The 223,853-nt window shown below is 70.2% G+C and carries 216 protein-coding genes and 7 tRNA genes (1 of these 223 only partly in view); 101 read left to right on the top strand and 122 right to left on the bottom strand.

What is annotated here, in order from left to right; genetic code table 11:
• The 4 genes from GPZ80_RS01300 to GPZ80_RS01285 all read right to left on the bottom strand — a co-directional run.
• Positions 1–746 carry the 5' portion of an ABC transporter ATP-binding protein gene (locus tag GPZ80_RS01300; RefSeq protein WP_187217863.1) on the bottom strand. Its footprint begins 256 nt before the window's first position, so only the first 746 of its 1,002 coding nucleotides appear in the window; it begins with the start codon at positions 744–746; its stop codon lies beyond the left edge, outside the window.
• Entirely contained in the window at positions 743–1,984 is a 1,242-nt protein-coding gene (locus tag GPZ80_RS01295) for an ABC transporter substrate-binding protein (RefSeq protein WP_187217862.1), read from the bottom strand. Before GPZ80_RS01295 ends, GPZ80_RS01300 begins: the two co-directional genes overlap by 4 nt.
• Entirely contained in the window at positions 1,981–2,757 is a 777-nt protein-coding gene (locus GPZ80_RS01290) for a carbohydrate ABC transporter permease (protein WP_222718743.1), read from the bottom strand. Before GPZ80_RS01290 ends, GPZ80_RS01295 begins: the two co-directional genes overlap by 4 nt.
• Positions 2,758–2,844: 87 nt before the next feature.
• Complete coding sequence (locus tag GPZ80_RS01285; RefSeq protein WP_222718742.1) at positions 2,845–5,157, bottom strand: WD40/YVTN/BNR-like repeat-containing protein; 2,313 nt, start codon at positions 5,155–5,157, stop codon at positions 2,845–2,847.
• Positions 5,158–5,359: 202 nt separating this feature from the next.
• Here GPZ80_RS01285 and GPZ80_RS01280 point away from each other — a divergent pair, with 202 nt between their 5' ends.
• A complete protein-coding gene (locus GPZ80_RS01280) occupies positions 5,360–5,794 on the top strand; it encodes a hypothetical protein (RefSeq protein WP_187217860.1) in 435 nt (144 codons plus the stop codon).
• 276 nt (positions 5,795–6,070) lie between these two features.
• A complete protein-coding gene (locus GPZ80_RS01275) occupies positions 6,071–6,358 on the top strand; it encodes a PspA domain-containing protein (RefSeq protein WP_187217859.1) in 288 nt (95 codons plus the stop codon).
• A gap of 82 nt (positions 6,359–6,440) precedes the next feature.
• On the opposite strand, the gene GPZ80_RS32355 is transcribed toward GPZ80_RS01275, so the two are convergent.
• The gene (locus tag GPZ80_RS32355) at positions 6,441–6,743 is read right to left on the bottom strand and encodes a hypothetical protein (protein ID WP_246476630.1); all 303 of its coding nucleotides are present in this window, start codon (positions 6,741–6,743) and stop codon (positions 6,441–6,443) included.
• Between GPZ80_RS32355 and GPZ80_RS32350 the strand changes: the two genes are divergently transcribed.
• Positions 6,718–7,146: a glycosyl hydrolase-related protein gene (locus GPZ80_RS32350; RefSeq protein WP_246476629.1), complete on the top strand. Its 429-nt coding sequence runs from the start codon at positions 6,718–6,720 to the stop codon at positions 7,144–7,146. The genes GPZ80_RS32355 and GPZ80_RS32350 overlap by 26 nt on opposite strands.
• A gap of 8 nt (positions 7,147–7,154) precedes the next feature.
• Here the strand turns inward: GPZ80_RS32350 and GPZ80_RS01265 are convergent, their stop codons facing one another.
• The gene (locus GPZ80_RS01265; RefSeq protein ID WP_187217857.1) at positions 7,155–7,478 is read right to left on the bottom strand and encodes a GNAT family N-acetyltransferase; all 324 of its coding nucleotides are present in this window, start codon (positions 7,476–7,478) and stop codon (positions 7,155–7,157) included.
• A 103-nt stretch (positions 7,479–7,581) separates the two neighbouring features.
• Here GPZ80_RS01265 and GPZ80_RS01260 point away from each other — a divergent pair, with 103 nt between their 5' ends.
• Positions 7,582–7,920, top strand: a complete 339-nt coding sequence (locus GPZ80_RS01260) for a DUF4288 domain-containing protein (RefSeq protein WP_187217856.1) — start codon at positions 7,582–7,584, stop codon at positions 7,918–7,920.
• 51 nt (positions 7,921–7,971) lie between these two features.
• Here the strand turns inward: GPZ80_RS01260 and GPZ80_RS01255 are convergent, their stop codons facing one another.
• From GPZ80_RS01255 to GPZ80_RS01245, 3 genes are all read right to left on the bottom strand, one after another.
• Entirely contained in the window at positions 7,972–9,018 is a 1,047-nt protein-coding gene (locus tag GPZ80_RS01255) for a putative adhesin (RefSeq protein WP_187217855.1), read from the bottom strand.
• Between the two features lie 146 nt (positions 9,019–9,164).
• Positions 9,165–11,933, bottom strand: a complete 2,769-nt coding sequence (locus tag GPZ80_RS01250; protein WP_187217854.1) for an AAA domain-containing protein — start codon at positions 11,931–11,933, stop codon at positions 9,165–9,167.
• A 126-nt stretch (positions 11,934–12,059) separates the two neighbouring features.
• Positions 12,060–12,491 carry a helix-turn-helix domain-containing protein gene (locus GPZ80_RS01245; RefSeq protein WP_187217853.1) on the bottom strand — a complete coding sequence of 144 codons (432 nt, stop codon included), beginning with the start codon at positions 12,489–12,491 and terminating at the stop codon, positions 12,060–12,062.
• A gap of 75 nt (positions 12,492–12,566) precedes the next feature.
• On the opposite strand from GPZ80_RS01245, the gene GPZ80_RS01240 reads away from it, so the two are divergent.
• Together GPZ80_RS01240 and GPZ80_RS01235 are read left to right on the top strand one after the other, a co-directional pair.
• On the top strand, positions 12,567–13,382 hold the full coding sequence (locus tag GPZ80_RS01240; protein ID WP_187217852.1) for a class I SAM-dependent methyltransferase: 816 nt from the start codon (positions 12,567–12,569) through the stop codon (positions 13,380–13,382).
• Between the two features lie 168 nt (positions 13,383–13,550).
• The gene (locus GPZ80_RS01235) at positions 13,551–13,832 is read left to right on the top strand and encodes a GlsB/YeaQ/YmgE family stress response membrane protein (RefSeq protein ID WP_187217851.1); all 282 of its coding nucleotides are present in this window, start codon (positions 13,551–13,553) and stop codon (positions 13,830–13,832) included.
• Between the two features lie 112 nt (positions 13,833–13,944).
• Here the strand turns inward: GPZ80_RS01235 and GPZ80_RS01230 are convergent, their stop codons facing one another.
• Together GPZ80_RS01230 and GPZ80_RS01225 are read right to left on the bottom strand one after the other, a co-directional pair.
• Positions 13,945–15,483 carry an LVIVD repeat-containing protein gene (locus GPZ80_RS01230; protein WP_187217850.1) on the bottom strand — a complete coding sequence of 513 codons (1,539 nt, stop codon included), beginning with the start codon at positions 15,481–15,483 and terminating at the stop codon, positions 13,945–13,947.
• A 161-nt stretch (positions 15,484–15,644) separates the two neighbouring features.
• Complete coding sequence (locus GPZ80_RS01225; RefSeq protein ID WP_187217849.1) at positions 15,645–16,466, bottom strand: Asp23/Gls24 family envelope stress response protein; 822 nt, start codon at positions 16,464–16,466, stop codon at positions 15,645–15,647.
• A gap of 380 nt (positions 16,467–16,846) precedes the next feature.
• Here GPZ80_RS01225 and GPZ80_RS01220 point away from each other — a divergent pair, with 380 nt between their 5' ends.
• Together GPZ80_RS01220 and pntB are read left to right on the top strand one after the other, a co-directional pair.
• The gene (locus GPZ80_RS01220; protein WP_187217848.1) at positions 16,847–18,373 is read left to right on the top strand and encodes a Re/Si-specific NAD(P)(+) transhydrogenase subunit alpha; all 1,527 of its coding nucleotides are present in this window, start codon (positions 16,847–16,849) and stop codon (positions 18,371–18,373) included.
• Positions 18,374–18,384: 11 nt separating this feature from the next.
• Complete coding sequence (gene pntB, locus GPZ80_RS01215; protein ID WP_187217847.1) at positions 18,385–19,806, top strand: Re/Si-specific NAD(P)(+) transhydrogenase subunit beta; 1,422 nt, start codon at positions 18,385–18,387, stop codon at positions 19,804–19,806.
• A 103-nt stretch (positions 19,807–19,909) separates the two neighbouring features.
• On the opposite strand, the gene GPZ80_RS01210 is transcribed toward pntB, so the two are convergent.
• The 3 genes from GPZ80_RS01210 to GPZ80_RS01200 are packed head-to-tail and all read right to left on the bottom strand — an operon-like array spanning position 19,910 to position 23,975.
• Entirely contained in the window at positions 19,910–21,598 is a 1,689-nt protein-coding gene (locus GPZ80_RS01210; RefSeq protein WP_187217846.1) for a glycerol-3-phosphate dehydrogenase/oxidase, read from the bottom strand.
• A 28-nt stretch (positions 21,599–21,626) separates the two neighbouring features.
• Positions 21,627–23,147, bottom strand: a complete 1,521-nt coding sequence (gene glpK / locus GPZ80_RS01205) for a glycerol kinase GlpK (RefSeq protein WP_187217845.1) — start codon at positions 23,145–23,147, stop codon at positions 21,627–21,629.
• 30 nt (positions 23,148–23,177) lie between these two features.
• A complete protein-coding gene (locus tag GPZ80_RS01200) occupies positions 23,178–23,975 on the bottom strand; it encodes an MIP/aquaporin family protein (protein ID WP_187217844.1) in 798 nt (265 codons plus the stop codon).
• Between the two features lie 242 nt (positions 23,976–24,217).
• Between GPZ80_RS01200 and GPZ80_RS01195 the strand changes: the two genes are divergently transcribed.
• From GPZ80_RS01195 to GPZ80_RS01185, 3 genes are read left to right on the top strand one after another with little or no spacing between them, the layout of a single operon-like run.
• The gene (locus tag GPZ80_RS01195; RefSeq protein WP_187217843.1) at positions 24,218–24,982 is read left to right on the top strand and encodes an IclR family transcriptional regulator; all 765 of its coding nucleotides are present in this window, start codon (positions 24,218–24,220) and stop codon (positions 24,980–24,982) included.
• 1 nt (position 24,983) lies between these two features.
• The gene (glpK, locus tag GPZ80_RS01190) at positions 24,984–26,483 is read left to right on the top strand and encodes a glycerol kinase GlpK (protein ID WP_187217842.1); all 1,500 of its coding nucleotides are present in this window, start codon (positions 24,984–24,986) and stop codon (positions 26,481–26,483) included.
• 22 nt (positions 26,484–26,505) lie between these two features.
• Positions 26,506–27,648: an alkaline phosphatase family protein gene (locus tag GPZ80_RS01185; protein ID WP_187217841.1), complete on the top strand. Its 1,143-nt coding sequence runs from the start codon at positions 26,506–26,508 to the stop codon at positions 27,646–27,648.
• 192 nt (positions 27,649–27,840) lie between these two features.
• Here GPZ80_RS01185 and GPZ80_RS01180 read toward each other — a convergent pair whose 3' ends face one another.
• Complete coding sequence (locus GPZ80_RS01180) at positions 27,841–28,290, bottom strand: hypothetical protein (RefSeq protein WP_187217840.1); 450 nt, start codon at positions 28,288–28,290, stop codon at positions 27,841–27,843.
• Between the two features lie 273 nt (positions 28,291–28,563).
• Between GPZ80_RS01180 and GPZ80_RS01175 the strand changes: the two genes are divergently transcribed.
• The gene (locus tag GPZ80_RS01175; RefSeq protein ID WP_187217839.1) at positions 28,564–28,968 is read left to right on the top strand and encodes a hypothetical protein; all 405 of its coding nucleotides are present in this window, start codon (positions 28,564–28,566) and stop codon (positions 28,966–28,968) included.
• A 70-nt stretch (positions 28,969–29,038) separates the two neighbouring features.
• Positions 29,039–29,794, top strand: coding sequence for a lysyl oxidase family protein (locus GPZ80_RS33575; RefSeq protein ID WP_187217838.1), 756 nt, complete (start codon positions 29,039–29,041; stop codon positions 29,792–29,794).
• Positions 29,795–30,084: 290 nt separating this feature from the next.
• Here the strand turns inward: GPZ80_RS33575 and GPZ80_RS01165 are convergent, their stop codons facing one another.
• The 6 genes from GPZ80_RS01165 to GPZ80_RS01140 all read right to left on the bottom strand — a co-directional run bounded on the left by GPZ80_RS01165 (position 30,085) and on the right by GPZ80_RS01140 (position 35,865).
• Positions 30,085–30,687: a TetR/AcrR family transcriptional regulator gene (locus tag GPZ80_RS01165; RefSeq protein WP_187217837.1), complete on the bottom strand. Its 603-nt coding sequence runs from the start codon at positions 30,685–30,687 to the stop codon at positions 30,085–30,087.
• 417 nt (positions 30,688–31,104) lie between these two features.
• Complete coding sequence (locus GPZ80_RS01160; protein WP_187217836.1) at positions 31,105–32,424, bottom strand: ABC transporter substrate-binding protein; 1,320 nt, start codon at positions 32,422–32,424, stop codon at positions 31,105–31,107.
• Positions 32,421–33,509 (bottom strand): branched-chain amino acid ABC transporter permease, encoded by a 1,089-nt coding sequence (locus tag GPZ80_RS01155; RefSeq protein ID WP_187217835.1) that lies wholly within the window; start codon positions 33,507–33,509, stop codon positions 32,421–32,423. Before GPZ80_RS01155 ends, GPZ80_RS01160 begins: the two co-directional genes overlap by 4 nt.
• 1 nt (position 33,510) lies before the next feature.
• Positions 33,511–34,362 (bottom strand): branched-chain amino acid ABC transporter permease, encoded by an 852-nt coding sequence (locus tag GPZ80_RS01150; protein ID WP_187217834.1) that lies wholly within the window; start codon positions 34,360–34,362, stop codon positions 33,511–33,513.
• Positions 34,363–34,373: 11 nt separating this feature from the next.
• On the bottom strand, positions 34,374–35,081 hold the full coding sequence (locus GPZ80_RS01145; RefSeq protein WP_222718741.1) for an ABC transporter ATP-binding protein: 708 nt from the start codon (positions 35,079–35,081) through the stop codon (positions 34,374–34,376).
• A 10-nt stretch (positions 35,082–35,091) separates the two neighbouring features.
• Entirely contained in the window at positions 35,092–35,865 is a 774-nt protein-coding gene (locus GPZ80_RS01140; RefSeq protein ID WP_187217833.1) for an ABC transporter ATP-binding protein, read from the bottom strand.
• A 162-nt stretch (positions 35,866–36,027) separates the two neighbouring features.
• Here GPZ80_RS01140 and GPZ80_RS01135 point away from each other — a divergent pair, with 162 nt between their 5' ends.
• The 3 genes from GPZ80_RS01135 (at position 36,028) to GPZ80_RS01125 (ending at position 38,626) form a co-directional block, all read left to right on the top strand.
• Positions 36,028–36,615 (top strand): QsdR family transcriptional regulator, encoded by a 588-nt coding sequence (locus tag GPZ80_RS01135; RefSeq protein WP_187217832.1) that lies wholly within the window; start codon positions 36,028–36,030, stop codon positions 36,613–36,615.
• Positions 36,616–36,698: 83 nt separating this feature from the next.
• A complete protein-coding gene (locus GPZ80_RS01130) occupies positions 36,699–38,240 on the top strand; it encodes a class I adenylate-forming enzyme family protein (RefSeq protein ID WP_187217831.1) in 1,542 nt (513 codons plus the stop codon).
• On the top strand, positions 38,237–38,626 hold the full coding sequence (locus GPZ80_RS01125) for a hypothetical protein (protein ID WP_187217830.1): 390 nt from the start codon (positions 38,237–38,239) through the stop codon (positions 38,624–38,626). The genes GPZ80_RS01130 and GPZ80_RS01125 overlap by 4 nt, the downstream gene beginning before the upstream one ends.
• Position 38,627: 1 nt before the next feature.
• On the opposite strand, the gene GPZ80_RS01120 is transcribed toward GPZ80_RS01125, so the two are convergent.
• The gene (locus tag GPZ80_RS01120) at positions 38,628–39,515 is read right to left on the bottom strand and encodes an aminoglycoside phosphotransferase family protein (protein WP_187218292.1); all 888 of its coding nucleotides are present in this window, start codon (positions 39,513–39,515) and stop codon (positions 38,628–38,630) included.
• Between the two features lie 16 nt (positions 39,516–39,531).
• Positions 39,532–42,075: a helix-turn-helix transcriptional regulator gene (locus GPZ80_RS01115; protein ID WP_187217829.1), complete on the bottom strand. Its 2,544-nt coding sequence runs from the start codon at positions 42,073–42,075 to the stop codon at positions 39,532–39,534.
• 168 nt (positions 42,076–42,243) lie between these two features.
• On the opposite strand from GPZ80_RS01115, the gene GPZ80_RS01110 reads away from it, so the two are divergent.
• On the top strand, positions 42,244–43,122 hold the full coding sequence (locus GPZ80_RS01110) for a poly(ethylene terephthalate) hydrolase family protein (protein WP_187217828.1): 879 nt from the start codon (positions 42,244–42,246) through the stop codon (positions 43,120–43,122).
• 53 nt (positions 43,123–43,175) lie between these two features.
• Here the strand turns inward: GPZ80_RS01110 and GPZ80_RS31965 are convergent, their stop codons facing one another.
• Both GPZ80_RS31965 and GPZ80_RS31960 read right to left on the bottom strand, forming a co-directional pair.
• The gene (locus GPZ80_RS31965) at positions 43,176–43,490 is read right to left on the bottom strand and encodes an IS110 family transposase (protein WP_222718739.1); all 315 of its coding nucleotides are present in this window, start codon (positions 43,488–43,490) and stop codon (positions 43,176–43,178) included.
• Positions 43,491–43,548: 58 nt separating this feature from the next.
• Positions 43,549–43,695, bottom strand: coding sequence for a hypothetical protein (locus GPZ80_RS31960; protein ID WP_222718738.1), 147 nt, complete (start codon positions 43,693–43,695; stop codon positions 43,549–43,551).
• A gap of 215 nt (positions 43,696–43,910) precedes the next feature.
• Here GPZ80_RS31960 and GPZ80_RS01100 point away from each other — a divergent pair, with 215 nt between their 5' ends.
• The 4 genes from GPZ80_RS01100 (at position 43,911) to GPZ80_RS01085 (ending at position 47,141) form a co-directional block, all read left to right on the top strand.
• On the top strand, positions 43,911–44,429 hold the full coding sequence (locus GPZ80_RS01100) for a ribbon-helix-helix protein, CopG family (protein WP_187217827.1): 519 nt from the start codon (positions 43,911–43,913) through the stop codon (positions 44,427–44,429).
• Between the two features lie 77 nt (positions 44,430–44,506).
• Positions 44,507–45,355, top strand: coding sequence for a DUF4097 family beta strand repeat-containing protein (locus tag GPZ80_RS01095; RefSeq protein ID WP_187217826.1), 849 nt, complete (start codon positions 44,507–44,509; stop codon positions 45,353–45,355).
• Between the two features lie 20 nt (positions 45,356–45,375).
• Positions 45,376–46,329 carry an ATP-binding cassette domain-containing protein gene (locus GPZ80_RS01090; RefSeq protein WP_187217825.1) on the top strand — a complete coding sequence of 318 codons (954 nt, stop codon included), beginning with the start codon at positions 45,376–45,378 and terminating at the stop codon, positions 46,327–46,329.
• The gene (locus GPZ80_RS01085; protein ID WP_187217824.1) at positions 46,326–47,141 is read left to right on the top strand and encodes an ABC transporter permease; all 816 of its coding nucleotides are present in this window, start codon (positions 46,326–46,328) and stop codon (positions 47,139–47,141) included. The genes GPZ80_RS01090 and GPZ80_RS01085 overlap by 4 nt, the downstream gene beginning before the upstream one ends.
• A 44-nt stretch (positions 47,142–47,185) precedes the next feature.
• Here the strand turns inward: GPZ80_RS01085 and GPZ80_RS01080 are convergent.
• From GPZ80_RS01080 to GPZ80_RS01045, 8 genes are all read right to left on the bottom strand, one after another.
• Positions 47,186–47,256 (bottom strand) — tRNA-Cys (locus tag GPZ80_RS01080).
• Positions 47,257–47,423: 167 nt separating this feature from the next.
• Positions 47,424–47,510 (bottom strand) — tRNA-Ser (locus GPZ80_RS01075).
• A gap of 69 nt (positions 47,511–47,579) precedes the next feature.
• Positions 47,580–47,665, bottom strand: a tRNA-Ser gene (locus tag GPZ80_RS01070).
• 33 nt (positions 47,666–47,698) lie between these two features.
• Positions 47,699–47,770: transfer RNA gene (locus tag GPZ80_RS01065), tRNA-Glu, on the bottom strand.
• Between the two features lie 37 nt (positions 47,771–47,807).
• Positions 47,808–47,880 (bottom strand) — tRNA-Arg (locus GPZ80_RS01060).
• A gap of 5 nt (positions 47,881–47,885) precedes the next feature.
• A tRNA-Tyr gene (locus GPZ80_RS01055) sits at positions 47,886–47,968 on the bottom strand.
• A gap of 92 nt (positions 47,969–48,060) precedes the next feature.
• Positions 48,061–48,129: transfer RNA gene (locus GPZ80_RS01050), tRNA-Trp, on the bottom strand.
• 366 nt (positions 48,130–48,495) lie between these two features.
• Positions 48,496–48,867: an SGNH/GDSL hydrolase family protein gene (locus GPZ80_RS01045; protein ID WP_187217823.1), complete on the bottom strand. Its 372-nt coding sequence runs from the start codon at positions 48,865–48,867 to the stop codon at positions 48,496–48,498.
• Positions 48,868–49,457: 590 nt separating this feature from the next.
• On the opposite strand from GPZ80_RS01045, the gene GPZ80_RS01040 reads away from it, so the two are divergent.
• The gene (locus GPZ80_RS01040; protein ID WP_187217822.1) at positions 49,458–54,908 is read left to right on the top strand and encodes an ATP-binding protein; all 5,451 of its coding nucleotides are present in this window, start codon (positions 49,458–49,460) and stop codon (positions 54,906–54,908) included.
• A gap of 163 nt (positions 54,909–55,071) precedes the next feature.
• Here the strand turns inward: GPZ80_RS01040 and GPZ80_RS01035 are convergent, their stop codons facing one another.
• Positions 55,072–55,371: a DUF1905 domain-containing protein gene (locus GPZ80_RS01035; protein WP_187217821.1), complete on the bottom strand. Its 300-nt coding sequence runs from the start codon at positions 55,369–55,371 to the stop codon at positions 55,072–55,074.
• 99 nt (positions 55,372–55,470) lie between these two features.
• Between GPZ80_RS01035 and GPZ80_RS01030 the strand changes: the two genes are divergently transcribed.
• Positions 55,471–55,935, top strand: coding sequence for a DUF4383 domain-containing protein (locus GPZ80_RS01030; protein ID WP_187217820.1), 465 nt, complete (start codon positions 55,471–55,473; stop codon positions 55,933–55,935).
• 75 nt (positions 55,936–56,010) lie between these two features.
• Positions 56,011–56,142, top strand: a complete 132-nt coding sequence (locus tag GPZ80_RS33250) for a hypothetical protein (RefSeq protein WP_281401129.1) — start codon at positions 56,011–56,013, stop codon at positions 56,140–56,142.
• A 2-nt stretch (positions 56,143–56,144) separates the two neighbouring features.
• Here the strand turns inward: GPZ80_RS33250 and GPZ80_RS01025 are convergent, their stop codons facing one another.
• From GPZ80_RS01025 to GPZ80_RS01015, 4 genes are all read right to left on the bottom strand, one after another.
• Positions 56,145–56,498: a hypothetical protein gene (locus GPZ80_RS01025; RefSeq protein ID WP_187217819.1), complete on the bottom strand. Its 354-nt coding sequence runs from the start codon at positions 56,496–56,498 to the stop codon at positions 56,145–56,147.
• The gene (locus GPZ80_RS32340) at positions 56,495–56,770 is read right to left on the bottom strand and encodes a CPBP family intramembrane glutamic endopeptidase (RefSeq protein WP_312880048.1); all 276 of its coding nucleotides are present in this window, start codon (positions 56,768–56,770) and stop codon (positions 56,495–56,497) included. The genes GPZ80_RS01025 and GPZ80_RS32340 overlap by 4 nt, the downstream gene beginning before the upstream one ends.
• Positions 56,771–57,268: a hypothetical protein gene (locus tag GPZ80_RS32335; protein ID WP_246476628.1), complete on the bottom strand. Its 498-nt coding sequence runs from the start codon at positions 57,266–57,268 to the stop codon at positions 56,771–56,773. It lies immediately after the preceding gene.
• 275 nt (positions 57,269–57,543) lie between these two features.
• Positions 57,544–58,152, bottom strand: a complete 609-nt coding sequence (locus tag GPZ80_RS01015) for a hypothetical protein (RefSeq protein WP_187217818.1) — start codon at positions 58,150–58,152, stop codon at positions 57,544–57,546.
• A 183-nt stretch (positions 58,153–58,335) separates the two neighbouring features.
• Here GPZ80_RS01015 and GPZ80_RS01010 point away from each other — a divergent pair, with 183 nt between their 5' ends.
• The 3 genes from GPZ80_RS01010 to GPZ80_RS01000 all read left to right on the top strand — a co-directional run bounded on the left by GPZ80_RS01010 (position 58,336) and on the right by GPZ80_RS01000 (position 61,541).
• Complete coding sequence (locus GPZ80_RS01010; protein WP_187217817.1) at positions 58,336–59,526, top strand: NAD(P)/FAD-dependent oxidoreductase; 1,191 nt, start codon at positions 58,336–58,338, stop codon at positions 59,524–59,526.
• A gap of 10 nt (positions 59,527–59,536) precedes the next feature.
• Positions 59,537–60,472: a sigma-70 family RNA polymerase sigma factor gene (locus GPZ80_RS01005; protein WP_187217816.1), complete on the top strand. Its 936-nt coding sequence runs from the start codon at positions 59,537–59,539 to the stop codon at positions 60,470–60,472.
• 298 nt (positions 60,473–60,770) lie between these two features.
• On the top strand, positions 60,771–61,541 hold the full coding sequence (locus GPZ80_RS01000) for an SGNH/GDSL hydrolase family protein (protein ID WP_187217815.1): 771 nt from the start codon (positions 60,771–60,773) through the stop codon (positions 61,539–61,541).
• Positions 61,542–61,607: 66 nt separating this feature from the next.
• On the opposite strand, the gene GPZ80_RS00995 is transcribed toward GPZ80_RS01000, so the two are convergent.
• The gene (locus tag GPZ80_RS00995; RefSeq protein WP_187217814.1) at positions 61,608–61,811 is read right to left on the bottom strand and encodes a cold-shock protein; all 204 of its coding nucleotides are present in this window, start codon (positions 61,809–61,811) and stop codon (positions 61,608–61,610) included.
• Positions 61,812–62,198: 387 nt separating this feature from the next.
• On the opposite strand from GPZ80_RS00995, the gene GPZ80_RS00990 reads away from it, so the two are divergent.
• Positions 62,199–62,366, top strand: coding sequence for a hypothetical protein (locus GPZ80_RS00990; protein ID WP_187217813.1), 168 nt, complete (start codon positions 62,199–62,201; stop codon positions 62,364–62,366).
• Positions 62,367–62,385: 19 nt separating this feature from the next.
• Here GPZ80_RS00990 and GPZ80_RS00985 read toward each other — a convergent pair whose 3' ends face one another.
• The 7 genes from GPZ80_RS00985 to GPZ80_RS00955 form a co-directional block, all read right to left on the bottom strand.
• Complete coding sequence (locus GPZ80_RS00985) at positions 62,386–63,327, bottom strand: TolB-like translocation protein (protein WP_187217812.1); 942 nt, start codon at positions 63,325–63,327, stop codon at positions 62,386–62,388.
• Positions 63,324–64,532 carry an MFS transporter gene (locus GPZ80_RS00980; protein WP_187217811.1) on the bottom strand — a complete coding sequence of 403 codons (1,209 nt, stop codon included), beginning with the start codon at positions 64,530–64,532 and terminating at the stop codon, positions 63,324–63,326. The genes GPZ80_RS00985 and GPZ80_RS00980 overlap by 4 nt, the downstream gene beginning before the upstream one ends.
• Before the next feature lie 65 nt (positions 64,533–64,597).
• Positions 64,598–66,904 (bottom strand): choice-of-anchor J domain-containing protein, encoded by a 2,307-nt coding sequence (locus GPZ80_RS00975; RefSeq protein ID WP_222718737.1) that lies wholly within the window; start codon positions 66,902–66,904, stop codon positions 64,598–64,600.
• 38 nt (positions 66,905–66,942) lie between these two features.
• The gene (locus GPZ80_RS00970; RefSeq protein ID WP_187217810.1) at positions 66,943–67,860 is read right to left on the bottom strand and encodes a 5-dehydro-4-deoxyglucarate dehydratase; all 918 of its coding nucleotides are present in this window, start codon (positions 67,858–67,860) and stop codon (positions 66,943–66,945) included.
• Between the two features lie 27 nt (positions 67,861–67,887).
• A complete protein-coding gene (locus GPZ80_RS00965; RefSeq protein WP_187217809.1) occupies positions 67,888–68,763 on the bottom strand; it encodes a carbohydrate ABC transporter permease in 876 nt (291 codons plus the stop codon).
• Positions 68,760–69,710, bottom strand: a complete 951-nt coding sequence (locus tag GPZ80_RS00960) for a carbohydrate ABC transporter permease (RefSeq protein ID WP_312880047.1) — start codon at positions 69,708–69,710, stop codon at positions 68,760–68,762. The genes GPZ80_RS00965 and GPZ80_RS00960 overlap by 4 nt, the downstream gene beginning before the upstream one ends.
• Before the next feature lie 94 nt (positions 69,711–69,804).
• Positions 69,805–71,115: an ABC transporter substrate-binding protein gene (locus GPZ80_RS00955; protein WP_312880046.1), complete on the bottom strand. Its 1,311-nt coding sequence runs from the start codon at positions 71,113–71,115 to the stop codon at positions 69,805–69,807.
• A gap of 155 nt (positions 71,116–71,270) precedes the next feature.
• On the opposite strand from GPZ80_RS00955, the gene GPZ80_RS00950 reads away from it, so the two are divergent.
• The 3 genes from GPZ80_RS00950 (at position 71,271) to GPZ80_RS00940 (ending at position 75,804) form a co-directional block, all read left to right on the top strand.
• Positions 71,271–72,050, top strand: a complete 780-nt coding sequence (locus tag GPZ80_RS00950; RefSeq protein ID WP_187217807.1) for an IclR family transcriptional regulator — start codon at positions 71,271–71,273, stop codon at positions 72,048–72,050.
• 125 nt (positions 72,051–72,175) lie between these two features.
• Positions 72,176–75,496 (top strand): carbohydrate-binding protein, encoded by a 3,321-nt coding sequence (locus GPZ80_RS32330; protein ID WP_376771625.1) that lies wholly within the window; start codon positions 72,176–72,178, stop codon positions 75,494–75,496.
• A gap of 38 nt (positions 75,497–75,534) precedes the next feature.
• On the top strand, positions 75,535–75,804 hold the full coding sequence (locus GPZ80_RS00940) for a hypothetical protein (protein ID WP_187217806.1): 270 nt from the start codon (positions 75,535–75,537) through the stop codon (positions 75,802–75,804).
• 30 nt (positions 75,805–75,834) lie between these two features.
• Here the strand turns inward: GPZ80_RS00940 and GPZ80_RS00935 are convergent, their stop codons facing one another.
• Positions 75,835–77,064 (bottom strand): ATP-binding protein, encoded by a 1,230-nt coding sequence (locus tag GPZ80_RS00935; RefSeq protein WP_187217805.1) that lies wholly within the window; start codon positions 77,062–77,064, stop codon positions 75,835–75,837.
• A gap of 93 nt (positions 77,065–77,157) precedes the next feature.
• On the opposite strand from GPZ80_RS00935, the gene GPZ80_RS00930 reads away from it, so the two are divergent.
• Positions 77,158–78,387, top strand: a complete 1,230-nt coding sequence (locus GPZ80_RS00930; protein WP_187217804.1) for a tetratricopeptide repeat protein — start codon at positions 77,158–77,160, stop codon at positions 78,385–78,387.
• A 6-nt stretch (positions 78,388–78,393) separates the two neighbouring features.
• Here GPZ80_RS00930 and GPZ80_RS00925 read toward each other — a convergent pair whose 3' ends face one another.
• A complete protein-coding gene (locus GPZ80_RS00925; RefSeq protein ID WP_187217803.1) occupies positions 78,394–79,002 on the bottom strand; it encodes a hypothetical protein in 609 nt (202 codons plus the stop codon).
• 124 nt (positions 79,003–79,126) lie between these two features.
• Here GPZ80_RS00925 and GPZ80_RS00920 point away from each other — a divergent pair, with 124 nt between their 5' ends.
• From GPZ80_RS00920 to GPZ80_RS00890, 7 genes are all read left to right on the top strand, one after another.
• Positions 79,127–79,636: a VOC family protein gene (locus tag GPZ80_RS00920; RefSeq protein ID WP_187217802.1), complete on the top strand. Its 510-nt coding sequence runs from the start codon at positions 79,127–79,129 to the stop codon at positions 79,634–79,636.
• Positions 79,637–79,800: 164 nt separating this feature from the next.
• Positions 79,801–80,586, top strand: a complete 786-nt coding sequence (locus GPZ80_RS00915) for an ABC transporter ATP-binding protein (RefSeq protein WP_187217801.1) — start codon at positions 79,801–79,803, stop codon at positions 80,584–80,586.
• Positions 80,583–81,371 (top strand): ABC transporter ATP-binding protein, encoded by a 789-nt coding sequence (locus GPZ80_RS00910; protein WP_187217800.1) that lies wholly within the window; start codon positions 80,583–80,585, stop codon positions 81,369–81,371. The genes GPZ80_RS00915 and GPZ80_RS00910 overlap by 4 nt, the downstream gene beginning before the upstream one ends.
• Positions 81,368–83,236 (top strand): AMP-dependent synthetase/ligase, encoded by a 1,869-nt coding sequence (locus GPZ80_RS00905; RefSeq protein ID WP_187217799.1) that lies wholly within the window; start codon positions 81,368–81,370, stop codon positions 83,234–83,236. Before GPZ80_RS00910 ends, GPZ80_RS00905 begins: the two co-directional genes overlap by 4 nt.
• Entirely contained in the window at positions 83,233–84,141 is a 909-nt protein-coding gene (locus tag GPZ80_RS00900; protein WP_187217798.1) for a branched-chain amino acid ABC transporter permease, read from the top strand. The genes GPZ80_RS00905 and GPZ80_RS00900 overlap by 4 nt, the downstream gene beginning before the upstream one ends.
• The gene (locus tag GPZ80_RS00895) at positions 84,138–85,289 is read left to right on the top strand and encodes a branched-chain amino acid ABC transporter permease (protein ID WP_222718736.1); all 1,152 of its coding nucleotides are present in this window, start codon (positions 84,138–84,140) and stop codon (positions 85,287–85,289) included. The genes GPZ80_RS00900 and GPZ80_RS00895 overlap by 4 nt, the downstream gene beginning before the upstream one ends.
• Positions 85,290–85,351: 62 nt before the next feature.
• A complete protein-coding gene (locus tag GPZ80_RS00890) occupies positions 85,352–86,656 on the top strand; it encodes an ABC transporter substrate-binding protein (protein WP_187217797.1) in 1,305 nt (434 codons plus the stop codon).
• Between the two features lie 78 nt (positions 86,657–86,734).
• Here the strand turns inward: GPZ80_RS00890 and GPZ80_RS00885 are convergent, their stop codons facing one another.
• The gene (locus GPZ80_RS00885; RefSeq protein WP_187217796.1) at positions 86,735–87,874 is read right to left on the bottom strand and encodes a cysteine desulfurase family protein; all 1,140 of its coding nucleotides are present in this window, start codon (positions 87,872–87,874) and stop codon (positions 86,735–86,737) included.
• A 224-nt stretch (positions 87,875–88,098) separates the two neighbouring features.
• Here GPZ80_RS00885 and GPZ80_RS00880 point away from each other — a divergent pair, with 224 nt between their 5' ends.
• The 9 genes from GPZ80_RS00880 to GPZ80_RS00840 all read left to right on the top strand — a co-directional run bounded on the left by GPZ80_RS00880 (position 88,099) and on the right by GPZ80_RS00840 (position 99,868).
• Positions 88,099–88,446, top strand: a complete 348-nt coding sequence (locus tag GPZ80_RS00880) for a DUF427 domain-containing protein (RefSeq protein ID WP_187217795.1) — start codon at positions 88,099–88,101, stop codon at positions 88,444–88,446.
• A 255-nt stretch (positions 88,447–88,701) separates the two neighbouring features.
• Complete coding sequence (malQ, locus tag GPZ80_RS00875) at positions 88,702–90,675, top strand: 4-alpha-glucanotransferase (RefSeq protein ID WP_187217794.1); 1,974 nt, start codon at positions 88,702–88,704, stop codon at positions 90,673–90,675.
• A gap of 58 nt (positions 90,676–90,733) precedes the next feature.
• Positions 90,734–92,908 (top strand): glycogen debranching protein GlgX, encoded by a 2,175-nt coding sequence (glgX, locus tag GPZ80_RS00870; RefSeq protein WP_187217793.1) that lies wholly within the window; start codon positions 90,734–90,736, stop codon positions 92,906–92,908.
• Positions 92,905–95,157, top strand: coding sequence for a malto-oligosyltrehalose synthase (gene treY, locus GPZ80_RS00865; protein WP_187217792.1), 2,253 nt, complete (start codon positions 92,905–92,907; stop codon positions 95,155–95,157). The genes glgX and treY overlap by 4 nt, the downstream gene beginning before the upstream one ends.
• On the top strand, positions 95,154–96,884 hold the full coding sequence (treZ, locus tag GPZ80_RS00860) for a malto-oligosyltrehalose trehalohydrolase (RefSeq protein WP_187217791.1): 1,731 nt from the start codon (positions 95,154–95,156) through the stop codon (positions 96,882–96,884). The genes treY and treZ overlap by 4 nt, the downstream gene beginning before the upstream one ends.
• 578 nt (positions 96,885–97,462) lie before the next feature.
• Complete coding sequence (locus GPZ80_RS00855) at positions 97,463–98,083, top strand: antibiotic biosynthesis monooxygenase (RefSeq protein ID WP_187217790.1); 621 nt, start codon at positions 97,463–97,465, stop codon at positions 98,081–98,083.
• A gap of 48 nt (positions 98,084–98,131) precedes the next feature.
• Positions 98,132–98,830, top strand: a complete 699-nt coding sequence (locus GPZ80_RS00850; protein WP_187217789.1) for a hypothetical protein — start codon at positions 98,132–98,134, stop codon at positions 98,828–98,830.
• Between the two features lie 46 nt (positions 98,831–98,876).
• Positions 98,877–99,461 carry a dihydrofolate reductase family protein gene (locus GPZ80_RS00845; protein ID WP_187217788.1) on the top strand — a complete coding sequence of 195 codons (585 nt, stop codon included), beginning with the start codon at positions 98,877–98,879 and terminating at the stop codon, positions 99,459–99,461.
• Positions 99,458–99,868: a VOC family protein gene (locus GPZ80_RS00840; protein ID WP_187217787.1), complete on the top strand. Its 411-nt coding sequence runs from the start codon at positions 99,458–99,460 to the stop codon at positions 99,866–99,868. Before GPZ80_RS00845 ends, GPZ80_RS00840 begins: the two co-directional genes overlap by 4 nt.
• 48 nt (positions 99,869–99,916) lie before the next feature.
• On the opposite strand, the gene GPZ80_RS00835 is transcribed toward GPZ80_RS00840, so the two are convergent.
• Entirely contained in the window at positions 99,917–101,074 is a 1,158-nt protein-coding gene (locus GPZ80_RS00835; RefSeq protein ID WP_187217786.1) for an acyl-CoA dehydrogenase family protein, read from the bottom strand.
• Between the two features lie 28 nt (positions 101,075–101,102).
• Positions 101,103–102,113 carry an NADP-dependent oxidoreductase gene (locus GPZ80_RS33570; RefSeq protein WP_312880044.1) on the bottom strand — a complete coding sequence of 337 codons (1,011 nt, stop codon included), beginning with the start codon at positions 102,111–102,113 and terminating at the stop codon, positions 101,103–101,105.
• 106 nt (positions 102,114–102,219) lie between these two features.
• On the opposite strand from GPZ80_RS33570, the gene GPZ80_RS00825 reads away from it, so the two are divergent.
• Positions 102,220–102,813: a TetR/AcrR family transcriptional regulator gene (locus GPZ80_RS00825; protein WP_187217785.1), complete on the top strand. Its 594-nt coding sequence runs from the start codon at positions 102,220–102,222 to the stop codon at positions 102,811–102,813.
• Between the two features lie 17 nt (positions 102,814–102,830).
• On the opposite strand, the gene GPZ80_RS00820 is transcribed toward GPZ80_RS00825, so the two are convergent.
• On the bottom strand, positions 102,831–103,253 hold the full coding sequence (locus GPZ80_RS00820) for a PPOX class F420-dependent oxidoreductase (RefSeq protein ID WP_187217784.1): 423 nt from the start codon (positions 103,251–103,253) through the stop codon (positions 102,831–102,833).
• 135 nt (positions 103,254–103,388) lie between these two features.
• On the opposite strand from GPZ80_RS00820, the gene GPZ80_RS00815 reads away from it, so the two are divergent.
• Positions 103,389–103,553, top strand: coding sequence for a hypothetical protein (locus GPZ80_RS00815; protein WP_187217783.1), 165 nt, complete (start codon positions 103,389–103,391; stop codon positions 103,551–103,553).
• Between the two features lie 117 nt (positions 103,554–103,670).
• Here GPZ80_RS00815 and GPZ80_RS00810 read toward each other — a convergent pair whose 3' ends face one another.
• Positions 103,671–104,933 (bottom strand): ROK family protein, encoded by a 1,263-nt coding sequence (locus tag GPZ80_RS00810; protein ID WP_187217782.1) that lies wholly within the window; start codon positions 104,931–104,933, stop codon positions 103,671–103,673.
• Positions 104,934–105,074: 141 nt separating this feature from the next.
• Here GPZ80_RS00810 and GPZ80_RS00805 point away from each other — a divergent pair, with 141 nt between their 5' ends.
• From GPZ80_RS00805 to dgoD, 5 genes are read left to right on the top strand one after another with little or no spacing between them, the layout of a single operon-like run.
• Positions 105,075–105,974, top strand: a complete 900-nt coding sequence (locus GPZ80_RS00805; protein ID WP_187217781.1) for an SMP-30/gluconolactonase/LRE family protein — start codon at positions 105,075–105,077, stop codon at positions 105,972–105,974.
• Complete coding sequence (locus GPZ80_RS00800; RefSeq protein WP_187217780.1) at positions 105,974–106,588, top strand: bifunctional 4-hydroxy-2-oxoglutarate aldolase/2-dehydro-3-deoxy-phosphogluconate aldolase; 615 nt, start codon at positions 105,974–105,976, stop codon at positions 106,586–106,588. The genes GPZ80_RS00805 and GPZ80_RS00800 overlap by 1 nt, the downstream gene beginning before the upstream one ends.
• On the top strand, positions 106,585–107,568 hold the full coding sequence (locus tag GPZ80_RS00795; protein WP_187217779.1) for a sugar kinase: 984 nt from the start codon (positions 106,585–106,587) through the stop codon (positions 107,566–107,568). Before GPZ80_RS00800 ends, GPZ80_RS00795 begins: the two co-directional genes overlap by 4 nt.
• Positions 107,569–107,582: 14 nt before the next feature.
• Positions 107,583–108,335 carry an SDR family NAD(P)-dependent oxidoreductase gene (locus GPZ80_RS00790; RefSeq protein ID WP_187217778.1) on the top strand — a complete coding sequence of 251 codons (753 nt, stop codon included), beginning with the start codon at positions 107,583–107,585 and terminating at the stop codon, positions 108,333–108,335.
• On the top strand, positions 108,332–109,477 hold the full coding sequence (gene dgoD, locus GPZ80_RS00785; RefSeq protein ID WP_187217777.1) for a galactonate dehydratase: 1,146 nt from the start codon (positions 108,332–108,334) through the stop codon (positions 109,475–109,477). The genes GPZ80_RS00790 and dgoD overlap by 4 nt, the downstream gene beginning before the upstream one ends.
• 19 nt (positions 109,478–109,496) lie before the next feature.
• On the opposite strand, the gene GPZ80_RS00780 is transcribed toward dgoD, so the two are convergent.
• From GPZ80_RS00780 to GPZ80_RS00770, 3 genes are all read right to left on the bottom strand, one after another.
• The gene (locus GPZ80_RS00780; RefSeq protein ID WP_187217776.1) at positions 109,497–110,552 is read right to left on the bottom strand and encodes an ArsO family NAD(P)H-dependent flavin-containing monooxygenase; all 1,056 of its coding nucleotides are present in this window, start codon (positions 110,550–110,552) and stop codon (positions 109,497–109,499) included.
• A gap of 70 nt (positions 110,553–110,622) precedes the next feature.
• Positions 110,623–110,853 carry a hypothetical protein gene (locus GPZ80_RS00775; protein WP_187217775.1) on the bottom strand — a complete coding sequence of 77 codons (231 nt, stop codon included), beginning with the start codon at positions 110,851–110,853 and terminating at the stop codon, positions 110,623–110,625.
• A 65-nt stretch (positions 110,854–110,918) separates the two neighbouring features.
• On the bottom strand, positions 110,919–111,959 hold the full coding sequence (locus tag GPZ80_RS00770) for an isoaspartyl peptidase/L-asparaginase family protein (protein WP_187217774.1): 1,041 nt from the start codon (positions 111,957–111,959) through the stop codon (positions 110,919–110,921).
• 147 nt (positions 111,960–112,106) lie between these two features.
• Between GPZ80_RS00770 and GPZ80_RS00765 the strand changes: the two genes are divergently transcribed.
• Positions 112,107–112,970 carry an NmrA/HSCARG family protein gene (locus GPZ80_RS00765; protein ID WP_187217773.1) on the top strand — a complete coding sequence of 288 codons (864 nt, stop codon included), beginning with the start codon at positions 112,107–112,109 and terminating at the stop codon, positions 112,968–112,970.
• Between the two features lie 3 nt (positions 112,971–112,973).
• On the opposite strand, the gene GPZ80_RS00760 is transcribed toward GPZ80_RS00765, so the two are convergent.
• Positions 112,974–113,357 (bottom strand): hypothetical protein, encoded by a 384-nt coding sequence (locus tag GPZ80_RS00760; protein WP_187217772.1) that lies wholly within the window; start codon positions 113,355–113,357, stop codon positions 112,974–112,976.
• A gap of 158 nt (positions 113,358–113,515) precedes the next feature.
• Here GPZ80_RS00760 and GPZ80_RS00755 point away from each other — a divergent pair, with 158 nt between their 5' ends.
• From GPZ80_RS00755 to GPZ80_RS00745, 3 genes are all read left to right on the top strand, one after another.
• Positions 113,516–114,712 carry a sensor histidine kinase gene (locus GPZ80_RS00755; RefSeq protein ID WP_222718733.1) on the top strand — a complete coding sequence of 399 codons (1,197 nt, stop codon included), beginning with the start codon at positions 113,516–113,518 and terminating at the stop codon, positions 114,710–114,712.
• Positions 114,670–115,389 carry a response regulator transcription factor gene (locus tag GPZ80_RS00750; protein WP_187217771.1) on the top strand — a complete coding sequence of 240 codons (720 nt, stop codon included), beginning with the start codon at positions 114,670–114,672 and terminating at the stop codon, positions 115,387–115,389. Before GPZ80_RS00755 ends, GPZ80_RS00750 begins: the two co-directional genes overlap by 43 nt.
• A gap of 66 nt (positions 115,390–115,455) precedes the next feature.
• On the top strand, positions 115,456–116,487 hold the full coding sequence (locus tag GPZ80_RS00745) for an alpha/beta hydrolase (protein WP_187217770.1): 1,032 nt from the start codon (positions 115,456–115,458) through the stop codon (positions 116,485–116,487).
• A 124-nt stretch (positions 116,488–116,611) separates the two neighbouring features.
• On the opposite strand, the gene GPZ80_RS00740 is transcribed toward GPZ80_RS00745, so the two are convergent.
• Positions 116,612–117,808 carry an extracellular catalytic domain type 1 short-chain-length polyhydroxyalkanoate depolymerase gene (locus GPZ80_RS00740; RefSeq protein WP_187217769.1) on the bottom strand — a complete coding sequence of 399 codons (1,197 nt, stop codon included), beginning with the start codon at positions 117,806–117,808 and terminating at the stop codon, positions 116,612–116,614.
• A 283-nt stretch (positions 117,809–118,091) separates the two neighbouring features.
• On the opposite strand from GPZ80_RS00740, the gene GPZ80_RS00735 reads away from it, so the two are divergent.
• Positions 118,092–118,472: a DUF6292 family protein gene (locus tag GPZ80_RS00735; protein WP_187217768.1), complete on the top strand. Its 381-nt coding sequence runs from the start codon at positions 118,092–118,094 to the stop codon at positions 118,470–118,472.
• 25 nt (positions 118,473–118,497) lie between these two features.
• Positions 118,498–118,989 carry a metallophosphoesterase family protein gene (locus GPZ80_RS00730; RefSeq protein WP_187217767.1) on the top strand — a complete coding sequence of 164 codons (492 nt, stop codon included), beginning with the start codon at positions 118,498–118,500 and terminating at the stop codon, positions 118,987–118,989.
• Positions 118,990–118,995: 6 nt separating this feature from the next.
• Here the strand turns inward: GPZ80_RS00730 and GPZ80_RS00725 are convergent, their stop codons facing one another.
• Together GPZ80_RS00725 and GPZ80_RS00720 are read right to left on the bottom strand one after the other, a co-directional pair.
• Positions 118,996–119,850: an ANTAR domain-containing protein gene (locus GPZ80_RS00725; RefSeq protein WP_376771624.1), complete on the bottom strand. Its 855-nt coding sequence runs from the start codon at positions 119,848–119,850 to the stop codon at positions 118,996–118,998.
• A 79-nt stretch (positions 119,851–119,929) separates the two neighbouring features.
• On the bottom strand, positions 119,930–120,376 hold the full coding sequence (locus GPZ80_RS00720) for an STAS domain-containing protein (protein WP_187217766.1): 447 nt from the start codon (positions 120,374–120,376) through the stop codon (positions 119,930–119,932).
• Positions 120,377–120,600: 224 nt separating this feature from the next.
• On the opposite strand from GPZ80_RS00720, the gene GPZ80_RS00715 reads away from it, so the two are divergent.
• Positions 120,601–120,825 (top strand): Rv3202a family protein, encoded by a 225-nt coding sequence (locus tag GPZ80_RS00715; protein WP_187218333.1) that lies wholly within the window; start codon positions 120,601–120,603, stop codon positions 120,823–120,825.
• A gap of 4 nt (positions 120,826–120,829) precedes the next feature.
• Here GPZ80_RS00715 and GPZ80_RS00710 read toward each other — a convergent pair whose 3' ends face one another.
• The 4 genes from GPZ80_RS00710 to GPZ80_RS00695 form a co-directional block, all read right to left on the bottom strand.
• Positions 120,830–121,126 carry a DnaJ domain-containing protein gene (locus GPZ80_RS00710; RefSeq protein WP_187217765.1) on the bottom strand — a complete coding sequence of 99 codons (297 nt, stop codon included), beginning with the start codon at positions 121,124–121,126 and terminating at the stop codon, positions 120,830–120,832.
• A 3-nt stretch (positions 121,127–121,129) separates the two neighbouring features.
• Positions 121,130–121,492, bottom strand: a complete 363-nt coding sequence (locus GPZ80_RS00705; RefSeq protein WP_187217764.1) for a hypothetical protein — start codon at positions 121,490–121,492, stop codon at positions 121,130–121,132.
• 491 nt (positions 121,493–121,983) lie between these two features.
• Complete coding sequence (locus GPZ80_RS00700) at positions 121,984–122,241, bottom strand: amphi-Trp domain-containing protein (protein ID WP_187217763.1); 258 nt, start codon at positions 122,239–122,241, stop codon at positions 121,984–121,986.
• Positions 122,242–122,290: 49 nt separating this feature from the next.
• Entirely contained in the window at positions 122,291–123,100 is an 810-nt protein-coding gene (locus GPZ80_RS00695; protein ID WP_187217762.1) for a methyltransferase domain-containing protein, read from the bottom strand.
• Between the two features lie 101 nt (positions 123,101–123,201).
• Here GPZ80_RS00695 and GPZ80_RS00690 point away from each other — a divergent pair, with 101 nt between their 5' ends.
• Positions 123,202–124,803, top strand: coding sequence for a LuxR C-terminal-related transcriptional regulator (locus GPZ80_RS00690; protein WP_187217761.1), 1,602 nt, complete (start codon positions 123,202–123,204; stop codon positions 124,801–124,803).
• 2 nt (positions 124,804–124,805) lie between these two features.
• Here the strand turns inward: GPZ80_RS00690 and GPZ80_RS00685 are convergent, their stop codons facing one another.
• A complete protein-coding gene (locus tag GPZ80_RS00685; protein WP_187217760.1) occupies positions 124,806–125,795 on the bottom strand; it encodes an alpha/beta hydrolase in 990 nt (329 codons plus the stop codon).
• A 147-nt stretch (positions 125,796–125,942) separates the two neighbouring features.
• On the opposite strand from GPZ80_RS00685, the gene GPZ80_RS00680 reads away from it, so the two are divergent.
• The gene (locus GPZ80_RS00680) at positions 125,943–126,398 is read left to right on the top strand and encodes a hypothetical protein (protein WP_187217759.1); all 456 of its coding nucleotides are present in this window, start codon (positions 125,943–125,945) and stop codon (positions 126,396–126,398) included.
• Here GPZ80_RS00680 and GPZ80_RS00675 read toward each other — a convergent pair.
• Positions 126,388–126,870, bottom strand: coding sequence for an MSMEG_6728 family protein (locus GPZ80_RS00675; protein ID WP_187217758.1), 483 nt, complete (start codon positions 126,868–126,870; stop codon positions 126,388–126,390). The genes GPZ80_RS00680 and GPZ80_RS00675 overlap by 11 nt on opposite strands.
• Before the next feature lie 88 nt (positions 126,871–126,958).
• Between GPZ80_RS00675 and GPZ80_RS00670 the strand changes: the two genes are divergently transcribed.
• Positions 126,959–128,422 (top strand): SDR family oxidoreductase, encoded by a 1,464-nt coding sequence (locus GPZ80_RS00670; protein ID WP_187217757.1) that lies wholly within the window; start codon positions 126,959–126,961, stop codon positions 128,420–128,422.
• Here the strand turns inward: GPZ80_RS00670 and GPZ80_RS00665 are convergent.
• From GPZ80_RS00665 to GPZ80_RS00645, 5 genes are all read right to left on the bottom strand, one after another.
• Entirely contained in the window at positions 128,388–129,020 is a 633-nt protein-coding gene (locus GPZ80_RS00665; RefSeq protein ID WP_187217756.1) for a hypothetical protein, read from the bottom strand. The genes GPZ80_RS00670 and GPZ80_RS00665 overlap by 35 nt on opposite strands.
• A gap of 63 nt (positions 129,021–129,083) precedes the next feature.
• The gene (locus GPZ80_RS00660) at positions 129,084–129,812 is read right to left on the bottom strand and encodes a hypothetical protein (RefSeq protein WP_187217755.1); all 729 of its coding nucleotides are present in this window, start codon (positions 129,810–129,812) and stop codon (positions 129,084–129,086) included.
• Positions 129,805–130,371 (bottom strand): RNA polymerase sigma factor, encoded by a 567-nt coding sequence (locus GPZ80_RS00655; protein WP_187217754.1) that lies wholly within the window; start codon positions 130,369–130,371, stop codon positions 129,805–129,807. Before GPZ80_RS00655 ends, GPZ80_RS00660 begins: the two co-directional genes overlap by 8 nt.
• A 98-nt stretch (positions 130,372–130,469) precedes the next feature.
• On the bottom strand, positions 130,470–132,449 hold the full coding sequence (locus tag GPZ80_RS00650; protein ID WP_187217753.1) for an EAL domain-containing protein: 1,980 nt from the start codon (positions 132,447–132,449) through the stop codon (positions 130,470–130,472).
• Between the two features lie 410 nt (positions 132,450–132,859).
• Entirely contained in the window at positions 132,860–133,507 is a 648-nt protein-coding gene (locus GPZ80_RS00645) for a response regulator transcription factor (RefSeq protein WP_187217752.1), read from the bottom strand.
• Between the two features lie 291 nt (positions 133,508–133,798).
• Between GPZ80_RS00645 and GPZ80_RS00640 the strand changes: the two genes are divergently transcribed.
• From GPZ80_RS00640 to GPZ80_RS00605, 8 genes are all read left to right on the top strand, one after another.
• The gene (locus tag GPZ80_RS00640) at positions 133,799–134,533 is read left to right on the top strand and encodes a CpaE/TadZ family protein (protein ID WP_187217751.1); all 735 of its coding nucleotides are present in this window, start codon (positions 133,799–133,801) and stop codon (positions 134,531–134,533) included.
• 38 nt (positions 134,534–134,571) lie between these two features.
• Positions 134,572–134,919, top strand: coding sequence for a type II secretion system protein (locus GPZ80_RS00635; protein WP_187217750.1), 348 nt, complete (start codon positions 134,572–134,574; stop codon positions 134,917–134,919).
• A gap of 86 nt (positions 134,920–135,005) precedes the next feature.
• Positions 135,006–136,100: a type IV pilus twitching motility protein PilT gene (locus GPZ80_RS00630; RefSeq protein ID WP_187217749.1), complete on the top strand. Its 1,095-nt coding sequence runs from the start codon at positions 135,006–135,008 to the stop codon at positions 136,098–136,100.
• The gene (locus GPZ80_RS00625) at positions 136,097–137,719 is read left to right on the top strand and encodes a GspE/PulE family protein (RefSeq protein WP_246476624.1); all 1,623 of its coding nucleotides are present in this window, start codon (positions 136,097–136,099) and stop codon (positions 137,717–137,719) included. The genes GPZ80_RS00630 and GPZ80_RS00625 overlap by 4 nt, the downstream gene beginning before the upstream one ends.
• A gap of 1 nt (position 137,720) precedes the next feature.
• Positions 137,721–138,923, top strand: coding sequence for a type II secretion system F family protein (locus GPZ80_RS00620; RefSeq protein ID WP_187217748.1), 1,203 nt, complete (start codon positions 137,721–137,723; stop codon positions 138,921–138,923).
• A 1-nt stretch (position 138,924) separates the two neighbouring features.
• Positions 138,925–139,368, top strand: a complete 444-nt coding sequence (locus GPZ80_RS00615) for a type IV pilus modification PilV family protein (RefSeq protein WP_187217747.1) — start codon at positions 138,925–138,927, stop codon at positions 139,366–139,368.
• Positions 139,359–140,006 (top strand): PulJ/GspJ family protein, encoded by a 648-nt coding sequence (locus GPZ80_RS00610; protein ID WP_187217746.1) that lies wholly within the window; start codon positions 139,359–139,361, stop codon positions 140,004–140,006. The genes GPZ80_RS00615 and GPZ80_RS00610 overlap by 10 nt, the downstream gene beginning before the upstream one ends.
• Entirely contained in the window at positions 140,003–142,054 is a 2,052-nt protein-coding gene (locus GPZ80_RS00605) for a hypothetical protein (protein WP_187217745.1), read from the top strand. Before GPZ80_RS00610 ends, GPZ80_RS00605 begins: the two co-directional genes overlap by 4 nt.
• Here GPZ80_RS00605 and GPZ80_RS00600 read toward each other — a convergent pair.
• The gene (locus GPZ80_RS00600; protein ID WP_187217744.1) at positions 142,032–142,829 is read right to left on the bottom strand and encodes a prepilin peptidase; all 798 of its coding nucleotides are present in this window, start codon (positions 142,827–142,829) and stop codon (positions 142,032–142,034) included. The genes GPZ80_RS00605 and GPZ80_RS00600 overlap by 23 nt on opposite strands.
• A gap of 87 nt (positions 142,830–142,916) precedes the next feature.
• Complete coding sequence (locus GPZ80_RS00595) at positions 142,917–144,086, bottom strand: lipase family protein (RefSeq protein WP_187217743.1); 1,170 nt, start codon at positions 144,084–144,086, stop codon at positions 142,917–142,919.
• A gap of 75 nt (positions 144,087–144,161) precedes the next feature.
• On the opposite strand from GPZ80_RS00595, the gene GPZ80_RS00590 reads away from it, so the two are divergent.
• The gene (locus tag GPZ80_RS00590; protein WP_222718732.1) at positions 144,162–144,827 is read left to right on the top strand and encodes a TetR/AcrR family transcriptional regulator; all 666 of its coding nucleotides are present in this window, start codon (positions 144,162–144,164) and stop codon (positions 144,825–144,827) included.
• Between the two features lie 24 nt (positions 144,828–144,851).
• A complete protein-coding gene (locus tag GPZ80_RS00585; RefSeq protein ID WP_187217742.1) occupies positions 144,852–145,196 on the top strand; it encodes a DUF7668 domain-containing protein in 345 nt (114 codons plus the stop codon).
• Here the strand turns inward: GPZ80_RS00585 and GPZ80_RS00580 are convergent.
• The 3 genes from GPZ80_RS00580 to GPZ80_RS00570 are packed head-to-tail and all read right to left on the bottom strand — an operon-like array spanning position 145,160 to position 147,959.
• Positions 145,160–145,813: a LutC/YkgG family protein gene (locus GPZ80_RS00580; RefSeq protein ID WP_187217741.1), complete on the bottom strand. Its 654-nt coding sequence runs from the start codon at positions 145,811–145,813 to the stop codon at positions 145,160–145,162. The genes GPZ80_RS00585 and GPZ80_RS00580 overlap by 37 nt on opposite strands.
• Positions 145,810–147,231: a LutB/LldF family L-lactate oxidation iron-sulfur protein gene (locus GPZ80_RS00575; RefSeq protein WP_187217740.1), complete on the bottom strand. Its 1,422-nt coding sequence runs from the start codon at positions 147,229–147,231 to the stop codon at positions 145,810–145,812. Before GPZ80_RS00575 ends, GPZ80_RS00580 begins: the two co-directional genes overlap by 4 nt.
• Entirely contained in the window at positions 147,228–147,959 is a 732-nt protein-coding gene (locus GPZ80_RS00570; RefSeq protein ID WP_187217739.1) for a (Fe-S)-binding protein, read from the bottom strand. The genes GPZ80_RS00575 and GPZ80_RS00570 overlap by 4 nt, the downstream gene beginning before the upstream one ends.
• Before the next feature lie 74 nt (positions 147,960–148,033).
• Between GPZ80_RS00570 and GPZ80_RS00565 the strand changes: the two genes are divergently transcribed.
• Positions 148,034–148,735 carry a FadR/GntR family transcriptional regulator gene (locus tag GPZ80_RS00565; protein WP_187217738.1) on the top strand — a complete coding sequence of 234 codons (702 nt, stop codon included), beginning with the start codon at positions 148,034–148,036 and terminating at the stop codon, positions 148,733–148,735.
• 38 nt (positions 148,736–148,773) lie between these two features.
• Here GPZ80_RS00565 and GPZ80_RS00560 read toward each other — a convergent pair whose 3' ends face one another.
• The 10 genes from GPZ80_RS00560 to GPZ80_RS00515 all read right to left on the bottom strand — a co-directional run bounded on the left by GPZ80_RS00560 (position 148,774) and on the right by GPZ80_RS00515 (position 160,313).
• Complete coding sequence (locus GPZ80_RS00560) at positions 148,774–149,574, bottom strand: amidohydrolase family protein (RefSeq protein WP_187217737.1); 801 nt, start codon at positions 149,572–149,574, stop codon at positions 148,774–148,776.
• The gene (locus GPZ80_RS00555; RefSeq protein WP_187217736.1) at positions 149,571–150,506 is read right to left on the bottom strand and encodes an aldo/keto reductase; all 936 of its coding nucleotides are present in this window, start codon (positions 150,504–150,506) and stop codon (positions 149,571–149,573) included. Before GPZ80_RS00555 ends, GPZ80_RS00560 begins: the two co-directional genes overlap by 4 nt.
• Positions 150,503–150,805, bottom strand: a complete 303-nt coding sequence (locus GPZ80_RS00550) for an L-rhamnose mutarotase (protein WP_187218281.1) — start codon at positions 150,803–150,805, stop codon at positions 150,503–150,505. The genes GPZ80_RS00555 and GPZ80_RS00550 overlap by 4 nt, the downstream gene beginning before the upstream one ends.
• Positions 150,806–150,816: 11 nt before the next feature.
• Positions 150,817–151,881 (bottom strand): ABC transporter permease, encoded by a 1,065-nt coding sequence (locus GPZ80_RS00545; protein WP_312880040.1) that lies wholly within the window; start codon positions 151,879–151,881, stop codon positions 150,817–150,819.
• Positions 151,874–153,391 carry a sugar ABC transporter ATP-binding protein gene (locus GPZ80_RS00540; protein WP_187217735.1) on the bottom strand — a complete coding sequence of 506 codons (1,518 nt, stop codon included), beginning with the start codon at positions 153,389–153,391 and terminating at the stop codon, positions 151,874–151,876. The genes GPZ80_RS00545 and GPZ80_RS00540 overlap by 8 nt, the downstream gene beginning before the upstream one ends.
• 25 nt (positions 153,392–153,416) lie before the next feature.
• Positions 153,417–154,460 (bottom strand): sugar ABC transporter substrate-binding protein, encoded by a 1,044-nt coding sequence (locus GPZ80_RS00535; RefSeq protein ID WP_187217734.1) that lies wholly within the window; start codon positions 154,458–154,460, stop codon positions 153,417–153,419.
• A gap of 27 nt (positions 154,461–154,487) precedes the next feature.
• Entirely contained in the window at positions 154,488–155,243 is a 756-nt protein-coding gene (locus GPZ80_RS00530) for an SDR family NAD(P)-dependent oxidoreductase (protein WP_187217733.1), read from the bottom strand.
• Complete coding sequence (locus tag GPZ80_RS00525; RefSeq protein WP_187217732.1) at positions 155,240–156,592, bottom strand: L-fuconate dehydratase; 1,353 nt, start codon at positions 156,590–156,592, stop codon at positions 155,240–155,242. Before GPZ80_RS00525 ends, GPZ80_RS00530 begins: the two co-directional genes overlap by 4 nt.
• A complete protein-coding gene (locus GPZ80_RS00520; RefSeq protein WP_187217731.1) occupies positions 156,589–157,440 on the bottom strand; it encodes a fumarylacetoacetate hydrolase family protein in 852 nt (283 codons plus the stop codon). Before GPZ80_RS00520 ends, GPZ80_RS00525 begins: the two co-directional genes overlap by 4 nt.
• 425 nt (positions 157,441–157,865) lie before the next feature.
• Positions 157,866–160,313 carry a collagenase gene (locus GPZ80_RS00515; protein ID WP_187217730.1) on the bottom strand — a complete coding sequence of 816 codons (2,448 nt, stop codon included), beginning with the start codon at positions 160,311–160,313 and terminating at the stop codon, positions 157,866–157,868.
• 151 nt (positions 160,314–160,464) lie between these two features.
• Between GPZ80_RS00515 and GPZ80_RS00510 the strand changes: the two genes are divergently transcribed.
• On the top strand, positions 160,465–161,445 hold the full coding sequence (locus GPZ80_RS00510; protein ID WP_187217729.1) for a LysR family transcriptional regulator: 981 nt from the start codon (positions 160,465–160,467) through the stop codon (positions 161,443–161,445).
• On the opposite strand, the gene GPZ80_RS00505 is transcribed toward GPZ80_RS00510, so the two are convergent.
• From GPZ80_RS00505 to GPZ80_RS00445, 13 genes are all read right to left on the bottom strand, one after another.
• Positions 161,436–162,842, bottom strand: a complete 1,407-nt coding sequence (locus GPZ80_RS00505) for an aminopeptidase P family protein (RefSeq protein ID WP_187217728.1) — start codon at positions 162,840–162,842, stop codon at positions 161,436–161,438. The two genes, GPZ80_RS00510 and GPZ80_RS00505, sit on opposite strands and share 10 nt — an antisense overlap.
• Positions 162,839–164,209 (bottom strand): aldehyde dehydrogenase family protein, encoded by a 1,371-nt coding sequence (locus tag GPZ80_RS00500; protein ID WP_187217727.1) that lies wholly within the window; start codon positions 164,207–164,209, stop codon positions 162,839–162,841. Before GPZ80_RS00500 ends, GPZ80_RS00505 begins: the two co-directional genes overlap by 4 nt.
• Positions 164,206–165,207 (bottom strand): proline racemase family protein, encoded by a 1,002-nt coding sequence (locus GPZ80_RS00495; protein ID WP_187217726.1) that lies wholly within the window; start codon positions 165,205–165,207, stop codon positions 164,206–164,208. The genes GPZ80_RS00500 and GPZ80_RS00495 overlap by 4 nt, the downstream gene beginning before the upstream one ends.
• A gap of 1 nt (position 165,208) precedes the next feature.
• Positions 165,209–166,129, bottom strand: coding sequence for a dihydrodipicolinate synthase family protein (locus GPZ80_RS00490; RefSeq protein ID WP_187217725.1), 921 nt, complete (start codon positions 166,127–166,129; stop codon positions 165,209–165,211).
• Entirely contained in the window at positions 166,126–167,475 is a 1,350-nt protein-coding gene (locus GPZ80_RS00485) for an NAD(P)/FAD-dependent oxidoreductase (RefSeq protein WP_187217724.1), read from the bottom strand. Before GPZ80_RS00485 ends, GPZ80_RS00490 begins: the two co-directional genes overlap by 4 nt.
• Positions 167,472–167,738, bottom strand: a complete 267-nt coding sequence (locus GPZ80_RS00480) for a (2Fe-2S)-binding protein (protein WP_187217723.1) — start codon at positions 167,736–167,738, stop codon at positions 167,472–167,474. Before GPZ80_RS00480 ends, GPZ80_RS00485 begins: the two co-directional genes overlap by 4 nt.
• Before the next feature lie 88 nt (positions 167,739–167,826).
• Complete coding sequence (locus GPZ80_RS00475) at positions 167,827–168,996, bottom strand: NAD(P)/FAD-dependent oxidoreductase (RefSeq protein WP_187217722.1); 1,170 nt, start codon at positions 168,994–168,996, stop codon at positions 167,827–167,829.
• Positions 168,997–169,060: 64 nt separating this feature from the next.
• Positions 169,061–169,675: a helix-turn-helix domain-containing protein gene (locus GPZ80_RS00470; RefSeq protein ID WP_187217721.1), complete on the bottom strand. Its 615-nt coding sequence runs from the start codon at positions 169,673–169,675 to the stop codon at positions 169,061–169,063.
• 579 nt (positions 169,676–170,254) lie between these two features.
• Positions 170,255–172,465 (bottom strand): acyl-CoA dehydrogenase family protein, encoded by a 2,211-nt coding sequence (locus GPZ80_RS00465; protein ID WP_187217720.1) that lies wholly within the window; start codon positions 172,463–172,465, stop codon positions 170,255–170,257.
• Between the two features lie 14 nt (positions 172,466–172,479).
• Positions 172,480–173,358 (bottom strand): SDR family oxidoreductase, encoded by an 879-nt coding sequence (locus GPZ80_RS00460; protein ID WP_187217719.1) that lies wholly within the window; start codon positions 173,356–173,358, stop codon positions 172,480–172,482.
• 14 nt (positions 173,359–173,372) lie between these two features.
• On the bottom strand, positions 173,373–174,212 hold the full coding sequence (locus tag GPZ80_RS00455; protein ID WP_187217718.1) for a MaoC/PaaZ C-terminal domain-containing protein: 840 nt from the start codon (positions 174,210–174,212) through the stop codon (positions 173,373–173,375).
• Positions 174,212–174,643, bottom strand: a complete 432-nt coding sequence (locus GPZ80_RS00450; protein WP_187217717.1) for a type II toxin-antitoxin system Rv0910 family toxin — start codon at positions 174,641–174,643, stop codon at positions 174,212–174,214. The genes GPZ80_RS00455 and GPZ80_RS00450 overlap by 1 nt, the downstream gene beginning before the upstream one ends.
• A 32-nt stretch (positions 174,644–174,675) precedes the next feature.
• On the bottom strand, positions 174,676–175,866 hold the full coding sequence (locus GPZ80_RS00445; RefSeq protein WP_187217716.1) for a lipid-transfer protein: 1,191 nt from the start codon (positions 175,864–175,866) through the stop codon (positions 174,676–174,678).
• Between the two features lie 102 nt (positions 175,867–175,968).
• Between GPZ80_RS00445 and GPZ80_RS00440 the strand changes: the two genes are divergently transcribed.
• Together GPZ80_RS00440 and GPZ80_RS00435 are read left to right on the top strand one after the other, a co-directional pair.
• Positions 175,969–176,667: a TetR/AcrR family transcriptional regulator gene (locus tag GPZ80_RS00440; protein ID WP_187217715.1), complete on the top strand. Its 699-nt coding sequence runs from the start codon at positions 175,969–175,971 to the stop codon at positions 176,665–176,667.
• 70 nt (positions 176,668–176,737) lie between these two features.
• Positions 176,738–178,549 (top strand): SDR family NAD(P)-dependent oxidoreductase, encoded by a 1,812-nt coding sequence (locus GPZ80_RS00435; protein WP_187217714.1) that lies wholly within the window; start codon positions 176,738–176,740, stop codon positions 178,547–178,549.
• Between the two features lie 138 nt (positions 178,550–178,687).
• Here the strand turns inward: GPZ80_RS00435 and GPZ80_RS00430 are convergent, their stop codons facing one another.
• On the bottom strand, positions 178,688–179,494 hold the full coding sequence (locus GPZ80_RS00430; protein ID WP_187217713.1) for an SDR family oxidoreductase: 807 nt from the start codon (positions 179,492–179,494) through the stop codon (positions 178,688–178,690).
• A gap of 15 nt (positions 179,495–179,509) precedes the next feature.
• Positions 179,510–180,961: a flavin-containing monooxygenase gene (locus GPZ80_RS00425; RefSeq protein WP_187217712.1), complete on the bottom strand. Its 1,452-nt coding sequence runs from the start codon at positions 180,959–180,961 to the stop codon at positions 179,510–179,512.
• Between the two features lie 120 nt (positions 180,962–181,081).
• On the opposite strand from GPZ80_RS00425, the gene GPZ80_RS00420 reads away from it, so the two are divergent.
• Both GPZ80_RS00420 and GPZ80_RS00415 read left to right on the top strand, forming a co-directional pair.
• Positions 181,082–182,086 (top strand): AraC family transcriptional regulator, encoded by a 1,005-nt coding sequence (locus tag GPZ80_RS00420; RefSeq protein WP_187217711.1) that lies wholly within the window; start codon positions 181,082–181,084, stop codon positions 182,084–182,086.
• 65 nt (positions 182,087–182,151) lie between these two features.
• Positions 182,152–183,612 (top strand): flavin-containing monooxygenase, encoded by a 1,461-nt coding sequence (locus GPZ80_RS00415; RefSeq protein WP_187217710.1) that lies wholly within the window; start codon positions 182,152–182,154, stop codon positions 183,610–183,612.
• A 60-nt stretch (positions 183,613–183,672) separates the two neighbouring features.
• Here GPZ80_RS00415 and GPZ80_RS00410 read toward each other — a convergent pair whose 3' ends face one another.
• Positions 183,673–185,154 carry a SulP family inorganic anion transporter gene (locus GPZ80_RS00410; RefSeq protein ID WP_312880039.1) on the bottom strand — a complete coding sequence of 494 codons (1,482 nt, stop codon included), beginning with the start codon at positions 185,152–185,154 and terminating at the stop codon, positions 183,673–183,675.
• A gap of 289 nt (positions 185,155–185,443) precedes the next feature.
• Between GPZ80_RS00410 and GPZ80_RS00405 the strand changes: the two genes are divergently transcribed.
• Together GPZ80_RS00405 and surE are read left to right on the top strand one after the other, a co-directional pair.
• The gene (locus GPZ80_RS00405) at positions 185,444–186,406 is read left to right on the top strand and encodes a 1-phosphofructokinase family hexose kinase (RefSeq protein WP_376771623.1); all 963 of its coding nucleotides are present in this window, start codon (positions 185,444–185,446) and stop codon (positions 186,404–186,406) included.
• A complete protein-coding gene (gene surE / locus GPZ80_RS00400) occupies positions 186,403–187,161 on the top strand; it encodes a 5'/3'-nucleotidase SurE (RefSeq protein ID WP_187217708.1) in 759 nt (252 codons plus the stop codon). Before GPZ80_RS00405 ends, surE begins: the two co-directional genes overlap by 4 nt.
• Before the next feature lie 3 nt (positions 187,162–187,164).
• Here surE and GPZ80_RS00395 read toward each other — a convergent pair whose 3' ends face one another.
• Positions 187,165–188,664: an FAD-dependent oxidoreductase gene (locus tag GPZ80_RS00395; protein ID WP_187217707.1), complete on the bottom strand. Its 1,500-nt coding sequence runs from the start codon at positions 188,662–188,664 to the stop codon at positions 187,165–187,167.
• A gap of 99 nt (positions 188,665–188,763) precedes the next feature.
• On the opposite strand from GPZ80_RS00395, the gene GPZ80_RS00390 reads away from it, so the two are divergent.
• Positions 188,764–189,738: a TIGR03557 family F420-dependent LLM class oxidoreductase gene (locus GPZ80_RS00390; RefSeq protein ID WP_187217706.1), complete on the top strand. Its 975-nt coding sequence runs from the start codon at positions 188,764–188,766 to the stop codon at positions 189,736–189,738.
• A 253-nt stretch (positions 189,739–189,991) separates the two neighbouring features.
• Here GPZ80_RS00390 and GPZ80_RS00385 read toward each other — a convergent pair whose 3' ends face one another.
• The 8 genes from GPZ80_RS00385 to GPZ80_RS00355 form a co-directional block, all read right to left on the bottom strand.
• Positions 189,992–190,702 (bottom strand): metallophosphoesterase family protein, encoded by a 711-nt coding sequence (locus GPZ80_RS00385; RefSeq protein WP_187217705.1) that lies wholly within the window; start codon positions 190,700–190,702, stop codon positions 189,992–189,994.
• A complete protein-coding gene (locus GPZ80_RS32325) occupies positions 190,699–190,965 on the bottom strand; it encodes a BON domain-containing protein (protein WP_187217704.1) in 267 nt (88 codons plus the stop codon). The genes GPZ80_RS00385 and GPZ80_RS32325 overlap by 4 nt, the downstream gene beginning before the upstream one ends.
• Entirely contained in the window at positions 190,962–191,528 is a 567-nt protein-coding gene (locus tag GPZ80_RS31950; protein WP_312880037.1) for a nucleotidyltransferase family protein, read from the bottom strand. Before GPZ80_RS31950 ends, GPZ80_RS32325 begins: the two co-directional genes overlap by 4 nt.
• 79 nt (positions 191,529–191,607) lie before the next feature.
• Positions 191,608–192,531: an anti-sigma factor RsbA family regulatory protein gene (locus tag GPZ80_RS00370; protein ID WP_187217703.1), complete on the bottom strand. Its 924-nt coding sequence runs from the start codon at positions 192,529–192,531 to the stop codon at positions 191,608–191,610.
• Between the two features lie 130 nt (positions 192,532–192,661).
• Entirely contained in the window at positions 192,662–194,344 is a 1,683-nt protein-coding gene (locus tag GPZ80_RS33235; RefSeq protein ID WP_187217702.1) for a SpoIIE family protein phosphatase, read from the bottom strand.
• A 116-nt stretch (positions 194,345–194,460) separates the two neighbouring features.
• Positions 194,461–194,586 carry a hypothetical protein gene (locus GPZ80_RS33230; protein WP_281401128.1) on the bottom strand — a complete coding sequence of 42 codons (126 nt, stop codon included), beginning with the start codon at positions 194,584–194,586 and terminating at the stop codon, positions 194,461–194,463.
• 45 nt (positions 194,587–194,631) lie between these two features.
• Positions 194,632–195,846 (bottom strand): glycosyltransferase, encoded by a 1,215-nt coding sequence (locus tag GPZ80_RS00360; RefSeq protein ID WP_187217701.1) that lies wholly within the window; start codon positions 195,844–195,846, stop codon positions 194,632–194,634.
• A gap of 27 nt (positions 195,847–195,873) precedes the next feature.
• Positions 195,874–196,233 (bottom strand): hypothetical protein, encoded by a 360-nt coding sequence (locus GPZ80_RS00355; RefSeq protein WP_187217700.1) that lies wholly within the window; start codon positions 196,231–196,233, stop codon positions 195,874–195,876.
• 260 nt (positions 196,234–196,493) lie between these two features.
• Here GPZ80_RS00355 and GPZ80_RS00350 point away from each other — a divergent pair, with 260 nt between their 5' ends.
• The 3 genes from GPZ80_RS00350 (at position 196,494) to GPZ80_RS00340 (ending at position 198,210) form a co-directional block, all read left to right on the top strand.
• Entirely contained in the window at positions 196,494–196,937 is a 444-nt protein-coding gene (locus tag GPZ80_RS00350) for an ATP-binding protein (protein ID WP_187217699.1), read from the top strand.
• Positions 196,934–197,728 carry an RNA polymerase sigma factor SigF gene (locus GPZ80_RS00345; RefSeq protein ID WP_187217698.1) on the top strand — a complete coding sequence of 265 codons (795 nt, stop codon included), beginning with the start codon at positions 196,934–196,936 and terminating at the stop codon, positions 197,726–197,728. Before GPZ80_RS00350 ends, GPZ80_RS00345 begins: the two co-directional genes overlap by 4 nt.
• Before the next feature lie 74 nt (positions 197,729–197,802).
• Positions 197,803–198,210, top strand: coding sequence for an STAS domain-containing protein (locus GPZ80_RS00340; RefSeq protein ID WP_187217697.1), 408 nt, complete (start codon positions 197,803–197,805; stop codon positions 198,208–198,210).
• A 247-nt stretch (positions 198,211–198,457) separates the two neighbouring features.
• Here the strand turns inward: GPZ80_RS00340 and GPZ80_RS00335 are convergent, their stop codons facing one another.
• A complete protein-coding gene (locus GPZ80_RS00335) occupies positions 198,458–198,661 on the bottom strand; it encodes an SGNH/GDSL hydrolase family protein (RefSeq protein ID WP_187217696.1) in 204 nt (67 codons plus the stop codon).
• 349 nt (positions 198,662–199,010) lie between these two features.
• On the opposite strand from GPZ80_RS00335, the gene GPZ80_RS00330 reads away from it, so the two are divergent.
• Both GPZ80_RS00330 and GPZ80_RS00325 read left to right on the top strand, forming a co-directional pair.
• Positions 199,011–199,568, top strand: coding sequence for a GntR family transcriptional regulator (locus GPZ80_RS00330; protein ID WP_187218279.1), 558 nt, complete (start codon positions 199,011–199,013; stop codon positions 199,566–199,568).
• Positions 199,565–200,212 (top strand): phosphonatase-like hydrolase, encoded by a 648-nt coding sequence (locus GPZ80_RS00325; protein ID WP_187217695.1) that lies wholly within the window; start codon positions 199,565–199,567, stop codon positions 200,210–200,212. The genes GPZ80_RS00330 and GPZ80_RS00325 overlap by 4 nt, the downstream gene beginning before the upstream one ends.
• Positions 200,213–200,225: 13 nt before the next feature.
• Here GPZ80_RS00325 and GPZ80_RS00320 read toward each other — a convergent pair whose 3' ends face one another.
• Positions 200,226–201,794, bottom strand: coding sequence for an alpha/beta hydrolase family protein (locus tag GPZ80_RS00320; protein ID WP_187217694.1), 1,569 nt, complete (start codon positions 201,792–201,794; stop codon positions 200,226–200,228).
• 89 nt (positions 201,795–201,883) lie between these two features.
• On the bottom strand, positions 201,884–202,912 hold the full coding sequence (locus GPZ80_RS00315) for an AraC family transcriptional regulator (protein ID WP_187217693.1): 1,029 nt from the start codon (positions 202,910–202,912) through the stop codon (positions 201,884–201,886).
• Between the two features lie 102 nt (positions 202,913–203,014).
• Between GPZ80_RS00315 and GPZ80_RS00310 the strand changes: the two genes are divergently transcribed.
• The 3 genes from GPZ80_RS00310 to GPZ80_RS00300 are packed head-to-tail and all read left to right on the top strand — an operon-like array spanning position 203,015 to position 206,763.
• Positions 203,015–204,469, top strand: a complete 1,455-nt coding sequence (locus GPZ80_RS00310) for a flavin-containing monooxygenase (RefSeq protein WP_187217692.1) — start codon at positions 203,015–203,017, stop codon at positions 204,467–204,469.
• Positions 204,466–206,154 carry a GMC oxidoreductase gene (locus tag GPZ80_RS00305; protein WP_281401127.1) on the top strand — a complete coding sequence of 563 codons (1,689 nt, stop codon included), beginning with the start codon at positions 204,466–204,468 and terminating at the stop codon, positions 206,152–206,154. The genes GPZ80_RS00310 and GPZ80_RS00305 overlap by 4 nt, the downstream gene beginning before the upstream one ends.
• 9 nt (positions 206,155–206,163) lie before the next feature.
• The gene (locus GPZ80_RS00300; protein ID WP_312880035.1) at positions 206,164–206,763 is read left to right on the top strand and encodes an acetoacetate decarboxylase family protein; all 600 of its coding nucleotides are present in this window, start codon (positions 206,164–206,166) and stop codon (positions 206,761–206,763) included.
• A gap of 65 nt (positions 206,764–206,828) precedes the next feature.
• Here GPZ80_RS00300 and GPZ80_RS33565 read toward each other — a convergent pair whose 3' ends face one another.
• The gene (locus GPZ80_RS33565; protein WP_222718728.1) at positions 206,829–207,458 is read right to left on the bottom strand and encodes a TetR/AcrR family transcriptional regulator; all 630 of its coding nucleotides are present in this window, start codon (positions 207,456–207,458) and stop codon (positions 206,829–206,831) included.
• Complete coding sequence (locus GPZ80_RS00290; RefSeq protein WP_187217691.1) at positions 207,455–208,306, bottom strand: oxygenase MpaB family protein; 852 nt, start codon at positions 208,304–208,306, stop codon at positions 207,455–207,457. The genes GPZ80_RS33565 and GPZ80_RS00290 overlap by 4 nt, the downstream gene beginning before the upstream one ends.
• Before the next feature lie 275 nt (positions 208,307–208,581).
• On the opposite strand from GPZ80_RS00290, the gene GPZ80_RS00285 reads away from it, so the two are divergent.
• The 7 genes from GPZ80_RS00285 (at position 208,582) to GPZ80_RS00255 (ending at position 216,654) form a co-directional block, all read left to right on the top strand.
• Positions 208,582–210,003 (top strand): carbohydrate-binding protein, encoded by a 1,422-nt coding sequence (locus GPZ80_RS00285; RefSeq protein ID WP_187217690.1) that lies wholly within the window; start codon positions 208,582–208,584, stop codon positions 210,001–210,003.
• A 3-nt stretch (positions 210,004–210,006) separates the two neighbouring features.
• Complete coding sequence (locus GPZ80_RS00280) at positions 210,007–210,933, top strand: DUF1996 domain-containing protein (protein ID WP_187217689.1); 927 nt, start codon at positions 210,007–210,009, stop codon at positions 210,931–210,933.
• A gap of 11 nt (positions 210,934–210,944) precedes the next feature.
• Entirely contained in the window at positions 210,945–212,228 is a 1,284-nt protein-coding gene (locus tag GPZ80_RS00275) for an ABC transporter substrate-binding protein (RefSeq protein ID WP_187217688.1), read from the top strand.
• The gene (locus GPZ80_RS00270; protein WP_187217687.1) at positions 212,225–213,172 is read left to right on the top strand and encodes a carbohydrate ABC transporter permease; all 948 of its coding nucleotides are present in this window, start codon (positions 212,225–212,227) and stop codon (positions 213,170–213,172) included. The genes GPZ80_RS00275 and GPZ80_RS00270 overlap by 4 nt, the downstream gene beginning before the upstream one ends.
• A gap of 199 nt (positions 213,173–213,371) precedes the next feature.
• Complete coding sequence (locus tag GPZ80_RS00265) at positions 213,372–214,298, top strand: carbohydrate ABC transporter permease (protein WP_187217686.1); 927 nt, start codon at positions 213,372–213,374, stop codon at positions 214,296–214,298.
• Positions 214,295–215,632 carry a GH1 family beta-glucosidase gene (locus GPZ80_RS00260; RefSeq protein ID WP_187217685.1) on the top strand — a complete coding sequence of 446 codons (1,338 nt, stop codon included), beginning with the start codon at positions 214,295–214,297 and terminating at the stop codon, positions 215,630–215,632. The genes GPZ80_RS00265 and GPZ80_RS00260 overlap by 4 nt, the downstream gene beginning before the upstream one ends.
• Complete coding sequence (locus GPZ80_RS00255) at positions 215,629–216,654, top strand: LacI family DNA-binding transcriptional regulator (protein WP_187217684.1); 1,026 nt, start codon at positions 215,629–215,631, stop codon at positions 216,652–216,654. Before GPZ80_RS00260 ends, GPZ80_RS00255 begins: the two co-directional genes overlap by 4 nt.
• A 71-nt stretch (positions 216,655–216,725) precedes the next feature.
• Here GPZ80_RS00255 and GPZ80_RS00250 read toward each other — a convergent pair whose 3' ends face one another.
• Together GPZ80_RS00250 and GPZ80_RS00245 are read right to left on the bottom strand one after the other, a co-directional pair.
• Positions 216,726–217,457, bottom strand: coding sequence for a GNAT family N-acetyltransferase (locus GPZ80_RS00250; protein WP_187217683.1), 732 nt, complete (start codon positions 217,455–217,457; stop codon positions 216,726–216,728).
• 41 nt (positions 217,458–217,498) lie between these two features.
• Complete coding sequence (locus tag GPZ80_RS00245; RefSeq protein WP_246476621.1) at positions 217,499–218,650, bottom strand: ROK family protein; 1,152 nt, start codon at positions 218,648–218,650, stop codon at positions 217,499–217,501.
• Positions 218,651–218,768: 118 nt separating this feature from the next.
• Here GPZ80_RS00245 and edd point away from each other — a divergent pair, with 118 nt between their 5' ends.
• The gene (edd, locus tag GPZ80_RS00240) at positions 218,769–220,583 is read left to right on the top strand and encodes a phosphogluconate dehydratase (protein ID WP_312880032.1); all 1,815 of its coding nucleotides are present in this window, start codon (positions 218,769–218,771) and stop codon (positions 220,581–220,583) included.
• Positions 220,580–221,191 carry a bifunctional 4-hydroxy-2-oxoglutarate aldolase/2-dehydro-3-deoxy-phosphogluconate aldolase gene (gene eda / locus GPZ80_RS00235; protein WP_187217681.1) on the top strand — a complete coding sequence of 204 codons (612 nt, stop codon included), beginning with the start codon at positions 220,580–220,582 and terminating at the stop codon, positions 221,189–221,191. The genes edd and eda overlap by 4 nt, the downstream gene beginning before the upstream one ends.
• A 338-nt stretch (positions 221,192–221,529) precedes the next feature.
• On the opposite strand, the gene GPZ80_RS00230 is transcribed toward eda, so the two are convergent.
• The 4 genes from GPZ80_RS00230 to GPZ80_RS00215 all read right to left on the bottom strand — a co-directional run bounded on the left by GPZ80_RS00230 (position 221,530) and on the right by GPZ80_RS00215 (position 223,840).
• Positions 221,530–221,940 (bottom strand): RidA family protein, encoded by a 411-nt coding sequence (locus GPZ80_RS00230; protein ID WP_187217680.1) that lies wholly within the window; start codon positions 221,938–221,940, stop codon positions 221,530–221,532.
• A 197-nt stretch (positions 221,941–222,137) separates the two neighbouring features.
• Complete coding sequence (locus tag GPZ80_RS00225) at positions 222,138–222,611, bottom strand: hemerythrin domain-containing protein (RefSeq protein ID WP_187217679.1); 474 nt, start codon at positions 222,609–222,611, stop codon at positions 222,138–222,140.
• 24 nt (positions 222,612–222,635) lie between these two features.
• Positions 222,636–223,349 (bottom strand): hypothetical protein, encoded by a 714-nt coding sequence (locus GPZ80_RS00220; RefSeq protein WP_187217678.1) that lies wholly within the window; start codon positions 223,347–223,349, stop codon positions 222,636–222,638.
• The gene (locus GPZ80_RS00215) at positions 223,346–223,840 is read right to left on the bottom strand and encodes a SigE family RNA polymerase sigma factor (RefSeq protein WP_187217677.1); all 495 of its coding nucleotides are present in this window, start codon (positions 223,838–223,840) and stop codon (positions 223,346–223,348) included. Before GPZ80_RS00215 ends, GPZ80_RS00220 begins: the two co-directional genes overlap by 4 nt.
• Between the last annotated feature and the right edge of the window lie 13 nt (positions 223,841–223,853).

The raw sequence follows: 223,853 nt of genomic DNA, 5'->3' as shown, positions 1-223,853 counted from the left end.
TCATCGACTGGCAGGAGGTTCATCGGGAGCGGGCCGAAGATCCGGGCCACCGCCATCGTCGCGGGGCGGGCGTAGACCTCGGCGGGGGTGTCGCACTGCAGGACTCGACCCGCGTCCATGACGGCTACCCGGTCACCCATCGCCATGGCTTCCACCTGGTCGTGGGTGACGTGCACCATCGGCACGCCCAGCGACCGCTGCACCGTGCGGATCTCGCCGCGCATGCGCAGCCGCAGTTCCGCGTCCACTGACGCCAGGGGCTCGTCGAGCAGGCACACCGCCGGGACACGGATCATGACCCGGGCGAGCGCCACCCGCTGCCGCTCCCCACCGCTCAGCTCGCCCGGCATCCGACCCAGGAGATGGTCGACGGCGAGCGTCTCGGCCACCGAACGGACCCGGGCCTCGACGGCACGGCGGTCGGAGCCGCGGGCGCGTTCGCCGATGCCGATGTTCGCGGCGACGCTGAGGTGGGGGAACAGCGCGGCCTCTTGGAACACCATCGCGACGTCCCGCCTGCCCGCGGGCACACCGGTGACGTCGCGGTCACCGATCAGGATCCGCCCCGCGTCGAGCGGTTCCAGGCCGGCGACGGCGCGCAGGAGGGTGGACTTGCCCGACCCGGACGGCCCGACGATGACGAGCAGCTCACCGTCCCTGGCCTCCAGGTCAATCCCGCCGAGGGCGGTCACCCGCGCCCCGCGGGCGTGGAAGACCTTGTGGGCGCCGAGAATCCGCAGGCTCATCGGCGCCGCAGGAGTGGGTCGGCCTGCTTCTGGATCTCGGCGAGGACCTCGTCGAGTGGGACCCCGTCCTCGAACGCCCGCTGCAGCTGGGTGCCGATCACGTCCTCGACCTCCGGCCACGACGGCGTCACCGGCGTGTGCCGCAGGTGCGGGATGGCGTCGAGGAACACCCGCGACGACGCGGGTGGCCGGGCGGGGCTGAGGAACGCGGGCGAGGTCGCGACCGAGCGCAGCGACGGCACCGTGCGCCCGCCCAGGGCGGTGACGGTCTGGCCCTGCCGCCCCACGGCGTAGGCGATGAACATCGCCGCCGCCTTGGGGTTCTTCGACGTGCTCGCCACGCAGTAGGCATCGGTGTGCAGCACCGACGCGGGTGCGCCCATCACGGGCAGGGCGGCGACGTCGAAGTCGAGGCCGCGCTGTTCCCGCAGCGCGGGCACTTCGACCCGCGAGCTCAGGAACATCGCCACCTTCCCGGTCATGAACTGCTCGTCGAGTCGCTGCGCGGCGAGTTGGTCCTTGGTCGGTGTCGCCCCGGTGGCGATGAGGTCGACGACGGCCCGCAGCGCCGCCCGGGCGCCGGGCTCGTGCAGGGTCGTGCGGGTCGGGGCATTCTCGTCGTCGACGATGGCGCCGCCGCGGCTCCAGATGAACGGCGCCATCCGGGTGATCGACGGGTCGATGCCGACACCCTTCACCGAGCCGGTCGTCAACGCCTGGGCCGTGCGCACGAACTCGTCCCAAGTCCAGCCCGCCGCGGGCGGCGCGACGCCTGCCTGCTTGAACAACGCCCGGTTCCAGTAGACGACCAGGGAAGAGATGTTCTGCGGCATGCACTGCAGCGCGTCCTGATAGGTGAACGCGCGCAGCGGCTGCTCGTAGTAGTCCGAAGTGGAGATACCCTCCTGCTCGAGCAGGGGGCCGATGGGCCGCACGGCTCCGCGCTGCACGAACGGGGGGTAGTCCCGGTAGTTGATGAGGAACACGTCCGGCGCGTCCCCCGACGCGAAGGCGGTCGAGAGCCGGGTCAGGTGGTCCTCGCGACCGACAGTCACCAGCTCGACGTCACCTCCGCCTGCGTCCTTGTACGCGGAGATCAGGCTGCGGTAGACCGCCGCCTCCTCCGGATCGGCCCTGACCTGGAGCCTGATCGGAGCACCCGCGCTCTCGGCCGGTTGCGTCGCGCAGCCGACCAGGCCGAACAGTGCCACCGCCGCGAGCAGTCGCCGCGCTTTCATGAGCGTTCCACCGCGGAGAAGAAGGACCGCTGGCCGATGGCGAACGCGAGCAGCGCGGGGGCCGTCACGATGACCGCGCCGGCAAGGTAGATCGGGTACAGAGCAGCCTCCATCTCACTGAGACTTCGCAGGCCCAGTGCCACCGGCCAGTTTCCCGGCGACGACACCAAGGTCAGTGGATCCATGAACGTCGACCAATAGTACAAAGTGGACAGTGCGGCGACCGCCACCGCCGCCGGACGGCCCAGCGGCAGCGCGATCCGACGCCACACCGCGTAAGGGCTCAGCCCTTCGAGCGTGGCCGCTTCGAGCAGCGACACGGGGATGCGCGAGTAAGCGAGCGCGAACAGCAGCACATAGAACGGGGTGGTGCCCGCGAGCGCGAGCAGGGCCACCGTGAGCGGCGTGTCCGCGAGGCCCACGCCGCGCAGCAGCACGACCCGCGGCACCCAGAGCGCGGCGGCGGGTACGAGCAGCATGAACACCGACACGCCGATGAGCCCGCGCCGGAGCCCGCCGCGAGCGGTGACGATCGCGAGCCCGGCCATCGAGGTGACGACAACGGTGACCGGGACCGCGACGACGACGAGCAGCAGCGAATTCAGCAACAGCCGGGCGAGCGGTATGAAGCGCGACACGGCCAGGTAGTTCGACCACTGCGCCGGGTCGGGCCACAGGTCGAGTCCGTCTGGAGGCGGCTGCAGCGGCCGCTGCACAGACCCCAGCACCATCACGATCAGCGGTGCGAGGAACACCACGGACAGCGCGATCACCCCGACGGTCCACCAAGAGGTAGGCCGCCGGGGTGATCGGTTCTCGCGCTGTCCGCTCAAAGCTGTCTACTCAGGACTCGACCGGCCTCACGAAGCGTCGGCGAGCGAGGTCGTCCAGATGCTGCGACCGTAGGTCGCCGCGTAGAGCGTCTCGCTGCCCGCGGGCAGGTCGATGTCGTTGATCGGAACGAGCGGGAGGTTCGCCCCGACCTTGACCCACGTGCGGCCGAGGTTGGTCGTGCGGAAGACGCCGACGTCGGTGGCGATGAAGAGCCAACTCTTCTTCGACGGGTGTCGGATGACGTCGTTGATCGGCGCCTGCGGCACGCCCCGGCCGACGATGTCGTTCCAGGTCCGGCCGCCGTCGGTGGTCATGACGAGGTGCGGGTACGGGTTTCCGGAGCGCCAGCCGGAGAAGCTGGCCCACGCGACCTCCGGGTCCTGCGGGTCGACGGTGACGCGGGTGACCCAACGGCCCGGGAACACCGGGCTGGTGATCTTCTCCCAGGTCACCTGGTCGGGTGCGGCCATCGCGTTGCGGCTGACCCACATCAGGCCGCTGTCGGTGCCCGCGTAGACCAGGTTCGGGTCAGCGGCCGTCGTGCCGAGCGCGGTGACGGTGCCGAAGCCGGGAGCGCGGGGCTCGGTGCCCTCGGTGAGGTCCGGGCTGATCCGCTGCCACACGCGCTGACCGGCGTCGGTGTTGATCCGGCTGACGTACTCGCTCGCGCCGAACATGATGCGCGGGTCGGCGCCGAACTCAAGCGGGGCCACCCAGTTCTTGCGCGCACCGGGGATCGTCATGACGAAGCCCGCGCCGTCGACGAACCCTCGGCAGCCGCCGTTCTGGAAACAGCCGTAGTACTTGCGGTCGTTCGTCGGGTCGATGCGGTTCATCATCCCGTCGCCGCCGACGAAGTTGAACCAGTCGCCGTTGACCGTGTTGTCCGCCGCCCACGACTTCAGGGAGCCGTTGTCCTGCGAGCCTGCGTTGAGCCGCTTGCCGTCCTGGACCGAGACGTCCATCGCGTAGAACTGCGTCACCGGCAGGTGCGGGGTCTTGGACCACAGGCCGCGCGCTGCGCCGTTCTGGGTCGACCGGTAGAAGCCGCCGTCGTTGCCGAGGAACACCTTGCCCGGGGTGAACGGGTCCCACTCGAGGCCGTGCTGGTCGGCGTGTGGGGTCTGCGACGTCGTCCAGGTGAGGCCGCCGTCGAGGCTCTCGGCGAGGCTGACGCCCGCGACGAAGACGTGCAGCGGGTTGGTCGGGTCGACGTAGACGCGGCCGAACCACCAGGCGAACCCACCGCTGATGCTCTGCAGGGTGCCGCCGGAGGTGGGTCCGACCGGGACCCAGGTGGCGCCCGCGTCGGTGCTGGTGAAGAAGCCGTTGAAGTTGCCACCGGCCGCGCTGGAGATCAGGTAGGCGCGGTTGGGGTCGCTGTCGCTGAAGTCGACGCCCATGCGGCCGACGTAGGTCGCGGTCGTCGGCTGGCCGACGATGTCCGCGCTCTGCGGCAGCGGCGCCTGGTGGACGTTCGTCCACGTGCGGCCGGCGTCGGTGGAGCGGTAGACGTAGGAGTGCTTGCCGTAGATGCGCGACTTCTCGTCACGGATCTTGTCCCAAGTGGTGGCGAGCATGATGTCGGGGTTCGACTTGTTGACGCTGACGTCGATCGCGCCGGTGGAGGCGCTGTTCGGGACGATCACGCGGGTCCAGGTGGTCCCGCCGTTCTCGGTCATGAACAGGCCGCGGGTCGGCGCGGTGTCGTGCAGCGCGCCCATGACGGCGACGAAGACGCGGTTGTCGTCGCGCGGGTCGATGACGATCTGGCCGACCGTGTCGCCGTCCTTCAGGCCCATGTTGACCCAGGTCGCGCCATCGTCGGTCGACTTGTAGACGCCCTTGCCGTAGTACGCCGAGCCGCCGCCGTGGTCGGGCTCGCCGGTGCCCGCCCAGACGGTTCCCTTGGAGTCGACCGCGACCGCGCCCATCGACTGGGGCAGCAGGTCGTCCCACGCGGTGGTGAAGGTCGCGCCGCCGTCGGCCGTGCGCCACAGGCCGCCGGTGCCGGTGGCGATGTAGGCCACGTCCTTGGTGGTGGGGTCGGCGGCGATGTCACGGATCCGGCCGCCGATGTTGCTCGGTCCCAGCCCCGTCCACACCTGGGCGGTGCTCGGCGAGCCCATGGCCGCCTCGCCCATCTTCTTGGACTGCGCGATCGCCTCGTTGACCGCGGCGTCCGGGATGGAGCCGTCGGCGTTGGCGCGTTGGAGGTACATCCACTCCTCGGCGCCGACCGGGTCGGCCGTGGCGGTGTGGGTTTGCTCCGGGCTCTCGGACCGGGGGACCGAGACGGCACTGGCGCCCAACAGCGCCGTGAGGGCCGTCGCGGCCAAGATCGGAACGTGGGTCTTTCTGCGTAAGGCCACGCATGCCTCCAGGGTCAAGTGGGGCGCGCCCTCGCGCCCACTCCGCCGCGCCGACCACCCCTCCCGCGGCTTCTGGCCGCGGAGGTGGAAGGCGTGGCGGAGGTCACCGTACACCGAGAAGGTGGGATGATAGGCCCGCGATTTGCGAGTTTTGCCTAGAGTGGTCGGCATGGTGCGCGCGCTGGGACTGGTGTGGACGGTGGCGCTGGTCGCGGCCGGGTGCTCGGCTGGGTCCGAAGGTGACGCGGGCTGCCCGGCCCCGACCCCGGCTCCCCCGGCGGAGACCGCGCTCCTGCCTGCCGGGCTCTCCTTCGAGCGGGTCGGCACGGTGACTCACGTCGTGAGCACGCAGGGGCACGTCACGGTGCGGGCGGTCACGACCAAGCCCATCGACGAGGTCACCGTGCTCATCCAGGACGCGGTGACCGCCGCGGGCTACCGACCGGCTGGGATGGACAACGAGGGGTTCGAGGCGGAGGTCTTCTTCACCTCCGGGTCGTACGCGGCGGGCCAGGCCCTGGTGCGGCGCGGCGACTGCGAGGGCCGGTGGGACATCGACCTCGTCCTCATCGACCCCGAATCCACGCCCCCGCCGACGACGTAGCGGCCCCTTCGCGGCGGAGCAGGACGCAGGCCCGCCGGAAGTGAACCGGAATCGACGCGTTCCGAGCCCATGGGCAGGATCCAAGTCCGGTCGATCGGCAGCGGGCGTCGAAGTCCACCGACCAGTCCGGCCCCACGATGCTCAGCCCACCGTCCGAGCGGCGCCGGGTGCCGCGGACGCGCGCGGGCGCGGGGGCCGCTGATCAGCGCCTGCCAGCCGGGTGGATCCGAGGCTATGGTCAAGGTGAGAGCTGACACCGAGTGGAGGGAGCGGCCGATGACCGGCGCCCAGGGTGATGACTCCGAGGTGGTGGACGCCGAGGTCGTCGACGACCCGACCGCCGCTCCCCCGGTCGTGCTGCCCGCGGACTACTCCGAGAGCGGGGTCCCCAGCTTCGACTACGTGCGCGACCGGATCGAGGCCCGCGTGAACACCTCCGGCGGCTCGGTCGAACTGGCGAGCGCCGGGCCCGAGGCGAAGTCCATCGACGAGCAGCAGGCCGAGCGCGAGGAAGCGGGCCGGGCCAAGCTCGCCGAGATCCGTCGCTCGATGGGCCTCGACTGATCGGGTATCGGGACCGTCCGCACGGTGTTTGCCAGCCGCCCTAGGTCCGCTCGACCTCTGGTGGGGTTCGACAGCGGCGCCATCAGGATCCGGTGGAGTGCGAGATGCGCACGGGGCCGTTCTCGCGCAGGCGCACCCATTCGGCGTGGAACCGGCTGCCTGGCGCCACTTCCGCCCGTCGGTGCGGTTCGGTTCGCAGGTCGATCGGGCACGGCAGGTCGGTCGCCGGTCGAGGTGTCGGTGTGGCCCCGGCGCGAAGATGGTCGGCCAGCGCCGGCGCCGCCGGTTTGGGCCGGTGGTCGACGGTGAACAGGCCCAGGTGGTACTCCCGTTCGGGGAAGTCCAGCAGTCCGCGGTCGATGTCGTGCGAGGACCACCAGATCACGCCCCAGCATGCCCTCATCCCCGGCGCGACCATCGGCCACGCGGTCCGCGAGGGCTACGGAATCAATGTCCCCGAACGAGGCGTGCCGGGCAGCTCCGACGTGGCACCCCTGGTGACTGTGCACAACGAAGCGGTCGTCATGAGCGCGGTCAAACTCGCCGACGATGCCTCCGGCGACGTCGTGGTCCGCTGCTACGAGTCACTTGGCGGGCGAGCGGAGGTCCGCCTCGACTCCCGCTTCGCCCTCACGGGCGCCCAGAGGTGCGACCTGCTCGAACGACCGCTCGACGGGCAGGCGTGCGACCCGGACGGCACCGGTGTGCGCCTGCGGCTGCGACCTTTCGAGCTCGTCACCCTACGTCTGGCCCGTGCGTCGAAGACCGTGGAGGACGGCACCCGCTGACCACCGCCTCACGGCTGCCTGCGCTCGGCAAACGCGTGCCCAGCCACGAACTCAGTGATGGTCATTCCCATCACGATGACGTCGTGGTGGCGTCCCGCGGAGAATCCGTAGTCACGCAGCCATCCTTCGGTGTGAAACCCGATCTTCGTGTGCAACGCGATCGAGGCTTCGTTGAAGGCATCGACGCTGACTTCGCACTTGTGGCATCGGCGCTCGCCGAACATGTAGGTCAACAGCAAGATGATCGCCTCGGCGGCGTAGCCGCGCCGCTGGTGGTCGCGGCCGATGCTGACACCGTAACCGAAGCGTCCCGCGCGGCGACGTGCTGCCACGTCACAGCGGAAGCTGCCGAAGGACTGACTTTCGACCGAGTATCACCGGAACGGCCAAATTTGGGTCCCCTGATGGGTGGGACCCCGAAATTCGTGATAGAGCATGACCATGGCCACCGAGAAGCCGTTCGTCGCCGTCGTTCTCTACGAATCGACCTGCGACTCCCCCGACTACCAAACGCTCTACCGGGAGGACTTCGTCCTTGTCCACGCGCGCACCGAGGACGAGGCGCGTGAGCTGGTCCGGGCACGGGCCGAGGGTGAGGCGGGCAGCCACACCAACGAGCGCGGCGAGGTGATCACCTTGTCGGTGAAGCGGGTGCTCGATGTGGCGCCCGCTCTCGACGCGGACCTGACCCGCGGCGGCGACCTCTACTCCCGGCACTTCACCGACTTCGACGCCTACCGCGCGTTCGAACCGCTGCTGTCGGAAAAGGACTGACCGGTCCCCTGGGGCCGCCTCGGGTCAGGTCCGCGTCGAGGGCAGGCGCCGCTAGATCTGCGTGGCGTTCGCGGCGAGGTGGCTGGTCAACGCCACCTCGGTCTTGGCCACCGCCAGGGCCTCCGGTTCGAGCTTGCGCAGCATTCCCAGGAGGTGGTCACCGCGCAGGCCGTAGCGGAACAGGTCGCAGGCGTTGAACCCGGCTGCCCAGTGGGTGACGTCCTGATTCACCATCCACCGGGCCATCTCCTCGGGCGACAGGCTCTCCCACCAGTCGACCTTGTCGTCAAACGACAGGGGCAGGAATGCCGCGATGTCGTGTGCGTCGGACGGGTCCGGGTGAAGTCCGGCGCGGACGGCGGCGCGATGCCGCGGGTAGTCGCGCATCAGTCGGATCTTGACCACGGCGGACGCTGTGGCGGCGGCTTTCGCGGGATCCCCGGCGGCGGCGAGCGTGACGCGGACGGCCCGGCACTCGTCCCACTCGCGCACCTCGTCGTCGGAGGCGATCAATCGGAGCCGCTCGTTCGGCGCCAGCCCCGACCACATCGCGTCCTGCCGCGCCGCGGTCAACCCGACGAACGTCTGGACCCAGTCGACCAGCCCCCGGTGCACCGACCGGTCCCGCCTGCCGTGCGGGCCCATCAGATCCAGAGTCGGGTCCAGGTTCGCCCGCCGGTCGAACCGGCAGGACAGAACCATGAGGTAGTTCCACTTCGCCTTGGCGGCGCGGCCGAGCACGCCGTCACAGGTGTGCGGACCGTCCTTCGGGCAGCTCTTGACGTTCGCGCACAGCATCAGGGTGTTAGGCGTCTCCTTGGCTCCGACCACGATCTGCGGCGCGGGGTACTTGTTGAGCGCGGTGATCGCCCGCAGCTCGTGGTCCTTGAAGGGTTCGTACTGGTAGTTGGGCACCGCCAGGCCCGGCTTCGCGACGTGCATGGGGATTCTGGGGTTGTCCTGGCCGAGCAGTTCAAGGAGGTTGACCATCACCATCGAGGTCCCCTCGTCGGCGAAGAAGTGCAGCGTCAGCCCCGCGGGCACCACGACTGTCTCCGGCCCACCGAACGACCCGTGCCCGATCACAACGCCCACCATCGCGGTCCTCCAACCGAGTAGCTGTCCCGACCGTTGATCATCGCCTGCCGCCTGCCCGACGTAACGGTGGTTGCCCGGGTGGACGCTCCCCTGGGCCTGACCGGCGCGTGGGCGCGGAGGCGTCACCGAGCGGCGGTCGTGAATCCTCACTGGGCCGGGCGAACGTCGGCGGCGTCCAATGCTTGGCGGATCCGGCGTTCCTCGTCGCTTCCGGTGGTGGGCAGACGCAGCAGCGGAAGCTGGTAGGTGCGGAGGATCTCGTCCTTCAATGCGTCTCGCGCGAGTTGGGCCGGGTTGTTCTCGTGGAAAGCGAACCCGTCCACCTCGACGGCCAGCAGGGGCAGGTTGGTGATCCTGTTGTAGACGACGAAATCGATCGAGGCCCGGTTGCCCACGAAGGCCGCCTGTGCCTGCGTCAGCCTGTTCGTGTCAGCAAGCAGGTTCTTCAGCAGGACATGCGAACACACTGCCAGGTGCGCGTACCGCTGCTCGGCAAGAATGTCCTGCAAGACGGTATAGATGATGTCCTCCGATGGGTACTTCAGCTTGTTCCTCAGGCGGGCCGCCAATGGGCGCAGCCGGGCCGAGAAGGCGCTGTAGAGCAGGTCGAACACCGAGATCACGGTGCTGGTCACAACCTCGTGGTCGGGATCGTGGTAGCTGATATAGCCGACCAGGTCTCGGATGTGGCGGCTTCGCGGCAGCAGGTCGTGGTTGGTCACCAGGACGAATCTCCGGACCGCCCGGGATACCGCCACATTGACCATCTGCGGGTCGTCGACGAAGCGCAGACCGGTTTGTCCGGGCCAGGTCTCGTCCAGAACCGTGCTCAGCACCACGACTTTCTTCTGCCTGCCCTGGTACTTGTGGACAGTGTCGGCGTCGACGCCGTCGATCGCGATGCCCACCTTGTCGGCCTGGATCCGGTAGGGCGTGATCACGCTGATGTCCGCGTCGGCGGCACCCAGGCAGTGCTCCCGGACCACCTCCAGGGCGATGACGTCCACTTCACGCTGGTTGGACCGGCCGCCGCCGGTGTGCCTTCGCATGTGGTTGCCCTCGACTGTGCGCACGACGATCATCGGCCGCTGTACGCCTGGCGTGGTGTACGGGATCAGGTCGCCGTCGTAGAACTTCTTGTTGCAGAAGCCGATGATGGCGGGGTCGCACCGGTAGTGCTCGCGCAGCAGCGCACGCGGGAGTCCTTCGCCGTGCCCTTCCCCCAACGACGAGAGGATGCTGTACTTTCGGCAGTCGTAGGCGGGCGCGGGCGGGGCGAGGTCGGCCGACTCGTCGAATGGGATCGGCGGGAGCTGCTTTTGGTCGCCGACCACGATGAGGTTGCGGCACATGGACATCGCCAGCGCGGCGACCGGCAGGTTGACCTGTGACGCCTCGTCGATGATGAGGTAGTCGAGCAGATGCCCTTCGGGGATCCCGTTCCGCAGCGAGTGACAGGTGCTCAGCACCACCGGGTAGTCCCGCAGGAACTTCGCGAACGTGTCGCCCCTTCGGTACGTGTCCTGCTGATACAGCGTTCGCGAGCCCCTATACCGAGTGCCGAGGTGGGCGCTCAGCACCTGGACTGCCAGCCCTTGGTGTTCCGCCGCCAACCGGTCGAAGTCGGCCCGACGCAACTCGTCCTCGGTTCGCCGCAACTGGTCCTCCAGCTCGGCGATCTTCTTGTCGTAGTACGCCCGTTGCAGACGGAGCACCACATTGGTGTCACCGGCGTCGAGCCCGCGCAGCGACCCGTATTTGAAGTACTTGCGGACCCGCCCCAGCAGGCCAGGGCGGACGCCCCCGTGTTCCACCTCGCTCTCGGCCAGGTACTCGACAATCCGCTCGGCGGAGCGCCGCAGGAGTGGAAGTCCGGTCAGGTCGGGCAGGTGCTCCTGGGGCAGGTGCCGCTCGAAGTGCCGCAGTTCGAGTCGGTGGGCGTCGAGTTCCTGGCGCAGTTCGGCGCGGGCGCGCTCGGCGTGCTGCAACTGGGTCAGCCGCTGGTCCAGGCGTGCCAGCAGGTCCAGGTCAGGCATGGGCGGGGCGGACTTCACCACCGCGCCGACCCGGGCGTTGCGGACCGCCTGCCCGGCGAAGAACTCCTCGCACTTTTCCTTCCGGCCGAGATTGGCGATCACGTGCCCGAACCCCAGCTCGTCGAGCTTGTCCCGGACGTTGTCCACGGCGGTGTTGCTGAACGACACCACGCCCACGGTTTTGCCTTCACCGGCGATGATGTTGGCGATCAGGTTCAGGATGGTCTCGGTCTTGCCCGTGCCCGGTGGGCCCTCGATCACCGAGACAGAGCGGGTGAGGCCGTTCTCCACCGCCGCCCGTTGGCTGAGGTTGCAGCGGAACGGGAAGATCGGCGGCGCGGACCGGTCTCGCTGTTCGATCGGCGCGCCCGCCAGGAACGCGCCCAAGGCGCTGTCCGGATGGACGAAGCCGAGCTTGTCGTACGCCAACTTCAAGGGGTCGTCCGCGGGAAGCCTGGCCACGATGGCCCGAAAGTAGCGCAGCACCTCCGCGGCCGCCCGCCCCTGGGTCGCCGAGGCGAGCACCCGGACCTGGGCGGCGGGGTAGGTGCGGTACGCCTCGCCTCCGGCCCGTCGGTAGAAGATCCGCGACCACGCGCCCTCGCCCGGAGGACCGACGAAGGTCACGATCTCGGTCGCGCTTTCCCACACCGCCCCGGCGACCTCGACCCTGGCGCCCGCATCGAGCCGGACCGGTGCGGTCGCACGGAGAATCCGCACCCGCTGCGGGCCGTACGGGTAGGGCTTCGAGCCCGGCTTGAAGACGATTTGGACCGTCCCGCTCCCGGCCTGGACCTCGTACCGCGAGATCTCCGCGGTCTTGTCTTTGAACGTTGCCCCATCACGAATGATCACCGCTTCGCGGCGCGCATCGATCACGCGTACCCCCCAAGGTGCGACTTGATCAACATCATAGGTCGCTTACGGTGAGCACACGGACACACTGTGCTGGATCGTCGAACCTGGGTTACGTGCCGAATTCCCGCCACATCCCGGACACTTTTGTCACATCCGGACAGGTGCCGATCGACGTGGTTTCCCGGTTGGCTGCTGGTTCCAAGTGACCTTGGCCAGGAGGCGGCGGAAGGTGGGGCAGGCCAGGTGGCTGGGCGCGGGGCAGGCGGCGGCGTGGCGAAGGGAGTCGCGTAGGGCGGTGAGGCTGGTGATGGTCGCGTCGAGTTCGTCGGCCTTGGTGGTGAGCAGCCCGCGGTCGATGCGGGGTGTGCCGTCGGAGGCGAACATGCCCGCGATCTCGTCGAGGGAGAAGCCCGCCGCGCGGCCCATCGCGATCAGGGCGAGCCTGCCGACCACGCCATCGTCGTACTGGCGGCGCAGACCATGTCGGCCGCTCGCGGCGAGCAGGCCCTTCTCCTCGTAATAGCGCAGAGTGGAGGCCGGGACGCCGGTGCGCCGCACCACCTCACCGATATCGAGCATGATCTTGACTTTAAGTCGGCTTCAAGTAGGACGCTAGCGCCGACCGGTGATGACGATCAAGGGGAGAATGGGCACATGAAGCTCGAAGACGAACAGCGCGACCGGTGGAACGGCACCGCGGGCAACGCCTGGGTCGAGGCGCAGGCGCTGCTGGACGGCCTGTTCCGACCGCTGGAGGACCTGCTGGCCAAGGAGGTCGCCGCCGGCATGCGTGTGCTCGACGTCGGCTGCGGGACCGGTGGGACGACGGTCGCGATCGCCCGCGGCGGGGCCGAGTGCGTCGGGGTCGACATCTCCGAGACGATGGTGGCCGCGGCCCGGGCACGGGCCGAGCGCTCGGGTGTCGACGCGCGGTTCCTCACCGCCGACGCCGGGTCGCACGAGTTCGAGCCGGGCACCTTCGACGCCGTGGCGTCGCGCTTCGGCGTGATGTTCTTCGCCGACCCGACCGCGGCGTTCGCCAACCTCCGACGGGCCGCGGCCGACGACGCCGCGTTGCGGCTGATCGTGTGGCGGGACATCACGGAGAACCCCTTCATGACCGTCGCCGAGACCGCCGCGGCGCCGCTGCTTCCCGACCTGCCCGCCCGCGACCCGGACGGACCCGGGCAGTTCGCCTTCGCCGACCCCGGCAAGGTCGAACGCATCCTCGCTGAGGCGGGCTGGCGCGACCCGGCTCTGCGGGCGGTGGACGCCGAGTGCGTGTTCCCGGAGTCCGAACTCGTCGGCTACTTCACCCGGCTGGGCTTGGTGGGGATGGCACTGAGCGCAGAGGACGCGTCGACGCGCGAGGCGGTGGTGAGCGCCGTCCGTCCCGCCTTCGCCCCGTTCGTGCATGGCGAGGAGGTCCGGTTCACCGCGGCGTGCTGGCTGGTCACCGCGACCGCCTGATCGTCGCCTGGGACAGCGGCGGCCGGGTGCGCATCGATACCGTTTCGAAGACTCGCGTGGTCAGGCTCCGCCGACCCGTCACGATAGCGTGGTGATCCAGCCCCGACCCGGTTTGACAAGGTCGACAACTGGGTACAGAAAGGCTCGTAGAGCCAACTTGGAGGACCTGTGACCGTCACCGGATTCATCACCGCGATCATCATCGGTCTCGTCATCGGCGTCATCGCCCGGATGATTCTGCCGGGCAAGCAGAACATCCCGATCTGGCTGACGATCGTCGTCGGCATCATCGCGGCACTGCTGGGCACGGCCCTGGCCCGGGCTATCGGCATCCCGACCACCACTTCGGGGGTCGACTGGATGGAACTGCTGGTGCAGGTGCTCGTCGCGATGGCGGGCGTGGCCCTGATCTCGCAGGCGTACGGGCGGCGGCGCGGCCTCCGGCGCTGACCAGGCGCATCTTTGGAGCCGGGTGCGGCGGCGGACATCGCCGCCGCACCCGGCTCGTTCAGAACAGACCAGGGCGGCCGGGAGGCCATTCGGCTCCCCAGCCGCCGTCACATCAGGCGGTCCGGCGGCGCCGGTGCAGCAGGCCACCCGCGATCAGCGTGACCAGCCCGAGCACCGCCGCGAGCTGCCCGCCGGGGAAGGTCGCGTTCACCGGCGTCGACATGGCCGCGGTGACCACCGGCAGCGGACCCGGCGCGGGCGCGGCGCCGGGCAGGGCGACGGTGAACACGTCCAGGCCGCGGACCAGGTCGGCGGTGTAGACGATGTTGGTCTTCTTGCCGGTGGCCACACCGCTCTTGGTCCGCTCCGGCACCCAGTACGCGTCCCACACCTCGGACAGGCCAGAGGCGAAGTAGCCGTACTCCTTGATGTCAAGCGGGTCCCGCACGTCGAGCAGCCGCAGGCCCGCCTCGTAGAAGCCCGCCGCCACGATGCCGCTGGAGTGATAGTCGAACCAGTGCGCCGAGCAGAACGCCATGTTCGGAGTCGCCACCCCCTCGCCGAGGTCGACCGGGTTGATCTTGTCGAGCTTCTTGATCGCGCTCGGCGTGCCGTCGAGCGTCTCCACGTGCCAGGTCTGGAACGACCCGGCGGTGGCACAGTCGGTGTTCTCGTAGTCCTCCTCGGTCACGAGGATGACGTTGCCGTTCGCGACGCTGGGCGCGCTTCCCGGGGTGAAGCGGTCGGCGTTGGGGCGGTCGGAGTTGTGGTGGATGAAGTCGTTCCAGCCCGCCGCCACGCCGTCGGCGCCGGTCGTCGTGACCAGCGCGGGCTTCGCCGGGTCGCGCACGTCGAAGATGGCCGTGCCGCCGCTGCCGGTGTGGACGCCGTACCCGGCGTTGTCGAAGTTCCACTTGTGGCCGGACCCGGACCTGAACACCGGGTTCGGGCCCGCGGCGGGACTGGGGAACCGGTCCACGGCGAGCGTGGGCGCGTCGAGGTCGGCCAGGTCGATGATCGACGCCTCCCCCGTGTCGCCCGCGGTGTAGGCGTAGCGGCAGTCGGTCTCGCGCACGCACGCGACGGTGTGGGTGCTGGTCGGCGCGGCCACGCGGGAGCGGATCCGCGGGTTCGCCGGGTCGGTCACGTCCACCACGACGACTTCGCCGCCACCGGCGTTGACGTGCGAGATGTCGCCTGGCGACGCTTGGTAGAGGTCGACGCCGAGCAGCAGGAACCGCTCGACGCGGTCGCCACGCCTGATCTCGCCGTAGTTCATCGCCTCGTTCTCGAACAGCAGGTTCGGCAGCGTGCCGGTCAGCGTGGGCCGCAACGGGTCGGAGACGTCGAAGACGCTTACCGAGTCCAAAGAGGACACATAGAAGTAGGGTGCGCTCTTGGCGAACACCCCGGAGATCGCGGCTGTTTCCGGAAAGTTCGCGACGTGGCGGATATTCGGCGTCGAGACGAGCGGGACCGAGACACCCGCGGTGTACTGCTCCCGCTTGACCTTCGCGGACGCGGGCTTGTCGCCGTGTTCGGGATCATGGGCGAGGGCCGGGGTCGTCGCGGTGAGCGCGAGCCCGGCCGAGAGCGCGACGACGGAGGCGGCGCGGATCAGCGCGCGGCCCCGACGGTTTCCGAACGACACAGGTGGTACCTCCAGTTCGAGGGCTGCCATGCCCCGGCACGGAGGTCGGGACACTGCGTACAACGCCGGAACCGGCCACGAGTGACGATGTCATGTGGACGATCAAGGTCGTGCTCGGTCTTGGGCGCCGCACACCCAAGACCGAGCCTCGTCCAGGTCGGTCAGCCCGCGTCCGGGATGTGGATGTCGGTGACGTGGACATCCACGACCGCGACGTCAAGGCCGAGGAACTGCTCGACGGCCTCGACCACGTTGACCCGGACCTGCTCGGCCACCGGATTGACCGCGTGGCCGAACTCGACCACCAGCGTCACCTTGATCGTGGCGACGTCGCCGTCGACCTCGACCGAGATGCCCTCATCGCCAAGGTCGTGCACACCTTCGGCTTTGCGGGCCACCAAGTTCACGATCTTGGTGACCACCCCGTCGCCCACCGTGGTGCTGCCGCGCGCGCCCGCCGCGGGCCGCGCCTCGGCCGTGACCGGCTCGACTACGTCGCTGTGGTCCTCCTCGGCCACGGTGGCGGCCGCCACCGGCGCGTCATCGGACTCGACGGCGATGGGCTCGACTTCGTCCCGCTCAGCCACGTCGTCGTCAGCCAGGTCGTATTCAGCCAGGTCAGCGTCACCATCGTCGTCGGCGGCCCGGTCGTCGTCGTCACCGTCACCGTCGTCGTCACCGTCGTCGTCACCGTCCGTAGCGACGCCTTGCCCGTCTTCGTCGGCGTCCGTGTCGGCCACGGCCTCGTCGCCTTCGGCGGCCTCGGTGTCCGCGGACTCGACGTCGGTCTGGGCCGAGTCGGTCTCGACCGGGGAGTCGGTCAACTCGCCCTCGATCGCTGTGGTGTCAACGGTTTCGTCGGTGACGGCCACATAACCGGGGTCGATGGCGGACCGGCCGGAGGTCGAGGCGCCGGCGTGGTCGCCGGTCCTGGGAGCGTCGTACTTGGGGCGGCCGAAAATGCTGTTGATGACGTCGGACATGGTTGTGGTTTCCCCTTTTCCGGGAGCGGCGAGTTCGAGGGGGCGCGCAGACCGCGCCATGATAGGGGCACACCCGAGGTTCTGATCAACTTGTCCAGGCTTCGTGATTCCCTTGTGTCCCAACCATGTTCAGCCCGAGACCGGGCTTCTCCGGTCGACGACGGTCCCGTCGACGGCGAGCCGACGCGACACGTTCGCCAAGAGTTCAACCGGACGCCTCGACTTCACGCCGTTCGACCACCCTCGGCCTACCTACTGGCCAGTAGCGACGAATATCACCAGGCCAGATCCTCCTCTGACGACTCGGTACGCCGTACGCTGCTGCCCTTGCTAACCATGCGCTCGGTGGACGTTGACGACAAAGTCGAAGGAACTCACGCATGAAGATAGGTGTTCTCAAAGAGGCTCGGCCCGGCGAGACGCGGGTGGCGGCCACACCGGTGACGGTGGCGCAGCTGCGCAAGCTCGGCTACGAGGTGGTCGTGGAGCCCGGTGCGGGCGCGGCGTCGAGCTTCCCCGATGACGCGTACGTCGAGCAGGGCGCGGTGATCGGCACGGCGCTCGCCGCCGACATCGTCTTCGGGGTGAACGCGCCGTCGACCGAGCAGCTGGACGCGTTGACGCCGGGCGCGACGCTGATCAGCCTGCTCAGCCCCGGGCTCAACCCTGTCCTGGTCGAAGACCTGGCCAAGCGACCGATCACGGCGCTGTCGATGGACGCGGTGCCCCGGATCTCGCGGGCGCAGTCGCTCGACGTGCTGTCCTCGATGGCGAACATCGCGGGCTACCGGGCCGTGGTGGAGGCCGCGCACGTGTTCGGCCGGTTCTTCACCGGTCAAGTGACCGCGGCGGGCAAGGTTCCGCCGGCGAAGGTGCTGGTCGCGGGCGCAGGTGTCGCGGGACTGGCCGCGATCGGCGCCGCGGGCTCCCTGGGCGCGATCGTGCGCGCCACCGACCCGCGCCCCGAGGTCGCCGACCAGGTCAAGTCGCTGGGCGGCGAGTACCTGGCGGTCGAGGCGCCCGATGTCGAGGTCTCCGCGACGGGGTACGCCAAGGAGATGTCGGACGACTACAACGCCAGGGCCGCCGCGCTGTACGCGGCGCAGTGCGAGGACGTCGACATCATCATCACCACGGCGTTGATCCCGGGGCGTCCCGCGCCGACGCTGATCACCGCCGAGATGGTCGCCTCGATGAAGTCCGGCAGCGTGATCGTCGACATGGCCGCCGCCAACGGGGGCAACGTCGAGGGTGTCGTGCCCGGCGAGGCCACCCTCACCGACAACGGCGTGACGATCATCGGCTACACCGACCTGGCCGGGCGCCTGCCCGCGCAGGCGTCACAGCTCTATGGCACCAACCTGGTCAACCTGATGAAGCTGATGACGCCCGGCAAGGACGGCGAGCTGGTCCTGGACTGCGACGACGTCGTGCAGCGCTCGATGACCGTCGTCAAGGCAGGCGAGCTGGCCTGGCCGCCCCCGCCGGTGCAGGTGTCCGCCGCTCCCGCGGCCGCCACGCCAACGGCTCCGGCGAAGGCGCCACAGGTCAAGGCTCCCCCGCCCCCGAGCCGCCGCTTCGTGGTCGTCGGCGTCGCCGCCGCCCTGCTGTTCCTGCTCGCGGCTCTCTCGCCGCAGGCCCTGCAGGGCCACCTCACGGTGTTCGCGCTGGCGATCGTGATCGGCTACTACGTGATCGGGCACGTGCACCACGCGCTGCACACGCCGCTGATGTCGGTCACCAACGCGATCTCCGGGATCATCGTGGTCGGCGCCCTGCTCCAGATCGGGCAGGGCGACACGGCGATCACCGTGCTGTCGGCCGTCGCGATCCTGTTCGCCAGCATCAACGTCTTCGGTGGCTTCGCGGTCACCCGACGCATGCTCGCCATGTTCTCGCGAAGCTGAGGGGCTGACAGATGACCATCGAGATCTCCGCGCAGGCCGCGTACATCGTCGCCGCCCTGCTCTTCATCCTGGCCCTGGCCGGGCTGTCCAAGCACGAGACCGCCAAGGCGGGCAACGCGTTCGGCATGGCGGGCATGGTGGTCGCGCTCGCGGCCACGATCGCGCTCGCCACTAACCGCGGCATCGAGGGCATCGGTCTGGGCCTGCTGATCGGCGCGACAGTGATCGGCGCGGCCATCGGGCTGTACCGGGCCCGCAAGGTCGAGATGACCGGGATGCCCGAGCTGATCGCGCTGCTGCACAGCTTCGTGGGTCTGGCCGCGGTGCTGGTCGGCTGGAACGGCTACCTGCACGTCGAACGCCACCTCGACGGCCCCGAGGCCGCGGCGCTGGCGGCCGCGGACACGCTGGGCATTCACCACGCCGAGGTGTTCATCGGCGTCTTCATCGGCGCGGTGACCCTGACCGGCTCGATCGTGGCGTACCTCAAGCTGTCCGCCCGCATCAAGTCCAACCCGCTGATGCTGCCCGGCAAGAACGTCCTCAACCTGGGCGCCCTGGTCGTGTTCGCCGCCCTGACCGTCTGGTTCGTGATCGACCCGCGGCTGTGGCTGCTGGTCGTGGTCACCGTGGTCGCCCTGCTGCTCGGCTGGCACCTGGTGGCCTCCATCGGCGGCGGCGACATGCCGGTCGTGGTGTCGATGCTGAACAGCTACTCCGGCTGGGCGGCGGCCGCGTCGGGCTTCCTGCTCGAGAACGACCTGCTGATCATCACCGGCGCACTCGTCGGCTCGTCGGGTGCGTACCTGTCCTACATCATGTGTCGCGCGATGAACCGGTCGTTCATCTCCGTGATCGCGGGCGGCTTCGGGCTGGAGAACACCGCGGCCGGTGCCGATGTCGACTACGGCGAGTACCGGGAGGTCACCGCGCAGGGCGTGGCCGAGATGCTCTCGTCGGCCGACACGGTGATCATCACCCCTGGCTACGGCATGGCGGTGGCGCAGGCGCAGTACGGCGTGGCCGAGCTGACCCGCAAACTGCGGGAGAAGGGCGTCGATGTCCGCTTCGGCATCCACCCCGTCGCGGGTCGGCTGCCCGGGCACATGAACGTGCTGCTGGCCGAGGCCAAGGTGCCCTACGACATCGTGCTCGAGATGGACGAGATCAACGACGACTTCGACGACACCGCCGTCGTCCTCGTGATCGGCGCCAACGACACCGTCAACCCGTCCGCGGCGGACGATCCGGCCAGCCCGATCGCCGGGATGCCGGTGCTCAAGGTCTGGGAGGCCGACAACGTGATCGTGTTCAAGCGGTCCATGGCCTCGGGATACGCCGGGGTGCAGAACCCGCTGTTCTTCCGCGAGAACTCGGCGATGCTGTTCGGTGACGCCAAGGACCGGGTCGACGACATCCTCGTGGCCCTCTGAGGACAAGCCAAGCGGTCGGACGAAGCCGCATCCCCTTCGGGGGGTGCGGCTTCGTCCGTGATCAGACAATGGTCGTCGGGGTCGCGCCCCCGGAACGCGTTGATCAGCAGGCAGGCTCCGGCGCGCCGATGCGGGCCGCGTTGGCGGACGCGTCGTCGACGGAGTCCTGCGCGGCGCGCTCGGCGCACACCCTTTCGTGGTACAGGCGGACTTCCTCACCTTCGGTGGCCGAATCCCACCCGAGGTGCGCGGCGACGAGCCGAGCGATGTCCGCGGCGGCGGCGAGCCCGCGGTCCGGAGTCTCGATCGAGACTCGGGTGCGCCGGGTGAGGATGTCGTCGAGGTGCAGCGCTCCCTCGTGGGTGACCGCGTACACGGCTTCGGCCCGGAGGTAGTCCTCGGCGCCGGGGATCGGATCGGCCAGGTCCGGGTCTTGCCCGATCAGCTCGATCAGGTCGTCGATCGCCGATCCGTACCTGCCCAGCAGATGCTCCACAGTGGATAGTGCGAGCCCGGTGCGCCGGGCGATGCCCGCGCGGTCCTCCCACATCTCGTGGTATCCGATCGCGCCGACGACCGGCAGGCGCTCGGTCAGTGATGGCGGAACGGCTCGGCCCAGGCCGTGCACGGCCGCGTTCACCACGTCGGCCGCCATCACGCGGTAGGTGGTGTACTTCCCGCCCGCGATCACGAACAACCCCGGCACGGGTTCGGCGACGGCGTGTTCACGTGACAGCTTGGCCGTTTCCTTCGACTCCCCCGCCAGCAGCGGCCGGAGCCCGGCGTACACCCCGTCGACGTCCTCGGCCGTCAGCGGCGTGCGCAGCACCGAGTTCACATGCTCGAGCAGATAGTCCACATCGGACCGGCTGGCGGCCGGGTGGTCGCGGTCAAGCTGCCATTCGGTGTCGGTGGTGCCGATGATCCAGTGCCTGCCCCACGGGATGACGAACAGGACGCTCTTCTCGGTGGGGGCGATCAGCCCGGTGTCCAGGTCGATGCGGTCGCGGGGCACGAGCAGGTGGACGCCCTTGGACATGCGCACCTGGAAGGGAGCGGGCACGCCCGTCATGGCGTGCACTTCGTCGGTCCACACGCCGATCGCGCTGATCACCCGGCGGGCGCGGATCTCGTGCTCCAGACCGGACTCGACGTCGCGCACCCGGGCGCCGAGGACCCGCGCACCGTCGCGCAGCAGACCGATCACCTTGGTGCGGCTGAGAACGGTCGCTCCGTGCCGCGCGGCCGTGCGGGCGATCATCATGGTGTGCCGCGCGTCGTCGACTTGGGCGTCGTAGTAGCGGATGGCGCCAGTGAGCGCCTCCGGTTTCAGCGACGGCGCCAGTCGAAGCGCCTGCTTGCGGGAGAGGTGCTTGTGCCACGGCAGCGCCCGCGCCCCGCCCATCGTGTCGTAGAGCAGCACGCCCGCCCCGACGTAGGCCCGTTCCCAGGCCCCGCGCGTCAGCGGGAACAGGAACGGCACCGGGCGGACCAGGTGCGGCGCGAGCCGGTGAAGCAGCAGGCGCCGTTCCTTGAGCGCCTCCCGGACCAGACTGAAGTCCCGCTGTTCCAGGTAGCGCAGGCCGCCGTGGATCAGCTTGCTCGACCGGCTCGACGTGCCCGCCGCCCAGTCCCTGGCCTCGACCAGCGCGACGCGCAGGCCGCGCGACGCTGCGTCGAGGGCCGCGCCCGCGCCCACCACTCCCCCGCCGATGACGAGCACGTCGAACTCGGTCTCGTCGATGCCGCGCAGCGCCGCGGCGCGGTATGCCGGGTCCAATCGTGTGGACACTGTGTCTCCTTCGCTTCCCCGTGGCCGGTCAGTCGTCGATGTCGACCCAGTCGAGGGTCCGGGTGACGGCTTTCTTCCACTGCGTGTAACCACGTTCGCGCTGCTCCTCGTCCATGGTCGGCTGCCAGCGCACGTCCTCGCGCCAGTTCTGCTCAAGTTCGGCTGTGTCGCGCCAGAATCCGACCGCGAGGCCCGCCGCGTACGCCGCGCCCAGCGCGGTCGTCTCGGCCACCACCGGCCGCGAGACGGGCACGCCGAGCAAGTCGGCCTGCACCTGCATGCACAGCTCGTTGGCCGTCACGCCGCCGTCGACCCGCAGCACGTCGAGGGTGACCCCGGAGTCGGCCTGCATGGCCTCCACGACGTCGCGCGTCTGGTAACAGATGGATTCCAGCGTGGCCCGGGCGATGTGCGCGTTGGTGGAGTACCGGGACAGGCCGACGATCGCGCCGCGGGCGTCGGAGCGCCAGTAGGGCGCGAACAGACCGGAGAACGCGGGCACGAAGTACACCCCTCCGTTGTCCTCCACTTGGCGCGCGAGGGATTCGCTCTGCTCGGCGCCGGAGATGATGCCTAGCTGGTCGCGCAGCCACTGCACCGCCGAGCCGGTCACCGCGATGGAGCCCTCCAGCGCGTACACCGGCTTGTCCTCGCCGAACTGGTAGCACACGGTGGTGAGCAGGCCGTGCTCCGAGCGGACGAGCTCATGGCCGGTGTTGAGCAGAAGGAAGTTGCCGGTGCCGTAGGTGTTCTTGGCCTCGCCCGGCCGGAAGCACACCTGGCCGACGGTCGCCGCCTGCTGGTCGCCCAAGTCCCCGGAGAGCTTCACCTCGCCGCCGAACGGGCCGTTCGCGCGGGTCATCCCGTACAGCTCCGGGTTGGAGGAGGGCAGGATGAACGGCAGCATCTCCCGCGGCACATCGAAGAACGACAGCAACTCGTCGTCCCAGTCCCAGGTCTCCAGGTCCATGAGCATGGTGCGGCTGGCGTTGGTCGGGTCGGTGACGTGCACACCGCCGTCCACGCCGCCGGTCAGGTTCCACAGCAGCCAGGTGTCGATGGTGCCGAAGACGGCGTCGCCGCGCTTGGCGTCCTCGGCGACGCCCGGCACGTTCTCCAGGATCCACTTGAGCTTCCCGCCGGAGAAGTAGGTGGCCGGGGGGAGGCCGGCCTTGCGGCGGATCACCTGGCCGCGCCCGTCGCGGTCGAGTTCCGCGGCGATCCGGTCGGTGCGGGTGTCCTGCCAGACGATCGCGTTGCAGTAGGGCCTGCCGGTGCGGCGGTTCCACACGACGGTCGTCTCGCGCTGGTTGGTCACGCCGACCGCGGCGAGGTCGCTCGCGCTCAGGTTCGCCTTGTTCAGCGTGGACTCGATGACCGCGCGGGTGCGTTCCCAGATCTCGGTGGGGTTGTGCTCGACCCAGCCGGGGCGCGGCAGGATCTGCTCGTGTTCGAGTTGGTGGCGGGCGATCTCGTTGCCGCCGTGGTCGAACACCATGAATCGGGTGCTGGTCGTGCCCTGGTCGATCGCTCCGACGAAGTCAGCCATCGAGGTTCCTTCCGCTGCGGGGACTGGTGGTCAGAACAGGAACTGGGAGGCGAGGCCCGCCAGGACGCCGCCGATCAGCGGCCCGACGACGGGAACCCAGGCGTAGGCCCAGTCCGCGTCCTTGGCGCCGCTCGCGGGGCGCTCGGGTCCGGGGTCTCCCGCCGGGGCGCCGACGGTCACCGCGGCCGAGACCGTGCGGTGTGCCGGAAGCAGCGCGTAGGCGATGCGCGGGCCGAGGTCTCGTGCGGGGTTGATGGCGTACCCGGTGGGCCCGCCGAGCGAGGCGCCGATGCCGACGACGAGCAGCGCCGCGGCGACCGGGCCGAGACCGTGCGGGGTCTTGCCGAGGGCGAGGATCACGATCACCAGGACGAAGGTGCCGACCACCTCGGTGAGCAGATTCCACTGGTAGGCCCGGATTTCCGGCCCGGTGGCGAACACGCCGAGCCGCTTGCCCTCGTCGGGCTCGGCGTCGAAGTGCTTCTTGTAGGTGACGTACGCGGTGCACGCCCCCAGGAAGGCGCCGAGCAGTTGGCCCGCGAAGTAGACCAGGGTGGAGGCGAAGCCGACCGGCACTCCGGGCGCGTACTCCGCCGCACCGCTGGACAGGACGCCGAGGGTGACGGCCGGGTTGAGATGTCCGCCCGACTTGTAGGCGACGAACACACCCGCCATCACGGCGAGTCCCCAGCCTAAGTTGATCAGCAACCAGCCGCCGTCGAACCCTTTCGACTTGGTCAGCAGCACATTGGCGACCACGCCGGCGCCGAGCAGCAGCAGGATGCCGGTGCCGAGAACCTCGCTGAGGAAGACAGATCCGAGTGTCATCGGCTCCTCCTTTCTCCGATCCGAGTCGCGTCGGGACCGGCGCGATGGCCGGGACGTTACGAAGCGGTTTCCCGGCGCTCCAGAGCCGTCGTTCGGCATTGTCGAACGACGCTCGCAGCCGTCTGACCTGCGAAAGTCCCACAGAAGGCTTATGACCCAGCTCACAGTCCTACGGAGGGTTGCCCGTCGGGACCGGTCCGTTCGACATTGTCGAATCAAGGGTTCTGGAGTATTTTCGCCGGATGCCGGGCTCAATACAGTCGATCGAGCGGGCCGCGGCGATCCTGCGGCTGCTCGAACGCGGCTCGGGACGGCTCGCGCTGGGCGAGATCGCGTCCGCCCTCGGCTTGGCCAAAGGCACCGTGCACGGCATCCTCCGCACCTTGCAGGACGTCGGGTTCGTCGAGCAGGACCAAGCGGGCGGCCGGTACCAGCTCCCCGCAGGCGGCCCGCAGGCTCGAGCGAAGCGGATGGACCCGAACCTGCTGCGCGCGCGAGCGATGAACTGGTCGGACTCCCTGGCCGCGCGCAGTGGCGAGGCGGTGCGCATCGGCATCCCCTCCGAAGGGATGGTGTTGGTGGTGCACCACGTGTTCCGGCCGGACGACACCGCCCAGACCTCCGACTTCGGCACGACGCTGCCGCTGCACGCGACGGCCTGGGGGAAGATCCTGCTGGCCTGGGACAACGAGCTCTCGGCCGCCGCGCTGACCGGGACCCTGCCCGCGCTGACCAGTCGCACGATCGTCAAACCCACGGCGCTGACCAGGACGCTGGCTGACGTGCGGTCCCAGGGCTGGGCGATCGAGATCGGGGAGTTCATGCCCGGGGAGGCGGGCCTGGCCGCGCCGCTGCGGCTTCCCGGCGGCTCGGTCGTCGGCGCGATCGGCATCTCCGGACCGGCGGATCGCCTGTGTGCCAACAACACGAGGCCGCGGCAGGATCTGCTGGTGTCCGTTCTCGAGGCGAGCCGGTCGGTCTCGCGTGATCTGGCGGTGGACCGGTGACATGCAGCGCTACGTGATGGCGATCGACCAGGGCACCACGTCCACCCGGTGCATCCTGTTCGACCAGCGGGCCCGCCTGGTGTCCGTGGCGCAACGCGAACACCGCCAGTGGTTCCCGAAGCCCGGCTGGGTCGAGCAGGACGCCGTGGAGATCTGGCGCAACATCGACCGGATCGTGCCGCAGGCGCTGCGCGAGTCGGGGATCGCCGCCGAGCAGGTCGTCGCCCTCGGCATCGCCAACCAGCGCGAGACGACGGTGGTCTGGGACCGCCGCACCGGGGCGCCGGTCGGCCGGGCGATCGTCTGGCAGGACGTCCGCACCGAGCGACTCGTCGCCGAACTCGCCGAACGGCCGGGCGCGGAGGAGATCCGGGACCGCTGCGGGCTACCGCTGGCCACCTACTTCGCCGCGCCCCGGCTGCGCTGGCTGCTCGACACGACGCCGGGGCTGCGGGCGCGGGCCGAGCGTGGCGACGTGCTGTTCGGGACGATGGAGACCTGGATCATCTGGAACCTCACCGGCGGCACCGACGGCGGCGTCCACGTCACCGACGTCACCAACGCGAGCCGCACGCTGCTGATGAACGTGGCAACCCTGTCGTGGGACAAGGACCTGTTGGCGTTCTTCGACATTCCCGCACTGATGCTGCCCGAGATCCGTCCGTCCACAGGAGACTACGGGGTCACCCGCCGGGTCGTCGCGGGCATCCCGATCAGGGCGGCGCTCGGTGACCAGCAGGCGGCGCTGTTCGGGCAGACCTGTTTCTCCCGCGGACAGACCAAGTGCACCTACGGCACGGGAAGTTTCCTGTTGATGAACACCGGGAACTCGGCCGTGCGCTCCACCCATGGCCTGCTCACCACCATCGGATACCAGTTGGCCGGAGAGCCCGCGGTGTACGCGTTGGAGGGCTCGATCGCGGTCACCGGATCTCTCGTGCAGTGGTTCCGCGACAACCTCGGGCTGATCGCCACCGCCCCGGAGATCGAGACGCTGGCGGGCACCGTCGAGGACAACGGCGGCTGCTACATCGTGCCCGCGTTCTCCGGCCTGTTCGCCCCGCGCTGGCGCAGCGACGCGCGCGGCATCATCGTCGGGCTCACCTCGTACATCACCAAGGGGCACCTGGCCCGCGCGGTCCTGGAGGCCACGGCGTGGCAGACCCGCGAGGTGCTGGACGCGATGAACGCCGACCTCGGCGTCAACGCCGCCGCGATCAACGTCGACGGCGGCATGACCTCGGACAACCTGCTGATGCAGTTCATCGCCGACGTCCTCGACATCCCGGTGAACCGGCCGATGATCTCCGAGACCGTCTCGCTCGGCGCCGCCTATGCCGCGGGCCTGAGCGCGGGCTACTGGCCCGACCTCGAAGGCCTGCGGCGCAACTGGCACCTGGCCGCCCAGTGGCTGCCAAGCATGGACCCGGCCTACCGGGAAGCCGAATACGACAACTGGCGGCGCGCGGCGGAACTCAGCTACGGCTGGGCCCGCCGGTGACCGAGACAGGATCATGGACCGGATGACAAACCCGCCCACGCTCGCCGACGTCCTGCCCTCCGTCGCGTCGTCCTTCGGGATCGGCGGCCCCAACCCGCTGGGGATCGCCCCGAACCGCGACGTCGTGGTGCTGTTGATCGACGGGCTCGGCGCCGAGTTGCTCGCCCGACATCCCGACGCCGCGCCAACGCTGTCCGCGCACGTCAGCACCACACTGGCCGCGGGCTTCCCGGCGACCACCTCGACCAGCCTGACGAGCCTCGCCATGGGCGCTCCCTGCGCGACGCACGGCATCATCGGCTACAGCTTCGCCATGCCCGGCGCGGGCGGCCCCCGGCTGTTCAACTCCCTGCGGTGGCGCCTCGACACCGCGACCGGCGAGGACGCGCGCGACCTGCACCCGCCCGAGACCGTGCAGCCGATGCCCAGCCGCGTGCAGGACCTCGCCGCGCACGGGGTGGCGGTGCACTACGTGATCCCCGAGTACCAGCGCGACTCCGGCCTCACCAGGGCCGCCTTCCGCGCGGCCGGCACCCTGCACCCGGCCACGAGCCTCGACGAAGTGCGGGCCGGAATCCTCACGGTCGCGAACCATCCCGGCGCCGAGTCCCGCTTCGCGTACGCCTATTTCCCCGAACTGGACACGGCGGGCCACGTGTATGGACCGGAGTCGGCGCAGTGGCTGGAGGTCCTGCGCGACGTCGACGCGTGCGTGGCCGACCTGCTGGCCGACCTGCCGGACACCTGCGCGCTGCTGGTCACCGGAGACCACGGGATGATCAGGGCGGAGACGGCGATCGACCTCGACACGCTGCCCCGGCTGCACCGCGACGTGCGGCTGATCGGCGGCGAGGCACGGGTGCGCCACGTCTACCTGGAACACCCCGACGCGCTGTCCGCCGTGTTGGCCGCCTGGGCCGAGGTGCTGTCGACGCACGCGCACGTGGTGAGCCGCGAGCAGGCGTTGGACGAGCGCTGGTTCGGTCCGACTCCGCCGGAGACCGTGATCGCCGACCGGATCGGCGACGTCATCGCCGTCGCGCGGGGCGACAGCGTCCTCCTGCGGCCGGACAACGAGCCGATCGAGTCCGCACTGCTCGGCCACCACGGCGCCTGGACCGCCGACGAGCAACTGGTTCCCCTCATCACGCGGCGACAAGACTGACGGCTGCCGAGGGGACATTCCACTTCCGCGTCGGGGCGTTCCGGGAGAACCTGATCCGGCTGGCCGCGGGACTGGCCGAAGGCGTGTGCAGCGCGTGCGCCTCCGGCCAGGACGCGTCCACGATGATCCGGCTGCCCACCGCCGCGGGCGCGCCCTGGGCGAGTGCCTCGCCCAGGGCACCTCCGCCAAGTCCTACACCGGCTCGTCGAGCTTGACCTCCGCCACCTCGCACTTCGCGCCTTTGACCACGGTGTAGATGTCGCCCGGGATCTCCTCGGTCGACTTCTCGCCCGGCTGCAGCGTGCCCGTGTTGAACAGGCCCTCCGCGACCTTGGCGCCCGTGCCGTCCAGGAAGGCGATCGTGCCGAGGTACTCCATGGCCTCGTCCAGCGAGTTCGTCACCTCGAGGGTCGCGCTCACGCCGCCGTGGGCGCCTGCTTTACAGGCGACGACCTTGACGTCCTTCTTCAGTTCGGGCGTGTCCTTCGCCTTGGTCTCCGCGTCCTTCGCCGACTTGTCCTTCGCCTGCGTGGCCTGGGTCTGCGTGGTGGGACTCAAGGGCACGGTCTCGCTGCCGCACGCGGTCAGGCCGAGCACGGCCCCGCCTGCGAAGAGAACGGCGAGGGCGGTGTTCTTGAACATGGGTGGTCAGTCCTCCAGAAGATCGGTCCGCACGGGCTCGCGTGCCCTGCGACGGCTGCGAAGATAGCGGAAAGGGCGACCGGCGGTGTCGTTTCGACAGGATCCGCCACCCGTCCGGGAGTCACCGACTGCCCACTGTCCGTGTGATCACTTGGACGACGCCAAGTCGGGCCGAAAGGCCCAAGCCCGACGCGCGAATGAACGAACATACTTCTCCGGTCGGGGACCCAAGCTGCTGCTCTGCAGCGATGACTCGACAAGGGGTGCGGCTCCATGCGATTCGCCAAAGTCTTGTTAGGCGTGGCCTTCGTCGCCACGTTCTCCCTCCTCGGCTCCGTCACCGCCTCGGCGGCGCACGTCGCGCCGGCGACCGGCACGGGCAACCCGAGCTGTGAGGGCGGCCTGAAGATCGAGCCCGTCACCAGTGGCACCAAGGGCGGGATCGTCACCCTCAACGTCACCGGGTCCACCTTCTCCTTCACCACGGTCGGCGACTTCCTCGTCACCTCCGTCGTGGTCAAGGGCGGCCCCGGCTACAACCTCTACTCCTACCCGGCACCCGGCGTCACGAGTGACACCGGCCTGCACGCGCCCGCCAACCTGAAGAGCGGCGGGTTCTACGGGTTGTCGCATCTGTGCTTCTTCGGCGACGACAAGAAGGTTCCAGACCCGAAGTAGCCAACCGACGATGAACGCGCCCGGCGGGTGCCGGGCGCTTCCTCGATTCTGTCCATAGTGGAGGTTCAAGGTGTCTCGCTGGGTTGCCACCGCCGTCACCCTGCTGACCGCGGGGATGCTCGTCGCAGGCCAGAGTCCGGCGGCGGCGGCCACCGCCAACCTGCCCGACCTGGGCATGGCCAAACTGACCGACCTCACGGTCACCAGGACCGCCGCGGGCCAGCAGCAGCTCCGCTTCTCGGCGACCATCGTCAACGTCGGCGCGGGCGCGTTCCGCGTGGTGGCGGCCCGACCGGACCAGAACTCGGCTTTCGCTGTTTCGCAAAGGGTCGAGAACAGCGACGGGTCGACGACGGACACACCGACGGCGGCGGTCATGACGTTCGGCAACGACAACCACGGGCACTACCATGTCAAGGACCTGGAGACGTACACCCTGCACCGCCTGGACAACGGCGCGCAGCTGGGCACGTCGGCCAAGGGCGGTTTCTGCTTCATGGACACCAACGCCTACCGGCTGTCCCTCCCGGGCGCCCCGCAACAGCCCGTCTACCGCGGCGCGGGCTGCGGCGACCACGACTCGACGGCGCTGTCCATGGGCCTGTCAGTCGGCTGGGGCGACAAGTACGCCTGGACGCTGTCGGACCAGTTCTTCGACATCACCGGCGTGCCCGAGGGCCGGTACCGCCTGCGCGCCACCGCGGACGCGAACGGCTTGTTCGCCGAGAGCAACAACGCCAACAACCAGACCTGGGTGGACTTCCAGCTCACCCAGCGCCGCGGCAGCATGAGCGTCCGAACCCTCGGCTACGGCCCGGTCGCCTGACCGCGCGTTTCGGTCATCCACCGCGTCTCCACTGGGCGTCCGCCGGCCTTTCGGCGCCCGCGGATCCACAGTGGAAGAAGTCGGCGAAGTGTTCCGCGGACAGGAACCGCTGGGTGACCGTCTTCATGGTGGTCGTCAACGACACCACCCGGTCGCCGAGGACTGTCCGGCCGCGGCCGCACCCAGGACCGTGGCGACCGAGTCAGTACGTCCGACTCGATGACCTCGTTGAGCAATTTCTCGGATGCCGACCGATCCCGATCAGGCATGGCGATCGGACCGGCGGTGTCTCAGGTGTTGGAGGGGGCGAGACTGCGGACCAGCAGTTCGGCGAAGTGCTCGCCCACCTGTTCGGCGGTCAGCCGGCCGTCGGGGCGGTACCACGTGCCCAGGCGGTGCAGGGCGCCGAAGTGGTAGTGGATGACAAGGGCCGCCGGGATGTCGTCGCGGAATTCGCCTGTTTGTTGGCCTTCGGCGACGAGGTCGCGCAGCCGCTCGTGGTAGCGGCGGCGTTCGGCGCGGACGCGGGCCTGGTGCTCCGGGGCGAGCAGGTGCATCGACTGGAAGAAGACCATGGCGTCGTCCAGGTTGGCGATGCTGGTCTCCACGACGTCGGCGAAGATGGCGTGCAGGCGCTCGGTGAGGGACAGGTCGGTGGCGTCGGCGATGGTGTTCATCCGGGCGATCTGCATGGTCAGCATGCGGTCGTGGATGGCGGAGAGCAGCGCGTCCTTGGAGTCGAAATAGTGGTAGAGGCCGCCCTTGGTGACACCGGCGGCCTCGACTATCTCGCGGATGGACGTCTCGGCGAACCCGCGCTCGGCGAAGAGGGTCGAGGCCGCGTGCAGCAGGCGGTCGCGGACCGGGAGGTCCGCGGGGGTGACCCTGGCCATGGTGGAGCCCTTCGTGCCGGTTGATCCGGCATCACCCTAGCTCGCTTGTGCGTTGGCGCCTCTTTCTTGGTCTTGGGGTGTCTGCTGGGGTGGTTCGTTCTTTGGCTTTGAGTGTCTGGCCGGCCCCGGCCGCGTGTGTTGGCGGCTCTGGCTGTGGGTTCCTGTATGGGTGGTTCGCCTACCCCGGAGAAGGACCCGCGCGGGTAAAGCGGGCAGGATAGGGAAACTGCCCCGCGCCTCGAAAGTCTAGGTCCTTCTCCCCTGAATCAAGGCGAACCACCCAACAGGCCGTTCGGTTCTGCCCCTTGCGTTTGTGGTGGGATGTCACGTCGGCTACCACTTCAAGCGGGTTGGCAGCTGACTATCACTCAGGTGAGTCCGGGCGGTCGTGGGGACGGGCGGACCAGGCGGTCGGGGTCAGCGGACCAGTGCTATCTCGGTGGGGGTCTTGCGGGTGGTGGGGGCGGGCTTGATCGGACCGTTCTCGCGGTCGGTCACGACCGGTGCGGCGATCATGGTGGTTGAGGTATCGGGGTTGACCTTGAAGATGTACGCGCCGGTGTAGCCGGAGTGGCTGTCCGGCCCGAAGGCGAACGGGGTCAGGCCGGGGCCCTTGAGCGCGCCGGAGGTCATGGTGTCGATGATCTTCTGGCGGGTGACGTCATGCCCGGCTTCCTTGAGGGCCTGGGCGAAGGTGTAGGCCTGGGCCATGCCGTAGACCACCGTGTTCGTCAGGGGCACGGTCGGGATGTACTTCTGGTGGACCTCCTTGAACAAGGTGATCCACGGGTCGTCGGCGGCCGCGTCGGGCAGGTAGCCCGCCCCGATCAGACCGCCGAGGAGAGCCCCTGCCGAGACCTCGGTGCCGCCCCGCTTGGCGAAGTCGGCGAGCAGGCCCGCCAAGGTGCGCGGATCCGCGCCGATGCTGCTGACCACGAACTGCGGCTTGTAGCCCAGGCGCGCTGAGGTGAGAATCGCCAGGGCGGTGAAGGCGGGGACGCACTCGCACACGACGACCTGGGCTCCCGCGTTCTTCAGCGCGGTGATCTGGGGCAGCACGTCGGTGTTGGCCGGGTCGTAGGGCTGGCGGGAGACGACGGCGTCGGCGATGAACTGGTCGAGGCCCTTCATGCCGTCCCGGCCGACGTCGTCGTTCTGGTGCAGCACACCGACTTTCTGACCGCCCAGGTTGTTCCTGATGTGGCTGCCGAGGATCTTGCCCTCGCGGGTGTAGTCCACCTGGAACCCGAACGTCGTGGGGCTCTTGGCGACGTCGTCCCACCGCAGGGCGCCGGAGGCGACGAGCAGGTCGGGCACCCGCTCGCTGTTGAGGAAGTCGACCACCTTGGAGTGCGTGGGGGTGCCGAGGCCGCCCACGATGGCGAACACCTCGTCCTGCAGCACGAGCTTCTTGACGACCTCGACCGTGCGGGTCGGGTTGTAGCCATCGTCCTCGACCCGATAGTCGATCTTGCGGCCGTGGATCCCGCCCTTGTCGTTGATGTAGGAGTACATGGCCCGCGCGCCCGCGGAGATGGTGGAGTAGCCCGGGGCCGCGGGGCCGGTCAGCGGCTGGTGGGTGCCGATCACGACCTTGTCGTCGGTGACCCCGGGTGCGCTGTCGGCCTTGTCGGCACCGCCGGTGGGTGTGCTGCCCGCGCCTGCGCAGGCACTCGCCAGGAGAACGGCCGCCAACGTGCCTGCCAGTGGGCCCAGCCGTCGTCGTAAGAGTCTCATGCTTCTCCTTCGTCGTCGGCGCTGGTTCGCGCCGGGGTCCGCCGCGGGCGCAACCGCGTCCGCAGAGTCCTGCCGATGCCGTGGATGCCTTGCGGGAACGCGAGGACCACGCCGATCAGAACCAGGCCGTAGATGGCCAGGGGCAGGTTGTTCGACACATCGGTGCCCAGCGCGAGGGCGTGGGTCAGCTCTTCGGACCCCGCCTGCAGGAACACCAGCGCGAGCGCTCCCCACAACGCTCCCCACAGGCTGCCGACGCCGCCGAGCACCATCGCCGCCAACAGGCTCAGCGACAGCGCCGGGGTGAACGACCCCGGCGCGGCGGTGCCCAGCAGGAACGCCTGCAGCCCGCCCGCGAGCCCGGCGCAGACAGCGCTGACCAGGAACGCGAACACTTTCATCCGCCCGACGTGGATGCCCGCGAGCGCCGCGGACACCTCGTCGTCGCGCACCGCGCGCAGGCGGCGGCCGACCCGGCCGCGGGTCAGGTTGGCGAGCAGCACCAGCGCGGCCAGCACCACCGCCCACACCACCCATGCCTGCCACCGGGTCGACGGGACGGTTCCGGCGAGCCCGGCAGGCATGCTGTTGACGGTGAACCCTAGGCCGTTGCTGCCGCCGAGGAAGTCCGGAAACCGTTGTGTCACCGAGGGAAGCCCGACGGCGAGAGCGAGCGTCGCACCCGCCAGGTAGGGGCCGGTGAGCCGGGCCGCGGCGGCCCCGGTGAGCGCCCCCGCGAGTCCACTCGCCACGGCGGCCAGCAGCAGGTCCACCCAGAACGGCAGCGCGGGAACGTAGACCACGAGCAGCGCGACCGTGTACGCGCCGACGAACATGAACGCGCCGTGGCCCAGGGACACCTGGCCGGTGAGTCCGGTGAGGACGGTCAGGCCCGCGACGGCGAGCAGGTAGTAGCCGACCGTGGCCAGCCGGACGTTGGTGAACGGATCGACCACCATGCTCAGCAGCACGATCGCCGCCAAGGCGAGCACGGCGAGCAGCAGGTGTCGGGCCAGCGGGGAGAGCCCGGCGCGGGACGTCACCGGTGCGGGTGGGGCGGGGGCGATGACGGTGTCGGCGGCCATGTCAGACCCTCCTGGCCACGGCATGGCCGAACAGCCCGTGCGGCCGCACGACCAGCACGGCGACGAGGATCGCCAGCGCGGCCATGGTCACGAGTTCGGGACCGACGTAGCCGGAGACGAACGACAGCCCGACGCCGAGGGCGAACCCGCCCGCGATGGTGCCGACCGGGTTGTCCAGGCCGCCGATCACCGCCGCCGCCAAGGCATGCACGAACACCGAGTCCAGGGCGGTCGGATAGATGAACGGCGGCACCGCGAGCAGCCCGGCCAGCGCGCCGACCGCGGCGGCCAGTGTCCAGCCGATGGTGAGCATGAGCCCGACGCGCACGCCGAGCAGACCCGCCACGTCCGGACGGAACGCCGCCGCGCGCATCCTCAGTCCCAGCGGCGTCGCCTTGAAGAGGACCAGCACGCCCGCGGCGACCACGAGCACGACCGCGACGGCGAATCCGGCCGCCGGGGAGAAAGTGCCGCGGAAATCGAACGCGTAGGGGAACGAGCGCGGCTCGGCCGACCAGATCATCCCCGCGACCGCCTGCAACACCATCAGCAGACCTAGGGTGACGATCACCGGCGCGAGGTGGCCGCGGTCGGCGAGCCTGCGCATGATCAGCCGCTCGGTCAGCGCGCCGAGCAGGGCGCCGGTGAGCAAGGCCGCAGCGAAGCCTAGCCAGTAGCCGCCGGTCGCCTTGTTCACCGAGAACGCGACGTAGGCGCTGATCAGAGCGAGCGCGGGCTGGGCGAAGTTCACCACCCGGGTGGCCCGGAAGATGATGACCAGGCTGAGCCCGAGCGCGGCGTAGACCGCGCCACTGGTCAGGCCACCCAGGGTGAGGGTGAGCAGTTTGTCCATCGGGGGTTCTCCTAGAAGCCGAGGTAGGCGTGGCGCAGTCGGTCGTCGGCGAGCAGGTCGTCGGCTTCCTCGACGGCGACGACGCGGCCGAGTGCCAGCACGTAACCGCGGTCGGCGACCGACAGCGCGCTGCGGGCGTTCTGCTCGACGAGCAGCACGGTCAGCCCGTCGCGGTCGCGCAGGTCGCGCAGGATGCGCATGATCCGCACGGTGATCGCCGGGGCGAGGCCGAGCGAGGGCTCGTCGAGCAGCAGCATCTGGGGGTCGCTCATGAGCGCCCTGCCGATGGCGAGCATCTGCCGCTCGCCGCCCGAGAGCGTGCTGGCCTGGGCGCGTTCGCGCTGCGCCAAAGGCGGGAACAGGTCGTAGACCTCACGCAGCTTCGCCGCGCGGGCCGCCTTGTCGCGGCGCCAGAGCCCGCCGAGGCGCAGGTTCTCCTCGACGGTGAGCTCGGTGATCACGCCACCGTTCTCCGGCACGTGCGCCAGTCCCATCCGGACGATCCGGTCGGCGGGCAGGCCGGTGATGTCGACTCCGTCGAACCGGACACGGCCCGACACCGGGGTCTGCAGTCCGCTGATCGTGCGCAGCAGGGTCGTCTTGCCCGCGCCGTTGGCGCCGAGCACGGCGGTGAGGTTCGCGTCCCGGGTCCACATGCTCAGCTCGTCCAGGGCACGGACCGCGCCGTAGGTGGTGACCAGGTCTTCGATCTCCAGCAACGGTTCGCTCCTAGGCTCGCGGGACGGCGCCGAGGTAGGCCTCGGTGACGGCGGGGTCGGCTTGCACCTGTGCGGGGGTGCCGTCGGCGATCACCCGGCCGAAGTCGAGGACCACCACCCGGTCGCACACCTTCATCACCAGGTCCATGTGGTGCTCGACGAGCACGACGGCCATCGACTCGGCCAGGTGGCGCACCCGCGAGCCGAGGTCTTCCATGTCCTGTTCGGACAGTCCGCCCGCCGGTTCGTCGAGCAGCAGCAGGTCGGGTTCGGCGACCAGGGCGCGGGCCAGCGCGACGCGTTTGGCCAGTCCGTAGGGCAATGCGCCGGGCAGGGCGTCACGGTGGCCGTCGATGCCGAGGTCGGCGAGCACCGCCATCGCGCGCTCACGCAGGGCGCGGTCCTCGCGGGCGGTGCGGCGCAGACCGAAGAACCCGGCGAGGCCACCGGTCCGGGCGTGCCGGTCGGCGCCGATCATCACGTTGTCCAGCACCGTGCAGTGCCCGAACAGCCCGAGTCCTTGCAGCGTACGGGTGATCCCGAGTGCGGCGAGCCGATGTGGGCTGTGGCCGCGCAGCACTTGGCCACGCCAGCGCAGCGAACCTTCTTGCGCCTGCTGGAAACCGCAGACGACGTTGAACAGCGTGGTCTTGCCCGCGCCGTTGGGACCGATCACCCCGAGCACCTCACCGTGGCCGGCGGTGAAGGACACCCGGTCGAGCGCGGTCAGTCCGCCGAATCGCACGGTCACGTCGCTGACTCGCAGCAGGGGTGGTTCGGCCATGGGTGCTCCCGTCGGGACGACATCGTCCGTTCTTACTATGTGGGATCAGAGATACCGAGCGGTATGACGGGCAATCATGGGCACGCCGCCGAGACGTGTCAAGGATTCGGCGAGATTCGTTGCCGCACCGCCTCTTGGCCCACGGGCGAATACGCTGCTGACGTGAGCTCATCCGAAGACCTGATCGTCCGGACCGCGGCCCGGTGGATCGACCGCGGCAGCAGGCTCGACACCGGCGCCCTCGCCGCCGAGGTCGGCGTGTCCCGCACGACCCTGTTCCGCCGCGTCGGCAACCGCGAAGACCTCATGGGCGACGCGCTCTGGCTGATGTCCGACCGCACGATCGCCTCGGTGACGCACCGATGGGACAAGGCGAACGGTCCGGCGGTGCGCGACCCCGCCGGGATGTTGCGCTGCCTGTGGGTGATGCGCGAGTACCGCGCGGCGATCGCGGGCAACAAGGGAATGCGGGTGCTGCTCGAAGAGGAGCCGACGGTGGCGCTGCGCGTGCTCACCGACCCGCACGGCCGGGTCCAGCCCCGGGTCATCGCCCAACATGTGGACCTGTTCGCCCGCGACGTCGCCGACGGCGGGTTCACCCCGAGGGTCGACCTCGACACGCTGGCGTTCGCCGTGGTCAGACTGGGCGAGGGCTTCCTGTACGCCGACGTCCTCGCCGACCGGACGCCCGACCTGGAAGCGGCCACCACTCTGCTGGGCGCACTGGTCGACACAGACCGGGGGTTGTGAAACACATCGCAAGGGTGTTTCATCGGCGGGGTCGTGTCAACGTCGGCCCCGCTCGCCGGGCGACCGTCCACAGAGGAGGCTCGATGACGAGCGCCTGGCCGCCCGGACTACCCCGGACGCTGGACTACCCGGACGTCCCGGTCTCCGCCATCCTGCTGGGCGCGGCCCGCCGCTACGGCGACAGGCCCGCCTTCGCCCGCGGCGCGGAGACACTCACCTTCGCCGACCTCGCCCGCCAGGCCGCCCGGTTCGCGGGCGGACTGGCCGTGGCACCCGGCGACCGGGTCGCGCTCGTGATGCCGAACTGCCTTGAATACCCGGTCGCCTACTACGGGACCCTGCTCGCGGGCGCCACATTCGTGCCGGTCAACCCATTGCTGCCGCAAGGCGCGCGCGAGAAGCAACTCGCCGACGCCGATGCCGCGCGGGTGGTGACCGCGGCCGATGTCGCCGCGCTGGCCGCCGCGGAGCCCGGCGAGTTGCCCGAGGTCGACACGGGCACCCTCGCGCACTTGGCCTACACCGGCGGCACCACCGGGGAATCCAAAGGAGTGGCGCTGCCACACCGCAACGTCGTGACCAACTCGCTGCAGTACACGTGCTGGTCCACCGGGTCGCTGCCCGCCCTCGACGACCACGGCGGACTCGTGCTCGACCAGGTCGGCGCACCCGAGGAGTGGCCAGTGCGGCTCGGCGAGAGCGTCGTGATCAACCTGACCCCGTGGTTCCACGCGATGGGGACGATCGCCGGACTCAATGCCCTTTTGCTCATGGGCACGACAACCTGGCTGCACGACCGACTCGATCCCGGCGCGTATCTCGCCGACGCCGAACGCCTGCGGATCACCTCCATCGGCGGAGCGCCCGCGCTCTACGCCGCGCTGCTGACCCACCCCGACATCCACACCCGCGACCTGACCTCGGTCCGGCTGCTCGCCTCGGGCGCCGCGCCACTGCCCGTCGAGATGATCGAACGGCTCCTGGATCTGTTCCCCAACGCCGTGATCGCCGAAGGGTACGGCCTCACCGAGGTCACCATGGGCGCCACCCTGAGCCCGGCGCACCGCTCCGGCACCCGCAAGGTCGGCTCGGTCGGCGTGCCCCTGTTCGACACCGAGGTCAGGGTCGTCGACGGCGACGGTCTGGACCCGGTGCCCGCGGGCGAGCGCGGCGAAGTCTGCCTGCGTGGCCCGCAGGTGATGACCGGCTACCACAACCGGCCCGAGGCCACCGCCGAAGTGCTCACCGACGGATGGCTGCGGACCGGCGACATCGGCGTCCTCGACGACGACGGCTATCTGTCGATTGTGGACCGGAAGAAGGACATGCTGCTGTACAAGGGGTACAACGTGTACCCCCGCGAGCTTGAGGAGCTGCTCGCCGCCCACCCCGGCGTCGCCGCCGCGGCCGTCGTCGGCCGACCGGACCAGGCGGTGGGCGAGCTGCCGGTGGCGTTCGTCGTCCCCAGCGGCCCCGACCTCACCGAGGACGCGCTGATGGCGTCGATCAACGCGCAGGTCGTGGCGTACAAGCGGCTGCGCGAGGTCCGCTTCGTCGACCAGATCCCGATCTCCGCGGCGGGCAAGGTCCTCAAGCGGGAGCTGCGCACCCGGTTCGCCTCATGACCACTGCGGCCCGCGCACCTATCCCATCCGTGCTTCCCTTGGACAAGCGGTTGGCGAGGTTCTGCGCGCAGCGGGTGCGGCTGCTGGAGATCGTCTCCCCCGCCGCCCGCGCCGCCATCCTCCGCGAACCGGACTCGCCCGTGCTGCGCGCGGCCCGGGCACGACATCTGCGCCGGGTGCGGGAAGAGGTGGCGCAGGTGTTCGCGCCGGAACTCGCGGCGGCCGGCCCAGGTCTGCTCATGGTGATCACAGTCGCGGTGAGCCTGCCGACGTGGGCGTCGCTGCGGGAGGACTGGGCGATGTCCGCGGAGGACGCGCACGCGATGATGAGGCAGACCGTCACGGCTTTGCTGTGCGACGCGGTGGCCTCCCCGCTGCGCCGATGACTCAGGCCGCCGTGATCCGTTCCAGGGTGCGACGGCCCAGCCGGCTCATGGCCGGGTTCGTCTCGGCGTAGTACCAGACGAGCCCCGTCGCCTGTTGGAACGCCCACGCCTTTCCGCGTTCCCACTCGAGGTCGTCGCAGCCGAGTGCGGCGCGCACTGCCTGCCGTGGACCCGCTTCGAGCAGGTGCCAGGCGCCGACGAGGTCCAGGGCTGGGTCGGCGGGCCCGAGGCCGCCGACGTCGATGACACCGGTCAGACGCCCGCCCGCCACCAGCACGTTGCCGGGGATCAGATCGCCGTGCGTCATCACGTCGGGGTCGGTGCCACGCGGCAGGATCCGCAGGGTGTGCCAGGTCCGGCGAAGCCTCGGCACGTCCAGAAGCTTTTCACTGTGCCCGAAGCAGGTCTCGACCCACCCGTCGTGCGTTGCCAGGTGACCACCCCGTCCTCGCCCGCCGAAAGTTCGGCCACGCGTGTCGATCGCGCGCACAGCACCGATGAACTCGGCCAGGTCGTGGGCGAATCCGACGGATCCGCCCGGGTCCTCTCGCGTGGCCACGGTTCCCGGCACCCAGGTCTGCACCGCCCACGGGAACGGGTAGCCCGCCCCGGGCTCGCCCATGGCCACCGGCTCCGGTGTGCGCAAGCGCGTGCGTCCCACCAGCTCGCGGGCGGCGTCGGCCTCCCGCTCCAGTTCCCGCCGCGCGGACTCGACGTCGCTGGGATTCAAGGGGAAACGAGCCGCGAGCCTGCCGCCGACGCGGAAGATGGCGTTGACGGTCCCTTCCGAGGGAAAACGCCGCACAGGCAGTCCACGCCACTGCGGGAACTGTTCGTCCACCAGTTCCCGCACGGTCTCCGGCGACACGGTCAACTGGCCGGCGTGCATCTTCACCGCGGCAGTGTCATCCGCCCCGGCCGTCGACCGCAATCCGATTTCGGTCGTGCCCCGCGTACACCGCGGCGAGCTCCACCCGGGAACGCACCCCCAGCCGCAGGAACACGTTGCGCAAGTGGTGATCCACCGTCCGGTGGCTGATCACCAGCCGGGCGGCGATCTCCCGATTCGTCCTGCCCTGCGCGACCAGCCGGGCGATCACCTCCTGTTGCGGCGTCAGCTCTTCGCCGCTCCCGACAAGTCGGGCCGAGCCCACGTCCCCGGCGGCGCGCAGCTCCGCCCGTGCCCGCTCGGCCCAGTGCGGTGTGTTGTCGAACAGGCGTAGGGCGTCGCGCAGTTGCTCGCGGGCGGAGCGCGCTTGGCGGCCACGCCGCAGGTGGCGGGCGTAGAGCAGACGTGTGCGACCGAGTTCCAAAGTGGACCCGGCGGCCAGGTGCAACCGGATGGCCGCCTCGAAGTGCTCCGCCGCCGCCTCGGGTTCGAGCAGGGCGTGGCAACGTCGGCTGAAGGCGAGCCACGTGGGCGCGCCGGTCGACTCGGCCCAGCGGTCGAAGCGAGCCAACGCCCGTCGGGCCTGGTCCGCGCGGCCGCAGCGCACGGCCGCCTCCACCAGCTGCGGCGTCGCCAGCACCCGGATTGCCGGGTGGGCGCGGCCAACGCCGGTGGCCATGGCGCGAAGCCTGCCGAACGCCTCCTCCGGACGGTCCTCGGCCAGGTCGACACAGCCGCGCGCCCAGGCTGCATACGTGCCCGATCGGCCCAGGCCCCGCTCGGCGATACCCGGCGCGGCCAGCGCCAGCCAGGTCAGGGCGGTGGCGCAGTCGCCCGCCGACACGGCTGCCAAGGCCAGCAGGGTCAGCTGCTCGACCTCGCTGTTGGACTGCCCGGCGGCGATCGCAGCGGCACGACCCTCGGTGGCCACGGCCGTCGCGGCGGCCGGGCGGTCCAACACCAGCGTCGTCATGGCCAGGGCGGCGAGCGCGACGGGCAGCAGTGTCCGCTCGCCCGCCGACCGTGCCCGCGCGACGGCCGCCGAGGCGTGCTCGTGAGCCAGGTCGACCTGCCCGATGATCATCGCCGCCTCGCCCGACCACAGCGCGTGCCGGGTGTCGTGCGCCGGGACAGCCATGGCGGCCCGTCGCAGCGCGAGCCCGGCGGCCGGGTGCCTGCCCGCGAAGGTCGCAGCCATGGCGGCGAAGTGCCTGGCCACCAACGGGTCAGCGACGACATCAGCCGCGACGCGCTCGGCGACGGCCGCGTAGCCGACCAGGTCGCCTGCCATCCTTCGGGCTTCGCCCGCCAGGATCAGCGCCTGGAGCCCGCGGTCGTCGCCTGCGAGGTGGTCCGCGGCGATGGCCAGTTGGTGCGCGGCCACCGCCGGGTGGCCCGCACGCAGGGCGATCTCGCCTTGGCGGAGCGCGGTCTCACCGGCCAGAGCCGGGTCCTCGGCGCGGGCACGGGCCAGGAGCGCTTCGGCCTGAGTCGCCCGGCCCCCAGACCAGGCCGCGTCAGCGGCGGCCAGGTGCAGGCGGGCCGCGGTCGCCGGTGTCGGCGACAGCTCGGCGGCGCGGCTCAGGACGCGGACGGCAACGGGGAACTCGCCTGCCGCGTGGGCACGTCTGCCTGCTTCCGCCAGGGCCCCCGCGGCAGCCGCATCTGGTGGGCGAGCTTCGGCGAACCGATGCCAGATGGCACGTGGGTCGTGGTCGAAGACGTCGGCAAGGGTGGTGTGGGCGGCGGCGCGTTCGGGACCGGGGATGTCGGCCAGCAGGGTCGCGGCCACGACCGGGCTCGGGCAGCGGACATGGTCGCCGTCCACGGTGACCAGGCCGAACCGGACGCATTCGGCCACCGCCGCGCGGTCCAGGCCCACGCGGTCGACGGCGTCGAGCGGCAGGGGCTCGCACGCGCACAGGACGGCGACGGAACGGGCGGCGGGTCCGAGTCCGGTGAACAGTGCGCCAAGGGAAGCACGGTGGACACGCGGAAGCAGGTTGGGAACCGGCGCGTGGCCGGCCCGCTGCGCGGCGGTCAGCGACACCGCCATCGCCGCGAGGTGTCCCGGCGCGCCGGAGGTCGCCTCGATCAGGGCGGTGCGCACGGCCGTCGGCAGGTCGGCCGGGAGGGCGTCGGGCGCGGCGGGCAGCGCGAGTTGCTCCACTCCGGACAGTTCCGCCCAGCCGGGACCCGGCACCGCGAACAGCAGCCCGAGCCCTTGTCCCGCACAGCGTCTGGCCAGGCGGCCCAGCATGGCCAGGCCGGCCGCGTCGAGCCACTGGGCGTCGTCGACGAGGCAGAGGACGGGGTGGTCGGCGGCGAGGTCGGCCAAGTCGCGCAGGCGGTCCGCCGGTTCGTCCTTTTCGGACGGAACACCGGCCACGCGAAGGACGTGCACACCGGTGGCTATCGTTTGCGCCGCGTCCAGGAGGGTCGTGCGGCCACTGCCCGGTCCGCCGACAACCACCATGGCGTCGCCGCGGCCCGCGCGGACCGCGCGCACCAGGAGGCGGATTCGGGCCAGTTCGGCGTCACGGGCGTACGGGAACGCCATGGAGCGACTCCTCGTCGGTCCTCCGGGATCTTGCTCAGCCCTTGATGAAACACCATGACAGTTTGTTTCACAACCCTGGTGGTTTCGCCGATGCGCCCGGGCTCCGGGCGCGCCGATGCTGGCTTCCGCGTCCAGTCGACAGGCTCTTCGACAAAGGAGTACGAAGCAGTGCGACGAAACCAGAAATCCCTCGCGGGCCTCGCCTTGGCGATCGCCGCCGCCACCACCTTCGGCGTGGTCTCCGGCACCGCACAGGCGGCGGAGAACCCGTACGAGCGCGGCCCCGCGCCGACCACCTCCAGCATCGAGGCCACGCGCGGCTACTTCGCCACGGCGGAGACCACCGTCTCCAGGTACTCGGTGACCGGATTCGGCGGCGGCTCCATCTACTACCCGACGAGCACCGCCCAGGGCACCTTCGGCGCGGTCGCCGTCTCCCCCGGCTACACCGCCGGCAAGGACTCGCTGGCCTGGCTCGGCCCGCGGGTGGCGTCGCAGGGCTTCGTGGTGTTCATCATCGACACCAACAGCGTCTACGACCAGCCCGCATCCCGCGGCGACCAGTTACTCGCCGCGCTCGACTACCTGACCCAGCGCAGCTCCGTGCGCACCCGGATCGACCCGACCCGCCTCGGCGTCATGGGCCACTCCATGGGCGGCGGCGGATCGCTGGACGCCTCGGTCAAGCGGCCGAGCCTGCAGGCGGCGGTGCCGATCACGCCGTGGAACACCGACAAGACCTGGGGCGGCTCCCGCGTCCCGACTTTCATCGTGGGCGCGGAGAACGATTCCATCGCCCCGGTGAGCAGCCACGCCGAGCCGTTCTACCAGTCGCTGACGGCCGCCCCGGAGAAGGCGTACCTGGAGGCCAACGGCGCGAGCCACTTCTACCCGAACTCGCCCGACACCACGCTGGCCAAGTACGTCATCTCGTGGCTCAAGCGGTTCATCGACAACGACACCCGCTACGAGCAGTTCCTCTGCCCGCCACCCGCGCGTGGCACCGCGATCGAGGAGTGGCGCTCCACCTGCCCGCACCTCTCCTGAGGTGAAGCACCCCGCCCGGCGTGCCGGGCGGGGTGACTCTCACCCCCCACGGGTCAACTAGTCCGAGAATGAGTGGTGAGTCGGTGGCGACAGCTTCTCCACCCGTTGCTTTCCGCCGAGCGGGCCGCCACCAGGTCGCACCGGTAGCGGGTGAGATCGCGCAGCATGCGGATCGGCGGTGGCGACACGAAGCTGGGACGCAGCATCTGCCGCTCGGCGACCTTGCATAACCAGACCGCGTCCAATCGGTCGGTCTTGGGGTGCCCTGGCAGGTGCTTGACGTCTTTGGCGTTGACCAGCCACACCGCGAACCCGGCTGCCTCCAGCAGTTGGAACGGTGGCTTCCAGTCGTCGCCGGTCGCCCCCATCCACCCGGGTCACGCCCAGAGCGGCCAGCATGTCGACCATGCCCAGCAGGGGCCGGTGTCATCGTGGAATAGTCCGAACCTCTTGCATCCGCCGCCCGCGCGGCCCGTCCCCGGGGACACGCACGCAGCACACCAACTCGGCCTTGCCGATGTCGAGCGCCGCGACCCGCTCGATGACCTCGTGATCATCCGGTGTCTCTTCCACACCCACCACCCTCACTGATCGTTGGGCGGTCGCCCGCAGAAGCCGCTCGCCGCAGCCCGCGTCCGGGTGGTCGCGCTGGCGAAAGCAGTTTGCGGCGTGGCGCCGCAGGTGGATCGCGGTGAGCCATGGCGCAGTTGAACTGCAAATGAGCCAGATTGGTGCCATTTTGGGCCAATCTGGTTGCACGTGGTGCCATGAGGTGCCATAGTGATGCCATGGACCTGACGCCGTATGTGGATTCGCTCGGTCGTGAGCTGTTGACGGTCGCCGAGACCGGTGGTGGAGACACCAGTGCCCTAGTCGAGCGGTTGACCGTGTCGATGGAGTCGGCGATCCGGCTCACGCTGCTGGAGGCGCTGTCGGCCGCCGCCGACGAGATCACCCGTGACCTGGCGCCCGGGTCGGTGCAGGTGCGGCTGCGTGGCCGCGACCCGAACTTCGTCGTAACAGCGGGCCAGGTGGAGCAGCCGGTCGAGGACGACTCGGACCGTGGCGCGGCGCCGGTCGAGGATGCCGTCGCGGGTTTCGACGACGGGCCGGCGACGCGGATCAATGTTCGGCTTCCCGAGCAGCTCAAGGCCGCGATCGAGGAGGCGGCGGGCCGGGAAGGCCGCTCGGTCAACGCGTGGCTGGTCCGGGCCGCCTCCACCGCGCTGCAGGCCCCCGAACGCGACCTCGGGTCCGACCGGCGCGGCAAGCGCGGCGCACAGCGCTACACCGGCTGGGCGCGCTAGCCCTAAGCGGGCACTCACACACACCCAAGCCCCGGACCCGCGGGGATGTTCTTCCGACACATCATGAGGGGACAGCCATGCCTGTTTTCGCCACTCCGGAACCGATTTCCGTCACCATCGAACTGTCCGTCGGGGACGTGCGGATCGTCGCCGGCGACCGGACCGACACCGTCGTCGAGGTGCGGCCGAGCGACGAGGCCGACGTCTCCGACGTCGAGGCCGCGCAGAAGACCCGCGTCGAGTACGCCGACGGCACCCTGCTGGTGCGCGGGCCGAAGTCCCGCGCCCTCGACTTCTCCAAGAAGTCGCGGTCGGTCGACGTGCTGATCGAACTTCCCACCGGCTCCCAGGTGCACAGTGACCTGTCGGTCGCCGACGTCCGCGGCACCGGTGTGCTGGGCGAGTGCCGGTTCAAGACCTCGGTCGGCCACTTCCGCCTCGACCGGACCGGCGCGCTGCGCCTGGACACCTCCGGCGGCCACGTCACCGTCGACGCGGTCGCGGGCGACGCCGAGATCGCCACCGGCACCGGCCGGATCCACATCGGACAGATCGACGGCACGGCGGTCATCAAGAACTCCAACGGCGACACCGACCTCGGCACCGTCACCGGCGAGCTGAAGGTTCGCTCGGCCAACGGCGACATCACCGTCGAGCGGGCCGATGCCCGGGTGGAAGCCAAGACCGCCAACGGAAGCATCCGCATCGGCGAGGTCGTGCGCGGCTCGGTCGTCATGAACACCGCGACCGGCGACCTCGAGGTCGGTGTCGCCGACGGCACGGCCGCGTGGCTCGACCTGAACACCGGGCACGGGCGGGTGCACAAGTCGCTGGACGACGCGGGCGCCGGACCGGAGAAGTCCGAGGAGACCGTCGAAGTCCGTGCCCACACCTCTTACGGCGACATCACCGTCCGCCGTTCCTGATTCACAAGGGGGATCCACTCATGACCACCAGCCAGCCCGCGATCACGGCCACCGGCCTGCGCAAGTCGTTCGGCGAACACGTCGTGCTCGACGGTATCGACCTGCGTGTACCGCGGGGAACCGTTTTCTCCCTGCTCGGCGCCAACGGCGCGGGCAAGACCACCACGGTCAAGATCCTGTCCACCCTGATCGGCGCGACCGGGGGCGCCGCGGTGGTCGCGGGCCACGACGTGGCCGCCGATCCCGACGCGGTCCGTGCCGCGATCGGTGTCACCGGGCAGTTCTCCGCCGTCGACAACCTGTTGACCGGCCAGGAGAACCTGATCCTGATGGCGGACCTGCACCACCTCGGCCGGGCGGCGGGCAGGCGCCGCGCCGCCGAGTTGCTCGAACAGTTCGACCTGGTCGAAGCGGGCAAAAAGACGGCATCCACCTACTCCGGTGGGATGCGGCGGCGGCTCGACCTGGCGATGACCCTGGTCGGCTCGCCGCAGGTGATCTTCCTCGACGAGCCGACCACCGGCCTGGACCCGCGCAGCCGCCGCGGCATGTGGCAGATCGTCCGCGACCTCGTGGCGGGCGGCGTCACCATCTTCCTCACCACGCAGTACCTGGAGGAGGCCGACGAACTCGCCGACCGGATCGCGGTCCTGGAGCACGGCAGGATCGTCGCCGAGGGCACCGCTGACGAACTCAAGCGGCGCATCCCCGGCGGCCACGTCCTGCTGCGGTTCGCCGAGGTCCGCGACCTCGAATCCGCCGCCCGCGCGTTGGGCCAGGTCTCGCGCGACAGTGAGGCGCTCGACCTGCGGGTGCCGCACGACGGCAGCCTCCGCTCGCTCAAGGCCCTGCTCGACCGGCTCGACGGCGCGTCGGTCGAGGTCGACTCGCTGAGCGTGCACACCCCCGACCTCGACGACGTCTTCCTCGCCCTCACCGGCAACCCCAAGAACGAGAAGGTGACCTCCCGATGAGCACCATGACCAGCACCGTCGACAAGTCGATGATGTACGCCCTGACCGACTCCGCGACCATGCTTCGCCGCAACCTCAAACGAATGCTGCGCTACCCGTCGATGACGGTCTTGCTGATCGGGATGCCGATCGTCTTCCTGCTGCTGTTCGTCTACGTCTTCGGCGGCGCTCTCGGCGCCGGGATCGGCGGCGCGGCGGGCGGACGTGCCGAATACCTCGACTACGTCACCCCGGCGATCATCCTGATGACGATCTCCTCAGCGGTCCAGGGCACCTCCATCTCGGTCGCCATGGACATGACCGAGGGCATCGTCGACCGGTTCCGCACCATGGCCATCGCCCGCGTGTCCGTCCTCACCGGACACGTCGTCGGCAGCCTCATCCAGACCATGCTCGCCATCACGGCGGTCCTCGGTGTCGCGCTGGCCATCGGGTTCCGGCCCTCAGCCGGCGTCGGCGACTGGCTCGCCGTCGTCGGTGTCCTGGTGATGATGGCCTTCGCCTTCATCTGGCTGTCGGTCGCGCTCGGCCTGGCCAGCAAGAGCGTCGAGGCGGCGAGCAACGTCGGCATGCCGCTGGTGCTGCTTCCGTTCCTCGGCAGCGGATTCGTCCCGACCGACTCGATGCCCATGGTGCTGCGCTGGTTCGCCGAGTACCAGCCGTTCACCCCGCTCATCGAGACCCTGCGGGGGCTGCTGATGGGCACGCCGATCGGAAACAACGCCGCCATCGCGGTCGGTTGGTGCGTCGTCATCGCCCTCGGCGGCTACCTGTGGTCGACGAAGCTGTTCAACCGCGAATCCAGCCGCTAGTCAGTCCGCCTCCCCGGAATTTCAGGTTGGGGTCACGGGGGTTGAGGCCCACCCGGGAGTCGAACCCGGTGTCGACGGCGTTGCAGGCCGCCTCACGACCGTCGTGACGTGGGCCGGGCAGGCTCGGTGCCGGATGTTGGTCGCGCGCCCTGGTGTCGATCCAGGTGACCCGGGGTTATGAGTCCCGGGCGGTTGCCGAACCGCGCGCGGTGTGGAATGGCGACGTGCCCCCGGCAGGCTCTGTTGAGTTGGGCCGGTGACCCGCGGTGCCGCGAACGGCGGCGGAGGATGCAGGGATCGAACCTGCGCGACGCTCTCACGCCGACCGCCGTTTTCGAGACGGCTGCCTTACCACTCGGCCAATCCTCCCGGTGCGACAACGGTTTGCTGTCGCTGGTCGATCCGGGCGTGGACCGCTGTTGTCCACTTCGTCGTGCGCGGAGGGCGCGCGGATCGAACGCGCGCCGGATCATGTCCGGACCGCGGCTTAGCAAGCCGGTGCCTTACCGCTCGGCCGGCCCTCCTTGATCGTGTGTGCCCCTGTTCGGGGCACCGCGCAGCCGGCCAGGGACTCGAACCCTGTACTCCGCGGTGAAAGTGCGGCGGCCTAACCCACAGCCCCGCCGGCCATCCGAAGCGCCGCGGACACCCCTGTCCGCGGCGCCGTACCCCCAGCCGGAGTCGAACCGGCGCACGACGGCGTCGGAGGCCGCTGCTCTGTCCGCTGAGCTACAGGGGTGTGCGTGGTGGAGGGTGGAGTCGAACCACCTGTGCCCTCTCGGGCGCCCGGTTTACAGCCGGGTCGGGCTCCGCAGCCCGCCTCCACCAAGGCCTGGCCAGCCTCGAAGCGAGGGGACCAGGACCATGGATGCTCCGCTGTGAAGTTGTCGAAATACGCACGCGCCACTGGCGCACAAAGCATCGACGGAAGGAATCGAACCCCCGGAATACGGTTTTGGAGACCGCTTCGCCGCCACGGCTCGCCGACTTGCCCCGGGCATGGGAAACAAAGAAGCCGCCCACTCGGTTTCCCGATGGACGGCTCCCTCACATGACGTGTCTACGCCATCGGCGGGGAGCCTGACCTGCTCAGCTGCGACCGTTCGATCCACATGGACTCGACGACACGGAGATTCCACAAGCACGCGGCACGGCTCGCACAGCTATAACAGCTACGCGTTCCTCGCTTCCACATGCTCGTCATGTCGATCTCCTTCGTCGGTGTTGGAACGATCGTGTCGCACAAAACCCGATGGGTCAATCAGTTTTCAGTTCCCGGGTCATGACCGGGCTCCGTTTCCGGTGTCAGACGGGAATGGCCCGCGCCGAGCACGGGATCGGTCGCGGATGGCGGTCACCGAAAGTCCAAAGTGGACATACCAGTCCGAGTCGCGGCCCTCGTCGCACGACCCGGTCCGGTCACCGACCACTCAGCGGCCCATTGCCGCCAGCGCCTGCCGGGCCTGGTTCCGTGTCCCCAACGCATGGGGTGCGCGGGCAACGGCCCCTGAGGCGAAACGCCCTCCATCCACTTGACACCAGGGAACTGGCAGACGTCATGGCCGATGCCGTCGGCGTAGGTGTCCACGCAAGTCGCGCCGTTGGTCGCGGCCACGCCGGACAGCACGGCGTTCAGGAGCTTGGTGATGTCGCGCAGGCACGGCGCGTCGCCCGAGGCGATCGGCACCAGCGCCCGGCAGTCGCTCCCGCCCTCCGGCATGATCACCGGGTCACCGGGATCTCGGCGAACGGGATGTCGTTGCCGCCGATGCCGACCGTGACCAGCCGGTGTGCGGATTCAGGGCGTTGAACTGCGGGCCCACGACGCCGAACCGATTGCAGGTCATGTGAACGGTCGTGGCGGCCCCACAGGTCACGTCAGTGAAACTCGCGGGCTTCGCGGCCTTGGAGACCAGCGAGGGATAGCTGTGGTCGGACCTGGTGTACAGCAGATCGACCTGATTCGGGCACGCCGCTCGCCGATCATTCCCACTTTCCCGGCCGGAAGCGGCGAAATCGAGCGACCCGCACGACGCCGTTCCCGACAAGGAATTCACTCCGCTTGTAGGGACGACGCACGCTTCGACCGCCTCCCTCGGGTGAACTCGGATTCATTACTTTGAGGGGAAGGCGGCGCAGCGGACCCGCGACACCGTGACGGCATATCGCGACGCTCACCGAGTGTGACTCGATACAGTCAGCTGTCGACAGCGGGCAACGCCAGTTCTGCTCACTCGTCGACAAGATGCCGCCAGACACCCGCCCCGGAGCGCCACATGCTCAGGGGCGACGTCGAGGAGAGGGAAGGTCGGTCGGATGTTCCGCCGTATCGCGATCGTCAACCGCGGAGAGGCCGCGATGCGGCTCATCCATGCCGCCCGGGAGCTGGCCGCGCAGACGGGGACGGCGATCGAAACGGTCGCTCTGCACACCGACGTCGACCGCAACGCCACGTTCGTCCGCGCGGCCGACGTCGCCTACAACCTGGGGCCCGCCTCGGCCCGCCCCTACCTCGACCTGAAGGTGCTCAAGCAGGCGCTGGTCGAGACTCGGGCCGACGCCGCCTGGGTGGGCTGGGGCTTCGTCGCCGAGGACCCGGCGTTCGCCTCGCTCTGCGAGGAGGTCGGCGTCACCTTCGTCGGACCGAGCGCCGACGCGATGCGCAAGCTCGGCGACAAGATCGGCGCGAAGCTGATCGCCGAGGAGGTCGGCGTGCCCGTCGCGCCGTGGAGCCGCGGGCCGGTCGAGTCGCTCGACGCCGCGCTGTCGGCCGCGGCCGGAATCGGCTACCCACTGATGCTCAAGGCCACCGCGGGCGGCGGCGGGCGCGGTATCCGCGTCGTCACCACCGACGCCGACCTGGCCGAGGCCTACGAGCGCACCAGCCAGGAGGCGGCGCGGGCGTTCGGCAGCGGAGTCGTGTTCCTGGAGCGCCTCATCACCGGCGCCCGGCACGTCGAAGTGCAGGTGATCGGCGACGGCCAGGGCACCGCGTGGGCGCTTGGCGTGCGTGACTGCTCGATCCAGCGGCGCAACCAGAAGATCATCGAAGAGTCGGCGTCCCCGGTGCTCAGCGCCGAGCAGACCGCCGAGCTCAAGGCGTCCGCCGAGCGGCTTGCCGTCGCGGTCGGCTACCGCGGCGCCGCCACCGTGGAGTTCCTGTATCACCCCGGCGACAAGGTGTTCGCGTTCCTGGAGGTCAACACCCGGCTGCAGGTGGAGCACCCGATCACCGAGGCCACCACGGGATTCGACCTGGTGAAGGCCCAGCTGTGGGTGGCGTCGGGGAACCGGCTGGAGGGCGAGCCGCCGGTCGAGCGCGGACACGCCGTCGAGGCCCGGCTCAACGCCGAGGACCCGGACCGCGACTTCGCGCCCTCCCCCGGCCGCATCGTCCGGATGGAACTGCCCTCGGGCCCCGGCATCCGGGTCGACACCGGCGTGCGCGAGGGCGACACCATCCCCGCCGACTTCGACTCGATGATCGCGAAGATCATCGCCCACGGCCGCGACCGGACCGAGGCGCTGGGCAGGCTGCGCCACGCCATGGCCGCCACCACGGTGATCATCGACGGCGGCGCGACCAACAAGAGCTTCGTGCTCGACCTGCTCGACCAGCCCGAGGTCATCGACGCCAGCGCCGACACCGGTTGGATCGACCGGGTCCGCGGGGAGGGCAGGCTCGTCTCCCAGCGCCACTCCGCCGTCGCCATCGCCGCGGCCGCCATCCAGGCCTATGAGGAAGAGGAAGGCGTCGAACAGCAGCGGCTGCTGTCCACCGCGTTCGGCGGCAGGCCGCAGGTGCGGCACGAGAGCGGCCGCGGGCTCGACCTCAAGCTGCGTGGCGCCACCTACCGCGTCCGGGTCACCCGGGTCGCGGCCCACCGGTTCCGGGTCGGCATCGAGGCCGGCCGCGATGTCCGCACCGCCGACGTCGAACTCGACCGCTTCGACCAACACGCCGGGCGGATCCGCGTCAACGGCGCCGCGCACCGCCTGCTCCTGGGCACCGCGGGCCCGGTGGTCCTGGTCGAGGTCGACGGTGTCGCGCACCGGGTCAGCCGCGACGAGGGCGGCGTGCTGCGCTCCCCCGCCCCGGCGCTGGTCGTGGCCACCCCGGTCGCGGCCGGGTCGGAGGTGGAGGCCGGGGCACCGGTGTTGGTGCTGGAGAGCATGAAGATGGAGACGGTGCTGCGGGCGCCGTTCGCCGCCCGGATCAAGGAATGCGCCGTGGCGGTGGGCAGCCTGGTGGAGACCGGCGCCCCACTGCTGCGGCTGGAACCCCTGGAGGACAACGGCGGCGCCGCCGCCGATGCCGGGGCCGACGACCAGGTGGACTGGGACCTCGCGGACCGCCCGGACGTCTCGGCGGGCGACCGCCTACAGGACCTGTGCGGGCAGTTGCTCGGCTACGATGTCGACCCCCAGGACGAGGGCGGCATCCTGCAGGAGTACCTCGCGGCGCGGGAGGCGGGCGCGCGGCAGCTGGCCGCGGAAGTGCGCCTGATGACCATTTTCGCCGATCTCGCCGACCTGAGCCGCAACCGGCCGGCGGGCGAGGACATCAGCGGTGAGAGCCACCTGCACAGCGCCCGCGAGTACTTCCACACCTACCTGCAGAGCCTCGACGTGGAGCGGGCCGGGCTGCCGGAGCGGTTCCAGGCCAAGCTCGCCAAGGCGCTGAGCCACTACGGCGTCACCGATCTGGAACGCACCCCGGAGCTGGAAGCCGCCGTGTTCCGGATCTTCCTCGCCCAGCAGCGGGCGACCACCGACGCCGGCGTCGTCGCGACCCTGCTGCGTTCCTGGCTGCGGGAGCCGCCGCCGGACGAGGCGCTGCGCGAGCCCGTCGGGCTCGCCATGGAACACCTGATCGCCGCCACCCAGGTGCGGTTCCCGGTGGTCTCCGACCTGGCGCGCGGTGTCGTGTTCGCCTGGCTCGGCCAGCCGATGCTGCGCCGCAACCGGGCCCGGGTCTACGCCGACGTCCGCAAGCACGTGCGCTACCTGGCCGCCAACCCGGACGCCCCGGACCGCGACGAGCGGATCTCCCAGATGGTGCGGACCACCGAACCCCTGGTGCGGGTGCTGAGCCAGTACCTCGAGCGGAACGCGCGCGACAACGCGATCATGCTCGACGTGCTGACCCGGCGGTACTACGGCAACAAGCGCCTGGTCGGTATCCAGACCAGTGTGGTCTCCGACCGCACCTACGTGACCGCCGAGCGCACCGACTTCACCGTGGTGTCCACCGCGGCCCGCCACGACGACCTGCCGGAGGCGCTGCGGGGTCTCGGCACGCTGGCCGCGGGCGCGGGTCAGCTGGAGGCCGACATCTACCTGGCGTGGCGCAGCCAGCCGGAGGACGCCGCCGACCTGGCCGCGCAGTTGGCCACGGTGGTCAGCGCGCACCCGCTGCCCGCGCAGGTCCGCAGGCTCACCCTCACCGTCGCGGGGCGCGGCGGCGACGTCATGCACCAGCACATCACCTTCCGCCCGTCGGACAGTGGGTCGGACAGTGCAATGGTGGAGGACCGGCTGATCCGCGGCCTGCATCCATACATCGCCCAGCGGATGCAGCTGGAGCGGCTACGCGAGTTCGACCTCACCCGACTGCCCTCGGCCGACGAGGACGTGTACCTGTTCCACTGCGTCGCCCGGGAGAACCGCGCCGACGAGCGGCTGGTGGCCTTCACCCAGGTCCGAGACCTGGTCGGGCTGCGTGACCACGACGGCCGCCTGGTGGCGCTGCCGACCGCGGAGAACACCCTGGCGACCTGCCTGGACTCGATCCGCCGGGCCCAGGGCATGCGGCCCGCGGCGGCGCGGTTCAACACCAACCGGATCGTGGTCTACGTCTGGCAGACCAGCGACATCACCCCGGTCGAGCTGGAGCAACTGGCCAACCGGATCCTGCCCACCACCGCGGGAGCGTGCCTCGAGGAGATCGAGTTCATCCTCCGGCAGCGCAACCCGAAAACCGGTGACCTGGTGCGGATCGCGCTGCGGATCACCTTCGACGCCACCGGCCGCCCGACTCTCGCCTTCGGCGAGCCGTCCGACGAGCCGGTCCTGCCGCTGGACAGCTACCGGCAGAAGGTGGTGCGGGCCAGCAGCCGCAACACGGTGTACCCCTACGAGATCACCCGCATGATCGGCGAGTTCACCGAACACGACCTCGACGAGAACCATGCGCTGGCGCCGGTGGACCGGCCCAGGGGGAAGAACACCGCGGCCATCGTCGCGGGCGTCGTGCGGACCCCGACCGCGCGGCACCCGCAGGGTGTCACCCGCGTCGTGCTGCTCGGCGACCCGACCACCTCGCTCGGCGCGCTGGCCGAACCGGAGTGCCGCCGAGTGATCGCCGCGCTGGACCTCGCCGAGCGGCTGCGGGTGCCGGTGGAGTGGTACACGGTCTCCTCCGGCGCCCGGATCTCCATGGAGTCGGGCACCGAGAACATGGACTGGGTGGCCGCCGCGCTCAAGCGGATCGTCACGTTCACCCAGGACGGCGGCGAGATCAACATCGTGGTCGCGGGCATCAACGTGGGCGCCCAGCCGTACTGGAACGCCGAAGCGACGATGCTCATGCACACCAAGGGAATCCTGGTGATGACACCGGACTCGGCCATGGTGCTCACCGGCAAGCAGTCGCTGGACTTCTCCGGCGGTGTCTCCGCCGAGGACAACTTCGGCATCGGCGGCTACGACCGGGTGATGGGCCCCAACGGGCAGGCGCAGTACTGGGCGCCGGACCTGGCCGCGGCCCGGGACCTGCTGATGTCGTACTACGACCACACCTATGTCGCCCCCGGCGAGGACGGTCCCCGCCGGGTCGAGACCACCGACCCGCGCGACCGCGATGTCACGGGCTATCCGCACCGGGCACCGGGCAGCGACTTCTCCAGCGTCGGGGAGATCTTCTCCGCCGAGACGAACCCGGACCGGAAGAAGGCCTTCGACATCCGGGTCGTGATGCGGGCGCTGTCCGACCAGGACCGGCCGGTGCTGGAACGCTGGGCGGGCATGGCCGACGCCGAGACGGCGGTCGTGCAGGACGCCCACCTGGGCGGCATCCCGGTCTGCATGGTGGGGATCGAGTCGCGCTCGGTGCAGCGCCGCGGCTTCCCTCCCACCGACGGCCCGGACACCTACACCTCGGGCACGCTGTTCCCGAAGTCGTCGAAGAAAGTGGCCCGGGCGATCAACGCGGCCAGCGGCAACCGGCCGCTGGTGGTGCTGGCGAACCTGTCCGGGTTCGACGGCTCACCGGAGTCGATGCGCAGACTCCAGCTGGAGTACGGCGCGGAGATCGGGCGGGCGATCGTGAACTTCCGCGGCCCCATCGTGTTCTGCGTGATCTCCAGGTACCACGGCGGCGCGTTCGTGGTGTTCTCCAAGGCGCTGAACCCGAACATGACGGTGCTCGCGTTGGAGGGCTCGTTCGCGTCCGTGCTCGGCGGCGCCCCCGCCGCGGCCGTGGTCTTCACCCGCGACGTCGCGGCCCGCATCGCGGCCGACCCGCGGGTGCGGGACCTTGAGGCCCGCAGCGCCGCGGCAACCGGCGCGGACCGGGCGGCGCTGACGGCCGAACTCGACGAACTGCGCGCCACGGTCCGGGCCGAGAAACTCGGTGAGGTGGCGGGCGAGTTCGACCGGGTCCACAACATCGGCCGCGCGGTCGAAGTCGGTTCGGTCGATGCCGTGATCCGGGCCGCCGAGCTGCGACCGCGGGTCATCGAGGCGATCGAAGCCCACTTGGCGTAGGCGTTTCGGGATGAGCGGGGCGGCACCGCCCCGCTCATCCCGGTCTTCATCGACTCATCGCGCATCCGTCCACATCGGACTGGCGGCGCACCGCGTCGTGCTTGGTCGACTGGGGGGAGCCAGTGACTACGCCCAAGACCACCACGGCTCAGCGCAGTAGGGGTCAGAGATCGAGCACTTCCACTGAGACCGCCGCGACGTCGCCAGCGCCGAGACCCTCGGCGCGGCGCACGGCCCGCTTGACCGCAAGCACGTAAACGCCCCGCCCCTTGTCGGGGAAAACCGACGTCGTCCACGTGGTGGCGCCCACGGTGGCCCGCACCCGTACCGACCCGAAGCCGCGAGGCGGACCGGTCACGTCACGGATCTCCTCGGACGCGTCGGCAGGCAGGCTCACGAAAGTCCAGCTGTCCGCGCGCCGGGCATCCCACTCCCACAGCTCGGCATCGAAGTCCACCACCACGGCCGCACCATCGCACACCGCACCGACAATCCGCGGCTTTCGCCGCGCCCCGGGCGGGCGCACGATGGAGGGACACACGAGGTGAGGGAGGCGATGGTGATGGCACACGCGCACGCACACCACATCCCGGCCGCCGACGAGGCGGCGTCCAGGGGATTCGCCCGGGAAGCCGCGTTCTTCCTCGGTCTGGTCTTCATCGCGCTGGGTCTGGCGGGCTTCGTGCCCGCGACGGTCACCGGCAACGAGTCGATGGGCTTCGCGGGCCCCGAGCGGCCGGGGCTGCTGTTCGGGATGTTCGCCGTGTCCGTTCTGCACAACCTGATGCACCTCGGGTTCGGGCTGCTCGGGCTGCTGATGTCCCGCGGCACCGTGGCGGCCCGGTTGTTCCTGGTCGGCGGCGGGGCGGCCTACCTGCTGCTCGGCGTCTACGGCTTGGCCGTCGCCGACAGCAGTGCGGCCAACCTGCTCCCCACCAACACCGCCGACGACGTGCTGCACCTGGTCCTCGGGGCGACGATGCTGACCCTGGAATGGGTCAGCGGACCACCGGACCTCGAGGGCTGAGCAGACCGGACACCACCTGCGAAGGCGGCGACCGGCGCGCACACTGGAGCCCGACGCCGATCACAAGGGGTTGCCATGAGCGAGCTTCCGCAGGATCCAGCAGAGGACGAGCGGCAGGGAAGCCTCCACGACCACGTCCGCACCGACGGGGAGATCGGCGTCGACGACGCCTTGGGCACCGCGGACGACCCGGACCCCCAGGGCTGATCTCACCCGGGCTCGACCTTGCTCACCGCGAACGGGATGCCCTGCTGGCAGTAGCTGACCAGATCCGGGGCGGGCCTGCCCTCCACGATCACCTCGACGCCCACGGGCACCACGACGCCATCGCCTGCGAGCAACAGGTACTGCCCGCCGTCTGCCGTCAGCACACGGCAACCCGCTTCCACACCCTCCTGCACCACACCCCGCAGCCTCATCACCGGATCCGACCGAGTCGTGGACGCCGCGGTCGTCGATGACGAGGTCGGCGCGGGCGAACCGCCCGGCGGGTCACCCGAGGATCCGCCGCACGCGGCCACCAACGACGCCGCCACCACGGGCCACCACAGTGTCGACCTCATCCGGACACCTCCACGGGTAGTGCCCCCGTCGTGAGCAGGAGCAGGGCGAGCGCGGGCAGGAAGTTGTTCGCCTGGTGCGCGACGACGCTGGTGAGCAGGTTGCCGGTGAACATCCGGGCCAAGCCGACCGGGATGGAGATGACCAGCAGCAACGGCGTGCGCAGCAGCTCCAGGTGGGCGATGGAGAACAGCGCGCTGGTGACCGCGAAGATCACCCACCGGTTCCACCGCCAGTGTTCCAACCCACGCCAGAGGACGCCGCGGAAGACCACTTACTCGCCCAGCGGTGCGAGCAGCCAGACAACCAGGAACACCCCGATCGCCGTGGCCGGGGCCAAGGTCCGGCCCGCGAACGCCTCACCGACCGCCGAGTTCGCCTCCTCGTCCCCGACCCACGAGGACCAGAGCGCCGCCGCCGGGATGGTGACGACCAGCCCGCCGAACCCGATCGCGGCGCCCAACCCGACATCCCGCGCACGCCAGCGGAAAGCGAGTTCGCGCGCGACCCGTCCCGGCCGTGGCCCACCGCCGACGAGCGCGGTGCCCGCCACCGCCGTCACGGCGGCCAGCGCTGTGGGCACCACCAGCACGGCCAGCAGCGCGGGCAGCGGCAGCGGCCCGTCGCGCACCGAGAACGCCGCCAACACCACCACCGCCGACGCCAGCCACACCAGTTGCGCCGCGACGAACACCGCGAGCATCAGCAGCCCGGCGCGCCGCCCCCGAGGCGGCGCCACCTCGCGGGTGGCCGACCACGTATCGTTCCGCACTCTTCCACTCTCCTACTCCGCGGCGCTTCCCGCCGGGCAGCCGCGAGCGCGGTGCACCGAGAATTCACAACCTGGACCAGTCCGCCGAGAAGTTCCCTGTCGACGGCGGGCAACCACGGGTCGCGGCGATCCACTCCTCTCGTGCGCGGAGCCGCGAACCGTTTCGCCGCGTCTCGGGTCGCCACCACCGCGCTCCCCAGGTCCTCTGCGTCCGCCCACTGACCGACACCGCCGAGGCGGCTGTGCACGAAGCCCGCCACGGCGTCGCGTAGCGCTCAGTCGACGAGGTCGGACCAGAATCCCCGGAAGTGCCGCCACACGTCGCGGTCGCACGGGGGCGGTTTCGGCGACAGCCAGGAAGTCGGTTCGTCGGCGAGGTCCTCGGCGCAGGTCTGGGCGGCGGTGGGCAGCCACAGGCCGACCGCCACACTGGCCGCCAACACCGCGCCGCTGGCCCACCTGACCGCGGCCCGGTTCACCATCAGCCCGGCGACCAGCGCGAACGCCGCGGACACGGCGACAACGGCGACGAAGTCCAGGTCGACCCCAGGCTCAAGCGCCTCGGTCACGGACCCGACGAACACCGCGACGGGGAGGCCGCCGAGCGTGACGACGCCGGTCCAGGCAAGCCTGCCGCGCGGGGTGGCGGTGAGGGCGGAACCGCGCCCGCACACTGATCCCGCGAGCAACACCGATACCGCGAGCAACCCCAAGGCGATCAGCGCGGCAACCACCCCGGACCGCACCTGGAACAGCCACGCGAAGGTCGCCACCTGCACGGCCAGGAACACCCCGACGACCGCCGCCACCCAGACACCGACGAGTTGGCCCGCCACACTCCGCCACGTCGCCCGCGCCACGGGCGCGTCCACCCGCTGATCCACGCCGGCAGTGTGCCCGGCCCCATGCCGCCCTGTCCGCGAAACGCGAAACCCCGCGCGGAGACTCTCGGCTCGACCGGCTGACCGAACCGGCGGGGGCATGCGTGATCCACGCCATAGTCGACCCTGTCAGGAATCTGGGGCCTGTCTCGTTCAGAGGCCGAACGAACAGACAGGAGAAGCACCATGCGACACCGCATCGTCGTCCTCGGAGCCGGTTACGCCGGAGCCTCCGCCGCCGGATACCTCGCCCGCCACCTGCACCCCGACGACTTCGAGATCACCGTCGTCAACGCCGAAGCCGACTTCGTCGAGCGGATGCGCCTGCACCAACTCGCGGCGGGCCACGAACTGCGCCGCTTCGGGTTGGCGGAGATGTTCGCGGGCACCGGCATCCGGCTGCGCCTGGCGCACGTCACCGCTGTCGACGCCGAGCGCCGGACCGTCACCGTGACCGACGGCGAGGGGACCGGCCAACTCGAATACGACACGCTTCTCTACTCGCTGGGCAGCACGTCCGCGGGCCACGACGTCCCAGGCGTCGACGAGCACGCCTTCCACGTCGCCGGGCAGCAGGCGGCGCTGCGGCTGCGCGGGCGACTGGACGGCCTGGGCGAGAACGGGACCGTCCTGGTCGTCGGCGGGAACCTGACCGCGATCGAGGTGGCCACCGAGATCGCCGAGGCCTGGCCGGGGCTGCGGGTCACCCTGGCCACCACCGACGAGTTGGGCGGCTGGCTGGGTCCGAAGGCTCGGCGTCACCTGCTGCGGGCCTTCGAGCGGTTCGGCATCGAGGTCCACGAGCACACCACCGTCGAACACGTCACGGCGACAGGGGCGGTCGCCGCCGACCGCACCACTTTCCTCGCCGACGCGACCGTGTGGGCGGCGGGCTTCGTCGTCCACCCGATCGCCGCCGCGAGCGGTCTCGCCGTGGAGGACGACGGCCGGATCACCGTCGACCGGATGATGCGGTCCGTCTCCCACTCGGAGGTCTATGCGGCAGGCGACAGCGTCCGCGCCCTCGGCGACAACGGTAGGGCGCTGCCGATGTCCTGCGCCACGGCGGGATTCACCAGGATGCAGGCGACCGCGGCGATCATCGGGGACCTGACCGGCCGCAAGCCGTCGAAGACCCCGTTGGCGTACCCGGGCAACTGCATCAGCCTCGGCGAGAAGGACGGGATCTTCCAGGTGGTCGACCGCGAGGCGCGGTCGAAGTCCTGGGCTCTACGCGGTTGGCCGGCCGCGCGCGTCAAGGCGTTCGTGCTCAAGAACGTCACCTGGAACATGCACCACCCGACGTACGGATTGCCTGCCCGCAAGCGCAGGCTGAGCACCGCCGCCGACCGCTCCCCCGAGTCGGTCGACGCCTAGAGTCGCCCTTATGGACACCGCCACCGTGGAGCGTTTCGAGGCCAACCGGAACCGGTTGGCCTCGCTCGCGTACCGCCTGCTCGGCTCGGCCGCCGACGCCGAGGACGCGGTGCAGGACGCGTTCCTGCGCTGGCAGGCCGCTGACCGCTCCCACATCGAGGTGCCCGAGGCGTGGCTGACCAAGGTGGTCACCAACCTGTCCCTCGACCGGCTGCGTTCGGCGAAGACGCGCCACGAACGCGCGGTCGGAGACTGGCTGCCCGAACCACTCCTCGACGGCGACCCGATGCTGGGGCCCGCCGAAACCGCCGAGCAGCGCGAATCGGTGACGTTGGCGGTGTTGACGCTGATGGAGCGCCTCTCGCCGATCGAGCGCGCCGTCTATGTCCTGAGGGAAGCCTTCTCGCACACTCACGCCGAGGTGGCCGAGATCCTCGACATCTCCGAGTCCGCGAGCCAGCAGCACGCCCACCGGGCCCGCCGCCACGTCGCCGCCGGGCGCCACGTCGCCGCGGTCGACCGCGCCTCCGCCCGCCGAATCGTCGAGGCGTTCCTCGACGCCGCCTCCTCGGGCCGCACCGACCGGCTGCTGGCGCTGCTGACCGACGACGCCACCGCGGTCACCGATGGCGCCGGGCTGGCGGGCAAGCTCCTGCGGTACTCGGTCCCCGAACGGGTCGCCGCGATGGTGCGCGCGGGCTACAAGCCGACCCCGGCGAAGCGGAAGCTGATCGGCGGCTCCCCCGACTTCCACGCCGCCGTGGTCAACGGCTCCCCCGCGGTGATCGCCACCCTCGACGACCGGGTCCTGGGCGTGGTGGTCCTCGAGATCCGCGACGACAAGATCTCGGCTGTGCGCTCCATGGCCGCGCCGGCGAGACTCGGCCGGATCACCGAGGAATGGCGGCGGAGCGAGCACGACGACCCGCTCGTCGCCTCGTGGTGAGGACCGGGGTGGGGGGTGTGCGCTCCTGCCGGTGCTGGTCGTGTCTGGATCGCGCGTGATCTGCTGGGGCGGTCCTCGGCAACCCCGCTCGCAACGCGATGTGTCCGGTCGTGGCGGCGGCTGCGGGGCCGGGTACCAACGCGAATCGGACGCACGTCCGTCCAGCGGCACTCGGGCGTGGCAGCGCCCACCCCTTCGCTCGCCGCGGAGGTCGCCGTGTGCCTCGATTTGGTGAGCGCGCTCCACAAACGGGTTAACCAATCCCAGCGCGGTTGTCCGCAGTGCTACGACTGCGGGCATGAGCATCGTTGCCGCGTTGGTGTTGAGTCTGGCTGTGGTTCCCGCGCCGGTGGTGTCGGAGTACGTCGCTCTCGGGGACTCGTACGCCGCTGGGGTGGGGAGCGGGGGAAGCTCCCAGTCCGGTTGCGGGCGCAGCGATTTCGCGCACCCGAACCTCTGGAACGACGCCCACTCGCCCGGGGCGTTCGCGTTTCCGGCCTGTTCCGGGGCGACCACGCAACACGTCGTCGACCGGCAGTTGACTTCGCTGTCCGCCCAGACCGAGTTGGTGACGCTCACGATCGGTGGGATGGACGCGGGGTTCACCAAGGTGATGACCACGTGCACGCTGGGCTCGGACCACGGTTGTGAGAAGGCCGTGGCGCGGGCGGAGCAGCTGATCCGGTCCGAGTTGCCTGCGCGGTTCGAGCGATTGTTCCAGGGGATCACGGCCGTCGCGCCGAACGCGAGGGTGGTCGTCCTGGGGTACCCGCGGCTGTTCGAGTCGCGGGGCTGTTCCGGCGGACTGTCGCCCGCCAAGCGCGCCGCGGTGAACAAGGGGGCCGATTCGCTGGCCGAGGTGACCGCTGCGGCCGCCGCCGCGACCGGGAGCGCGGTGACGTTCGTGGACGTCCGGGAGGTGTTCGCCGGGCATGGGATCTGTGGGGACGACCCGTGGGTGCATCCGCTGACGTCGCCGCTGACCGACTCCTACCACCCGACCCGCGCCGGGCAGGCAGGCTACCTGCGGGCCTTGGAGTCCGCGGTGGGCACAGCTCGGCGCGGGTAAGAGCACGACCGGGCTCCCACCCGCGCCGATGGCAGGCCGCCGGGAACCGGCGGCCTGCCACGAAGGCTAGGAGGGAACGATGTTCTCCGCCTGCGGGCCCTTCTGGCCCTGCGTGATGTCGAAGGTGACCTTCTGGCCCTCCTGCAGCTCACGGAAGCCCTGGGCGGCGATGTTCGAGTAGTGGGCGAAGACGTCGGGACCGCCGCCGTCCTGCTCGATGAAGCCGAAGCCCTTTTCGGCGTTGAACCATTTGACGGTTCCGGTGGCCATGTTGTCCTCCATTGAAAGTGGAAATCGGCACCCGCACGTCGCGGGACCGGAGGTGATCGCCGTGGCCCTCAGCGACTCTGAAACGACAAAACGCCCGCGGCTCGCGCTCACGGGCAACCTGCACTTCGGAACCATGACAGCTGGCTTGACGCTACACGGGTAGGCCGATCAGCGCCTGCGGGGGGACACGGGCGAGTGACGGTGGACGAGCGAACCGGCTGATGTGGACACCGGCGCCGAGGACCCCTTACCCACCGCTCAGCGACCCTGGACGGCGCCGGGTAAGGGGTCCTCCCGCCAGGACCGCGCGATCACCCCATGCCAGGCCACCCGCCTCAGCGGCACTGTCCTCATCAACGGAGTTCGAAGCGATGAGGAGACAGGACAATGTGGACCCCCGAAGTACTCAAGGCCGAGGTCGACTACCGGGTGAACGGCACCCGGGACCACACGAGCAGGCCGCACCTGCACGAGGTCAAGCGCACCGCCCCCGCCTGGATCACCCGGGTGCTGCACCGAGGCGGTCCCCGAACCGGAGAACACCCGACCAGGTGACACCGCGCGCCATCTTCACTCAGTCTTGGGTGATGGTCGCCGGCGAGCTGCCCGGACGGAGCAAGCGGGGGCCGCCGGTGCCGTCGGCGGGCACCGCGAACAGGGTCGGGCGGCCGTCGGCGGGTCGGACGTAGGCGATGGTGGTGTCGTCGAGCCAGGCGGGCTGGTCGTCGACGTGGTCCGGTTCGGCGAGGGCGACGTCGGCTCCGGTGGCGAGGTCAAGCACGTGCAGCCGCCAGGTCTGCCCGGTGCGGAATTTGTAGGCGATCCGGCGGCCGTCCGCGGACAGCGACGGGCATTCCACGTTCTCCCGCAGGGCTTCCATCCGACGGGTCCGCAGGTCGCCGCGCATGAGGCGGGTGGTGCCGCCCGACGACATCGTGGCGTAGAAGGTCCGGTCGTCCGCGGCGAAGGTGATGCCCCAGAAGTTGCGGTCCGCGGCCTCGTACACCTTTCCGTCGACGATGGAGGTGTAGTCCTCCAGGGACCCGTGGTGCTCCCCGGTCCGCAGGTCGTAGGCGCCCGCGGTGGTGGAGAAGCCGCCGTCGGCAAGGTAGGAGTCGCCGGAGCGGAACACCGTCCACGCGACCCACCGGCCCGACGCCGACACACGGGTCCGGCTGGGCGTGCCCCAGACCGGGATCACCTTGCGCTCGGTGAGACCGGTGTCGAACACCGCCACCTCGAATCCGCCGGGGATCGCCGCGGGACGCAGGCACGCCAGCACGCCGCCCGCCGTATGCGCCCGTTGGCAGGAGGGCCCAACGCCCAATGGCCGCTCACCGACGGCTTGGCGCACGGTGCCGTCCTCGATGTAGACGAGCGAACCGGCCCGTCCGAGGTCGAGCCGGTCGCCGTCTGCGGTGTGCGCGGTGCTCGCCCGCCAGCCGAGGTAGGCCGCTCCCGCGAGGAGTGTGGTGACGATCAGCGCGGCGCCGATCAGCTTCGGTCGGTCGATCATCGAACCCTCCCCAGCCGGGCGCCCGCGGCGATCGCCGCGCCGAGCAGCACGGCGAGGACCCCGAAGGCGGCTTGCGGTGTGCCGAAATGCAGTGCCGCGCCGACCGCGACCGCGCCGCCCGCTCGGGCCAGTGCCTGCACGGTCTGCACGGCGGCCAGTCCGGTCGAGCGCAGTTCGGCCGGGATCAGTGGACCGACGTGCGCCATCAGGACGCCGTCGGTGGCGGCATAGAACAGGCCGTGCAGCGCCAGCGCCACCGCGGCCGTCGCCCAGCCCACGGAGGTGAGGCCGACCAGGAGGTACGCGGCCGCCAGGAGCCCGTGTCCGACGAGGAACACCCGCCACCGGCCGACCTGGTCGGCGAGCCTGCCCACCGGGGCCGCGGCGAGCAGGAATGTGACCGCCGTGCCCAACGGCAGCAGCGGAAGCAGAGCCGTCGGCAGTTCGCCCCGCTGCTGGATGACGACGTAGAGCACCATGTCGCCGACGGTCACCAGGCCGAGCAGCCCGGCCGCCAGGCACACCCGGCGCGGCCCCATCCCGGCAAGGGCGGCCAGCGCTTTGCGCGGTGACACGCTTTCCTTCGCGGGCGGGGCGGTCGCGGGCGCGTGCACGAAGAACACCAGCACCAGCAGGCCGACCACGCCCAGGCAGAAGCTCGTCACGAACACCGTGTCGAACCCGGTGAACGCGGCGATCAGCGCGACCGCGACCAGCGGTCCGAGCAGCGCGCCCGCGGTGTCCATGCCCCGGTGCACACCGAACGCGCGACCCAGTTGGTCGGCGGGTGTCGCCAGGGTGATCATCGCGTCGCGCGGGCCGGTGCGGATTCCCTTGCCCGCCCGGTCGACCGCGAGGACCGCGCCGATTCCCGCGATGGACCCGCCCGCCGCGGGCAGGGCGAGTTTCGTCATGGCGGAGAGCCCGTACCCGACGGCGGCGACCACTTTCGGCCGCCCCAACCGGTCCGCGCAGTACCCGCCGAGAAGCCGCAGCACCGCGGTGGACCCGGCGTAGAGCCCTTCCACGACGCCGAGGTGGAGGAACCCGACACCGACGCCGTACACGAGGTACATCGGCAGCACCGCGGTGACCATCTCGGCGGAGATGTCGGTGATCAGGCTGACCATGCCGAGCCCGACCACCGTCGCGGGCACGGCGCCCGCGCGGCCGACGACCTCGGGCCTGCTTGTGGAGACGTACATCGTCGTTCGCTCCTTCCCCGGGGGTCGGCCGGGTGGGCGCACATCCCACCCGGCCGACCCTGTGGTCAGCCGATCCGCAAGGCGTCGACCTGGGCTTCGAACAGCGTCGCCGCGCCGCCGTCCCTCGCCTCGATCAGCAGGGCGATCGTGCGACCCGCGTAGGCACTCAGGTCGACGGTGGCCGCCTGCCATGGGCCTGCCACCTCGCTTGGCGCGCCGAGCTTCTCGAACACCGTGGTCACCGCGGAGCCATCCACCACCCGCACCCGCAGGTAGTCGTCCGGGCCCGAATTCAGGTCGTGGGCCATGTTGTAGGAGAAGGTCAGTCGCGGCGCTCCCGACGGCACGGTGATCGCGGGCGATCGGATCGACGTCGACCCGCCGTCGACGTCGTTCGCCCCATGACTCGACCCGGCGAGCCTGCCGGTGTTCAGCGCGTTCGCGCCGTCGACTGTGGTGCCCAGTTGCTTCGCCGTCGCCTCCGGGTCGCCCCGCTCCCACTTGCCGGTGGTGGCGGTGTCCGTGGCCGCCGGGTTGACCGTCCAGCCCTTGTCCGACTCGAAGTCGTCGGCGAACCCGCCCGTCGAGGTGACCGCGACACTGTCGACCTGGGCTTCGAACAGCGTCGGCGGGCCACCGTCCTTCGCCTCGACCAGCAGACTGACCGCCCGCCCCGCGTAGGCACTCAGGTCCACGCTCGCCGTGCGCCACGCGCCGAGCACATCGCTTGGTGTGCCCAGCTTTTCGAACACCGTGGTCACCGCGGAGCCGTCCACCACCCGCACCCGCAGGTAGTCATCCGGCCCGGAGTTCACGTCGTGGGCCACGTTGTAGGAGAACCCGAGACGCGGGGTCCCAGAGGGCACCGTGAAGGAGGGCGACCGGACCGAGGTCGACCCGCCGTCCACATCGTTCGCCCCATACCCGGAACCGGCGGCCCGGCCGGTGCTCAGCGCGCTCACTCCGCCCGCCGCGGTGCCCAGTTGCTTGACACCAGCGGAATTCGCCGTCTGGTCCGGGTCACCGCGCTCCCACTTGCCGGTGGTCGCGCTGTCGGTTCCCGATGGGTTGACCGTCCAGCCCTTGTCCGACTCGAAGTCGTCGGTGAACCCACCCGGCGTGTTGGGATCGGTGACCGTGACGCCCAGATCCGCCGTGTCGGTCAAGCCACCCGAAGTCCCGGTGACCTTCGCCGTCGTGGCGCCTGGAGGTCCGGCGGCCGTGAGGGTGAGGGTCGAGGTGGCCGAGCCGTTGGCCGCCGGAGTCACCGTCGCCGGGCTGAAGGTCCCGGTCACCCCCGCGGGCAGGTTCGCGGCCGACAGGGTCGTCGCGGCGGCGAACCCGTTGCGGCTGTTGACCTTCACTGTCGAGGTCGTCGTGCCGCCCGGCGCGACCGACACCGAGGTCGGGCTGACGGTGACGTCGAACGCGGGCTGCTGGTTGGCCTTCTTGCAGGTGCCGGACACGGTGTCGGTGAACGTCCGGCCCGCGACCGGCACGAACGTGCTGGTGTAGCCGGTGGGGCTCAGGTCGAGCTTGAGCACCCCGTGGGTGTTGGCGTTCTGCCGCTCGGACGGGCCGTCCGAACCGCTCGACATCCCGCGCAGGCTGATGCCGCCGGTTCCCACGACGAGCTGCCGGACCCCGTTGACGTCGTCGCGGGTGCCGTTGGGCCGGGCGGGGGCGAAGCGCTCGTAGTTGTGGTCGTGTCCGCCGAGGATCAGGTCGGCCTTGTGGTCGTAGAGCGCCTGGTACAGCGGGGTCACGGTCGTGTCGTCGCCGTGGCTGCCGTTGCTGAACCGCGGATGGTGCCAGGCCGCGATGGTGCACGGCTGGGTGTTCGCGGCGAGGTCGGCGCGCAGCCACTTCTCCTGCGCCGAGCCCGCGCTCGTCGAGACCTCGGAGTTGAGCGCGATGACGTGCCAGGACCCGATGTTGCGGCTGTAGTAGCCCTTGCCACGCTCGCCCGCGCGCCCATCGGAGGCCCCGACGCCGTTGTAGTAGTCGAAGTAGCCGCGGGCATCGGTGGTGTAGTACTCGTGGTTGCCCGGGGTCGGGTGGGTGATGCTCTTGAACTTGCCCCAGAACGGGTCGTACTTGGACCGGTACTCCGACAGGGAGCCGGAGTCGTAGGTGTTGTCGCCCATGGTGAGGATCGCGTCGGGGTTCATGGCGGTCAGGAGCGCGGCGGTCTGGTCGCACGCGGATCCGCAGATGTCGCCCGCCGCGGCCATCGTGATGGTGACCTGGGCACTGGGGTCGGACTGGGTGACGGGTTGGGGCGCGACGGAATCAGCGGCCGCGACGGCGCCGGACGCCGCCAGCAACACGACGCCGAACGCCGCCGCCGAGTGTGATCGTTTCCATTTCACTGCTGCCTCTTTTCGTTGACGAACCGAGGAAGATCAACTCAAGCCGCCGTCCGACCCAACGTGGTCAACGCCTCCCGACCGCGGGTGACGATCTCGGCCAAGGCGGAGACGTGCGCGGGAGTCGGGTCGACCAGGGGCGGGCGGACCGCCCCGAGTCCGGCGCCCGCTTTGACCAGGGACACGGCGTAGCCGGGCACCTGGTCGCGCAGCGCGACGAACGGCAGGTAGAACTCGGCCAGCAAGGTCCGCGTCACGACGGTGTCGTGCGCGGAAACGGCCGCGTGGAACGCTTTGGCGAGGTCCGGGACGAAGCAGAGCGCCGCCGAGGAGTAGCTCTCCACCCCGATCGCGCGGTAGGCCGCCGCCGAGAGCTCGGCGGTGGGCAGTCCGTTGAGGAAGTCGAACTCGTCCGCCCGCGGATGCCCGCTCGTCCGGATCGCGGTGACCAAGCGCAGCATCTCGTCGACGTCGCCGCGCCCGTCCTTGATCCCGGCCACGGTCGGCAGGTCGAGCAGGGACACCGCCGCCGCCGTGTCCAGCACGGCGTTGGCCCGCTGGTAGACGATGAGCGGCAGGTGGGTCGCGGCGGCGACGTAGGCGACATGGCGCACGACGCCCGCCGGGGTGGACCCCACCAGGTACGGCGGAAGGAGCAGCAGCCCATCAGCGCCCGCGGCCGCCGCCTGCTCGGCGAAGGCAGCGGCCACTCGCGGTCCTCCCCCGGTTCCCGCGTAGACCGGCAGGCGTCCGTTCGCGACGGTCACCGCGGCCCGGACGACGTCGCGGTGCTCTTCCTGGCTCAGCGCGGTGAACTCGCCGGTGCCGCAGGCGACGAACAGCGCCGCGGGGCCCGCCGCGATCTGCGTCTCGACGTGGTCGGCGAACGCGGCGAGGTCGAGGGTGTCGGAATCGGTGAACGGGGTCAGCGGGAACGAGAGCAGTCCCTGCAAGCGCATCTGCTTCACCTAACTGCTCGAAGATGGTCAGCCTTTGACCCCGCCCGCGGTCAGGCCTTTGACGAATTGGCGTTGCATGGCAAGGAACATGAGCACCGACGGCAGCATCGCCAGCAGCGCGGCGGCGAGCAGCGCGCCGGTGCCGACCTGCTCGTCGTGGCGCAGGGTGCGCAACGCGAGCGGCAGGGTGAACTGGCTCGCGTCCTGGGCCACCAGCAGCGGCAGCATGTACTGGTCCCAGATCATGGTGAAGCCGAAGATCGCGATGACGCCGAGCGCGGGCTTGCACAGCGGCAGCACGATCGACCAGAAGATCCGCAGGTCGCCCGCGCCGTCGATGCGCGCGGCCTCCTCCAGTTCCATCGGGATTTCCTTCATGAACTCGGCCATCACCAGGATCGAGAAGCCCCAGGCGCCGACCGGGACGATCATGCCGACGAGGCTGCCGATGAGGTTGACGTGCACCACGGGCACATCGGAGAGCACCAGGGACAGCGGGATCGCCAGGATCTCCTCGGGCAGCATCATGGTCGACAGGATCAGCAGCAGCACCAACCGCATACCGGGAAACTTCTTGCGCGCCAAGGCATACGCGGCGGAGACACTGACCAGGATCTGCAGCGCCAACCCGCCGCCGACGACGATGAACGAGTTGAGCAGGTACAGCAGCACGTCGCGTTCGATGGCGGCGGCGAAGTTCTCCAAGGTGAAGTCGGTCGGGATCAGGCTCAGGCCGCTGGGGTCGGGCACCCGGCTGACCGAGCCCACGATCACCGCGACCAGCGGCCCGGCGAAGACGAACACGATCAGCGTGTAGACCGCGACCCGGACCAGGCGGCCCGCCGCGCCCGGCAGCGCGCTGAAGCCGAGCGCGGAGTCGGCACGGGTGTAGCCGCGGTTCATCGCCGAGCTCCTTTCGCCCGCCAGACCTGCACCGCGACGGTGAGGACCACGGTGGCGACCAGCAGCACGACCGACCCCGCCGCGGCGACCCCGAGTTCGTTGCGTTCCAGGCCGAGTTTGTAGACCAGGGTCATCAGCACCTCGGTGGAGCCGTTGGGGCCGCCGTTGGTGAGGATGAAGATCTCGGTGAACACCCGCAGCCCGCGGATGGCGGCGAGGGTGAGCAGGATGGCGAACACGGGACGCAGCGCGGGAAGCGTCACGTGCCACAGCCGCTGCCGAGTGGTCGCGCCGTCGACGTCGGCGGCCTCGTAGAGGGTGCGGTCCACCCCCGCGAGCCCGGCGATGATGATCATCATGTCGTAGGGAGCGCCGCGCCAGATGCCCACGGCCATCACCGACATCAGCGAGGTGTCCGGCGAGTTGAGGAACTGCGACGGGCCCGCCCCGAACCAGCCGATGATCCCGTTCACCACCCCGTCGGGCGACGGGTAGTACAGGATCCGCCAGACCTCGGTGATCACCGCCATGGTGACGATGGCGGGCAGGAAGACGGCGGTGCGGATGAACCACAGGTGCCCGACGGTGCCCTCCAACAGCAGGGCCAGCACGAACCCCAGCGCGATCGAGCCGACTGTCTGCCCGACCGCGAGCACCACGGTGTGGTTGATCGCGGAGAGGAAGGCCTCGTCGGTCAGCACCCGCACGTAGTTGTCGACGCCGACCCAGCGGTCCCCGAGGTAGGGGCGCACGTCGTGGAAGCTCATCTCGATGCCGCGGATCATCGGGATGAACTTGAAGACCAGGAACAGCAGCAGTGCCGGAGTGAGAAAGAGCCAGGCGACGGTGTGGCCGCGCAGATTCCGGGTGAATCGCCTTGGGGAGGCACCGACCCGCGGCGCCGCCTCGGTTGTTTGGTGGGCAGGGGGCGCGGCGGCGGTCCTCACGCCGCCACCCCCTGCCAAGTCAGTTGCGCCGCGAAGATCTCGGGAAGCTTGTCCAGGTGCGACACGGGGCCGAAGCCGCGGTCGACGACCGTCCTCACGCCCCCACCCCCTGCCTGACCAGTTCCGCCGCGAACGTCTCGGCGAGCTTGTCCAGGTGGGACTTGGTGTCGGAGGCGCAGTCGGCGACGACCGCGTTGATGGCCTCGGCGGCGGCTTGACGAAACGGCGTCCAGTCGGGCACGGCCGGGCTATAACGTCCCGCGGTCCGGTAGACCTCGTCGAAGATCTGCCAGCGGGGGTCCTTGCGGACCTGCGACAGCTTCACCGCCGAGCTGATCGGCAGCCGCACGATGTTGCCGTCGGTGTCGCCCGCCATGCCGATCGTCTGCCCTGGCGCGGAGATCGCGAACTCGGCGAACTTCTGTTGCCCCGCCTCGTTTTTCGAACCCGCCATCAGGTAGACGTTCTCCCCCTCGGCCAGCGACGCCTGCTTGCCGTCCGGCCCCTTGGGCGCGGGGACCACCTCGTACTTGTCCGCGCCGAGGTTCTTGTCGAAGCGGGCCATGTTGTACGGGCCGGTGAGGTAGATGCCCGCCTTGCCGCCCTCGAACACCGGGTGCGCCTGCGTGGTCTCCATCGTCACCGCGCCCGGCGCCACTGTCTTCGCGGTGCAGAACTGGCCTTTGAGCCACTCCACTGTGGCCACCGACTTCGCGTCGGTGACGGCCGGGGTGAACTTGCGGTCCTTCTCGGTGAGGAAGTCACCGCCGTTGGCCCAGAGGAAGCTGCTGGCGTACCAGGCCATGTAGCCGCGCTTGGTGGAACCGGGGATGACGTAGCCGTGGGTGTCGGCCTGGCCGTTCCCATCGGGGTCCTTCGTGGTGAACGCGGTGGCGAGAGCGTCGAGCTCAGCCCAGGTCGTCGGTTGCCCGGCGCCGAGTTTCTCCCGCCAGTCCTTGCGGATGAACAGCGCGAACGTCTGCGCGGAGAACGGCACCGCATAGGACTTCCCGTCCGCGCCCAGGGTCGCCTGCCACGCGAGGTCGGCGACCTTGTCGCCACCAGCGACGATCTCCCGGTCCACCTCGCGCACCAGCCCCTGCTTGACCAGGGAGCCCAGTTGGGCGGTGTCGTTGAGGACGATGTCCGGGAGCTGTTTGCCCGCCGCGGCCTGCTGCAGCTTCGTCTCGAAGTCCTCGAAGATCGCGGTCACCGTGGCCTCGATGCCGGTGGCCTTGGTGAATTCGACGGCGAGCGCCTTGGCGGTCTTCTCGGTGGGCGCCCCCGGCGGCTTGCGGATCCAGATCTGCAGCGGAGCCTTGGCGTCCTGATCAGGGACGGCCGGGGCGCCGCTGCCGCAGCCCGCGCTCCCCAGCCCGATCAGGGCCGCGACCAGCAAGGACACCGGCCTGGTCGCTCGTCGAAGATGACTCAACACGCTACTCCCGTCCACATATGTGTCTGGTGTCTGTATATGTGTTGTTAATGTCGGGTAAAGATAGCGAGCGGTATGCTGACGGTCAACAGACATGAAAAACTTTGCGCAGAAAGTTGGATGCCATGGCTCGTGAGGTTCCCGAGGTCTCGCCGGTGAAATCAGCCGAACGCACAGTCCGCATCCTGGAGACGCTCGCCGCGTCGCCCACCTGGCTCACCATCTCCGACCTGCAGGAACGCATGGGGTACCCCCGGTCGAGCCTGCACGCGCTGATCCGCACCCTGCGGGAGCTCAAGTGGGTCGAGGCCGACGACACCGGCACGAAGTTCGGCGTCGGACCACACGCCCTGCTGTCCGGAACCGCTTACCTGGACCGTGATCCCGCCCTGCACTACGCGTACCAGGCGATGGAGGACCTCCGCGCCGAGATCGGCTACACGATCCACTACGCCCGCCGCGACGAGGCGCACGTGCTCTACCTGGCCAGCCGCGAGTCACGGGACTCGATGCGGCTCATCTCCCGGGTCGGCCGACGGCTCCCCGCGTACATCACCGCCCTGGGCCAGGCCCTGCTCGCCCAGCTCACCCCAGCCGAGGTCGCGGCCATCGTCCCCGAGGAACTCGAACAGCACACGCCGCACTCACTGCCCGACCGCGAGGCGCTCTTCGCCGAACTAGACCTGGTGCGAACTCGCGGCTGGGCCTTCGAACGAGAGCAGGGCACCGAAGGCGTGGCCTGCGTGGCGGTCGCGGTGGACTACCGGATCCCGGCCACCGACGCGATCAGCTGCTCGATGCCCGCCGACAAGGTCGACGACGACGAACTCGACCGCGTCTCGACCGCGATCATGAAGCACACCCAACAGCTCGCCACGACCCTGAGGTTGCACGGCATTCGCTAACAGACACATATGTGGACAGCAAACCAAATACAGTTCACCTATTGACGGGCTGACCACCTCCCAGTTAAGTGGTTTAGACCAGCCGCCGTGCAGGCGGCTACTTCCCCTTCGACCGGGAGGTCGCAGTGCCGCACCTTTCCCCTGCCCATCGAAGGCCGCTGGCCCTCGGCGTCGCCGCCGCGCTCGCGCTGGCGACGCCGGTGGTGCTGGTGTCCACGGTTCCCGCCGCGGGCCAGGCCGCGGCGGCAGGCCTCGATCTGTCGGCGGCCAACCGCCGGGCCCCGATCCCGGGGCTGTACGACTGGAGCAAAGCCGGCTTCCGCGGCGGCGCGGCGCTGCCCGGCGCCAACGAGATCAACCCGGACGCCGCCTGCAGGCTCACCCCGGCCGAACTCGCCGGGCAGCACGGAGTCCGGCCAGGTGACGGCGTGGACGACAGCGCCGGGCTGCAGGCCGCGATCGACGGCGTCCGCACCCGATGCTCGCCCTCCGCCGGCTACACGAAGCTGAGCCTGATCACCTTGCCCGCGGGCGTCCTCGACGTGTCCCGCCAACTCGCGGTCGACGCCGACTACCTGGTGATCCGCGGCGCGGGCAGCGATCCCGCGGCAGGCACCCGGATCGTGTTCCGACCCGACGCGAACACCCGCTACGACACCCTCACCCCCGACGGCTCGGACTGGGACGAGGACGGGATGACCCACGGGCAGGGCAAAGGCGGCTGGCTGTGGCCGGGCCGGGGCCTGTTCCGGGTGCAGTCGCGCGCGGTCCACACCGCCTACGCCAGTGACCACGCCTCCGCGCCCGCCAACCGCAAGGACATCTTCGAGGGCACCGCCAACGTGCACTGGAAGGTGGGTGTGCAACTCGGCGGCAAGGCGGGCGACGCCGGGTTCTCCGCGCGGACCGGCGACAAGGTGGTCCAACTCGCGAGCAGCGGGTCGCTGACAGGGTTCACCGTGGGCGGCCTGGTCAACATCCGGGCGGCGAACTCGGTCAGGTTCTACGAGCAGCAGAAGGCGGTGCCGACCACGCATCCCCTGCTGAACCAGCACATGCGCCAGCAGCTGTTCACCATCGCCGCGGTGGACACCACGAACCGCAGGCTCACGCTGGACAAGCCGCTGGAGTACGACGTCCCCGTCTCGTCCACTTCGGACGGTTCAGCCCCGATCGACGGCGCCGTCTACTACTCGAAAGCGTCGCCGATCGTGGACCCGGTCGTGGGTGTCGGTTTCGAGAACCTCAGCTTCACCCAGGCCATGCCCGCGCTCGACCCGGCGAAGGCGGTCCACAACTACGGCAACATGTCCCCCGCCGACGAGATGCACGGCATCGTCTTCAAATGGGCGGCGAACTCGTGGGTCCGCGGTGTGCGGGCGGAGATGACCGGGTCGCACCCGATCGTCACCGAGGAGGCGAAGAACCTCCAGATCGTCGACAACCACCTTGACGGCGCGTGGAACAAGGGCAAGGGCGGCAACGGGTATTTCCGGGGCTCACGCGTGTGGGACTCGCTGTACGCCGGGAACACCTCGCGCAACCTGCGGCACTTCACGTTCCAGTGGTCCGCGTCGGGGAACGTGGTGATCGGCAACGACTTCGACTCCGACCTGAACCTGCACGGCGGGTGGGAGCGGCACAACCTCTTCGAGCTGAACACGGTGACCGTGCCGTACGCGCACCGCTCCTCCAACTGTCTGAGCAACTGCGGCGAGGAAGGCGGCGGCGGGCCGGACGACTCGAACTGGTTCCCGATCTGGTGGGGCGCGGGCCAGAAGGCGGTGAAGTGGTCGGGATCCACCGGTCCCCGAAACGTCTTCTTCAACAACACCATGAAGAAGCAGCTCAACAGCGACACCGACCCGTACGTCGACTACTACCCCGACCGACACCGCGTGTACCAGTTCGGCTGGTCCGGCACGGGGTGGCACCACCTGGACAAGGCGGGCGCGCCGATCGCCGACTGGGCGCACAACGAGCGCGGCGACTACACCGGCGGGCACGGTGTCAACGCTTCGAGGACCGACGCGGGCCAGTCCCTGTTCCTGAAATCCGTCGGGACCACACAGCCGACAACCACTCAGCCGCCTTCGCCAGCTCGATATGAGGCGGAAACCGCGGTGTGTCAAGGAACTGTCGACTCCGACCACGTCGGCTACACCGGAACGGGGTTCTGCAACACGACCAACGCCGCAGGCGCGTACGTCGAGTGGACGGTGACCGCGGCGGCGGCGGGTGCGCACACGTTGACGTTCCGCTACGCCAACGGAAGCACCGGCCGACCGGCCGACGTGAGCGTCAACGGCGGGGTGGTCGCCGACGACCTCGCCTTCCCCTCGACCGGCGCTTGGACGACCTGGCGGACCGTGACCACCACGGCGACGCTGACCGCCGGGAGCAACAAGATCCGGGTCACCGCGAGCACCGCTGGGGGGACCGCCAACCTGGACAACCTCGTGATCACAGCCGCGGCGAGCCCGAGCGACGTCGTGGACGTGTCCACTTCGGACCAGCTCCGCTCCGCGCTGGCCAACGCCCGACCGGGCCGCACCATCCGGATGGCGGCGGGAACCTACCGAGGCTCGTTCCTGTCCCGGAAGGCGGGCACGGCGAGCGCGCCGATCACCCTGACCGGCCCGCGGAACGCCGTGCTGATCAACGACGGCCCCAGCGGCACGGCGCCGTCGTGCCCGGCGCCGACCGCGGGCTGGGACACCGGGTACGGCCTGTGGCTGTTCGACGCGCCCTACTGGAACCTGACCGGCTTCACCGTCGCCGAGTCGAAGAAGGGGATCGTGCTGGACAACTCGCACCACGTCACGATCGACAGCGTGCACGTGCACCACACCGAGGAAGAAGGCGTGCACTTCCGCCGCTCGTCGGCGGACGGGGTGCTGAAGCGGTCGCGGATCGAACAGATCGGCTTGGTCAAGCCAGGCTACGGCGAAGGCGTCTATATCGGGTCGGCCAACTCGAACTGGGGTTGCCTGGGCAACTCCGGCGGCATGGACCGGTCGGACCGGGTTCAGGTGCTGGACAACCACCTCGGACCGAACGTCGCGGCCGAGCACATCGACATCAAGGAGGGCACCCAGGGCGGCGTCATCCGGGGCAACACCTTCGACGGCCGCGGCCTCTCCGGCCAGAACTCGGCCGACTCGTGGATCGACGCCAAGGGCAACAACTACGTGATAGAGCAGAACCGGGGCACCTTCACCGGCCCGGGCACGTTCGTCAACGGCTACGAGACCCACAACCCGATCACCGGGTACGGCTGCGGGAACATCTGGCGGTCCAACACCTCGGACTTGGGCGGGGTGGGCAACTACGCCGTGTACGTCTCATCCACGTCGAAGTGCTCGTCGGCGCCCAACAAGGTGTACGCGTCCAACACCGTCTCCAACGCCCGAACCGGCCTGACCAACATCCCCGTGACGCCTTAGTCTGGAGACCTTTCCGGCGACGCGCGACCGAAGGACCGGTGTCCGCAGTGGACGTTCCCGAGATCAGGCCCGGCGACATCTATGAGGATTGCCAATATCATCCAGTGCTGTGCCTGGAGGCCTACGACGACGAATCGGTCAGCGGCGTGTCCCTGATCGACGGGTCTGGTCCGAGGAACTGCTCGCTCAGGCACTGCGGCGTGAAACGCCTGACGCCGCGTGAGGTCGTCGACATCCGAAAGGACTTCCGTGGCTACGCCGCTCGGCGCCACTCCGAGTTGGCCGTCTTGGGGAGCACCGACACCTGAGCCGCTCGGCAGCCGTGAGCGACACGGGCGTCAGCGACGCCGTTTCTTCAGGTAGGCGGCGAGTTCGTCGTAGGCGCCCGTGTCGTTCCCGTAGAGGGCGTAGTTGCGCGCTGTCTCCATCCACTCGCCGATGCTCGGACGCACGGCGCGGGCCGCGTCTTCCAGGTGGCGCTGGCTGATCGGCTCCAGCCGTCCCGCGGTCAGTGAGCCGTCCATGGCGACCTCGGTCGCCTGTTCGCAGATCAACGCCAGGTCGGCGCCCGACCTGCCGTCGGTGAGCTTGGCGAGCTTCGCCAGGTCGAGCCGCTCGGTGGGGCGACCGCGCAGGTGGAACCGCAGGATCGCCTCGCGCGCGGCGGCGTCCGGTGGGAGGACCAGCACGGTCCGGTCGAAGCGGCCGGGGCGCAGCAGCGCGGAGTCGATGTCCCAGGGGTGGTTGCTCGCGGCCAGGACGAACACGCCGTCGTTGTCGGTGCTCGCGCCGTCGAGTTCGGCGAGGATCTGGTTGACCACGCCGCGCATGGCGGATCCGCCGCCGCGCAACTGGGACCGCTTCTGGCCCAGGGCGTCGATCTCGTCGAAGAACAGCAGGCACGGCCGGTTGCTGCGCGCGGTGTCGAAGATCGCGCGCAGGTTGCGTTCGCTGCTGCCGATCCACATGTCCAGCACGTCGCTGAGGCCGATCTCGTAGAAGCTCGCCCCCAGCTCACCCGCCAACGCGCGGGCGACGAGTGTCTTGCCGCAGCCAGGCGGGCCCCACAGCAGCAACCCACCGCGCAGCGACTTGCCGAACCGCAGCCGCATCTCCGGGTTGCGCAGCGGCTTGAGGAACGAAAGCTCCAGCCGCTTCTTGACTTCGTCGAGTCCGCCGACGTCAGCGAGCGTGATCCCCGCGGCCCGGATCGTGCCGATATCCGGCTCGACCACGGGGTCGCTGGTGCTCCATCGTTCGAGGATCTCGTCGGCGGTGTCCGGTACCGCCGGGGCCGGTGGGGCCGTGGCCGGGTCGAGCGCCGTCGCGAGGCGGGCGTAGGCGGTGGCTTTGGCCTCGTCGCCGACCGCCCGGGCGGCCGCGGCGGCGACACGGAGCGCCTCGACATGGTCCGGTTGGGCGGCGAGCACGATGGCCGCTTGGTCGAGCGCCTCGGCGGGACGGCCCGCGTCGACCAACAGCGTGGCGAGGTGGACCCGCACGGGATGGTTGCCCTCGTCGCCGGCGAGCGCGCCGAGCAGGGCCTCGATCACCGGATCATGCGTCACCCCGCGCACGCTACCCGACCCGATTCCACACTTGACCAGCGACTTCTCTACCGTGTGCCGGGATGTAGCCGCGATCTGCCACTGGGGTGTGGAATGAACGACGTCACCGATGCCGCGTTGCGCCGGGGTCAGGCCCTGCTCGGCCTTGGCCGGGCGCGTGAGGCTGAGGAGCTGCTCCGGACCGCGCTCGCCGGCCAACCCGACGACACGATGGTCCAGGTCTTGCTCGCGCAATCCCTGCTGCGCCAGGAGAAGTACGACGAGGCCCTTGACGTCGGCCGCGGCGCTCTGGCCGCCGAGCCGGAGAACGTGTTCGCCCACGCCATCCACGCGGGCTCACTGGCCGGGCTGGGCCGCCACCCCGAGGCGCTCACCGCGATCCGCCGCGGTCTCGCGCTGGCCCCGCACCTCGCGGGCCTGCACCTGCAGGAGGCCTCCATCCTGCTCGCCGATGACCGCGCCAAAGAGGCGTTGGCCAGCGTCAAGAAGGCACGCGCCCTCGACCCCGAGGACTCTGGGGGCGCTGCCCTGCAGGCGGCGGCCCTCCACGACGCGGGCCGGTTCGACGACGCCGACGCCGCGGTCGCCGAGGCTCTGCGACTGGACCCGGAGAACGCCGACGCCCACCGCATCCAGGGCCTGCTCGCCCTGCGCCGCGGCGGTGGCAAGTCCGCGGTCCGATCCCAGCGCACCGCACTGCGGCTCGACCCCACGGACAAGGGCGCCCGCGCAGGCCTGTCCTACGCACTGAAGACCCGAAACCCGCTCTACGGTCAGCTGCTGCGGTTCCAGCTGTGGCTCGGCACGCTGCCGAAGGGCGTTCGCATCGCCGTCCTGATCGCCCCCTTCATCCTGAGCCGCGTGCTTCGGCCCTTCGACGGGCAGACCTGGGCCACGGTCCTGTTCTGTGTCGCGATCGGCCTGGTCATCCTCACCTGGACGCTCGAACCGATCATGAACTGCGTCCTGCTGCTCAGCCGCGACCGCCACGTGGTCGACCGACCGACCCGCGTCGCCACCTACTGCTTCCTCGGCTTCGTCGCCGCCGCGATCACTTGTGCCGTGGTCGCCACGACCGGCGGCCCGCGCGGGCTGCTCGGTCTCACCTTCGCCCTCGGCCTGTGGGCGATGGCCACCGGCCTCACCCACACCGTCAGCCCGGGAATGCGCAGGATCGTGCTGATCGGCGCGGTCGTCGCCGCGGCCCTGACCGCTCTCGCGGTGGCGTCCGTCGTCGCGGGCGCGCCGGGCGCGGGTGTCGCCGTGGCACTCGTGTTGTTCAGTGGCGTCGCCGCGACCTGGATGACCGCCCTGTCCAAGTGACGCCGGTCAGCGCGCGGGCGGTCGCAGGCCCAGTCTGCGCAGTTCGCGGTCAGCCAGCCGGGCCACGGTCTCCGGGTCGCCCGTGCGCCAGCCCGCGCCGACCGGGCCCGCCGACGCCAGCCGCGACAGGGGCTGGGTCACCAGGGCGCGCAGCGCGAGCAGGTCGTGGCCGTCCGGCCCCTGGTCGCGCAGCCGGACCGCGGCGCCCGCCTCGCGCGCGTACCGGACCCGGCGGGGCAGCCAGACGATCAACAACAGCGCGACCGGGACGACGATCAACGCCACGGTCAGCCACAGCGCCAGGCTTTCGACGGCTTCGATCTGCCACCGGCCCGCCTCGCTGAGCCGGGCGCCGCCCGCCGACCCGGTGTGCAGAGCGTCCGCCAGCGGGCGCCCGACCAGGGGCACGTCGTCGGCGTTGTCGGCGGCGGCGTCGAACGTTGCGCTCAGCCCGCCGCCCGCGTCGACCAGGCCCTGGCCGGGCGCCCGCAGCCGCAGCACCCGCTCCCGGACCTCGGTGGCGAGCCAGACGGTGGCGAACACGATCAGCAGGGCGACCAGGTCGGCGGTGGCCTGACGCGTGCGGCGGACGGGTTGGTCGGCGTAGAGCTTCATCGGCGCTCCTCGGCCACTGGACGACTGGTTGGGAGGTACCACCGGCCGAAGACGATCAATCCTCACGACCTGAGCGGTGGCCGAAACGGGAATACAGTGGACGATCGCGAACCTAAGGAGCGCCATGCCGCAGCCGGAAGGTCAGGAACTCCAGGAGATCCGCGCCCGTCGGGAGTCGTTGCGCGAGCGCTACCTGCGGTCTCGACAGGCGACGACTGTCCGCGGCATCCACCACTTGGCGCTGATCTGCCGCGATGTCGAGGAGACGATCAAGTTCTACCAGGAGCTGCTCGGATTCCCGTTGGTGGAACTGGTGGAGAACCGTGACTACGCCGGGTCGAGCCACTTCTTCTTCGATATCGGCAACCACAACCTGCTCGGCTTCTTCGACTTCCCCGGCCACCACCACCCGCCCTTCACCGAGACCATCGGTGGGGTGCAGCACCTGGCGATCTCGGTGTCGGCCGAGATGTTCGACGCGGCCAAGAAGAAGCTCGACGACGCGGGGATCGAGTATCTCGGGCCCGACCGCGGCGTGGAGGACAGCGTCTACTTCCGGGACCCGAACGGGGTCGGGCTTGAGCTCTACCAAGAGCGGCTGGGCGTGTTCGACGGGACCACCCTGCTCGACTGAACACAGAGCGTAGCGAGTCGTCACCTGAACGGCAGCACGCTCCGGCCGAGGCGCCGGAGCGCGAGGAACTTATAACGAATCAAGCCTCATTGCTTGGTCTTTAGCGGTCGCGTGATCAATGCTCTGCTGACAGAGTGTGACGCGGGTCACCGTTAGGAGGTTTGATGCTTGCGGTCCGCAACCTCGAGGTCGTCTACGACGACGTGATCCTCGTGCTGCGCGGTGTCAGCCTTGAGGTTCCGGAAGGCAAGATCGTCGCCTTGCTCGGGGCTAACGGGGCAGGCAAGACGACGCTGCTCCGCGCCATCTCCGGCCTCCTCGGGGTGCACGAGGGTGAAGTGACCAAAGGGTCGATCACCCTCGACGACGAACCCATCCACCGCAGCAACGCGGCCCGGATCGTGGCGAGGGGAATCAAGCAGGTCCAGGAGGGCAGGCAGATCTTCGCCGAGCTCACCGTCGAGGAGAACCTGCGGGTCGGCGCGCACACCAACATCAAGCACCTCAAGGAGAACCTCGCCCGGGTCTACGGGTTGTTCCCGGTGCTGCGCGACCGTCGCAAACGGACCGCGGGCTACCTCTCCGGCGGCGAGCAGCAGATGCTCGCCATGGGCCGGGCCCTGATGTCGGACCCCAGCTACCTGCTGCTCGACGAGCCCAGCCTGGGCCTCGCTCCCCTGCTGGTCCAGCAGATCCGCGACCTGATCGTGCAGATCAACGAGCAGGGGACGACGGTCCTGTTGGTCGAGCAGAACGCCACCATGGCCCTGTCCATCGCCGAGCACGGCTACGTGATGGAGAACGGCAAGATCGTGATGGACAAGCCCGCCAGGGAACTCCTCGCCGACGAGGACATCCGGGAGTTCTATCTGGGACTCGGCGCGGAGGGCGCGGTCAAGTCCTTCCGCGACGTCAAGCACTACAAGCGGCGGAAGCGGTGGCTTTCATGACCGAGCCGATCCTGGTGTTCGACGACGTGCACCTGTCCTTTGCCGGCGTCAAGGCTGTCAACGGCGTGTCCTTCGAGGTCGGCGAGCGCGAGCTGTTCGCGATCATCGGCCCGAACGGCGCGGGCAAGACGTCGATCTTCAACGTGCTCTCCGGGGTGTACCGGCCGCAGCGGGGCCGGGTGGTGTTCGACGGCGTCGACCTGGTGGGCAAGCCGCCGCACCGGATCGCGGCGCTCGGCATGGCCCGGACGTTCCAGAACATCGAGCTGTTCTCGAATCTGACCGTGTTGGACAACCTGATGCTCGGCAGGCACCACCACATCCGCTATGGCGCGCCGTCCGCGTTCGCCTGGTTCGGCCGGGCCCGGCACGAGGAGATCGCCAACCGCGCCGTGGTGGAGAACATCGTCGACTTCCTCGAACTGGAGCAGTGGCGCTCGTTTCCCGTGGGCCTGCTCCCCTACGGGGTGCAGAAGCGCGTCGAGCTGGGCCGGGCGCTGGCCATGGAGCCCAAGCTGCTGCTGCTCGACGAGCCGGTCGCGGGCATGAACCTCGAGGAGACCGAGGACATGGCGCGATTCGTCCTGGACATCCGCGACGAACTCGACATCCCGATGATTCTGGTCGAGCACGACATGGGCCTGGTCATGGACCTGGCGGACCGGGTGATGGCGATGGACTTCGGCACGCCGATCGTCACCGGCACACCCGGCCAGGTCCAGGCCGACGAAGGGGTCATCCGGGCGTATCTGGGGCAGGAACACGCGACGGAGGTGACGTCATGACCCAGATCGCCGAACCGGGGACGAAGACCACGACCACCATCGTGACCAGGGTGCGGGATCGCGCGCGCACCATGCCCGACGCGGTCGCCATGCGGGAGAAGGACTTCGGCATCTGGCAGGAAGTGCCCTGGTCGGACTACTGGGACAAGATCGAGCTCGTCGGGCACGCGCTGCTCGCGCTCGGGGTGCGCCCAGGCGACCGGGTGGCGATCCAGTCGGAGAACCGCCGGGAGTGGCTCTACACCGACCTGGCCACGGTGGCGGTGCGGGCGATGACGGTGGGCCTCTACCCCACCAACCCGGCCTCGGAGGTGGCGTACCTGCTCGCCCACTCGGGCAGCAAGGTCCTGCTCGCCGAGGACCAGGAGCAGGTGGACAAGGTGCTGGCGGTGCTGGACCAACTGCCCGAACTCGAGCGGATCGTCTACTTGGAACCCCGCGGCATCCGCCGCCGCTACGACAATCCGAAGCTGCTGTTCTGGGAAGACCTCCTGGCCATGGGCGCGGAACACCGTGAGGCGCACCCGCGGGCGGTCGAGGAGACGATGAGCCAGGCGCGGGCCGACGACATCATGACCTTGGTCTACACCTCCGGCACGACCGGTCCGCCCAAGGGCGCGATGCTGAGCGTGGCGAACGTCGAGTTCAGCGTCGAGACCCTCATCGAGAGCGGCGGGTTCACCTCTCCCCCGCCGAGCACCGACGACATCATGCTGTCCTACCTTCCGCTGTGCCACGTGGCCGAGCGGATCTTCACCACCTGGTTCAACTCCTCGGCGGGCGTGCAGGTCAACTTCGCCGAGTCTATCGCGACCGTGCAGCCCAATCTCCGGGAGATCCAGCCGACGATCCTGTTCGGCGTGCCGCGGATCTGGGAGAAGGTGCTGGCCGGGGTCAACATCAAGATCGCCTCGGCGTCCCCGGCCAAGCGCGCCCTCGCCCGGTTCTGGCTCAAGGTGGCCGACGGCATCGGCGACACCCTGGTGCGCACCGGCGGCAAGCACACACCGGGCACCCGGCTGCGCTACGCGCTGGGCTACCTGTTCCTCTATCGCGCGCTGCGCGACCGCATCGGTATGCGCAAGGTCCGCTACGCCGCCTCGGGCGCCGCGCCGATCGCGCCGGACGTGCTGAAGTTCTTCATGGGCATCGGGGTGCCGATGCACGAGGTGTACGGCATGACCGAGAACAGCGCGATCGCCACCGCCAACCGGCCCGGCCGGGTCAAGCTCGGCACCGTCGGCGAGCCGCACCCGGGTGTCGACCTGCGCATCGACGAGGAGACGGGCGAGATCCTCACCCGGCACGCCGGGGTGTTCGCGGGCTACTGGCGCGACGAGGAGGCCACCGCGAAGGCGGTCGACGAGCAGGGCTGGCTGCACACCGGCGACGTGGGCGTGTGGGTCGACGACACGCACGTCAGGATCACCGACCGGATGAAGGACATCATCATCACCGCGGGCGGCAAGAACGTCGCGCCCTCGGAGATCGAGAACGCGCTCAAGGTCTCGCCGTACATCAAGGAAGCCGTGGTGATCGGCGACAAGCGCCCGTACCTGACCGCGCTGATCGGCGTGGAACTGGAGACAGTCGGGGAATGGGCGCAGCGCAAGCGCATCCCGTACACCACGTACCGGGACCTGTCCGAACGCCCTGAGGTCGACAAGCTGGTGCAGGGCATCGTCGACGACGTCAACAAGAAGTTCGCCACCGTCGAGCAGATCAAGAAGTTCCGCATGCTGCCGAAGGAACTCGACCACGAGGACGGCGAGCTGACCGCCACGCAGAAGGTCAAGCGGTCGGCGCTGGGCAAGCTGTTCGATGACCTGGTCGAATCCATGTACGCCAAGGGAGGCGGCGCATGACCACCTTCCTGCAGGCAGTGGCGGGCGGACTGGGCCAGGGGTCGGTCTACGCGTTGCTCGCGCTCGGCTTCGTGATCATCTACAAGTCGATGCGGGTGGTCAGCTTCGCCCAACCCGCGTTCATGCTGGCGGGCGCGCTCGCGGTCAGCTTCCTCGCCGAAGCGCTGCTCGGGATCCCGAGTCCGTGGGGCTTCTTCCTGGCCCTGGTGCTCGGCGCGGTCGGTGTCGCCCTGCTCGGCCTCGGCATCGAGCGGACGGTGATCCGGCCGATGGTCGGCAAGCCGGTGTTCGTGATCGCGATCATCACCCTCGGCATCGACATCGTGGTCCGGTTGGTGGCCAACATCTTCATCGGCCTCGACGTCCGGCCGGTCGGCGACCCGTGGGGCCTGAACTCGATCAACCTCGGCGGCGTGCAGGTGCAGGAGCGGCACATCGTGATGCTGGTGACCACCGTCCTCCTCGTGGCCGTGCTGTTTTCCTTCTTCAAGTACTCCCGGCTCGGCCTCGCCATGCGGGCGGCCTCGTTCAACCAGGAAACCGCGCTGGCGCAAGGCATCTCGGTCGGCACGGTGTTCGCCACCTCCTGGGCGATGGCGGGCGCGCTGGCCGCGGTCGCGGGGACGTTCCAGGCCACCGGCGCGGGCATCGACCAGAACTTGTGGATCATCGGGTTGAAGGCGCTGCCCGCGATCATCCTGGGCGGGCTGGACTCCTTGGGCGGGGCGGTGATCGGCGGGTTCACCGTCGGACTTGTCGAGTCGCTGGTGGCCACCTACCAGGGCGACTTCGCGCCGTGGCTGGGCCAGAACTTCTCCGTGGTCTCGGCCTACGTGGTGATGCTCTTGGTGCTCCTGGTCAGACCGTACGGGCTGTTCGGCACGAAGGAGGTGGAACGGGTATGACCGAGCAACGGTCCACCTCGGTGTCCACAAAGGCCTCTCGACAGTTGTGGGGCAGGCCTGAGCTCTACACCTCGTACGGGCAGAACCTGCGCATGCTCAACACCCGACCCAAGCAGGTCGCGGTGGTCGCGATGGTGCTGCTCGCGGCCACCTACGTGCCGTTCGGCCTGCCCGACGAGTGGCTGCACCTGTTCGCCATGGGGCTGGCCGCGGCGATCGGCGCGATCGGGCTGAACATCGTGACCGGCTACGCGGGTCAGGTGAGCCTCGGCCACGCCTTCTTCCTCGCCATCGGCGCGTACACCGCCTCGGCGCTGAGCGGCGAGCCGGGCAGACGCACGATCGGCTTCGGCATCACCTTCCTGCCACTGTGGCTGCTGGCCGCGGGCGTGGTCGCCGGAGTCGCGGGCGTGATCGTCGCGCCGCTGGCCACCCGGCTGCGCGGGCTCTACCTGGCCATCGTCACCCTCGGCCTGGTGTTCCTGGGTCTGCACATCTTCAAGGAGTGGAAGGCGCTCACCGGCGGGCCGGGCGTCGGCAGGCAGGGCCCGGTGCCGGAGATGTTCGGCCAGCGCCTCGACCGCAACGGCGACCTGCTCACCGGTGATCAGAAGATGTACCTGCTGACCCTGGTGCTGCTGGTCATCTTCGCCGTGTTCGCCCGCAACCTGGTGCGGTCGAAGGTCGGCCGGGCGTTCGCCGCGGTGCGCGACCGTGACATCGCCGCCGACGTGATCGGGGTCAGCGTCACCCGCTACAAGGTGCTCGCGTTCGGCATCTCGTCGTTCTACGCGGGCTGCGCCGGCGCGCTGCTCTACGCGGTTCTCGGGCGGGTCGAACCCGACTCGTTCAACCTGCTGCTGTCCATCCAATTCGTCGCGATGGTGCTGATCGGTGGGGCCGGAACGATCTCCGGCTCGATCATGGGCGCGCTGTTCATCACGATGCTGCCGCGGCTCACCCAAGAGCTGCCGACAGTTCTGCCGTTCATCAGCTCGGACGTGACCGCACCGCTCGGCGCGGCCAACCTGGCGATCATCTTCTACGGACTGATGATCATCCTCTTCCTGATCTTCGAGCCGCGTGGGCTGTTCGGGATCTGGATCCGGATACGCAACTACTTCAAGGCTTGGCCTTTCTCCTACTAGCCCTTCTCCTACTAGCCCTTTCCTACTCACAGTCGATTCGCCTGCCACGAAAGGAAATACCGATGACCAGTCGAACAACTCAGCTGCTGGCGGGCCTGTCCGCCCTGGCGCTGATCGCGACCGGCTGCGGCCGAGGTGACTCCGGTGGGGGCGGTGGCGGCGGCGAAGGAGCCGTCCGGACCGACGTGGGTGTCACCGCCGAGCCGTGCAAGGACACGCCCAACCTGACGAAGGGCTGCATCTTCCTGGGCACGATCTCGGACCTGACCTCCGGGCCGTTCAAGGCGCTCGCGGTGCCGATCACGGAGGCGCAGAAGAAGTTCTGGGAGCGGGTGAACAAGTCGGGCGGCATCGACGGCTACGGGGTCGACGTCACCACGTACGTCCGCGACAACAAGTACAACCCCGAGACCCACAACCAGGTCTACCAGGAGATCAAGAGCAAGGTGCTCGGCCTGGCGCAGACCCTCGGCTCGCCGACGACCGCGGCGATCATCGGCGACCTCGGTGACAACAACATCGTGTCGGTGCCCGCCTCGTGGACCTCGGCGTGGGCGTTCGAGGACGTGATCCTCGAATCCGGCACCAACTACTGCCTGGAGTCGATGAACGCGATCGACTACGCGGTCGAGCAGTTCAAGCCCAAGTCCGTCATGGCCGTGCACTACCCCGGCGACTACGGCGAGGACGCAGCGGCGGGCGCCAAGGTGGCGGCGGAGAAGAACGGCCTCACGTTCGAGGCGGTGGAGACTGCTTCCGGCCAGGACAACCAGGCGGGCGCGATCAACGCCGTCAACTCCAAGAAACCCGACCTGGTCATCCTGACCACCGGCCCCACCGACGCGGCCGTGATCGTCGGGCAGACCGCGGCGCGCGGCTTCACCGGCAAGTACATCGGCACCAGCCCGACGTGGAACCCAGGTCTGCTCAAGAGCCCCGCGGGCCCCGCGTTCAAGGCGCTGTACCTGCAGTCCGGCCCGTGGGAGACGTTCACGGCCGACACACCAGGGCACAAGAACATGCGCGAGATCCTCGGCGCGGGCGTCACCGGCAACGACGGCTACACCGCGGGCTGGGTCTGGTCCTACCCGCTGCAGGCGGCGCTGAAGAAGGCCGTCGAGAACAAGGACCTGACCAGGGAAGGCCTGCTCAAGGCCGTCAAGCAGCTGGACAAGGTCGACTACGAGGGCATGCTGCCCGCCTCGGCGGGCAACTTCAGCGGCGACGCCAACGCCGGTGTGGTCCGGGAGACGATGATCGCCAAGCCGGACGAGTCCTCCCCCACCGGCGTCAGCACCGTGAAAACGTTCTTCGTCGGACCGACGGCGAAGGACTACAAGTTCGACAAGCCCTGCTTCCAGAGCTGACCGCGGCGGTGTGGGGTCGTCCGGCACACGTGTCGGACGATCCCACACCGGCGTGCTCCGGTCGCGGGGATCGTGAGGTCAGCGGGTCGCGGCGGCGGCGATCAGGTCCGCGGCGCGGTCGACGTCCTCGGTCGTGCTCCAGCGGCCCAGGGACAGCCGCAGCGCGGACAGGCTTCGGTCGCGGTCGAATCCCATGGCGGTGAGCACGGGTGACGGTTCGTGGATGCCGCTGTGGCAGGCCGAGCCGACCGACGCGGCGACATCGGGGACGGCGGCCAGCAGGTCGTGGCCGATGGTGCCGCGGACGCTGAGGTTGAGGGTGTTCGGCAGCCTCTCCTGGGCTGGGCCGTTGAGCGTCACCCGGCCGGGCAGCGCCGCGGCGAGACGGGCGTGCAGTTGATCACGCAGCTCGCGGACGGTGTGGTGTCCGCCGTGAGCGAGATCGGCGGCCGCCAGGTCGGCGGCGACGCCGAGGGCGACGGTGAGCGCGACGTTCTCGGTGCCCGCGCGGAGCCCGCGTTCCTGCCCGCCGCCGTAGATCAGGGGCTCGAGGGCCACCCCGGGGCGGAGGTAGAGCGCGGCGACGCCTTTGGGCGCGTACATCTTGTGCCCGACCACGGTGAGCAGGTCGACACCGAGCTCGGTCACGTCGACCGGGATCTTCCCGACCGCCTGCGCCGCGTCGCTGTGGAACACCGCGCCATGCTCGCGGGCGATCCGGGCGAGTTCGGCGACGGGTTGCAGCGCGCCGGTTTCGTTGTTGGCCAGCATGATCGACACCAGCACGGTGCGCGGGGTGAGCGCGGCGGCCAGGTCGCCGGGGTCGACCAAGCCCTCGGAGTTCACCGGCAGGAGGGTCACCCGCGCGCCGTGCCAGCGCCGCAACGCCTGGCACGCCTGAAGGACCGCGGGATGTTCGGTCACCTGGGTGATCACGTGCGGCCGGTCGAGACCCGAGGCCAGCACCGCGCCGCGCAGGGCGAGGTTGTCGGCCTCGGATCCCGATCCGGTGAACACGACGCCCTCGACGGAGCCACCCAGCAGGGCCGCGACCTGCTCACGAGCCCGCCGGACGGCGGCGCGCGGGCCCGCGCCGTAGTGGTGTTCGCTGCCGGGGTTGCCGAAACCGTCGGTCAGGAAGGGCCCGATCGCCTCGGTCACCGCCGGATCGATCGGGGTGGTGGCGTTGTAGTCAAGGTAGATCGGGCCCTGGGCCACGGTGTTCCTTCCGGTTCGACGGTTCGCCCGGCAAGGCCTGCTACGGGTCAGTATGAGTGCTGCCACGCCGTCGACGACCGGCCATCGTCACCCGTCAGGCATGGCGATGTCCAGTCCGCTCGGCAGTTCGTCCGGGGCGGGGTTGCCGCCTGGTCATGACGTCGTCACTTGCCGCCTGGGGAGTCCTGTGCTGATGTGGACTTGGACCTGGAGGTCGACCTTCGATGATGCGTGCGGTGTGGAACGGTGTCGTACTGGCCGAGGCGCCGAGGACGGTGCGGGTGGAGGGCAACGACTACTTCCCGCCCGACTCCCTGCGCCGGGAGTTCTTCGTGGAGAGCCGTAACAAGTCGCTGTGCCCGTGGAAGGGCCTGGCGAGCTACTACACCCTGCGGGTGAACGGCGAGACAAACCCGAACGCGGCCTGGTACTACCCACACCCCAGTCCCCTGGCCCGCCGGATCAAGAACCACGTCGCGTTCTGGAACGGCGTCCAGATCGAGGGCGAGCCCGAAGGCGACCGGCCCGGCCTGCTGCAGCGGCTGCCCACATGGCTCGGCGGGAAGCGATGACCGGCCCCACAGGGAGGTAAGCGCGGCCAGGTCAGGTCAGCGGCAACGTGGCCGCCGTCGGGCTCACGGACGGTGAGCAGAGCCGCTCGCCCCGAACGATACGTGCTGGTTCGGCCTGTCGCTGCTCGGCATCGCCGCACCCGAGCGGCTCTAATGTCCTTTGTGGACATGACCACGGACCGGTGAACCTCCGGCGTGGAGGCACGCCGCGGATTACGGTGAGGACACCCGTTCCCCGCGACGAGGAGCGCCACCTTGGCCGACGCCGACCTGCGCGACCTGGCCGACGCCCACGGCGTCGCCACCTGGTACTCCGACACCGAACGCCGCCGCGTCGACATCGCCGACGACGTCGTGGTGGCCGTGCTCGCCCAACTGGGCGTCGACGCGGGCACCCCCGCCTCGGTCCGCGCCGAGTTGGCCGACGTCCGGGCCCGGCGCGACCGGGCGAGCGTGCCGGACCCGCTCGTGCTGCGCGCCGGGGACTCTCCCGCCATCGGCGCCGCGGGTGTCCTCACCAGCGAAGCAGGCGACACCCGGCCGGTCCGCGACCGCCTCCCACCCGACCTCCCCCTCGGCACCCACACCCTGGCCATCGGCGACCGCCAGGTCACCGTGATCGTCGCCCCCGCGAAGCTGCCTCCGGTCCCACCCGCGTGGGGCTGGATGGTTCAGCTCTACGCACTGCGGTCGGCACGCTCATGGGGCATCGGCGACCTCGCCGACCTGCGCGCGCTGGTCACCGGCTCGGCCCGACTCGGCGCCGGGGTGGTCCTGGTCAACCCGGTGCAGGCGATCACCCCGGTCACACCGCTGCAGCGCTCGCCGTACTCGCCGTCGAGCCGTCGGTTCGCCAATCCCCTGTACCTGCCGGTCACCGACCTCGACGCGTTCCGCGAAGCCCCGGCCGACGTGCGCGCCGAGGTCGACGCGCTCGCCCCACCCGCGGGCGCCGAGCTGATCGACTACGACGCGGTGTGGAAGGCGAAGCTCTCCGCACTGGAGCTGCTGTGGCGGCACACTCCAGACCGGCGGGCCGGGCCGACAGATCCCGCGCTCGACGAGTTCGCCACCTTCTGCGCCCTGGCCGAACGGCACGGCGCCGACTGGCGGACCTGGCCCGCGGACCTGCGCCATCCGAACAGCGCCGCCGTCACCGCCGCCCGCCGCGACCTGACCGACCGGATCGGCTTGCACGCCTGGGTGCAGCGGCTGTGCGCGGACCAGCTCGCCGACGTGCGGGCCGCGGGCCGCGCCGCCGGGCTCGGCGTCGGGATCGTGCACGACCTGCCCGTCGGCGTCGACCCCGCGGGCGCCGACGCCTGGGCGCTGCAGGACGTGCTGGCCTCCGAGGTCACCGTCGGCGCCCCACCGGACGCGTTCAGCAGGCAGGGCCAGGACTGGAACCTGCCGCCGTGGAGGCCCGACCGGCTGGCCGCCGCCGGGTACCAACCCTTCCGCGACGTCATCGGCAGCGTCCTAGCCCACGCCGACGGGATCCGCGTCGACCACGTCGCGGGTCTGTGGCGGCTGTGGTGGATCCCGCCGGGCCGCCCGCCGAGCGAGGGCACCTACGTCCGCTACGACGCCGACGCCCTGCTCGGCGTGCTCGCCCTGGAAGCCCACCGGGCGAGCGCCATCGTGGTCGGCGAAGACCTCGGCACCGTGCCCGACGAGGTGACCGAGACGCTGCGCGAGCGGGGCATGCTGAGTTCCGCGGTGCTGTGGTTCCAGCGCGACGAGGACGCGCCCGGCGCGCCGCTGCTCGCGCCGAGCCGCTGGTCGACCGAGGCGATGGCCAGCATCTCCACCCACGACCTGCCGACCGCCGCGGGCTTCCTGCGCGGCGAGAACGCGCGGGTGCGGGCCGAGCTTGGCCATCTCGACGACCCGGAGGCCGAGGCCCGCCGCGCCGCGGGCGACCGGGACGAACTGCTCGCCGAACTCGCCGACCACGGCCTGCTCCCACCCGACGCGGGCGAGGACGACCTCGTCGCCGCGCTGCACGCCCTGCTGGCGACCGCCGCCGGCAGGCTGCTGCTGATCTCCCCGCAGGACGCCATCGGCGAGCCGCGCCAGCCCAACCTGCCCGGCACCGTCGACGAGTACCCCAACTGGCGGATTCCGCTCCCGGTCACGGTCGATGAGCTGCTCGAACACCCCCTGCTCGAGCGCGCGGTGGCCGCCCTGCGCGCCGCCCGACCTGCGGAGTCGCGCGATAGGCGGTAGCACTGTGGAGGTCGACTCCCACCGTCGACGCCCGAAGTTCGATCAACGAGGAGTGCGCGTGCACGCTTGGCCAGGTTCCCGGTACCCGCTCGGCGCCACCTTTGACGGCGCGGGCACCAACTTCGCGCTGTACTCCGAGGTGGCCGAGTGGGTCGAGCTGTGCCTGTTCGACTCCACGGGCAAGGAGGCCCGGATCGGCCTGCCGGAGGTGGACGGCTTCGTCTGGCACGGCTACCTCCCGGCCGTCGGCCCCGGCCAGCAGTACGGCTTCCGGGTCCACGGTCCGCATGACCCGACGGACGGGAAGCGCTGCAACCCGCACAAGCTCCTGCTCGACCCCTACGCGAAGGCCGTCACTGGCGCCGTCGACTGGGACGAGTCGGTGTTCGGCTATCCGTTCGGCGACCCCGACGGATTCAACGACGCCGACTCGGCCGCGTATACGTTTCGGGGTGTGGTGGTCAATCCGTTCTTCGACTGGGCCAACGACCGCGCCCCGAAGACGCCGTACAACGAGTCGGTCATCTACGAGGCGCACGTACGCGGGCTGACGATGCTGCACCCGGACATCCCCGAGCAGCTGCGCGGCACCTACTCGGCGCTGGCCCACCCGGTGATGATCGACTACCTGACCGGCCTCGGGGTCACCGCGGTCGAACTGATGCCGGTGCACGAGTTCCTGCACGACCACGGCCTCACCGAGCGCGGACTGCGCAACTACTGGGGCTACAACACGATCGCCTACCTGGCGCCGCATGACGGGTACGCCTTGAAGCTCAACAGCCCGGGGAGCCAGGTCCAGGAGTTCAAGGCGATGGTGCGCGCGCTGCACGAGGCGAACATAGAAGTGATCTTGGACGTGGTCTACAACCACACCGCGGAAGGCAACCACCTCGGTCCGACGCTGTCGCTGCGCGGCATCGACAACGAGACCTACTACCGGCTCGTCGACGACGACCGCCGCTACTACATGGACTACACCGGCACCGGCAACTCGCTCAACGTGCGCCCGTCGCACACGCTGCAGCTGATCATGGACTCGCTGCGCTACTGGGTGACCGAGATGCACGTCGACGGGTTCCGCTTCGACCTCGCCGCCACCCTGGCCCGCGAGTTCTACGACGTCGACCGGCTGGCCACGTTCTTCGACCTGGTGCAGCAGGACCCCGTGATCAGCCAGGTCAAGCTGATCGCCGAACCGTGGGACGTCGGGCCCGGCGGCTACCAGGTCGGCAACTTCCCTCCACTGTGGACCGAGTGGAACGGCATGTACCGCGACACCGTGCGCGACTTCTGGCGCGGCGAGCCCGCCACGCTCGGCGAGTTCGCCTCCCGCATCACCGGCTCGTCGGACCTCTACCAGGACGACGGCCGCAGGCCCTACGCGTCGATCAACTTCGTCACCGCGCACGACGGGTTCACCCTCAACGACCTGGTTTCCTACAACGAGAAGCACAACGAGGCCAACGGCGAGGGCAACCGCGACGGCGCCGACGACAACCGGTCGTGGAACTGCGGCGCCGAAGGGCCGACCGAGGACGAGAAGGTCAACGACCTGCGCGCCCGGCAGCGCCGCAACCTGCTGGCCACCCTGCTGCTGTCGCAGGGCACGCCGATGCTGCTGCACGGCGACGAGCTCGGCCGAACCCAGCAGGGCAACAACAACGGCTACTGCCAGGACAACGAGCTGTCCTGGGTGGACTGGTCGCTGCTGGACAAGAACTCCGACCTCCTCGAGTTCACCAAGGCGGTCATCGAGTTGCGGCGCGACCACCCGGTGTTCCGGCGGCGGCGGTTCTTCGCGGGCAGGCCGATCCGCAAGGGCGACGAACTGCGCGACATCGCCTGGTTCACCCCGTCGGCCGAGGAGATGTCCGAACAGGACTGGGAATCCGGGTTCGGCCGGTCGATCATGGTGTTCCTCAACGGCGACGCCATCGGCGACCTCGACCGGCGCGGCGCGCGCGTCCACGACGACTCGTTCCTGCTGTGCTTCAACGCCCACGACGACGACATCGAGATGATCGTGCCCGACGCGAGCTACGGCGCCCAGTGGAGCGTCGTGCTCGACACCGCGAGCGGCGAGGTGTTCAGCGTGTCCGGCGAGGGGATCGTCCTCGGCGTGGTCGCGGGCGACCGGCCCACCACGGCGCGGACGTTCGCCGCGGGCGAGGGCATCAACACCCAAGCCCGGTCGCTGCTCGTGCTGCGGCGCACGGAGGCCCAGCCTTGATCCCCACGTCCACCTACCGGGTGCAGGTGCGCCCGGGCTTCGACCTCGACGCCACCGCCGAGTTGGTGCCCTACCTGGACCGCCTCGGCGTCGGTGCCGTGTACACCTCGCCGCTGCTGGGCGCCGCCCCCGGCTCCACCCACGGCTACGACGTGGTCGACCCGACCACGGCCAACCCGGAGTTGGGCGGGGAGCCTGCCCGCCTGCGGCTGGTGGCCGCGGCCCGAGCCGCCGGGGTGGGTGTCGTGCTGGACCTGGTGCCCAACCACATGTCCGTCGAGGTCCCCTCGGCGAACCGCTGGTGGTGGGACGTGCTCGAGCACGGGCCGGAGTCCCGGTACGCGACGTGGTTCGACATCGACTTCGCCGCGGGCCCGATCCTGCTGCCCGTACTCGGCGACGACTCCACCCTGCGACTGCGGGACGGCAGGCTGGCGTACCACGAGCACGAGTTCCCGATCGCGCCCGGAACCGAGGGGGGCACCGCGGCCGAGGTGCACGAGCGGCAGCACTACCGGCTGGTGGACTGGCGGCGCGGCAACGCGGAACTGACCTATAGGCGCTTCTTCGACGTCACCACCCTCGCCGCGGTCCGGGTCGAGCTGCCCGAGGTGTTCGAGGGGACGCACGGCGAGGTGCTGCGCTGGGTGGCCGCGGGCGAGGTCGACGGCCTGCGCATCGACCACCCCGACGGCCTGGCCGACCCGGGCGGCTACCTGAGGACACTGCGGGCTCGCGCGGACTGTTGGCTGGTGGTGGAGAAGATCCTCGCCGCGGGCGAGTCGCTGCCCGCGTCCTGGCCGGTCCACGGCACGACCGGCTACGACACCCTGCGGGAGGTGTGCGGGGTGTTCGTCGACGCGGCGGGCGAGGAGCCGCTCACCGAGTTGGCCGCGAAGTTCGGTGGAATCGACTTCCACGCCGAGGAGGAGCGCTGCCGCAGGCTGATCACCTCCCGCTCACTGGTGGCCGAGATGCGCCGCATCGCCGCGCTCGCCCCAGGTGTGCCCGCCGACGCGGTCGCCGAGCTGATGGTGGCGTTCCCGGTGTACCGCTCCTATCTGCCGGAGGGCACGGGGCACTGGACGGCGGCCGTCGAGCGGGCGCGGGCGGTCCGGCCGGACCTCGCGTCGGCGATCGACGTGCTGGACCGGACTGTGCGGTCCGATCCCGGCGGGGAACTGGCGACAAGGATTCAGCAGACGTCCGGCATGGTCGTGGCCAAGGGGGACGAGGACACCGCGTTCTACCGCTACCCGCGGCTCACCGGGCTCAACGAGGTCGGTGGCGCGCCGGACCGCTTCGGCGTCTCCCTCGCCGAGTTCCACGCGGGCGCGGCGGCCCGTGAGGCCGGGTGGCCCGCTGGGATGACGACTCTGTCGACCCACGACACCAAGCGCTCGGAGGACGTGCGGGCCCGGCTCGCCGTGCTCGCGGAAATCCCCGGGGAGTTCGCCGACGCGGTGCACCGGTGGTCCGCGCGGTGCGGGCTGCCCGAGCCGACCCTGGAGCTGCTGGCGTGGCAGTCGCTGGTGGGCGCTTGGCCGATCACCCCGGAACGGCTGTCGGCGTACCTGGACAAGGCGGCGAAGGAGGCGAAGGTCCGCACCTCGTGGGTCGAGCACGACGACGAGTTCGAGGCGGCGGTGCGAGCCTGGCCCGCGGCGGTGCACGCCGAGCTGGGGTCCGAGGTCGCCGAGTTCGTCGAGCGGATCCGGCTGCCGGGATGGTCCAACGCGCTCGGGCAGAAGCTCGTCCAGCTAGCCGGACCGGGTGTGCCGGACGTGTACCAGGGCACCGAGCTGTTCGATCTGTCCCTTGTGGACCCGGATAACCGGCGACCGGTCGACTTCGCCGCGCGGACCCGGCTGCTGGACCGGTTGGAGTCCGGCTGGCTGCCCCCGGTGGACGACACGGGAGCGGCGAAGCTGCACGTGGTCCGCACGGTCCTGCGGCTGCGGCGGTCGAGGCCGGAGCTGTTCAGCGGCTACCGACCGCTCCACGCCGACGGTCCCGCCGCGGCCCATGTCCTGGCGTTCACCCGCCGGTCCGACCTCGTCGCGGTCGCCACCCGGCTGCCGGTGGCCTTGGCCCGGGACGGCTGGCGCGACACCGTGCTCGCCCTGCCGGGCGCCGGGCGGTGGACGGACGCGCTGACCGGTCGCGAAGTCCACGATCCCCTTGCGCCCCTGGGGGATCTGCTGTCCACCTACCCGGTCGCCCTCATGCACCGAGAGGACGTGCGGTGACCCGCTCCGACGAACACTTCTCCGTATGGGCGCCCCACCGCGACCAGGTCCGGCTGGCCCTTGGCCCCAACACCCACGACATGGCCCGCGACGACCGCGGCTGGTGGCACGCCGAGGTTCCCGGGACCGGCGACGGCACCGACTACGCGTTCCTCCTCGACGACGACGACACGCCGCTGCCCGACCCGCGATCGCTGTGGCAGCCCGCGGGGGTGCACGGACCGTCGCGGCGGTACTCGCACGAGGCGTTCACCTGGACCGACCAACGGTGGGCGGGTCGCCCGCTTGCCGGCGGTGTTGTCTACGAACTGCACATCGGCACCTTCACCGAACAGGGCACGTTCAACGCGGCGCTGGAGCACCTCGACCACCTGGTCGACCTCGGGGTCGACTTCGTCGAGGTGCTGCCGGTCAACGCGTTCGACGGCACCGCGGGCTGGGGCTACGACGGCGTCCTGTGGGGCGCGGTCCACCAGCACTACGGCGGGCCGACGGCGTTCAAGCGGTTCGTCAACGCCTGCCACGAACGCGGGCTCGGCGTGCTGCTCGACGTCGTCTACAACCATCTCGGTCCCTCGGGCGCCTACCTCGACCGGTTCGGCCCGTACTTCGCCGGGCGCACCATCTGGGGCCCCGCCCTGAACCTCGACGGACCCGACTCCGACGAGGTGCGCCGCTACGTGATCGACAACGCCGTCGGCTGGCTGCGCGACTTCCACCTCGACGGCCTGCGCCTCGACGCGGTGCACGCACTGGTCGACAAGGGTGCCACGCACCTGCTGGAGGAGATGGCGGCCGAGGTCGACGCGCTCGCGGCCGGGCTGCGCAGGCCACTGCACCTGATCGCGGAGTCCGATCTCAACGACCCCAAGCTCGTCACGTCCCGCGACGCAGGCGGCTACGGCTTGCAAGCCCAGTGGTGCGACGACCTGCACCACGCCCTGCACGTCGCGCTGACCGGCGAGACCGACGGCTACTACACCGACTTCGGCGCACCGGGCGCTCTGGCGACGACGCTGCGGCAGGCGTTCTTCCACGCGGGCACGTGGTCGTCGTTCCGCGGCCGAACCCACGGCAGACCGGTCGACCCGCGCCGCACGTCCGGCCACCGGTTCCTGTGCTACCTGCAGAACCACGACCAGGTCGGCAACCGCGCCCAGGGCGACCGGATGACCGCCACCATCTCCCACGAACGCATGCTGTGCGGCGCGGCCATCGTGCTCTGCTCCCCGTACACCCCGATGATCTTCATGGGCGAGGAGTGGGCGGCCACGTCGCCCTGGCAGTTCTTCGCCTCCTTCGAAGACCCGGACCTCGCCGCGGCAGTCCGCGACGGCCGCCGCAAGGAGTTCGCCGAACACGGCTGGGGCGAACAAGAGGTGCCGGACCCGATGGACGTCGCCACGGTGATCCGCTCGACCCTGCCATGGGGAGAACTGCACGACCCGGCCCACAAGTCGGTCTACGACACCTACCGCGCCCTGATCGCGCTGCGCCGGACCCACCCGGAACTCGCGGACCCGCGCCTGGACCGCTTCCGCATCGATACTCACGGCGACTGTCTGGTCCTGCACCGTGGGGACCGGCGGGTGGTGGTCAACCTGGGTGCGAGGGAGGCGCAGATCGTCCTGGACGGGCACCCGGGACCGGTGCTGCTGTCGAGCGCGGACATCGAGTCGACCGGCACCCACCTCCGCGTCCCACCGGAGTCATTCACGGTCGTGTGACCGGCCGCGCCCGCTTTCGCCAACCCACCAGCCGTACCAAGCCGTGCCCGCCTCAACCCAAAGCCCGCCGCCCTTGGGCGCGGCAGACGGAGGCAGGGCTGGGCCGGCCAGGCGGGAGTGGAGTTGGGCGAACCTGGTTGGGATGGGGGCGGGCCCGGACGGGCAGGAACCAACACCCGTGGCGATCACGCGGGTCGACCGACCCTGCCGTGGCGGGCTGACCCGCCAGGTGTCCCATGGCCGGTCCGTGGCCGAAGTCAGGCGGTGCGCGACGTCGTCGATGTCGGCGTGAGCCCGGCCGAGCCGACAGGCTGGGACTTGGGCGAGGCCGCGACCGGCCCGGGCAACCAGACCGCCACCCGATGCACCGCCTCCCCTCCCCATCCTGGCGCTTTTCCCGTTTCCATCCCGCCCGACCCCCACCCCCCTACCAGCTTTAACGGATATCTTGATAGTCGATACTTAATAAATATAATTAGGTGAAAACCATCTCAGATTGCCGGATCAGGCGTGGCGGACGACAGTGAGAGCCGACCGGTGGCGCCATCGGGGCGCTGCCCCGGCCGGAAGGAACGACCGTGTTCGCACGATCAACCACAGTCCAGGGCCGCCCGGAGAACATCGACGCGGGCATCGCCAACATCCGTGACCAGGTCATGCCCACACTGCGCGACATGGAGGGGTTCGTCGGCATCTCCCTGCTGGCCGACCGGCAATCCGGTCGCTGCATCGCGACCACGGCGTGGGAGACCGAGGAGACGATGCGGGCCAGTGAGCCGAAGCTCCGCCGGCTGCGAGAACAGACAGCTGAGATGCTCGGGGCCCGTCCCCAGGTCGACGAGTGGGAGATCGCCGTCCTGCACCGCGACCACACCTCACGTCCGGGCGCGTGTGTCCGCGCCACCTGGATGCGGTTCGACGCCGACAAAGCCGACCAGGCCGTCCAGACCTACAAGATGACGGCCCTGCCCGCAATGGAGGAGTTCGACGGTTTCTGCAGCGCCAGCCTCCTCATGGACCGGGAGTCCGGCGTCGCGGTCTCCTCGGTCACCTACGACAGCCCCGAGGCCATGGAACGCGCCCGCACCCACGCGGACACCCTGCGCACGGGGAGCGGCGAGGAGGCCGGCGTCGACATCCTCGACGTCGTCGAGTTCGAGCTGGCCCTGGCCCACCTGCGGGTGCCGGAAATGGCCTGAGCAAAGGGTCCATGCCCCGGCCGGACGGGCGGTTGCTTGGATGAGCGGGTGACCGTTCATGACACCGCCAAGCAGCTGCCCGAGATCCCCGTCCTCCTCGACCACTGCCGCGCCATGGCCATGGTCGAGGCGATACTCGATCCGGAAGGGACCGAGCGCTACCACTCCTTCGATTCCACGTGGTCCGAGACCGAGGAGACCGCGCTCATGCGCGACGGCTCGGGCGACGAGTACGCGGTCGTCTTTTGCCCCGCGGGCGCGTACATCCGCGGGTTCGCGCACGAGTCACCCATGAGCCCCTATGAAGCAGACGATGCGGACACGGTGTGGCCGGGCGTGCTCGACGACGTCCCGGAGGCGTTCCGGCCGCAGGTCGAGGAACCGGCGTTCTCCGACGAGGAGGGCATTCCGGTCGTCACCGCCTGCCTGTGGCGGGAGAGCGGCGACGACCGGTGGCGAGCGGGGACGATCGAGTTCCCCGAGTCCGATGAGGGCGTCGAACCCGACGAGTACGTGGCGGATCCGGATGGCGCGGCCTCCCTGTTCCGTCTGCTCGCCGACCGCTCGGCCGAGTCGTATCGGGAGTGGGCCGCGGACTATTACGACAGGCCGGTCGACCTGGCGGCCGTCCGCCACATCTTCGCGATGCTGCCGCTGACCGCCGAGGTGGTCAGGGCGTTGAACAGCGACCTCACGCTGGATGATCTCGCCGAGGACATCCAGGAGATCGGGTATCCCGCGGCTTGATCGGGCAAACTGTCCCCCGAAATGTCACTCAAGTGCTGGGGGCACGATGAACAATCCGATACGGCTGTACATGTCGATGTCGCTCGACGGCTTCATCACCGGCCCGGACGACAGCCCGGGCCAGGAGCTCGGGCGCGACGGCGGGCGGCTGTTCAACTGGCTCGACGACCGGAACTCCGACGGCCCGAGCGGGCAGGTCTACCGCGAAGCGATGGCCACCGGCGCGATCATCTCCGGGCGCCGCACTTTCGAACTCGCCGGGCGCTGGCAGGGCGACCACCACGACGGGGTGCCGATCTACGTCCTCACCCACCAGTTCGACGAGGATGACGTGGTGTCGGACAACACCCATTTCGTCACCGACGTCGAGGAGTGCGCCCGCCAGGCGCGCACGGCCTCCGGGGACCGTCCGGTGATGGTCCACGGTGCGGGCGCGGCGCAGGCGCTGCTCCGCGCCGGGCTGATGGACGAGATGGAGATCCACTTGGTCCAGGTCCTCCTCGGGGAGGGCCGCAGGCTGTTCGACAACCTCGGCGGCGACCACATCGAACTCGACCTCGTCCGCAGGCTCGAGGATCGCGACGTCACGCACCTGCGCTACCGCGTGCGCCGCCCGGGCGAGGCCGGATGAAGACGATCCTCGTCGCGTTCCGCGTCACCGACCTTGACCGCTCACTCGAGTTCTACACCGCCCTGGGCTACGTCGAGCTGGGAAGGGTCCCGGGCGACGACAGCTGCCTGGTGCTCCTCAAGTTCCCCGAAGAACCGGCGGCCACGTTCGAACTGGTCCACCGTCCAGGCGACGGGCCCGTCGACGTGGGCAGCGGTTTCGACCACCTCGCCATCCAGGTGGACAACCTGGCCGACACCCTGCAGCGGCTGACCGAAGCGGGCCTGGAGCCAGGACCGCTCGAGCACCCGGGCGGCCCTGACGGCCCGAAGACGTCGTGGCTCACCGACCCGGACGGCTACCGGGTCGAGTTGGTGCAGTGGCCGCCGACGCTTCCCGACGGCATCACCGCGGCCACTTTCGCCTGAGGCAGCACGCAATGGAGGCGGTGGGGCCAAACCCACCGCCTCCGGCCGTCACAGGCCCATGTCCTTGGCGATGATCGTCTTCATGACCTCGCTGGTGCCGCCGAAGATGCGGTTGACCCGGTTGTCCGCGTACAGCCTGGTGATCGGGTACTCGTTGATGTAGCCGTAGCCGCCGTGCAGCTGCAGGCACCGGTCGATCACCCGGCTCGCCGCCTCGGTGGCGAAGAGCTTGACCGACGCGGCATCGGCGGCGGTGAGGTCGCCGTCGTCGTGGGCTTCCAAGGCTCGGTCGACGACCGCTTCGAGGGCGTCGACCTCGGACTTGCACGCCGCCAATTCGAACTTGGTGTTCTGGAAGGCCGCGACCGGCTTGCCGAAAACCTCCCGCTGGCTGACGTAGTCCTGGGCGAACCGCACGGCGGCCTTGGCCTGGGCGTACGCGGCGAAGGCGATGCTGAGCCGCTCGCGGGGCAGGTTCTGGCCCAGGTAGGAGAAGCCCTGATTCTCCTCGCCCAGCAGGTCTTCCACCGGGACACGCACGTCGGTGAAGGAGAGTTCCGCGGTGTCGGAGACCCGCAGGCCCAGCTTGTCGAGCTTGCGGCCCACCGCGTAGCCCTCGGACTTGGTGTCGACCACCAGCAGCGAGATGCCGAAGCGGCGGTCGTTCTCCGCGGGCGAAGCGGTGCGGGCGCACACGATGACGCGGTCGGCGTGCACGCCGCCGGTGATGAACGTCTTGGCGCCGTTGAGGATGTAGTGCGTGCCGTCCGCGGAGAGCTTGGCGGTGGTGCGCATCCCCGCGAGGTCCGAGCCGGTGCCGGGCTCGGTCATGGCGATGGCGAACATCGTCTCGCCGGAGACGAAGTCGGGCAGCCAGCGGCGCTTCTGCTCCTCGGTGCCGTAGGCGAGCAGGTATGGCAGGCACAGCGCGACGTGGACGCTGCTGCCGCCGAAGCTCACCCCGGCGCGGGTGAGTTCCTCGGCGATGACGGCCTCGTACTTGAAGGACTCCTCCCCCGCCCCACCGAACTCCTCGGGCACCTCGATGCCGAAGACGCCCAGCGCGCCGAGCTTCAGGTACAGGTCGCGCGGGACGATGCCCGCGGCGAGCCACTCGTCGTAGCCGGGAACCACCTCGGCTTCGATGAAGGCGCGGACAGTCTGCCGGAATGCCTCGTGGTCTTCGGTGAAAACGGTGCGGCGCATGGGTTTTCCTTAAGTCTCGGGAGGATGGTCAGTCGGCCAGGCGCAGGATGAGTTTGCCCGTGTTCTCCCCGCCGAACAGCTTGTTCAGGGTCGCGGGGAAGGCGTCGACACCGCCATCGACGATGTCCTCGCGGGCGACGAGCTTGCCCTCGGCGATCCAGCCCGCGAGTTCCTTGGCGGCTTCGCGGAAGCGGTTCGCGTAGTCGAAGACCACGAACCCCTCCATCCGGGCGCGCGCGACGAGCAATTGCATGTAGTTCTTCGGGCCGTGCACCGACTCGGTCGCGTTGTACTGCGAGATCGCGCCGCAGATGACCACCCGGGCACCGCGGGCGAGGCGGGCCAGCACGGTGTCGAGCATCTCGCCGCCCACGTTGTCGAAGTACACATCCACGCCCTTGGGCGCGTGCTCCTTCAGGGCCGCCTTCAGGTCGTCGGACTTGTAGTCGATCGCCGCGTCGAAGCCGAGTTCGTCGACCAGCCAGCGGCACTTGTCCGCGCCGCCCGCGATGCCGATCACCTTGCAGCCCTTGAGTTTCGCGATCTGGCCGACCAGCGACCCGGTGGCACCCGCGGCGCCGGACACGACAACCACGTCGCCCTCCTTGGGCGCGCCGACGTCGAGGAGTCCGAAGTAGGCGGTCATGCCGGACATGCCCAGGGCGCCGAGCCAGCGGGCGGGCGGGGCGACGTCGAGGTCGACCGGCAGCAGGTCGTCGCCGCGCAGGACGGCGTACTCCTGCACGCCCACAGCGCCGGAGATGTAGGCGCCTTCGGCGAACCGCTCGTCACCGGAGGCGACGACGCGGCCGACACCCGCCGCGCGCATGACCTCGCCGATGCCGACCGGCGGGATGTAGGAGCGGACGTCGTTCATCCATCCGCGCATCGCCGGGTCCAGCGACAGGCACAGGGTCCGCACGAGCACCTCGCCCGCGCCGGGCGTGCCCACGGGCTCCTCGGTGAGCTGCCACGAACTCTCATCGGGCAGCCCGACCGGGCGCGCGGCGAGACGGATCTGACGGTTGGTCGTTGGCACTGAAATCTCCCGTTATCGCTGTTCAGGCCCCTGTCGACCATGGTGCCGCCGACCGCCCCGGACGAATTACAGACATCTTCCTCAAGATGCACTATATTCCTTCGCTGTGAGTATCACCAGGGAACCCCGCAGGCCGGTGGGCAGGCCGGCCGCCGCGACCCGGGACGAGGTGCTCGCGGCGGCCCGCCGGGCGTTCATCGAGGGACGCCGAATCGAGGTGCGCGCGATCGCCGCGGAGTTCGGGGCCTCGCGGGCGACGATGTACCGGTGGTTCGGCTCACGCGAGGGTCTGCTCGCCGAGGTGATCCTGGGCGAGATGGCGGCATTGTTCGACCGGGCCGACGCGAACACGTCCAGCCGCGGCGCCGCGCGGGTCCTCGACAGCCTGGACACGGTCAACCGCTGGCTGATCGACAGCCCGCCGCTGCGCGCTTTCCTTGCGGCGGAACCGACCGGGTTGCAGGTCATGACGTCGAGTTCCGGCCTCGTGCACCCAGGCGTCGTGCGCATCGCGGCGGCTTACCTCGAACGCGTGGCCGCCGAGGACGATTTCCGCCCGCCGATCGAGATCACGACGCTGGCGTACGCGATGGTCCGGCTGGGCGAGGCGTTCGTCCACGACGACTCCCCCGCGGGCATGCGCCACGAGATCGGCAGACTGCGCGAGGTCCACTCCGCACTACTCGGCCTCGCCCGGTAGGAGCAGGATCTCCGCCGTCAGCCTGCCATGCCGTAGACGCGATCCACCTGCAGGCGCAGGACAAGCCTGCCCTCAGCGACCATCGCGGCGCGGTACTCATCCCAGTCGGGATGTTCGCCGCGCAGGTTTCGGTAGAGCTGCACCAGTTCATCGGCGGTGTCGTCGTGCGGGTGGCTGGTGACGTCGGAGAGATCAGCCGTCGCCTCGGCCACCGCGTAGCTCCAGCCGTCCTCGCTGCTGACGTGGTAAGTGGCCCGAGGGTCGCGGCGCAGGTTGGCGGTCTTCGCCCGGCCGTCGGTGACGGAGACGCGGATGACGCCCTCGCCGCGGTCGAAGTAGTGCAGCACATTCGAAAGCTGCGGCCTGCCGTCGCGCTTGAGGGTGACCAGCACCCCGAACGGGCGCGACTGGAGCAGCTCGTACAACGCGTCCTCAACCATGATCACGCCAACCGCGCGGGCGGCCGCCGTATTTCCGTGGCACGAGGTTTCACCCGTTTCGGTGACGACAGCGTTCACCTTCGGGGAAGGCGACGTCGATAGCTTCGAAGTATCGGAGTCGACCAAGGAGAAGCAGTGAGTGACAACAACGGACACATCATCATCCTCGGCGACGGCCAGGGCGGCGGCTTCCCCAACATCACCACCGACGACGGCGGCCACACCGAGACCGGGCCAGATGGGGAGGAGGTCACCATCCTCGACAGCCGACGCGCGACGGTCGACCCGCAACGAGGCTGACGCCGGGTCTCGAACCAGCCCGCCCAGCCGTCCCCACCCGAGACCGAGTCGAGCCGACCGGACAAGACCAGCGCCCCGGCCGCACCCACCCCCACCGAAGGCCAAAGACAGAGCCGATCAGGCAAGCCCAGTCGTCTTGGCCGCGCTCATCGTCACTGGGCGACGGGAGGCTACCGAGCCGAAGATCTCGTGGTCGTTGAGGAATCCTTCGAGCGCGAAAGTGGCCGCTCCCAGACTCACCGGGTTGTGTGGCAGGGAGCAAAGCCGCAGGTCGACCGCGCGGAAGGGCTCGGCCAGGGCGTGGTCGGCGGCGATTTCGCGGGTCACACGCAGGAGTCGCTCGCCGAGCTTCGCGGCCACCCAGTCGCTCAGGACCAGGACCTGCGGGTTGACCATGTTGATCAGGTTGGCCACGGCGGCGCCCAGGTAGCGGCCGGTCTTCGCGATCACCGCCAGCGCGACCTCGTCCTCGTCGTCGGCGGCGCGGGCGACGGCCTCGATGGTCGCCGCCTGATCGTCGGGATCGAGCAGGGTGCTGCCGGGGTCGGCCTCGGCCAGCGTGCGCATGATTCCCGGGGCGCCGACGTACGTCTCGACGCACCCGGCGCTGCCACACCGGCAGGGCCTGCCGTCGAGCACGAGGCACGTGTGGCCCCACTCACCCGCGCTGTTCGTCACGCCTCGTAGCAGGGAGCCGTCTACCGCGATGCCCGCGCCGACGCCGGTACGCAAGGTGATCACGACGAGGTCGTCCACCCCGCGACCGGCGCCGAACCACATCTCGGCGACCGTGGCCGCCTTGAGCGGGTTGTCGAGGAACACCGGCAGGTTCAGCCGCTCGGCCAGCATCGCGCGCAGCGGAACGTCGTGCCACGCCCAGTAGGGCGAGAACACCGACACCCCGCCCTCGGGCTCGACCTGCCCGGGCACGCTGACCCCGATCCCGAGCACCTGGTCGCTGGGCACGTCCGCGGCCTTCAGGAGCCGTGAGACCAGACCCACCAGGTGCTCGATCACGTCGTCCGGCTTGCTGTCCCGCTCGGGCAGCGGGTGGCGCAGTTCGTGCCGCGTGGTCATCGACAGGTCGAAGAGCTCGACGTGGATGAACGTCTCGGAGATGTCGACGCCCACCAGCGCGCCACGGCGGGGGTTGACCGCGAGCGTGGAACGGGGCCTGCCAGCGCCGGTGTTCTCCTGGCCCGCCTCCAGCAGCACCCCCGCGTCGAGCAGTTCCGCGGTCAGGTTCGCCACGGTCGCGAACGACAGCCCGGTCGCGGTCGCGATGTCCTGCCTGCTCACCGGGCCTGGCGCGGCATAGACGCAGCGCAGCGCGTCGAACCGGTTGCGCCTGCGGATGTCGCGCGCGGACCGCTTGATCATGTCGACGCCTCTCGGCAAGGAACCTGGTCGCGGCTAGTTCTACCGGTTCTTCCAACCGTTGTAAATATTGGCCGAGGGTATTTACAACGGTTAGACGAAGTCTTAGCGTTTCGCCTCGAACCAAGCGAGGGAGAAGCCGCGATGCACGTCATGCCGTGTGCGCCACCACCGGGGAACCTCACCGAAGGCCCAGTCTGGGACGCCCGCGAACAGGTGCTGACCTGGGTGGACATCCTTCCCGGGCTGATCCACACCGCCGAGTTCGTCCCACGGCCGGGGGTCCCGGACCTGCGTCTGGTGGACACGGTCAGCCTGGGCCAGGCCGTCGGAGCCGTGGTGCCCCGCGAGTCCGGTGGCCTGCTGGCCGCGGCCGGAACAGGGTTCCGATCAGTGCCCGGCAACGGTGAGTTCGCCGCACTGGACCTCCCGAACGACGGCGTCGCCCGACGGATGAACGACGCCAAGTGCGACCCGCGCGGCAGGCTGCTGGCCGGGACGATGGCCTTCGACGCCCGGCCCGACGCGGGCGCGCTGGTCAGCCTCGACCACGCGGGCAGAGTCCGGACGCTGCTCGACCCGGTGACGATCTCCAACGGCCTGGGCTGGAGTCCCGACGGACGGCTGCTCTATTACGCCGACAGCGCGACCAAGCGGGTCGACGTCTTCGACTACGACCTGGAGACCGGCGACCTCAGCGGCAGGAGGACGTTCGCCGAGTTCGCCGACGGCGAGCCCGACGGCCTGACCGTGGACGCGGCGGGCCGGGTCTGGATCGCCGTCTGGGGTGCTGGGCAGGTCCGCTCCTACCACCCGGACGGTTCCCCGCACATGACCGTGCCGGTCCCGGCCGCGCACGTGTCGAGCTGCACGTTCGCCGGACCCGATCTGGATGTCCTGGTGATCACCACGGCAGGCGAAGGACGCTCCGCCGACGACCTGGCGGGCGAACCGGATGCCGGGCGGCTCTTCGTCTGCAGACCCGGCGCCATCGGGCTGCCCGCGACACCGTTCGACGACACCCCACCGAGTTGGAGCACCTGATGCGACTGGACACCGCCCTCGACCTCACGCCGGTGATCGCCATCCTGCGGGCGAGCTCGGCGAAGCACCTCGTCGCCGTAGCCGAAACCCTGCGAGAGGCCGGAATCCGCGCGGCGGAGTTCACCCTGACCACGCCCGGCGTGTACGAGGCGCTGGCGGGCTTCGCGGCGGACGGGATGGCGCTGGGCGCGGGCACGGTGACCACCCGCCACGAAGCGCGGCGCGCGGTCGAGGCGGGCGCGGGCTACCTCATCTCCCCCGCCGTCTGCCTCGACGTCATCGCCGAGGCCCGCGTGCTCGGCGTGCCCGTGTTGCCCGGCGCGTACACCCCGACCGAGGTGCTCACCGCCTGGCAGGCCGGGGCGGGTCTGGTCAAGCTGTTCCCGGCCGCGACCGGCGGTGTCGCGCACCTCAAGGCGATCCGGGCACCGCTGCCCGACGTCGAACTGGTCCCGACCGGCGGCATCGGCCTCGACGACGCCGCCGCCTACCTCGACGCGGGCGCCCGCGCGGTCGGCATCGGCGCCCCACTGGTCGGCGACGCCTGCGAAACCGGCGATCTCGGCGCGCTGCGCACCCGCGCCACCGCGCTGATCGATCGGATTCGGCGATGACCGCGGCCGGCGGCCCGCTGACGGACGGTCGGGCACGCAAGCCCGCACTGGTCACGCTCGGCGAGGCGATGGGGGTCGTGGCCTGCACCGAAGCGGGTCCGCTCGCCGTGGGCGGGGGTGCCCGGCTGTCGTTCGCGGGTGCCGAGGCCACGGTCGCCATCGGGGTCAGCAGACTCGGGCACCGCGTCGCGTGGGTTGGGCGGGTCGGTGACGACGCCGTCGGCTCGATGGTCCTCAGTGGACTGCGTGGCGAGGGGGTCGACATCTCCGGCGCACGGGTTGAGCCCGGCGTGCCGACCGGGCTGATGTTGCGCGAGCGGCGCACCGCCGACCGCACCCGGGTCGCCTACTACCGGCGCGATCTCGCAGGCTCCCACCTCTCCCCCGCCGACATCGACGCCGAGGTCATCGCGGCGGCGCGCGTCCTGCACCTCACCGGGATCACTCCCGCGCTCGGCGACACCGCGCTCGCCGCCGTCCGCGAGGCGGTTCGGGTGGCGAAAGCGGCCGGGACCGCCGTGTCGATCGACCTCAACTACCGGGCGCTGCTGTGGTCGCGGGCGGCCGCTTCGGTGGTGCTCGGATCGCTGGTGCCGCAAGCCGACCTCGTCTTCGCCGGACCCGAGGAAGCGTCGCTGATCGTCGGCGAGGACGAGCCCGGAGGGATGGCGCGGGCGCTGAGCGCGCTCGGCCCAGCCGTGGCCGTGCTGAAGCTCGGAGACCAGGGCGCACTCGTCCACACCGTCGGTGAAATCCTTGTGCAGCAAGCATTTCCGGTCACCTGTGTCGACCCGATCGGGGCAGGCGACGCGTTCGTGGCGGGCTACCTCGCGGGCACCCTTGACGGGTCCGACGCCGCGCGCTGCCTGCGGCTGGCGGCGACCTGCGGGGCGTTCGCGGTGTCCGCGGCGGGCGACTGGGAGGGCCTGCCCAGCCAGGGCGACCTGCGGCTGCTCGACGGGGCCGATGTCAGCCGATGAAGGGATATGAACCCATGAAACGATTCCACGGGAAGGTCGCGGTGGTCACCGGTGCGGCCTCCGGCATCGGCGCGGCGAGCGCGATCCGGTTCGCCGCCGAAGGCGCGGCCGTGGTCGTCGCCGACATCGCCGACGATGCGGGCGAACACGTGGCCGAGAAGATCCGCGCGGAGGGCGACCGGGCGGCGTACGTCCACTGTGATGTGTCCTCCGAGGACGACTGGGCGGTGCTGCGGGACCGGTCCCATGAGCTGTTCGGACCAGTGGACATCCTGCACAGCAACGCGTTCATCCACCTCAGCAGGCCGGCGCACGAGCTGCCGGTGGCCGCGTGGGACCACGAGCTGTCGGTCAACCTCAGGGCCCTCTACCTCGCGGCCCGCACGTTCATCGATGACCTGCGCGCGCGGCGCGGCTGTGTCGTGGCCACGTCCAGCGTGCACGCGGCGTTCGGTCTTCCCGGCTACCCGGCGTACGCGGCGGCGAAGGGCGGGCTGAGCGCGCTCGTCCGCCAACTCGCGGTCGAGTACGGCCCGCATGTGCGGGTCAACTCGGTGCAGCCCGGACCCATCCTCACCGAGTCGTGGCGCGACGTCGACAAGGCGGGGCGCGAGCTGTCGGCGGGCGCGACCGCGCTGGGCAGGCTTGGTCTGCCCGAGGAGGTCGCCGCCGCGGCCGCCTTCCTGGCCTCCCCCGAGGCCGCCTACATCACCGGAGCCAGCCTGGTCGTCGACGGCGGCTGGAGCGTCAAGAAGGAGTCCCTGTGAAGATCACGTCCCTGACCACCTACCTGGTGGCGCCCCGGTGGTGCTTCCTCAAAGTCGAGACCGACGAGGGGATCACCGGCTGGGGCGAACCGGTCATCGAAGGTCGGGCGCACACCGTCGCCGCCGCCGTCGACGAACTGTCGGACTACCTGATCGGCCAAGACCCGCTGCGGATCGAGGACCACTGGCAGGTGCTCACCAAGGGCGGCTTCTACCGCGGCGGGCCGATTCTCTCCAGCGCGGTCGCGGGCATCGACCAGGCGCTGTGGGACATCACCGGCAAAGCGCTCGGTGTGCCGGTGTGGCAGCTGCTCGGCGGCCGGGTGCGCGACCGGATCCGGATGTACAGCTGGATCGGCGGCGACCGGCCCGGCGACGTCGCCGAAGCCGCGCTGCAGCGCAAGGAGCAGGGCTTCACCGCGATCAAGATGAACGCCTCGGCCGAACTGCGGCTGCTCGACACCCCGAAGGCGGTGCAGGGCATCGTCGACCGGCTGGCGGCCGTGCGCGCCGCGGTGGGCGACGAGTTCGACATCGCGGTCGACTTCCACGGGAGGCTGACAGTCCCCATGGCCCGGCGGGTGCTGCCACTGCTCGAACCGCTGCTGCCGATGTTCGTCGAGGAACCGGTCGTGCCGGAGATGAGCGAGCACATCGGCGACATCGTCCGCTCGACCAGCATTGCGATCGCCACCGGGGAACGACTGTACTCCCGCTGGGACTTCAAGCCCGTGCTGGCGCAGGGCATCGCCGTGGCCCAGCCGGACCTGTCCCACGCGGGCGGCATCTCGGAGGTCCGCCGCATCGCCGCGATGGCCGAGGCCCACGACGTGTCGCTCGCCCCGCATTGTCCACTTGGGCCGATCGCGCTCGCCGCGTGCCTGCAGGTCGGGTTCGCCACGCCGAACCTCCTTATCCAGGAGCAAAGTCTGGGCATCCACTACAACGAGGGTTCCGACCTGCTCGACTACCTGGTCGACCCCGGCGTGTTCGACTACGCCGACGGCCACGTCGCCTTGCTCACCGCCCCCGGACTCGGCATCGAGGTAGACGAGCACGCGGTGGCGAAGGCCGCCGAGACCGGCCACCGCTGGCGCAATCCCATCTGGCGCCGCGACGACGGCTCCCTCACCGAATGGTGAAGGAGGGGTCATGTGGTGATCACGCCCCGAGTGCGTCGGCGATCTCCCGGGCAGCGGCACGGGCGGTGGGGCCGACACCGATGAGGGTCGCGGACGCGGGACCGGTCCAGTCGCCGTAGCCGAGCAGGTGCAGGCGTGGTTCGTCGACGGCGCGGGTTCCCACGGTGGCGATGTGGCCGTTCTCGGTGCGCAGCCGCAGCGGGGTGAGGTGGCTCAGCGCCGGACGGAAGCCGGTGCACCAGATGATCGCGTCCACCGCCTCTTGGGTGCCGTCCGCCCAGACCGGGCCGGCCTGGTCGAGCCGGGCGAACATCGGCCGGGCGGTGAGCAGGCCGTGGCCGCGGGCCTGTCGCACCGCTGGCACCGCGACGATGTCGCCGAGGCCCGCCACGCCCGCGTCGTCGGCCTCGCCCTCGTCCAAGGCCTGCTTGCGGCGGGTCGCCACGTCGAACAGGGCGCGGCCGTCGATGTGGTCGGGCAGGTAGCGCGGTGGGCGGCGGGTCACCCAGAGGACGTCGGCGGCGGCGGTCAGGTCGGCGGCGATCTGGGCTCCGGAGTTCCCGCCACCCACGACGACCACCCGGGTGCCTGCGAACTCTGCCTGCCCACGGTAGCCGGCGGTGTGCAGCTGCCGTCCGCCGAAGGCGCCCGGGATCGCCGGGACGAACGGGCGCCACCACGTGCCGGTGGCACTGACCACGAACCGCGCGGACCACTCGCCGGCGTCGGAGACCACGCGCAGGCGGTCGCCGTCGGGGCGGACTTCATGCACGCGCGCGGGGCGGATGACCGGCAGGTCGTAGCGCTTCTCGTAGTCGGCCAGATAGTCCACGACATGCCCGGCCGTCGGGTAGCCGCCGTCGGCGCGAAACGGTGGCATCGGCCTGCCCGGCAGTGAGCTGTGCCGCGCGGGCGAGAACAGCCGCAGCGAGTCCCAGCCGCGGGTCCAGGCGCCACCGGGCTCGGTCTGGGCATCGAGGATGACGAAGTCGACGCCCGCGCGGCGCAGGTGGAAACCCGCCGCGAGACCGGCCTGACCTGCGCCGATCACCACGGCGGGGGAGTGTTCAGCCACGGTGGTGGCCGTGGGGTGTTCGTGTCACCAGAGCAGTCTGGCCGATGGCGACACCCGGCAGCGAACGGGCTTACTTGCCCAGTCGCGCGGTGAGCAGCGCCTTGCCCTGCTCGGCGCCCTTGCGGCTCTCACCCTGCGCCCGGCGGAAGAACTCCGCGAGTTCCGAGTCGCCCGCTTCCTCGGCGTCCCGGATGTAGGTCTCCATGCGCAGGGCGTTGCTCAGGCAGGACTCGACGAACCAGATGATGTTGTAGTCCTTGTCCTTCGTTCCGGTCACTTCGCCTGCCTCGCTGATCGACACAGCTCCTCCTCGGTTGTTCGGGTTGCCGGTTTTCGGTTACCCGGCCGGTCGAGGAGGAAACACGGTCAGTGCGGCGGGGTCTCGTCGTTGTAGAGGCGCGTGACGACGGAGCCGTCGCGGGTGATGTAGCCGTTGATGATCCCCAGCGTGCTGTGCGGTGTGGCGAGACGCCCCCGGGGGTCGAGGGCGATGGCCCCGCCGGTCGCGCCGAGCGCGGGGATCTTCTGGGTGATGACCTTCGCTGCGGCGTCCTGCACGGCGGCCCCGGTGTACTCCATCAGCGCCGAGATGTCGTAGGCGGCGACGCCGCGGATGAACACCTCACCCGTGCCGGTGCACGACACCGCGACCGTGCGGCTGTTGGCGTAGGTCCCCGCGCCGATGACCGGTGAGTCGCCGACGCGCCCAACCAGCTTGTTGGTCAGGCCGCCGGTCGAGGTGGCGGCGGCGACGTCGTTCTGTTTGTCGACGGCGACCGCGCCCACGGTCTGCCCCTCGGTGACACTCGGCGGCACGGATGGCGGGTTCTTCGCGGTGAGCAGTGCGTCCCACCGCCGCTGGGTGAAGAAGTAGTCCTGGGTGGTGTACGCGAGACCGTTCTGTAAGGCGAAGACGTCGGCGCCCTTGCCCGCCATGAGCACGTGTCGGGAACGCTCCATCACCATGCGCGCCAGCGAGATCGGGTTGCGCGTGTTGTGCACGCCGGCGACCGCCCCGGACCGCAGGTCCTTGCCGTTCATGATCGAGGCGTCGAGTTCGTGTTCGGCGTCGGTGTTGAACACCGCTCCCTTGCCCGCGTTGAAGTTCGGGTCGTCTTCGAGCACCCGCACGGCCGCCTCCACCGCGTCGAGCGCGGGGGCGCCCGCGGCGAGCAGCCCCGCCCCGGTCCGCAGCGCCTTCTCGATGGCGTCGCGGTAGGCCTTCTCCTGGACCGGCGTGAGGGCGCCCCGCGGCAGCGAGCCCGCCCCGCCGTGTACGGCCAGCACGACGTCACGGATCACCGAGCCACCCGGCGCGGCCTGTGCGGCGGCGGGCACGCCGACCGCGAGCGCGGGGCTCAGCGCCGCCGCGGTGATCACTGTGCGGCGGGGCAGTTGCGTCGACATCTACCGACCTCCTCGTCGGACCGGAAAGTTCTTCCCACCCTGGCGATCCCGGGAGGTCGGCGCAAGATCCGTTCGGGGGCAGGCACCTGTTCTCCTCACCCTCTTGTGGCTACATTGGACGGACGCTCACCGGATCAGGGGACGCTGATGGCTACGGACCGTGTCATCGCCGTGACTGGAGCGACCGGCCGCCAGGGCGGCGCGGTCGCGCGACACCTCCTGGCTGACGGCTGGAGGGTCCGGGCGCTCACCCGCGACCCGAACAGCGCCAAGGCCCGCGCGCTCGTCGAGGCGGGCGCCGATGTGGTCAAAGCCGACATGGACGACCCCGACACCCTCTCCCCCGCCATCGAAGGCGCCTACGGGGTGTACAGCGTGCAGAACTTCATGATCAGCGGGCTCGAAGCCGAGGTGCGGCAGGGAAAGAACGTCGCGGACGCGGCCAAGGCGGCAGGTGTCGGGCACCTGGTGCACGGCTCGGCCGGGACCGGATACGAGACCGGTGTCGGCTCGTGGGACTCGAAGCTCGCCGTGCGCGCGTATATGCGGGAACTCGGTCTTCCCGTCACCGAGTTGCGGCCGATGGCGTTCATGGAGCTGATGACCGACAAGGGGTACTTCCCGCCGGTTTCGGCGTGGCACCTCATGCCGAAGCTGATGGGCGCCGACCGGCCGGTGGTGTGGATCAGCGTCGACGACCTCGGCGCCATCGCCGCCCGGGTCTTCGCCGACCCGGACCGGTTCCTCGGCGCCGACATCCCCCTGGCCGCCGACGTCCGGTCGATGACGGAATGCCGCGAGATCTGGCGCGAGGTGATGGGCAAGCCGCCGAAGTGGTTCCCAATGCCGGTGTGGCTCTTCGAACGCTTCGTCGGCCCGGACCTGACCCGCATGTGGCGGTGGCTGCGCACCGCGGACATCGCCCTGGAAACGGCGTCCACGCTGGAGATCCTGCCGTCGGCGGCGACCGTGCGGGAGTGGCTCGTCCGACAGCGGCCCGCGCGGCGCTAGCGGTCAGCAACGACCCGCGGTCGGCCGGTTCGCCGCGGAGTTCGTGCTGGAGACGACCATTCGCCGTTCCCCGCGCTGGGTGTCGCGCAGCGCCGACGATCGTGTCGCGCCCGCGTCGAGGACTGCTCTCAGCGTGGGCTGTTCGGCGGCGAGCCGGGCTCGGGCCTCGTGTGGGTCGCTGTCGGTCTCGATCGCCTGGTCGAGCCTGGCCGCCAGCGTGGTGGTCCAGCGTTGCTGCAAAGCCAGCAGGACCCCGTCGGCGGTGCCGAAGAGCCGCCGGGCGTCGGGGATGTCGTCGAACACCAGCGGAGCGGTCGGATCGCGCCGGGCCCGCCGGAGCACGGCGTCGAGAACGGCCTTGCGTGCGTGCGTCTCCGCCCACGACATCGTCCACCTCCAGGGATCCGGCTGACAGCTCGACACTAGGAGCCGGAACAGCCCGCCGTCGCCATGCCGGGGACGGGACTTCGTCTCCACCCGTGGGCGGAGATCGTCCCCGTCCCGGGAACGATGTGGCGGGCCGGTCTCCGCCGTAATCTGGGGCCGTGACGCTTGTCGACCGGATGCGGGCACGGGTGGCCAGGAGCGGGTTCGGCTACCCGCTCTGGATGGCGCTGACCGTGTCCGTGGGCGCGCTGGCCGCCGCCGCCGCGGCGGTCGTGCAGCGCGACGCCGTCGTCCCGCCGCGGTGGGCGCTGGTGTGGGCGCTGATCGCGGTCTCCCCGGTGCTCTTCGACCTGGTGACCGGCGGCAAGATGCCGCGGCCGCTGATGGCGCTGCTCGCCATCGCGGGCGCGTCGCTGCTGCTCGTCGAGCCGGTCGAGTCGGACTTCGCGCCGTTCATCCTGGTCATCCTGGCCGCGGAGGTCGCGGCGACCGCGACGCTGCCGGTCAGCCTGGCCGCCGCGGTGTGCATGCTGGGCGCGCTCGTCGTGCCCGCGGCCGCCGGGCGATTGGTGGGTGCGCCGCTGTACGCCACCGCCATCGTGATCGGCTGGACGGTCGGGTTCGTGGTCCTCACCCAGTTGCGGCTGCTGCAACAGGAGCGCGCCGCCCAGGCGACCCGGGCCGAGCAGGCCGCGACCGGTGAGCGGCAGCGGATCGCCCGGGAGGTCCACGACGTCATCGCGCACTCGTTGAGCGTGACTCTGCTGCACCTGACCGCCGCGCGGCGCGCGCTGCAGCAGGACGAGGACCTCGACGAGGCGGTGGCCGCGCTGACCGACGCCGAACGCCAGGGCCGCCAGGCCATGGCTGACATCCGGCGCACCGTCGGCCTGCTCGCGGCTGGGCCTGCGGGCACCCGGCCCGAACCGGGCGTCGACGATCTCGGCGACCTCGTCGACGACTTCCGGCGCGCGGGACTGCTGGTCGACTACCGGGTGCGCGGGCAGGGGGCGGATGTGCCGCCGTCGGTGGGACTCGGCCTGTACCGGATCACCCAGGAGTCCCTGGCCAACGTCGCCAAGCACACTCCGGACGCGACCGCCGAGGTCGATCTCGACATCGGCGCGGACCGGGTCACGCTGTCGGTGCTCAACGACACGCCCGTCGGGCCTCCGGCCTCGACCGAGCCGGGTTCGGGGGTGGAGGGCATGCGCAGGCGGGCCGACCTGCTCGGCGGGAGCCTGCGCGCGGGTCCGGGGCCGCGGGGATGGCTGGTCCACGCGGAGGTCCCGCTGGACACCGAAAGTCCGGGATGGTCGTGCGGGCTGCGCCGCCGCATCCAGGAGGCGCCGTGACCGTCGACGAGGTCCGCGTGCTGCTGGTCGACGACCAGGAACTGGTGCGCTCCGGTCTGCGCCGGATCCTGCGGCGCAAGGACGGCTTCGTGATCGCGGGCGAGTGCTCCGACGGGGACCAGGTGCCCGCCGCGCTGGCCGCGACCACCCCTGATGTCGTGGTCATGGACCTGCGGATGAAGCGCGTGGACGGCATCGAGGCAACGCGGCGGTTGCGTCAGCGCGAGCAGGCCCCACCGGTGCTGGTGCTGACCACCTTCGACGACGACGAACTGCTCTCCGGCGCGCTGCGGGCGGGTGCGGCGGGGTTCATCTTGAAGGACTCCCCCGCCGAGGAACTGATCAACGCCGTGCGGGCGGTCGCCGCGGGCGGGGCGTGCCTCGACCCGGCGGTGACCGGCCGTGTCCTGACCGCGTACCGTGGCGTCCCGCCCGGCCCGGCCGACGGCTCGGCCGTCCGCGATCGGCTGACGGCGCGCGAGTTCGACGTCCTGAGCCAACTGGGCCGGGGCTGGTCGAACACGGAGATCGCGCAGCGGCTCGGCATCTCCGAGGTCACGGTGAAGAGCCACATCGGGCACATCTTCGGCAAGCTCGGCCTGCGCGACCGGGCCGCCGCGATCGTCTACGCCTTCGACCGGGGTGTGGTCGTGCCGGGTGAGCCCTCTCCGCGGTGACCCGGGCAATCCGCTTGCGCCGCAAGGAAGAATTCGATGGAACACCCTGATCAAAGGAGATCCCGCATGCTGCCGTGGACGGCCGAGTTCGCCGGACGGATCGACGAGCACGTGTTCGCCAGCGACCTGCTGCGCGGCAACCCGCTCGGCGACCCGCACGAGCGGCCGCTATGGGTGTACGTGCCACCCGGCTACGACGACGATCAGCGGCGCTACCCCACGGTCTACGTGATCCAGGGATTCACCGGACACCTCGCGATGTGGCGCAACCGCACCCCTTGGCGCCAGCCGTTCGTCGAGTTGGCCGACGGCGTCTTCGCCCGGGGTGAGGCGCCGCCTGCGATCGTGGTCTACGTCGACGCGTGGACGTCGGTCGGCGGCAGCCAGTTCCTCGACTCCCCCGGCACCGGCAAATACCACTCGTACCTGTGCGACGAGGTCGTGCCGTGGGTCGACGAGCACTACCGGACCATGCCGGGCGCGGCCCACCGGGCGATCACCGGCAAGTCCAGCGGCGGCTACGGCGCCATGATCACCCCGATGCTCCGCCCCGACGTCTTCGGCGCACTCGCCACCCACGCGGGCGACGCGCTGTTCGAAGCCGCCTACCAAACCGATTTCCCGAAGGTCGCCCGCCTGCTCCGCGACAACTACGACGGCTCCTACGACAACTTCCTGGCCGACTTCCGCAGCGGGCGGGTCGTGGGCACGAAGGACACCGACTTCGGGCTCATCGAGGTGTACGGCTACGCCGCCTGCTACTCCGCCGACGAGGACGGAACCGTGCGACTCCCGTTCGACGACCTCGGTGTGACCGTCCCCGAGGTGTGGGAACGCTGGCTGCGCCGGGACCCGGTCCGCATGGCCGCCCGTCCGGAGTTCGCCGACGCACTGCGCTCGCTCAAAGCGATCTGGATCGACGCGGGCGAGCAGGACGAGTACTACCTGGACTTCGGCGCGGTGGCCTTCCGCCGGGCCCTTGCGGCAGCAGGCGTCGCCGACGACGTGGTGCGGCTGGAACTGTTCCCAGGCAAACACGGCGCGATCGAATACCGCTACCCCCTGGCCCTGGCCTGGCTGACCGAACGCATCTCCTGACCCGCCAACCATCCACTTAAGACCGCAAGGCGGGCGACGGGCGACCAAGAGACCGGATGAGCGCCGTACGCAAGGCGAATCACCCAAACAGACGCCCACGGCCCGAGGTGGCCAAGCAGCCGGCTCAGATCGGCGAACAGTCCGACTTGTCAGTCCACCCCGACCCACACCGATAAAGCGCGAACACCGTGTTGTACCCATACCGAGCACCAAGCACGTTGTACTCGCTGACATTCACCCGCCCCGCGACATAGTGGTCAGTGGCCGTGCCATTGACCACCTCAGCGTAGGGAGGAGTGGATGTCGAAGTCGGAGCAGGAGTCGGAGTGGATGTCGGAGTCGGAGAATTCGATACCAGACCCCAGAAGCGCGCCATGTGGTAGGACGCGCAGATGTTCACGTCAAGCATGTAGGACCCAGCGGTTCCGCAGTGCGTGTCGCCGGACCCGGGGTCCACGGGGTGACCGTGGCCCATCCCCGTCACGTCGTAAATCTCCACCATCCCGCCATAGACCCGATGCGGATACCCCGCAACCATGTCGCGAACCTCAGGAACCTGGTCAGTGCCAACAACATTCGTCCACTGCTCAACCAGCTCCACCCCGTTCATCGGCCGCACCGTCCCATCCGCACTACCGTGCCAGATGGACACTTTCGCTCGCTCACTCGAATAGGCCGTCGCGGCCCGAACCTTGTCACCCCACTGCGCGGGAGTGAGATTCACCCCCGGATTCATGCAGTTGTAGGCCGACGCGACCGTTGTGGCGCAACCGAAGGGCAGCCCCGCGACCACTCCCCCACCGGCGAACACCTCCGGGTAGGTCGCGAGCATGACGGCCGCCATCGCCCCGCCCGCGGACAGCCCGCTCACGTGCGCCGACGTCGAACCGAGGTCCTGCCGCATCCGGTCGACCATCTGTTTGAGGGAGAGCGCTTCGCCGGAGTCTCGACGGGTGTCGCCGGGTTCGAACCAGTTGAAGCACGAGTTGGCGTTGTTCGCCTGCTTCTGCTCGGGGATCAGCACGGAGAACTTCCACTGGTCGGCGAGCTGGATCCAGCCCGAACCAGGGCCGTAGCCCGCCGCGTTCTGGGTGCAGCCGTGGAGGGCGACGACGAGTGGACGCCCGGCGGGTAGGTCCGTGGGCACGTGGCGGAACATCCGCAGGTTGCCCGGGTTGGTGCCGAAGCCGGTCACTTCCTGCAGGGTCGCGGCCTCGGCTGGTTTCGGGCGGGCCACCAGGGACAGGGCGGCGACGATCAGGACGGCCAACGCCGCGGCGAGCATCGCGGCGGGCGGGCAGACGGATCGGCTTGTGGTCATGGGGCGACCTCCACGCTGAGGGCGATCTTTGCCTCGATGCTAGGAACGCGGCCACCCAGCCGGCTCTGGTCCGGCACACCACTTTCCCTGTCGGCTGGATGTCGGTGAGCGACACCTCGCGGTGACCGCCACACCACCCGAATGGTTTGCGGGCACCCGTCCGGGGTATTCCCCGGGTACGTCGAACAGCCGGCGGCGACAGACCCGACGGACGCGGATGGTGACGATGGAAGCGGACCTCGATGATGCGTTGGCACGTGGTTTGCGCGAGTACGCGCGACGGGTGACCGAAGCACTGGGGCTCAGCGGCAACTCCTCCTACCTGCAGTCGGAGCACCCCGCGAGCCTGTATCTGGCCCTCGACGGCCGACTGACCCGGTTTCCGGACCGTGACGTGGCGTTGCTGTGGGACGAGGAGCGCGGCTGGGCGGCGGCCGTGGAGACGCACAGTGGGGCAGACCTGATCGTGGTCGCCTATCTGGGGCACCACGTGCTGCCGCCGCCCGCCCTCGTGGCCGGCTGGGTGGCCCGCCTGTTCCAGGGGATCTCCGTGGGCTCGATCCGCCCGGTCCGGCTGCGCAGTGCCGACGCCGACGACGACTTGGCGGGACAGCTGATCGCGTTCGGCCGAACAGGCCTCACGTCGACCACGCGCAGCGCCTGACCCGCCACCTGGGCAGGATGAGAGCGTGCTCGTCGCCGTTCTGTCCGACACCCACGCACCCCGTCACTGGAAAGGGTGCCCCGCCGAGGTCGCCAAGCACCTGCGTGGCGCCGACCTGATCCTGCACGCGGGCGACGTGTGCACCGCGGCGGTGCTCGATGAGCTTTCCGCGTTCGCCCCGGTCCACGTCGTGCTGGGCAACAACGACGGCCCCGACGTCGCCGCGTGGGGCGCCCCGGAGACCGTCGAGCTCGACCTGGCCGGCCTGCGGGTGGCGATGATCCACGACAGCGGCAAGGCCGACGGCCGCCCCGCCCGGCTGCGCCGCCGCTTCCCGGACGCCGACCTGGTCGTCTTCGGCCATTCGCACATCCCGATGGACGTGGTGGGCGCGGGCCTGCGGATCTTCAACCCGGGTTCGCCGACCGACCGCAGGCGGCAGCCGCACGCGACGATGGGAACGCTGCTCATCGAGGACGGGACGCTGGTCGAGGCCCGCCTCATCGAGGTGACCTGAGCTCTGTCAGCCCGCGGACTCGTCCAGTTCCCCGTGCCTGTCCGCCAGTGTCCTGGCGAGGTCGGCGAGTTTGATGTTGAGCTCCTGGGACGTGCGGCGCAGCAGGTCGAAGGCCTCGTCGGCGCGGATTCCCCTGCGGTGCATGAGGATGCCCTTCGCCTGTCCGATCACGTCGCGGCTCTCGATCGCCCGCCGCAGGTGCGCCTCACGCAGCTCCGCCTGGGTGACGGCCTTCGTGGTCGCGAGCGCCAGGGACGCGTGGATGGCCAGCAGGAGCGCGGTCTCTTGCGCCTGGGCGTCGAGCGTGCCCGGTTCGCGGGCGTAGATGTTGAGAGCGCCGGAAAGCCGCGGCGGCAGGCAATCGGGCACCAGGGCGCCGGCGAGCATGGCGCTGTACCCGCACGCGGCGGCGGCCGGGCCGAACGTCGGCCACTGCGGCTCGCGCGCGAGGTCGTCGCTGCGCACGTAGCCGGGGGCCGACGCGCTCGCGGCCGTCACACATGGCCCCTCACCGGTGTCGTACTGCAGCTGGTCGAGCTTGGCCGCGACCGGGTCCGTCTCGACCGGGGTGTGGAACGACCCGTCGGGCCCCCGCAGCGTGACCGACACGAGGTCGGCGCCGGGAATCACCCGCCGCGCCGCCCACACCACCTGTTCGAGCACCTCGGCGACGGTGGGCGCGGAGAGCAGCGTATTCGCCAGGCGGGCGAACTCCCGCGAGAGCGGGCCCAGTTCCGCGTCGAGGACGGCGTCGGCGGGCTTGTCCGCCAACGAGACGAACTGCGCCTTGTCCTCGGCCCAGATCCCCTCGTCCGAGGGGTCGCTGTCGTCGTCGAGCTCGTAGGGCTGCTGGATGGTCACTTGTCACCTTGGGTTTCGCCACTCCAGCGCCGGATTCAGAGCATGGATTGGTGCCGGATCGGGTACGGAGCGCGCAGGGTCAGGACGGGACTCGGGACTCTCCAGCATCCTCTTCGGGGCCGGTCGGTGCCAGTCCCGGACGTTCGACGAACAGCGCCGTCGTCAGGTCCGGATATGTGGGGATGCGCCGGTCAAGCCCTGTGAGCCGGAGCAGCCTGCGCACCGCGACGCCTGCCGCGACCAGGCTCAGCCGCCCGCCCTGGGCCCGCGCCCGGTCCGCGCCCTCTTGCAGCACGCGGGCGCCCGCCACCCCGCAGAACTCGATCGCGGCCAGGTCCAGCACCATCCGGGCCTCCTCCGCCTGCGCCATCGCCTGGCGCAGGATCGGCGCGGTGTAGAGATCGATCTCGCCGCGAGCGGTCAGCACGACCAGGTCGCCGCGGCGCAGCGTGACCGAGACGGTCAGCGGTCTTGTTCCCTCGGTGTTCGGGCGCGCGGCACCGCGAGGGTCGACGATGTCAACCATGGAGTCTCCAGACCGGCCCGACGGGAACCACACACAGCCACCGGGCCTGCTCGTCCCACCGGGGCGAACGAGGGCGTGATGATTCTGGGCGGCTTGGGTTCAACCGTGCCGCCAGGCTATTCGACGGTGCCGCGGCCGGGCAACCGACTCGCCGGTCGTGCCGACCCGCCGATGCCGGGGAAGACTGGGGCCCGACGACCCCGAGATGGAGGGAGTGTCCACCCATGAGGCTGCCGTCGGAGGAGAACGACCCTCGACCGGCCCCGCGCGGGACGACGGAGGTGCCGGAGGGCGACGTGGTCGCCCAGAAGACACCGGTCGACCCGGACGAGGAGAACGACCTCGAGCCGGTAGGCGAGATCTGGCAGGAGGCGGACCCGGCCGACGTCGCCGACCAGCACCGCGTCGTCCCGCTCGACGACGGCGATCAGGCTGAGGGCCTGCGCTGACCCGTCACCCCGGTCGACCGTGGCGCCGCACGGGCCCGGCCCGCAGTGCGGGCTCCGGGCTCGGCGCCCCGCGGCGGACGTGGACCCGCACGCGGGTGCCCGGGGTGTCGTCGGCTCGTCCGCGGGCCCGCAGGGTTCGGTAGGCGGCGACGACTTCCTCAAGCCGCTCCGGGTCGCTGGGGTGCTGATTGTCGGGGTGCAGTTCCCGCACAAGCGCCCGGTAGGCGGCGGCGACCTCGGCGTGCCCGGTGTCGCGGTCGACGCCGAGCACGGCGTAGGGGTCGTGGTCGCGGCGGGCCATGGCTCACCCGGTGACCGAGAGGTCCACGTCGACGGTGAGCCCGCTCAGTGCGGTGTAGTACCCGCGGGCGGCCCGCTCGGCCGCGGCGAGCGCCTGGCGCAGTTCGGTCAGCTCACGGGAAGCGGTCGCCAGCGCGGGCCCCGGATCGGCGCCATCGTGTCCGCGCAGCAGTCGGTGGCGGTCGTGGTGGGCCAGTTCCGTGGCGAGGAGAGCGGCGATGTCGGTCAGGCCGCCGGTGAGTCGGGTGAGCTGCCAGCCGCTCTCGCGCAGTTCGTCGTGGTCGGCCGCGCGGTGCGCGCGCACGGCCGCGGCGATGCCGTCGGCGGCGGCCGCCAGGGCGGCACTGGCCTGCCGGGTGCGGACCATGATGACCTCCGGACGTCACGGACGGGACTGGCGCGGCTGAGCGCCGTCGACCCCGGCCGCTGTGACGTGGCAGCCGGGGTCGACGGTCTCGCGCACCCGACCGGAGGTGAGCGCTGACGCACCCACCGAGCGGCACGCTCGACGGCGGTCCCGGCGACCTTGCGAACAGGGGTGAGACGGCGTGGGTTCGCGTGCGGGGGCCGTGGAGCGGGAACGCTCGGCTTGGCCGGGCCGAAGAAGGCGGTCGGGTCGAAGTTGGCGGCCACGATGGCGTCGAACTCGGCCCGCAGGAGTGTCCGGTCGGCGAGCACCAACTCGGCGAAGGCCTCGTCCACGTGATCGGGTCGTTCCCTTTGCTCAGCCATCGAAAACACTCCCGGCTGTTCCCTCTCGTGACCGCCAGGTCACGAGAAGCTCTCCCTATTCTTATAGCTCTGACTAGAGGTTGTGTCAACCCACAGATGCAGATACTGCGGTCTGGCTGGAGCCGACTAGACCACGGACTCGTCGTCGTCGGTGTCGTCGGCCTCTTCGTGTGTCCACTTGAGCTGGAACTCGATCTCCTCTTCCCCGTCGCCGCGCTCGTGCTCGATGGAGAACTGGGCGCGCGCGGGGACGCGGATGCGCTCGCCCGCGATCTGGATGCGGAAAGACGTCTCGGATTCCAGGGCGTCGGCGAGGCGGCGAAGCTTCGCGACGACCTCGGGGGTGGAGTAGATGCGTTCGATGTCTCGGGTCGCGTCGGACACGTGGCCTCCGATGTCGGGTCTCCCTCGGGCGGGAGCGTGGTTGGCACATTCAATCGCGCGACCGCCCGCGCGCGGTGACAAGGTGGCCCTTGATCGGGATCTCGGCGCCCGCCGGGGTTCGGTACTGGCCGAGGACTTCCCGGGACTCCTCAAGAACGCGCTGGTAGACCGCGTCGGTGAGCCGGTCGATCAGCGGGGTGCTCTCGACTTCGACGCGCACCATCTCGTCGACGGAGTCCCACCGGGCGGTGCCGGTCCGGGTGCGGATCTCGGCGACGTCGAGGCCCGCCGCGTGGAAGCGGGCGCGCAGGATGTCGAGGTCGCCGTGCACCCAGTAGGCGCCGAGCAGGCTGAACGCCTCGGGACCCGCGTGCCGGGCCACCAGCTCGACCCAGGGCCGATAGGCGGGCTGGTCGTCGAGGCCGGCGTAGACCTGCACGCCGACGGTGCCGTCGGGCGCGCACACCCGGCCCATCTCACGGAGGGCCTGGGTGGCGTCGGGGAAGAACATCAGGGCCGACTGGCAGAGCACCGCGTCGAACGAGCCGTCCGGGAACGGCAGGTCGGCCGCGTTGCCTTGGCGCCACTCGATGTCGGAGCGCAGGCCGCGGGCCACGGTGAGCATGCCCTCGTTGAGGTCGAGCCCCACGACCTTGCCGGTGGGGCCGACCCGGTCGGCGGCGGTGCGGGCCAGGATTCCGGTGCCGCAGGCGACGTCGAGCACCGCCTGGCCTGGTTCGAGGCCCGCCGCGTCGGCGAACGGCGGCGCCCAGTCCGCGAACAGCGCGGGGACGAACTTCGCCTCGTAGAGCGCCGCCTGCTCGGCGGAGATCTGGAATGCCTCGGTGGAACTGCTCATGGCGTGCCTCCCTGTGGTTCTCCCAGAGCGTGCGCCGGGCGTGGAGCCGAAGGATCGGGCAGATGTCCCATTTGCCTGCCCGTTGCCGCGATAATCCAGGCATGGACGTCGACGGCGTCACGGTCGGCCGCACCGCCCTCACCGAGGGCCGGTGGGACGACGCCCGGGCCGCCTTCGAGGCCGCGGGCGACCGGCCGGAGGCGTTCGACGGGCTCGCCGAGGTCAGCTACCGGCAAGGCGACTACGACCGGGCGATCGAACTGCGTGAGCGGGCCTACGCCGGGTTCCGCGCGCGCGGCGAGACCCGGTACCCGGCGGTGCTGGCGGCCTATCACCTGGCGTTCGACTACGCCGCCGTGCACGGCAACCTGGCGACCGCGGGCGGCTGGCTGGAACGGGGCAAGCGCCTCGCGGCCGTGTCCGGCGACTGCCCGGAACGCGGCTGGGTCGAACTCGCGTGCGTCCTCGCCACGGAGGACCTCGACGAGCGGGAGCGGCATCTGGCCGCCGCCATGGACATCGCCGTGCGCTTCGGCGACGCCGACCTCGAGTTCGACGCGATGGCCTACACCGGGGTGTGCCTGGTGGAGCGCGGCCGGATCGACGAGGGCATGCGCCTGCTCGACGAGGCCGCCGCCGCGGCCAGGGGCGGGGAGGTGCAGAGCTTCACCGTGGCCGGGGAGATCCTCTGCAAGATGCTGCTGGCCTGCGAGCTCGTCCTCGACGTCCGGCGCGCGGAGCAGTGGACGAGCGTGGCCGACCACCTGGGCAGGCGCTCCGATCTCACGTGGGCGTCGGCGATCTGCCGGATGCACTACGGCGCGATCCTCGTCGCCGCGGGCCGGTGGGCGCGGGCCGAGGACGAGCTGAGCACGTCAGTCCGGGTGTACCGCGGCTGCTACCGGGCGCTGTGTTCGGGCGCGGTGGTGCGGCTGGCCGAGCTGCGGGTCCGGCAGGGACGGCTGGAGGAGGCCGAGCAGCTCCTCGTCGGCCACGAGCACGATTCCTACGCGGTGCGGCCGCTGGCACGGGCGCACCTGGCGCGCGGTGAACTCGACCTCGCCGCGACCCTGCTCCGCCGCCACCGCGACCAGCACGGCGACGGGCTGCCACAGTTTCCGGTCCTCGCGCTGCTGGCCGAGGTGGAGGTGGCGGCGGGGCGGTTCGACCAGGCGCGGGAACTCTCGGCGCGGCTCACCGCCATCGCCCAGTCCACACCGCTGCGCGCGATCGCCGAGTTCACCGCCGGGCTCGTCGGCATACCGGAGGTAGTCACCCACTTCGAGACCGCCCTGGCGTCGTTCGGCACCGCGGGCCTTCCCTTCGAGGAGGCGCGTACCCGCATGGAACTGGCGCGGGTCCTCGCGCCCGCCGGCCCGGCGGTGGCCGAGGCGGAGGCGCGGGCCGCGCTGTCGGTGTTCGACCGCCTGGGCGCGGGCCCGGACGCCGACGCGGCGGCCGCGCTGCTGCGGTCGCTGGGTGTGCGCGGCCGGACCGGGCCCAAGGATGTCGGCGCACTGTCCAAACGGGAGCGTGAGGTGCTGCGGCTGCTCGGGCTCGGCCTGTCGAACCCGGAGATCGCCGCTCGCCTGTTCATCAGCCGCAAGACGGCGGCGCACCACGTCAGCAGCGTGCTCACCAAACTGGGCTTGCGCAACCGGGCCGAGGCGGCCGTGTTCGCCGCGGGACAGCCCGAGGAGTGACCTCAGGCGGCGTTCGCCGAGCCCGCCAGGACGACCGTGGTGAAGGTCGCGATCTCGTCGAGCGCGGCGCTGCTCTCGGGCAGGACCTGGCCCAGCACTGGGAAAGCGTGCACCTGCCCCTGCCAGATCTGCAGCCGGTGCCGCACCCCGGCCGCGGTGAGACGCTCGGCCATGAGTTCCGCGTCGCAGCGCAGGACTTCGTCCTCCGCGCACTGGATCAGGACGGGCGGAAGGCAGGACAGGTCGCCGTTCACGGGCGAGCGGAGCGGGTCGATCTCCGTTCCGTTCCCCGCGCACAGCAGGCCGACCCGCGACAGCCGCCGGGCCGGGATGAAGACGTCGGTGCGCGCGTTGCGGTGTCCGAGCTTGGTGACGCTGTCGAAGTCCAGCCACGGGGAGAGGCCGACGACGCCCGCGGGCCGGGGCAGGCCCGCGGCCGGGGCGTTGAGCGCGAGCGCGAACGCCAGGTGGCCGCCCGCGGAGTCACCGACGCAGACCACCTTGGCCGCCGCGATGCCGCGGGTCTCCAGCCAGCGCACGGCTTCGGCGGCGTCGGCGAGCGACTCGTCGAGGCGCCCCTTCGGCAGGTGCCGGTAGGCCACGGACAACACCGGCAGCCCGGTGCGCAGCGCAAGCCGCTCCACGATCCGCCGGTGGGTCGCCAGGCCGCAGAACAGGAACGCTCCCCCGTGCAGGTAGAGAATCGCGGCGACCGAGTCGCCCGCGCCGCGCGGGCGGACGAACTCGGCCCGCCAGGTGCCGCCGTCGACGTGCTCGCATTCTGTCTCCCGCAACCGCGGAACGACCCGCAGGGCGAGGTTGACCAGCGGCATCATCTTCGAGAGCGGCCCCCGCAACGGCCAGCAGGCGAGGGTCGGGCGCACGAAGATCCGGCACAGCCACCGGATCACGGCCGCCCGCGCACTGCGGCCGCCCTCCCGGTACTCGTATGCGGTCTGGGTCTCGCCGGAACTGGGAGTACGACTGTTCACCGGTCGACTTTCGCACCGGCCGGACACGGGGAGCAACGGTCACGTGTCGCACCCGGCGAATGTTGTCCGTATCGGGCAAAACCGCGGCGGAGGTGTGTCATCGGCCGCGGATGTGCGGGTTCGCCGGTTTCGGGGTAACCCCACGACATGGCGGACACAGGCGATCAAGAACCAGCGGCCGACCGGGCCACGGTGGAGGCGGTCGGGAAACTGACCGAGGCCTTGGAGACGACCGAGATCGCGCGTGGCCATCTCTACGCGTTCCACCAGCTGACCGGGTCGGCCGACTTCAAGGTGGAGGAGGCCATCGAACTGCTTGCCCGCGCCGGTCACCAGGACCTCGCCGCGCGACTGGAACGGGAACTCCTCGGGCGCAACGTGCTGCCCGGCCGGTGGACGTTCCAGGTCGTCGAGGAGTACGACGACGCGTACTACCAACCGTTCCGCGACCTCGAACGCGAGACCCGCGAGCTGACCGGCGGGCAGCGGCACCGCTACGAGGCCGGGCTCAAACGCGCACGCCGCACGCCGGGTGAACCCGGGCACGAGCCGACACCGGACGAGCCCGCGATCCCACCACGCTCCGATCGGGTCAGCCGCTAGGGCGTCTCCTGGGCCGGTCCGAGTCCGGCCACACGTACGGCAGGTCCGCAGGCACGTCCGGGAAGTGCGGGCGGTAGTGGTCAGGATCCTTGCGGACCAGGGCGGACTGGTGGCTGCGGTGCAGCGCCGCGTCGCCGAGCCAGGGCGGCAGCTCCCCCGCCTCGGCGAGTTCGTTCTGGGAGCGGACGGTCCCCAGGCCCGCGCCACGAAGCAGGTCCGCCCGCAGGGTGCCCCCGCAGGTGTCCGCCCGACCCGCCGCGCACCAGGCTTCGCAGACGTCGAGGCCATAGCGGGTCAGGGCCTCCTCGTAGCCCGCCCACATGGCCGCGGCCGGGTGGTGGCGCCAGCCGTAGCCCTCGACGGTGAGAGCCCGGAGCACCTGGATCGTCTCGACTCGCTGCTTGCCCAGTCGGCGCGCGTCGAGGACCCGCGCGGTGGCCGCGAAGTCGGGGTAGGGCAAGAACGTCTGCACCGTGGCGGGATACCCAGGGCGGCCCCGGATACACCGGGGCGCGGACGTTCACTGTGCGGGGCCGCCGCGCGGCACGCATCATCGGTTGATGCGCTGTGTGGTGTTCGGGGCGACCGGGTACATCGGCGGGCGGCTGCTGCCCGAGTTGCTGGAGGCGGGCCACGAGGTCCGCGCGGTGGCCAGGACGCCGGAGAAGCTGGCGGACGTGCCCTGGCGTGACGCCATCGAGGTCGTTCCCGGGGACGTCACCAACCGGGAGCACGTGCGCGCCGCGGTGGCGGGCCAAGAGGTCCTCTACTACTTGGTCCACTCACTCAATCGGGCGGACTTCGTCGAGATCGACCGGCGAGCGGCGGAGGTGGTCGCCGCGTGCGCCGCCGAGGCGGGGGTGGCGCGGATCGTCTATCTCGGCGGGATCCTGCCGGAGTCCGGCAAGCTGTCCGACCACCTGGGCTCGCGCGCGGAGGTGGGCGACATCCTGCTGGCGAGCGGGGTGCCGACCGCGGTGCTGCAGGCCGCGGTGATCATCGGGTCCGGGTCGGCGAGTTTCGAGATGCTGCGCTACCTGACCGAGCGGCTGCCCGCGATGATCACGCCGCGCTGGGTGCACAACCGGATCCAGCCGATCGCCGTGCGGGACGTGCTGCACTACCTGGTCGCCGCCGCAGGTCTGCCCGAGAGCGTGTCGCGGGCGTTCGACATCGGCGGGCCGGACGTGCTGACCTACCTGCAGATGATGCGTCGCTACGCGGTCGTCGCCGGGCTGGTGCGCCGGGTCGTGCTGCCCGTCCCGGTGCTCACACCGTGGCTGTCGGCGCAGTGGGTCAACCTGGTCACGCCGGTGCCGCGCAGCATCGCGGTCCCGCTGATCGAGTCGGTGGTGCACGAGGTCGTATGCCGCGACCACGACATCGAGAAGTACATCCCGGACCCGGAACCCGGTCTGCTCCACTACGAGCAGGCCGTCGAGCTCGCCCTGGCCCGCATCCGCAACGCCGACGTGCCCACCCGCTGGTCGGACGCGGCGTGGCCGGCGGCGCCGTCGGACCCGCTGCCCTCGGACCCGGACTGGTCCGGCGGGTCGGTGTACGAGGACATCCGCGAGCACCCGACGTCGGCGAGCCCGCAGGCGCTGTGGGACGTCATCGAGTCGATCGGCGGGGAGCGGGGCTGGTACTCGTTCCCGCTGGCCTGGTCGGTCCGCGGCCTGATCGACCGCCTCACCGGCGGTGTCGGGCTGCGCCGCGGCAGGCGCGACCCACGGCGGCTGCACGTCGGCGAGGCGCTCGACTGGTGGCGGGTGGAACGCCTGGAGCGGCCGCGGATGCTGCGCCTGCGCGCGGAGATGAAGGTGCCCGGCCGCGCGTGGCTCGAACTGTGCGTCGAGCCCACGGCGGACGGTGGCGCCCTTTACCGGCAGCGCGCGGTGTTCGAGCCGCACGGCTTGGCGGGGCAGGCCTACTGGAAGGCAATCGCGCCCTTCCACGGCGTGGTCTTCGGCGGGATGGCCCGCAACATCACGGGAGCGGCGGAGCGGTCCGCGGCCGGCTGAACGCGGGCAGTCTCCGCAGGCGGGGACGCACAAGCACGGCCCCGACGGTGATCAGCGCGCCCGCGATGAGCCCGCCGATCCCCCACTCCCACCTGACGTCCGCGACCGGTTCGACAGTCGCGGGTGCGGGCTCCGCCTTCGCCGCCTCCGCCTTCGCCGCCTCCGCGATCCGTGCGGACGCGGGCCCCGCGGTGAGGCCCAGGGAATCGAGCAGGGCGATGAGCTCCTTGGGCGAGGAACTGGTGTGCCAGGACGCCGGCGCGTCCCAGATCCCCTGGTCGTGCCCGTGCACGGTCCTGGTCTCGATCACCGGGCCGGCGGGGGTCAGGTAGATCCGGTCGGTCCGCCACACGTCCACGTCATGGAGCAGCCAGGTGGCGGTGAAGTACGAATTGGACTCATAGGGGGCCGCGGCGGACCCGCCGCTGAGCGCGCTGTCGAGTCGGATGTAGGCGGAGTCGGCGTGGTGGAGCGCCGCGGCCCGCTGGTTCTCGGGCATGGTCAGCAACACGCTCGTCGGGCCGCCCGCGGCCGCTGGCCCGGCGCTGAGGGTCAGCAAGCCGATCACGGTGAGCAGAGTCAGAACTGTGGCGCGCATGGTGGGTGCCTCCTCGGCTGTGGCTGGTGTGGATACACCGCCCATTGCCGCGCGGTTCCCGGTTCAGCGCGCCGATTCGGCGATCGCGACGGCGCGTTCCCGGTCGAGGTCGCCTTCGAGCCGCAGCGTGACGCCACCGGACTGCCACAGCAGGGTGCGACCGGCGAGGCGGGCCGGTTCGCGGCGCTGGGAGCCGTCGGCGGACTGCACGACCACCTCGTGTGGGCTTGGCAGCCAGAGCGCTTCGTACCCGCGAACGGTGGTGAACACGACCTCGTCGTAGACGGTCTTGACGAAGTAGGGCGCCAGCCGGGCGCCGATCTGGTCGAGCCGGACACCCGGCCAGCTCATCGACACCACGGCCCGGTCGGCGGACACCTCGACCCCGGACGGCGTCCCCAGGTCCGCGGGCACGGCGAGGTCGAACGCCACCAGGTCGCGCGCCTGCTCGACGGTGATCCCCTGTGCAGCGGTCGGCGGCGGCGGTGCCGTCGTCGGTGCCGCACCGTTCGACGTGCGGACCTCGACCGCGCCGATTCCGAGCCACTGCGCCACCGCGGCGCGCACCGGCGGGGTGAGCGCGGCGACGAGGACCAGCCCGGTCAGCAGGGACACCAGCGCCCGCCAGCGGGCCCGCAGCCACCAGGCGACCCGGCGCGGCAGGGCGGCCCGCGCGGGGACGGGCTCGTTCGCCACCCGGGACAGGACGGCGGCGGTGAGCGCGTCGGTGGGCGCGGGCGACGGGAGGTCGTCCCCGAGGGCGCGGAGTTCGCGGATCAGCGGGTCAGTCATGGGCGAGGTCCGTTTCCAGCGACTTGCGCAGCTTGCGCAGCGCCCGAGACAGCCGGGACTTCACCGTGCCGCGCGGCCAACCCAGCACGGTCGCGGTCTCCCGCTCGTCGAGGTCGAGCAGGTATCGACAGGTCACCACCTGCCGGTACGGCTCGGGCAGGACTTCCAGAGCGGCAAGAAGCTCGGCGCGCCGGGCCCGGGCCTCCGCCGACAACTCAGGGTCGGCCACCGGCTCCGGCAGCACCGCGGCGGCTTCGGTGGCACCACGCCGTCTCGCGGACCGCTGCACGTTGCGGGTCTCGTTCGCGACGATCCGCAGCAGCCAAGGCCGAAACGGCGCGTCCTCGCGGAAGTCGCCGAGCCCCCGATACGCCTTGACCAGCGACTCCTGCACGACATCCTCCGCGTCCGCCCCCGCGCCGAGGAACACCGCGACCCGAAGGGCGACACCGGCATGAGCGCGCACAAGCTCGCCGTACGCGCCGGAATCCCCGGCGCGCACCCTGGCCACGGCCTCCGCGTCGCTGATCGCTGCTCCCGGTCGGTGCGTTCCTGTCATAGGTCTACACCGCCCGCCGCCGATCGGTTCCACTTCAGCTCCGCGAGTCGCGAACACCCTCGCTGACCTGCTCGCCGGCGGATGAACCGGGTCGAAGGTCAGAGCCGAGTCACCTCACTCAACGACCCAGGCTCACCGAACACCGCCCCCTCGCCCAAATCCACCCCCACCTCAGCCCACCAGGCAGCCTCCCGAGCCGTCCGCAAACTCCCCACAATCATCGACAACCCCGAAGCCCGAACCAACGGCACCAACCCCCGGGCAGCCAACACAGCAGGCAGCCCCGAGTCCGCGTTCGCCGACACCCACGAAGCCACCGAGCTGACCAGCCGCACAGCGCGCAGCGGCAGCGAGTCCAAATAGGTCAGGTCGCGGCTGGCCGCGCCGTAGCCGTACAGGACGATGCCGATCCCCAGTTCCGCCAACACTTCCAGGTTGTCCTCGGCCGGCTTGTCCGGCGCGTGCAGAGCCACGACCGGGAAGCCCAGGTCGACCCGGGCCGGCGCCAGGCAGGCCTCGGCGAGGGCGGCGCGCACCCACGCGATCAGGTCGGGGTCGACCGCTTCCTCTTTAGTCAGTTCCAGGTACAGCCGGGGCGCGTGCGGTCCGGCCTCGGCCACCTGCCGGGCCGCCTCCCCGAGCAGCCAGCGGCCGATGCGCAGGCCGAAGCCGGTTTCGGCGATCGCCCGCAGGCACGCGCGGTGGTCGAGCGGGCCCAGTTCCGGGTGCAGCCACCGCAGCGACGCCTGCACCGAGGCGACCCGGCGGTCGGCGAGCGCGACGATCGGGCGGTGGCACACCTGGATCTGGCCGCTGTCCCAGGCGCCGGGCACGGATGCGGCGAGCCGGAGTTGGGCGCGGCGGGCCTGGTCGACCACCGGGTCCACCAGCCCCCATTGTCCGCGCCCGCCCGACTTCAGGGTGCGCAGCACGATCGCGGTGCCACACAACAGTTCCGTCGGGTCGGTGCCGGGCGCGATGTCGGGGGCCACGGCGATGGTGGCCGACGCCGCGACGCCGTGGCCGTCCACATAGGTGGGTTCGGCCAGGGCGGCGTTGATCCGCTGGGCCAGCCCGGCGATGTTCGGGCCGTCGCGCAGCAGCACCGCGAACTCGTCGGCGCCGAACCTCGCCACGCACGCGGGTTCGTCGCCCAGGACCTCGGTCAGTTTGCCCGCCACCGCGCGCAGCAGCTCGTCGCCGACCTTCCAGCCGAGGCCGTGGTTGATCACCGAGAAGGCGTCCAGGTTGAGGTGCAGCACCGACGCGGGTGCCGTGCCGCCGAGGGACTCCTCCAGCTTGCCGATGAACGCGTGCCGGTTGGCCAGCCCGGTGAGCGGGTCGTGCGTGCCCTGGTAGCTCAGCCGCTGCTCAAGCAGGTGCACATGGGAGACGTCCTGCACGAGGGTCACCAGGGACTCCGGCCGCCCGGCGCTGTCGCGCAGGACCGAGACCGCCAGGTGCACCCAGACCGGGTCGCCGTCGGCGCGGACGAGCCGGGTGCGTTCCCGCAGCCGCCCGGATTCCTCGGCGCTGTCGAGCAGTTCCGCGTAGCAGGCCAAGACCGCGTCGCGTTCCCGGGGATGCAGCAGGTCCGCGAGCGGGATGCCGACGAGTTCGTCCTCGCTACGCCCGAGGATGCGCTGGGCGGCGGGGTTCACCTCGGTCACGACGCCTTCGTGGGCACTGACCAGCAGGCCGACCGCGGCGGAGCGGAACAGGACGCCGGAGCGTGCCTCGCCGGCGGCCAGGGTGCGCTCGACAGCGGCCAACCGACCTCCGGCGGCGAGTGCCGCGGCGACCGTCTCGACCAGTCGGACGCCGACCTCGGCGACGGCGTCCGAGTCGAACGGGTCGGCGCGCAGCGCGTGGATCAGCCGGTCTATCGGTCCGGTCAACTCCCGCCCGACGCCGTCCCCAGTGGCCAGGGCCTGGCTCAGCGCCCCCGCCCAGTGCCTGGCCGGTTCAGCCGGATCCACCGCGGTGCCGCCGCTCGCCTGGCAAGTCAACTCCTGATGATCACCCGCCCGGTGAGCGGTCTTGGCCGGGAAGCTACCAGCGGGCGCAGCCCCGAACATCGGAAACGATCATCGTCCCCCGTTTGCCTGGACGCTCCACCCAAATGGCCCAATGGAAGAGCGGCGGGCGGAACTATGGCCGAGCCGGCGTTCCGAGCCTCGGGCGCTCATCGACCAGCCCGTCGCGCTCCGGCCATGACGGGTTGGTGACGAACCCGCGAACTCCGGCACGTCGGCCCTCGGCCCCAGCTCCGCCGCCCGGCCCACCAAGGAGCTTGGTCTCCGTCCCGGTCGCCACCACCGGCGGCTGCACCCGCGCCTGGGTCGGGCTGGACCTGGCGACCACGACCCGCGCCGCGCGGACCGCCTGGGACTGCCTGGGACTGCCTGGGACTGCCGAGCCATCACACGACGAGACGGGGCTAGCACCGACGAGGCCTGCCCCGCTTTCTTGTTCCGATCGGACCCGGTCAGATGACCGCGGGCAGCTCGTCGTGGCGGATCAGGCCGTGACGTAGGGCGGTCATGAGGGCTTGGGCGCGGTTGTTGGCGCCCAGCTTCTCGTAGAGGCGGGCGACGTACGTCTTCGCCGTCGAGGGGCTCACGTAGGTGGACCGTGCGATCGCGGGCACCGACAGGCCGTCGCGCAGTAGCAGGAGGACCTCGTGTTCGCGGGGGCTCAGGGCGAACCGGGTCTCCGCGTCGCGCTTGCGGGTCAGGGCGTGGAGCAGGCCGGTGGCGGTGAACGACGTCGCCGCGACCGAGGCGTGGCGGATGGCGCCCAGCACCTCCGCCATCGGTGCCGTCTTCTCAACGAAGGCCGACACCCCGGAGTCAAGCGCGCGGAACAGGATGTCGTCGCGGGCGCTGGACGTGAGCACCACGATCCCGAGGTCGGGGTCGCGGTCGCGACACTCGCGCGCCAACCGCAGTCCGTCGCCGTCGGGCAGGTCCACATCGATCGTCACCACAGTGGGCCGGACGTCGACGATCGCGCGGGCGGCGGCCACGGAACCCCACTCGGCGACGATCTCGATGTCATCGTGCTCGGCGACCAGTCCCGCCAGCCCATAGCGGGTGAGGGGGTGTCCGTCCACGACTGCGAGGCGGATCGACATCGTTCCTCCCGGTCTGCCAGTCCGCCCCGTACCCGAACAGGCTTGTTTAAGAATTCAACTACCCTTCGGCGCGACGGCGCCGGAAGTTACACATCCAGCCGTATCCGGGACCAAAGTCCCTTACTGAAGGTGATCGAGCGGTCCCGTTGTCGGTCGATCGCCCGACAGGTGTCGCCCGGCGGACCGTCACCGTCGGCCCATCGGACACCCGCCATCCGGCCGATCACCCGATACCGCCGACACCCCCGTCCGGCCCACGCTTCTCGTCATTCGGCGAGGAGGTGAATCGACATGACGGGACAGGGCCAAGTCATCACGGTGTTCGCCCCGAAGGGCGGCTGCGGCAAGACGACGTTCGCCACCAACCTGGCCGTCGCGCTGCACGGCGCGGCCCGCCGGGTCTGCCTCGTCGACCTCGACCTCGCCTACGGCGACATCGCCACCACGCTCACGCTGCGCCCCCGCGGCACGCTTTCGGTCGGCGACACGGCCTGGGTGACCATGCCCCTGGCCGCCTACCGGCCCGGACTGGACTGCGTCCCCGCGCCCGCCCGGCCCGGTGACGCCGAGCGGATGCCCGCCACGGTGGTGCGCGACCTGCTGATCCTGCTGTCGACCCGCTACGACTACGTCGTCGTCGACACCCCCGCCCGGCTCTCGGCGCACGTGCTGACCGCGCTCGACCTCTCCACCCACCGGATCCTGCTGACCACACCGGAGCGGCCCGCGCTCACGCACCTGCGGGTCACCCTGGACATGCTCGATCTCCTCTCGATCCGCCAGCACAGCCGGGCGATCGTGGTGAACCGCGCCGACGCCGAGACCGGTCTGACGGCGGCGGACATCGACGCGATCCTGCGCAATCCGATCGCCGCCTACCTTCCGTCCACTTGGGAGCTCGCCGCCTCGATCAACAGCGGTGTGCCGCTCACCGAGTCCGCACCCCAGCACCCCTTCAGCACCGCGGTCCGCCGGTTCGCCGACACGCGGATTCGCGGCGAGGAGGTGTCCGAAAACGTTTCCTAGCAGGACATAGCCAGAAACACACACCTCAGGGAGAAACCATGAACACGTTGCTCGACAGAGTCCACCAGGCCCGCAAGAACGACAAGGGATTCACCCTCATCGAACTGCTGATGGTCATCGTGATCCTCGGCGTCCTCGCGGGAATCGTCGTCTTCGCCGTCAACGGCATCAACGATAGAGGCGAGGAATCCGCCTGCAAGGCCGACGTGAAGAGCGTTGAGGTCGCGATCGAAGCCAACTACGCGCAGACCGGCAGCTACCCCGCGGATGAAGCCGCCGCAGAGGCCGCCGTGGTCCCGGAGTTCCTCCACAGCTGGCCGGCGACCGTCAACTACGCGGCCGTAGGCACCAACTTCACGGTCACCGGCACGGTCCCGGGCTGCTAGCTCACACCAGCCGGGGAAGGGCCGCCGTGCAGGGCGGCGGTCCTTCCCTTTCTTTCCCACCCAGGCACGGAATCCGGAGGTTCGCCATGCACGGTCCCGCTCTCGGCAGCTATGTCGACGCGCTGCTCGACGCCGTGTGGCAGGCGGGCGCGACCGACCTCCTGCTCACCGCAGGCATGGCACCCCAACTGCGCATCCGGGGGGCGCTGCACGCGCTGCCAGACGAGCCGGTGCTCACCGCCACCGACACGGACGCCCTCCTCGCCGAACTGCTCACCCCTGAACAGATCGCGCACTGGGCCAAGAACCACGAATACGATTTCTCCTTCTCCTGGCGCGACGACGCCCGGGTCCGCGGCAACGCGTTCACCCAGCGCGGCGACACCGCCGTGGCGCTGCGCATGATCCCCCGCGTCATCCCCTCCATGGACCAACTCGGCCTTCCCCCGGTGCTCGGCCACTTCGCCCGCCAGCACCAGGGGCTCGTCCTGATCACCGGTCCCACCGGTTCCGGCAAGTCGACCACGCTCGCCTCGGTGATCGACCGGATCAACACCGAGCGGGCCTGCCACATCATCACCATCGAGGACCCGATCGAGTACGTCCACCAGCACAAGCGCTCCGCGGTCAACCAACGCGAAGTGGGCAGCGACACCGCGTCCTTCTCCAACGCCCTGCGCAGCGCACTGCGCGAGGACCCCGATGTGCTGCTGGTCGGCGAGATGCGCGACCTGGAGTCGATCCGGTTCGCGCTGACCATCGCCGAGACCGGCCACCTCGTCTTCGCCACGCTGCACACCAACGACACCGCGCAGTCCCTCGCCCGCATGATCGACGTCTTCCCCGCCGAGCAGCAGTCGCAGGTGCGGGTGCAGCTCGCCGCCGCGCTCACCGGGATCGTCTACCAGCGGCTGATCCCGGCCACCGCCGGCGGCATGGTCGCCGCGTTCGAGGTGCTCGTCGCGAACTCCGCGATCCGCAACCTGGTCAAAGAGGGCAAGACCAACCAGCTCCGCAACTCGCTGATCACCGGCCGCAACGAGGGCATGGTCACCTTCGAACAGTCGCTGTCGGACCTCGTGCAGGCGGGCCGAATCACCTTTGAGGACGCCGCCGCACGCAGCCTCTATCCCAAGGACATCGAAGCCCGTCCCCGATTCCGCGCTGGAGTGGCGTCATGAGACTCGGCAAGCGCACCGACATCCCCCCGCAGACACCAGCAGACCCGCCGAACATGGGCAGCCTCGCCGACGCCGCCGCCGAGAACGCCCGCGCGCGGCAGTCACGCCCGCTGCAGGCGGTGGACCTGCGATCGGTCACCCCCGAGCCCGCCGCGACCGCCCTGATCAAGGAAGCCACCGCGCGCGAGCTGGTCGCGGTGCAGCTCAAGACCGGCAACGGGGTGGCCTTCGCGGTCGCCGACCCGTCCGACGCTGTCCTCAAAGGACTACGCGAGGCGGCCGGGATGCCGTTCACCGTGCGGATCGCCGACCGCGCGGACATCCTGCGCGTCATCGGCGCCACCTACCGGGCGCTGACCGGGATCGACTCGCGGGTCAAGGACTTCGAGGCACGCGACGTGCTGCGCAAGACCGCGGCCCGCACCGTCGCGGCGGTCTCGGCCAACGACGACGCCCCCGTCGTGCAGGTCGTGCAGCTGGTCATCACCCAGGCCCTGCGCGACCGCGCCTCCGACGTGCACATCGAGCCGCAGCCGGACCGGATCAGGGTCCGCTACCGCATCGACGGCGCGCTGCACGACGTGCTCGACCTCCCCGCGTCGATGGGCCCGGCGATCGTGAGCCGCATCAAGATCATCGGCGGGATGAACATCGTCGAGCGCCGCCGCCCGCAGGACGGCCAGATCAGCATGGACGTCGAGGGCCGCGCCGTCGACATCCGCGTGTCCACCACCGCCGTCGTCGGCGGCGAGAAGGTCGTGCTGCGGCTGCTGGACAAGAGCCGCCCGCTCTTCCGCCTCGAACAGCTCGGCATGCCCGCCGAGATGGCCAAGCGCTACGCCGCCCTGTTGCGCTCCCCCTACGGCATGGTCATCTGCGCAGGCCCGACCGGCAGCGGAAAGACCACCACGCTCTACGGGTCGCTGGGCGAGATCAACAGCCCCGACCGCAACATCATGACCATCGAGGACCCGGTCGAGTACACCTTCCCGTCGATCAACCAGATCCAGATCAACGAGCAGGCGGGCATCACCTTCGCCGGCGGCCTCAAGTCGATCCTGCGGCAGGACCCGGACATCATCCTCGTCGGCGAGGTGCGTGACGTGGAGACCGCGCGCATCGCCGTGCAGTCAGCGCTCACCGGCCACTTCGTACTGTCGTCGCTGCACGCCACCGACGCCGCCGCCGCGCTGCACCGCCTGTTGGACATGGGGATCGAGAACTTCCTCATCGCGTCCTCGGTCACCGCCGTGCTCTCCCAGCGCCTCGTGCGCCGGGTGTGCACGTATTGCACCGAGTACTACCGACCGTCCAATGAGGAACTCACGTTCCTCGACGCGGTCGGCGGCTCGCCTCCGGCGGGCGGGTTCGTCCGCGGTGCCGGGTGCAACTTCTGCGCCAACACCGGGTACCTGGAACGTATCGGCGTCTACGAGATGATGCCGATCAGCGAACCCATCCGGGACCTGATCCTCACTCGCGCCTCGCACGAGGAGTTCCGCAAGCAGGCCCGGTACGAGGGCATGCGCACCCTGTCCGAGGCGGCGGTGCACCTCGTCGAGTCCGGCGTGACCACCCTCGCCGAGGTCCTGCGTTCCGTTTACGTGATCGGGAGCTGAGATGGCCAAGTTCGCCTACATCGCCACGCGTCCGGACGGGAGCCCGATCAGCGGAACGCACAAGGCCGACACCCGCGAAGCCGCCGAACTCGCGCTGTACGAGCAGCAATTGCGCGACATCCAGGTCACCGAGAAGGCGAGCCCGCTCAAGAAGGAGCTGACCGCCCCCCGCGTCAAGCGCGAGGAGGTGATGCACCTTTCCCGGCAGCTCGGCGCCTTCATCAAGGCGGGTCTGCCGCTGATCGACGCGGTGCACACCCTGGGCGAGGAAGCCGACAACTCCTCCGTGCGCAGGATGATGGGCGAGGTCGAGGACGGGCTGCGCCGCGGCGAGAAGCTCTCCGACTGCTTCGACCGGCACCCCAAGATCTTCCCCGAGTTCTACCGCGGCATCCTGCGCTCGGCGGAGCTCAGCGGCAAACTCGACAGCGTCCTCGACCGGCTGGCGAAGTACCTCGAACGCGACCTCGAAGCCCGGCGGAAGATCAAGTCCGCGCTGATCTACCCGGCGATGATCGCGGGCATGTCGCTGGTCACCGTGATCGTGCTCGCCAGTTTCGTGCTCCCCCGGTTCAAGGTGTTCTTCGACAGCCTCGACGCCGAACTTCCCCTGCCCACCCGGATGTTGCTGGCCGTCACGGACTTCCTCACCGAGTGGTGGTGGGCCCTGGGCCTCGGGACCGCCCTCCTGGCCGTGAGCCTCTTCGCGGCGGTGCGCACGACCAGGGGCCGCTACGCCCGCGACAAGTTCTTCCTCGCGCTGCCCGTCGTCGGCTCCACGATCCAGTACGCCCTGGTCGAACGCTTCAGCCGCATCCTCTCCTCCATGGTCAGCGCGGGCGTCTCACTGCCCGAGGCGCTGCGGGTGGCCACCGAGTCGCTGCGCAACCTGGTGTTCGTGCACGCTCTCTCCCGCGTAGGGGAAGCCGTCCTCGAAGGCGAGGGCTTGGCTAAACCCATCTCCGCGACCGGCCTGTTCCCCACCACCGCGGGCCAGATGATCCGCGTCGGCGAGGAGACCGGCACGCTGGACACCCAGCTCGAGGTCACCGCCCAGTACTACGAGGGCGAGTTGGACTACAAGCTCAAGAAGCTCACCGCGCTGTTCGAACCCGCGGTGATCGTCGTGATGGGCCTCGTCGTCGGGTTCGTCGCGGTGGCGCTGGTCTCGGCGATGTACGGCATCTTCAACCAGGTGTCCTGACATGCGCGCCGACGACCGGGGCGAGACGCTCCTGGAACTCCTGATCGCCGTGGTGATCCTCGGCATCGGCGCGGTGGCGATCGGCGCGGGCCTGACCACCAGCGTGCTCGCCTCCGACGTGCACCGGAAGCAGTCCACCGCGGGCACCATGGTCCGCGACTTCGGCGAGGCCATCCGCACCAGCGTCGCCAACGGCGGCTACGTCGCGTGCGCCGGGCCCGGCGCCTATGCCTCCCCCGCCGGATTCGTCGTCCCCGCCGGATACACCTCGGCGGTCACCGCGACGAAGTACTGGAACGGCACCGCCTGGCAGGGCTCCTGCGGAACCGACACCGGGCTGCAGCAGCTCACGTTGCAGGTGGCGGGCGACGACGGCCGCGCCACCGAGCGCAGCGTCATCGTGATCCGCAAGCCCTGCGGCCTCGGGGAGCCGATATGCGGCTGACTCCCCGCCGCGGCGGCGACGATGAAGCCGGGTTCACCCTTGTCGAACTGCTGATGGCGATCGTGATCCTAGGGGTGATCACCGCGCCGCTGGCGAACCTCATCATCGCCGGACTGCGCCAGTCGGCGAGCGCGTCGGCTCGGCTGCAGCTGTCGCACGACTCCCAGATCAGCGCCACCTATTTCGGCCAGGACGTCGCCACCGTCGGCATCCGCGACTACGCCGCCGCGCACGGCCTGACCGGGGTCGCGTTCAAGCCGTCCATCCAACTCGACGCGGCGTTCGACGCGGGCGGGCACGTGTGCGGCACGGTCGCGACCCCCACCGCCAAGATCCGTCTCCTGTCGGAGCGCTGGGACAACTCCGCCGCCGCCCCGGCGTCGAGCGTGGACGTCGTCGCCTACTACCTGGTGCCGATGGGACCCGTCAGCGAACTGCACCGGATCAAGTGCGCGGGCGGCGCCGTCGCCGACATCGTCGTCGCCCACTACGTCGACCCGGCGACGCTCACCGTGGACTGCGGCGGCGCGTGCGACACCGCGGCCGTGCCACAGCGGGTGACGCTGACGTTCACCGTCACCACGCCGAACGCCGACCCCTATGAGATCAGCCTGAACGGGCAGCGGAGGCAGACATGAGACGCCGAGACGACGACAGCGGCGCCGCGCTGATCCTGGTGCTGGTGCTGGTCGTGGTGATCAGCCTGGGCCTGCTGTCGCTGCTCACCTTCTCCGGCACGAGCATCCGCACCACCATCGCGCTGCGCGACCAGGGCGCCACCGCGTCCACCTCGGACGGCGCGATGGCCGCGGCGATCAACACCATCCGCAACAGCACCTACAACAACTCCCCCGGACAGAACTGCTTCGGCGGATCCGACACGCTGACCCTCGACGGGATCGCGGGGGCGGGCGCGGCGACCGTGGCGTGCGGGGCCGACCCGTCCAAGGTCCTCATCCAGTGCCCGTCGCTGTCGATGTGCAACCGGCCGGGCAGCGCGGTCCTCACCCTCGGCACGCACGGGGGCGAGGACGGCGTCAACATCCAGCAGCCCACCGGTTCGATGTTCCGTGTGCGCGGCGTGGTGTTCTCGAACTCCAACATCAACGTCGTCAACGGCACGCTGGCGACGAACACCCGCGTCTACGGGCGGACCGGCTGCTCCGGCACGATCATCAGCGACCCGTCGCCCCCGTCATGCCCCTACGCGCCTGCGAACCCCCTCGGCGAAGACCCGAACTACCTGCCCGCCGTGGCGGCGGCCCCGCCCCACCGCACCCTGCCCGCGTGCACGAGCACGGGCCGGATCACCTTCGAGCCGGGCTACTACGACGACGCGAACGCCCTGACCGCCATGATGGGCAACGGCAGTGCCTGCAAGAACAGCGTCTGGTGGTTCAAACCCGGCGCGTACTACTTCGACTTTCACAACACCGGCCCCAACGCCAATCCACGGCTGCCCTCGGCTGGGGGCAACATCTGGACGATCGACACCGGGAAACTCGTCGCGGGCACCCCGGTCAACGCCGCGGGCCAGGTGATCGCCCAGCCACCGCTCAACCCCACGATCCCCGGCTCCTGCAACAACCCGATCAAGGACGCCAACGCGGTCGGCGTCCAGTTCATCTTCGGCGGCGACAGCCAGCTCGCGGTCAAGGCGGGTCAGGCGGAGATCTGCGGCACCTACAGCGCCACCAGACCACCGGTCGCGGTCTACGGGTTGAAGTCCGGGTCGGAGACCGACACCGCGCTCACCGACCTCAAGCTCACGGGCGTCCCGGGCCAGGGTGCCTTCGGTCCGACCGCGACGCCCGCGGCGCTCGCCGACGCGGACGCGGTCAACTTCGCCTCCTGGACAGCCACGAAGAAGGACGACACGACTATCAAGGCGACCGGATTCGCGCCGCCGTCCCCGATCCCGGCCGGATCGATTCTCAAATCGGCGACGGTGAAGGTCACCCACCGGCACTCCGACGACTCCCGGAGCGACGCCCTCCAGGTGACGCTGACACCGCAGGGCGGCACGCCGATCAGCGCCTCGGCCGCCGGGCGGGCAGGCTCACCCCTCTTCCAGACCACCACGATCCCCATCGACCCCGCACGCACCGGCGCTCTCGCGGAGTCCATCCACAAGGGAACCTTCACCGGCGCGACGATCGATCTCAAGGTCTCGGTGGACAGGCCGACGGTGGCCGACATCGACGCGATCCAGCTCGACCTCACCTATGTGGCACCGGCCTTCCGGGCGGGCGCCGGCTGCGTCACCGCGGCCCCCTACACCGGGCTCGGCAACGCCTCCCGGTGCGCGATGGTGACCTCCGATGGCAGCCCCAACAACCAGTTCTACGTCCAGGGCACCACCTACGCCCCGCACGCCGCCCTCGACATCACCCTGAACAACGCCGCCGAGCAGGTCTTTCGCTTCGGCGTCGTCTCCCGCTCCCTGTGGGTCAAGCTGACCGGCAGCTTCTTCTACAGCGGTCCCGTCATCGAGGTTCCCGACGACTCGCCCGGCTTCGTGTTCAGCGTGTACCTCAGCGTCTATCTCTGCCCGTCGCCGGGACCGTGCGCGACCAGCGGGACACCCAGCCTCCGGGCGAAAGTCGCCTTCGTCGACGCCGACCCGGTCACCCCGCTGCCGGGGCGACGACAAGTCAGCGTGCTCAGCTGGTCCAACCCACGGTGACCAGGTACCAGTCCGCGATGGGCTCGGCGACGAACAGGGCCAGCAGGGCGCCCAGGATCATGAACGGCCCGAACGGGAGCGCGGTCTTGCGGTCGCCGCGTCCTGCCGCGAGGACCACCGCCCCCACGAGCGCGCCCAGGACGAAGCCGCCGAACGCGCCGACGACCAGCGTCGACCACGACAGGTAGGCGAGCACGCCGCCCAGCAGGCCCGAGAGCCGCACGTCGCCGAACCCCATCCCGGCTGGGTACACCAGCGCCAGCAGGAAGTAGAACGCGAACAGGGCGGCGGCGCCGATACCGGCGCGGCCGAGCGACCACCAGTCGTCGCGCACCGCCGAGGACACCGCCAACAGCGCGGCGAGCACCGGGTAGGACGGCAGGATGATCGCCGACGGCAGCCTGCGCACGTCCAGGTCGATCAGGGCGAGCGCGATCCCGGCCGCCGCGAAGTACAGGTACGCGGGCAGCGCGGACACCAGCCCCAGCTGCCACATCCGCACGGCCACCACGAGGAAGACCAGCGCCGTGCCCAGCTCCACCAACGGGTAGCGGACCCCGATCGGCGCGCCGCAGTCCGCACACCGTCCTCTGAGGACAAGCCAGCCGAACACCGGGAGGTTGTGTCGGGCCCGCACCGGCTTCCCACAGCTCGGGCAGCGCGACGCCGGACTCACCACCGACTCGCCGCGCGGCACCCGGTGGATAACCACATTGAGGAAGGACCCGACTGCCAAACCCAGCAGCGTGACCATGACATACAGGACGACCTGCATCCCCACTCCCGCCCGTCGGCCACCTCACCCCCCACCGTATCGCCCAACACCCGCGAGTCGCCCCTCCAGGCAAGCGAGTCGCGGGGGTCAGCAGGTGTTGGTTAGGGGGAGGGCGGAGAAGCGGGCGGTGAGGTAGGCGACGGCGGCGGGGGCGCCGGTGACCGCCAGGACGTTGTGCTCGCTGAGGTAGTCGGTGTGGAAGGTGACCTTGGTGCCCTTCGCGCACCACTCGCGGCGGACCGCGTCACCGGCGGCCCACGGGATCAGCTCGTCGAACTTCGAGTGGTACAGGTAGACCGGCGCGGCGGGCGCCTGCGCGCCCATTCGGTTGAGCGCCAGCACCTCGCGGCCGACCGGCTCGTTCAGCGGGTCGGGCGAGGTGGTGAACTCGGTCAGCTTGCGGAACGGGTATCCGGTGGCCAGCTCCCCCACGCACATGTCGTCCATGTCGGCCTGGAGTGCGCGGCCCGCGTCGTTGAGCAGCGACTCCAATTCGGGGTACTCACGCATGAGACCGTTGACGGCGCCGAGGCCGAGCCCCGAGAACGGTCCGCCGTCCATTGTCTTCGCGGCCAGCGTGAGGTCGGCCGGGATGCCACCCGCGGCGACGCCCGCGATGCGCAGTTTCGGGGCGTACGTCGGCTGCAGCTCGGCCGCCCAGCCCGAGGCGAGCGCGCCGCCCGAGTAGCCCCACATACCGATCTTCGCGTTCACCAGCCCAGCCTCTGGCACCGAGGTCGCGCCGCGGATGCCGTCGAGCACCGCGTGCCCCTCCATCCGTCCCGCGCCATAGGCGTCACGCGGGCCCTGATAGTCGGTGACCACCACCGCCCACCCCTTGGCCAGCCCCAACCCGAGCAGCGCGGTCTCCTTCTCGGTGCCGGTCCGCAGCGTGTAGGACGGGTTGCACTGGTCGCCGAGGCTGTCGGTCGCGGGCTGGTAGGACAGCAGCGGCCGCCGGCCGGGATAGGGCGTCGACGGCACGATCAGCGTCGAGACCACCGTGACCGGACGGTCCTTCGCGTCGGTGCTGCGCACCTGCAGCTGCAGCGCGGGCAGCCCGGCGGCGGTGACGTCCCGCTGCTTGAGCACCGTGCCCGGAGCCGCGGCCTCGAAGCCCGCCGCGGGTCGGTAGAAGGGGTCGAGGTCCGGTTCCACGATCGCCTCCGGCGCCGCGACCGCGGTCGGGACGACCACGCCGCCAACCAGTGATCCCGCCGCGACCACCAGCAATGCCCACAGTGCCGTGCGTTTCATGGACCGACCTCCACAATCGAAAATGTATCTTTTCGCTTTGGACCTGGCGGCTACCGTAGGCGCTACGCGACCCCGATGACAAGAGCTGGAGAGTTGACCAAGCCGATGACCGAGGCAGTGACCACACCGGCGACCCGCCGCTACTCGGGCCGCGACGCGGGAGAACGCAGCGCCGCCCGCCGGGAGCGCCTGCTGGAAGCCGCGCTCGACCTGTTCGGCACCGAGGGCTACCAGGTGACGCCCATCGACCGGCTCTGCTCGGCGGCGAAGGTGTCGACGCGGCACTTCTACCAGGAGTTCACCAACAAGGAAGCGGTCCTGATCGCGCTGCACTCGCAGATCACCGAGGACGCGCTCACCGCGACCGCTACCGCGCTCGCCGAGGCGCCCGCGGCCCCGATCGAGGCGCGCCTGGTCGCGGCCGTGACCGCGTATCTGCGCACGATCATCTCCGACCCCCGTCGGGTCCGGGTCAGCTTCGTGGAGGTCGTCGGCGCCAGCCCCGCGGTGGAACAGACCCGCTTGGAGTACCGCGAAGCCATCATCGCCACGGTCACCCACGAAGGCGAAGCCGCGATCGCCCGCGGCGAGATCCCACCCCGGGACTTCCGGTTCGCCGCCCTCGCCCTCATCGGCGCGCTGAACTCAGTGGTCTACGACTGGTCCCTGCACCAGCGCAAGTCGGCCGACGAACTCGAAGTCGCCCTGGTGGCGCTCGCCACTACGCTCCTCACCGGCTGACCCCGGAGCTCAGGAGGTGATGGCGTGGTTCCCGCTGAAGCCGTGCAGGCACTGCGGATCGCGGTGGGGCTGCTCGTCGAGCCGAGCCACGACACCCTGGAGCGGATGACCCAGGGCAAGCGGCTGACCGCGGAGATGATGACCACCGCGCTCCGCGACTACGGCCGCACCTTCGTCCGCCCGCCCGCGGCGGCCTACGCCGACCTCGACGCCTACGAGGGGACGCGCGACGGCAAGCGGGTCTACAAGGTCGACTTTCCGCTGTGGACAGCCGAAGAAGGGCGGTCCGACCTCGAACTGAGGGCGACCCTGGTCGAAGTGATGTCCGGGGTCTACGGCGTGGAGATCGACGACATCCTCGTGGCCTGAGGCACCTCTTCCGGCGCGCCCGCGATGACGACGACCAGGATGCGGGGGCCGTGGACGCCTTCGACCCGGTTGAGTTCGATGTCGCTGGTGGCCGACGGGCCGCTGATCCAGGTGAGCGGGCGGGTGCCGTCGAGTCGGGCGATCGCCTCGGGGACCGTGCCGACGATCTGGTCGGCCCTTACGACGCACAGATGGAAGTCGGGGACCAAGGTGAGCGCGCGCCTGCCTTGTCCCGCACCCGCGTCGAGCACGATGGTGCCGGTCTCGGCGATGCCCACGGCGCAGGCGGTGACGACGCCGTCGGTGGCGTCGAGGGCCGGGACGCGCAGGGGTGGGGCGTCGGTGTCGGCGTGCGGGACCCATTGCGCGGGTAGGTCGGCGGGGGTGACGACCGAGCTGATGCCGAAGTGGGCCAACTGTTCGGCGATGGCTTCCGGCAGCCTGTCGGCGGCCGTGCGCACGACCGTGGCTCGGTAGTCGGCGACCCGTTCGGCGAACAGCTCGACCAAGTCGCCTTCGATGGTCTGCTCGTAATCCCGGGACACGACCGTCTCCGTCTTGTCCACTGTGGACAGGGCGGATCGGATTCGGCCGAGGATCTCTTCGCGCGCGGTCATCGGGACTCCCACCAGGTTCGGAACGTCCGCCGGGGCGGGGTCGCGGTGTCGCGGGCGCCGCTCCAGCCCTTGAGCGGGCCGGGCAACCTGCCGATGCGGCCGCGGCGGCTCAAGACCCGGCCGCCGGTCGCGACCAGGCGCTGCGCCACGCGCAGCCTGCGGGAGCTGCCGAAGAACCACTGCGCCACCCGCATGGCCGCGCGCTCGGCGGAAGGCTTGCCGCGCTTGGCGTCGACGGCTTTGGCGCGCAGGTGGACGAGGGCCTGCGGGATGTCGATGAGCACCGGGCACACCTCGTAGCAGGCGCCGCACAGGGTCGAGGCGAACGGGAGAGTCGGTGAGACCTCGTCCGCGGTGACGCCGCGCAGCTGCGGGGTGAGGATCGCGCCGATGGGGCCGGGGTAGACCGAACCGTAGGCGTGGCCGCCGGTCCGCTCGTAGACCGGGCAGACGTTGAGGCACGCCGAGCAGCGGATGCACCGCAGCGCCTGGCGTCCGATGTCGTCGGCGAGCGCGTCGGTGCGGCCGTTGTCGAGCAGGATCAGGTGGAACTCCCGCGGGCCGTCGCCGGGGGTCACGCCGGTCCACGTCGAGGTGTACGGGTTCATCCGCTCGCCGGTCGACGAGCGTGGCAGCAACTGGAGCATGACTTCGAGGTCCTGCCAGGTCGGGACCAGCTTCTCGATGCCGACCACGCTGATCAGCACCTCCGGCAGGGTCAGGCACATCCGTCCGTTGCCCTCGGACTCCACCACGACGAGCGTGCCGGAGTCGGCGACGGCGAAGTTCGCGCCGGACACGGCGACCTTGGCGGTGAGGAACTTGCGCCGCAGGTGCGCCCGGGCCGCGGCGGCCAGCTCGGCCGGGTCGTCGGTGAGGGCTTCGGTCACCCCGGGCATCTCGCGCAGGAAGATGTCCCTGATCTCCGCGCGGTTGCGGTGGATGGCGGGCACCAGGATGTGCGACGGCCGGTCGTGTCCCAGTTGGACGATCAGCTCGGCCAGGTCGGTCTCGTAGGCGGCGATGCCCGCCTCGGCCAGCGCCTCATTGAGTTCGATCTCCTGGGTGGCCATGGACTTCACTTTGACCACCTCGTCGGCGTCGGCCGCCCGGACAAGGTCGATCACGATCCGGTTGGCCTCGGCCGCGTCACGCGCCCAGTGGACGACACCGCCCGCCGCGGTGACGTTGCGCTCCAACTGTTCGAGGTAGGTGTCGAGGTTGTGCAGGGTGCGGTCTTTGATCTCCTTGCCCGCGACCCGCAACGCCTCCCAGTCCGCGCGTTCGGCGACCACGGCCGCCCGCTTACCTCGGATCGTGCCGGTCGCCTTGCGCAGGTTGGTGCGCAGTTGCGTGTCGCCGAGCGCTTTGCGGGCCGCCTCGGGGAAGGGCGGCATCCCGAGCCAGGTGCCGGTCATCCGCGCTCACCGGCCAGGATCTCGGCGAGGTGCATGACCCGCACGCTCGACTTCGACCGCGACAGCAGCCCGCCGACGTGCATCAGGCAGGAGTTGTCGGCCGCGGTCAGCACCTCCGCGCCGGTGGCCAGCACTCGTGCCACCTTGTCGGTGCCCATGGCGACCGAGACGTCGGAGTTCTTCACCGCGAACGTGCCACCGAACCCGCAGCACTCGGTCGCGTCCGGCAGGTCCACCAGGTCGATCCCCTCCACCGCGCGCAGCAGCGCTTGGGGCCGGTCGCCGAGCTTGAGCAGGCGCAGACCGTGGCAGGTCGGGTGGTAGGTGACCCGGTGCGGGAAGTACGCGCCGACGTCGGTCACCCCCGCGATGTCGACCAGGAACTCGGTGAACTCGTGCACGCGCGGCGCCGTCTCGGCCACCGCGGCGGCCAGTCCCCGGTCCCCCGACACCTCGGCGACCCGGCCGTGGAAGTCCCGGACCATCCCGACACACGACGCGGACGGCGCCACCACGACGTCGGCGTCGGCGAAGGTGTCGACGAAGGACCGGACCAGCGGGACGCACTCACGCTGGTAGCCGGTGTTGAAATGCATCTGCCCGCAACACGTCTGGTCCGGCGGAAAGACCACCTCGTGGCCAAGCCGCTCCAGCACGCGCACCACGGCTTGGCCGGTCGCTGGGAACAGCGTGTCGTTGAAGCAGGTGATGAAGAGGGCGACCCTCATCGGCGAACCTTTCCACATTTCGGGCCACGCCCGGCTATCCTACGAAACATCGGATGTCCGCAGGAGGAGTTGCCGTGCCAGTCACCGACGAAGCCATCGAGAAGATCAAGGCGATGATCGTCAACGGCGAACTCGGCCCCGGCTCGCGCCTGCCGAAGGAAGCCGACCTCGCCGAGCGCCTTGGCCTGTCGCGCAGCTCCCTGCGGGAGGCGGTCAAGGCGTTGTCGCTGATCAGGGTGCTGCACGTGCGCCAGGGCGACGGCACGTACGTCACCAGCCTCGAACCGGACCTGCTCCTCGACGCCATGGGCTTCATGGTCGACTTCCACCAGGATGACACCGTCCTGCAGTTCCTCGAAGTCCGCCGCATCCTCGAGCCCGCCGCCACCGCCATGGCCGCCAAGACCATGACCGACGCCGACGTCGCCGAACTCCGCGCCATCCTCGACGAACTCGACGAAGACCCGACCGTGGAGGCCCTGGTCGCCAACGACCTCAAGTTCCACAGCCGCATCGCCGCGGGCTCGGGCAACACGGTTCTGTGCTCTCTCATCGACGGCCTGTCCGGCCCCACGGCCCGCGCCCGCATCTGGCGAGGCCTGACGCAGGAGGGCGCGGTCCGCCGCACCCGCGAACAGCATGACGCCATCTGTGAGGCCATCGAGTCGCGGCAGCCTGAGGTCGCCCGGGCGTGGGCGACAGTGCACGTGGCAGGCGTGGAGCAGTGGCTCCGCAACACGCTCGGGTCCGCGGAATCCGCCCTCGAACAGGAATGACGCCACCCGATCCGCCTCTCTGAAACCACCCAGCGCGGTCAACCGCTCAACCCATACACGCGCCGAGCGGTCCCCCCGAGAACGGCCGCGCGCTCATCGGCGCCACAACCGACCAGTGCCGCCTCGGCGACCGACAGCGCACCGCTGTAGCCGCCCGCGAGGTCACACACCGGCCAGTCGGAGCCGAACATCACCCGATCCATCCCGAACGCCGCGAGAACATGGGCCGCATAAGGCAACACCTGCTCGACCGTCCACCCATCCCATGACGCCTGCGTGGTCAGCCCCGACAGCTTGCACACCACGTTCGGACAAGCGGCCATAGCGCTGATCCACGAAGCCCACGGCTCCCACTCCCCCGCCGCGATCTCCGGCTTTCCAGCGTGGTCGAGCACAAACGACACCTCGCCAAGCTCCCGGACACCTGCCAGCGCCGCCGCCCGCTGGGGCCCGCGCACCAGCAAGTCGTACGGAAGCCCCAAAGCACGCAGGGACGCCATCACCGACGGGCGCAGCAGCCAAGCCGGATCGGGTTCGTCCTCCAACTGGTGCCGAACTCCGACAAGCAGGTCATCCGAAGGCAGGACCAAGTCGCCCTCCAGGTCCACCCACCCGACAACACCTGCGATCAGACCACCGGAACCACGAGCCACGGCAAGGAACTCCGCCGTCTCCTCAACCGAGGACACCGTCTGCACAAGCACAGACGTCCCCGAGACGACTCTCGCCAAATCGTCCACTGTGTACACCCGCCGGATCGGATCCAAATCGGGCGAACTCATCCAGGGGTAGTCCCGGCCTGCCGGATCCCACAGATGGTGGTGAGCGTCGACGGTCACGGCAGGTCGTCCCACAGCTCGACGGGCACCGAGGTGGCATACAGGGAAGCGTTGCGGGCGAACTGATCCGCCGACTGGGCGCCGACGAGAACCGAAGCCACCGCCGGATGCCGGGCGGCGAACGCGATCGCCGCCTGCGGCAAGGTCACCCCATGCGCATGGCAGATCTCCGCCATCCGCGCCGCCCTGGCACGCACAGGTTCAGGGACCGGGGCGTAGTCGTAGGTCGAGCCCGGCGAGTCGGTGGCCAGCACCCCGCTGTTGAACACCCCCGCCGCGATCACCGAGACCCCCCGACGAAGACACAGCGGCAGCAGTTCCGGAGCCGCCGACCGGTCGAGCAGCGTGTACCGGCCTGCGAGCATCACCACGTCGATGTCCGTCTCGGCGACGAACCGGGCGGGCAGCTCCCACTGGTTCATGCCCACGCCGATCGCGCCCACGACCCCCTGCGAGCGCAAGTCGTGCAGCGCCGGGTACGCCGACCCGACCGCCTCCGCCCAGTGGTTGTCCGGATCGTGCAGCAGCACGAGGTCGATCCGGACCAGTCCAAGGCGTTCCAGACTGTCCTCAATGGACCTGCGCACGCCGTCGGCGCTGAAGTCCCAGCGACGGCGGAAGTCGGCGGGGACGTCGAAGCCCTCGTCGTCGCGGCCGCCCGCCGCGGGCTCCAGGATCCGGCCGACCTTCGTCGAGACGACGTACTCCGATCGCGGGCGGTCGGCCAGAGCGGCCCCCAGCCGCCGCTCGGACAACCCGAGGCCATAGTGCGGCGCCGTGTCGAAGTAGCGCACCCCCGCCGCCCACGCCGCGTCCACCGCACCCCGGGCGTCAGCGTCGGACACGGCGGTGAACAGGTTGCCGATGCCCGCCCCGCCGAACCCGAGACCGGTCACCTCGACCTTGGAACCGCCCAGCCGCACCGACTTCACGGCAGCTCCCACACCAGCGAGACACCGCGGTCGTCGCCGGAGTAGTCGTCCGCGACGTCGAGCAGCCCGGCCATCCGCGCCTGCCACGGCACGTTCGCCGGGTGGTCGGCCAGCGCCCGCCGCATCGCCTGGTAGTCCTCGACCTCGACCACGTGGAACAGGTCGAGTCCGTCGCGCCAGATCCGCCAGGTGTGGACGCCCGCCTCGCGCAGGGCGGTGTCCAGGTCGGCCGGGATCACCGCGTGGACCCGCTCGTACTCCGCTTCGGCGCCGGGCTTGAGCCGGGTGTGCAGGGCGATTCGCTCCACCGTTAGTCCTGTGCCTTTCCGCTGGTCAGCCGCGCCAGGACGAGCGCGACCAGGATGACCAGACCGTAGACGGCCTCGATCTGGTCGGGCGCCACCTGGGCCAGGGTCAGCACGCTGCGGATCAACCCGAGCAGCACCACACCGCACAGTGCGCCGAACAGCGAGCCCTTCCCGCCGTCGAGACTGATCCCGCCGATGACCGCGGCGGCGAACACCATGAAGATCATGCCTTCGCCCTGGTTGGCCGCGACCGACGCCAGCTGCGCCGACATCATCAGCCCGGCGAGCGCGGCGAGCAGGCCCGCGACGACCAGCGTCATCCAGATGACCCGCTCGACCCGGATGCCCGCGGCCCGCGCCGCGTCGGGGTTGCCGCCGACGGCGTAGAGCGAGCGCCCGACCCGGGTGTAGCCGAGCACGACGATGCCCACGGCGAACAGCACGACCACGATCCAGATGGACAGCGGCAGCGTCAGGATGCGGACGTTGCCGAGGTAGTCGATCACCGGCACCCGCTTGGCCAGGTTCGAGATGGTCGAGCCGCCGACGAGGGTCAGCTGCAGCCCGCGCAGGAAGATCAACATCGCCAGCGTCACGATGAACGCCGACAGCTTGAACCGCACGATCAGCAGCCCGTTGAACACCCCGATCAGCCCGCCGAACACCAGCGCGACCGGCAGCACGGTCCACGTCGGCCATGGCGCGCCGAGCACCGAAGTGTTGCCGACGACGAGGAAGATCGCCACGGCGGGCGCGATCCCGACGATGGATTCCAGCGACAGGTCGAACTTGCCGACGATGAGCACCAGCGCCTCCGCCAGCACCACCATCGCCAGCACGGCCTGGTACTTCAGCACCGAGTCGACCAGGTACGAGTGCGTGAGGAAGATGTCGGGCTTGAGCGTGTACCCGTAGACCAGCAGCGCGATGATCGGCGGGATCAGCGCGAGATCGCGCAGCTTCGCCAGCCGCAGCCGGTTCGCGGGCCTGCCCGTCAGCGGCGTCGGCCGCGCGGGCGCCTCCGGCTCGGTGGGCACCTCCGTGGACACAGTGGTCGACTCAGACACCGGACTCACCAATTCCCTCGATCTCGGCCACCAGTTCGGCCTCGTTCCATCCCCTGGGGTGCTCGCCCACGACGCGCCCACCCACCATGACCACGACCCGGTCGCACACCCGCAGGTCGTCGAGCTCGTCTGACACCAGCAGCGCCCCGCGCCGTGACCGGGTCTGCTCGTCCACCGCCCCCAGCAGCGATTCCTTCGATCGCACGTCGACCCCGGCGGTGGGCTGCACGAGCACCAGCACCTCCGGGTCGGAGGCCAACGCGCGCGCCATGACGACCTTCTGCGCGTTGCCGCCGGATAGCTCGCCGACCGGCTGGTGCGGGCCCGCGGTGTGCACATCGAGGTCGGCGATCATCGTGTTCGCCCGGCCGTCGCGGACCTTTGGCAGCACGAACCCCCTGGGTCCGAGCTTGCCCGCGATGGTCATCGTCGCGTTCTCCGCGACCGACAGCCCCGGCACGAACCCGTCGACGTTGCGGTCGCCCGGCAGGTAGCCGACACCGCCGCGCAGTGCGGCGGGCACCTGACCGGCCTTGATCACACGCCCGGTCACCCGGACCTCACCGCTGCGGGCCCGCAGGCCCGCGATCGCCTCGGCCAGTTGCCGCTTCCCGCTTGCCGCCGACCCGGCGACGCCCACGATCTCGCCGCGGCGCACCGACAGGTCGACGGACTCGACGAAGCCCGGCACACCCACCCCGCTCAGCTCCAGCACCTTCTCCGCGTCCGCGGACACCGAGGGCCGGTCCGCCCCGACCTGGACCAGGCCGCGGGCCTCGCCGATCATCGCCTCGACCAGCTTGTCGTGGCTGAGCTCGGCCACCGGCGCGGTGACGATGTGCCGCGCGTCGCGGAAGACGGTCACCCGCTGGCAGATCTCGTAGATCTCGGGCAGGTGGTGGGAGATGAACAGGAACGTGACGCCCTGCTGCTGAAGATCACGCAGCCGGTCGAAGAGCCGGTTGATCGCCTTGGCCTCCAGCTGGGCGGTCGGCTCGTCGAGGATGACGAACCGCGCGCCCAGCGAGAGCGCCCCGGCGATCTCGACCAGCTGGCGCTGCTCGACGGTGAGGTCGCGGGCGGCCAGGTCCGGCGAGACCGGGACCGCCCACGCCTCCAGCAGCTCGGCCGCCTCCCGGCGCAGCCTGCCCGGGGAGAGCAGGCCGAACCGGCCGCGTGGCTGTCTGCCGAGGAAGAGGTTCTCCGCGACGGTCAGTTCCCTGACCACTGAAGGCCGCTGGTAGACGCACGCCACCCGCTCCCGCCAGGCGGCCCGGTCGCCCGGGGCGGGCGCGGGTTTCCCGGCGAACCGGACCTCCCCGGCGTCCGCCCGGTGCAGCCCGGTGAGCACGCCGACCAGGGTCGACTTGCCCGCGCCATTGCGTCCGACCAGCGCGTGCGTCTCTCCCGCCCGCACCGACAGGTTCCCGTCGGCGAGCGCGACCGTCGGGCCGAACCGCTTGGCGATCCCGACCGCCTCGACGACCGGTGGTGCCTGCGCACCGTCCATCACGGACTCCTCTTGTCCTGGCCTGCTACTTCTTGTTGCCCCAGAGAGCAGGGTCGTCCACGTTGTCCTTGGTCACCAGGGGCGCGGGGATCTGGTCCTCGAAACCACCCGGAACCTCGATGACCGTGCTGCCGTGGTCGGTCGGACCGACCTTGGGCGTGACACCGCTCATCGCCTGCTTGGCCCAGTAGAGGCCGAACTCCGCGTAGAGGTCGGCGGGCTGGGACACGGTCGCGTCGATCTCGCCCTTGCGGATCGCGTCGAACTCCTGGGCGATGCCGTCGTTGGAGACGATGAAGATGTGCTTGGGGTCGCTCGGCGGGACCAGCAGGCCGCGCTGCTTGAGCACCTGCAGCGTCGGGTCGAGGAAGACGCCACCGGCCTGCATGTAGACACCCTTGATGTCCGGGTCGGTCGACAGGCGGGTCTCCAGGGCGGCCTGCGCCTTGGTGCCCTCCCACTCGGTCGGCTCCTCGAACACCGTGATGGCCGGGAACTTCTTGGTCATGCACTCCTTGAACGCCTCGGACCGGTCGCGGCCGTTGATCGAGGACAGCGCGCCCTGGAACTCGATGACCTTGCCCTTTCCGCCGAGCTTCTCGCCGAGGAACTCGCACGCCTTGGTGCCGTAGGCGCGGTTGTCGGCGCGCACGACCATGTAGAACTTGCCCGCGTCCGGCCGGGTGTCGACGCTGATGACCGGGATGCCCTTGCCCGCGAGCTCGTCGAGCTTGGGGCCGATGGCGCCGGTGTCCTGCGGGGCGATGACCAGGGCCTTGGCGCCCTGGGCGGTCAGGTTGTCGACGTTGCCGATGAGCTTCTGGACGTCGTTGGTCGAGTTGGTGGTCGCGGTCAGCGTCAGCCCGAGGTCCTTGGCCTTGGTCGGGATGTATCCGCTGTAGGCGTTCCAGAAGTCGGAGTCGGCGCGCGGCAGGTCGACGCCGACCCCGCCGACGCCGCCCGCGGCCTGCTGGCCCGGCGCGCCGGCGGAGTCCTTGCTGCACGCGCTCAGGCCGAGCACGAGAGTGGCCGCGGCTACGGCGCTCAACGTGGTTGACGTGATCTTCATTGTTTCCTCGGTTTCGATGGCAGGGAACTAGTTCGTCGGCCGGAGCCGCAAGCCGTGCATGCCACCGTCGACGGCGAGCACGGTGCCCGTGGTCGAGGCGGCGAGGGGACTGGCGAGATAGGCGATGGCCGCGGCGACCTCGTCGGCGCTGACCAGCCTGCCCATCGGTTGACGGGCCTGGAGTGCCCGAAGTTCGCCGTCCGGGTCGTCGGCGACGTCGAGCAGCCTGCGCACCCACGGGGTGTCCGCGGTGCCGGGGTTGACACAGTTGACGCGCACGCCCTCCGCGACGTGGTCGGCCGCCATCGCGAGCGTCAGCGACTGGACCGCGCCTTTGCTGGCGCTGTACAGCGCCCGGTTGGGCAGGCCCGCGGTCGCGGCGATGGAGCAGGTGTTGACGATCGCCGCGTGCGTCGACCTGCGCAGCTGCGGCAGAGCGGCCCGGCTGACCCGGACGATGCCGAGCACGTTGACCTCGAAGACCCGCCGCCACTCGTCGTCGGCATTGGCCTCCACGGTGCCCTGCGCGCCGATGCCCGCGTTGTTGACCACGATGTCGATCCCGCCCAGTTGTCGCGCGGCCTCGGCGACCGCGGCGTCGACCGACTCCGAGTCGGCGACGTCGGCCCGCAGGCCGAGCAGCGGCTCGGGGACGCCTGCGGGGTCGAGGTCCAGGCACGCGACTTCGGCGCCGCGCTTGGCGAGCAGGGTCGCCGCGGCCAGGCCGATGCCGGAGCCGCCGCCGGTGACGATGGCCCGCAGGCCCGCCAGTTCCTGGCTCATGACGCGCTCCTCCGCAGTTGGTCTGTCCATACGGGACCGTCAGGGTAGGCGAACCGGACCAGCGTCCGGGGATGCATGGTCGCCCCGAATCCGGGCGCGGTCGGGGTGACGTAGTGCCCGTCCTCGATCCGCACGGGGTCGACGAAGTGCTCGTGCAGGTGGTCGACGTACTCGATCACCCGGTCGTCGAGCGAGCCGGACACCGCGACGAAGTCGAACATCGACAGGTGCTGGACCAGCTCACACAGGCCGACCCCACCCGCGTGCGGGCAGACCGGGACGCCGAACTTGGCGGCGAGCAGCAGGATGCCGACGTTCTCGTTCACCCCGGCGACCCGGGCGGCGTCGAGCTGCAGGAACGAGATCGCCCCGGACTGCAGCAGCTGCTTGAAGACCACTCTGTTCTGCACGTGCTCGCCGGTGGCGACCTTCACCGGCGCGATGGCACGGGCGATGGTCGCGTGGCCGAGCACGTCGTCGGGGCTGGTCGGCTCCTCCACCCACCACGGGTCGAACTCGGCGAGCGCCTGGACCCAGGTGACCGCCGCGCCGACGTCCCAACGCTGGTTGGCGTCGATCGCGATGCGGATGTCCGGGCCGACGGTCTCCCGGGCGATGCGCATGCGCCGGATGTCGTCGCCCAGGTCTGCGCCGACCTTCAGCTTGATCTGGGTGAACCCGTCGGCGACGGCCTCGGCGCAGAGCCTGCGCAGCTTGGCGTCGTCGTAGCCGAGCCAGCCGGGCGAGGTCGTGTAGGCCGGGTAGCCCTGCGCCAGCAGCTCCGCCTTGCGCTCGGCTCGGCCGGGCTCGGCGGCGCGGAGGATCTCCAGCGCTTCGTCGCGGGTGAGGGCGTCGGTCAGGTAGCGGAAGTCGACCAGGTCGACCAGCTGCTCGGGGGTCGAGTCGGCCAACACCTCCCAGACCGGCTTGCCCGCCCGCTTGGCCTTGAGGTCCCACAGCGCGTTGATCACCGCGGAGACCGCCATGTGCATGACGCCCTTCTCCGGGCCCAGCCAGCGCAGCTGCGAGTCGTGCACCATGGCCTTCCAGATGCCACCGAGGTCGTCGAGCGTGTCGTCGAGCCGCCGCCCGACCACATAGGACTCCAGGGCGCGGATGGCGGTGCTCTGGATGTCGTTGCCGCGGCCGATGGTGAACGCGAACCCGTGCCCCTCCAGTCCGTCCGGCGCGTCGGTGCCGATGACGACGTAGGCGGCGGAGTAGTCCGGGTCGGGGTTCATCGCGTCCGACCCGTCGAGCTCCAGCGACGTCGGGAACCGGATGTCGTGGGTGCGCAGGCTGACGATGAGCGCGGGCCGTGCCGATGATTCGCTCGCAAGCTCGCTCATGCCTGCCCCACTTCCTGGCGCTGGCGCCCGAGTCCGTCGATCTCGACCTCGACCACGTCGCCCGCCCGCAGGTACGGCTTCGGGTCGGGCAGACCGAACGCGACCCCGGCGGGCGTGCCCGTGTTGATCACGTCGCCGGGTTCGAGCACCATGAACTGGGAGATGTACCGGACGATCTCGGCGACGGCGAAGATCATGTTCTTGCTGTTGCCGTCCTGTCTCGGCGTGCCGTTGACCCACAGCCGCATCCCGAGCGACTGCGGGTCGGCCACCTCCTCGGCGGTGACCACCCAAGGGCCCAGCGGGTTGAACGTCTCGCAGGACTTCCCCTTGTCCCACTGCCCGCCGCGCTCGAGCTGGAACTCCCGCTCGGAGACGTCGTTGGAGATGGCATAACCGGCCACGCGGGCCAGGGCATCCGCGTGGCCGGTCAGATAGCGGGCGGTCTCGCCGATGACGACCGCGAGTTCGACCTCCCAGTCGGTCTTGCGGCTGCCGCGCGGGATCAGGACCTGGTCGTCAGGACCGACCACCGTATTGGGCGCCTTCATGAACAGCACCGGCTCGGCGGGCTTGGCCATGCCGGACTCCTCGGCGTGGTCGGAGTAGTTCAGCCCGACGCACACGATCTTGCCGGGCCGCGCGAGCGGCGGGCCGATCCTCAGGCCCTCGGGCAGCACTGGCAGCCCCCCGACATCGAGGGCGGCACGGACCCGGTCGACGCCACCGCCTGCAAGGAACGCCCCGTCGATGTCGGAGACGATCCCGGACAGATCGAGCAATGCGCCCGACTCATCCAGGACAGCGGGCCGTTCCTCCCCGGCCGGTCCCACTCGAAGCAGCTTCACGCGACACCCTCTCCGCAAACATCTGATGTATTGCCGTGATGTATAGCGGGTGAGTCAGCCAGGTTGCAAGAGTTCTCGCCGGATTGATGGCAGATAGATCGGATGCACTGGCCTGACCAGGGCAGCGGCGACCCGGCCCGACTTGAGACCAACCGGACAGCGGAACGGAAACATCGGACCCATCTTGCGGTTCCGAGCGAAGCTGGCCTGGCGACAGCGAGCCGACAGCCGCGGTCCCCGGCCCCTGAAAGGCAGCGTGATCCCGACAGTCCCAAAGCGATCCGAAGGTGACGGGCCCGAACACGCACCCGACGCCGCTGTCGGTGACTGTTTGGGTGGTCGCCTCACTGATGTCGTGGAGCGCAGTGGGCCCGCCAGCGACTGATCGCACCGGCGGGCCCACTGCCATATCCCCTATCCGTTCGCTAATACCTCGTGGCAACGGTGACACCCGAGCAGGCGGTCGATCCCATCAAGCTGATGTACACATAGCCCGAGGGTGGGTTCGCCACCACGACGGACTCGTTGTTGGTGCTGGTGACCGAGCTCTGTGTGGCCGTGGTCGTGGTGGCCCAGCCGGTCCGGCTGTAGTACAGGTCGCAGTTGCCTGATCCGCCAGTCGACGTGATTCGTAGTCGGGTGGTGCCCGCGGGAACCAGCAAGTACATGTAGTCGTACCCGGAGTTCGCCGCGGATCGGTTGGCGCGCTGGCAGTTCTTGCCCAGCGCGCGTATGTCGGTATTGGTGCATTCAGGAAGCGCCGCCGTCACGGTGACCGAGCGGGTGGTGGTCGCGGAGGCGCCTTTGTCGTCGGTGACGGTGAGGCGGACGGTGTAGGTGCCCGCCGCCGTGTAGGTACGGGTCGGGGCGGTGGCGGTGGCGGTGCCGCCGTCACCGAAATCCCAGCGGCGGGTCGCGACCGTGCCGTCCGGGTCGGTGGAGCGGTCGGTGAACGCGGCGGTCAGGCCGGTCACGGTGTGGGTGAAGTCGGCCGTCGGCGGGCGGTTGCCGCTGCCGCAGTCGCCCGCCGCGCAGGCGGTGAGCCAGGTGTTCCAGTCGGCGTCGTAACGGGTGCCGATCGTGTTCTTCAGGTACGTGCGGGCCGCGGTGTAGTTGCCCGCGCGGTAGTGGCCGAGGACGGTGGTCATGTCAGCCGGGTGCGACTGCATCATGTACCGGACGGCAAGGTAGCCCCAGCGGTACACCCGGGTCGAGTCGTGGTCGTAGGTGGTGTCGAACAGGGTGCTCAGCGGGTAGGTCTTCTTGGCCGCCTCGGCGGTGGCCGCGGTGTTCGTCAGGTTGCGGTACGACCAGGAGACGTACTCCGCGACGCCCTCGATCCACCACACCGTGGGGGTGCTGACGGTGGTCGGGAAGTCGCCGAACATGTTGTAGCGGCCGTCGAGGTAGTGGGTGTACTCGTGGTTGAGGTTCCACACCTCGAACGTCGGTCGCAGCCATTGCGCCTCGTAGGCGATGAAGCGCGCGACGTTGCCGGCGGCGGCGGGATCGCCCTCGATGTATATGCCGCCGTTGTTGGTGTCGATGTCGAACATCGTGCCCGCGTAGGTCTTGTAGTCCGCGCTTGAGTCGTAGACCACCACCTCCAGGGTGGTGTTGCGGTCGTTCGCGACCGGGCCTGGGTCGTTGACCACGCGGTGGAAGAACGCGTCCTGGTTGGCCAGGCTGGTGCAGGAGGCCGACAGTTCCGCCGCGGTCATGGCCTGCGCGCGGATCCGCAGCGCCGACGAACAGGTGTGGGTGATCGGCAGGATCGCGGCGTTGAGCCGGGCCGCCAGGTCGCACACGTCGTAGTAGGCGCAGTTGGCCTTGTCGTAGGCGTCCGCCATCTCCGCGACACCGATCCACAGCCCGCCGGTCGGGCCGGTGATCGAGCTGCGGTCGAGTAGGCCCTTGGCGAGCGGTCGAACCATGGCCCGCAGCGCGTCGTGCTGCAGGAAGCGACTCAGTTCCCGGCCCGCGTTGGTCGTCAGGTACGCACGGTTGGTGCCGAGCAGGTTCAGGTGTGCCGACGCGAAAGCGTTGAGCGAGTCGATGACCGCCGGGTCGCTCTGCACCGCGGAGACGAACGCGGGCAGGTAGTGACCGCGGAAGAGTACTGTGTAGACACCGTTCACCGCCGACACCATCGACGGGTAGGCGTCATAAGCGCTGGTGTAGCTGGAAAGCAGGCGACGCACGACCCACAGGTAGCGCGCGTTCTCCCGCGCGCTGTCAATCAGGGTCACCGCCTCGGACAGCGTGGCGCCGTTGGCCTCGCTGACGGTGAACGCACGCGCGTTGCCGTAGAAGGTGTCCAGCGCCGTCTGGATGGCGGTGCGCAAGGTCGGACCGTAGTTCCCGACCACATCGGGGTTGTACCACTGGACGAAGTATCCGGCGCGCAAGTAGAGGACGAGCTGTCCGGTCGCGGTGGAGTTGTCGCCGGGGTAGGCGGTGGCGTTGTCCCGCAGTCCGTACGCGACGCTCACCATCTGGGGTTCACGGAAGGCTCCGGTGGCCGTGCTTCCGGTGAGGGTGAACAGCGAGTTGACGCAGTCCAGGGTCGACGAGCGGATGTGCTGGACCAGGGCGACCCCCGTCCGGCTGGCGAACCCCGCCGGGTCGCAGGCCGCGGCGGACTGCACACCGCTGTCGCACGTGGCGGTGGCCGGGATGGGACCGCGGTCCTTGAGCGGGGTCGGTGTCCTCGACTCACGGGCCGTGCCGTGGGACTCGGCGACCGGCGGGGGCGTTGCCGCGGCGGGGGCGGGCAGGCGCTCAGGTGCGGCGGCGGCGGCGGTCGGGGCGGGTAAGCTCAAAGTGGCGAGCAGGGTCAGCAGGATCAACCCTCGTCGCGGATGAGAACTCATCACGTTGTGTCTCCGGTGCGGGATTCGGTGTGCAGGGTGGATGACTCGCGCGAACGGAGATCCTCCTTGGGTGGCAACGTCATCGCGCATTGAGGGAGAGTCACACCGACAGGGATCCGCTGGTAATGATTTGGCTCTATAGTCTTTGCTTATGGACCTGGAGTTCCGGCACCTGAGGGCCATTTGCGCTATCGCGGAGACCGGCAGCCTCTCCCAGGCCGCGTCCGCCCTCGGAGTGTCCCAGCCGTCGCTCACCCTGCTGCTGCAGCGCGTCGAGCGGTCGGTGGGCGGGCAGCTGTTCCTCCGCAGCCGCACCGGAACCGAGCCCACCGCCCTGGGCGAACGCGTCCTGGGCCGGGCCCGGGTACTGCTGGTCGAGCTCGACGCGTTCAGCGCCGACCTGGTGCGCCCCAACGCCCAATCCGTGCTGCGCCTGGGTTCGGCGCACATGGAGTGCGTCGCCACCCTGGTCTCCCGGCTGGACGCGGTGCTGCCGGAAGCCGAGGTCAGGCTGCAGGTGGAGCCGTCGAGCACGATGCTCGCCCACTCGCTCACCCACGGCAGGCTCGACGCGGCCCTCATCGGCATGTCCGACGACAAGGACGTTCCGCTTGGCCCGCAGGTGATGTACCGGACCCTGGTGCCGCGTGTCCCGGTGTTCGTGGCGGTCGCGCAGACCCACGCGTCCGCGGGTCTGCCGGAGATTCACTTGGCGGATCTGGCCGACGACTCCTGGATCTGCCCGCCAGGCGCCGACGACGGATCGCTGGCCACGTTGCGCGCGGCCTGCCGCAAGGCGGGTTTCGTGCCCCGGATCCGGTTCGAGGTGCCCAGCGGCGGTGGCAGGCAGCTGATCCGGTCAGGCCAGGCGGTGCAACTGGTCGAGCCGACGTCGATCGGCTGCCCCGGCCTGGTCGTCCGCCCGCTCGCCGACGAGCCGATGCGGATGCGCCTGGTCCTGGCCTGGCGGCGGGAAAGGCTGACGGAGAGCCAGGTCGACCGAATCCACGAGGCCTCCGCCGCCGCCTACACCCACCACGCCCTGGAGAGTCCGGTGTTCCGCCCGTGGTGGCTCGCGCACCCGGAAGTTCACCCAAGGCTGAACCAGCCGCAGCCCATCACTCAGCCCTGACAGCCGCGAACCCACGCCTCCAACTCGTCGGGCGTGGTCGGCAATGCCGCGGACAACACCTCGATGCCCTGAGCGGTCACCACGACGTTGTCCTCGATCCGCACACCGATCCCACGCAGCTCCGGTGGGACGGTCAGATCGTTGGGGTGGAAGTAAAGACCTGGCTCCACCGCCAGCGCCATGCCCTCCTCGAGCACCCCGTCGTGGTACATCTCCGCCGAGGAATGGGCGCAGTCGTGCACATCCAGACCGAGGAAGTGCCCGACCCCGCATACGATGTAGCGGCGGTGGTGCTGGTTGCCGATCTCCAGGGACTCGTCCACCGACACGGGCAGCAAGCCCCAGTCGTGCAGGCCCTGTGCCAGCACCCGCATCGCGGCGGTGTGGAACGCGCCGTAGCCCGCGCCGGGGCGGACTTCGGCCAGCGCGACGTGGTGGGCCGTCAGCACAAGGTCGTAGACCTGGCGCTGGACCTGGCTGTACTCCCCCGACACGGGAAGTGTGCGGGTGATGTCGGCGGTGTAGAGGGTGTCGACCTCGACACCCGCGTCGAGCAGCAGCAGCGACTCCTCCGGCACCGCGCCATCGTTGCGCACCCAGTGGAGCACGGGCGCGTGCGGACCGGCCGCGACGATCGAGGCGTAGCCGACGCCGTTGCCCTCGGTTCGGGCCCGGCGATCGAAAGTGCCCTGCAACCACCGCTCACCGCCGCCCTTGACCGCGGTGGGGAGTTCCCCGGCCACGTCCTCGAAACCACGGATGGTCGCGTCGACCGCGTGGCGCAGCTGGCCGATCTCCCAGTCGTCCTTGATCCGCCGCAACTCCGCGAGCGTGCGGCGCAGCTCTCCGCAGGGCGCGCCGGGGACCAAGGCGTCCAGAAGCGGGTCCACACCTGGGGTCGTGAGCATCTCCGGGAGCCTGCCCCGGACCGCGGACGGCAGTTCCTCCAGCGACCGGCACCGCAGGCCGAGCGCCTCAGACCACTCGGTGAGCCCAGGTGACGGGCCGATCCAGAGTTCGCCGTCGCGGGCGTTCGCGAAGAAGTCGGGTTCGTCCGGGCCCGCGGGCTCACGCAGGAACAGTTCCGCGTCGTGCCCCGGCCGCAGCACGAGCACCGCGCCCTCGGCGTTGCAGCCGGTCAGCCACGCGAAGTCGCTGTCCGGGCGGAAGCCGTAGTCGGTGTCGTTGGCCCGTACCGGCGCCCAGCCTGCCGCGACCACGATTCGCTTGCCCGGCAGGGCATCGGTGAGCCGCTGCCGGTGGTCCCGTGCGGCCTGGGCGGCGCCGCCGGGCAGGCGCACCTCCCGGTCGCCGGGTCCCCAACCCGAGCTGACGAAGTCGCGGAAGCCGGTCGCCTCGACGAGCCTGCTGGGGTCGCGTCGCGCGGGGCGGGTCACCGGTTCGCTCCGATCTGCACTGTGCGGGAGGAGGTGTAGAAAGCGGCCGCGGCCTTGCCCTGTTCGCGGCCGCCGTAGCCGGAGTCCTTCTCACCGCCGAAGGGCAGGTGGAAGTCGACGCCCGCGGTCGGCGCGTTCACCTTCACCATCCCCGACTCGCAGCGGTCCGCGGCGGCCAGGGCGACGTCCAGGTCGGCGGTGTAGATGGCCGTGACCAGCCCGTAGTCGGTGCCGTTCGCCATGGCCAACGCGGCATCGAGATCCAGGACGGAGGTGAGCGTGGCGATCGGGCCGAAGACCTCTTCGTGGTTCAGCACGGCGTCCGGCGCCAACCCGGCGATCACGGTCGGGCCCACGAACCAGCCGTCGTCACCCGCTCGCGTGCCGCAGGCCACCACCTGGCCGCCGTCGGCGCGGGCGTGGGCCACCGCGTCCGCCACCCGGTCGCGGGCCTGTTCGCTGATCACCGGTCCGACCACGACCTTGGGGTCGGCGGGGTCGCCGAATCCGAGGTCGCCGATCCTGCTCGCGAGCGCCTCACCCAGCGGTCCGCTGTCCCCCACGACGATCACGCGCTTCGTCGCGGTGCACTTCTGTCCGGCGAAACCCATCGCCGCGTAGGCGATGTCGGTCGCCGCGCGGTCGAGGTCGGCGTCGGGCAGCACGATCGTCGCCGAGAGCCCACCCATCTCGCACTGGGCGGGGATACCCTGTCGCGCGGCGTCGATCGCGATGCCACGCCCGACCGCGCCCGATCCGGTGAACGACACGGCGTCCACACAGGACACCAGGGCCGCGCCGGTCGCCGCCGCTCCCGGCAGCACGGAGAACAGGCCCGCGGGCAGGTGGGCGGCGAACAGCTCGCCCAGCCGCAGGGCGCACGCGGTGGCGTCCGGCGACGGCTTGATCAGCACGGCGTTCCCGAAGGCCAGGGCGGGGGCGGACTTCCACACCGGGATCGCCAGCGGGAAGTTCCACGCAGTGATCAGCCCGGCCACCCCGCGCGGCCTGCGCGCGGTGAACCCGAGACCGGCGCCGGTCGGGTAGGTCTCGCCGATCGGGTCGAACGCCTGTTGGGCGTAGTACCGCAGCAGCGCGATGGTCCTGGCGACCTCGCCCGCCGCCTCCGCGGCGGGTTTGCCGACCTCGCGCACGGCGAGCGCGGCCAACTCGGCGGCGTTGTCGGCGACCGCCTGGGCGACCGCCGACAGCGCCGCCGCCCGGACACCGGGGGCGGCCGAAGACCACTCCCGTTGCGCGGCACGGGCTTGGGCCGCGGCGGCGAGAACGGCGCCGGGCTCGGTCACCGACACGTCGGCGACCACGTCCGACGGCCGCTGCGGCGACGTGGACACGACTCGGGTCACAGCTGGAACCCCCTGGGGAACGGGTCTTCGGGATCGAGCAGGTACTGGCCCATGCCGGTGATCCAGGCGCGGCCGGTCACCGTGGGCAGGACACCGAGGCGGTCGCCGATCGGGACCTCCTCGAGCAGCCTGCCGGTGAAGCGGGTGCCGATGAGGGACTCGTTGACGAAGTCCTCCCCCAGCTTCAGCTCACCGCGGGCGTGCAACTGGGCCATCCGGGCGCAAGTCCCGGTGCCGCAGGGAGAACGGTCGAACCAGCCGGGGTGGATCGCCATCGCGTTGCGCGAGTGGCTGCCTTCGTGGCCCGGCGCGGTGAACTGGACGTGCTTGCACCCGCTGATGCTCGGGTCGGCGACGTGCACGGGCCTGCGCCGGACGTTGATGGCGTCCATGATGGACAGTCCAGCGGTGAGGATCGGGTCCTTGGCGGCGCGGTCGAACGGCAGGCCCAGCGATTCCAGCGGGATGATCGCGTAGAAGTTCCCACCGTAGGCCAGGTCGTAGCGCACCTCGCCGTAGCCGGGGACGTCGACGGTGGCGTCGAGTTCGTGGGCGTACGCGGGGACATTGCGCACGGTCACGTGCTCCGCGCGGCCGTCACGCACGGCGACCTCCGCGAGGACCAGGCCCGCGGGGGTGTCGAGCCGGACCGTGGTCACCGGCTCGGTCACCTCGACCATGCCGGTCTCCACCAGGACCGTGGCCACACCGATCGTCCCGTGCCCGCACATCGGCAGGCAGCCGGACACCTCGATGTAGAGCACGCCCCAGTCGGCGTCCGGCCGGGTCGGTGGCTGCAGGATCGCGCCGCTCATGGCGGAGTGCCCGCGTGGCTCGTTCATCAGCAGCTCGCGCAGGTGGTCCAGGTTGGCCATGAAGTGCTCGCGGCGGGCCGACATGGTGGCGCCGGGGATGACGCCGACACCGCCGGTGATCACCCGGGTCGGCATGCCCTCGGTGTGCGAGTCGACGGCGCTGAAGTACCGGGCGGATCTCATGTCACGCCGCCACGGGGTTCGCGTGGAGGTAGTCGACGGCCTTGCGCATGTCATTCTCCAACTGGGCGCGCTGCTCGTCGGCCAGCGGGCCGCGCGGTGGGCGGCACGGTCCGCCGAACCGGCCGACCACGTCCATGCCGAACTTGATCGACTGGACGAACTCGGTGCGCGAGTCCCACCGGAACGCGGCCACGAGCGGCTCGTAGAGTGCCCGAGCCTCCGCGAGTTTGCCTTCCATGGCAAGGGAGTAGAGGCGGGCGGACTCGGCGGGGAAGACGTTGGGGAACCCGGCGAACCAGCCGGTCGCGCCCATCAGCAGGCTCTCCAGGACGACGTCGTCGGCCCCGGCGATCACCGCGATGTCGGCGGCCTCGCGGATCTGCAGCACCCGGCGCACGTCGCCGGAGAACTCCTTGACCGCCACGACGTTGTCGATCTGGGCGATCTCGGCGACCAGTTCGGGGGTCAGGTCGACCTTGGTGTCGATCGGGTTGTTGTAGACCATGATCGGCAACCCGGCCTTCGCCACCTCCGTGAAGTGGTGGATCACCTCGCCGTGGTTGGCCCGGTACATGGTGGGCGGGAGGCAGAGCACGCCGTCGGCGCCGTCCTCGGCGGCCAGTTCGGCCCAGTGCCGCGCCTGGTGGGCGCCCGCGCCGTGCACGCCGACAACGACGATGCCCGCGCCCTTGACCGACTCGATGGCGGTACGGGCGACCTGCCTGCGCTCGTCGTCGGTCAGCGAGGAGTACTCGCCGAGTGAGCCGTTCGGCCCGACACCGCGGCAGCCGTTGGCCACCAGCCACTGGCAGTGCTCGGCGTAGCGGTCGAGGTCCGGGCGCAGGCCCGCGGGCGCCTTCGGGTCTTCGGCATAGGGCAGCGCGGTGGCGACGATCACGCCGTCGAGCCGTTCCTGGGTCACGTGTTCTCCTTCTCGGGGTCCTCGGCGAGTTCGCCGAGGCGCAGTGGTGCCGCGATCGGCCGTCTGGCCGTGTCGCTGGGGTCGTAGTGGCCGCCGGTGTACCCGGCGGCCAACTCGGCCGCGTTGCGTCCGCAGACACGGCCCTGGCACAGGCCAAGACCCACGCGGCTGGTCAGCTTGAGCGACCGCACACCGAGCGCGTCGCGCTCGCGTGCGGCCGTGCGCAGGGCGCCGAGGGTGACTTCCTCGCACCGGCAGACCAAGGTGTCGTCGGCGGGCCAGGTCCGCCAGCCCGGGCGGACCGGGTAGGCGTTGGCCAGCCCGGCGGCGAAGGTCCGGCCTCGGCGCGCTTTGCGTAGTGCCGCCTCGGGAATCGCCTGGCCCGCGGCGCACGCGCCCGCGATGGTGCCCTCCGCCGCGGCGAGGTCGGCGCCGCCGATACCGGTCAGCTCGCCCGCGGCGAACACGCCGGGCACCGAGGTCTCCTGAGTGGGTGTCACCTCGACGAACCCGTCGACCAGCTCGCAGCGCGCGGAGACGGCGAGTTCGAGTTGCGGGGTGAAGCCGAATCCCACGCAGACCGCGTCGACCGGCAGGCGACGCTCGGTCCCCGGCTTGACGCGCCATTCACGGTCGAGCGCGGCGGTGGTCACCGAGGTGACCCGGTCCTCGCCGTGAGCCGCGATCACGGTTCGCCTGGTCCGGTAGGGAACGCGGTGAGTGGCGAGCAGCCGGGCGTAGCCCGCGAGTTCGGCGAGCTTGCCCCGGCCGGCGACGAGCGCGGACGGTGTCCAGCCGCGGATGCCGCCATTGGCCTCCAGCACTTCCACGACTTGGGCGCCGACCCCGACCAGGGACTGCGCGACCGGCAGCAGGAAGGGACCGGTCCCCGCGACGAGCACGCGGTCGCCGATCGCGATCCCCTGACCCTTCGCGAGGGCTTGGGCGGCGCCCGCGGTGACGACGCCGGGAAGGTCCCAGCCGGGGAACGGCAGGGCACGGTCGTAGGCGCCGGTGGCGAGGACGAGGGCGTCGGCGGTCAGTGCCTCGCCATGGCGGCCCGGTCCGTCGGCTTGGCCGGTGCGGACGTGGACGAGGTGTCCGCTGTGGAGTGGCTCGACCGTCCAGACGACGGTGTCGGTCAGCAGGCGGACCCTTGGGTGCTCGACGAGCCTGCTGCCGCCGGGGACCTTGTCCGGCCCGGCCCCCGCGGGCTGCCGGTGGAACTGGCCGCCGACGGTGGGCGCGGAGTCCACCAGGGTGACCTGGGCGCCCGCGTCGGCGGCCGCGAGGGCGGCGCTGACGCCCGCGGGCCCGGCCCCCACGACCACGACACGTCTGGTCATGACCGTGCCTCCGGCAGTTCGGCGCCGTGCTGGGTGCGGATCTCGTCACCGTCGGCGACGACACGCTGACAGGCGCGGACATCGGGGATGCCGTTGACCACGACCAGGCAGTCGAAGCACACGCCGATGCCGCAGAACAGGCCCCGGGGCCTGCCGCCCGCCCGGGTGTCCCGCCAGGACACCCGGGCGGCGGCGAGGAGGAGCGCGGCCACGGTCTGGCCCGCGCGGGCGGGCTGGGGCTCACCGTCGACGGTGACGTTCACGCCGCCTCCACCAGGATCAGGCCCGCCACGGTCGCGGGTGAGTTCTCGGGCGGTGACGTGTGGCGGCCGGGGTGCGTCCACTGGGCGTTCACGCCGCCTCCATGAGAGCCGGGCGGTCCACTCGGAACGGTGCCGGGTCGAGGTGTGGCTGGGCGCCGGTCAGCAGTTCGGCCATCAGCCTGCCCGTCGCGGCGGCCAGGCCGATGCCCGCGCCCTCGTGGCCGGTGGCGTGCCAGAGGCCGGGGACGCGCGGGTCCGGTCCGATGACGGGCAGGTGGTCGGGCGCATAGGGGCGGAAGCCGCCGTAGGCGCGCATCACGGGGACCTCGGCGAGGATCGGGAAGAGCGCTACGGCCTTGCGGGCGAGTTCTCGCAGGACGGCGACTTCGAGGTGGTCGGTGAAGCCCACCCGCTGTCTGCTCGAGCCGATCAGGACCGGCCCCGCCGGGGTCGACTCGACCACGCTGGAGGTCTGCAGGTCGGCGTCGCCGCTGGCCACCGCGCCGACGTAGTCGGCGTCGTACACCTTGTGCCGGATGGTGGCAGGCAGCGCGGCGGTGACCAGGACTATCCCCCGCCTGGGCAGGATGGCGATGGGCGCGCCCGCGGCGGTGGAGAAGGCGCCGGACCACGGGCCGCAGGCGTTGATCACGGCACCGCACGCAACCTCGCCGTCGGAGGTGCGCACCGCACGGACGCGGCCGGCGGCATCGGTGTCGACTCCGGACACCGCAACCCCGGAACGCACCGTGCCGCCGCGCTTGCGGACGGCCGCGAGCAGCGCGCAGGCGGCCAGGACCGGTTGCAGCTGCGCGTCCTGCGGGTAGTGCACGGCCGCTGTGACCGAGGGGGTGAGATGTGGCTCGAAGTCGCGAGCCCGCTCGGCGGGCACCGCACAGGCCTCCACGCCGACGGCGCGCTGGGCGGCGGCGAAGTCCAGCAGGGGCTGCGCGGCGGCCTCGGTGGTGGCGACCACGAGACCGCCCTTGGCCTCCCACTCGATCTCCGCCCCCGCGCCGAGGTCTTCGCGCAGCGACGCGATCAGCGACGGCCAGCGCAGCCGGGACGCCATGGCGAGGTCCAGTTCGGGCCCGGGCGCCTTGTCCGACACCAGGACGTTGCCCTCACCGGACGCGGTCGTGGCCGAGGCGGGGGCGCCGCGGTCGAGCACCGTCACCCGGACGCCCGCGACGCTCAGCGCGTGCGCGCAGGCGGCGCCGATGACGCCGGCGCCCACCACCACCACGTCCGAATGCACGCGCGTCGCCTCCAGTGTTCATTAAAGTGAACACCGGCGACGTTAAAGGGCGAAGCCCTGAACGTCAACCCTGGGGTCGGGCCGCGCTCGACACCGCGCAGGAACCGGCCATCGGGGTGGTCCCGGCGTCCACCGGGTACTGCAGCATCAGCACGGAGGTCACCGGACCCTCGACCGTCTCGTACAGGTGCGGGAGATGACCCGGGAAACACACGTAATCTCCAGGTTCGAGCACGTACGGCTCGGCGATCGGACCGACCCTGAGCACGCCGGACGTGACCACGACATGTTCGTACCCCGGGTGTCCGGCGGACTGCTGGACCTCGCCGGGGCGCACCCGCTGGTCGTAGACCTCCATGACCGTCTCGACCAGGTCCAGTCGGCGCAGCAGCCGCAGGTCGACCGCGTTGCTGCTGAGCACGTCGAGCCCGGCCGAGCGGACGAGCACGACCCCGGGCTTCGACTGCTCGGTCAGCAGGGACGAGACCGGGACGCGAAGCGCGTTCGAAAGACTGAACACTGTGTCGATGGTCGGGTTGCCCGCGCCGTTCTCCAACTGTGAGAGCGTGCCTTTCGCGATCTCCGAACGCCGCGCCAGCTCCGAGAGCGAAAGGCCCAACTCCGTCCGCAGCGCGCGGATGTTCGCGCCGAGCACCGCCCCGGCACTCTCTCGACCCACAACGCCTCCCTGGTCTGCCGCGAGCGGAAAGGTCCACCCGCGCCCAGTCAGATTAACCGGATGCCGGCGCGACGCCGCTCCATCGAGGCAATACCTAAACCCGATTCACATTAGCCCGAATGGTTCATTGTGCGGTGGGGAACGCCTTGCTCGAACAACTCAACGAGTACCTGGTCAACTCAGCCCGCCGTCCCCGAGCGACCCGCAATACCGCCTGACACCACACCGAACACCCACAACCAAGGCCGAGTACGCGGCTCCCGCCGCCACCAGCACCGCCACCGCCGCCACCGCCGCCACCGCCGCTGCCATCGTCGCTGCCGCCGTCACCACTGCCGTCGCAGCTCCACCGCTGCCGATACCGGCGCGATGCCGCTGCCACCACGCACGGACGACTCACCCCAATCGAGTTTGAGACCATCTACACGACCGCTCACGCGGCCTGAGAACCACCAACCCCGAGTGTCAACCAGACCGGGGGCAGTCCCTCTTTCTTCATAGGGGCCCAAAGAAACCACTCCACCAAACAGGCACCCACAGCCGGCCCCAGCAGGCCCCCGCAGCAGCAAACAGCGAAGATCAGCGATCAGCGTCCCGAGGCAACCCCAACATCCGCTCCCCGATCACATTGAGCTGCACCTCAGTGGTCCCACCATAAATCGTCATAGCCCGACAAGCGATCACCTGATCCATCCACTTGTCGCTCGGCTGCCCCTTCACCGCCACCGCCCCGGCAACCCCCAGCTCAGCAAGGCAGAACTCAGCGATCTGCTGCCCGAACCGCATGCTCAAGAACTTCCCCACACTCGACGTCGTGCTGACGTCAGCACCGGAAAGCTGCTTCAACACCGTCCGAGCCCCGAGCAGGTCAAGGACCTGGTTCTCGCAGACGAACTCGCCGATCCGATGGATGGCGGTCGCGTCGAGGTCCCTGCCGGCGGCGAAACGCAAGAGATCGGCGAGGGTCGGGTACGAGGCGTTGCCTCGGCCGAGGGCGACGCGCTCGCTGGACAGGGTGGCGCGGGCGACCGTCCAGCCGTCGTTGATCTCGCCGACCACGCAGTCGTCCGGCACGAACACGTCATCGAGAAAGACCTCGTTGAACAGTGCGGAGCCGGTGGCCTCGCGCAGTGGGCGCACCGTGACGCCCGGGGTTGCCATGTCGAGGATGAAGTACGTGATGCCCTCGTGCTTGGGCGCGGCCGGGTCGGTGCGGGCGATCAGCATCGCCCAGTCGGAGAACTGGGCCACGGTGGTCCAGATCTTCTGGCCGTTGAGCTTCCAGCCGCCGTCGACCCGTTCGGCCTTCGTCGTCAGCGAGGCCAGGTCGGAGCCCGCGCCCGGCTCGGAGAACAGCTGGCACCACACGACCTCACCGCGCAGGGTGGGCACGACGACGCGCTGCTTCTGCTCTTCCGTGCCGTAGGCGACGATCGGTGGGACGGCCCAGCCGCCCATGAGCAGTTCGGGCATCTGGATGCCCGCCCGCTTGGTCTCCTCGCCGATGACGACCTGTTCGAGCGGGCCTGCGTCGCGACCGTACGGGCGGGGCAGGTGCGGCTGCACCCAGCCGCCATCGCCCAGCGCGACGAGTTGCTCGTCGGGACCCAGTTCGGCGATCTCGGCCAGTTCGGCGCGCACCGACTCGCGGATCGCCTCGCTGCCCTCGGGCAGGTCGATGGCGACAGGCCGGGTGACTCCGCTCAACGCGTACCTGGCCACGCTGTCGGTCCACTCTGAACTGCGACCAAGGAGTCCGCGCAGGGTCAACGCGCGGCGGTAGTACAGGTGGGCGTCGTGCTCCCAGGTGAAGCCGATGCCGCCGAGCACCTGGATGCAGTCGGCGCCGCAGCGCACGGCCGCGTCGGGTGCGACCACGCCCGCCACCGCGGCGGCGAAGTCGGCGGCGGCGGGCTCGGCCCGCGAGTCAAGCGCCCGGGCGGCGTCCCAGACGACGGCCCGCGCGCGCTCCAGCTCGATCCCCATAGCCGCGCACTTGTGCTTGACGCCTTGGAACTGGCCGATCGGCCTGCCGAACTGGACCCGCACCTTGGCGTACTCCGCCGCTGTCGATACGCACCACGAGGCGACACCCACCGCTTCGGCGCCGAAGATCACCGCCGCGATCGAGCGGACCCGCTCGGCGGGGAGACGGTCGAGCACCCGCTCGGCGGGCACCACCACATCGACGGCCTCGACGAGCGCGCAGCGGCGGATCACGTCCATGCTGTCCTGCTCGCGGACCTTGAGGTCGGCCTTGTCGAGCACGACCCACCGCACACCCGAACTGAGCCGCACGGGCAGCAGGAGCACATCGGCGACCGCTCCACCGAGCACGCCGACCGTCGAGCCGGACACGGTGACCTCCGAGCCGGTCTCCCGACCGTCGAGCGGATCGGCCAGCCCGACACCGGCCGTGCGCGACCCGTCCGCCAGCCCTGGGAGCAACTCCGCTCCGGCCTTGGCGTCGGCCGCGACGAGCAGCGCCGAGGCGAGGACTGTCGGGAGCAGCGGCCCGGGCTGCGCGGCCCGGCCGAGTACCTCCAAGGCGACGGCCAGTTCGAGCAGGCTCGCGCCTTGGCCGCCGTGTTCCTCGGGAACGTGCAGCCCGAGCAGGCCCTGCCCGGCCAACTCACCCCAGAACGGGGGGAGGCTCTCGGCTTTGGCGTCCACCGCGGCACGCCGCACGTCGGCGTTGAGGTGGCGGTCGGCGAATCCGCGCACGGAATCGGCGAGCGCCAGGTGTTCCTCGGACAGGCCGAGGCCGAGGTCGTAGCCGGTGGGGGCCATGACAGTTCTCCTTCTCAGGCCCAGTCGGCCAGGTGGTCGTCGAGGTTGTCCAGGGTCCACGGGCCGTCGGTCTCCACCGTGCGCCCGCCTCGCCAGCCGTCGAGCTCGAAGATCGCGCCACCCTGCACGGCGAAGACCTTGCCGTTGAACGGGCACTTCTCGGTCCCGAGGTAGGCGACGAGCGGCGCGATGTTCGCCGGGCTGAACGCGTCGAACTCGCCCTCCGGCACCTCCTGGGCGAAGATCGCGCCCATGCCCGGTGTGGCCAGTGTCAGCCTGGTCCGCGCGATGGGAGCGATCGCGTTGACCCGCACCCCGTAGCGCTCCAACTCCTCGGCGGCGACCAGCGTCATGGCGGCGATGCCCGCCTTGGCCGCGCCGTAGTTCGCCTGACCGGCGTTGGGCATGAAGGTGCCCGACGCCGAAGCGGTGTTGATCACGGAAGCGGCGACCTGCTCCCCCGCCTTGGACCGCGACTTCCAATACTCCGCCGCGTGGCGCAGCGGGGCGAAGTGGCCCTTGAGGTGGACCGCGATGACCGCGTCCCACTCGGCCTCCGACATGTTCGCGATGAAGGCGTCCCGCAGGATGCCCGCGTTGTTGACCAGCACGTCAAGCCCGCCGAACTCCGAGACGGCCTGGTCGACGAGCGCCTTGGCGCCCGCCCAGTCGGCGACGTTGTCGGTGTTGGCGACGGCTTTGCCGCCCGCCGCGGTGATCTCGTCGACCACCTGCTGCGCGGGACCCGCGTCCGATCCGCTGCCGTCGTTGGCTCCGCCAAGGTCGTTGACCACGACCGAGGCGCCCTCGGCGGCGAACAACAACGCGTGCTCGCGGCCGATTCCTCGGCCCGCTCCGGTGACGATAGCCACCCGGCCGTCCAGTGCTCCCACGTTCAGGTCTCCGTTCAGGAAGTCAGTTCGGCAAGCCCATCCTTGATGACGGTTTCACCGTCCACAGTGGTCTCGAAAGCGAAGGATCCCGGCGCGCCCGGCCAGATCCGGGTGGTGAGGTCCTGACCGGGCAGCACCGGCTTGGCGAAGCGGACCGCCAGCCTGCCCAGCCGCTCGACGCGGCTGTCGGCGAACTCGGTCAGCACCGCCCACGACGTGAAAGCCATGGTGCACAAGCCATGCGCGATGATGCCGGGCAAGCCCGCCATCTTCGCCAACTCGTCGTCGAGGTGAATCGGCATCGGGTCTCCCGACGCCGGTGAGTAGCGGAACGTCTGGTCGTCGTCGACGTGCGCCTTGACCTCCGCGGCCGGGTCGACCTCGCGCAGAGACTCGTCGAAAGCATGCGAGGGGGCCAGGTCTCCGGTGGTGACTCCCGCGTCGACCTTGCGGAAGAACGCCGTCATCCACTGCTCGTTGACCAAGTCGTCATCCGCGTCGACGGTCTCGGTGTAGACGAGGACCGCCGTGCCGTTCGGTTTGCCGTGCACGCCGACCGGCTTGGCCCGGGAGGTCAGCCGGTCGCCCGGACGGATCGGCCGGTGGAAGCGGAAATCCTGCTCACCGTGCACGAGCCGAGCGAGCAACTCGGGCGGCGCCACCGACAGCGCGGCGGGCACCAGCGAGTTGAACACGGGGACGATGCCGAACACCGGCGGCGCGACCTCGCCGTCGAGGTGGCGCTGGATCGGGTCGTTGGTGGCCGCCGCGTACTGGCCGATCCGGTCCGCGGTGACCTCGAAGACATCCGGGTCGGTCCACTGGCCGAGTCCGGCCGTGTCGAACTCGGGCATCAGCCCACCAGCTCGGCGAGCTTGGCCACCGACTTCTCCAGCTCACCGCGGGTGCTCTTGCCCACCGCCATGCCGATCGGGCCGACGATCATCTGGCCGGTGAACTCGGCGTCGATGGTCGCGCTGGTCGCGTCACCCTTGGGCTCGACGGACAGGGTGAACGAGACCTTGACCCCGGCCATGCCGGTGCCGCTGATCTTGAGCGAGCGGGGCTCCTCGTACTCCTCGACGGTCCACTCGATCTTGTTCGCCATGCCCATGACCGAGACGACCTCGGTGATCTTGGAGCCGACGCCGATCGTGGCCGGGAGGTCGCCGCGCCAGCCCTGGTGGATGGTCAGCCACTCCTCGAAGCGGCTCAGGTCGGACACGGTGGCCCAGGCCTTCTCCGGGGTGCAGGGCAGGTCGACGGCGACGTTCACGGTGGTCATATCGGTCTCTCCTTGGTTGTTCAGGGGATTGGTCAGCGCTCGGCGGGCCGGTAGGCGGTGATGACGACCGCGCCGCCGAGCCCGATGTTGTGCTGCAGGGCGACCTTCGCGCCGTCGACCTGACGCTTGTCGGCGGTGCCGCGCAGCTGCCAGGTGAGTTCGGAGCACTGGGCCAGGCCGGTCGCGCCGAGCGGGTGGCCCTTGGAGATCAGGCCGCCGGACGGGTTGACCACCCACTGGCCGCCATAGGTGGTCTCACCGGCGTCGACCAACTTGCCGCCCTCGCCCTCCGGGCACAGGCCGAGCGCCTCGTAGGTGAGCAGTTCGTTGGTGGAGAAGCAGTCGTGCAGCTCGATCACGTCCACGTCGGACGGCCCGATGCCCGCCTGCTCGTAGACCATGCGGGCGGCCGTCCGGGTCATGTCCGCGCCCACGAGGGTGATCGCGCTCTTGTCCTCGAAGGTGCTGCGCAGGTCGGTCACCATCGCCTGACCGACGATCTCCACCGCCTGCGCGGCGAGGCCGTGTTTGTCGACGAACGCCTCGCTCGCGATGATCGCCGCGCCCGAGCCGTCCGACGTCGGCGAGCACTGGAGCTTGGTCAGCGGGTCGTAGACCGGCTTCGCGGCCAGCACCTCTTCGAACGAGTACTCGACCTGGAACTGGGCGTACGGGTTGTTGACCGAGTGCTTGTGGTTCTTGACGCCGATCTTGGCGAACTGCTCGGCCGTGGTGCCGTAGCGCTGCATGTGCTCGCGGCCCGCGGCGCCGAACATGTACGGCGCGGGCGGCATCGCGAACTCCTGCAGCTCGGCGAGCGCGAGCAGGTGCCGCATCATCGGCTGCTCACGGTCCTCGAAGGTGGCGCCGAGCGAGCCCGGCTGCATCTTCTCGAAACCCAGCGCGAGCGTGACGTCGGCCTGGCCGCTCCTGACCGCCTGGGTCGCGAGGTACAGCGCCGTGGAGCCCGTGGAGCAGTTGTTGTTGACGTTGACGACCGGAATACCGGTCATGCCCAGCTCGTAGACCGCGCGCTGGCCGGAGGTGGACTCACCGTAGACATAGCCGACGTACGCCTGCTGGACCTGGGAGTAGTCGATACCCGCGTCGGCCAGGGCGTTCGTGCCCGCTTCCCGCGCCATGTCCGGGTAGTCCCAGTCGCGACTGCCGGGCTTTTCGAACTTCGTCATCCCGACGCCGATCACGTACGCCTTGCCGCCCACCGGGCCTCCCTCGCTTGTCGCAACCCTTGCCGGAACAGTGTGTCTCACATATCTGACTGTGACAAGGTGTCGCACACAGATTCTTCGAAGTATCCTCCAGAGATGCTCGAAGCCGAGAAGGATCAGCCAGACGTCGACGGCCGGTCGACCCGCTGGGACGCGCACAAGGCGCAGCGCAGGCTGGAGGTGCTTGACGCCGCCGTCGCCGCGATCGAGCAGGACGGCCCCGACGTCGGCGTCAAGCAGATCGCCGACCGGGTCGGCGTGCCGCGCCCGGTGGTCTATCGGCACTTCAAGGACCGAGCGGACCTCGACGAGCAGATCCGGCAGCGGATCATCGACTCGCTGATGGCCGAACTCGACCCGACCCTGCGCCCCGACGGCACGCCGATCCAGGCGATCCGACGGGCGGTCGTGGCCTATCTCGACTGGATCGAGCAGCACCCGCGGCTGCACGCGTTCCTGGGCGCCGCCGTCCGAGCCGACGCGCCCTCCGCCGGATCTCGCATCGTCGCGGGCACCAAGGCGGCGATCGCGTCCCAGGCCGCCGAGCTGTTCGCCATGGCGCTGAAGATGTCCGGCAAGGACACCAACCTCGCGCCGTCGATCGCGTCCGGCATCGTCGGCTTCGTCGACGCCTCGGTCAACCGGTGGCTCGCCGACAAGCGCCGCACCCTCACCACGGCACAGCTCGCCGACTTCCTGACCTGCTCGATCTGGGCGATCCTCGACGGCAACCTCAAGGCCCTCGGCGTCGACTTCAACCCGGATCTCCCGGTCAGGCGGCTCATCGGCGGTTGACCTTGCCGCGAGCCTGAGCGGCGTGCGACAGTGGGTGCGACACGATGTCTCACTTACTTGAGCAGGGGCTATGACCACTTATCTCGTGACCGGCGCGGCCACCCCGCTCGGCCGTGATCTGATCGACAACCTGCTCAAACGCCCCGACTGCGCCATCGTCCACGCGCTCGCGCGAGCGTCGGCCGTCGACCGGCTCAAGCGGCGCTGGTCCGACGATCCCCGGGTGGTGACGTTGGCCTGCGACCTCGACGAGCCCGGCTTGGGCGCGGCCCTGCCCGACTCCGTCGACCACGTCGTCCACCTGTCGACCAGGTCGGTGGCCGCGGTGGTCACCTACGCGCGCACCGCGGGCGCCCTCGCGTTCCACCAACTCTCCCCCGGTCCCGCCGACCACACGCTGCTGCGCGGGCAACGCGGGATGGACGTGCGCATCTACCGCCCCTCCCTGATGCTCGGCGACTCGAGGACCGGTGAGCCGTTCGGCGAAGGAGACCTGTTGAGCCTCGTCTCCCGGCTGGCCCGACTGCCGAGGGCGCTGCCGCTGGCGTGCCCGGATCTTGGGCGGGCCAACGTGATCCCGGTCGACTACGCCGCCGCGGTGATCGACCACCTGATCCACCACCAGGCAGGCTCCCACCTGACGTACCCGATCACGGCCCCGGCGTCCGTCCCGGTCCACGAGATCTACAACGCCTTCGCCGATGCCGCGGGCGCTCCCCGGATCACCACGACCATCCCCGCCGGGCTGACCCGAGGACTCGCGACGGTCTCCACGGCCGCCTTCGGCCTGATCGACCGAAGCCGCCTCCTGCGCGCGACCCGGCGCGCCGTGCTGGCCGAGCTGGGTCTGTCGCGGGACACGGTGGCCCGCCTGTCGACCAACGCCACCGCCAACGACGCCGTCACCCGCAACGCTCTCGCGGGCAGCGGTCTGTCGGTCCCGCCGCTGCGCGACTACGCCCGCACGATCCAGCACCACTGGGCCGCCAACCTCGACCCCGACCGCGCCACCCGCCGTCCCCCACTGCGAGGCCGCACGGTCCTCATCACCGGCGCCTCATCCGGCATCGGCAGACACACGGCCCTGCGCGTCGCCCGAGAGGGCGCCCACGTCCTGCTGGTCGCCCGCCGCGCCGAAGACCTGGCGGTACTCCAGGCGACAATCGCCGGACAGGGTGGGACAGCCCTGTCATACCCCTGCGACCTGACCGACAACGACGCCGTCGACGCCTTGGTCAAGCAGGTCCTGGCCGACCACGGCGCTATCGACGTCCTGGTCAACAACGCGGGCCGCTCCATCCGCCGCTCAGTGATCGACGCGACCGACCGCATCCACGACTACGAGCGAACCATGGCCCTGAACTACTTCGCGGCCGTGCGCCTGACCCTGGGCCTGCTCCCGTCGATGCGCGAACGCCGAAGCGGCCACATCGTCAACGTCACGACTCAGGGACTGCAGAACCACACGCCCAGGTTCTCCGCCTACCTGGCGTCGAAGGCGGCCCTGGAGGAGTTCGGCATCGTCACCGGCCGGGAGCTGCTGTCGCACGGAATCACGGTGACAGCGGTGAAACTTCCCTTGGTGAGCACGGACATGACGGCCCCATCGGAACGCTTCAACGCCTTCGGAACCCTGCCGATGATGACGGTGGAACGGGCGGCTTCGTTGGTGCGCAAGGCGATTGTCAAGAAGCCGGAGACCCTGTCGGTATGGCTCCCCTTCGGCAGGCACGCCGAACTGGCGAGCATGATCGCCCCACGCACGACCAGGACCCTGGGTCACATCATCGGCTACGAGGGAATGCCAGACCGCCCAAAGGACAAAGCAGGCCTACCCGCCATGGCCGCCGCGGCGACAAGAATGCTCTGGCGACGCCTTTGATGCGGACGCAGAGAACCGCCGGCCCGTAGCTGAGCCAAACCCACGCCGGGCCGGGTGGCCTGGCTGGCCTCGTCGAACCCGACACCCACACAACCGCACTCATCCAACACAAGCGCACCCGTGCACCCGCACAAGCCCTCAGCCGCGCACCCGCGCCTCATAAGCGTCCCGAGAAGCAGAGGCACCAACCAGAGCGGTATCCCCGCCAACCAGCCGCATAGCCCACTCGGAAACGGCCCGGGGAAAGAACCGCTGAGCCCGAGTCAGAGCGTTCAACCGCCGAGGCACGAACACCTCAAACCGAGGCTTCTCCAACGCCCGAACAATCCCAAGAGCCACCGTCTCAGCCGTCACAGGCTTCAAAAACCCGATCTCCGACAACCCGGAGATCAACTCAGTGCGAACCATCCCGGGCATCACACAGGACACTTCAATCCCACTCCCCCGCAGCTCAGCCCGCACGGCTTCCGAGAAGCCCACAACCCCGAACTTCGTCGCGCAATAGGTTGACGCGTTGGGAAACCCGAACTTTCCCGCCGCCGAAGCCACATTCACGATGTGCCCGGACCCACGAGGCCGCATCAGGGCGACAGCCGCGCGAGTTCCATGGATCACCGCGTGCAGATTGATCTCCAACTGCCGCGCCGTGATTGAAGGCGCTTCCTCGGTGACAGCAGCCAACGGCATGATCCCGGCATTGTTGATCAAGACATCGATCTGCCCAAGCGAACCGAGAAACGCCGAGAACGCCGCATGATCTGTCACGTCCAGCGCATGCCCGGACCCACCCAGAGTCGCGGCCGTCGACTTGGCCTGATTCCCATCCAGATCGGCGATCACCACCACAGCACCACGAGCGGCCAGAGCGCGACCAGTCGCCGCCCCGATTCCCCGAGCCCCACCGGTGATCACCACAACCTTGCCGCTGAGCGACCTGCGCCCCATAGTACCCTCCATCGACTAATTGACCTGAAAGTGCGGCAGCACAGGCGAAGCGAGCATCCGCCGATGCACGGCAGGCGTCCAAGGCCACAGCTCGGGCACCCCGTCCGCGCCGAGATACCAGCTGTCACACCCGGTCGTCCACACCGTCGAAGGCATCGCGGAACGCAACGCGGAGTTGAACTCCGAGGTCGCCTCCGCGGTCGGCACGACCGTGGACACCGAGCCCGACCGGATCCGCTCCAGCCACCCCAGCACGTAGTCGGCCTGCGTCTCCGCGATCGCGATCAGCGAGTGGTTCCCGATCGGGCTGTGCGGCCCGATCAGCGTGAAGAAGTTCGGAAACCCCGGCACGGCAACGGTCCGATACCCACGCGGTCCGGATTGCCAGGCGTCGGCGAGGGTTAGCCCGTTCTCTCCCACCAGCTCCATGGGACGCAGGAAGGCATGCGCGTCAAACCCCGTCGCCAGCACGATCACATCGACCTCGTGCAGCCGCCCATCGGACGTCCGGACTCCGCCAGGCTCGACCCGCGTGATCGAGTCGGTGACCAGGTGGACATCCCGACGACGCAGTGCCGGGTAGAACGAGGCCGACATGATGAGCCGCTTACACATCGGGTCGTCCGGCGGCGTCAGCTTCGCCCGCACGCCTGCGTCGCGAATCGCGAGTCGCAAGTACGACCGGCAGATCTCCGCGACCGCCGTCCGCTGCCACCCAGGCTCCACAGCGGCGTGGCCGAACACCAGCTCCATAAGGTGCTGATACGACCGGTAGCTCAGCCGGTTGAGCCCAGGCACGGCCCGCAGGGCTGCGCGGGAAACCGGGCTGTACGGCAGTTGCGGCAGCGGCAGGACCCACTGCGCGGTCCGCTGGAACAGCGTCAGCGGCTTCGCCACCCCCGCCAGCGCCGAGGTGAGCTGCACGCCCGTCGACCCGGTCCCGATGACAGCGATCCGCTTGCCGCGCAACGTAACCGAGTGGTCCCAGCGCGCGGAGTGGAAAGCCGCACCGGCGAAGGACGACAGCCCATCGATGTCAGGCAGCCGCGGCTCCCGCAGGACGCCGGTGGCCGCGACGAGCACGTCGGCGTGGTCGGTGTGCCCGTCGGAGGTCCGCAGCCGGTAGCGGCGGCCGTCCCATTCGGCGCGCGCGATCTCCGAGTTGAACCGGATGTGTCCGCGCAGCCCGAGATCGGCCGAGGCGCCGACGAAGTACCGCTGGATCTCCGCGCCGGGGGCGAAGTTGCGGCTCCATCCGGCGTGCGGCGCGAAGGAGTAAGAGTAGAACCGCGCCGGGACGTCGCAGCTCAGGCCGGGGTAAGTGTTGTCCCGCCAGGTGCCGCCGACCTCGCTGGCGCTCTCGTGCACCACCAGGTCGTCGAACCCGGCCTGCCGCAGCTTCGCGGCCATGCACAGCCCGGACATGCCCGCCCCGACGATCGCCACCCGCGGCTGCCCGGCTGCCATCGCCACCTCCCGCATAAGACACCAGCGATCCCTGCGACATCACATTAGGAACCCGGACCAGGCCGAGCCATGATTCAATCGGTCAGCAACCTGTATTTTTCGGACAGCTGGAGGCCGCCGATGCCGACCTGGGACTTCCCCCGCGGCCCCGTGGGCGCCCGGCTGCTGCTGAGAACCGGCCTCGACCACGGACTGACCGCCCGGCAGTGCCTGGTCGGCACCGGACTGACCGAACACGACCTCGACGAACTCGACCGGATCGACGCCACGCAGGAGCTGCGGGTGGGTCGCAACCTGGTCCGCAGGCTCGGTGACCTACCCGGACTCGGCGTGCGGGCGGGCCGCGGCTACACCCTGGGCGCGGTGGGCGTCTGGGGTTTCGCCCTGCTGACCAGCCCGACCTGGCGCGACGCGATCGAGGTCGGGGTCCGCTTCTTCCGCCTCACTACCGCGTTCGTCCACCCGGTTCTGCGCCGCGACGACGACCACACCGTGCTGGCCCTGCTCGACGACGAACTGCCCGCCGACGTGCGCGACCTGCTCGTCGAGCGCGACCTCGCGGCGGTCGCCGCCCTGGTCAGGCTGCTGATCCCGGAGGTCCCGGAGGTGCGGATGGAGGTCACACTGCCGGCGGTCAGGGCCAAGGCGCTCGCCGCCGTCCTCCCCGGCCTGCAGGTCCTCAGTGGACGCCCGCGTAACCTGATCACACTGCCCGACGAGTTGCTCGGCACACCGCTGCCGCAGGCCGACGAGCACACGTGGGACGCCTGCAAGCGCCAGTGCCAGGCCCTGCTGGACACCACCGCCGAACGCACCGGGATGGCCGCGCGGGTTCGCTCAGCCCTGCTCGCCCATCCCGAGCACAACGTCGGCATGGACGAGGTCGCCGCCCGGTTGCACCACGACGTGCGCACCCTGCGCAGGCGGCTGGCCGACGAGGGCACGTCCTTCCGGGCGCTCAAAGCCGAGATCCACCACACCCTGGCGGTCGAGATGCTGGGCACCGTGGGGCTCACCGTCGCCCAGGTCGCCCAGCGTCTCGGGTACTCGGACCCGACCAGCTTCACCCACGCCTTCACCCGCTGGACCGGCACGTCACCGCGCTCCTACCGCCCCCGCGACTGACTCGCGCGCCACGGCCGGATGACCGTGGCAGACTCGGGAACATCCGACGAGCCGGAGGAGTGCCCATGACGGACCAGCCGCAGCACGTGAACGTGGTGATCGTCGGGGCGGGCCTGTCCGGGATCGGCGCGGCCTGTCACCTCCAGGCCGAGTTGCCCGCCAAGACCTACACGATCCTCGAGGCCCGCGAAAGCATCGGCGGCACCTGGGACCTGTTCCGCTATCCCGGTATCCGGTCCGACTCAGACATGTTCACCCTGGGCTACCGGTTCAAGCCGTGGACCGAGCAGAAGGCCATCGCCGACGGCCACGACATCCTGCGCTACCTCAAGGAGACCGCCCGCGAGCACGGCGTCGACCGGCACATCCGGTTCGGCTACCGGGTCGTCTCCGCCGAGTGGTCGAGCGAGCGGGCCCGCTGGACAGTGCGGGCGCTGCGCGGCGACACGGGCGCGGCTCTGGACCTGACTTGCGACTTCCTGCTCAGCGCCTGCGGCTACTACCGCTACGACGCCGGTTACCAGCCCGAGTTCGCGGGCACCGAGCGCTTCGGCGGCCAGATCGTGCACCCGCAGCACTGGCCTGCGGACCTGGACTACGCGGGCAAGCGGGTGGTGGTGATCGGCAGCGGGGCGACCGCGGTGACGCTGGTGCCGTCGATGGCCACCGACGCCGCGCACGTGACGATGCTGCAGCGCTCGCCGAGCTACATCGTGTCCATCCCGGCGAAGGACGCCATCGGCAACGCGCTGCGCAAGGTGCTGCCCGGCAAGCTCGCCTACGCGATCACGCGGTGGAAGAACGTGCTCATCGCGACCGGCTTCTACCAGCTCAGCAGGCGCAGGCCGGGCCTGGTGAAGAAGCTGCTCCGCAAGGCGCTGCAGCGGCAGCTGCCCGCCGACTACGACATCGACACCCACTTCAAGCCGTCGTACAACCCCTGGGACCAGAGGGTTTGCCTGGTGCCCGACGGCGACCTGTTCCGCTCGATCCGCGCGGGGCAGGTCTCCATCGTGACCGACCGGATCGACACCTTCACCGAGTCAGGTGTGCGGCTCGCGTCCGGCGCGAAGCTCGACGCCGACATCATCATCACCGCCACCGGCCTGAACCTGTTGGCCTTCGGCGGCATGGAAATCGTGGTCGACGGCAATCCGGTGAAGCTCCCGGAAACCATGGCGTACAAGGGGATGATGCTCTCGGGTGTGCCGAACTTCGGCTACATCGTGGGCTACACCAATGCTTCGTGGACACTCAAGGCCGACATCGCCTGCGAGTACATCTGCAGGCTGCTCAAGCACATGGACGACAACGGCTACGACTCCTGCGTCCCCGAACGCGATCCGGCGGTGGCCGAGGAGCCGTTCATGGACTTCTCAGCGGGCTATGTCCAGCGCTCCATCGGCAACTTCCCCAAGCAGGGCGAGAAAGCGCCATGGCGGCTGCGGATGAACTACATCCGCGACGTGTTCACCCTGCGCCACTCGCCCATCGCCGACAGCGCCATGCGGTTCAGTCGCGTCTAGGGCGCGGCTGAACCGACTCTGACGCGGCTTCGCCGGACCGACGGGCGATGCGCGAAGCCCCTAGTGGCTGCCAGCGAGTTCGCCGGTCAGGTTGCCATGGAGTTTCGCGCTGGGCCCGTTCAAGCCGATGATCTCCACGGTCTTGCCGCGGGCGGCGTACTTCGTGGTGATCGCGTCGAGCGCGGCCACCGAGGAGGCGTCCCAGATGTGCGCGGCGGCCAGGTCGATGATGACCTTGTCCGGATCGCCCGCGTAGTCGAACTGGTAGACGAGGTCGTTGCTGGAGGCGAAGAACAGCTCTCCGGTGACGGTATAGACGACCTGTGAACCGTCCGGGTCGAGCAGCGGCTCCACCGTGGCGAGCCGGGCGACGCGTCGGGCGAAGACGACCATCGCGGTGATGGTGCCGACGATGACGCCGATGGCCAGGTTGTCCGTGGCCACCACGACGGCGACGGTGACGACCATGACGGTGATCTCGCCGACCGGCATCCGCCGCAGCGTGGCGCGGGCGACCGAGTGCCAGTCGAACGTGCCGACCGCGACCAGCACCATGACCGCGACCAGCGCGGCCATCGGGATCCGCGAGACCAGCGGTCCGACCGCGACGCACAGCGCCATCAGGAACACGCCGGCCAGGAACGTGGAGAGCCGGGTGCGGGCGCCGCTCTTCACGTTGATCATCGTCTGCCCGATCATCGCGCAGCCGCCCATGCCGCCGAAGAAGCCGGTGACGACGTTGGCGATGCCCTGGCCGATCGACTCGCGGGTCTTGTTGGAGTGGGTGTCGGTGAGGTCGTCGACCAGCTTCGCGGTCATCAGCGACTCCATCAGGCCGACCAGGGCCAGCGCGAGCGCGTACGGCGCGATCACCGAAAGGGTGCTCATCGAGAATGGCACATCGGGCAGCCCCGGGACCGGCAGCGACGACGGCAGGTCGCCCTTGTCGCCCACGGTCGGGACGGCGATGCCCGCGCCGATCGTCAGCGCGGTCAGCGCGATGATCGAGATCAGCGGCGCCGGGACCACCTTGGTCAGCCTGGGCAGCAGCACCATCAGCACGAGCGCGCCCGCGACCAGCGGGTACACCGGCCACGGCACGTCGATCAGCTCGGGCACCTGGGCCATGAAGATCAGGATCGCGAGCGCGTTGACGAAGCCCACCATCACCGAGCGGGGCACGAACCGCATCAGTTTCGCAACGCCGAGCCCGCCCAGCGCGATCTGGAACAGGCCGCCCAGGATGACCGCGGCGATCAGGTAGCCGACGCCGTGCTCACGGGCCAGGGGCGCGACGACGAGCGCGACCGCGCCGGTGGCGGCGGAGATCATCGCCGGACGTCCGCCGACGAAGGAGATGACCACGGCCATGGTGAACGAGGCGTAGAGGCCGAGGCTCGGGTCGACGCCGGCGATGATGGAGAACGAGATCGCCTCGGGGATCAGGGCCAGGGCGACGACGAGACCCGCGAGGACCTCGGTGCGCAGGACCTTGGGGGACCACTTCGGGGCGAGCCGGTACAGATTCGTGATGGTGCTCAAGGACAACCTTGTCGGGTCAGGGCGCGTCGATGGCGAAACCCTTGGCGCGCAAGACAATCAGAGGGACCGTGGTCCAGAGGGACGACATCACGCCCTGGATCTGGTGCCGACCGCTACGGCGGGCAGGACAGGGAACGGGGCGAAATAGTGCGCACGCGTCTACTCCTGTCCACAAGCGAGGGAAGTGGGAATCCGCGACGGCGCGGCTTCGCGGCAACCGTACCGCGCCTGCCGCGGGCACGTCGCCGATTCCGTGCTCGCCTGTGGTCAAGAACACCGCGTCGATCGGGTGGTTCCACCCGGCGAAGTTTGGGTACATCTCGATCAGAAAGGTGGTGGGATCATCGGCGACGTCTCAATCGCGGTGCTGGCGCCCGCGCCCGACCTGACGGTGACCGTCGAGGAACTCGACGGGCGGCCCGACATCCACCTGCACGCCGGTGGCCAGGGGATCTGGCAGGCCAGGATGGCGGCCGCCCTCGGCGCCGAGGTCACCGTGTGCGCGACGTTCGGCGGCGAGACCGGGCAGGCGCTGCGCCACCTCATCGAGCCCGAACTGCGGGTCCAGTCGGTCGACGTGGCCGCGCGCAACGGGTCTTATGTGCACGATCGGCGCGACGGAAGCCGCACGGAGGTGGTGCGGATGTCCGCCGACCCGCTGACCAGACACGAACTCGACGACCTCTACGAGGCCATCCTCCTCGCCGGTCTGCGGACGGGGGTAGCGGTGCTGGGCGGACCGCTGGACGACGGCGTGGTCCCGGACTCCCTCTACGAACGGCTCGCCGCGGACCTCACCGGCAACGGCTGCAAGGTCGTCGTCGACCTGTCGGGCTCGCGGCTGGACGCGGCGTGCGAGGGCGGGCCGACCGTGATCAAGGTCAGTGCCGACGAGGTGCCCGAGGACGAGCCGCTCGGCAAGGCCGCGGCCCGGCTGGCCGAGAGCGGAGCCGAGATCGTGGTGATCTCGCGCGCCGAACACCCGTCCCTCGCCTACTTCGACGGCCAGGCATACCTGGTGGAGTCGCCCGGGCTGGTGCCGGTCGACACCTGGGGCGGGGGCGACTCCATGACCGCGGCGCTCGCATACGGTCTGGCCGCCGACCTTCCGTGGGACGCGGCGCTGCGACTGGCCGGGGCCGCAGGCGCGATCAACGTGACAAGGCATGGCCTGGGCACCGGCAGCGGCCGCGCGGTGCGCGAGCTGAGCGATCGAGTGCGGCTGACGCCGTGCGTGATGGAGGACCGATGATCCTGGTGACCAACGACGACGGCATCGACTCCCCCGGCCTGCTGGGCCTGGCGAACGCCGCGCTCGCCGCGGGCTTCGAGGTCACCATCGCCGCGCCCGCCGCCGAGTCCAGTGGTACCAGCGCCGGCCTCACCGCGGCGGTGGACGGGCGCCGGGTCGGGGTGGAGAACCGTGAGCTGCCCGGCTTGACCCGCCCCTCGGTCACGCACGCGGTCGCGGCGCACCCGGGTCTCATCGCGTTCACCGCGTGCCGCGGCGGCTTCGGCGAGACACCGGAACTGGTGCTATCCGGCATCAACCGCGGGGCGAACGTCGGTCGCGCGATCCTGCACTCGGGCACGGTCGGCGCCGCGCTCACCGCGGCCATCAACGGCGTGTCCGCGCTGGCGGTGTCCCTCGATGTGGGCCTGGACCCGGCGGAGGACCACCACTGGGACACGGCGGCGGCCCTGGTCGGCGACACCCTCAAGCTGCTCGCCGACCTGCCCACGGGGTCCGTGCTCAACCTCAACGTGCCGAACGTGGCGTCCGACCAGGTGAAACCGGCGCGGTGGGCGGCGCTGGCCGACTTCGGTGTCGTGCAGAGCCGCGTCGAACGGCTGCGCGACGGGTTCATCGACGTCACCACGGTCGCGGTGGACACCGAACTGGAACCGGGGACGGACGCCGCCCTCCTGGCCGAGGGGCACGCCACCCTCACCGCCCTGCGCTCGGTCAGCGAGGTCCCGCGCGCGAACCTGCCCAGCCTCCCCTGACGCTCAGGGGTCGCGCGGTTCCAGCGGCTTGGTCGCCGGGCCTTCCAGGACCACGCCGTCGACGTCGAAGCGAGAGCCGTGGCACGGGCAGTCCCAGCTGCGTTCCTGGTCGTTGAAGCGCACCAGGCAGCCCAGGTGGGTGCACCGGGCCGACACGGCGTGGACCTGGCCGGTCTCGTCGCGGTAGACGGCCTTGCGGCCCGACCCGTCGCGGACCATCCCCGCGCCGCCGGCGGGGACCTCGTCCGAGCTGTCGAGCATCGGGGCCAGGCGGTCGCCCACCAGGTCGCGCGCGACGGTCGCGTTCATCTTCGCGAGGCTTCCCAGGCCGCTGAGTGAGAGCCGGTGCGGGCTGAAGCGCCGCGCCCACGGCTGTTCCTGGCCGGTGACGTGGCCTGCGAGGAGCAGCGCGGCGAACGAACCGGTCGACAGGCCCCACTTCTGGTAGCCGGTGGCGACGGTCAGCCACTCGGACCCGGGCAGGTAGGTGCCGATCATCGGCAGCCCGTCGTAGGGGCTGCCGTCCTGCGCCGACCAGCGGTGGGTCACCTCGGCGACATCCCAGTGCTCGCGGGCGAAGGCCTCCAGCGCGGCGTAGCGGCCCGACGTGTCCGACGCGCCGGTCCGGTGGCTCTGCCCGGCCAGGATCAGCGAGTCACCCGAGTGCGCGATCGACCAGGCGGGGCTGCCCGCGCTGATCGCGAGGCCCTGCGGTGGGGTGCCCGAGGCCAGTCGAATCGCCACGCAGTACGCGCGGACGGCCTCGATGCGGGCGAAGAACAGGCCCCGGTCGAGCATCGGATAGTGGCTGGCGATGACGACGTGGTCGGCGCGAACCACCCCACCCGCGGTCCGCACCAGGGGCGGGGCGCCGCCCTCGACGTCGAGCACCTGGCTGTTCTCGTGCACCACGCACCCGTCGCCGTCGACCGCCGCGGCCAGCCCGATGGCGTAGCGGCGGGGGTGCAGGGCGACCTGGTCGGCCAGCCGGACCGCGCCGAAGACCGGGAACGGCACGTCGAGGTCGCTTTCGGCCTGGTACTCGGTGAGCAGGCCGGCGCGTTCGGCCGCTTGCGCTTCCGCGCGGACCGCGTCGCGCTCGCCCTCGGCGATGGCGTAGGTGTATGCCGCGCGGCGTCGCAGGTCGCAGTCGATCGCTTCCTCCGCGGCGAGGCTCGCGACCAGTTCCACCCCGGCCGTGCTCGCCGCCGCGTACTGGGCGGCAGCGGCCGCGCCGTGTTTGCGGGTGATTCGCGAGTACGTGGTGGCCTGCAGCGCGCTGACCTTCGCGGTGTTGTTGCCGGTGGCGCCCTGGCCGATGCGGTCCGCCTCCAGCACCACCACCCGCAGCCCGGCGCGCTTGAGCAGCAGCGCCGTGGTGAGCCCGGTGATCCCGCCGCCGACCACGGCGACGTCGACGTGGGTGTCCTGGGTGAGGGAGGGGTAAGCGGTAGCGGGCGCGGTTCGCAGCCAGAGCGACTGCTCGGAGGTCGTCGTCGTCATGCGAGCGGGTACCCCGGTCCGGTGGGGTTCAAGCACGACCCGTTTGCGCCGGTCGACGACGGGTAGCCCAGGGGAAACCGAGGAAGAGGAGCACGTGCGATGGTTGCCTTCGGCTACACCCTGATGACCGAGCAGGCTGGCCCCGCCGAACTGGTCCGCCACGCGGTGGCCGCCGAGGGCGCCGGGTTCGAGTTCGAGGTGATGAGCGACCACTACTCCCCCTGGCTCGCGTCGCAGGGCCACGCCCCCAACGCGTGGACCACGATGGGCGCGGTCGCGCACGCCACCGAGACCGTGGGCCTGATGACCTACGTGACCTGTCCGATCCTGCGGTACCACCCGGCGATCGTGGCGCAGCAGGCCGCGACCGCGCAGCTGTTGTCGGGCAACCGCTTCACCCTGGGCCTGGGCGCTGGCGAGAACCTCAACGAACACGTCGTCGGCCAGGGCTGGCCTCCGGTCGCGATGCGCCACGAGATGCTGACCGAGGCGATCAAGATCATCGCCGCGCTCTTCGACGGCGGACTGGTCGATTACTCCGGAACCCACTTCCGGGTCGACTCGGCGAAGCTGTGGGACTGCCCGGACGTGCGCGTCCCGATCGCCACCGCCGTGTCCGGGCGCGAGTCGATCGAACACTTCGCGCCGCTGTCGGACCACATGGTCGCCACCGACCCGAAACCCGAGCTGTGCCAGGGATGGGACGAGATCGCCGACCCGCAAGGCCGAAAGATCGGCCAGCTCCCGATCTGTTGGGACCGCGACCGCGACGCCGCCGTCGAGCGGGCGCACGACCAGTTCCGCTGGTTCGGCGGTGGGTGGAAGGTGAACGCGGATTTGCCTACGCCGGCAGGGTTTGAGGGGGCTTCCAAGTTCGTTCGGCCGGAGGATGTGGCGGGTGCGATCCCTTGTGGACCGGAGCTTGAGCCAATCGTCGAGGCGGTGTCGAAGTTCTGGGAGACTGGGTTTACGGATGTGGCGCTGGTGCAGATCGGCGGGGAGCACCAGGACGCGTTCTTCGATGTGGCGGAGAAGGAACTGCTGCCCGCCCTGCGATCCGCTGCTCCCGCTTGACTTTGGGCAGGTTCCACAGCTGGCGATTACGTGGTGATCCTGGCTTGGGCGGCTGGTATATCCACAGCCCCGCCGATCCATCCACAGGAATCCGCACACCGATCACCACCCCCCCACCCACCGATAGACTGGCCAAGGGCAGCCCCCCGAGGTGGGTGGGGGCTTTGTTGTCACGCGGGGGCGGCTCGTTGCACTGAGGGTTGTTGTTCGGGTTTGGGCTTGTTGGTCTGGGCCTGCGTTGTGATCGTACGGATCATTCGATGCAATAAATCGCGTATGCCGCTCGGATGATCGGGTGGGCGACGTTGCGTACGCGGACCCCGCCTGGAGTGAAGCCTTGTTCGGTCCCGTAATGGGCATGCCCATGAATGGCCAGAGCCGTGTCGCACGAGTCGATCGCCTCGCCCAGTTGGTAGCAGCCCAGGAACGGGTAGATCTCCGGCGGCTCCCCCCGCAGCGTGTCCGAGACCGGCGAGTAGTGAGTCAGGGCGATCCGCACGTCGCAGTCCATTGCCTCCAGGGCGCCGCGTAGCTTTGCCGCCGCCACTTCTGTGTGTTCCACGAACGCCTTGATCTCCGGTTCCCCGAACGCGCTGGCGCACTTGCCCGCGAAACCGCCGCCGAATCCCTTGACGCCCGCGATGCCGACCTTCCGCCCGTCGACCGGCACGATCGCGCTTTGTCCCTCCAGCACCGAGATGCCCGCGTCGGCCAGCACTTCGGTGACCTCGGCCGAGCGGTTGCTGTGGTAGTCGTGATTCCCCAGGACGGCCACCACCGGCACGGACAGGGACCCGAATTCGGCCGCCACGACCTTCGCCTCCTCGACCGTCCCGTGTCGGGTGAGGTCGCCTGCCAGCAGCAGGGCGTCGGCGTGTTCGTCCAGGGTTCGCAGGGCAGGCCGGAATCGACCGCCGGTGTCCTTGCTCAGGTGGACATCCCCGATGGCGGCGATGCGGATCATCGAAACTCCTCCCGGCCCGTGGGCTCGCCCGCCTCGGTGACCTTGATGTCGTTGTAGATCCGCATCGCGGGCACCACCTCGTGGACCACCTCGGCGATCTCGTCGCGCCTGCGGGCGCACTCCACGTCGCCGGAGAGCAGGATGGTGTCGCCGCGGACGGTGACCTTGATGCCCTGTTCGGCGGTGCGTTCATCCTCGGCCAGCGCCCGGCGCACGGCCGCGACCTGGTACTGGGGCGCGCCCGTGCTGTGGTCGCCGGTCATGCGAGTTCCTCCCGGTCGTCGGTGCCGCGCGGTCGTTCGTCGGGGATGCGGATGAGTCTCGGTGTGACGCCGAGCCTGCCCGCGAGGAGCAGAAACGCCTCGGCGTACGGCGATTCGGAGGTCGCCAAGGCCACCTTCGACCAGTCGATCTGCTCACGCAGGGCCCGCGCGGACTGCATGGGTTCGTTCAGGTCGCCGCGGTGTGGTCCCAGCGCCAGCAGTTTGCCGATGATGACCTCGGTGGCGCTCTGGACCGGCATCGTCGCGGGGCCGACCCGCATCACCTCGGAGCGGTCGAGGACCTCGTCGGTGACCAGCCGCTCGTTGGGGCGGAACAGCAGGTCGACCAGGCGGTCGCCGTCGTAGACCTTGGTGAGCCAGTCCTCCGGCGGGGGCGCGGCCCGCATCCCCTGCGCGACCAGCGCGCGGACGGCGTCGTCGACGTCGCACCGCTTCACCAGGACGTCCACGTCGTGTTCGGTCTCCGGTCCGCCTCGGGCGTACACCGCGCAGCCACCCGTGAGGGCGAAGCGGATACCCGCGGTGTGCAGTGCGGCGGACACCTTCGTCACCGTGCGAAGTAGGTCTCCCTGGGCACTCATTCCTGAGTGGTTCCCCAAACCGCGAACGCGAAACTTCCGGTCAGCCCCGGCGGAACCAGGCCTGGATCGTGGTGCCCGCCTCGTCGACGTGCGTGCGCACCAGGTCGGCTCCGGCGTTGACCAGCAGCAGGCCCCGACCGCGGCCCCGGGTCGGTGCGACCGTGCGTCTGCCCGCGAGCGGGTCGCTGATGATCCCCGCGTCCCAGTTACGCACGATGAGCGCGTCGGAGCGTTCCCACAGCGACAGCGTCGCCGTGCCGGAGCCGTGTTCGATGCTGTTGGTCGCCAGCTCCACGACAGTCAACACGACGTCCTGGATGCGTCCCGCGGTCAGCCCGGCGGTCGCGGCGAGGTCCGCCACGGCGACGCGCAGCGCGGCGATGTCGAACGGGGTGACCGACCACGTCCGGGCGTGGTCCGGGACGGGCAGCGGGACGTTGTGCGCGGCCAGCGCGCGGTGGCGGTCGTAGTACGGGTTGGGCGTGCCCCGCGCGCCCTCCAGGATCGACGGGTGCGTGGCCATGGCGTCGGCGAGCGCCGCGGGCCCGACCGCCATGTCGTAGGGGCACAGGATGGACACCGGCCGACCGGCGAACGCGTCCTCGATCAGCGCCTCGTGCTGCACGCACGCGGGATACTCCTCGGAGCTGCGGCCCGGCCACACCGGCTCGCCGACGATGCGCACCGTCTCGTCGCGGTGCTTGTCGGCGAACGCCCCCAGGACGCCGGTCATGATCCGCCCCGGATTGCGCCCGGCGAGCGACATGTCGATCCACTCGACCGCTCTGGACGCCGCCGGGGTCAGCGCGGCGCGCAGGATGTCGATATTCGGCTGCGGCACCGCGACAGCCACCGCGTCGGCGGCGTCCAGACCGCCGACGACGAACGGGAGCACCGCCGTCACGTAGCTCGGTTCGTCGCGGTAGAACGCCACGCTGTGACCGGGCGGGGCCGGGTCGGGCACCGGCGACACCTCCAACGGAGACTTTGGTCGGCGCCGGTCCGGTGGCGCGGGGACACGAAGGGCGCGACATGACTTCTTCGCCGGTTCACGGTACTCCCGTCGCCACGGTCCATGCAGGACTGGAGGCGGACTAATCGAGTCGGGCGACCAGCAGGGCGATGTCGTCGTCGGTGTTGCCGCTCGAGTGTTCGAGCAGGTACTCGCTGAGCTCGTCGACGGACAGGTCGCGGGCACGGTCGGCCAGGACAGCAAGCTCAGCCAGCCCCTCATCGATGGAGCGGGCCCGGTTCTCCACCAGCCCGTCGCTGAACATCACGACCGTCGTGCCGGGGATGACGACCATGCTCGCCGTCGTGCGGGTGGGCCGGGGCAGCACGCCCATGATGACGCGCCCCGCGCCCCGGGTGAGGTACTCGGGCGGGCCGGTCGGGCCGATCAGCAGCGGGGGAGGGTGTCCCGCGTTGCTCCAGCGCAGCCGGGCGGGAAGCCCGGGGCGGCGTTCGAGGGTGGCCAGGACGAGGCTGGTGAACGGCGCGATGTCCAGGCCCTCGACGACGGTGTCGAGCCGGGACAGGACGCCGCCGGGGCGCAGGGCGTCGTCGAAGGCGATGGCCCGCAGCGCCGCCCGCAGCTGCCCCATGGTCGCCGCGGCGCCGATGTCGTGGCCCGCGACGTCGCCGACGGCGAGCACCAGGTCTGTGTTGGGCAGTTCGAACGCGTCGTACCAGTCGCCGCCGACCGCGACGCCGGACTGGGCGGGCTGGTAGCGCACGGCGAGGGCGACTCCCGGGACCGTGGGTGGGTCGGTGATCATCGCGCCCTGCAGGGTGGCCGCGACGTCGCGCGTGCGCTGCTGGCGCCTGCCGCGGGCCAGCGGCTTGCTGAGCCACGCCCCGAGCAGCGCCAGGAAGTCGGCGTCCTCGTCACCGATCGGCCCGCGCGGCGCGCACACGCCGAACAGCGCGACCCCGACCATCTGCGACTCGGTGTGCAGCGGCAGTGCGACGGCGGCGTGCACGCGGTTGCCGCGGTGCCACTCGTCGAGCCGCAGCCCGGGCGACCACGGCGGCCGCTCGGGCGGACCCTGCCAGTGCGCGACCACGCCGGTGCGGATAGCGGTCGCCACCGGGCAGGAGCCGGTGACATCCAGCGACCGCACCCGCATGGGCGGCGGCACCGGAAGCGAGTCGACCTGGGTGCGCGCGACGGTGGTGAGGACCATGCCGTTCGGGTCCGGGGGCGCCGTGTCGTCGATGGTGAACACGAGACAGCTGTCGGCGAGCTGTGGGACGGCGATGTCGGCCAAGGCGGCGAGCTCGGCGCGCGGGTCGTCGGCGACGCTGACCGCCTCGGTGACCCGGGCCAGGAGCGCGACCCGGTCGAAGGCGATCCGCCTGCGCTCGGCCAGCCCACGCAGCTCGTCGCGGGCCGTCACCTCGTCGGTGATGTCCACGGCGATCATCAGCACGCCGACCGGAGCACCGGCGCCGCCGACCAGCGGCGAGAGGCTGTAGTGGACCACCGCCTCGCAGGGGGCGCCGTCGACCACGAACCGCAGCCGGGACTCGCGCACGTCCACCGGCTCACCGGTGTCGAGCACGCGGTCCAGCTGCTCGATCAGCGTGTCGGCCCGTTCGACGTCGGCGAAGCCGGTCCGGGCGGGCTCGCCGATCCCGCGGTGTCCCCCGACCCGCACCGCGGACTCGTTGGCATAGCGCAGGACATGGTCCGGCCCGGTGACGACCAGCACCTGGGCGGGCGCGGTGTCGAACGCGCGCCCGATCATCTCCCAGGGCACCGCGTCGTCGGCCATCGCGCCACGCCTTCCACCTGTGGGCGGGAGCGACCCCGCTCGGGGCCCGATCATGTCAGGCGCCGGGCGCGGCGACAAAGCGTGGCGAGACTGTTCGCGCGGTGGTTCGCCGAGGTTTACTCGCGGCCGAGGACGATCGTGGGCTCGAGTTCCTCCTCGTCACGCGGACTCGGGATGGTCACGCCCCCGGCGGGGTCGGCCGCCTCGTCGTCGGGTCTCGGCTGTGGCAGCGGGTCGGGCATCGGATCTCGCCTCCTCTGCGGGCGAGGTACCCCACGGCGGCCCGGTCATGCCTCAACCCGCAGCGCATTTCCCCCGGTCGGGTGACCGATGTCCGAGCGCGCCCGCGCGTACACGCGGACGGCGTCGAGAGCGACGCGATCCCACCGGTACCGCGCCCGCACCCGGTCGCGGCCCGCCAGTCCCAGCGCGGCCCGACCGGCGTCGTCGGCCTGCAGGGCGAGCACGGCCGAGGCGAGGGCCACCGGGTCGCGCGGCGGCACGTGCAGGCCGGTCACCCCGTCGACCACCGTGTCGTTCAGCGCGCCGACGGCGGTGGCGACCACCGGCAGCCCGCAGGCCATGGCTTCCAGGGGCGCTGTGCCGGACGCCTCGGACCAGGGGACGCACGCGGCCACGTCGGCGGAGCGCAGCAGGGCGGGCACGTCCGCCGGGCTCACCTGACCCGCCAGCCAGACCCGGTCGCCGACACCGAGCCGCGCCGCATCGTCGAGCAGCGCCGCGGCATGCGGGTGCGCGGCCAGGGCCGCCCCGGCAGGCCCGCCCGCGATCACCAGCTCGGTGTCGGGCAGCATCGGCATGGCCTGCACGAGGGACTGAAATCCGTTGCGGGGCAACAACTCCCCAAGCGCCACCAGGCGATGACCGAGTTCGCGCGGGGCGGTCGGCCCCGACGGGGCGAACCGGTGGACGTCGACGCCCGCGGGGATCATGGCGATCTTCGAGCGGGGCACTCCCCTCCGGGTCAGCTCGAAGACCTCGTCGGTGCAGCGGGCCACGATCCGGTCGGCCCGCCGCCCGATCAGCTCCTCGGTCTCGATCCGCTCGGCCGAACCGGTGTGCCCCGCCGCCCCTTGGCGCGAGCCCGGCGTCGAGAAGGTCTGCACGGTGGGGATGTCCAGCCTGCGCCCCGCCAGAACCGTGGCGAGCCCGCACCTCCAGCAGTGCGCGTGCGCCACGTCCGGCGGGTCCTCGCGCCAGCGCGCGAGGAGGAACCGGGTGAACTGGCCCATCGTCGGCAGCAGGTCGTCACGGGACAGCGGACGCGGTGGGCCCGCCGGGACGTGCACCACGTCGTAGCCGCCGTCGACGCGGACGATCTCCTGCTGGTCCGGGTCGGCCCGCCGGGTGTACACCGTGACGTCGTGGCCATGTCGGGCGAGGGCCGCGGCCAGGTCGGCGACCCGCCCGCCGTGCTCGTCGTCCGGCTCGCGCGGCGCGATGGGTGGATCCGCGCACTCCGAGACCATCGCGATTCTCATGACGGGCTCCTGTCCGATGGCGACTCGTCAGCGGGGCGGGCTCGGGTCGCGATGCGGCCCGCGAACGGTGGGCGCGGTCCTGTTGTCGTTCGGCGGGACCATGATCTCCGGATCGGCGGGCTCGACCCGGTCGATGGGGTCGGCGTGCTCGACGGCCTCGGTGTGCTCGAACCGCCGCGCCGACATCCCCTCGGCGTCGAGCCGGTCGCGCATCCGGGTCAGGACCTTGATGGCGATCGCGTGGCCGATCGCGAGAACCAGCAGCAGCACGCCCAGGCGGATGACGACGGACTCGATCGGGCTGTCCGCGGAGAAGTCGATGGTCGAGAGCAGCGCCAGCACACCGAGCACCGCGAGGTGGAACAGAACCGACACCAGACGGGCCATCGAACCCGCTGAACTGTCGTCTGTGTAAGAGTTTTCGAGGTATCGCGATCCGGCGCGGTAGATGATCTGCCCATCCACGGCCACCAGAACGATACCGAGCACAAGGAATAAGACGAAGCTGTCCATGACGCCCCTTCAGCCGACTGTCATTGATCGCTTACGGAATGACTACCCGTTCCCTGGTTTTCGACACCTCGACCGATTCACCCCTGAGTGGGCGTGACCGGTTGGCATGACCCGATCGTGGGTAGTCCACATATGTGACCGACCACCTTGGCCGTGCCCTGCTCGGGCCCACCGGCGAACACAGGGCGACCGCTACGTCGCGCCTGGTGGAGCTCACTGTCGGTATGGCCGAGATGCCGCTGGTGCGCACGGTGGCGGGCGCGATCGCGATGCGCGAGGACTACGACATCGAGGCGATCGCCGATGTCAAGCTGATCGTCGACGAGGCCTGTTCCCTGCTGGTGGACCGGGCGGTGGCGGGCACCCAGCTGGTCTGCCGGTTCGAGATCGAGCCGGGCACCATCCGGTTCGCCGCCGCGGTCGAGGGGTTCGACGCGCGGCCGATCGACGACACGACCCTGGGCTGGGGGCTGCTGGTCTCCCTGGTGGACGACATCACGCACGGCGTCGACACGTCCCGCCCGCTTCCGTTGCTGCGCATCGACGTGCTTGTGCGCAGAGGCGGGAGCGCGCCATGACCCACCCACACCTGGTCAACGCCGCGTGGCGGGACTCCTCCGAGGGCTACGCCCACCTGCGGCCGCTGTTCGAGAAGATGGCGCAACTTGAGCCCGGGCCCGAAAAGGCCGCGCTGCGTGACGAACTCGTCACCGGACACCTGCCCGTCGCCGAGCACATCGCGCAGCGGTTCAGCCACCGCGGCGAAGCGCACGACGATCTGCTCCAAGTCGCCACCGTCGGCCTGATCAACGCGGTCGACCGCTTCGATCCCGACCGCGGCACGGAGTTCCTGTCCTTCGCCATCCCCACGATCATGGGCGAGGTGCGGCGCCACTTCCGCGACACCGGATGGTCGGTCCGGGTTCCCCGGCGCCTGCAGGAACGCCATCTCGCGGTCAGCACGGCGAGTTCCGAGCTGGCGCAGCAGCTGGGCCGGGCGGCGACGCCCAGTGAGATCGCCGCGCACCTCGGTCTGTCCAAAGAGGAGGTATACGAGGGGATCGAGGCCGGGAACGTCTACCGGTCGCAGTCCCTTGACGAGATTCTGAGCCCCGGCGAGGACAACACCGCCATGGCCGACCGGCTCGGTGTCGACGACGACGCCCTCGACGGCGTCGAGTACCACGAGACTCTGCGGCCGCTGCTCAACCAGTTGCCCGCCCGGGAACGCCGGATCCTGATCCTTCGGTTCTACGGCAACATGACCCAGACCGAGATCGCCCACCGCGTCGGTCTCTCCCAGATGCACGTGTCCCGACTCCTCGCCAAAACGCTGAAAGGACTCCGCGACGGGATCGCAGACTCCTGAGGGGACGGTCCGCCGGCTGGGTCGATCGGCCCCGCGACGGTAGTGTTGGCGCTGCGACCCGAGGGAGTGCCACCATGACCGAGCCCGACGAGCCCACCGCCGCCGTGACCGACTCGGCCATGGTCGTGCCCGGCCTCGAGGTGACCGCGCGGCAGGCGTCGGTCGACACCGTGATCCTGCTGGTGACCGGCGAGATCGACATGCTCACCGCCCCCGCGCTGGACCGCAGCCTCGCCGAGACCGCCGGCGGCGGGCACCGACGGGTCGTGGTCGACCTGTCGGGGGTGACGTTCCTGTCCTCGGCGGGCATCACGATCCTCGTGCAGCACACCGCCAACGCCGCCGCGCGCGGCGTCCGGCTGCCCATCGTGGCCTCCGGGACCGCCGTCCTGCGGCCCCTGGAGCTAACCGGGCTGAACACCGAACTCGATCTCCACGGCACCGTCGACGAAGCCGTGGACGAGGCCGTTGACGGCACCTGACCAGCGGTTGGACAGACCCGGAAAATTTTTATCGGGTTACTGCTAACGCCACACCCCTCTACTCCGATAGGGCTAGCGAGCGGTTCCCGGTGGCACGCCCCCCGACCACCGGGAACCGCTTTGCAGTTCCGCCTCCCCGGAATTTTGGGTTTGAGTCACCCGGCGGGTGATGGTGCAGGTTCGTGGGCAACCGTGGTCAGGTGTCGTCGCGGTCCCCTTGGGTGCGTTTGGTAGCGCGAGGGTTCGTTCAGGCTCCTAGGATGGTCAGGACCAGGTCCGCGACGCCACGCTGGCCCGACTGGTTCGGGTGGAACGGCGTGGTGGGCGCCGCAGGCAGCACCGGCTCCACCCACCGGTTCCACGGCAGCTGACACACGTCGTGGCCCGCACGCGCCCGGACGCCCTCGATCACCGCCGCGATCTTCGGCGCGATCTCGTCGATCTTGGCCACCAGCTTGTCGGTGCCGGTCGCGAGTTGTTGTGGTGCTCACACCGGTTGCCGAGCGGGTCGGTCACGGTCAGCGGCCCGCGGGTCGTCGTGAGGCCGTCGAACTGGGGCGGGTTGGTGCCGAACAGCTGGGTCGACCGCGGTGTGGTCATGTGCGCGGGCGTGGGCGGAGCCGCAACTGCGGTCGTCCAACCGGGCGCCCAAAGCCTTGGCCACGTTGCCCGCGTAGTTGTGGCCCAGCACGTCGCTCGGGATGCCGTCTCGTCCACCCTCGGCTTCAGGGTGACGGCCTCGAACGGGTCGGTCGACGCCGTGCCCAGGACCTGGCCGTCCAGGGCGGCGCAGGCAGGCGCTGAGCCAGCCGTTCGACACGTTCCCGTCGTTCTCCCGGTGGGTCGACGGTCTCGACCGTACGGCGGGTCAGCGGCCCCTCGATGTCGCACTGCGGCCAGCGCCCGCCGAAGTGGCCGACCCGTTGCACATCCACGAGGGCACCCCGGTCGTGCAACTGGTGCGGCTGCGCCTGATCGACGACCGGCCGACCATGGCCGAGCGGTCCACGTTCGTCGAGTCGGCCGGGCGGCTGCTGTTCGACTTCGACTGCGACTCCGGCTCGATCTACGCATACCTGGCGGATCAGGGCGTGGACATCGCCGTCGCCCACCACCTGATCGACGCGGTCGCCGCCGACCAGACCGACAGCGAGTTGCTCGGCGTCCCGCTCGGTGCTCCCCTGCTCCGTGAACGGCGGCTCGCCCGAGGGTCCGGGGGCGAGGAGATCGAGTACTCCGACGACCGGTACCGCCCGGACATGATCAGTTTCACCACCGAGAACTCCCACCAGGCCGCCCAGCCCGCGCTGGTGCGCAGCCGGCGCCCGGCCACCGAGCGAGAGAAGTCGGCTTCGTGATCGAACTCGTCGTCCTGGACACCGCGGGCACCACCGTCGAGGAGTACTCGGCGGTCTATGTCGCGCTGGAGGAAGCCGTACGGGCGGCGGGCGGTTCGCCGACCAAGGCCGACATCCAGCGGTGGATGGGGGGCGACAAGCGCGAGGCGATCGCGGGCATGGCCTCCGATCAGTCCACTGTGGATGGCGCGTTGGCGGACTTCGGCTCCCGGCTGGCCGCCGCCTACGCCGCCCGGCCGCCGCACCTGCTGCCCGGTGTCGGCGGGGCACTCGCGAAACTGCGGGCGGACGGGATCAAGATCGCGCTCACGACCGGGTTCGACCGAGGGATCACCGATTCGCTGCCGGCCGTCGTCGGGGTGGACGACTCAGTCGTGGACGCGGTCGTCTGTGTGGACGACGTGGCGGCAGGACGACCCGCGCCGTACATGGTGTTCCGCGCGATGGAGCTGACCGGCGCCCGGGATGTCCGCCGGGTGCTCACGGCCGGGGACACCGTGCGCGACCTGGAAGCGGGAACCAACGCCGGGGCCGCGATGGTCGTGGGCGTGTTGAGCGGCGGCCTCGACGCCACCTCTCTGGGCGCGGTCCGGCACACACATCTCCTGCCCAGCGTCGCCGACCTGCCTGCCCTGCTCGGCTGAACGCGCCCCGGGGTCACCGCACGGGCAGGTTGACCACCACGTCACTGAGGGCCATCGCGCCCGGCAGACGGCTGCCGTGCCCGAACGACATGTCCGAGAACGGCGACACCGTCAGGTAGAGGTGTTTGCCCGCGGGCACGTCCACCGCGATCGACGGCAGTTCCACGCCGGTCCGGGTCTTGCCGAGGACGATCCCGGGTTCGCGCAGCGGGAGCATGTTGTTCTGCACGATCCGCGCGTCGAGCGGCGAGGTGCCGACGGACAGGGCGAGCATCAGCCTGCTGTCGAGCGAGAGCGAGGTGACCTTCGCGTCGAGCGTCGGCGTCCCCGCGATGGTGATCGGGCCGGAGGCGATCGGGTAGTGCAGCGGGACCCCGAGGCCGACCGTGTTCACGACCGAGCCCAGCCCCACGGACTTGGTGGCGGCGGTGTCGGTCAGGGTGAGGCAGCGGCCGCCCAGGGTGGCGAGGTGGTAGAGCCCGCGCCCGACCAAGCCGGTCGACTTGCCCTGCAGCTCCTCCTGGAAGAAGCGCAGTGACAGCGCCCGGAAGTTGCTGTTGTTCAGCTTCTTCGAGCACGGGTCGTCGGTGGGCAGCCCGCCCGCGGCGGTGGCGGCGAGGAACGCGGCGGCGTCGGGCGCGCCCATGGGCAGCACGCTGGGCAGCGTGTGCCCACCGTTGTAGCCGACCATGATGCTGCGGGCCCGCGCGCCCGGGGTCAGTGCCCGCTGGAAGTTCTTCAGCCCCTGGTCGAGTGGGAACAAATTGTCGGTCTCGCCCTGTCCGAACAGGACCGGGATGTTCAGCTTGCGCCCCTGCGAGACGTGCCAGGCGGGACCGTTCTTCGCGATGAACGCCGCCAGGCTCGGCGGCCAGTTGCCGGTCGCCGACGCCTCGACGAGGCCGACGGTCGCGGCTTGGGAATTCGCGGCGGACGGCGTCCCGGCCGCGTAGAGCAGCAGTGCCCACAGGGTCCGCGGAACGCCTTGCGGCGCAAGGCTTTCGCCCAGGTCGTGCCAGGTGATCTCGGGGGCGAGCGCGTCGAACCGAGTGGCGCCGCGATCGCGGAGTTCGCCGAACGCGCCGACGAACTGGTAGCCGCCGCCGTAGGAGCCGCCGATCGCGCCGATCACCGGGTCTCCCGGCCGCTGGATCTTGACCCAGTCGAGCCCGGCGACGACGTCGACGAGCCGCTGCACGTCTTGGCCTTCGAAGTCCGGGTTCTCCAACTGGGCGACTCCGCCGCTCTCCCCGAACCCGCGCTGGTCGAAGCTGAGCACACCGAAGCCCGCGCCCAGGAAATCGGCGAAACCCTCCGGCGCGGTGGTGCGGCTGCCGCCCCATCCATGGCTGTGGAAAACCACCGGCACCCGGTTCGCGCTGGAGGCGCTCTCGGGTCGGAAGATCGTGTAGCAGATCTGGACCGGCACCGTCGTCCCGGGATCAGGCACACCGGTGACGCAGCCGTTCGAGACCGTGGACGCCGCCTGTGAGATGGGCGCGGCGACGACCGTCGCCACCGCGGCGGCCACCACGATCGCCGCCACGCGCAGCCGACCGAATCCCGTGGACTTCGTTCCCATACCGGCTCCGATCGCGGTGCGGACGACGTGTAGCCCGCTTAACGAGCCATTCGCCCAAGCGTCACGGGGACATGACTATTTTTCGCCGTTCAGTTCTTGACTGCCCGCAGGTACGCGGCCGGGGTGGTGCCTTTCCACCGCTTGAAGGCGTAGATGAAGCTCGACGCCTCCGCGTACCCGAGGCGTAGCGCGACGTCGTGCACCGACAGGGCGCCGGTCGCGAGCATCTCCTCCGCCAGCGTCTCGCGGACCTCGTCGAGCAGCGCGCGGTAGCTCGTGCCCGCGTCGTCGAGTTTGCGGCGCAGGGTGCGCGGGCTCAGCGCGAGCGCGTGTGCGACCTCGTCCATGGTCGCCGCGCCGCCCACCTTGATCAGGCGGTCGCGGACCTCGCGCGCGATGCCGGTGCGCGCCCGGTTGCGGGCGACCAGGTCACGGCACTGCGCCTCGCACAGCGCCACGGTGTGCTCGTCGCCCTGCGGCAGGGGCTGGTCGAGGTTGAGCTCGAGGGCGGCGAGGTTCGCGGGCGCGTCGAACGTCGGGTGCACGCCGAACGCATCGTCGGGCCAGCCCGGCGGCTCGGGGAAGCGCAGCTCCAGCCAGCGCAGCCGGATCGGCTCCGGGAGCAGGTCGGACATCACCTTGTACATGGCCGACATGTCGCGTTGGACCAGGAAGGCGCGCACGTCGGCGGGGACGCGGTCGTCGCGCAGCTCCCAGCGGATCTCCTCGCGGTCGACGTGCACGACCGGGATGCAGAAGGCGAAGCTGAGGTCCCAGTAGCGCAGCGCGAACGCGATCATGTCCCGGACCGTGGGGCTGCTGACGCAGGCGAAGCCGAAAATCCCGAACGTGGTGACCCGGTAGCGGAGCCCGACCTCCACGCCGAGCGCCGGGCGTCGCCCGAGCAGGCGGACCAGGTTGCGAACGACGGCGAGTTCCTGGTGGGCCTCGAGCTGCACGTCCGGCCTGGCCAGCGCCGATTCGGTGAGCGCGCTGCCGCGCAGCACGTCGGCCGCCGCGACCCCGTGTTCCTCGGCGAACCGGATCATCAGCAGCACGCTGCCCGCCGCGCGCGGGAAGGTCCATTCGGCGACTACTGGCCGCCCGAGCTCCACCATGGCCGAAAGTATGGATCACCGGCGGCTCGAATGGCCGAAATTCTCGATTTCCCGGCCGCGGTTCTCTTAGCCGGGGGCACCGACCGGCCTTAGCGTGAGACCATGACGCAGACGCCACAGGTCGTGATCATCGGCACCGGGTTCGGCGGGATCGGCATGGCGATCGAGCTCAAGCGGGCGGGCATCGACTCGTTCACCATCCTGGAGAAGGGCACGGAGGTCGGCGGCGTCTGGCGGGAGAACACCTATCCCGGCGCGGCCTGCGACATCCCCTCGCCCTACTACTCGTTCTCCTACGAGCCGAACCCCGCCTGGCCCTCGCGCTTCTCCCGCCAGCCCGACATCCAGGACTACCTCAAGCGAGTCGTGGACAAGTACGGCTTGGGCCCGCACCTGCGCTTCGGCGTCGAGGTCACCGCCGTGACCTTCGACCAGGGCCGCTGGCAGATCGACACGGCGGCGGGCGAGCAAATCACCGCCGATGTCCTCGTCCCCGCGACCGGCCAGCTCTCCCGCCCCGCCATGCCGAATATCCCAGGCCTCGAGTCCTTCGCCGGACCGGCGTTCCACTCGGCGACCTGGGACCACTCGGTGGACCTCACGGACAAGCGCGTCGCCGTGATCGGCACCGGCGCCAGCGCGGTGCAGTTCGTCCCGGAGATCCAGCCCAAGGTGGATCGGCTGACGGTGTTCCAGCGGTCGGCGCCGTGGATCCTGCCGCGCCCCCAGGTCGAGTACCGGCCGTGGCGGCACACCATGTTCCGCGCGTTCCCGGTCACCCAGAAGGCGGAGCGGTTCGCGTTCTGGCTGTTCTGCGAGGTGCTGTCGCTGGCGCTGGTGGACGCCAAGCCCATGGGGCGGGCGTTCGCCGCGCTGTCCCGGTTCCAGCTCCGCAGGCAGGTGCCGGACCCGGTGCTGCGCGCCAAGCTGGCCCCGGACCACGAACCCGGCTGCAAGCGCGGCCTGTTCTCCGGCGACTACCTGCCCGCGCTGGCCCAGCCGAACGTGTCGGTCGAGACTGCGGCGATCACCGAGATCGTCCCCGAAGGGGTCCGCACGGCGGACGGGGTCGTCCACGAGGTGGACGTGATCGTCTACGGCACCGGCTTCAAGGCGACGGAGTTCCTCGCGCCGATGGCCGTACACGGCGTCGACGGCCAGAAGCTGACCGACACCTGGAGCGAGGGCGCGCACGCCTACCTCGGCATGGCGGTGCCGGGGTTCCCCAACCTGTTCATGATGTACGGGCCGAACACGAACCTCGGGGTCGGCTCGATCGTCTACATGCTGGAGTCGCAGGCGCGCTACATCCGCCAAGCGGTGCTCCGGCTGGACGGGCGGTCCTCTTTGGAGGTTCGCGCGGAGGTCGCCGACGGGTATGACCGCAGGATCCAGGCCCGGCTGGCCCGTTCGGTGTGGACGACCTGTTCGAGCTGGTACCGCACCGCCGCCGGGCGGATCACCAACAACTGGCCGGGCACGGTGAGCGCGTACCGGCTGGCCACGCGCACACTGAACCCGGACGACTACCACCACACGGCATGGGAATCGGCATGAGCCGAGGAAAGCAGGCGGAGATGCCCTCCTTCGACTATGACGTGGTCGTGATCGGGTCCGGCTTCGGCGGAAGCGTGAGCGCGCTGCGGCTGACCGAGAAGGGATACCGGGTCGCGGTGCTGGAGTCCGGCAGGCGGTGGGAGCCGCAGGACTTCCCCAAGTCCAACTGGCACCTGCGTGACTCCATCTGGGCGCCGAAGCTGGGGATGACCGGGCCGCAGCGGGTCAGTGTCGTCGGCAAGTGCGCCATCTTCAGCGCCGCCGGTGTGGGCGGCGGCTCGTTGATCTACGGCAACACGCTCTACGAGCCGCTGGAGAACTTCTACACCGACCGGTCTTGGTCGCACATCACCGACTGGAAGAGCGAACTCGCGCCCTACTACGACCAGGCCAAGCGGATGCTGGGCGTGGCGACGAACCCGCGGATGACCCCGGCCGACGACGTGCTGCGGCAGGTCGCGGTGGAGATGAACGTCCTGGACACGTTCCACCCGACGCAGGTCGGCGTGTTCTTCGGCGAGGAGGGCAAGCGGGTCGCCGACCCGTACTTCGGCGGCGCGGGCCCGGAGCGCACCGGCTGCACCCACTGCGCGCGGTGCTTCACCGGCTGCCCGGTCGGGGCGAAGAACACCACCACGACGAACTACCTCTACCTCGCCGAGCAGGGCGGCGCCGACGTCCACCCGATGACCACGGTGACCGAGGTCAAGCCGATCGACGGCGGCTACGAGATCACCGCCGTCCGCTCGGGCAGGCTGCTCCGCAAGCAGCGCCGGACGTTCACCGCCGAGCAGGTGGTGTTCTCGGCCGCGGCGCTGGGCACGCAGAAACTGCTGCACGCCATGAAGGACAGCGGCACGCTGCCCCGGATCTCCGACCGCCTCGGTGAGCTGACCCGGACCAACTCCGAGGCGATCCTCACCGCCAGCAGCCGCACCCGAGACGACTTCGCGCAGGGCATCGCCATCACGTCGTCGATCCACCCGCGGCCGGACACCCACATCGAGGTCTGCCACTACGGCAAGGGCCAGAACGCTATGTTCGCGCTGGCCGCCCCCATGGTCGACGGCGGCCGGATGCGCTGGCTGCGGTTCGTGCTGATGGTGCTCGCCCACCCACTGCGTTTCCTGCGGTCGCTGAACTTCCGCGGCGCGGCCGAGCGGTCGGTGATCCTGCTGGTGATGCAGTCGCTGGACAACTCGCTGACCTCGTTCCGCAAACGCGGCCTGTTCGGCAAACACCTGTCGACGCGGCAGGGTGGCGGCGACCCGAACCCGACCTGGATCCCGATCGGCCACGAGGCGAACAAGCATTACGCCGACAAGATCGACGGCGACACCCTCGGGACGTACATGGACGTGGTCAACATCCCGTCGACCGCGCACTACATCGGCGGCTGCGTCATCGGCGACTCCCCTTCGACCGGGGTCATCGACCCGTACCAGCGGGTCTACGGACACCCTGGACTGCATGTCGCGGACGGGTCGGCAGTGTCGGCGAACCTCGGGGTGAACCCGTCGCTGACGATCACCGCGCAGGCGGAGCGGGCGATGTCGTTCTGGCCCAACAAGGGCGAGCCGGACCCGCGGCCGGAACTCGGGTCCGCGTACCAGCGGGTCGCGCCCGTCCCACCGGTCCGGCCCACCGTCCCGACCTCGGCGCCCGGCGCCCTACGGCTGGTTTAGGAGTCCATTGTGGAGAGTTACCCGCCGGAGCCGTGGCAGATGGTCGGCCAGGCCTACCTGTCGGCCTGGAAGCTGCCTGTCTCCGCGCTGCCGGAGCTGCCCGCCGGTGTCCGACCGATCGTGGTGGGCGGCAACGGTTTCGTGGTGACCGCCTGGGTGGACTACCAGGAGGGTGGGGTGCTGAGCTACCGCGAGATAATGGCGACTGTCCCCGTCCGGGATGGCCTGGCGGCGTCGATCACCCACATCTGGGTGGACAGCCCGGTGTCCGTCGCGGGTGGTCGGGCGCTGTGGAACATCCCGAAGGACCTGGCCGAGTTCGACATGACCCATGGTTCACGATTCACCGCGAGCGCCCGGACGGCCGAAGGACCCATCGCGGAGGCCGAATACCGCGTCCTGGGACGGTTTCCGTTTCGGCTGCCCGCGAGCTTCTCGGTCATCCAGGCGGGCCCGAAGAAGAGCCCGGTGCGTGCCAGCGGCCGACTCGCGCCCGCGCGGGCAGCCTGGAAGATCGACCCGAACGGACCACTGGGCTACCTCGACGGCAGGCGCCCGTTCGCCAGCTTCGCCCTACTGGACTTCCGCATGCGTTTCGGTCGCGCCTGAGCCTGGACCGCGGCCCGACGACCGCCCCGAGTCGGCCGGACCCGCCGCCCGGTTCGCCGAGGTGATCAGGCGTCACGGATGAGCACCGCGAGATAGCTGGTCGCGAACCTTCGGATGTCTTCGTCAGAGTCGAACGGGATGCAGGTCTGCGGGGTCAGGGTGAAGGAGATGGCGAGCCGGACGAAGATCTCCGCGACCCCCGCCGGATCGCGGTTCTCCACCGGGAGCAACTTTCCCGCGACCTGTTCGCCCTGCCACACCAGGAAGTCCCGCGACGCCGCGACGACCGCGTACCCGTGGGTGGTGAGGTACGGCAGCAGGGCCTCGGGGTCGGTCGCGAGCAGCCGGTTCATCAGCGGCTCGGTGCGGGCGTGGCGGACGCCGACGACGAAACCCTCGACCAACCGTTCGGCCACCGTCGGCAGCGTGGAGACGGCCTCGGCGATCACGGTGTAGAACCGATGGCTCTCGCGTACCAGCACGGCCTGGATCAGCGCGTCCTTCGTCTCGAACCGGCGGTACACCGTTGCCCGGGACACGCCCGCGCGCTTGGCCACGACCTCGACGTTGGTGCGGCGCAGCCCGAAGTCGAGCATCTCGGCGAGGGCGGCGTCGAGGATCGTCTCGCCCACCGCGTCGGTGTCGGTCGCGGCGGTGACGAGGTCGAGGAGGCTGGCGGAGTCCGGCGATCTCACACCGTGAGCCTACTGGCGACCTCCGGGCCCGACCCGGTCCGCAGATACCCCTGCCGTGCCCGCGCGGTGTGGCGCAGCCGTGATGGCACGGCCGACCAACCAGAGCTGACAACCCGACGGACACGGTCGAACCTGCGCTGGTCGGCGTCGGTCCAGGACTCGCCGATGCGCTCGCGGACCGACGCGGGCAGCGTGCCCACCGACAGCCACCACAGCAGATTGCCGCTGGGCTTGCGCAGCAGCCGGTAGATCGGCGCGGGCACCAGCGGGAACTCCTTCGGCGGGTTCTTGCTGAAGTCGATGAGCGCCTGGGCCGCCGGGGTGATCTCCAGCCGCTCCCGGCACATCCTGTCGAAGTACGCCTGGAACGAGGGCCAGTTCGGCGGCATGACCCGGTCGCTGACGCCGTAGGCCCGGTATATCTCGCAGCCCTCGGCGTAGAGCCGGTCCTTGTCCGCCTCGCTCAGCGGCTTGCCGAACATGTCGATCGACTGGAACAGCGCGTCGAAGATCGTCGCGTGCGCCCAGAAGTACACCTCGGGATCGAGGGCGTGATAGCGCCTGCCCTGCTGATCAATGCCCTTGATCTCCGTGTGGTAATCCCGGATCTTGCGCGCGGTGGCCCCACCCTCGGGCCAGTCGAACGTGGTGCCCTGGATCTGCGGCACCGACCTCAGCACGCGCTGCCAGGGCTCGTTGAAGAAGTCCGAGTGCTGCTCGACCCCGGCCCCGAGTCCCGGGTGCATCAGCTGCAGCAAACCAGCCCTGACCAAGAGCAAGTAGCCGCGCCGGTCACCCCCGTAGCGCCAGTGCAGCGAGCCAGGTCCCGGCATTTCGGTCGCATCCATGTGACGATGGTACAAATTCGTCGCTTTGTTTCACAAGACCCGCGTGCTGAGGCTGGCAACGACCTGGCCACGTCGCGGCGCGTGCGACGGTGGCGTCGTCCCCCGGCTGAGTCACCGCGGGAGTACAACCAGCGGTCACGCTGTACCCGACCAGTTTTACGGATGCGTACCGAGCCGTTGACATTCGGCCGTGAGAGCGCTTTCATCAGACTCGGCAAGATTTGTTGTGCACCGCAACATGGGTTTCCCTGCCCGTGACTTGGAGGTCACCGCCCATGCCCGTCTTCTCCCTCTCCCCACCCCGCCGCGGCCGCTTCGCGATCGGCGCCGCCGTCGCCGCCTTGGCCGTCGTCATCCCTCTCACCGTCTCCGCCCAGGCCGCCGTCCCCCCGACCCCTGCCGGGTGGACACTGCAGTGGAGCGACGACTTCAACGGCGCCGCCGGACAACTGCCGTCCTCGGCGAACTGGATCTTCGATCTCGGCCACGGCTACCCCGGCGGCCCAGGCAACTGGGGCACCGGCGAGATTGCCGCCCACACCAACAACCCCAACAACGTCAGCCTCGACGGCGCCGGGAACCTGCGCATCACGCCTCGGCGCGACGCCGCCGGGAACTGGACGTCGGCGCGCCTGGAAACTCACCGAGGCGACTTCAAGGCCCCCGCGGGCGGCATCCTGCGCATCGAGGGCCGGGTGCAGATGCCCAACGTGACCGGGCAGGCCGCCCTCGGCTACTGGCCCGCGTTCTGGGCGCTGGGCTCGCCTTACCGCGGGAACTACTGGAACTGGCCGGGCATCGGCGAGTTCGACATCATGGAGAACGTCAACGGGATCAACTCCGTGTGGGGCGTGCTCCACTGTGGAGTCAACCCGGGTGGCCCGTGCAACGAGACGAACGGCCTCGGCGCGAGCCGGGTGTGCCCGGGCGCCTCGTGCCAGTCGGCGTTCCACACCTACCGGTTCGAGTGGGACCAGAGCGTCTCGCCGAACCAACTGCGCTGGTATGTCGACGGGCAGCAGTTCCACTCGGTGAGCCAGAACCAGATGCCCGCCGACGCGTGGCAGAACATGACCGCGCACGCGGGTTACTTCATCCTGCTCAACGTCGCCATCGGCGGCGCGTTCCCGGACGGGGTCGCGGGGCATGCGACCCCGACCGGGGCGACGGTCCCCGGGCACCCGATGGTCGTCGACTACGTCGCCGTGTGGACCAGCGGCGGCGCGCCGCCCACCACGACCACCACTCCCCCGACGACCACCACGACACCGCCGCCCGGCGGGGGCAGCGCCTACGGCACGATCCAGGCGGAGGCGTTCCAGCAGCAGTCCGGCATGAGCGTCTACACCGCCCAGGACACCGGCGGCGGCGGACACCTCGGCGCGATCGGCAACGGGGACTGGGCGCTGTACCGGGGCATCGACTTCGGCTCCGGCTCACCTGCGACGCAGTTCGTGGCGCGCGCCGCCTCGGGTGCGGCGGGCGGGGTGAGCGGGCTGGTCGAAGTCCGGCTCGACAGTCGCACCAACCCGCCCATCGGCAGCTTCGCCATCGGCAACACCGGCGGCTGGCAGAGCTGGCGGACGATCCCGGCCAACATCAGCGGCGTCACCGGGGTCCACGACGTGTACGTGACGTTCGCCAGCGGCCAGCCCGCTGACTTCGTCAACCTGAACTGGTTCACCTTCGGGAAGTGAGCCATGGCCACCCGACTGCTCAAACTGACCGTCGGCCTGGCGATCGCCGCATGCCTGACCACGGCGGTGATCGGCAACGCCGAGACCATCGACCACAGTGGACACGGTGGCGCGCCGAGTGAGGATCAGGCGGCCGCGATGGTGGCGCAGCAGGCGGCTCCGCTGCGGGGTTCGGAGTTTCGGGCCGAGTGCCGCAGCAGTCACCGGCGCGGGGACGACCCGATCGTCTTCCCCGGCCGGGCCGGTGTCTCCCATATCCACGAGTTCTTCGGGAACACCACGACCGACGCCCATTCGACGCTGCAATCGCTGCGGCTGGGCGGAACCAACTGCGACCCGGTGTCGGACAAGTCCGCCTACTGGGTGCCGACCCTCTACCAGAACGGGACACCGGTCGCGCCGGAGCGCGTGACGATCTACTACCAGGGCATCACCGACCACACGCGCGCGGTCGCCCATCCGCAGGGGCTGCGCTACGTGATCGGCAACGCGCTGGCCACCAGCCCGGACCAGAACCCGGCCGCACGCTGGTCGTGTGTCGGGTATCCGGAGTCCAGTCGGGATTTCCGTTCCTGCCCTGCCGGGTCGAAGTTGGAGAACTACCTCGACTTCCCGACCTGCTGGGACGGGTCCCGGCTGGACTCACCCAACCACCGTGACCATATGGCGTTCGCGGTCGCGGGAGTCTGCCCGAGCAGCCACCCCGTGGTGCTGCCCAGGCTGGAGTTCCTGATCACCTATCCGGTCAGCGGCGGCGGTCTTTCCCTTGCGGGGACGCGGAACGGCGTCAACGTCACCACCGCGCCGGGCTACACCTTCCACGGCGATTTCCTCAACGCCTGGGATCCCGGCGAGTTGCAGCGCCGGGTCGACAACTGCATCAAGGCCGGCTACGTGTGCGGCACCGACGGAATCCCCATCCAGCAGTAACAGGAGACACCATGCACAACGCACGGCGGCCGAGCATGGCCGTTGTCGCGACGCTCGCCGTGGGCGCCCTGGCGCTCACGGCGTGCGGCGACAGTGGCCAGACCGCGCAGTCCGGTCCCGTCACCCTCACGGTCAACGTCTTCGGTGACAACTTCTCCTTACCGAACGACAGGTCCATCTACGACGAGTACGAGCGGACCCATCCCGGCGTCAAGATCGTGGAGAACCGCAGCGACTTCGGCACCCACCACAAGAACATCCAAGCCCGCCTCACCGCGGGCAGCGGCGCCGCCGACATCGAACTCATCGAGGTCGGGCAGGTAGCCGGTTACATCGGCCAGCCGGACAAGTTCGTCAACTTCCGCGACGAGGGCGTCGACACCGCGCAGTGGACGGACGCGGTCGTCGCGCGGGCGTCCACACCGGACGGGAAGGCGCTGATCGGGCTGCCGACCGACATCGGCGGTCTCGCGATGTGCTACCGCACGGATCTGTTCGCCGCCGCGGGTCTGCCGACCGACCGGGCCGCCGTGTCCGCACTGTGGCCTACCTGGGAGGACTACGTCGCCACCGGGTCCCGCTTCGGTTCGAAGGCGCCGCAGGGTGTGAAGTGGTTCGACGCGGGTGGGCACGTGTTCATGGGAGTCCTGGGCAACGAGAAGGAAACCTTCTACGACGCCGAGGGCAAGCTCATCGCCGAGACCAACCCGGCCGTGCGCAAGGCGTGGGACCTGGCGGTGAAGGCGATCCAGGCGGGCCAGTCGGCGGCGCTGCCGGAGTTCTCACCGGAGTGGAACACCGGGTTCCAGCGTGGCCAGTTCGCCACGATCACCTGCCCAGCCTGGATGATGGGTTACATCCAGGGCAACGCCGCGGAGACCAGCGGCAAGTGGGACATCGCGAAGATCCCCGGCGGCTCCGGCAACTGGGGCGGCTCCTACGTCACGGTTCCCAGCCAGGGCAAGAACACCAAGGCCGCCGTCGAGCTGGCCAGGTGGCTGACCGCCCCCGAGCAGGGCGTCAAGCTGTTCAAGGCGATCGGCAACTTCCCGAGCCAGCAGAGCACGTGGAAGGACAAGGAGGTCGCCGGGTTCACCTCGCCGTTCTTCAACAACGCGCCCGCCGGAACCATCTTCCCGGAGTCCCTGGCGAAGGCACCTGCCCAGGTGCAGGGTCCGGAGAGCGGCGTCATCGGCAACATCTTCGCCGCTGCCCTGAACAGCGTCGAACAGGGCACCGACCCGAACGAGGCCTGGCGCAAGACACTGGGCGACATCAAGGCCGCCGCGGGATGACGGCCGGGCTCCAGCGGAGTCGGGACCGCCAACCGTGGCGGTCCCGACTCCACCGGCTTGACCTGACGGTCTCGCCGTACCTGTACATCTCGCCGTTCTTCCTGCTGTTCGCCGTGTTCGGGCTGTTTCCCCTGGCGTACACGGCGATCATCTCGACGACGGCGTGGAGCCCGCGCAGACCGGGCAGCGCGGACGTGTCGGTGGGTTTGGAGAACTACCGCACCCTTTTGTCGGACGAGAACTTCCACAACGCGCTGATCAACACTCTCGGCATCGGCCTGGTGTCGACGGTCCCGCAACTGCTGCTGGCGCTCGGCATCGCGCACCTGCTGAACTACCGCCTGCGCGGACGACTGGCTCTGCGCATGGGGGTGCTGGTCCCGTACGTGACGTCGGTGGCGGCCGTGGCGCTCATCTTCAACCAGATGTTCGCCCGCGACTTCGGGCTGCTGAACTGGCTGCTTCAGCCCTTTGTGGACAGTCCGATCGACTGGCGGGCGGACAGTTGGTCGTCGTGGCTCGCGGTGTCGGTGATGGTCATGTGGCACTGGACGGGCTACAACGCCCTGATCTACCTGGCGGCGATGCAGACGATCCCGTACGACCTGTACGAGTCGGCGTCGATCGACGGGGCGAGCAGGTGGCAGCAGTTCTGGCACATCACCGTGCCCAGCCTGCGGCCGACGATCATCTTCACCGTCATAGTCTCCACCATCGGAGCCCTGCAACTGTTCGCGGAACCGTTCCTGTTCGACACCACCCGCAACAACAACGGCGGCTCGGAACGGCAGTTCCAGACGATCGTTTTGTACCTGTACCAACAGTTCTGGACCAACGGCCGGTACGGCTATGGAGCGGCGATCGCATGGACGCTGTTCCTGATCACCGTGATCATCGCCGCCGTGAACTTCGTGTTGACCCGCCGTATCCGGTCAAGCGAATAGGACACCTCATGAGCGACGAACCCACGACCCGGCCCGCTCCCGACGGCACCACACGAGCCTGGGAACGCCATCTCCACTGCGTCCCACACCCCTCGAAACGCACCCCGCCTGACGAATCCCCGAAGGGCACCCCTATGCCCACGACAAACCCGAGACCGGCACCCACACAACCGCCGCCCTCCCAAGAGCGGACGCCCTGATGCCCACCACACCCACAACCGCAAAACCCGCCGCCGCGCAGCCCCCGCCCTTCCCTGGGGGGACAGCCCTTGGCCAGTCTATCGGGAGGGGGCGACGGAAACGTGGGAAAGACGGCAGCCTGTGGATAACCTACGGGCTGTTGATAACCATCGTGCTGGTGTCGGCTTTTCCGCTGTACTGGTCGGTGGTGGTGTCCTCACGCGACAAGTCGTCGGTGGGGCGGTATCCGCCGCCGTTGGTGCCCGGCGGCAACCTGTGGGACAACCTGTCCACCGCGTTCATCCAGGGCAAGTTCGGCCTGGCGCTGATCAACTCGACTGTGGTCGCCGGGTCCATCACGCTGTCGGTCGTCCTCACCTCCACCCTCGCCGGGTTCGCGTTCGCCAAGCTGCGCTTCCGCGGCCGCAACGCGCTCTTCACGATGGTGGTGGCGACGATGCTGGTGCCGACCCAGCTGGCGATCATCCCGCTCTACATCATGGTCACCCAGTGGTTCGGCTGGTCCAACGACCTGCGCGGGGTGATCGTCCCCGCCCTGGTGAGCGCGTTCGGCGTGTTCTTCATGCGCCAGTACCTCACCTCCGCCATGCCGGACGAGCTGATCGAGGCAGGCCGAGTCGACGGCGCTTCCACCCTGCGCATCTATTGGAGCCTGGTGCTGCCGATCGCCCGGCCGGGGGCGGCGGTGCTCGGCCTGCTCATCTTCATCACCTACTGGAACGACCTGTTCTGGCCGCTCATCCTGCTCAACACGCAGAACCCCACCGTCCAGGTCGCCATCGCCAACACGGCGAGCGGCATCGAGGTGGACTACTCGCTGGTGCTGGCCGGGACGGTGATCGCGACGTTCCCGATTCTCATCGTGTTTCTCGTCCTCGGCAGACAGATAATTGGAGGAATCATGCAGGGCGCGGTGAAGGGATGAAGTTCCCGGAAGGCTTCATGTGGGGTGCGGCGACGGCGTCGTACCAGATCGAGGGCGCGGTCGACGAGGGCGGACGCGGCCGGTCCATCTGGGACACCTTCGCGCACACCCCGGGGAAGGTGGCGGGCGGCGACACCGGTGACATCGCGGCCGATCACTACCACCGGTACCGCTCCGACGTCGCCCTGATGCGCGACCTGGGGCTCGACGCCTACCGGTTCTCCGTGGCGTGGCCCCGGGTGCAGCCGACCGGGCGCGGGCCCGCCAACACCGCCGGGCTGGACTTCTACGACCGGCTCGTCGACGAATTGGTCAGCCACGACATCACCCCGATGCTCACGCTGTACCACTGGGACCTGCCCCAGGACCTGGAAGACGCGGGCGGCTGGGCCGAGCGCGACACGGCCGCCCGGTTCGCCGAGTACGCAGGGCTCGTGGCGCGCAGGCTCGGCGACCGGGTGCCGCTGTGGACCACGCTCAACGAACCGTGGTGCTCGGCGTTCCTCGGCTACTCCTCCGGTGAGCACGCGCCCGGCCGCACCGATCCCGGTGTCTCCCTCGGCGCCGCGCACCACCTGCTGCTCGCCCACGGGCTGGGCACCCAGGCGCTCCGGGCGGCCCTGCCCGCCACGGCCCGGACGTCCATCGTGCTCAACCTGGCGGCAGTGACGCCCGCGTCCCCCGCCGACGGTGACGCGGCGCGGCGCATCGATGGGCTGGCCAACCGGATCTTCCTGGACCCGCTCTTCGGTCGCGGCTACCCCGAGGACGTGCGTGGCGACACCGCGCGGCTCACCGACTGGGCCTTCGTCCACGAAGGTGACGAGGCGGTGATCGCCACCCCGATGGACCTGTTGGGCGTCAACTACTACAGCCCGACTGTCGTGGAACTGGGAGAAGAGGGGGCCGACGGTCCGTGGCCCGGGTGCGGAGATGTCAGGCCTGTCGTCAGCGGCCCGCTCACCGCCATGGGCTGGCCCATCGACGCGGGCGGTCTCGCCACGATCCTCACCCGCCTGCGCGACGAGTACCCGGCGATACCGATCATGATCACCGAGAACGGCGCAGCCTTCGACGACGAGGTGCACGACACCGACCGCGTCGACTACCTACGCGACCACCTCACCGCGGTGCACGCGGCGCTGCGGGCGGGCGTGGATGTGCGGGGATACTTCGTGTGGTCGTTGCTCGACAACTTCGAGTGGGCCTATGGGTACGCGAAGCGGTTCGGCATCGTCCACGTCGACTACGCCACGCAGCGCCGGGTCTGGAGGGACAGCGCATACTGGTATCGGGAAGTGATCAAAAACCACGGGACCAACGGGACGGTATGAGCGCGGACGGGACGGCCACACGACGGCAGCCAACCCTCGACACGGTCGCCGCCGAAGCGGGCGTCTCGCGCGCGACCGTGTCGCGGGTGATCAACGGCTCGCCCAAGGTGTCGCCCGAGGTCAAGGCCACCGTCGACGCCGCCATCGTCCGCCTCGGCTACGTCCCCAACCGCGCCGCCCGCAGCCTGGCGACCCGCCGAACCGACTCGATCGCCCTGGTCATGCGCGAACCGGACGCCAAGGTGCTGGCCGACCCGTACCTCGGCAACATGATCATCGCGACCAGTCAGACCCTGATGGGAACCGGCGTCCAACTGGTCCTGATGAACGCCCAGAACGACGCCGAACACGCCCGCCTCGCCGATTACGTACGCGGCGGCCACGTCGACGGCGTGCTCCTGGTGTCCATGCACGGGGACGACCCGCTGCCGGAACTGCTGCTCAGCGCGGGAATCCCGACCGTGGTCGGCGGCCGCCCCCAGCACCAGTTGCCGGGCCTCACCTATGTCGACGTCGACAACCTCGGCGGTGCCGTGCTGGCCACCGAACGCCTGATCGCGGCAGGCCGAACCCGCATCGCGACCGTCACCGGCCCCCCGGACATGACCGCGGGCGTCGACCGTCTGACCGGCTTCCAGGACACCCTCCGCACGGCGGGCCTCAAACCCCACCACATCGCACGCGGCGCTTTCACCCGAGAATCCGGCGAACAGGCCATGACAGAAATCCTCAGCCGTCGCTCGGACACCGACGCCGTCTTCGTCGCCAGCGACCTGATGGCCATGGGAGCCCTACGAGCGCTACGCGCCGCCGGGCGGCGGGTGCCTGAGGATGTCGCCGTCGTCGGCTACGACGACATCGAGATGGCCCAACACACCGAACCGCCACTGACGACCATCCACCAGCCGGTGGTCGACCAGGCTCGGATCATGGCCGAACTACTCCTCACCCAAATCGGCGGCGGCCCACCAAGCTCCCCAGTAGTCCTGCCGACTCGGTTGGTGGAGCGGGAATCCGCCTGAGACCGGGCCGAACGAGCGCCGCGACCCGCTCGCCGCAGCGTGAGCCCGAGAAGCGGACCGACGATTCCGATCTACTCAGGACCGAACGCGGTCATGCTCTGATAGGTGAAGCCCAACCGTTCGTAGAGGCGGATCGCGGTTGCGTTGTCCGCGTAGACCATCAGCCCGCAAGACCCGTGTTCAGCCAGCAGCGTGTCCCGCACGAAGGCGCAGACAGCGTTGGAGGCGCCCTTGCCGCGGTGGTCCTCGTGGGTGGCGACGCCGGCGATGAACCCCATGTTGGGCGCGGGCCAGGCGTCGCCCGCCATCGAGACGAGGGTGTCGCCGTCGAACATCCCCGCCCAGCGACGGGTTCCGGTTTCGCGCGGGACCAGCCAGCCGTGCGGGTTCGCCGTGCGCACCAGGTGGTCGGCTTGGTCGAGGTCGTCCTCGACGAGCCAGCGGACACCGTCGGGGCGCGGGCCTGGATCACCCGTGGTCGTCATCCAGCCGAACCTGGCGTACGCCGCCCAACCGGGTTCCAGCTGACACATCTGGTCGGCCAGTTCGGTGCGGGCGATCGGGGCCCCAGGGGTCGGCAGGCGCACGGACGTCACCAGCTTGAGCGCCTGCTCGGCCGGGCCGGTCAGGATCACGCGGTCACGCCGATAGAGACCGGGCGCGTGGACAAGCACCGCGCCGTCGTGCTCCCATGCCTGGCCGCGCTCATTGGGGTATCCATCCGCCAAGGCCTGGGCGCCCCAATTGAGCACGGGATCGGTCGTCGCGGCGGCCACGTCCGCCGGGGTCTTCAGCTCATGCACGCCGCCGATTCCATCGCATCGCGCGGCCCCCGGACAACCGATTAGCCGACGGCGACGGGCCTGCCCGCGACAGCCGCGTTCACCGACGCCGCCGACAGGACATCGTCGAGGACCATGACCGCGCAGCCGGTCCGGGTGCCGCCGTCGGTCAGGGTGCCCGGTTCGATCCGCAGGTCACGGGTCGCCGTGGCGGCCGCGGACTGGTAGATCAGCTCGCGCATCCCCGCGACCAGCGGCTCGTACGCGCGCGCGAGGTCACCGCCGACGATGACCATCGCCGGGTTGAGCAGGTTCACCGCGGCCGCGACCACCCCGCCGATGTGCCGCCCGGCCGCCCGAACCAGCCGCAGCGCCTCCGGGTCGTCGGCGCGGGCCAGTTCGGCCACGTCGAGCGCGGTGCCGACCTGTCGGCCGCGCGCGGCCAGTTCGCGGACCAGCGCCCAGCCGCCCGCGACCGCCTCCAGACAGTCGACGCCGCCGCACCGGCACACCGCGCCGCCGCCGTCCGCGACCTTGGTGTGCCCGATCTCCCCCGCGGCCCCCATGGCGCCGCGACGCAGACCGCCACCGGAGATGATCCCGGCGCCGATGCCGGTGGACACCTTGATCACCAGCAGGTCGTCGATGTCGGGGTGGGCGCGGTGCTCGGCGAGCGCGAGGGCGTTGACGTCGTTGTCGACCCGCACCGGGACGCCGTACCGCTCGGCGAAGAACGCGGGGATGTCGACATCGACCCAGGCCGACGGGCTGACGCTGCGGGTGGTGCCCGCCTCGACCGTGCCGGGCACGCTGACACCGATGCCGCGCAGCGGCCTGCGGCCCGCCAGCAGCCGGTCGAAGGAGTCCGCCACCGCGGTCAGCACGACGGCCGGGTCGTCGGCCCACTCGACCGTCGCCGTCGAGAGGGCGCGGCCGGACAGGTCGCACACGGCCAGTTGGCTGCGACTCGCGCCGAGCGCCGCGGCCAGGACGACCCCACCGTCGGCGTTGAACACCAGCCGCGTAGGCGGACGGCCGCCGGTCGACCCGCCCGCCGCGGTCTCCACCACCAGGCCGCGGTCGATCAGCTGGTCGACCCGCAGGGTGACGGCGGTGCGCGACAGGCCGGTGAGTCTGCCCAGGTCGGCGCGGGTTTCGGCGAGGCCGCCCCGGATGAGTCCGAACACCTCGCCCGCGGATGCGCCTGGGGCCATGACCGCACCTGCCGCCATCACACCACTTCCCGTCTATCGGAGGTCCACTGAACACTAAAGTACCTTTAATACCTAAGGTTGCTTGTATCGATACAGAAGTCTGGCTAACCTGGACCACGTGAGCACCCACCCCACCGTCGCCGCCGTGACCGCCCGCATCGCCGAGCGCAGCGCCGTGGGCCGCGCCGCCTACCTCGACCGGATCCGCACCGCCTCGGCCCAGGGCCCGGCCCGAGGATCACTCGGCTGCGCGAACCTCGCCCACGGCGTCGCCGCCTGCGGCCCCGCCGAGAAGCTGACATTGCGCGCCGCGGTGAAGCCGAACATCGCGATCGTGTCCGCCTACAACGACATGCTCTCCGCCCACCAGCCGTTCGAAGCCTTCCCCGCCATCCTCAAGCGGGCCATCGCCGAAGCAGGCGGCGTCGCCCAGTTCGCCGGGGGCGTGCCCGCGATGTGCGACGGCATCACCCAGGGCCGCGCGGGCATGGAGCTGTCGCTGTTCAGCCGCGACGTGATCGCCATGTCCACCGCGCTCGCCCTCTCCCACGACATGTTCGACGGCGCGCTGCTGCTCGGCGTGTGCGACAAGATCGTGCCGGGTCTCGTCATCGGCGCGCTGGCCTTCGGGCACCTGCCGACGATCCTGGTTCCGGCGGGCCCGATGACCTCCGGCCTGTCCAACGCGGAGAAGAGCAGGGTCCGGCAGCTGCACGCCGAGGGCAAGGTCGGCCGCGAGGAGCTGCTGGCCGCCGAGTCGGCGTCGTATCACGGTCCCGGCACCTGCACGTTCTATGGCACCGCGAACTCCAACCAGCTTTTGATGGAGGCGATGGGCCTGCACCTGCCCGCCGCGGCCTTCGTCAACCCGGGCACGCCACTGCGCACCGCGCTCACCGAGGAAGCGGGCCGCCGCGTCCTCGACCTGACCAGCCTTGGCGAGAACTACACGCCGATCGGCGAGGTGATCGACGAGCGCGCGATCGTCAATGGTGTGGTCGCGCTGCTGGCCACCGGCGGCTCCACCAACCACACCATGCACCTGGTCGCGATCGCCGCCGCCGCGGGGATCACCCTGCGCTGGGACGACTTCGCCGAGCTGTCGGCCGTCGTGCCGTCGCTGACCCGGATCTACCCCAACGGCACCGCCGACGTGAACCACTTCCATGCCGCGGGCGGCACCACGTACCTGATCAGCGAACTCCTCGACGCGGGCCTCATGCACGAGGATGCCCGGACCGTCGCGGGCGAACTGTCCGCATACCGGTCCGAACCCGTGCTGCGCGACGGCGGGGTCGTCTGGCTGGGCGGGGTCTCGGACAGCCTCGACAAGACCGTCCTGCGCGGCGTGGCCGACCCGTTCGCCCCCGACGGCGGTCTTCGGATGCTGTCGGGCAGGCTCGGCCGGGCGGTCATGAAGGTGTCGGCGGTCAAGGCCGAGCACCGGGTGGTCACCGCCCCCGCGCGGGTGTTCGACGACCAGCAGGACTTCCTCGACGCGTTCCAGGCAGGCGAGTTGTTCCACGATCTGGTCGCCGTCGTGCGATACCAGGGCCCCAAGGCGAACGGGATGCCCGAGTTGCACAAGCTGACGCCCGCGCTCGGCGTCCTGCAGGACCGCGGGCACGCGGTCGCACTCGTCACCGACGGCCGGATGTCGGGCGCCTCCGGCAAGATCCCCGCCGCCATCCACGTCACCCCCGAAGCCGCCGACGGCGGGCCGCTGTCGCGACTGTGTGACGGCGACCTGGTCACCGTCGACGCGGAGACCGGGACCCTCGACGTCCTCGCCGACCTGGACGCGCGGACCCCAGAGCCCCGCGAACCCAACTCCCCCACCGGAACCGGCCGCGAACTGTTCGCCGCCTTCCGCGCCGCCATCGGCCCCGCCGACCAGGGTGCCACCGTCTTCGGAATGGAGACCGCGTCATGAGTTCGGTCCTCGATCTCTCCCCCGTCATCCCGGTCGTCGTCATCCGCGACGCCGACGACGCCGTCCCGCTCGCCCGAGCGCTGCTGGCGGGTGGGGTGCCGGTCATCGAGGTCACCCTGCGGTCCAAGGCCGCACTGGCCGCCATCGAACTGATCGCGACCGAAGTCCCCGAGCTGGTGGTCGGCGTCGGCACCCTCACCACTCCCGACCAGGTCGAAGCAGCCACGAAGGCGGGCGCGAAGTTCCTGATCAGCCCTGGCGGCACCCCCCGACTGCTCGACGCGATGGCCGAGACCGGGCTGCCGTATCTGCCGGGGGTGGCCACGGTGTCGGAGATGATGGCGATGCTCGACCGCGGGATCACCGAGATGAAGTTCTTCCCCGCATCCGCCGCGGGCGGCCCGGAGTACCTGCGCGCGGTGGCGGGCCCGCTGCCACAGGTGCGGCTGTGCCCGACCGGCGGCATCACCGAGGCAAGCGCCCCCGACTACTTGGCACTGTCAAACGTGGGCTGCGTCGGCGGCTCCTGGATCGCCCCCACCAACGCAATCGTCGACGGCGACTGGGCAGCCATCGAGGCAGCGGCGAAGGCAGCGGCGGCGCTCTGACCGGTGAGTGCCAGACCGTGAAGACTCCGGTCGCGGCACCATCCATCTCGGTGGGGGCGATCATGAGGTATCTCTGACCGCCCCCACCGCCCAACCTGTGGCCGCCTCCGAGAAGGTGGGCGATCGGCGATCCCACGCCCCGGATCGGTGCGGTCCCGCCAGAACCGGCGACCGCAAGCTCAAACGCGCCGTCTTCCGCCCTCATCTGCCTCGCCCGACGCCGCTGCGACGTCCTGTTCGCCATGCTCTCCGAGACCGGGCCCTCGACCAGCTACTTACATCCCGGGCGGCTTGGTGACAAACAGATTCCACACAAGCACGTGCCGTTGACCACCGTCTCAGGAATCGAGCACGGCGGCGACGGCTTCGATCTCCACAAGCTGATCGTCGTAGCCGAGCACTGTGACGCCCATCAAAGTGCTGGGGACGTCGTGCTCACCGAACGAGTCCCGGACTACCTCCCAGGCGGTCACCAGATCCTCCCGGCGGGCTGACGCGACGAGAACCCTCGTGCTGATGACGTCATGGAGTGATGCCCCGGCCTCGGTCAGAGCGATCCGCATGTTCTCCACGGCTTTCGCCGCCTGGCCCGCGTAGTCCCCAACCGCGGCCGTGGATCCGTCGGCGTTCAACGGACACGAACCGGCAAGGAAGATCAGTCGTGATCGGGCAGGTGCCGTGGCCGCGTAGGCGTACTCGGCCACGTCGGACAGGGAGGAGGAGCGGATCAACGTGATGCCACGGGCCATTGTCGTTCCCTTCGCGAATCAGGCATGAGACGCCGCCATCTTCACAAAGATCCCCTCGGACCGCCCCTTGGTTATCCGGCCAGGGGTCGTACCGCATCAGAGCAGCGGGATGAACTTGACAAGTTCCATAGCCCGCCGAGCCGGCGAGCCACCCAGACGGAGACCCGCGGCCAGAGTCGCACAACCGAATCGCGCCCTCAGTCCGGCGGCACCACCCCAAGCAGATCTTCGGTCGCAGCGGCGACTTCCAACTCATTGAGCGCCACGACGAGACGCTTCTCCTCATAGGTGAAGTGGGTCTCGATCAACGCCGCCAACGTGTCCAGGTCCCCGCGGATCTCCCGTGTCCGCGCAGGATCCGCCGTTTCGGATAAGGAATCCACCAACGATTGCAGCCTCCGCAGCGCGTCCTCGACCAGCACGTGATCGCGGCGGAGTTCGGCCAGAACCGGCCCCAGGTCGGGGAATTCGGCCTCCAGTGCGGCGAACGCCCCAACGTCTTCGCCCGTGTGGTGACGAGTGAGGGCCGAGCAGAACGTGAGGCAGTGTGCGCGCAGGCTTCGTTGCCGATCGGACGTGCCCTCGATGTAGGCGTCCACATCGGCGCGGAGGTCGGTTAGTTCCTCGCGCAGCCAGATGTGGATCTCGATCAGCTGGTTGCCGAGTGCCATGGCGCGATCTGTCGACACGGCGGCTCAACCCCGTCCGAATCCGTTGTTGCCCAACGGTAGTGGCGCTCCTGAAGCGTCGAAGGCGGCCAGGTTCGTCGGCTCCGCCGTGGAGTAGTCGAACCACCACACCTTCACCGAGCGGTCCTCGCTCCAGTCGGCTTGGTGTGCCTGCATTGTCTTCCCCTCGATGACCGCGGTGATCTTCGTGGCCGGGCCCGTGTAGTAGCCGAACGCGGGGAGCCTGCCGGCGGCGTTGGCGACGCTCGACCCGTGGAACCCGGGGGCCTTGTCGGGGCCATCGGTCTCATTGATCGTGTAGAGGTCGGTGATTCGCCCCTCCGGCGACATCCGACCCGCGACCAGACCGAAGCGCGTTTGCGGGAGGCTGGGCTCGTCGATCGGGTACAGGTAGAACGCGAGCTCACCCCACTCGTGCAGGTCGCCGGTGCGGATCACATCGCCGATGATCGGCTTTCCCGACAGGCTGACCGGCCTTGGCGTCGAGGTGATGGTCAGCGAAGGGGTGCCCGCGGGTTGTACAGGCGCCGTGCGCAGCCGGCCCGCGCCACCGACGATGATCACCATGACAGCCGCCACGCCGGCGACCGCCGCCATGCCGTTGCGCAGTTGGCGGCGCCTGCGGATGCGGGTGCCCGCCGCCATGATCTGCTCGACGTCGACCGGGGCGAACTCGACCGGTTCCCGCAGCGCCGCGCGCAGGCGGTCGATGTCGGTCATCGCGATCCTCCGTTCGGTGCGGCCACGGTGGTGCGCAGTTTGCTCAACGCGCGGGCGTTCGTGCTCTTCACTGTGCCGAGTGAGACGTTGAGTTCGGTGGCCACCGCGGCCTCGGGCAGGTCGAAGTAGTGCCGCAGCACGACCACCGCCCGCTCCCGCGCGGTGAGCCCGTCGAGCATGTCCATCAGCCACTCCCGTTCGACCACCACCGCCTCACCGCCCGCCACCGCCTGCTCCGGCACCTCCTCTGTCGAGTGCTCGCGCACCGGCCTGCGCCACCGGTCGATCACGTGGTTGACCATGATCCGCCGGGCATACCCGTAGGCATCGTCGTCGCGGATGCGCGACCAGGCCGCATAGCTGCGGGCCAACGCCGTCTGCACTACGTCCTCCGCGTAGTGCCGGTCGCTGGTCAGCAGGTAGGCAGCGTGCAGCAGCCGCCCGGAAGCGGCTTGAACGAACTCGACGAAATCGGCGTCACGACGGCCCATGCGTTTCCCCCAT

This window comes from Actinokineospora xionganensis, assembly GCF_014323725.1.
GTDB classification, from domain to species: Bacteria; Actinomycetota; Actinomycetes; order Mycobacteriales; family Pseudonocardiaceae; genus Actinokineospora; species Actinokineospora xionganensis.
This window is presented reverse-complemented; position numbering and strand designations above follow the sequence as displayed.

Excerpts from the sequence above, each read along its gene's own strand:
- GPZ80_RS00665 (WP_187217756.1), bottom strand. The coding sequence starts at position 129,020 with ATGCGCGCCACAGTTCTGACTCTGCTCACCGTGATCGGCTTGCTGACC.
- GPZ80_RS33250 (WP_281401129.1), top strand. The coding sequence starts at position 56,011 with ATGAGCGAGCTTCCGCAGGATCCAGCAGAGGACGAGCGGCAGGGAAGC.
- GPZ80_RS00765 (WP_187217773.1), top strand. The coding sequence starts at position 112,107 with ATGGCTACGGACCGTGTCATCGCCGTGACTGGAGCGACCGGCCGCCAG.
- GPZ80_RS01155 (WP_187217835.1), bottom strand. The coding sequence starts at position 33,509 with ATGGCCGCCGACACCGTCATCGCCCCCGCCCCACCCGCACCGGTGACG.
- GPZ80_RS00430 (WP_187217713.1), bottom strand. The coding sequence starts at position 179,494 with ATGGGGCGCAGGTCGCTCAGCGGCAAGGTTGTGGTGATCACCGGTGGG.
- GPZ80_RS00910 (WP_187217800.1), top strand. The coding sequence starts at position 80,583 with ATGACCGAGCCGATCCTGGTGTTCGACGACGTGCACCTGTCCTTTGCC.
- GPZ80_RS32350 (WP_246476629.1), top strand. The coding sequence starts at position 6,718 with ATGTCGTGCGAGGACCACCAGATCACGCCCCAGCATGCCCTCATCCCC.
- GPZ80_RS00535 (WP_187217734.1), bottom strand. The coding sequence starts at position 154,460 with ATGAAGATCACGTCAACCACGTTGAGCGCCGTAGCCGCGGCCACTCTC.
- GPZ80_RS00670 (WP_187217757.1), top strand. The coding sequence starts at position 126,959 with ATGCGCTGTGTGGTGTTCGGGGCGACCGGGTACATCGGCGGGCGGCTG.
- GPZ80_RS01040 (WP_187217822.1), top strand. The coding sequence starts at position 49,458 with ATGTTCCGCCGTATCGCGATCGTCAACCGCGGAGAGGCCGCGATGCGG.
- GPZ80_RS00450 (WP_187217717.1), bottom strand. The coding sequence starts at position 174,643 with ATGACCACCGTGAACGTCGCCGTCGACCTGCCCTGCACCCCGGAGAAG.
- GPZ80_RS00580 (WP_187217741.1), bottom strand. The coding sequence starts at position 145,813 with ATGACCGCGCGCGAAGAGATCCTCGGCCGAATCCGATCCGCCCTGTCC.
- GPZ80_RS00540 (WP_187217735.1), bottom strand. The coding sequence starts at position 153,391 with ATGGACGGTGCGCAGGCACCACCGGTCGTCGAGGCGGTCGGGATCGCC.
- GPZ80_RS01000 (WP_187217815.1), top strand. The coding sequence starts at position 60,771 with ATGAGCATCGTTGCCGCGTTGGTGTTGAGTCTGGCTGTGGTTCCCGCG.
- GPZ80_RS01030 (WP_187217820.1), top strand. The coding sequence starts at position 55,471 with ATGGCACACGCGCACGCACACCACATCCCGGCCGCCGACGAGGCGGCG.
- GPZ80_RS00385 (WP_187217705.1), bottom strand. The coding sequence starts at position 190,702 with ATGATCCGCATCGCCGCCATCGGGGATGTCCACCTGAGCAAGGACACC.
- GPZ80_RS00690 (WP_187217761.1), top strand. The coding sequence starts at position 123,202 with ATGGACGTCGACGGCGTCACGGTCGGCCGCACCGCCCTCACCGAGGGC.
- GPZ80_RS00485 (WP_187217724.1), bottom strand. The coding sequence starts at position 167,475 with ATGACCAGACGTGTCGTGGTCGTGGGGGCCGGGCCCGCGGGCGTCAGC.
- GPZ80_RS00525 (WP_187217732.1), bottom strand. The coding sequence starts at position 156,592 with ATGAGCGAGCTTGCGAGCGAATCATCGGCACGGCCCGCGCTCATCGTC.
- GPZ80_RS01125 (WP_187217830.1), top strand. The coding sequence starts at position 38,237 with ATGACCACTGCGGCCCGCGCACCTATCCCATCCGTGCTTCCCTTGGAC.
- GPZ80_RS00600 (WP_187217744.1), bottom strand. The coding sequence starts at position 142,829 with ATGCAGGTCGTCCTGTATGTCATGGTCACGCTGCTGGGTTTGGCAGTC.
- GPZ80_RS33230 (WP_281401128.1), bottom strand. The coding sequence starts at position 194,586 with ATGCCCGACCCGCTGCCACAGCCGAGACCCGACGACGAGGCGGCCGAC.
- GPZ80_RS00625 (WP_246476624.1), top strand. The coding sequence starts at position 136,097 with ATGAGACTCGGCAAGCGCACCGACATCCCCCCGCAGACACCAGCAGAC.
- GPZ80_RS00810 (WP_187217782.1), bottom strand. The coding sequence starts at position 104,933 with ATGATCAAGCGGTCCGCGCGCGACATCCGCAGGCGCAACCGGTTCGAC.
- GPZ80_RS00340 (WP_187217697.1), top strand. The coding sequence starts at position 197,803 with ATGACCGAGCCCGACGAGCCCACCGCCGCCGTGACCGACTCGGCCATG.
- GPZ80_RS01200 (WP_187217844.1), bottom strand. The coding sequence starts at position 23,975 with ATGACACTCGGATCTGTCTTCCTCAGCGAGGTTCTCGGCACCGGCATC.
- GPZ80_RS00615 (WP_187217747.1), top strand. The coding sequence starts at position 138,925 with ATGCGCGCCGACGACCGGGGCGAGACGCTCCTGGAACTCCTGATCGCC.
- GPZ80_RS00895 (WP_222718736.1), top strand. The coding sequence starts at position 84,138 with ATGACCGAGCAACGGTCCACCTCGGTGTCCACAAAGGCCTCTCGACAG.
- GPZ80_RS00245 (WP_246476621.1), bottom strand. The coding sequence starts at position 218,650 with ATGGCCCCAGGCGCATCCGCGGGCGAGGTGTTCGGACTCATCCGGGGC.
- GPZ80_RS01220 (WP_187217848.1), top strand. The coding sequence starts at position 16,847 with ATGAAGATAGGTGTTCTCAAAGAGGCTCGGCCCGGCGAGACGCGGGTG.
- GPZ80_RS00280 (WP_187217689.1), top strand. The coding sequence starts at position 210,007 with ATGGCCACCCGACTGCTCAAACTGACCGTCGGCCTGGCGATCGCCGCA.
- glpK (WP_187217845.1), bottom strand. The coding sequence starts at position 23,147 with ATGGCTGACTTCGTCGGAGCGATCGACCAGGGCACGACCAGCACCCGA.
- GPZ80_RS00455 (WP_187217718.1), bottom strand. The coding sequence starts at position 174,212 with ATGCCCGAGTTCGACACGGCCGGACTCGGCCAGTGGACCGACCCGGAT.
- GPZ80_RS00705 (WP_187217764.1), bottom strand. The coding sequence starts at position 121,492 with ATGGTCCGCACCCGGCAGGCCAGTGCCGCCCTGGCGGCCGCCGCCGAC.
- GPZ80_RS00395 (WP_187217707.1), bottom strand. The coding sequence starts at position 188,664 with ATGACGACGACGACCTCCGAGCAGTCGCTCTGGCTGCGAACCGCGCCC.
- GPZ80_RS00660 (WP_187217755.1), bottom strand. The coding sequence starts at position 129,812 with ATGACTGACCCGCTGATCCGCGAACTCCGCGCCCTCGGGGACGACCTC.
- GPZ80_RS00920 (WP_187217802.1), top strand. The coding sequence starts at position 79,127 with ATGCCGCAGCCGGAAGGTCAGGAACTCCAGGAGATCCGCGCCCGTCGG.
- GPZ80_RS01195 (WP_187217843.1), top strand. The coding sequence starts at position 24,218 with ATGCCGGGCTCAATACAGTCGATCGAGCGGGCCGCGGCGATCCTGCGG.
- GPZ80_RS00680 (WP_187217759.1), top strand. The coding sequence starts at position 125,943 with ATGGCGGACACAGGCGATCAAGAACCAGCGGCCGACCGGGCCACGGTG.
- GPZ80_RS00930 (WP_187217804.1), top strand. The coding sequence starts at position 77,158 with ATGAACGACGTCACCGATGCCGCGTTGCGCCGGGGTCAGGCCCTGCTC.
- GPZ80_RS00745 (WP_187217770.1), top strand. The coding sequence starts at position 115,456 with ATGCTGCCGTGGACGGCCGAGTTCGCCGGACGGATCGACGAGCACGTG.
- GPZ80_RS01175 (WP_187217839.1), top strand. The coding sequence starts at position 28,564 with ATGCGATTCGCCAAAGTCTTGTTAGGCGTGGCCTTCGTCGCCACGTTC.
- GPZ80_RS00575 (WP_187217740.1), bottom strand. The coding sequence starts at position 147,231 with ATGACCGGCACCTGGCTCGGGATGCCGCCCTTCCCCGAGGCGGCCCGC.
- GPZ80_RS01280 (WP_187217860.1), top strand. The coding sequence starts at position 5,360 with ATGGTGCGCGCGCTGGGACTGGTGTGGACGGTGGCGCTGGTCGCGGCC.
- GPZ80_RS00790 (WP_187217778.1), top strand. The coding sequence starts at position 107,583 with ATGAAACGATTCCACGGGAAGGTCGCGGTGGTCACCGGTGCGGCCTCC.
- GPZ80_RS01095 (WP_187217826.1), top strand. The coding sequence starts at position 44,507 with ATGCCTGTTTTCGCCACTCCGGAACCGATTTCCGTCACCATCGAACTG.
- GPZ80_RS01260 (WP_187217856.1), top strand. The coding sequence starts at position 7,582 with ATGACCATGGCCACCGAGAAGCCGTTCGTCGCCGTCGTTCTCTACGAA.
- GPZ80_RS00770 (WP_187217774.1), bottom strand. The coding sequence starts at position 111,959 with ATGTCGACGCAACTGCCCCGCCGCACAGTGATCACCGCGGCGGCGCTG.
- GPZ80_RS00220 (WP_187217678.1), bottom strand. The coding sequence starts at position 223,349 with ATGACCGACATCGACCGCCTGCGCGCGGCGCTGCGGGAACCGGTCGAG.
- GPZ80_RS00510 (WP_187217729.1), top strand. The coding sequence starts at position 160,465 with ATGGACCTGGAGTTCCGGCACCTGAGGGCCATTTGCGCTATCGCGGAG.
- GPZ80_RS00620 (WP_187217748.1), top strand. The coding sequence starts at position 137,721 with ATGGCCAAGTTCGCCTACATCGCCACGCGTCCGGACGGGAGCCCGATC.
- GPZ80_RS00265 (WP_187217686.1), top strand. The coding sequence starts at position 213,372 with ATGCCCACCACACCCACAACCGCAAAACCCGCCGCCGCGCAGCCCCCG.
- GPZ80_RS00970 (WP_187217810.1), bottom strand. The coding sequence starts at position 67,860 with ATGCGCTTGCAGGGACTGCTCTCGTTCCCGCTGACCCCGTTCACCGAT.
- GPZ80_RS00845 (WP_187217788.1), top strand. The coding sequence starts at position 98,877 with ATGAACAATCCGATACGGCTGTACATGTCGATGTCGCTCGACGGCTTC.
- GPZ80_RS00440 (WP_187217715.1), top strand. The coding sequence starts at position 175,969 with ATGCTCGAAGCCGAGAAGGATCAGCCAGACGTCGACGGCCGGTCGACC.
- GPZ80_RS00225 (WP_187217679.1), bottom strand. The coding sequence starts at position 222,611 with ATGGCACTCGGCAACCAGCTGATCGAGATCCACATCTGGCTGCGCGAG.
- GPZ80_RS00915 (WP_187217801.1), top strand. The coding sequence starts at position 79,801 with ATGCTTGCGGTCCGCAACCTCGAGGTCGTCTACGACGACGTGATCCTC.
- GPZ80_RS01225 (WP_187217849.1), bottom strand. The coding sequence starts at position 16,466 with ATGTCCGACGTCATCAACAGCATTTTCGGCCGCCCCAAGTACGACGCT.
- GPZ80_RS00305 (WP_281401127.1), top strand. The coding sequence starts at position 204,466 with ATGAGCCGAGGAAAGCAGGCGGAGATGCCCTCCTTCGACTATGACGTG.
- GPZ80_RS00720 (WP_187217766.1), bottom strand. The coding sequence starts at position 120,376 with ATGGTTGACATCGTCGACCCTCGCGGTGCCGCGCGCCCGAACACCGAG.
- GPZ80_RS01240 (WP_187217852.1), top strand. The coding sequence starts at position 12,567 with ATGAAGCTCGAAGACGAACAGCGCGACCGGTGGAACGGCACCGCGGGC.
- GPZ80_RS00760 (WP_187217772.1), bottom strand. The coding sequence starts at position 113,357 with ATGTCGTGGGCGGAGACGCACGCACGCAAGGCCGTTCTCGACGCCGTG.
- GPZ80_RS00285 (WP_187217690.1), top strand. The coding sequence starts at position 208,582 with ATGCCCGTCTTCTCCCTCTCCCCACCCCGCCGCGGCCGCTTCGCGATC.
- GPZ80_RS00880 (WP_187217795.1), top strand. The coding sequence starts at position 88,099 with ATGATGCGTGCGGTGTGGAACGGTGTCGTACTGGCCGAGGCGCCGAGG.
- GPZ80_RS00360 (WP_187217701.1), bottom strand. The coding sequence starts at position 195,846 with ATGAGAATCGCGATGGTCTCGGAGTGCGCGGATCCACCCATCGCGCCG.
- glpK (WP_187217842.1), top strand. The coding sequence starts at position 24,984 with ATGCAGCGCTACGTGATGGCGATCGACCAGGGCACCACGTCCACCCGG.
- GPZ80_RS00950 (WP_187217807.1), top strand. The coding sequence starts at position 71,271 with ATGGCTCGTGAGGTTCCCGAGGTCTCGCCGGTGAAATCAGCCGAACGC.
- GPZ80_RS00995 (WP_187217814.1), bottom strand. The coding sequence starts at position 61,811 with ATGGCCACCGGAACCGTCAAATGGTTCAACGCCGAAAAGGGCTTCGGC.
- GPZ80_RS00420 (WP_187217711.1), top strand. The coding sequence starts at position 181,082 with ATGCCGACCTGGGACTTCCCCCGCGGCCCCGTGGGCGCCCGGCTGCTG.
- GPZ80_RS01100 (WP_187217827.1), top strand. The coding sequence starts at position 43,911 with ATGGACCTGACGCCGTATGTGGATTCGCTCGGTCGTGAGCTGTTGACG.
- GPZ80_RS00530 (WP_187217733.1), bottom strand. The coding sequence starts at position 155,243 with ATGAGCCAGGAACTGGCGGGCCTGCGGGCCATCGTCACCGGCGGCGGC.
- GPZ80_RS01130 (WP_187217831.1), top strand. The coding sequence starts at position 36,699 with ATGACGAGCGCCTGGCCGCCCGGACTACCCCGGACGCTGGACTACCCG.
- GPZ80_RS00515 (WP_187217730.1), bottom strand. The coding sequence starts at position 160,313 with ATGAGTTCTCATCCGCGACGAGGGTTGATCCTGCTGACCCTGCTCGCC.
- GPZ80_RS01185 (WP_187217841.1), top strand. The coding sequence starts at position 26,506 with ATGACAAACCCGCCCACGCTCGCCGACGTCCTGCCCTCCGTCGCGTCG.
- GPZ80_RS00345 (WP_187217698.1), top strand. The coding sequence starts at position 196,934 with ATGACCCACCCACACCTGGTCAACGCCGCGTGGCGGGACTCCTCCGAG.
- GPZ80_RS00840 (WP_187217787.1), top strand. The coding sequence starts at position 99,458 with ATGAAGACGATCCTCGTCGCGTTCCGCGTCACCGACCTTGACCGCTCA.
- GPZ80_RS00980 (WP_187217811.1), bottom strand. The coding sequence starts at position 64,532 with ATGTACGTCTCCACAAGCAGGCCCGAGGTCGTCGGCCGCGCGGGCGCC.
- GPZ80_RS01165 (WP_187217837.1), bottom strand. The coding sequence starts at position 30,687 with ATGGCCAGGGTCACCCCCGCGGACCTCCCGGTCCGCGACCGCCTGCTG.
- GPZ80_RS01180 (WP_187217840.1), bottom strand. The coding sequence starts at position 28,290 with ATGTTCAAGAACACCGCCCTCGCCGTTCTCTTCGCAGGCGGGGCCGTG.
- GPZ80_RS01025 (WP_187217819.1), bottom strand. The coding sequence starts at position 56,498 with ATGAGGTCGACACTGTGGTGGCCCGTGGTGGCGGCGTCGTTGGTGGCC.
- GPZ80_RS00435 (WP_187217714.1), top strand. The coding sequence starts at position 176,738 with ATGACCACTTATCTCGTGACCGGCGCGGCCACCCCGCTCGGCCGTGAT.
- GPZ80_RS00355 (WP_187217700.1), bottom strand. The coding sequence starts at position 196,233 with ATGGCCCGTCTGGTGTCGGTTCTGTTCCACCTCGCGGTGCTCGGTGTG.
- GPZ80_RS00315 (WP_187217693.1), bottom strand. The coding sequence starts at position 202,912 with ATGGTGGAGCTCGGGCGGCCAGTAGTCGCCGAATGGACCTTCCCGCGC.
- GPZ80_RS00800 (WP_187217780.1), top strand. The coding sequence starts at position 105,974 with ATGCGACTGGACACCGCCCTCGACCTCACGCCGGTGATCGCCATCCTG.
- GPZ80_RS00465 (WP_187217720.1), bottom strand. The coding sequence starts at position 172,465 with ATGGCCCCCACCGGCTACGACCTCGGCCTCGGCCTGTCCGAGGAACAC.
- GPZ80_RS01115 (WP_187217829.1), bottom strand. The coding sequence starts at position 42,075 with ATGGCGTTCCCGTACGCCCGTGACGCCGAACTGGCCCGAATCCGCCTC.
- GPZ80_RS01085 (WP_187217824.1), top strand. The coding sequence starts at position 46,326 with ATGAGCACCATGACCAGCACCGTCGACAAGTCGATGATGTACGCCCTG.
- GPZ80_RS00320 (WP_187217694.1), bottom strand. The coding sequence starts at position 201,794 with ATGGGAACGAAGTCCACGGGATTCGGTCGGCTGCGCGTGGCGGCGATC.
- GPZ80_RS00270 (WP_187217687.1), top strand. The coding sequence starts at position 212,225 with ATGACGGCCGGGCTCCAGCGGAGTCGGGACCGCCAACCGTGGCGGTCC.
- GPZ80_RS00290 (WP_187217691.1), bottom strand. The coding sequence starts at position 208,306 with ATGGATGCGACCGAAATGCCGGGACCTGGCTCGCTGCACTGGCGCTAC.
- GPZ80_RS00750 (WP_187217771.1), top strand. The coding sequence starts at position 114,670 with ATGGTCGTGCGGGCTGCGCCGCCGCATCCAGGAGGCGCCGTGACCGTC.
- GPZ80_RS00795 (WP_187217779.1), top strand. The coding sequence starts at position 106,585 with ATGACCGCGGCCGGCGGCCCGCTGACGGACGGTCGGGCACGCAAGCCC.
- GPZ80_RS00630 (WP_187217749.1), top strand. The coding sequence starts at position 135,006 with ATGCACGGTCCCGCTCTCGGCAGCTATGTCGACGCGCTGCTCGACGCC.
- GPZ80_RS01010 (WP_187217817.1), top strand. The coding sequence starts at position 58,336 with ATGCGACACCGCATCGTCGTCCTCGGAGCCGGTTACGCCGGAGCCTCC.
- pntB (WP_187217847.1), top strand. The coding sequence starts at position 18,385 with ATGACCATCGAGATCTCCGCGCAGGCCGCGTACATCGTCGCCGCCCTG.
- GPZ80_RS01120 (WP_187218292.1), bottom strand. The coding sequence starts at position 39,515 with ATGCACGCCGGCCAGTTGACCGTGTCGCCGGAGACCGTGCGGGAACTG.
- GPZ80_RS01005 (WP_187217816.1), top strand. The coding sequence starts at position 59,537 with ATGGACACCGCCACCGTGGAGCGTTTCGAGGCCAACCGGAACCGGTTG.
- GPZ80_RS00260 (WP_187217685.1), top strand. The coding sequence starts at position 214,295 with ATGAAGTTCCCGGAAGGCTTCATGTGGGGTGCGGCGACGGCGTCGTAC.
- GPZ80_RS00610 (WP_187217746.1), top strand. The coding sequence starts at position 139,359 with ATGCGGCTGACTCCCCGCCGCGGCGGCGACGATGAAGCCGGGTTCACC.
- GPZ80_RS00605 (WP_187217745.1), top strand. The coding sequence starts at position 140,003 with ATGAGACGCCGAGACGACGACAGCGGCGCCGCGCTGATCCTGGTGCTG.
- GPZ80_RS00310 (WP_187217692.1), top strand. The coding sequence starts at position 203,015 with ATGACGCAGACGCCACAGGTCGTGATCATCGGCACCGGGTTCGGCGGG.
- GPZ80_RS00990 (WP_187217813.1), top strand. The coding sequence starts at position 62,199 with ATGTGGACCCCCGAAGTACTCAAGGCCGAGGTCGACTACCGGGTGAAC.
- GPZ80_RS00695 (WP_187217762.1), bottom strand. The coding sequence starts at position 123,100 with ATGAGCAGTTCCACCGAGGCATTCCAGATCTCCGCCGAGCAGGCGGCG.
- GPZ80_RS00965 (WP_187217809.1), bottom strand. The coding sequence starts at position 68,763 with ATGAACCGCGGCTACACCCGTGCCGACTCCGCGCTCGGCTTCAGCGCG.
- GPZ80_RS00255 (WP_187217684.1), top strand. The coding sequence starts at position 215,629 with ATGAGCGCGGACGGGACGGCCACACGACGGCAGCCAACCCTCGACACG.
- GPZ80_RS01255 (WP_187217855.1), bottom strand. The coding sequence starts at position 9,018 with ATGGTGGGCGTTGTGATCGGGCACGGGTCGTTCGGTGGGCCGGAGACA.
- GPZ80_RS00390 (WP_187217706.1), top strand. The coding sequence starts at position 188,764 with ATGGTTGCCTTCGGCTACACCCTGATGACCGAGCAGGCTGGCCCCGCC.
- GPZ80_RS00925 (WP_187217803.1), bottom strand. The coding sequence starts at position 79,002 with ATGAAGCTCTACGCCGACCAACCCGTCCGCCGCACGCGTCAGGCCACC.
- GPZ80_RS00835 (WP_187217786.1), bottom strand. The coding sequence starts at position 101,074 with ATGCGCCGCACCGTTTTCACCGAAGACCACGAGGCATTCCGGCAGACT.
- GPZ80_RS00415 (WP_187217710.1), top strand. The coding sequence starts at position 182,152 with ATGACGGACCAGCCGCAGCACGTGAACGTGGTGATCGTCGGGGCGGGC.
- GPZ80_RS00900 (WP_187217798.1), top strand. The coding sequence starts at position 83,233 with ATGACCACCTTCCTGCAGGCAGTGGCGGGCGGACTGGGCCAGGGGTCG.
- GPZ80_RS01245 (WP_187217853.1), bottom strand. The coding sequence starts at position 12,491 with ATGCTCGATATCGGTGAGGTGGTGCGGCGCACCGGCGTCCCGGCCTCC.
- GPZ80_RS00495 (WP_187217726.1), bottom strand. The coding sequence starts at position 165,207 with ATGAGATCCGCCCGGTACTTCAGCGCCGTCGACTCGCACACCGAGGGC.
- GPZ80_RS00715 (WP_187218333.1), top strand. The coding sequence starts at position 120,601 with ATGAGGCTGCCGTCGGAGGAGAACGACCCTCGACCGGCCCCGCGCGGG.
- GPZ80_RS00215 (WP_187217677.1), bottom strand. The coding sequence starts at position 223,840 with ATGGGCCGTCGTGACGCCGATTTCGTCGAGTTCGTTCAAGCCGCTTCC.
- GPZ80_RS32325 (WP_187217704.1), bottom strand. The coding sequence starts at position 190,965 with ATGACCGGCGACCACAGCACGGGCGCGCCCCAGTACCAGGTCGCGGCC.
- GPZ80_RS00710 (WP_187217765.1), bottom strand. The coding sequence starts at position 121,126 with ATGGCCCGCCGCGACCACGACCCCTACGCCGTGCTCGGCGTCGACCGC.
- GPZ80_RS00805 (WP_187217781.1), top strand. The coding sequence starts at position 105,075 with ATGCACGTCATGCCGTGTGCGCCACCACCGGGGAACCTCACCGAAGGC.
- GPZ80_RS00655 (WP_187217754.1), bottom strand. The coding sequence starts at position 130,371 with ATGACAGGAACGCACCGACCGGGAGCAGCGATCAGCGACGCGGAGGCC.
- GPZ80_RS00985 (WP_187217812.1), bottom strand. The coding sequence starts at position 63,327 with ATGATCGACCGACCGAAGCTGATCGGCGCCGCGCTGATCGTCACCACA.
- GPZ80_RS00640 (WP_187217751.1), top strand. The coding sequence starts at position 133,799 with ATGACGGGACAGGGCCAAGTCATCACGGTGTTCGCCCCGAAGGGCGGC.
- GPZ80_RS00740 (WP_187217769.1), bottom strand. The coding sequence starts at position 117,808 with ATGACCACAAGCCGATCCGTCTGCCCGCCCGCCGCGATGCTCGCCGCG.
- GPZ80_RS00650 (WP_187217753.1), bottom strand. The coding sequence starts at position 132,449 with ATGTTCGGGGCTGCGCCCGCTGGTAGCTTCCCGGCCAAGACCGCTCAC.
- GPZ80_RS31965 (WP_222718739.1), bottom strand. The coding sequence starts at position 43,490 with ATGGGGGCGACCGGCGACGACTGGAAGCCACCGTTCCAACTGCTGGAG.
- GPZ80_RS01160 (WP_187217836.1), bottom strand. The coding sequence starts at position 32,424 with ATGAGACTCTTACGACGACGGCTGGGCCCACTGGCAGGCACGTTGGCG.
- GPZ80_RS00905 (WP_187217799.1), top strand. The coding sequence starts at position 81,368 with ATGACCCAGATCGCCGAACCGGGGACGAAGACCACGACCACCATCGTG.
- surE (WP_187217708.1), top strand. The coding sequence starts at position 186,403 with ATGATCCTGGTGACCAACGACGACGGCATCGACTCCCCCGGCCTGCTG.
- GPZ80_RS01275 (WP_187217859.1), top strand. The coding sequence starts at position 6,071 with ATGACCGGCGCCCAGGGTGATGACTCCGAGGTGGTGGACGCCGAGGTC.
- GPZ80_RS00645 (WP_187217752.1), bottom strand. The coding sequence starts at position 133,507 with ATGTCGATCCGCCTCGCAGTCGTGGACGGACACCCCCTCACCCGCTAT.
- GPZ80_RS00820 (WP_187217784.1), bottom strand. The coding sequence starts at position 103,253 with ATGGTTGAGGACGCGTTGTACGAGCTGCTCCAGTCGCGCCCGTTCGGG.
- GPZ80_RS01090 (WP_187217825.1), top strand. The coding sequence starts at position 45,376 with ATGACCACCAGCCAGCCCGCGATCACGGCCACCGGCCTGCGCAAGTCG.
- GPZ80_RS00590 (WP_222718732.1), top strand. The coding sequence starts at position 144,162 with ATGACAAGAGCTGGAGAGTTGACCAAGCCGATGACCGAGGCAGTGACC.
- GPZ80_RS01295 (WP_187217862.1), bottom strand. The coding sequence starts at position 1,984 with ATGAAAGCGCGGCGACTGCTCGCGGCGGTGGCACTGTTCGGCCTGGTC.
- GPZ80_RS00635 (WP_187217750.1), top strand. The coding sequence starts at position 134,572 with ATGAACACGTTGCTCGACAGAGTCCACCAGGCCCGCAAGAACGACAAG.
- GPZ80_RS01140 (WP_187217833.1), bottom strand. The coding sequence starts at position 35,865 with ATGGCCGAACCACCCCTGCTGCGAGTCAGCGACGTGACCGTGCGATTC.
- GPZ80_RS01150 (WP_187217834.1), bottom strand. The coding sequence starts at position 34,362 with ATGGACAAACTGCTCACCCTCACCCTGGGTGGCCTGACCAGTGGCGCG.
- eda (WP_187217681.1), top strand. The coding sequence starts at position 220,580 with ATGAGTTCGGTCCTCGATCTCTCCCCCGTCATCCCGGTCGTCGTCATC.
- GPZ80_RS00570 (WP_187217739.1), bottom strand. The coding sequence starts at position 147,959 with ATGAGGGTCGCCCTCTTCATCACCTGCTTCAACGACACGCTGTTCCCA.
- GPZ80_RS33235 (WP_187217702.1), bottom strand. The coding sequence starts at position 194,344 with ATGGCCGACGACGCGGTGCCCTGGGAGATGATCGGGCGCGCGTTCGAC.
- GPZ80_RS00275 (WP_187217688.1), top strand. The coding sequence starts at position 210,945 with ATGCACAACGCACGGCGGCCGAGCATGGCCGTTGTCGCGACGCTCGCC.
- GPZ80_RS00230 (WP_187217680.1), bottom strand. The coding sequence starts at position 221,940 with ATGGCCCGTGGCATCACGTTGATCCGCTCCTCCTCCCTGTCCGACGTG.
- GPZ80_RS00890 (WP_187217797.1), top strand. The coding sequence starts at position 85,352 with ATGACCAGTCGAACAACTCAGCTGCTGGCGGGCCTGTCCGCCCTGGCG.
- GPZ80_RS00425 (WP_187217712.1), bottom strand. The coding sequence starts at position 180,961 with ATGGCAGCCGGGCAGCCGCGGGTGGCGATCGTCGGGGCGGGCATGTCC.
- GPZ80_RS00595 (WP_187217743.1), bottom strand. The coding sequence starts at position 144,086 with ATGAAACGCACGGCACTGTGGGCATTGCTGGTGGTCGCGGCGGGATCA.